Annotated in this window: 204 protein-coding genes, 3 tRNA genes, 1 pseudogene and 3 riboswitches (2 of these 211 only partly in view); of the genes and pseudogenes, 74 read left to right on the top strand and 134 right to left on the bottom strand. The window is 67.8% G+C overall.

Annotated elements, in window-relative coordinates; all coding sequences use genetic code 11:
- From ACM6JT_RS26485 to ACM6JT_RS26470, 4 genes are all read left to right on the top strand, one after another.
- On the top strand, nucleotides 1-265 hold the 3' portion of the coding sequence (locus ACM6JT_RS26485; RefSeq protein ID WP_034184235.1) for a c-type cytochrome. 71 nt of this gene lie to the left of the window's left edge; only the last 265 of its 336 coding nucleotides appear in the window; its start codon lies beyond the left edge, outside the window; its stop codon occupies nucleotides 263-265.
- A gap of 27 nt (nucleotides 266-292) precedes the next feature.
- The gene (locus ACM6JT_RS26480; protein WP_407970558.1) at nucleotides 293-1231 is read left to right on the top strand and encodes a TIGR00730 family Rossman fold protein; all 939 of its coding nucleotides are present in this window, start codon (nucleotides 293-295) and stop codon (nucleotides 1229-1231) included.
- A 144-nt stretch (nucleotides 1232-1375) separates the two neighbouring features.
- Nucleotides 1376-1627, top strand: coding sequence for a hypothetical protein (locus ACM6JT_RS26475; RefSeq protein ID WP_347066805.1), 252 nt, complete (start codon nucleotides 1376-1378; stop codon nucleotides 1625-1627).
- A gap of 186 nt (nucleotides 1628-1813) precedes the next feature.
- On the top strand, nucleotides 1814-3562 hold the full coding sequence (locus tag ACM6JT_RS26470; protein WP_414857609.1) for a SulP family inorganic anion transporter: 1749 nt from the start codon (nucleotides 1814-1816) through the stop codon (nucleotides 3560-3562).
- An 86-nt stretch (nucleotides 3563-3648) separates the two neighbouring features.
- Here ACM6JT_RS26470 and ACM6JT_RS26465 read toward each other — a convergent pair whose 3' ends face one another.
- Both ACM6JT_RS26465 and ACM6JT_RS26460 read right to left on the bottom strand, forming a co-directional pair.
- Nucleotides 3649-3888, bottom strand: coding sequence for a hypothetical protein (locus ACM6JT_RS26465; protein ID WP_034184233.1), 240 nt, complete (start codon nucleotides 3886-3888; stop codon nucleotides 3649-3651).
- Nucleotides 3889-3943: 55 nt separating this feature from the next.
- Complete coding sequence (locus tag ACM6JT_RS26460) at nucleotides 3944-4594, bottom strand: BON domain-containing protein (RefSeq protein ID WP_034184294.1); 651 nt, start codon at nucleotides 4592-4594, stop codon at nucleotides 3944-3946.
- A 230-nt stretch (nucleotides 4595-4824) separates the two neighbouring features.
- Here ACM6JT_RS26460 and ACM6JT_RS26455 point away from each other — a divergent pair, with 230 nt between their 5' ends.
- Entirely contained in the window at nucleotides 4825-5490 is a 666-nt protein-coding gene (locus tag ACM6JT_RS26455) for a nitroreductase family protein (protein ID WP_414857608.1), read from the top strand.
- A 101-nt stretch (nucleotides 5491-5591) separates the two neighbouring features.
- Here the strand turns inward: ACM6JT_RS26455 and ACM6JT_RS26450 are convergent, their stop codons facing one another.
- From ACM6JT_RS26450 to ACM6JT_RS26440, 3 genes are all read right to left on the bottom strand, one after another.
- Nucleotides 5592-6026, bottom strand: a complete 435-nt coding sequence (locus ACM6JT_RS26450; protein WP_034184231.1) for an Hsp20/alpha crystallin family protein — start codon at nucleotides 6024-6026, stop codon at nucleotides 5592-5594.
- Nucleotides 6027-6213: 187 nt separating this feature from the next.
- Nucleotides 6214-6489 (bottom strand): DUF1488 domain-containing protein, encoded by a 276-nt coding sequence (locus ACM6JT_RS26445; RefSeq protein ID WP_034184230.1) that lies wholly within the window; start codon nucleotides 6487-6489, stop codon nucleotides 6214-6216.
- A 49-nt stretch (nucleotides 6490-6538) separates the two neighbouring features.
- On the bottom strand, nucleotides 6539-7012 hold the full coding sequence (locus ACM6JT_RS26440) for a universal stress protein (protein ID WP_105390131.1): 474 nt from the start codon (nucleotides 7010-7012) through the stop codon (nucleotides 6539-6541).
- A gap of 734 nt (nucleotides 7013-7746) precedes the next feature.
- On the opposite strand from ACM6JT_RS26440, the gene ACM6JT_RS26435 reads away from it, so the two are divergent.
- From ACM6JT_RS26435 to ACM6JT_RS26405, 7 genes are all read left to right on the top strand, one after another.
- Nucleotides 7747-8622: a lipid A biosynthesis lauroyl acyltransferase gene (locus ACM6JT_RS26435; protein WP_414857659.1), complete on the top strand. Its 876-nt coding sequence runs from the start codon at nucleotides 7747-7749 to the stop codon at nucleotides 8620-8622.
- 459 nt (nucleotides 8623-9081) lie between these two features.
- Nucleotides 9082-10224 (top strand): acyl-CoA dehydrogenase family protein, encoded by a 1143-nt coding sequence (locus tag ACM6JT_RS26430; RefSeq protein ID WP_414857607.1) that lies wholly within the window; start codon nucleotides 9082-9084, stop codon nucleotides 10222-10224.
- A 49-nt stretch (nucleotides 10225-10273) separates the two neighbouring features.
- The gene (locus ACM6JT_RS26425; protein ID WP_034184225.1) at nucleotides 10274-11176 is read left to right on the top strand and encodes an HpcH/HpaI aldolase/citrate lyase family protein; all 903 of its coding nucleotides are present in this window, start codon (nucleotides 10274-10276) and stop codon (nucleotides 11174-11176) included.
- Between the two features lie 8 nt (nucleotides 11177-11184).
- A complete protein-coding gene (locus ACM6JT_RS26420) occupies nucleotides 11185-11838 on the top strand; it encodes a pyridoxal 5'-phosphate synthase (RefSeq protein WP_034184224.1) in 654 nt (217 codons plus the stop codon).
- Between the two features lie 35 nt (nucleotides 11839-11873).
- On the top strand, nucleotides 11874-13067 hold the full coding sequence (gene metC / locus ACM6JT_RS26415; protein ID WP_414857658.1) for a cystathionine beta-lyase: 1194 nt from the start codon (nucleotides 11874-11876) through the stop codon (nucleotides 13065-13067).
- Entirely contained in the window at nucleotides 13061-13705 is a 645-nt protein-coding gene (locus tag ACM6JT_RS26410; RefSeq protein ID WP_105390136.1) for a glutathione S-transferase family protein, read from the top strand. Before metC ends, ACM6JT_RS26410 begins: the two co-directional genes overlap by 7 nt.
- 21 nt (nucleotides 13706-13726) lie before the next feature.
- Complete coding sequence (locus ACM6JT_RS26405; RefSeq protein WP_105390137.1) at nucleotides 13727-14509, top strand: glutamine amidotransferase; 783 nt, start codon at nucleotides 13727-13729, stop codon at nucleotides 14507-14509.
- Here ACM6JT_RS26405 and ACM6JT_RS26400 read toward each other — a convergent pair.
- The 5 genes from ACM6JT_RS26400 to ACM6JT_RS26380 all read right to left on the bottom strand — a co-directional run bounded on the left by ACM6JT_RS26400 (nucleotide 14432) and on the right by ACM6JT_RS26380 (nucleotide 20152).
- Nucleotides 14432-15166, bottom strand: a complete 735-nt coding sequence (locus tag ACM6JT_RS26400; protein ID WP_081938595.1) for an autoinducer binding domain-containing protein — start codon at nucleotides 15164-15166, stop codon at nucleotides 14432-14434. The two genes, ACM6JT_RS26405 and ACM6JT_RS26400, sit on opposite strands and share 78 nt — an antisense overlap.
- Nucleotides 15167-15252: 86 nt before the next feature.
- Nucleotides 15253-15681, bottom strand: coding sequence for a hypothetical protein (locus ACM6JT_RS26395; protein ID WP_034184290.1), 429 nt, complete (start codon nucleotides 15679-15681; stop codon nucleotides 15253-15255).
- Nucleotides 15682-15740: 59 nt separating this feature from the next.
- Entirely contained in the window at nucleotides 15741-17279 is a 1539-nt protein-coding gene (locus ACM6JT_RS26390) for a DHA2 family efflux MFS transporter permease subunit (RefSeq protein ID WP_034184222.1), read from the bottom strand.
- Complete coding sequence (locus ACM6JT_RS26385; RefSeq protein WP_414857606.1) at nucleotides 17276-18643, bottom strand: efflux RND transporter periplasmic adaptor subunit; 1368 nt, start codon at nucleotides 18641-18643, stop codon at nucleotides 17276-17278. The genes ACM6JT_RS26390 and ACM6JT_RS26385 overlap by 4 nt, the downstream gene beginning before the upstream one ends.
- Before the next feature lie 9 nt (nucleotides 18644-18652).
- Nucleotides 18653-20152 carry an efflux transporter outer membrane subunit gene (locus tag ACM6JT_RS26380; protein WP_407970554.1) on the bottom strand — a complete coding sequence of 500 codons (1500 nt, stop codon included), beginning with the start codon at nucleotides 20150-20152 and terminating at the stop codon, nucleotides 18653-18655.
- Between the two features lie 103 nt (nucleotides 20153-20255).
- Here ACM6JT_RS26380 and ACM6JT_RS26375 point away from each other — a divergent pair, with 103 nt between their 5' ends.
- Entirely contained in the window at nucleotides 20256-21092 is an 837-nt protein-coding gene (locus ACM6JT_RS26375) for an AraC family transcriptional regulator (protein WP_034184220.1), read from the top strand.
- Nucleotides 21093-21213: 121 nt separating this feature from the next.
- The gene (locus tag ACM6JT_RS26370; RefSeq protein WP_414857605.1) at nucleotides 21214-22581 is read left to right on the top strand and encodes a glutamate--cysteine ligase; all 1368 of its coding nucleotides are present in this window, start codon (nucleotides 21214-21216) and stop codon (nucleotides 22579-22581) included.
- 19 nt (nucleotides 22582-22600) lie between these two features.
- Here the strand turns inward: ACM6JT_RS26370 and ACM6JT_RS26365 are convergent, their stop codons facing one another.
- A complete protein-coding gene (locus ACM6JT_RS26365; protein WP_063835079.1) occupies nucleotides 22601-23713 on the bottom strand; it encodes a 3-deoxy-7-phosphoheptulonate synthase in 1113 nt (370 codons plus the stop codon).
- Between the two features lie 383 nt (nucleotides 23714-24096).
- Between ACM6JT_RS26365 and ACM6JT_RS26360 the strand changes: the two genes are divergently transcribed.
- The 4 genes from ACM6JT_RS26360 to ACM6JT_RS26345 all read left to right on the top strand — a co-directional run bounded on the left by ACM6JT_RS26360 (nucleotide 24097) and on the right by ACM6JT_RS26345 (nucleotide 26984).
- On the top strand, nucleotides 24097-24507 hold the full coding sequence (locus tag ACM6JT_RS26360) for an acyl-CoA thioesterase (protein ID WP_034184218.1): 411 nt from the start codon (nucleotides 24097-24099) through the stop codon (nucleotides 24505-24507).
- A gap of 28 nt (nucleotides 24508-24535) precedes the next feature.
- Nucleotides 24536-25183 (top strand): hypothetical protein, encoded by a 648-nt coding sequence (locus ACM6JT_RS26355; protein ID WP_414857604.1) that lies wholly within the window; start codon nucleotides 24536-24538, stop codon nucleotides 25181-25183.
- Nucleotides 25180-25743 carry a shikimate kinase gene (locus ACM6JT_RS26350; protein ID WP_243564553.1) on the top strand — a complete coding sequence of 188 codons (564 nt, stop codon included), beginning with the start codon at nucleotides 25180-25182 and terminating at the stop codon, nucleotides 25741-25743. The genes ACM6JT_RS26355 and ACM6JT_RS26350 overlap by 4 nt, the downstream gene beginning before the upstream one ends.
- A gap of 533 nt (nucleotides 25744-26276) precedes the next feature.
- Nucleotides 26277-26984, top strand: a complete 708-nt coding sequence (locus ACM6JT_RS26345; protein WP_414857603.1) for an SDR family NAD(P)-dependent oxidoreductase — start codon at nucleotides 26277-26279, stop codon at nucleotides 26982-26984.
- Between the two features lie 31 nt (nucleotides 26985-27015).
- Here ACM6JT_RS26345 and ACM6JT_RS26340 read toward each other — a convergent pair whose 3' ends face one another.
- On the bottom strand, nucleotides 27016-27981 hold the full coding sequence (locus ACM6JT_RS26340; protein ID WP_414857602.1) for a LysR substrate-binding domain-containing protein: 966 nt from the start codon (nucleotides 27979-27981) through the stop codon (nucleotides 27016-27018).
- Between the two features lie 215 nt (nucleotides 27982-28196).
- On the opposite strand from ACM6JT_RS26340, the gene ACM6JT_RS26335 reads away from it, so the two are divergent.
- From ACM6JT_RS26335 to ACM6JT_RS26310, 6 genes are all read left to right on the top strand, one after another.
- Complete coding sequence (locus tag ACM6JT_RS26335) at nucleotides 28197-28661, top strand: RidA family protein (RefSeq protein ID WP_407970549.1); 465 nt, start codon at nucleotides 28197-28199, stop codon at nucleotides 28659-28661.
- A 276-nt stretch (nucleotides 28662-28937) separates the two neighbouring features.
- Entirely contained in the window at nucleotides 28938-29357 is a 420-nt protein-coding gene (locus ACM6JT_RS26330) for an organic hydroperoxide resistance protein (protein ID WP_034184286.1), read from the top strand.
- A 66-nt stretch (nucleotides 29358-29423) separates the two neighbouring features.
- Nucleotides 29424-29750: a DUF4148 domain-containing protein gene (locus ACM6JT_RS26325; protein ID WP_414857601.1), complete on the top strand. Its 327-nt coding sequence runs from the start codon at nucleotides 29424-29426 to the stop codon at nucleotides 29748-29750.
- A 58-nt stretch (nucleotides 29751-29808) separates the two neighbouring features.
- The gene (locus ACM6JT_RS26320; RefSeq protein ID WP_034184285.1) at nucleotides 29809-30135 is read left to right on the top strand and encodes a DUF4148 domain-containing protein; all 327 of its coding nucleotides are present in this window, start codon (nucleotides 29809-29811) and stop codon (nucleotides 30133-30135) included.
- 74 nt (nucleotides 30136-30209) lie between these two features.
- Entirely contained in the window at nucleotides 30210-30539 is a 330-nt protein-coding gene (locus tag ACM6JT_RS26315) for a DUF4148 domain-containing protein (protein WP_034184212.1), read from the top strand.
- Between the two features lie 247 nt (nucleotides 30540-30786).
- Nucleotides 30787-31503, top strand: a complete 717-nt coding sequence (locus ACM6JT_RS26310) for a GNAT family N-acetyltransferase (RefSeq protein WP_414857657.1) — start codon at nucleotides 30787-30789, stop codon at nucleotides 31501-31503.
- A 48-nt stretch (nucleotides 31504-31551) separates the two neighbouring features.
- Here ACM6JT_RS26310 and ACM6JT_RS26305 read toward each other — a convergent pair whose 3' ends face one another.
- The 5 genes from ACM6JT_RS26305 to ACM6JT_RS26285 form a co-directional block, all read right to left on the bottom strand.
- Nucleotides 31552-32007, bottom strand: coding sequence for a MarR family winged helix-turn-helix transcriptional regulator (locus tag ACM6JT_RS26305; RefSeq protein WP_034184210.1), 456 nt, complete (start codon nucleotides 32005-32007; stop codon nucleotides 31552-31554).
- A gap of 128 nt (nucleotides 32008-32135) precedes the next feature.
- On the bottom strand, nucleotides 32136-32264 hold the full coding sequence (locus tag ACM6JT_RS26300; protein ID WP_256260697.1) for a hypothetical protein: 129 nt from the start codon (nucleotides 32262-32264) through the stop codon (nucleotides 32136-32138).
- Nucleotides 32261-32632, bottom strand: coding sequence for a GFA family protein (locus ACM6JT_RS26295; RefSeq protein WP_414857600.1), 372 nt, complete (start codon nucleotides 32630-32632; stop codon nucleotides 32261-32263). The genes ACM6JT_RS26300 and ACM6JT_RS26295 overlap by 4 nt, the downstream gene beginning before the upstream one ends.
- 185 nt (nucleotides 32633-32817) lie before the next feature.
- The gene (locus ACM6JT_RS26290; RefSeq protein WP_414857656.1) at nucleotides 32818-33918 is read right to left on the bottom strand and encodes an NAD(P)H-dependent flavin oxidoreductase; all 1101 of its coding nucleotides are present in this window, start codon (nucleotides 33916-33918) and stop codon (nucleotides 32818-32820) included.
- Nucleotides 33919-33996: 78 nt separating this feature from the next.
- Complete coding sequence (locus ACM6JT_RS26285) at nucleotides 33997-34878, bottom strand: LysR substrate-binding domain-containing protein (RefSeq protein ID WP_131948847.1); 882 nt, start codon at nucleotides 34876-34878, stop codon at nucleotides 33997-33999.
- Between ACM6JT_RS26285 and ACM6JT_RS26280 the strand changes: the two genes are divergently transcribed.
- Together ACM6JT_RS26280 and ACM6JT_RS26275 are read left to right on the top strand one after the other, a co-directional pair.
- A complete protein-coding gene (locus tag ACM6JT_RS26280; RefSeq protein WP_414857599.1) occupies nucleotides 34864-36045 on the top strand; it encodes an alpha/beta fold hydrolase in 1182 nt (393 codons plus the stop codon). The two genes, ACM6JT_RS26285 and ACM6JT_RS26280, sit on opposite strands and share 15 nt — an antisense overlap.
- A 417-nt stretch (nucleotides 36046-36462) precedes the next feature.
- Nucleotides 36463-37926, top strand: coding sequence for an MFS transporter (locus ACM6JT_RS26275; protein WP_034184206.1), 1464 nt, complete (start codon nucleotides 36463-36465; stop codon nucleotides 37924-37926).
- 72 nt (nucleotides 37927-37998) lie between these two features.
- On the opposite strand, the gene ACM6JT_RS26270 is transcribed toward ACM6JT_RS26275, so the two are convergent.
- The 5 genes from ACM6JT_RS26270 to ACM6JT_RS26250 form a co-directional block, all read right to left on the bottom strand.
- A complete protein-coding gene (locus tag ACM6JT_RS26270) occupies nucleotides 37999-38892 on the bottom strand; it encodes a LysR family transcriptional regulator (RefSeq protein ID WP_096470941.1) in 894 nt (297 codons plus the stop codon).
- A 95-nt stretch (nucleotides 38893-38987) separates the two neighbouring features.
- Complete coding sequence (locus ACM6JT_RS26265) at nucleotides 38988-39815, bottom strand: alpha/beta hydrolase (protein WP_034184204.1); 828 nt, start codon at nucleotides 39813-39815, stop codon at nucleotides 38988-38990.
- A 253-nt stretch (nucleotides 39816-40068) separates the two neighbouring features.
- Nucleotides 40069-40452 carry a VOC family protein gene (locus ACM6JT_RS26260; RefSeq protein WP_111017055.1) on the bottom strand — a complete coding sequence of 128 codons (384 nt, stop codon included), beginning with the start codon at nucleotides 40450-40452 and terminating at the stop codon, nucleotides 40069-40071.
- A 23-nt stretch (nucleotides 40453-40475) separates the two neighbouring features.
- Nucleotides 40476-41438, bottom strand: coding sequence for a hydroxymethylglutaryl-CoA lyase (locus tag ACM6JT_RS26255; protein ID WP_243564543.1), 963 nt, complete (start codon nucleotides 41436-41438; stop codon nucleotides 40476-40478).
- Nucleotides 41439-41467: 29 nt separating this feature from the next.
- A complete protein-coding gene (locus tag ACM6JT_RS26250; RefSeq protein WP_243564542.1) occupies nucleotides 41468-42658 on the bottom strand; it encodes a CaiB/BaiF CoA transferase family protein in 1191 nt (396 codons plus the stop codon).
- A 277-nt stretch (nucleotides 42659-42935) separates the two neighbouring features.
- Between ACM6JT_RS26250 and ACM6JT_RS26245 the strand changes: the two genes are divergently transcribed.
- A complete protein-coding gene (locus ACM6JT_RS26245; protein WP_414857598.1) occupies nucleotides 42936-43901 on the top strand; it encodes a D-2-hydroxyacid dehydrogenase in 966 nt (321 codons plus the stop codon).
- A gap of 278 nt (nucleotides 43902-44179) precedes the next feature.
- Here ACM6JT_RS26245 and ACM6JT_RS26240 read toward each other — a convergent pair whose 3' ends face one another.
- The 18 genes from ACM6JT_RS26240 to ACM6JT_RS26155 all read right to left on the bottom strand — a co-directional run bounded on the left by ACM6JT_RS26240 (nucleotide 44180) and on the right by ACM6JT_RS26155 (nucleotide 64573).
- Nucleotides 44180-44392, bottom strand: coding sequence for a hypothetical protein (locus ACM6JT_RS26240; protein WP_006497261.1), 213 nt, complete (start codon nucleotides 44390-44392; stop codon nucleotides 44180-44182).
- Nucleotides 44393-44557: 165 nt separating this feature from the next.
- Nucleotides 44558-47140 (bottom strand): EAL domain-containing protein, encoded by a 2583-nt coding sequence (locus ACM6JT_RS26235; protein ID WP_217589609.1) that lies wholly within the window; start codon nucleotides 47138-47140, stop codon nucleotides 44558-44560.
- Between the two features lie 58 nt (nucleotides 47141-47198).
- Nucleotides 47199-50903, bottom strand: coding sequence for a response regulator (locus tag ACM6JT_RS26230; protein WP_414857597.1), 3705 nt, complete (start codon nucleotides 50901-50903; stop codon nucleotides 47199-47201).
- Nucleotides 50904-50948: 45 nt separating this feature from the next.
- The gene (locus ACM6JT_RS26225) at nucleotides 50949-52082 is read right to left on the bottom strand and encodes an ABC transporter substrate-binding protein (RefSeq protein ID WP_063835078.1); all 1134 of its coding nucleotides are present in this window, start codon (nucleotides 52080-52082) and stop codon (nucleotides 50949-50951) included.
- 394 nt (nucleotides 52083-52476) lie between these two features.
- Nucleotides 52477-52785, bottom strand: coding sequence for a hypothetical protein (locus ACM6JT_RS26220; RefSeq protein WP_414857595.1), 309 nt, complete (start codon nucleotides 52783-52785; stop codon nucleotides 52477-52479).
- A complete protein-coding gene (locus tag ACM6JT_RS26215) occupies nucleotides 52748-53185 on the bottom strand; it encodes a hypothetical protein (protein WP_105390157.1) in 438 nt (145 codons plus the stop codon). The genes ACM6JT_RS26220 and ACM6JT_RS26215 overlap by 38 nt, the downstream gene beginning before the upstream one ends.
- Nucleotides 53186-53336: 151 nt before the next feature.
- Nucleotides 53337-54260, bottom strand: a complete 924-nt coding sequence (locus tag ACM6JT_RS26210) for an ABC transporter permease (protein ID WP_034184196.1) — start codon at nucleotides 54258-54260, stop codon at nucleotides 53337-53339.
- The gene (locus tag ACM6JT_RS26205; RefSeq protein WP_034184195.1) at nucleotides 54260-55129 is read right to left on the bottom strand and encodes an ABC transporter permease; all 870 of its coding nucleotides are present in this window, start codon (nucleotides 55127-55129) and stop codon (nucleotides 54260-54262) included. The genes ACM6JT_RS26210 and ACM6JT_RS26205 overlap by 1 nt, the downstream gene beginning before the upstream one ends.
- A 37-nt stretch (nucleotides 55130-55166) precedes the next feature.
- Nucleotides 55167-56246 carry an ABC transporter ATP-binding protein gene (locus ACM6JT_RS26200; RefSeq protein WP_414857594.1) on the bottom strand — a complete coding sequence of 360 codons (1080 nt, stop codon included), beginning with the start codon at nucleotides 56244-56246 and terminating at the stop codon, nucleotides 55167-55169.
- A 49-nt stretch (nucleotides 56247-56295) separates the two neighbouring features.
- Nucleotides 56296-57471 carry an ABC transporter substrate-binding protein gene (locus ACM6JT_RS26195; RefSeq protein ID WP_175749420.1) on the bottom strand — a complete coding sequence of 392 codons (1176 nt, stop codon included), beginning with the start codon at nucleotides 57469-57471 and terminating at the stop codon, nucleotides 56296-56298.
- A 380-nt stretch (nucleotides 57472-57851) separates the two neighbouring features.
- A complete protein-coding gene (locus ACM6JT_RS26190; protein WP_243564538.1) occupies nucleotides 57852-58238 on the bottom strand; it encodes a type II toxin-antitoxin system death-on-curing family toxin in 387 nt (128 codons plus the stop codon).
- A gap of 1 nt (nucleotide 58239) precedes the next feature.
- Nucleotides 58240-58413: a hypothetical protein gene (locus tag ACM6JT_RS26185; protein ID WP_407970536.1), complete on the bottom strand. Its 174-nt coding sequence runs from the start codon at nucleotides 58411-58413 to the stop codon at nucleotides 58240-58242.
- Between the two features lie 127 nt (nucleotides 58414-58540).
- Complete coding sequence (locus ACM6JT_RS26180) at nucleotides 58541-59125, bottom strand: RBBP9/YdeN family alpha/beta hydrolase (protein WP_414857593.1); 585 nt, start codon at nucleotides 59123-59125, stop codon at nucleotides 58541-58543.
- Nucleotides 59126-59142: 17 nt separating this feature from the next.
- On the bottom strand, nucleotides 59143-60468 hold the full coding sequence (locus ACM6JT_RS26175) for an MFS transporter (protein WP_414857592.1): 1326 nt from the start codon (nucleotides 60466-60468) through the stop codon (nucleotides 59143-59145).
- 156 nt (nucleotides 60469-60624) lie between these two features.
- A complete protein-coding gene (locus ACM6JT_RS26170) occupies nucleotides 60625-61680 on the bottom strand; it encodes a 3-keto-5-aminohexanoate cleavage protein (RefSeq protein WP_414857591.1) in 1056 nt (351 codons plus the stop codon).
- Between the two features lie 117 nt (nucleotides 61681-61797).
- On the bottom strand, nucleotides 61798-62646 hold the full coding sequence (locus ACM6JT_RS26165) for a TauD/TfdA dioxygenase family protein (protein ID WP_414857590.1): 849 nt from the start codon (nucleotides 62644-62646) through the stop codon (nucleotides 61798-61800).
- Between the two features lie 10 nt (nucleotides 62647-62656).
- Nucleotides 62657-63637, bottom strand: coding sequence for a quinone oxidoreductase family protein (locus ACM6JT_RS26160; protein WP_414857589.1), 981 nt, complete (start codon nucleotides 63635-63637; stop codon nucleotides 62657-62659).
- 18 nt (nucleotides 63638-63655) lie between these two features.
- A complete protein-coding gene (locus ACM6JT_RS26155; protein WP_414857588.1) occupies nucleotides 63656-64573 on the bottom strand; it encodes a universal stress protein in 918 nt (305 codons plus the stop codon).
- A gap of 250 nt (nucleotides 64574-64823) precedes the next feature.
- Between ACM6JT_RS26155 and ACM6JT_RS26150 the strand changes: the two genes are divergently transcribed.
- The 3 genes from ACM6JT_RS26150 to ACM6JT_RS26140 all read left to right on the top strand — a co-directional run bounded on the left by ACM6JT_RS26150 (nucleotide 64824) and on the right by ACM6JT_RS26140 (nucleotide 69906).
- Nucleotides 64824-67517, top strand: a complete 2694-nt coding sequence (locus ACM6JT_RS26150; protein WP_414857587.1) for a LuxR C-terminal-related transcriptional regulator — start codon at nucleotides 64824-64826, stop codon at nucleotides 67515-67517.
- A gap of 353 nt (nucleotides 67518-67870) precedes the next feature.
- Complete coding sequence (locus tag ACM6JT_RS26145; RefSeq protein ID WP_414857586.1) at nucleotides 67871-68995, top strand: porin; 1125 nt, start codon at nucleotides 67871-67873, stop codon at nucleotides 68993-68995.
- A gap of 206 nt (nucleotides 68996-69201) precedes the next feature.
- Complete coding sequence (locus ACM6JT_RS26140; RefSeq protein ID WP_131947055.1) at nucleotides 69202-69906, top strand: glutathione S-transferase N-terminal domain-containing protein; 705 nt, start codon at nucleotides 69202-69204, stop codon at nucleotides 69904-69906.
- A gap of 187 nt (nucleotides 69907-70093) precedes the next feature.
- Here ACM6JT_RS26140 and ACM6JT_RS26135 read toward each other — a convergent pair whose 3' ends face one another.
- Entirely contained in the window at nucleotides 70094-71011 is a 918-nt protein-coding gene (locus ACM6JT_RS26135) for a LysR family transcriptional regulator (protein WP_034184183.1), read from the bottom strand.
- 79 nt (nucleotides 71012-71090) lie between these two features.
- Between ACM6JT_RS26135 and ACM6JT_RS26130 the strand changes: the two genes are divergently transcribed.
- Together ACM6JT_RS26130 and ACM6JT_RS26125 are read left to right on the top strand one after the other, a co-directional pair.
- On the top strand, nucleotides 71091-71867 hold the full coding sequence (locus ACM6JT_RS26130; RefSeq protein WP_105390168.1) for an SDR family oxidoreductase: 777 nt from the start codon (nucleotides 71091-71093) through the stop codon (nucleotides 71865-71867).
- Entirely contained in the window at nucleotides 71860-72261 is a 402-nt protein-coding gene (locus tag ACM6JT_RS26125; protein WP_034184182.1) for a GlcG/HbpS family heme-binding protein, read from the top strand. The genes ACM6JT_RS26130 and ACM6JT_RS26125 overlap by 8 nt, the downstream gene beginning before the upstream one ends.
- 212 nt (nucleotides 72262-72473) lie before the next feature.
- Here ACM6JT_RS26125 and ACM6JT_RS26120 read toward each other — a convergent pair whose 3' ends face one another.
- On the bottom strand, nucleotides 72474-72989 hold the full coding sequence (locus ACM6JT_RS26120; RefSeq protein ID WP_414857585.1) for a MarR family winged helix-turn-helix transcriptional regulator: 516 nt from the start codon (nucleotides 72987-72989) through the stop codon (nucleotides 72474-72476).
- A 130-nt stretch (nucleotides 72990-73119) separates the two neighbouring features.
- Here ACM6JT_RS26120 and ACM6JT_RS26115 point away from each other — a divergent pair, with 130 nt between their 5' ends.
- Nucleotides 73120-74298 (top strand): MFS transporter, encoded by a 1179-nt coding sequence (locus ACM6JT_RS26115; protein WP_414857584.1) that lies wholly within the window; start codon nucleotides 73120-73122, stop codon nucleotides 74296-74298.
- A 285-nt stretch (nucleotides 74299-74583) separates the two neighbouring features.
- Here the strand turns inward: ACM6JT_RS26115 and cobM are convergent, their stop codons facing one another.
- The 4 genes from cobM to cbiE are packed head-to-tail and all read right to left on the bottom strand — an operon-like array spanning nucleotide 74584 to nucleotide 78425.
- Entirely contained in the window at nucleotides 74584-75312 is a 729-nt protein-coding gene (cobM, locus tag ACM6JT_RS26110; RefSeq protein ID WP_131947052.1) for a precorrin-4 C(11)-methyltransferase, read from the bottom strand.
- Between the two features lie 43 nt (nucleotides 75313-75355).
- Entirely contained in the window at nucleotides 75356-76087 is a 732-nt protein-coding gene (locus tag ACM6JT_RS26105) for a cobalt-precorrin-6A reductase (protein WP_414857583.1), read from the bottom strand.
- Complete coding sequence (locus ACM6JT_RS26100) at nucleotides 76084-77172, bottom strand: cobalt-precorrin-5B (C(1))-methyltransferase (RefSeq protein WP_414857582.1); 1089 nt, start codon at nucleotides 77170-77172, stop codon at nucleotides 76084-76086. The genes ACM6JT_RS26105 and ACM6JT_RS26100 overlap by 4 nt, the downstream gene beginning before the upstream one ends.
- On the bottom strand, nucleotides 77172-78425 hold the full coding sequence (cbiE, locus tag ACM6JT_RS26095) for a precorrin-6y C5,15-methyltransferase (decarboxylating) subunit CbiE (protein ID WP_414857655.1): 1254 nt from the start codon (nucleotides 78423-78425) through the stop codon (nucleotides 77172-77174). The genes ACM6JT_RS26100 and cbiE overlap by 1 nt, the downstream gene beginning before the upstream one ends.
- Nucleotides 78426-78627: 202 nt before the next feature.
- A riboswitch (cobalamin riboswitch) is annotated at nucleotides 78628-78820 on the top strand.
- 107 nt (nucleotides 78821-78927) lie between these two features.
- Here cbiE and cobG point away from each other — a divergent pair.
- From cobG to ACM6JT_RS26070, 5 genes are all read left to right on the top strand, one after another.
- Nucleotides 78928-80307, top strand: a complete 1380-nt coding sequence (gene cobG / locus ACM6JT_RS26090) for a precorrin-3B synthase (RefSeq protein WP_414857654.1) — start codon at nucleotides 78928-78930, stop codon at nucleotides 80305-80307.
- Complete coding sequence (locus ACM6JT_RS26085; protein WP_105390176.1) at nucleotides 80300-80926, top strand: precorrin-8X methylmutase; 627 nt, start codon at nucleotides 80300-80302, stop codon at nucleotides 80924-80926. The genes cobG and ACM6JT_RS26085 overlap by 8 nt, the downstream gene beginning before the upstream one ends.
- Nucleotides 80923-81657: a precorrin-2 C(20)-methyltransferase gene (locus ACM6JT_RS26080; protein WP_034184173.1), complete on the top strand. Its 735-nt coding sequence runs from the start codon at nucleotides 80923-80925 to the stop codon at nucleotides 81655-81657. The genes ACM6JT_RS26085 and ACM6JT_RS26080 overlap by 4 nt, the downstream gene beginning before the upstream one ends.
- Nucleotides 81654-83363, top strand: a complete 1710-nt coding sequence (cobJ, locus tag ACM6JT_RS26075; RefSeq protein WP_414857581.1) for a precorrin-3B C(17)-methyltransferase — start codon at nucleotides 81654-81656, stop codon at nucleotides 83361-83363. Before ACM6JT_RS26080 ends, cobJ begins: the two co-directional genes overlap by 4 nt.
- A 458-nt stretch (nucleotides 83364-83821) precedes the next feature.
- Nucleotides 83822-85177 carry a chitinase gene (locus tag ACM6JT_RS26070; RefSeq protein ID WP_217589648.1) on the top strand — a complete coding sequence of 452 codons (1356 nt, stop codon included), beginning with the start codon at nucleotides 83822-83824 and terminating at the stop codon, nucleotides 85175-85177.
- Nucleotides 85178-85419: 242 nt separating this feature from the next.
- Here ACM6JT_RS26070 and ACM6JT_RS26065 read toward each other — a convergent pair whose 3' ends face one another.
- From ACM6JT_RS26065 to ACM6JT_RS26050, 4 genes are all read right to left on the bottom strand, one after another.
- Complete coding sequence (locus tag ACM6JT_RS26065) at nucleotides 85420-86163, bottom strand: IclR family transcriptional regulator (protein WP_407970523.1); 744 nt, start codon at nucleotides 86161-86163, stop codon at nucleotides 85420-85422.
- A gap of 53 nt (nucleotides 86164-86216) precedes the next feature.
- Nucleotides 86217-87383 carry an acyl-CoA dehydrogenase family protein gene (locus ACM6JT_RS26060; protein WP_175749401.1) on the bottom strand — a complete coding sequence of 389 codons (1167 nt, stop codon included), beginning with the start codon at nucleotides 87381-87383 and terminating at the stop codon, nucleotides 86217-86219.
- Between the two features lie 112 nt (nucleotides 87384-87495).
- Entirely contained in the window at nucleotides 87496-88797 is a 1302-nt protein-coding gene (locus ACM6JT_RS26055) for a CitMHS family transporter (RefSeq protein WP_105390182.1), read from the bottom strand.
- A gap of 125 nt (nucleotides 88798-88922) precedes the next feature.
- Nucleotides 88923-90092: a CaiB/BaiF CoA transferase family protein gene (locus tag ACM6JT_RS26050; RefSeq protein ID WP_414857580.1), complete on the bottom strand. Its 1170-nt coding sequence runs from the start codon at nucleotides 90090-90092 to the stop codon at nucleotides 88923-88925.
- A gap of 274 nt (nucleotides 90093-90366) precedes the next feature.
- Between ACM6JT_RS26050 and ACM6JT_RS26045 the strand changes: the two genes are divergently transcribed.
- Entirely contained in the window at nucleotides 90367-90624 is a 258-nt protein-coding gene (locus tag ACM6JT_RS26045) for a hypothetical protein (RefSeq protein WP_175749398.1), read from the top strand.
- A 150-nt stretch (nucleotides 90625-90774) separates the two neighbouring features.
- Complete coding sequence (locus ACM6JT_RS26040; RefSeq protein ID WP_131947043.1) at nucleotides 90775-91197, top strand: NUDIX hydrolase; 423 nt, start codon at nucleotides 90775-90777, stop codon at nucleotides 91195-91197.
- Nucleotides 91198-91286: 89 nt separating this feature from the next.
- Here ACM6JT_RS26040 and ACM6JT_RS26035 read toward each other — a convergent pair whose 3' ends face one another.
- The 7 genes from ACM6JT_RS26035 to ACM6JT_RS26005 all read right to left on the bottom strand — a co-directional run bounded on the left by ACM6JT_RS26035 (nucleotide 91287) and on the right by ACM6JT_RS26005 (nucleotide 100378).
- Entirely contained in the window at nucleotides 91287-91859 is a 573-nt protein-coding gene (locus tag ACM6JT_RS26035) for a DUF1993 domain-containing protein (RefSeq protein WP_414857579.1), read from the bottom strand.
- Between the two features lie 172 nt (nucleotides 91860-92031).
- The gene (locus ACM6JT_RS26030) at nucleotides 92032-92484 is read right to left on the bottom strand and encodes a YaiI/YqxD family protein (protein WP_034184162.1); all 453 of its coding nucleotides are present in this window, start codon (nucleotides 92482-92484) and stop codon (nucleotides 92032-92034) included.
- Between the two features lie 146 nt (nucleotides 92485-92630).
- Complete coding sequence (locus ACM6JT_RS26025; protein ID WP_243564517.1) at nucleotides 92631-93239, bottom strand: vWA domain-containing protein; 609 nt, start codon at nucleotides 93237-93239, stop codon at nucleotides 92631-92633.
- 68 nt (nucleotides 93240-93307) lie between these two features.
- A complete protein-coding gene (locus tag ACM6JT_RS26020) occupies nucleotides 93308-94393 on the bottom strand; it encodes an ATP-binding protein (RefSeq protein ID WP_414857578.1) in 1086 nt (361 codons plus the stop codon).
- On the bottom strand, nucleotides 94390-98199 hold the full coding sequence (gene cobN, locus ACM6JT_RS26015; RefSeq protein ID WP_414857577.1) for a cobaltochelatase subunit CobN: 3810 nt from the start codon (nucleotides 98197-98199) through the stop codon (nucleotides 94390-94392). Before cobN ends, ACM6JT_RS26020 begins: the two co-directional genes overlap by 4 nt.
- Before the next feature lie 6 nt (nucleotides 98200-98205).
- Nucleotides 98206-99294: a cobalamin biosynthesis protein CobW gene (gene cobW, locus ACM6JT_RS26010; RefSeq protein ID WP_217589659.1), complete on the bottom strand. Its 1089-nt coding sequence runs from the start codon at nucleotides 99292-99294 to the stop codon at nucleotides 98206-98208.
- 25 nt (nucleotides 99295-99319) lie between these two features.
- Complete coding sequence (locus tag ACM6JT_RS26005; RefSeq protein ID WP_034184158.1) at nucleotides 99320-100378, bottom strand: HoxN/HupN/NixA family nickel/cobalt transporter; 1059 nt, start codon at nucleotides 100376-100378, stop codon at nucleotides 99320-99322.
- Nucleotides 100379-100564: 186 nt separating this feature from the next.
- Nucleotides 100565-100829, bottom strand: a riboswitch (cobalamin riboswitch).
- A gap of 125 nt (nucleotides 100830-100954) precedes the next feature.
- Nucleotides 100955-101192: riboswitch (cobalamin riboswitch) on the top strand.
- A gap of 109 nt (nucleotides 101193-101301) precedes the next feature.
- On the opposite strand from ACM6JT_RS26005, the gene cobA reads away from it, so the two are divergent.
- From cobA to ACM6JT_RS25985, 4 genes are read left to right on the top strand one after another with little or no spacing between them, the layout of a single operon-like run.
- The gene (cobA, locus tag ACM6JT_RS26000) at nucleotides 101302-102111 is read left to right on the top strand and encodes a uroporphyrinogen-III C-methyltransferase (protein ID WP_207921087.1); all 810 of its coding nucleotides are present in this window, start codon (nucleotides 101302-101304) and stop codon (nucleotides 102109-102111) included.
- Nucleotides 102108-102485 (top strand): cobalamin biosynthesis protein, encoded by a 378-nt coding sequence (locus ACM6JT_RS25995; protein ID WP_034184157.1) that lies wholly within the window; start codon nucleotides 102108-102110, stop codon nucleotides 102483-102485. Before cobA ends, ACM6JT_RS25995 begins: the two co-directional genes overlap by 4 nt.
- Nucleotides 102486-102519: 34 nt before the next feature.
- The gene (gene cobO / locus ACM6JT_RS25990) at nucleotides 102520-103122 is read left to right on the top strand and encodes a cob(I)yrinic acid a,c-diamide adenosyltransferase (RefSeq protein WP_034184156.1); all 603 of its coding nucleotides are present in this window, start codon (nucleotides 102520-102522) and stop codon (nucleotides 103120-103122) included.
- A 2-nt stretch (nucleotides 103123-103124) separates the two neighbouring features.
- Nucleotides 103125-104429, top strand: a complete 1305-nt coding sequence (locus ACM6JT_RS25985; protein ID WP_414857576.1) for a cobyrinate a,c-diamide synthase — start codon at nucleotides 103125-103127, stop codon at nucleotides 104427-104429.
- Nucleotides 104430-104515: 86 nt separating this feature from the next.
- Here ACM6JT_RS25985 and ACM6JT_RS25980 read toward each other — a convergent pair whose 3' ends face one another.
- The 3 genes from ACM6JT_RS25980 to ACM6JT_RS25970 all read right to left on the bottom strand — a co-directional run bounded on the left by ACM6JT_RS25980 (nucleotide 104516) and on the right by ACM6JT_RS25970 (nucleotide 106771).
- Complete coding sequence (locus ACM6JT_RS25980; protein ID WP_414857575.1) at nucleotides 104516-104761, bottom strand: type II toxin-antitoxin system ParD family antitoxin; 246 nt, start codon at nucleotides 104759-104761, stop codon at nucleotides 104516-104518.
- A 137-nt stretch (nucleotides 104762-104898) separates the two neighbouring features.
- Nucleotides 104899-105438 carry an outer membrane protein assembly factor BamE domain-containing protein gene (gene bamE, locus ACM6JT_RS25975; RefSeq protein ID WP_131947031.1) on the bottom strand — a complete coding sequence of 180 codons (540 nt, stop codon included), beginning with the start codon at nucleotides 105436-105438 and terminating at the stop codon, nucleotides 104899-104901.
- Nucleotides 105439-105607: 169 nt separating this feature from the next.
- The gene (locus ACM6JT_RS25970) at nucleotides 105608-106771 is read right to left on the bottom strand and encodes a M20 aminoacylase family protein (protein ID WP_414857574.1); all 1164 of its coding nucleotides are present in this window, start codon (nucleotides 106769-106771) and stop codon (nucleotides 105608-105610) included.
- A gap of 343 nt (nucleotides 106772-107114) precedes the next feature.
- On the opposite strand from ACM6JT_RS25970, the gene ACM6JT_RS25965 reads away from it, so the two are divergent.
- Both ACM6JT_RS25965 and ACM6JT_RS25960 read left to right on the top strand, forming a co-directional pair.
- Nucleotides 107115-108188: a type IV toxin-antitoxin system AbiEi family antitoxin gene (locus ACM6JT_RS25965; protein ID WP_414857572.1), complete on the top strand. Its 1074-nt coding sequence runs from the start codon at nucleotides 107115-107117 to the stop codon at nucleotides 108186-108188.
- Entirely contained in the window at nucleotides 108157-109062 is a 906-nt protein-coding gene (locus ACM6JT_RS25960) for a nucleotidyl transferase AbiEii/AbiGii toxin family protein (RefSeq protein ID WP_414857571.1), read from the top strand. Before ACM6JT_RS25965 ends, ACM6JT_RS25960 begins: the two co-directional genes overlap by 32 nt.
- A 48-nt stretch (nucleotides 109063-109110) precedes the next feature.
- Here ACM6JT_RS25960 and ACM6JT_RS25955 read toward each other — a convergent pair whose 3' ends face one another.
- The 9 genes from ACM6JT_RS25955 to ACM6JT_RS25915 all read right to left on the bottom strand — a co-directional run bounded on the left by ACM6JT_RS25955 (nucleotide 109111) and on the right by ACM6JT_RS25915 (nucleotide 131345).
- On the bottom strand, nucleotides 109111-109527 hold the full coding sequence (locus ACM6JT_RS25955; RefSeq protein WP_027787436.1) for a PIN domain-containing protein: 417 nt from the start codon (nucleotides 109525-109527) through the stop codon (nucleotides 109111-109113).
- Complete coding sequence (vapB, locus tag ACM6JT_RS25950) at nucleotides 109524-109787, bottom strand: type II toxin-antitoxin system VapB family antitoxin (protein ID WP_051983829.1); 264 nt, start codon at nucleotides 109785-109787, stop codon at nucleotides 109524-109526. The genes ACM6JT_RS25955 and vapB overlap by 4 nt, the downstream gene beginning before the upstream one ends.
- 250 nt (nucleotides 109788-110037) lie before the next feature.
- A complete protein-coding gene (locus ACM6JT_RS25945) occupies nucleotides 110038-111054 on the bottom strand; it encodes a GNAT family N-acetyltransferase (RefSeq protein ID WP_175749384.1) in 1017 nt (338 codons plus the stop codon).
- On the bottom strand, nucleotides 111054-111893 hold the full coding sequence (locus tag ACM6JT_RS25940) for a formyltransferase family protein (RefSeq protein WP_414857570.1): 840 nt from the start codon (nucleotides 111891-111893) through the stop codon (nucleotides 111054-111056). The genes ACM6JT_RS25945 and ACM6JT_RS25940 overlap by 1 nt, the downstream gene beginning before the upstream one ends.
- Nucleotides 111894-111979: 86 nt before the next feature.
- On the bottom strand, nucleotides 111980-114232 hold the full coding sequence (locus ACM6JT_RS25935; protein WP_414857569.1) for a TonB-dependent siderophore receptor: 2253 nt from the start codon (nucleotides 114230-114232) through the stop codon (nucleotides 111980-111982).
- Between the two features lie 22 nt (nucleotides 114233-114254).
- The gene (locus ACM6JT_RS25930; RefSeq protein ID WP_414857568.1) at nucleotides 114255-115631 is read right to left on the bottom strand and encodes a lysine N(6)-hydroxylase/L-ornithine N(5)-oxygenase family protein; all 1377 of its coding nucleotides are present in this window, start codon (nucleotides 115629-115631) and stop codon (nucleotides 114255-114257) included.
- A 32-nt stretch (nucleotides 115632-115663) separates the two neighbouring features.
- Nucleotides 115664-116698, bottom strand: a complete 1035-nt coding sequence (locus ACM6JT_RS25925; RefSeq protein WP_034184146.1) for a GNAT family N-acetyltransferase — start codon at nucleotides 116696-116698, stop codon at nucleotides 115664-115666.
- Nucleotides 116688-121670, bottom strand: coding sequence for an amino acid adenylation domain-containing protein (locus ACM6JT_RS25920; protein WP_414857566.1), 4983 nt, complete (start codon nucleotides 121668-121670; stop codon nucleotides 116688-116690). Before ACM6JT_RS25920 ends, ACM6JT_RS25925 begins: the two co-directional genes overlap by 11 nt.
- Before the next feature lie 9 nt (nucleotides 121671-121679).
- Nucleotides 121680-131345: an amino acid adenylation domain-containing protein gene (locus ACM6JT_RS25915; protein ID WP_414857565.1), complete on the bottom strand. Its 9666-nt coding sequence runs from the start codon at nucleotides 131343-131345 to the stop codon at nucleotides 121680-121682.
- Nucleotides 131346-131614: 269 nt separating this feature from the next.
- On the opposite strand from ACM6JT_RS25915, the gene ACM6JT_RS25910 reads away from it, so the two are divergent.
- A complete protein-coding gene (locus ACM6JT_RS25910; RefSeq protein WP_414857564.1) occupies nucleotides 131615-133360 on the top strand; it encodes a cyclic peptide export ABC transporter in 1746 nt (581 codons plus the stop codon).
- A gap of 179 nt (nucleotides 133361-133539) precedes the next feature.
- On the opposite strand, the gene ACM6JT_RS25905 is transcribed toward ACM6JT_RS25910, so the two are convergent.
- From ACM6JT_RS25905 to ACM6JT_RS25840, 14 genes are all read right to left on the bottom strand, one after another.
- Nucleotides 133540-134562 carry an ABC transporter substrate-binding protein gene (locus tag ACM6JT_RS25905; RefSeq protein ID WP_105390202.1) on the bottom strand — a complete coding sequence of 341 codons (1023 nt, stop codon included), beginning with the start codon at nucleotides 134560-134562 and terminating at the stop codon, nucleotides 133540-133542.
- Nucleotides 134559-135359 (bottom strand): siderophore-iron reductase FhuF, encoded by an 801-nt coding sequence (fhuF, locus tag ACM6JT_RS25900; protein WP_414857563.1) that lies wholly within the window; start codon nucleotides 135357-135359, stop codon nucleotides 134559-134561. The genes ACM6JT_RS25905 and fhuF overlap by 4 nt, the downstream gene beginning before the upstream one ends.
- Nucleotides 135356-137446, bottom strand: coding sequence for a Fe(3+)-hydroxamate ABC transporter permease FhuB (gene fhuB, locus ACM6JT_RS25895; protein ID WP_414857561.1), 2091 nt, complete (start codon nucleotides 137444-137446; stop codon nucleotides 135356-135358). The genes fhuF and fhuB overlap by 4 nt, the downstream gene beginning before the upstream one ends.
- The gene (locus tag ACM6JT_RS25890) at nucleotides 137443-138291 is read right to left on the bottom strand and encodes an ABC transporter ATP-binding protein (protein ID WP_414857560.1); all 849 of its coding nucleotides are present in this window, start codon (nucleotides 138289-138291) and stop codon (nucleotides 137443-137445) included. Before ACM6JT_RS25890 ends, fhuB begins: the two co-directional genes overlap by 4 nt.
- Nucleotides 138281-139300: a TauD/TfdA family dioxygenase gene (locus tag ACM6JT_RS25885; protein WP_034184138.1), complete on the bottom strand. Its 1020-nt coding sequence runs from the start codon at nucleotides 139298-139300 to the stop codon at nucleotides 138281-138283. The genes ACM6JT_RS25890 and ACM6JT_RS25885 overlap by 11 nt, the downstream gene beginning before the upstream one ends.
- Before the next feature lie 44 nt (nucleotides 139301-139344).
- Nucleotides 139345-139587 (bottom strand): MbtH family protein, encoded by a 243-nt coding sequence (locus ACM6JT_RS25880; protein ID WP_034184137.1) that lies wholly within the window; start codon nucleotides 139585-139587, stop codon nucleotides 139345-139347.
- A gap of 88 nt (nucleotides 139588-139675) precedes the next feature.
- On the bottom strand, nucleotides 139676-140344 hold the full coding sequence (locus tag ACM6JT_RS25875; protein ID WP_034184136.1) for an RNA polymerase factor sigma-70: 669 nt from the start codon (nucleotides 140342-140344) through the stop codon (nucleotides 139676-139678).
- Nucleotides 140345-140598: 254 nt separating this feature from the next.
- Entirely contained in the window at nucleotides 140599-141621 is a 1023-nt protein-coding gene (locus tag ACM6JT_RS25870; RefSeq protein WP_105390207.1) for a fimbrial protein, read from the bottom strand.
- Nucleotides 141618-142364 carry a molecular chaperone gene (locus tag ACM6JT_RS25865; protein WP_414857559.1) on the bottom strand — a complete coding sequence of 249 codons (747 nt, stop codon included), beginning with the start codon at nucleotides 142362-142364 and terminating at the stop codon, nucleotides 141618-141620. The genes ACM6JT_RS25870 and ACM6JT_RS25865 overlap by 4 nt, the downstream gene beginning before the upstream one ends.
- A 16-nt stretch (nucleotides 142365-142380) precedes the next feature.
- Nucleotides 142381-144834, bottom strand: a complete 2454-nt coding sequence (locus ACM6JT_RS25860) for a fimbria/pilus outer membrane usher protein (protein ID WP_217589848.1) — start codon at nucleotides 144832-144834, stop codon at nucleotides 142381-142383.
- Nucleotides 144835-144956: 122 nt separating this feature from the next.
- Entirely contained in the window at nucleotides 144957-145469 is a 513-nt protein-coding gene (locus tag ACM6JT_RS25855; RefSeq protein WP_034184132.1) for a fimbrial protein, read from the bottom strand.
- 859 nt (nucleotides 145470-146328) lie between these two features.
- Nucleotides 146329-147798, bottom strand: a complete 1470-nt coding sequence (locus tag ACM6JT_RS25850) for an efflux transporter outer membrane subunit (RefSeq protein ID WP_414857653.1) — start codon at nucleotides 147796-147798, stop codon at nucleotides 146329-146331.
- Entirely contained in the window at nucleotides 147798-150935 is a 3138-nt protein-coding gene (locus ACM6JT_RS25845; RefSeq protein WP_414857558.1) for a multidrug efflux RND transporter permease subunit, read from the bottom strand. Before ACM6JT_RS25845 ends, ACM6JT_RS25850 begins: the two co-directional genes overlap by 1 nt.
- 15 nt (nucleotides 150936-150950) lie before the next feature.
- The gene (locus tag ACM6JT_RS25840) at nucleotides 150951-152156 is read right to left on the bottom strand and encodes a MexX/AxyX family multidrug efflux RND transporter periplasmic adaptor subunit (RefSeq protein ID WP_243565569.1); all 1206 of its coding nucleotides are present in this window, start codon (nucleotides 152154-152156) and stop codon (nucleotides 150951-150953) included.
- Between the two features lie 149 nt (nucleotides 152157-152305).
- On the opposite strand from ACM6JT_RS25840, the gene ACM6JT_RS25835 reads away from it, so the two are divergent.
- Nucleotides 152306-152953, top strand: coding sequence for a TetR family transcriptional regulator (locus ACM6JT_RS25835; RefSeq protein WP_407971489.1), 648 nt, complete (start codon nucleotides 152306-152308; stop codon nucleotides 152951-152953).
- Nucleotides 152954-153291: 338 nt separating this feature from the next.
- A complete protein-coding gene (locus ACM6JT_RS25830; RefSeq protein WP_034184128.1) occupies nucleotides 153292-154557 on the top strand; it encodes a M23 family metallopeptidase in 1266 nt (421 codons plus the stop codon).
- Nucleotides 154558-154722: 165 nt separating this feature from the next.
- On the opposite strand, the gene ACM6JT_RS25825 is transcribed toward ACM6JT_RS25830, so the two are convergent.
- The 18 genes from ACM6JT_RS25825 to ACM6JT_RS25740 form a co-directional block, all read right to left on the bottom strand.
- Nucleotides 154723-155448 carry an amino acid ABC transporter permease gene (locus tag ACM6JT_RS25825; RefSeq protein ID WP_217589700.1) on the bottom strand — a complete coding sequence of 242 codons (726 nt, stop codon included), beginning with the start codon at nucleotides 155446-155448 and terminating at the stop codon, nucleotides 154723-154725.
- Between the two features lie 2 nt (nucleotides 155449-155450).
- A complete protein-coding gene (locus tag ACM6JT_RS25820) occupies nucleotides 155451-156173 on the bottom strand; it encodes an amino acid ABC transporter permease (RefSeq protein WP_131947353.1) in 723 nt (240 codons plus the stop codon).
- Nucleotides 156174-156267: 94 nt separating this feature from the next.
- Nucleotides 156268-157083 carry an ABC transporter substrate-binding protein gene (locus ACM6JT_RS25815; protein WP_041489925.1) on the bottom strand — a complete coding sequence of 272 codons (816 nt, stop codon included), beginning with the start codon at nucleotides 157081-157083 and terminating at the stop codon, nucleotides 156268-156270.
- Between the two features lie 538 nt (nucleotides 157084-157621).
- Nucleotides 157622-158926, bottom strand: a complete 1305-nt coding sequence (locus tag ACM6JT_RS25810; RefSeq protein WP_034184126.1) for an MFS family transporter — start codon at nucleotides 158924-158926, stop codon at nucleotides 157622-157624.
- A 235-nt stretch (nucleotides 158927-159161) separates the two neighbouring features.
- A complete protein-coding gene (locus tag ACM6JT_RS25805; protein WP_034184125.1) occupies nucleotides 159162-160841 on the bottom strand; it encodes a SpoVR family protein in 1680 nt (559 codons plus the stop codon).
- On the bottom strand, nucleotides 160838-162106 hold the full coding sequence (locus tag ACM6JT_RS25800; protein ID WP_034184124.1) for a YeaH/YhbH family protein: 1269 nt from the start codon (nucleotides 162104-162106) through the stop codon (nucleotides 160838-160840). Before ACM6JT_RS25800 ends, ACM6JT_RS25805 begins: the two co-directional genes overlap by 4 nt.
- Nucleotides 162107-162231: 125 nt before the next feature.
- Nucleotides 162232-164154, bottom strand: a complete 1923-nt coding sequence (locus ACM6JT_RS25795) for a PrkA family serine protein kinase (RefSeq protein ID WP_034184123.1) — start codon at nucleotides 164152-164154, stop codon at nucleotides 162232-162234.
- 552 nt (nucleotides 164155-164706) lie between these two features.
- Nucleotides 164707-166494, bottom strand: coding sequence for a methyl-accepting chemotaxis protein (locus tag ACM6JT_RS25790; RefSeq protein ID WP_414857557.1), 1788 nt, complete (start codon nucleotides 166492-166494; stop codon nucleotides 164707-164709).
- Between the two features lie 294 nt (nucleotides 166495-166788).
- Nucleotides 166789-167718 carry a ribokinase gene (gene rbsK / locus ACM6JT_RS25785; protein ID WP_407971486.1) on the bottom strand — a complete coding sequence of 310 codons (930 nt, stop codon included), beginning with the start codon at nucleotides 167716-167718 and terminating at the stop codon, nucleotides 166789-166791.
- Nucleotides 167715-168746: a LacI family DNA-binding transcriptional regulator gene (locus tag ACM6JT_RS25780; protein ID WP_034184120.1), complete on the bottom strand. Its 1032-nt coding sequence runs from the start codon at nucleotides 168744-168746 to the stop codon at nucleotides 167715-167717. The genes rbsK and ACM6JT_RS25780 overlap by 4 nt, the downstream gene beginning before the upstream one ends.
- Nucleotides 168747-168781: 35 nt before the next feature.
- Entirely contained in the window at nucleotides 168782-169801 is a 1020-nt protein-coding gene (locus ACM6JT_RS25775) for an ABC transporter permease (protein ID WP_034184119.1), read from the bottom strand.
- Complete coding sequence (locus ACM6JT_RS25770; RefSeq protein ID WP_414857556.1) at nucleotides 169798-171411, bottom strand: sugar ABC transporter ATP-binding protein; 1614 nt, start codon at nucleotides 171409-171411, stop codon at nucleotides 169798-169800. Before ACM6JT_RS25770 ends, ACM6JT_RS25775 begins: the two co-directional genes overlap by 4 nt.
- Before the next feature lie 145 nt (nucleotides 171412-171556).
- Nucleotides 171557-172507 (bottom strand): sugar ABC transporter substrate-binding protein, encoded by a 951-nt coding sequence (locus ACM6JT_RS25765; protein WP_034184117.1) that lies wholly within the window; start codon nucleotides 172505-172507, stop codon nucleotides 171557-171559.
- A gap of 587 nt (nucleotides 172508-173094) precedes the next feature.
- Nucleotides 173095-174021 carry a CysB family HTH-type transcriptional regulator gene (locus tag ACM6JT_RS25760; protein WP_034184116.1) on the bottom strand — a complete coding sequence of 309 codons (927 nt, stop codon included), beginning with the start codon at nucleotides 174019-174021 and terminating at the stop codon, nucleotides 173095-173097.
- A gap of 75 nt (nucleotides 174022-174096) precedes the next feature.
- A complete protein-coding gene (locus tag ACM6JT_RS25755) occupies nucleotides 174097-175155 on the bottom strand; it encodes a sulfate/molybdate ABC transporter ATP-binding protein (protein ID WP_034184115.1) in 1059 nt (352 codons plus the stop codon).
- 13 nt (nucleotides 175156-175168) lie between these two features.
- Complete coding sequence (cysW, locus tag ACM6JT_RS25750; RefSeq protein ID WP_034184114.1) at nucleotides 175169-176119, bottom strand: sulfate ABC transporter permease subunit CysW; 951 nt, start codon at nucleotides 176117-176119, stop codon at nucleotides 175169-175171.
- Complete coding sequence (cysT, locus tag ACM6JT_RS25745; protein WP_034184113.1) at nucleotides 176116-177021, bottom strand: sulfate ABC transporter permease subunit CysT; 906 nt, start codon at nucleotides 177019-177021, stop codon at nucleotides 176116-176118. Before cysT ends, cysW begins: the two co-directional genes overlap by 4 nt.
- Nucleotides 177022-177143: 122 nt before the next feature.
- Nucleotides 177144-178181 carry a sulfate ABC transporter substrate-binding protein gene (locus tag ACM6JT_RS25740; RefSeq protein WP_105393108.1) on the bottom strand — a complete coding sequence of 346 codons (1038 nt, stop codon included), beginning with the start codon at nucleotides 178179-178181 and terminating at the stop codon, nucleotides 177144-177146.
- Nucleotides 178182-178445: 264 nt separating this feature from the next.
- On the opposite strand from ACM6JT_RS25740, the gene lexA reads away from it, so the two are divergent.
- From lexA to ACM6JT_RS25725, 3 genes are read left to right on the top strand one after another with little or no spacing between them, the layout of a single operon-like run.
- Complete coding sequence (gene lexA, locus ACM6JT_RS25735) at nucleotides 178446-179093, top strand: transcriptional repressor LexA (RefSeq protein WP_009689103.1); 648 nt, start codon at nucleotides 178446-178448, stop codon at nucleotides 179091-179093.
- Between the two features lie 26 nt (nucleotides 179094-179119).
- Nucleotides 179120-179455: a hypothetical protein gene (locus ACM6JT_RS25730; protein ID WP_034184111.1), complete on the top strand. Its 336-nt coding sequence runs from the start codon at nucleotides 179120-179122 to the stop codon at nucleotides 179453-179455.
- 29 nt (nucleotides 179456-179484) lie between these two features.
- Nucleotides 179485-180198 carry a DUF2939 domain-containing protein gene (locus ACM6JT_RS25725; protein WP_243565564.1) on the top strand — a complete coding sequence of 238 codons (714 nt, stop codon included), beginning with the start codon at nucleotides 179485-179487 and terminating at the stop codon, nucleotides 180196-180198.
- An 87-nt stretch (nucleotides 180199-180285) separates the two neighbouring features.
- Here the strand turns inward: ACM6JT_RS25725 and ACM6JT_RS25720 are convergent, their stop codons facing one another.
- Nucleotides 180286-180783 (bottom strand): universal stress protein, encoded by a 498-nt coding sequence (locus ACM6JT_RS25720; RefSeq protein WP_034184109.1) that lies wholly within the window; start codon nucleotides 180781-180783, stop codon nucleotides 180286-180288.
- A 332-nt stretch (nucleotides 180784-181115) separates the two neighbouring features.
- Between ACM6JT_RS25720 and nodI the strand changes: the two genes are divergently transcribed.
- The gene (nodI, locus tag ACM6JT_RS25715) at nucleotides 181116-182030 is read left to right on the top strand and encodes a nodulation factor ABC transporter ATP-binding protein NodI (RefSeq protein ID WP_034184273.1); all 915 of its coding nucleotides are present in this window, start codon (nucleotides 181116-181118) and stop codon (nucleotides 182028-182030) included.
- A 6-nt stretch (nucleotides 182031-182036) separates the two neighbouring features.
- Nucleotides 182037-182870, top strand: coding sequence for an ABC transporter permease (locus ACM6JT_RS25710; RefSeq protein WP_105393106.1), 834 nt, complete (start codon nucleotides 182037-182039; stop codon nucleotides 182868-182870).
- A gap of 37 nt (nucleotides 182871-182907) precedes the next feature.
- Here the strand turns inward: ACM6JT_RS25710 and ACM6JT_RS25705 are convergent, their stop codons facing one another.
- From ACM6JT_RS25705 to ACM6JT_RS25690, 4 genes are all read right to left on the bottom strand, one after another.
- The gene (locus tag ACM6JT_RS25705) at nucleotides 182908-183330 is read right to left on the bottom strand and encodes a hypothetical protein (RefSeq protein WP_011351887.1); all 423 of its coding nucleotides are present in this window, start codon (nucleotides 183328-183330) and stop codon (nucleotides 182908-182910) included.
- Nucleotides 183331-183431: 101 nt separating this feature from the next.
- Nucleotides 183432-184490, bottom strand: coding sequence for a permease (locus ACM6JT_RS25700; protein ID WP_027809855.1), 1059 nt, complete (start codon nucleotides 184488-184490; stop codon nucleotides 183432-183434).
- The gene (gene mnmH, locus ACM6JT_RS25695) at nucleotides 184487-185614 is read right to left on the bottom strand and encodes a tRNA 2-selenouridine(34) synthase MnmH (RefSeq protein ID WP_414857555.1); all 1128 of its coding nucleotides are present in this window, start codon (nucleotides 185612-185614) and stop codon (nucleotides 184487-184489) included. Before mnmH ends, ACM6JT_RS25700 begins: the two co-directional genes overlap by 4 nt.
- Before the next feature lie 64 nt (nucleotides 185615-185678).
- Complete coding sequence (locus tag ACM6JT_RS25690) at nucleotides 185679-186632, bottom strand: LysR family transcriptional regulator (protein ID WP_105393104.1); 954 nt, start codon at nucleotides 186630-186632, stop codon at nucleotides 185679-185681.
- Between the two features lie 164 nt (nucleotides 186633-186796).
- On the opposite strand from ACM6JT_RS25690, the gene ACM6JT_RS25685 reads away from it, so the two are divergent.
- Both ACM6JT_RS25685 and ACM6JT_RS25680 read left to right on the top strand, forming a co-directional pair.
- A complete protein-coding gene (locus ACM6JT_RS25685) occupies nucleotides 186797-188218 on the top strand; it encodes a M20 family metallopeptidase (RefSeq protein WP_414857554.1) in 1422 nt (473 codons plus the stop codon).
- A 35-nt stretch (nucleotides 188219-188253) separates the two neighbouring features.
- Nucleotides 188254-189540 (top strand): MFS transporter, encoded by a 1287-nt coding sequence (locus ACM6JT_RS25680; RefSeq protein WP_034184103.1) that lies wholly within the window; start codon nucleotides 188254-188256, stop codon nucleotides 189538-189540.
- Nucleotides 189541-189606: 66 nt separating this feature from the next.
- Here the strand turns inward: ACM6JT_RS25680 and ACM6JT_RS25675 are convergent, their stop codons facing one another.
- Together ACM6JT_RS25675 and ACM6JT_RS25670 are read right to left on the bottom strand one after the other, a co-directional pair.
- Complete coding sequence (locus ACM6JT_RS25675; protein ID WP_034184102.1) at nucleotides 189607-190659, bottom strand: NADP(H)-dependent aldo-keto reductase; 1053 nt, start codon at nucleotides 190657-190659, stop codon at nucleotides 189607-189609.
- Nucleotides 190660-190843: 184 nt separating this feature from the next.
- Nucleotides 190844-191281: a PaaI family thioesterase gene (locus ACM6JT_RS25670; protein ID WP_047900588.1), complete on the bottom strand. Its 438-nt coding sequence runs from the start codon at nucleotides 191279-191281 to the stop codon at nucleotides 190844-190846.
- Between the two features lie 176 nt (nucleotides 191282-191457).
- Between ACM6JT_RS25670 and ACM6JT_RS25665 the strand changes: the two genes are divergently transcribed.
- Nucleotides 191458-191946 carry a winged helix-turn-helix transcriptional regulator gene (locus tag ACM6JT_RS25665; RefSeq protein ID WP_217589708.1) on the top strand — a complete coding sequence of 163 codons (489 nt, stop codon included), beginning with the start codon at nucleotides 191458-191460 and terminating at the stop codon, nucleotides 191944-191946.
- 330 nt (nucleotides 191947-192276) lie between these two features.
- On the top strand, nucleotides 192277-192900 hold the full coding sequence (locus ACM6JT_RS25660) for a phospholipase D family protein (RefSeq protein WP_105393102.1): 624 nt from the start codon (nucleotides 192277-192279) through the stop codon (nucleotides 192898-192900).
- Nucleotides 192901-193049: 149 nt separating this feature from the next.
- Here the strand turns inward: ACM6JT_RS25660 and ACM6JT_RS25655 are convergent, their stop codons facing one another.
- Nucleotides 193050-193277, bottom strand: coding sequence for a hypothetical protein (locus ACM6JT_RS25655; protein WP_034184098.1), 228 nt, complete (start codon nucleotides 193275-193277; stop codon nucleotides 193050-193052).
- A 249-nt stretch (nucleotides 193278-193526) separates the two neighbouring features.
- Between ACM6JT_RS25655 and ACM6JT_RS25650 the strand changes: the two genes are divergently transcribed.
- Nucleotides 193527-193739: a diguanylate cyclase domain-containing protein gene (locus ACM6JT_RS25650; RefSeq protein ID WP_414857552.1), complete on the top strand. Its 213-nt coding sequence runs from the start codon at nucleotides 193527-193529 to the stop codon at nucleotides 193737-193739.
- A 64-nt stretch (nucleotides 193740-193803) separates the two neighbouring features.
- Here ACM6JT_RS25650 and ACM6JT_RS25645 read toward each other — a convergent pair whose 3' ends face one another.
- The 4 genes from ACM6JT_RS25645 to ACM6JT_RS25630 form a co-directional block, all read right to left on the bottom strand.
- Nucleotides 193804-194277, bottom strand: a complete 474-nt coding sequence (locus tag ACM6JT_RS25645) for a VOC family protein (protein WP_034184096.1) — start codon at nucleotides 194275-194277, stop codon at nucleotides 193804-193806.
- A gap of 166 nt (nucleotides 194278-194443) precedes the next feature.
- A complete protein-coding gene (locus tag ACM6JT_RS25640; RefSeq protein WP_414857652.1) occupies nucleotides 194444-194983 on the bottom strand; it encodes an aspartyl-tRNA synthetase in 540 nt (179 codons plus the stop codon).
- Between the two features lie 183 nt (nucleotides 194984-195166).
- Nucleotides 195167-195406 (bottom strand): hypothetical protein, encoded by a 240-nt coding sequence (locus ACM6JT_RS25635; RefSeq protein WP_131946880.1) that lies wholly within the window; start codon nucleotides 195404-195406, stop codon nucleotides 195167-195169.
- Nucleotides 195407-195611: 205 nt separating this feature from the next.
- Nucleotides 195612-195920, bottom strand: a complete 309-nt coding sequence (locus tag ACM6JT_RS25630) for a phosphatidylserine/phosphatidylglycerophosphate/cardiolipin synthase (RefSeq protein ID WP_034184095.1) — start codon at nucleotides 195918-195920, stop codon at nucleotides 195612-195614.
- Nucleotides 195921-196117: 197 nt separating this feature from the next.
- Here ACM6JT_RS25630 and ACM6JT_RS25625 point away from each other — a divergent pair, with 197 nt between their 5' ends.
- Entirely contained in the window at nucleotides 196118-196861 is a 744-nt protein-coding gene (locus tag ACM6JT_RS25625; protein WP_034184094.1) for a DUF695 domain-containing protein, read from the top strand.
- Nucleotides 196862-197563: 702 nt separating this feature from the next.
- Here ACM6JT_RS25625 and ACM6JT_RS25620 read toward each other — a convergent pair.
- Nucleotides 197564-197959, bottom strand: a complete 396-nt coding sequence (locus ACM6JT_RS25620) for a hypothetical protein (protein ID WP_034184093.1) — start codon at nucleotides 197957-197959, stop codon at nucleotides 197564-197566.
- A gap of 313 nt (nucleotides 197960-198272) precedes the next feature.
- On the opposite strand from ACM6JT_RS25620, the gene ACM6JT_RS25615 reads away from it, so the two are divergent.
- Nucleotides 198273-198737: a plasmid fertility inhibition factor family protein gene (locus ACM6JT_RS25615; protein ID WP_034184092.1), complete on the top strand. Its 465-nt coding sequence runs from the start codon at nucleotides 198273-198275 to the stop codon at nucleotides 198735-198737.
- A 75-nt stretch (nucleotides 198738-198812) separates the two neighbouring features.
- Here the strand turns inward: ACM6JT_RS25615 and ACM6JT_RS25610 are convergent, their stop codons facing one another.
- Nucleotides 198813-199328: a GNAT family N-acetyltransferase gene (locus ACM6JT_RS25610; protein WP_414857551.1), complete on the bottom strand. Its 516-nt coding sequence runs from the start codon at nucleotides 199326-199328 to the stop codon at nucleotides 198813-198815.
- Nucleotides 199329-199957: 629 nt separating this feature from the next.
- Here ACM6JT_RS25610 and ACM6JT_RS25605 point away from each other — a divergent pair.
- Both ACM6JT_RS25605 and ACM6JT_RS25600 read left to right on the top strand, forming a co-directional pair.
- Nucleotides 199958-200959, top strand: a pseudogene (locus ACM6JT_RS25605) (acyltransferase family protein); the annotation flags it as partial.
- Nucleotides 200960-201031: 72 nt separating this feature from the next.
- Nucleotides 201032-202027, top strand: a complete 996-nt coding sequence (locus ACM6JT_RS25600; RefSeq protein WP_414857651.1) for an SGNH hydrolase domain-containing protein — start codon at nucleotides 201032-201034, stop codon at nucleotides 202025-202027.
- Between the two features lie 131 nt (nucleotides 202028-202158).
- Here ACM6JT_RS25600 and ACM6JT_RS25595 read toward each other — a convergent pair whose 3' ends face one another.
- Both ACM6JT_RS25595 and ACM6JT_RS25590 read right to left on the bottom strand, forming a co-directional pair.
- On the bottom strand, nucleotides 202159-202485 hold the full coding sequence (locus ACM6JT_RS25595) for a phage tail assembly chaperone (protein WP_152603994.1): 327 nt from the start codon (nucleotides 202483-202485) through the stop codon (nucleotides 202159-202161).
- Between the two features lie 125 nt (nucleotides 202486-202610).
- Nucleotides 202611-203480: a class I SAM-dependent methyltransferase gene (locus ACM6JT_RS25590; RefSeq protein WP_414857550.1), complete on the bottom strand. Its 870-nt coding sequence runs from the start codon at nucleotides 203478-203480 to the stop codon at nucleotides 202611-202613.
- A gap of 904 nt (nucleotides 203481-204384) precedes the next feature.
- Between ACM6JT_RS25590 and ACM6JT_RS25585 the strand changes: the two genes are divergently transcribed.
- Nucleotides 204385-204705 carry a hypothetical protein gene (locus ACM6JT_RS25585; protein ID WP_414857549.1) on the top strand — a complete coding sequence of 107 codons (321 nt, stop codon included), beginning with the start codon at nucleotides 204385-204387 and terminating at the stop codon, nucleotides 204703-204705.
- Between the two features lie 88 nt (nucleotides 204706-204793).
- Here ACM6JT_RS25585 and ACM6JT_RS25580 read toward each other — a convergent pair.
- The 8 genes from ACM6JT_RS25580 to ssuD all read right to left on the bottom strand — a co-directional run bounded on the left by ACM6JT_RS25580 (nucleotide 204794) and on the right by ssuD (nucleotide 209904).
- A tRNA-His gene (locus ACM6JT_RS25580) sits at nucleotides 204794-204869 on the bottom strand.
- A gap of 56 nt (nucleotides 204870-204925) precedes the next feature.
- Nucleotides 204926-205912 (bottom strand): tRNA dihydrouridine(20/20a) synthase DusA, encoded by a 987-nt coding sequence (dusA, locus tag ACM6JT_RS25575; protein WP_034184087.1) that lies wholly within the window; start codon nucleotides 205910-205912, stop codon nucleotides 204926-204928.
- Between the two features lie 130 nt (nucleotides 205913-206042).
- Nucleotides 206043-206291 carry a hypothetical protein gene (locus tag ACM6JT_RS25570; RefSeq protein WP_072441576.1) on the bottom strand — a complete coding sequence of 83 codons (249 nt, stop codon included), beginning with the start codon at nucleotides 206289-206291 and terminating at the stop codon, nucleotides 206043-206045.
- A 55-nt stretch (nucleotides 206292-206346) separates the two neighbouring features.
- Nucleotides 206347-206544: a hypothetical protein gene (locus ACM6JT_RS25565; protein ID WP_011351863.1), complete on the bottom strand. Its 198-nt coding sequence runs from the start codon at nucleotides 206542-206544 to the stop codon at nucleotides 206347-206349.
- A gap of 144 nt (nucleotides 206545-206688) precedes the next feature.
- Nucleotides 206689-206904, bottom strand: a complete 216-nt coding sequence (locus tag ACM6JT_RS25560) for a TOBE domain-containing protein (protein ID WP_006400187.1) — start codon at nucleotides 206902-206904, stop codon at nucleotides 206689-206691.
- A gap of 56 nt (nucleotides 206905-206960) precedes the next feature.
- A complete protein-coding gene (locus ACM6JT_RS25555; protein WP_034184084.1) occupies nucleotides 206961-207920 on the bottom strand; it encodes an ATP-binding cassette domain-containing protein in 960 nt (319 codons plus the stop codon).
- Complete coding sequence (gene ssuC, locus ACM6JT_RS25550; protein WP_034184083.1) at nucleotides 207917-208729, bottom strand: aliphatic sulfonate ABC transporter permease SsuC; 813 nt, start codon at nucleotides 208727-208729, stop codon at nucleotides 207917-207919. The genes ACM6JT_RS25555 and ssuC overlap by 4 nt, the downstream gene beginning before the upstream one ends.
- Before the next feature lie 17 nt (nucleotides 208730-208746).
- A complete protein-coding gene (gene ssuD / locus ACM6JT_RS25545) occupies nucleotides 208747-209904 on the bottom strand; it encodes an FMNH2-dependent alkanesulfonate monooxygenase (protein ID WP_072441762.1) in 1158 nt (385 codons plus the stop codon).
- Between the two features lie 341 nt (nucleotides 209905-210245).
- Between ssuD and ACM6JT_RS25540 the strand changes: the two genes are divergently transcribed.
- Entirely contained in the window at nucleotides 210246-210674 is a 429-nt protein-coding gene (locus ACM6JT_RS25540) for a hypothetical protein (protein ID WP_034184081.1), read from the top strand.
- Nucleotides 210675-210782: 108 nt separating this feature from the next.
- Here the strand turns inward: ACM6JT_RS25540 and ACM6JT_RS25535 are convergent, their stop codons facing one another.
- From ACM6JT_RS25535 to ACM6JT_RS25525, 3 genes are read right to left on the bottom strand one after another with little or no spacing between them, the layout of a single operon-like run.
- Entirely contained in the window at nucleotides 210783-211937 is a 1155-nt protein-coding gene (locus tag ACM6JT_RS25535; RefSeq protein WP_414857548.1) for an enoyl-CoA hydratase/isomerase family protein, read from the bottom strand.
- 31 nt (nucleotides 211938-211968) lie between these two features.
- Complete coding sequence (locus ACM6JT_RS25530; protein WP_034184079.1) at nucleotides 211969-212307, bottom strand: DMT family transporter; 339 nt, start codon at nucleotides 212305-212307, stop codon at nucleotides 211969-211971.
- A gap of 3 nt (nucleotides 212308-212310) precedes the next feature.
- Nucleotides 212311-212808 (bottom strand): heme-degrading domain-containing protein, encoded by a 498-nt coding sequence (locus tag ACM6JT_RS25525; RefSeq protein ID WP_034184078.1) that lies wholly within the window; start codon nucleotides 212806-212808, stop codon nucleotides 212311-212313.
- Between the two features lie 197 nt (nucleotides 212809-213005).
- Between ACM6JT_RS25525 and ACM6JT_RS25520 the strand changes: the two genes are divergently transcribed.
- The 7 genes from ACM6JT_RS25520 to ACM6JT_RS25490 all read left to right on the top strand — a co-directional run bounded on the left by ACM6JT_RS25520 (nucleotide 213006) and on the right by ACM6JT_RS25490 (nucleotide 218302).
- Nucleotides 213006-213082: transfer RNA gene (locus tag ACM6JT_RS25520), tRNA-Met, on the top strand.
- Between the two features lie 184 nt (nucleotides 213083-213266).
- Nucleotides 213267-213812, top strand: coding sequence for an NUDIX hydrolase (locus tag ACM6JT_RS25515; protein WP_021161562.1), 546 nt, complete (start codon nucleotides 213267-213269; stop codon nucleotides 213810-213812).
- Between the two features lie 10 nt (nucleotides 213813-213822).
- The gene (gene aat / locus ACM6JT_RS25510; protein WP_034184077.1) at nucleotides 213823-214587 is read left to right on the top strand and encodes a leucyl/phenylalanyl-tRNA--protein transferase; all 765 of its coding nucleotides are present in this window, start codon (nucleotides 213823-213825) and stop codon (nucleotides 214585-214587) included.
- 33 nt (nucleotides 214588-214620) lie between these two features.
- A complete protein-coding gene (locus ACM6JT_RS25505) occupies nucleotides 214621-215451 on the top strand; it encodes an arginyltransferase (protein WP_034184076.1) in 831 nt (276 codons plus the stop codon).
- Nucleotides 215452-215548: 97 nt separating this feature from the next.
- Nucleotides 215549-216586, top strand: coding sequence for a quinone-dependent dihydroorotate dehydrogenase (locus ACM6JT_RS25500; RefSeq protein WP_175749354.1), 1038 nt, complete (start codon nucleotides 215549-215551; stop codon nucleotides 216584-216586).
- A 106-nt stretch (nucleotides 216587-216692) separates the two neighbouring features.
- Complete coding sequence (locus ACM6JT_RS25495) at nucleotides 216693-217487, top strand: cystine ABC transporter substrate-binding protein (RefSeq protein ID WP_034184074.1); 795 nt, start codon at nucleotides 216693-216695, stop codon at nucleotides 217485-217487.
- A 122-nt stretch (nucleotides 217488-217609) separates the two neighbouring features.
- Nucleotides 217610-218302: an amino acid ABC transporter permease gene (locus ACM6JT_RS25490; protein ID WP_034184073.1), complete on the top strand. Its 693-nt coding sequence runs from the start codon at nucleotides 217610-217612 to the stop codon at nucleotides 218300-218302.
- A 52-nt stretch (nucleotides 218303-218354) separates the two neighbouring features.
- Here ACM6JT_RS25490 and ACM6JT_RS25485 read toward each other — a convergent pair whose 3' ends face one another.
- The 6 genes from ACM6JT_RS25485 to rnr form a co-directional block, all read right to left on the bottom strand.
- Nucleotides 218355-219341, bottom strand: coding sequence for a Gfo/Idh/MocA family protein (locus ACM6JT_RS25485; RefSeq protein WP_414857547.1), 987 nt, complete (start codon nucleotides 219339-219341; stop codon nucleotides 218355-218357).
- A 101-nt stretch (nucleotides 219342-219442) separates the two neighbouring features.
- Entirely contained in the window at nucleotides 219443-220159 is a 717-nt protein-coding gene (locus ACM6JT_RS25480) for a FadR/GntR family transcriptional regulator (RefSeq protein WP_034184071.1), read from the bottom strand.
- Between the two features lie 273 nt (nucleotides 220160-220432).
- Nucleotides 220433-221134 (bottom strand): ribose-5-phosphate isomerase RpiA, encoded by a 702-nt coding sequence (rpiA, locus tag ACM6JT_RS25475; RefSeq protein WP_034184070.1) that lies wholly within the window; start codon nucleotides 221132-221134, stop codon nucleotides 220433-220435.
- Nucleotides 221135-221225: 91 nt separating this feature from the next.
- A complete protein-coding gene (locus ACM6JT_RS25470; protein WP_131948486.1) occupies nucleotides 221226-222098 on the bottom strand; it encodes an N-acetylmuramoyl-L-alanine amidase in 873 nt (290 codons plus the stop codon).
- A 97-nt stretch (nucleotides 222099-222195) separates the two neighbouring features.
- On the bottom strand, nucleotides 222196-222939 hold the full coding sequence (rlmB, locus tag ACM6JT_RS25465; protein WP_034184068.1) for a 23S rRNA (guanosine(2251)-2'-O)-methyltransferase RlmB: 744 nt from the start codon (nucleotides 222937-222939) through the stop codon (nucleotides 222196-222198).
- Nucleotides 222940-223087: 148 nt separating this feature from the next.
- Nucleotides 223088-225571 carry a ribonuclease R gene (gene rnr, locus ACM6JT_RS25460; RefSeq protein WP_034184067.1) on the bottom strand — a complete coding sequence of 828 codons (2484 nt, stop codon included), beginning with the start codon at nucleotides 225569-225571 and terminating at the stop codon, nucleotides 223088-223090.
- A 249-nt stretch (nucleotides 225572-225820) separates the two neighbouring features.
- Here rnr and ACM6JT_RS25455 point away from each other — a divergent pair.
- Both ACM6JT_RS25455 and ACM6JT_RS25450 read left to right on the top strand, forming a co-directional pair.
- Nucleotides 225821-225907, top strand: a tRNA-Leu gene (locus tag ACM6JT_RS25455).
- A 315-nt stretch (nucleotides 225908-226222) separates the two neighbouring features.
- A protein-coding gene (locus ACM6JT_RS25450) for an aliphatic sulfonate ABC transporter substrate-binding protein (protein ID WP_243565487.1) crosses the window boundary here: on the top strand, nucleotides 226223-226872 show its 5' portion. Its footprint extends 340 nt past the window's final position; 650 of the gene's 990 nt are visible here — the first part of the coding sequence; the start codon lies at nucleotides 226223-226225; its stop codon lies off the right edge, out of view.

The raw sequence follows: 226872 nt of genomic DNA, 5'->3' as shown, positions 1-226872 counted from the left end.
GGTGCCCGAACCGACCGCGCTCGTCGATGCCCAGCACTGCATGTTTTGCCATACATCCGACATGCCGTTTCTCGCGCCATCGTTCCACCAGATCGCGGAGCGCTACCGGGGCGTGCCGCACGCGCAGGAGCAACTCGAAATCAAGCTGCGCCACGGCGGCCGCGCGCATTGGGGCGATACGCCGATGCCTTCCGCCGCCGAGCGAGGCGGGCCGCTATCGCGTGACGACGCCCGCCAACTGGTGCAATGGGTCCTGAGTCAGTAACCGGCCTTGTCAGCCCCCCTCTCCACCATGAGCGTAGTCAAACCGACCGCCGTCAGGGCCCGGCAACGTCGCGCGCGGCCCTCGCGCGCCCTTTCGCGGCCGATGCGGCGTCGGGCCGAGACCGCGAACTGCATACAGGCCGATGAAGACACGACGCTCCTGAAGCGCCCCGGCATGCGAGGCATCCGGCTGCAACTCGACTACTGGAAAGCCGAGGAGCGCCTGCAACAGGAACGCATCGGTCACACGATCGTGATCTACGGCAGCACGCGCATCGTCGCGCCCGCCGAAGCCAATGCGCGGCTGCGCGAAGCGAGCCGTGCGCTGGCGGAGCGGCCGCACGACGCTCGCCGGCGCCGCGCCGTCGCGGTCGCGAGCCGTCTGGTCAAATACAGCGCCTACTATCGCGTCGCGCGCGAATTCGGGCGCATCGTCGGCCGTGCCGACCGGCGCACCCGCACGGCAAGGCTCGCCGTGATCACCGGCGGCGGCCCGGGCATCATGGAGGCCGCCAATCGAGGCGCCTACGAAAACGGTGCACCGAGCATCGGCTTGAACATCGAACTTCCGCGCGAACAGGCGCCCAATCCCTACCTCACGCCGGCCCTGTGCTTCCGCTTTCACTATTTCGCGATCCGCAAGCTGCATCTGCTCGAGCGCGCGAAAGCCGCCGTGTTCTTCCCGGGCGGGTACGGCACTTGCGACGAGTTGTTCGAGGTGCTGACGCTGCTGCAAACCCGCAAGATCGCGCCGCTGCCGGTCATACTCGTCGGCGAGGCATACTGGCGCCGCGTCGTCGATTTCGCCTTTCTCGCGGACGACGGGATGATCGATCGCAGCGATCTCGACTTGTTCGTCTATTGCGAATCCGCGCAGGACATCTGGCACGCGATCGGCTGCTGGTATGCGCAGCGGCGATCGCGGCCGCCACGGCGCGTGACTTCACGGACGAGCCGCGCGATGTAGGAATCGGCCGATTTCATTTGCCCATTTCCTACACGCGGTTCGGGGCTGCCTGATTGAATCCCGCGGGAGCGGAAACGATACTGAATGCACGACGACCGCTTGTACCGCACATCGATTCCCGGCCGTTCGCTCAGGAGAGCCGTCATGCCACATGCGATGTCTTGTTTCGAACCGGGAAGCCGGGCAGCCGGCCGCACCGGCACCTCCAGGTCCGCTGCGCAGGGATGCACGGTACCCGATACGCAGACGCTCCTCGCACTTGCGCGCGAAGCCGGCATGATGGTCATGCTCGATGCGCAGATCGGGCGCGAACGCTACGAAAGCGTGACGGGATCGCTTGCGTCGCTGGCCCGTTTTGCCCAGGCGCTGCAGCTTTCGGCGCTCCAGGCTGCGTGATGTCGAGCGCCGTCGTGTCGCGACGCCGGTATCCGGTCAGGCGGCAGCGGTCCCGTCATCCGGCGCAATGGCGCTTCCCGCTCTTGCGTTTCGCGCGCCTGTTACGGTCCGGCGGCATCCCGTCGAATGCACGCTTGCCGGAGCAAGCCATGTCCGTCGCCCCGGCTTTTCCCTGACGAAACCGCGATGATCCGGCCTCTTTCCGGACACATCGCACGCATGCTTCCGGGAATCGCGCTGCTCGCGAACTACCGGCGGGCGTGGCTCTCGCGCGACCTGTATGCGGGCCTGGCACTCTCCGCGGTGCTGGTTCCGGTCGGCATGAGCTACGCGCAGGCGGCCGGCCTGCCCGCCGTCACCGGGCTCTATGCGTCAATCGCCGCGTTGCTCGCCTATGCGGTGCTCGGCCCGAGCCGGATCCTCGTGCTGGGCCCGGATTCCGCGCTGGCCGCGTTGATCGCAGCGGCCATCGCACCGCTCGCCGGTCATGATCCGCAGCGGGCCGTCGCGCTGTCCGGCGCGCTGGCACTGTCGGCCGGAACGATCTGCATCCTGCTCGGTACGCTCCGCCTCGGGTTCGTCACCGATCTGCTGTCGCGCCCGATCCAGTACGGTTACCTGAACGGCATCGCCATCGCCCTTGCAGTCGGCCGACTGCCGGAGCTGTTCGGCATGTCCGTCCCCGGCAACGACGTGTTCTCCGGCCTGTCGCACATCGTGCGGGCCCTCTTCGAGCACCGGTTTTCGATCGATGCGTGTGTGCTGGGCGTGGGCGTTCTGGCGGCGATTGCGGCCATGAAGCGCGTGACGCCGCGTTGGCCCGGCGTATTGATCGCCGTGCTGGCGGCGACCCTGGCCGCACGCGTATTGCCGTTGCACGGGGTCGCGACGGTCGGCGCGTTGCCCGCCGGCGCGCCCATGCCCCATCTCCCGGTCGTGTCGCTCGCCGACGTGACCGCGCTCGCGTCCGGCGCGGTCGCCGTGGCACTGGTGTCGTTCGCCGACATCAGCATGTTGTCGCGCGCCCTTTCCGCTCGCGCGGGCGATGCGCCGGACCGCAACCAGGAACTGGTCGCATTGGGGGCGGCCAATCTGCTGGCCGGCGTGATGCAGGGCTGCGCGGTCAGCAGCAGCGCGTCGCGCACGCCCGTCGCGATTGCCGCGGGCGCGCAAAGCCAGGTCACGAATCTCGTCGCGGCGGCCTGCATCGTGTTGCTGCTCATAGTCGCGCCGGCGCTGCTGACGCTCGTCCCGCGTGCGGCGCTGGCCGCCGTGGTGATTTACGCCGCGTTCGGCATCGCCGACGTCCGCGGCGTGGTACGACTTTATCGAATGCGCCGCGGCGAATGCCTGATTTCGGTGCTGTGCCTTGCGGGCGTCGTCGGCATGGGGGTCGTACCGGGTGTCCTGCTCGCGAGCGCGCTGTCGCTGCTGTCGTTCGTCTGGCGGGCCTGGCATCCGTACGATGCGGTGCTTGGCCGGCTGGCGGGCGTTCGCGGTTATCACGACATTGCGCGGCATCCGGACGCCGTGCAAACACCCGGGCTCGTGCTGTTCCGCTGGGATGCCCCGCTCTTCTATGCCAATGTCGAGATTTTCTGCGAGCATCTGCACGCTGCGCTCACGCAAGCGGCGGGCCCGGTCGATCGAATCGTCGTCGCGGCAGAACCCGTCACCGATATCGACGTCAGCGCGGCGGACCGGCTCGTGGCGCTTCGCGAGGAGCTCGGCGAGCAAGGCATCGCGCTGAATTTCGCGGAAATGAAGGGCCCGGTGAAGGATCGCCTGCGCGCTTACGGCTTGTTCGACGTATTCGGATCGGCCAGCTTCTTTCCGACCGTGACCGACGCGGTCGCGCATCATGTCCAGCGGCAAGGCGAACCCGTCGCGCGTCCGTCGTCACCGGGTCCCGCACGAGATCCAGCGGACGACTAGCCACATGAATGCATGCGATGGCGCGTGCCGCATCGCATGACCCGGGAAGTCGGCATCGATGCGACACGCCCGCGACGGCCGGCGATTCAGACCGTGAAGGTGTTCGATTTCCTCATCTCGACCCACGTCATCCCGGCTCGCAGCCCTTCGACCGCGGCCTCGCGCTCGGTGGCGTGGGTCCTGTTATGCGCGAACGTGTGTTCGCAAGCGCCATCCGGCGACGTGAGCGTCACATGGATCCTGCAACGATAGCCGCCCGTTTCGACGGCGATCGTCTCGATCGCCACCGACCAGTCCGCGTCATGTACCTCGCCCGACACTGTCATCTGACTTCCCTCCTTCATCCGTGCCGACTGCGTATCCGGCCGCCGCTGCTCGGGTTCACTCGACGACCAGGTCGTCGACGACGGCACGCACGCCTCGTGCGGACCACGCGGCACCGCGCACGGCCTTGCGTTCGGAGAACGAGCCGACCTTGCCGGAAAGCCGCACGGTGCCGTCGCGCACCTCGATCGCGATGTGCTTCGCCTCGCGCTCCGCGTGACGCATGATCGCGCGCTTGATGTCGCCGCTGATGTCGGCCGATCCGACCGCCCCCTGCACGCTGATGTGGTCGGTCACGCCGGTCACGCTGCGCATCTGCGAGATCGCGCGCATGGCCGCATGGCTCTGGTATGCCCAGTCGACCTTGCCGGACAGCGTGATCCAGCCGTGCTCGACCTGCACCTTGACCGCATCGTCGTTCAGACCGACCGTCCAGTGCAGCACCGAACGCACGGCGTTGGCGATGTCCTCGTCGGTGCGGACGTCGTCGTTCGGCAGATGCACAGTCATGTCGACGACGAGCGCCTTGACGCCGGCCACGCGGTTCGCCGCGCGCTCGATCGCCAGTTTCTCCGCGTAGCTTGGCGGGTGACCCGATATCGTCACGATCCGGTCGGCCACCTCGACACCGATGCGTGTCGCGTCGATCGCCGGGTCCGACTCCAGTTCATCCTGAACGTCCTGCTTCAACTGCTTGTCGGTTTTCATCGCGTGCACTCCTGTGAGCCGCGGCGTGCCTGTCCGCCGCATGCAGCCAGATTTGCACACGCGCGGCGCCGGATCGCTGATGCAGGTCAACGGATACCTTGCGCGGGACGTCGCAGGCTGCGCATGCGTCGCTTGACGAAGGTCAAGCCGGGGCGGCCCGGCCGCCTTATCGTGTGATCGCCGATGCGTGACGTTCCAGGCACGCGCAACGATGCTCGAAGGAGACTCAATTGTCGGAACAGCAACTGTTGACCTATTCGCCGGCGCCCCCGGCACTGCCGGCGTCGCCACAAGGAAAGTCGCCGGCCATCGTCGATCTGCCGCGCCCGAACCTCGACGACGGCATGCCGTTGACGATCGCACTCGCGACGAGAATAAGTTCCCGCGAATTCGCCGCCACGCCGCTCCCGCCCAGGATGCTCGGCACGATGCTGTGGGCCGCGAATGGCGTCAACCGGCCGGCAAGCGGCGGTCGTACGGCGCCGTCCGCGCATGCATCCAATGAAATCGACATCTACGTCGCGCTGCCGCATGGCGTCTATCGCTACGACGCGCCCGCGCATCGACTCGTGCTGAAACACGCGGTCGATGCCCGCAACCTGACGGGTTACCAGGACTTCGTCGGACGCGCGCCGCTGGATCTCGTCTACGTCGTCCGGACCTCAGCGATACTCGACATGCCGCCGCAGCAACGCGACGCATTCTCGGCGGTCGCGGCCGGGGCCATCGCGCAGAACGTTTCGCTCTACTGTGCCGCGACCGGCCTCGGGACGGTCGTGCGCGGCTGGATCAACCATCGCGCGCTCGCCGACGCGCTGTGCCTGAACGAGGACGAACTCCCGATCCTCGCGCAGACCGTCGGTTACCGGGCTGGCGGCACGGTGTCGGATGCGTGAGCGGACCTGCGGCCGCTTCACGATGAAACGGCGCGCGGATTGCCCGCGCGCCGGTTTCCCGCTTCGGGCGATGCAAGCATCGCCCGGCGCCTGCCGCCCGCTCAGCTGATCGTCAGCTTCTTCTGCCCGGCCGGCGTCTTCTTCGGCAGCGTCAGCGACAGCACGCCGTCCTGATACGCTGCCGTCGCGTTCGCGTCGTCGATCTCGCCGGGCAGCGAGAACGAGCGGCTGATCGCGCCGCTGTAGCGCTCGCGCCGAATCACGCGCTCGCCTTCCTTCTGCTCGGCATTGCGCTCGATCTTCGCGTTGATCGATACGGTCCGGCCCGTCACCTGGACGTCGATGTCGTCCTTTGCGACGCCCGGCAGTTCCGCGTTGACCTTATAGGCATCGTCGCTTTCCGTGACGTCGATCTTCACGGACGCGAGATCGGGTTCGTCCGTCAGCGTCATGCCTCGCAACGGCCTGAACAGCCCCTGAAACAGGTCGGAGACGGGGTCCATCGAAAACGGATCGTAGCGGGTCAGATTGCTCATGATGTGCACTCCTCGAACGGTTGAGTTGAGTCGGCCCGGCGCGTTCGTCCTGACGGTGCCGGACCGGAATGCGGGACGCGTCGCTGTGACATGCGCCTGTCGCGCGGGGAACGAACCGTCCTGTCAGGAATCCAGCGTAGACGGGCGAGCCGGCTGCGGTTTGATACGCGTCAACGGCGCGAGCCGGTTACGTACAGAACCGGAAAAATCCACTGTGGAGCAGGATCGGCCGGCCGCCGACCTCCTCGAGCATGCGGCGCGCCGCGCATTCGATGGCGGGGCGATTGCACGAGAACGCGGCCACGAGATCCGGCTCCCGAGGTGACGCGGCGAGGAAATGATCTTCCAGTGCCGCGGCCGTGATCGCGCATTGCACGCGCCGGCCTTCTACCAGTGCCGGAAAGGCCAGCGCGGGCTCCTGCCCGGAATACGCCGGTGGTTCGACGGGAAACGAGATTTCCATGACGGTCTCCTGACGGGATCGCGCACCGAACGGTGCTTGCGCAGTTGCGCTATGCGGCCGCAACGGCTGCACGCGTCGCGTCGTCGCCGCGCACGAGCAGTACCGGGCAACTCGACGTGCGCAGGAAGCGTTCCGCGACACTGCCGAGCATCGCGCGGCGGATGCCGCGCCGACCATGCGTGCCGAGTACGGCCAGATCGATGGCATGTTCGGCTGCATAGCGCTGCAGGCGTTCCGCAACATCCTGACCGAGCTCCGTTTCGACGATTTCCGTATCGCCGTTCACCCCCGCGCGCGCAATCGTCCGCTCGGCATCTCGCAGCACTGCTACACCGTCGTGTCTGACCTCCTCGATCAATGCATTCGGGTCGAGTCGCCCGGCGTAGCTGAGCAAAATGGATTTGTCGACGACGAAAACGGCGAACAGGCGGGCCTGGTGCAGGCGGGCCATCTTCAGGCCTTCGTCGAGGGCTTGTCTGGACGAAACGCTACCGTCTACGGCGACCATGATATTCGTGTACATACGGACCTCGCGGGATGGACTGGCGTACATGCGACGTTTGGACTTGCCTCCATCATCGGCGCGCGACGGGATCGGACGTTGACCGAAATCAACGGTGCGAAAATCGACAAAATGGATTGAGGATCACGAAACGATACAGGGCTGCCGAACGAGATCCGGCACCCTGCGGGGACCGGCCTTGATGAAGGCAGATTGGCGAGGCCGTGAGTTTCAGGAGGAGCAGACCCGCTTTCGCGAACGCCCTTCGGCATCGGGTTCCCGTGTTGCGGATCGTGCGTATGAATGCGGCCCGACTCGGCATGACGGGCGACTTCTTCGGCGGGGCGCGCGCACGTGTTATCGTGAGCGGATTGCCACATCGTCGCGATGCCGGTCGAACCGGCCGCCGCGATCGTTCCCTGCGCCTTCGCGCGCCACCTGGCTGCCGGTGGCGCGTTTCATCGATTCACGTATGTGCCGCGCGGCCCGAACCCGGCGCGCTATCTGGAAGCCATGCGCATCCGCGCCGTCCGAGCCGGCATCGCGTGGATGAATTTTCCGCCCGCCATCATGTATCGCTTCGAACATCGGATCGAAGCGGTCGGCCATCATCGGCCTGGCGCGCGGCCGCCGTCACTGGTGGTCGCGGAAGCACCTGCCTTGCGTGGTCTCGACACAACCCGATTTCCCCGTACCCCATCACTCGACTCGAGCGGCGCCGGGCAGTCATCAGACGGAAGTCCATCATCATCATCATGAACGCTCTCGGGTATTGGCTGCTGTTCGGCCTCCTACGGTTCCTGGCCATTCTTCCGTACTCGCTGGTCGCGAGAACCGGCAGCGGCATCGGCGCTGCGCTCTACCGGATACCGAGCCGACGCAAGCACGTGGTGCATGTCAACCTGCAACTCTGCTTTCCGCTGAAGACCGCCGAGGAACGCGATGTGCTCGCGCGTGCCCATTTCGAACACGTCGTCCGGAGCTACCTGGAGCGCGGGTTCCAGTGGTTCGGCAGCGCGCGGTCGCTCGGTCGGCTGGTCGAGCTGGACAGCCGCATCGATCTCCACGATACGGATGCACCGCCGACGATCTTCATGGGTTTTCACTTCGTCGGCATCGAGGTGGGCTGCATGCTCTATTCGTCGTCGCTGCCCGTGGCGGCGCTCTACACGCGCATGTCGAACCGTCGCGTGTGCGATCTCGCCAAACGTCAGCGCGGGCGCTTCGGCGCCGAGATGATCGAACGCAGTGCGAGCGCGAAACACCTCGTCAGACTGCTGCGCGCGGGCACCCCGGTGATGCTCGCCGCGGACATGGATCACGGCACGACGGGTTCGGTGTTTGCGCCGCTGTTCGGCGTGCAGGCCTGCACGTTGACGTCGGTATCGCGGCTGGCGAAGCTGAGCGGCGCGCGGGTCGTACCGTTCGTGACCGAAGTGCTGCCGGCATTCCGCGGCTACAAGCTGACCATCTTCGAGCCGCTCGACAGCTATCCGACCGCTAGCGAGTCGTTCGACGCGCGCACGATGAATTCCTTTCTCGAGGAGCAGATCCTTCGCTTTCCCGAGCAGTACTACTGGGTGCACCGACGGTTCAAGCATCGTCCGGCAGGCGAGCCAGGGGTCTATTGACTGCGGCATGGCATGAGCGGCAAAACCCGGCGCTCACGCACAGATGCGAATTTGAATGATATTTGTCGCGCCATGACGGGCCGACTTCTCTCTGCCCTACGACCGGGGCGGTAAATCCGGCGGCAGCGGCTGCCATGCCCCGCTGTTCTTGCCGACCAGCGCCGAGGCCTGCCGATCGATGCAGCGCTGTTGATCGCTTGCGGCATGACCACCGCGGCAATCCGAAACGCGATGACCGCCATGACGCCGGTTTGCGAAATACGCGCTCGGGAAACCACGGGGCCGGATCCGCGACACCGCGGTCGATCTTCGACGGCGTGCAGAGCACGCACCCGCGCGATGCAAGCGCCCGGCAACTACCACTACTGCCAGTACCCCCGCTGTCCGTGCCCCCGTAATCTTGTCGACATCGCTGGCGCGCCGTCGAAGGCCGCGCCGCTTCGACCGGAGACACGACAGATGCCATTTGACTGGACGCAGGAACAGCATGCGACGCTCGCGCGTTTTCGCGGGATCGGCGCGGAGATCGCCGCTGCCGCGGAGCACGACGACAGCGCGCCTGTCGGCTTCGACGCAGCCGGCTGGGCGCGGCTCGGGCAGGAAGGATTGTGGGACATGATCGTGCCGGAGACGTACGGCGGCGACGGTCACGGCTGGTGGCACTTTTCCGCGGCGCTCGAGGGGCTCGCGTCGGCGATCCGCCGCCCGGCGCTGCTGCTGTCGGTGATTGCGCAGGCCGGCATGGTGCGCGCACTCGAACGATACGGCACGGCGCCGCAGCAGGACCGCTATTTCGGCGCGATCCTGCGCGGCGAGCTGAGCGCGACCGCGATTGCCGAACCCGGCACCGGCACCGACGTGCGCAGCATTGCGACGAAGCTGGTCGAGCACGGCGACGGCTATCGGCTGACCGGCAGCAAATTCAATATCGCGCATGCGCCGCTCGCGCGCTTCATCCTCGTCGTCACGCGCATCGATACGCCCGGCCGGCGCAATACCGCGCTCGTGATCGTCGATCGCGACCAGCCGGGCATGACCGTCGCCGCGCCCGACCGCAAGCTCGGCCTCGACGATCTGCCCACCGGCGCGCTGCATTTCGACGACTGCCCGATCGCGCGCAGCCAGTTGCTGGGCGAGCCCGGTGCCGGGCTCGGCAACCTGATCGACATCATTTCGCTCGGCCGCCTCTACTACGGCCTCGTCGCCGCGCAAGTGACGGCGCCGTATCTGCGCGACGCGATCGGCTATTGCCGCAACCGGCGCAGCTTCGACAGCACGATCGACGCGCACCAGTACGTGCAGGGCCGTCTCGTGGACCTGCAGATCGGCATCGAGCGCGGCACGTGGCTCGCGCGCGGCGCGCTCGCGCAGCTGCTGACGGATCACCCGCACGCGTTGATGACCTGCTCGATCGCGAAGCTGGTCGGCGCGCAGGATCTCGTCGACGGCGCGCTCGGCCTCGTGCGGCTGTACGGCAGCCTCGGCTACCAGGCCGGGCCGCTGGCCGCGTTCGCGTCGGATGCGCTCGGCTTCATGAGCGTCGGCGGGACCGAGGAAATGCATCGCAAGAACATCTTCAACCAGATGATGCGCGCCGGCTGAACGCCCGCGCCATCGATACGCGCAACACGCGCCCTACAGGAAACCACGCATGACACCGACGAACCGACGCCCTTCCCGCCTGCGCCGCTCCTGGCTGTTTCTCGCCGGCGCCGATCACGACGCACTCGTTGACGGCGCCGCGAGCGGCGCTGACGTCCTGATCCAGGAACTCGAAACCTTTACGCCGCCCGACCGGCGTCCGGCCGCGCGCGAGCTCAGCGAGCGCGTGCTCGCGGGCTGGCGCGACGCCGGCATACTGGCGTCCGTGCGCGTGAACCCGCTCGACGCGGGCGGGATCGACGACCTGCGCGCCGCGATGCGCGGCCGCCCGGACATCGTGATGATGTCGTATGTCGCGACGCCCGAGCAGGTCGTCGCGCTCGACGAAGCCGTAACGCGTTTCGAGCGCGAATACGATATCGCGCCCGGTTCGACGGAACTGGTGCCGAACGTCGAGACGACGCTCGGCCTGGTGAACACGATGGCGATCGCGCGTTCGAGCCCGCGCGTGACGGCCGTGCTCGTCGCGACCGAGGACATGGTGGCCGACATGGGTGCCGAGCGCACACGCGCGGGCCGCGAGCTCGACTATGTGCGCTCGCGTTTTCGCGTCGAATGCGCGGCGGTCGGCGTCACGGCGATCGACTGCCCGTACAGCTATGCCGACAACGAAGGCGCGGAGCTCGACATGCGCGTGTCGCGCGGCCTGGGTTATCAGGCGAAAGCGATCGTCAACGCGCAGTTCGTGCCGGTCGTCAATCGCGTGCTCACGCCGACGGCCGACGAAGTCGCCCTCGCCCGCCGCGTGATCGACGCGTTCGACACGGCGCGACGCGAATCCGGCGGCCGCCGCGTGGCCGCGGCCGTCGTCGACGGTTTCCTCGCGGAAGTCCCCGACTATCTCGCCGCGCATCGGCTGATCGCCCGCGCGACCCGATTCGGCATCGCATGAGTCACGCCATGAATACGATCGCAACGCGCCTGAAGGCGCTGAAAACACTCGCGCACGCGGCGCCGCACGTGCCTGCCCAGGACTGGCCCGACACGCCGCACGCGCAGTTCGCGCGCTGGCTCGACGAGGCGGTTAACGCAGGCGCTGTCGAACCGCAGGTAATGACGCTGTCGACGGTCCGCCCGGACGGCCGGCCCGATGCGCGCTCCGTCGTGCTGCTGAACGTCGACGCGCGCGGCTGGCATTTCGCGGCGAGCACGCGCAGCCCCAAGGGGCGCCAGCTCGAAAATCGGCCGTACGCCGCGCTGACGTTCTATTGGCCGGCGATCGCGAGCCAGATCCGGCTGAGCGGCCCGGTCGAACGGCTGCCGGCCGCCGAAGGCCGCGCCGATTTCGCGGGCCGCCCCGAGCGGTCGCGCGCGAGCATCCTGGCCGGACGGCAAAGCGAACGGCTCGACGATCCCGCCGACCTGACGCGCGCGATCGACGCGCAGCTCGCGCGGCTGGCCGCCGACCCGGCTCTCGCGTCGGACGACTGGCACCTGTACGCACTGGCGCCGGACGAAGCCGAATTCTGGCGTGCGGACAGCGCGCGGCGCTTCGCGCGGCAGGCCTACCGTCGCGCCGGTCAGCGCTGGGAACGGTGCGCGCTATGGCCGTGAAGTCCGCCGCACACGCGCCGCAGCCGCGCGACGGCATGCATGACCGACTGCACGAAGACACGCGGCTCGCGCACGCGGGCCGCGACAGCGCTGCGTGGCATGGTTTCGTCAATCCACCCGTCTACCATGCGTCGACCGTGCTCAGCCCGACGGTGTCGGATCTGCTGAACCGCACGCAGCCGTATATCTACGGCCGCCGCGGCACGCCGACGACGGACGCGCTCGAGCGCGCGGTGACGAGCCTCGAGGGCGGCGCCGGCGCGGTGCTGTGTCCGTCGGGGTTGTCCGCGTGCACGCTTGCGCTGCTGTCCTGCCTGAAACCCGGCGATCACCTGCTGATGACCGCATCGGTCTACGGCCCGGTGCGTCATGCGTGCGAAGGCGTGCTCGCGCGGCTCGGCGTCGAGACGACCTGGTACGACGCCGGCACGCCCGTCGCAGCCGCATTCCGCGCGAACACGCGGGCACTGTACGTCGAAGTTCCGGGGTCCTATACGTTCGACATGCACGATATCCCCGCGCTGGTACGGCTCGCGCATGCGCACGGCGCGCTGGTGATCGCGGACAACAGCTGGGCCACGCCGCTCTTCTTCCGGCCGCATGCATTCGGCATCGACCTGTCGATCCAGGCCGGCACCAAGTACCTGGTCGGGCATTCGGATGCGATGCTCGGCACGGTATCGGCCAACGAGCGCGCGTGGCCCGCGCTGAAGCAGCTGCACGGCGATCTCGGACTGTGTGCGGGCCCCGACGACGTCTACCTCGCGCTGCGCGGGTTGCGCACGCTCGGCGTGCGGCTGCGGCAGCACCAGCGCAACGCGCTCGCGGTCGCGAGCTGGCTCGCGACGCGCGCCGAGGTGCAGCGCGTGCTGTATCCGGCACTGCCCGGCGACGACGGCCACACGCTGTGGCGCCGCGATTTTCGTGGCGCATCGGGGCTGTTCTCGGTCGTGCTGCGGCCTGCGCCTCGGCACGCGATCGAAGCGTTTCTCGACCACCTGACGCTGTTCGGGCTCGGTTATTCGTGGGGCGGCTACGAGAGCCTCGCGCTGCCGTTCGAATTGGATGCGCACGGTCTCGCGGAGCGCTGGCCGCCCGGCAGCCGCGGCGTGCGCCTGCACATCGGGCTCGAGGATGCCGACGACCTGATCGCCGATCTCTCCGCCGGTCTCGACCGCTACGCGGCGTGCGCGGATGCCGGCGCCTGCGGGGATGCCGCGCGATGCTGACCGTCTGGGGCCGCCGCACGTCGTTCAACGTGCAGAAGGTGTTATGGCTCATCGGCGAGCTGGGACTGCCGTACCGGCACATCCCGGCCGGCGGCGAGTACGGCTCGCTGCAGACGCCCGCGTTCGCGGCGCTGAACCCGACCTGCCGGATCCCGGTGATCGACTGGGACGGCGACGTCGTCTGGGAGTCGCACACGATCCTGCGCTATCTCGCCGCGCGCGTGCCGAACAATCCGTTCTGGTGCCGCGACACGTTCGCCCGTTCGCGCGCGGAGCGCTGGATGGACTGGTCGCAGACCTCGCTCGAGCCCGACGTGATGACCGGATTGTTCTGGGCGCTGGTGCGAACACCGCCGGAGCGGCGCGATGACGCGATCGTGCGCGACAAGGCCGCGCGCAGCGCCACGCACTACCGGCTGCTCGACCGGCTGTTGTCGACGCAACCTTTTCTGGGCGGCGCGACGCCGGGCCTGGCCGACATTCCGGCCGGCGCGACGCTGTTCCGCTATTTCTCGCTCGACGTCGAGCGGCCGCCGTTGCCGCACGTCGAGGCCTGGTACGCCCGCCTGTGCCGACGGCCCGCCTACCGCGAACAGGTGATGGTGTCGTTCGACGCGCTGCGCGGCCAGCCGGGCTGACTTCCTACTCAATCACACGACATGACGCACTCCGCACTTCGTCCGATCCTGATCGTCCTGCATCGCGAACAGTCGAGCCCCGGCCGGATCGGGCGGCTGCTCGCGGCCCGCGGCCATCCGCTCGACATTCGGCGCCCGCCGCTCGGCGATCCGTTGCCGGCGACACTGGCCGATCATGCGGGCGCCGTGGTGTTCGGCGGCCCGATGAGCGCCAACGACGGCGATCGCTGGATTCGCGACGAGATCGACTGGATCGGCGTGCCGCTGCGCGAGGCCGCGCCCTTTCTCGGCGTCTGCCTTGGCGCACAGATGATGATCCGCCATCTGGGCGGCCGCGTGAGCGCACATCGGGACGGGCGCGCGGAAATCGGCTATTGGCCAATCGCCGCGACGCCCGCCGGCCGACGGTTCGGTTCATGGCCGTCGCATGTCTACCAGTGGCATCGCGAGGGCTTCGAGCGCGTCGCCGGGCTCGAGATCCTCGCGACCGGCGAGCATTTCGAGAACCAGGCCGTTCGTTACGGGCCGCACGCTTACGGCGTCCAGTTTCATCCGGAAGTGAGCTATCCGATGATGCGGCGCTGGAGCACGGCCGCCGCGCACAAGCTGTCGGCGCCCGGCGCGCAGGATCTCGCTACGCAAGCGCACGAAGGCCGGCGGCACGACCGCGCGACGGCGGCGTGGCTCAGCGCGTTTCTCGATCGCTGGCTCGCGGGCATGCCCGCATCAGGTGGGCACCGTCACGTCGGAGATGTTGATCAGCCCCCACTCGACCGCGCGCAGCACGGCTTCGTGCCGACGTGACACGTTGAACTTGCGGCGGATGTTCATGAAGTGGAAATTGATGCACGACTCGGTCACGTTCAGGATGTGGCCGATTTCCCACGACGTCTTGCCCGCCGCGTGCCAGCGCAGGCATTCGACTTCCCGCCGGCTGAGCCGCGGCACACTGTCGGGCGGTGCATGGCAACGCGTGCCGGCGATCGCTTCGCACGCGATGTCGCGCAGCAGCGTCAGCGCCGCGAGATGGCGGTCGCAGCGCTCGCGCGTACGGCCGAGGTCGTCCGCGCTCGCGCACGACAGCATGCCGACCTCCCCTTTCGCGCCGCGCACCGGCAGCACGACGCCGCTGCGCATGCCGTACGCGGACGCCGCTTCGTAGCACGGCCGCTGCTCGGGCAGCGCGAACAGCGCGTCGTCCCAGACGAGCGGCAGCGCCGAGCGGAAGCAATGCCGCAGCATCGGGTCGACGCGGTCGAACTGGCGCTGCCGATACAGCGCCGTCCATCCGGGCACGCCGCTGCTCCACTTGCGCGCGAGATCGAACGACGCGCCGGTAAACGGCAACACGATCAGCACGACCTTGTCGAACCCCATCCCGGCGGCCGCGTCGGTCATCCGCTGCCATGACGCATCCGTGTCGCCGGGTACCAACCATTTCAGACAATCCAGTCCATTCATACAAGCCACCCCGTTTATCTAGTTGGAATCTGCATTCAGGCGGACTTGCGCAACCGGTTCGAGGCGTTGCGCGCGAACGGACCGCGCTAGACCGCCTCAGTCAGGCGTCGCCGGCCCGCCTGCTTCGCGTCTTCGAGCGAAGCCGTCACGTCGAGCGGAATCCCGAACGCCTTTTCGATGCCGGCCGCGTTCGCGATGGCCGCGTCGCGTTCCTTCGGGTCCGGTTCGATCGTGACGAGCGCGCGGCAGACCTCGGCGAGCGCGGCGCGGTTCTGCTTGAGCCACATGCCGCGCTCCTTGCGGTCGTCGTGCGGTTCGTCCGGGCGGGCCGGCGGAAAGATCATGACAAACGGCTCGCCGTGCCGCATCAGCGTGTGCATGTCGTCGAGCCAGCGCTGTGCGTAGCCGGCCGCGATCGCATCGTTGCGCACGACGACGAGCGGAAATTCCGTGACGTCGAACACGGCAAGCGTCGCCAGGTCGGACGGCGTTTCTCCAGCGTGGTGGGTATGCATCGGGTCAACCTCCATCGAATTGAACAGCATGGGTCGGAACGGGCCGCGCAGCACCCGCTTCATCGTTTCGCGGCGGCGCCGGGGCCGAACGGCGGGCGCGCGAGCCACACCACCGCGATCACGGCGAGATACACGCAGCCGAGCGCGAACGAAATGTCGTTGAACGAAATCTGGTAGGCCTGTGCATCGACCAGGTTGCCCAGCAGCGTCGCCGCGCGCTGCGGATCGCCGCCGCCGAGCCGCGCGACTTCGGCCCGCACGGCCGGATCGAACGCGCTCACGTGTTCGCTGAGCTGCGCGTGATGCAGGATCGCGCGCCGGTCCCACAGGAACGACGTGATCGACACGGCGAAGCTCGCGCCGAGCGTGCGCAGGAACGTCGACAGGCCGGAGCCGGCGGCGATCTCGTCCGGCTTCAGGTCGGACAGCAGGATGCTGTTGATCGGCATGATGAACAGCGCGAGGCCGAGGCCCTGCAGCAGCTGGATCAGCGCGATGTGCGTGAAGTCGATGTCCGGCACGAAGCCCGCGCGCAGGAACGACGACGTGCCGAGGATCGCGAACGCGCAGCACACGAGCACGCGCATGTTGAAGCGCGGTGCGTACTTGCCCATGAACGGCGTCATCAGCACGGGGATCACGCCCATCGGCGCGACCGCGAGCCCCGCCCAGAACGCGGTGTAGCCGAGCGTGCGCTGCAGCCATTGCGGCACGATCACGTTGACCGCGAAGAATGCCGAATACGCGAGCACGAGCGTCAGCGTGCCGGCCGCGAAGTTGCGATGCGCGAACAGCCGCAGGTTCACGATCGGATTCGGTTCGTTGAGCTCCCAGATCAGGAACAGCGCGATGCCGAACGCGGCGACCACCGACATCACGACGATGAACGTCGAGTTGAACCAGTCGGCTTCGTTGCCCTTGTCGAGCACGATCTGCAGCGCGCCGACGCCGACCACGAGCGCGGCGAGGCCAACATAGTCGACGCGCGCGGCGACGGTCGTCTCGACGCGCGCGCGCATCTGCGCGAATACGCACATCGCGGCGAACACGCCGATCGGCAAATTGATCAGGAACGCCCAGCGCCACGAGTAATGCTCGGTGACCCAGCCGCCGAACACGGGGCCCGCGATCGGCGCGACGACGGTGACCATCGCGATCATCGACAGCGCGAAGCCGCGCCGCTGCGGCGGGTAGATCGACAGCATCAGCGCCTGCGTGGTCGGGATCATCGGCCCGGCCACCAGGCCCTGCAGCGCGCGGAACGCGACGAGCTGCGGCAGGTTTTGCGCGAGGCCGCACAGCAGCGACGCGAACGTGAACGCGAGCGTCGCCCACACGAACAGCCTGACCTGCCCGATGCGCTTGACGAGAAACCCGGTCAGCGGCAGCGCGATCGCATTGCTGACCGAGAACGTCGTGACGACCCACGCGCTTTGCGTCGTGCTCACGCCGAAGTTGCCGGCGATCGTCGGCAGCGACACGTTCGCGACGGTGCCGTCGAGCACCTGCATGAAGACCGCGAGCGCGAGGCCGAAGGTCGTCAGCGCAACGCTCGACGGACGAAAGCCGGCATCGGCGGCCGCCATCGGGCCGCTCATCGCACACGCTCCGCGCGCACCGCCGCGGGCAGGTTCGCATGCACGACGTCGGCGATCAGGCTGTCGGCGCGCGCGAGCTCGTCGCGGTACACGTCGGTGCGGAACACGGGCGCGCGTTGCTCGCGATGCGACAGCATCGCACCGCTGCGGTCGTGCTGGTCGACGCGTGCGTGCATCGACAGGCCGATCCGCAGCGGATGCGCGTCCAGCTGGGCCGGATCCGTCAGTTCGATGCGCACCGGCAGCCGCTGCACGATCTTGATCCAGTTGCCGGTCGCGTTCTGCGCGGGCAGCAGCGAGAACGCGCTGCCGGTGCCGACGCCGAGGCTCTGCACGCGGCCGCTGTAGCGCACCGCGTCGCCGTACAGGTCGGCGCTCAGTTCGACCGGTTGCCCGATACGCATGTGCTCGAGCTGCTTCTCGGTGAAGTTCGCGTCGACCCACAGCTCGCGCAGCGGCACGACCGCGAGCAGCGGCACGCCGGGCGACACGCGCTGCCCGACCTGCACCGTGCGCTTCGCGACATAGCCGGTGACGGGCGCGACGATGTCGGTGCGCGCGCGTGCGAGGTATGCGGCGCGCAGCCGTGCGGCCGCGGCCTGCACGTCGGGATGCGACGCGACCGCGGTGTCGTCGACGAGCGCCTTGCTCGTCTGATGCTGCTCGCTCAACGTCGCGAGCGCGCTTTGCGCGGCAGCGTACGCGCTTTGCGCGGACGTCAGCGTATCGCGTGCGTGAGCGAGTTCCTCGCGCGAGATCGCACCTGAGCGGCCGAGATCCTCGCGGCGGCTGTAGTCGGCCTTCGCCTTGTCGAGCGCGGTGCGTCGCGCGTCGAGTTCGGCGCGCGCGCCGTCGATGCTGTTCGCGAGCCCGCGCTCGTTGCTGTACAGGCCGCGCACCTTGCGTACCGTTGCCGCGAGATCGGCCTGCGCGGCCGCGAGCGCGATCTGCGCGTCGCTCGCGTCGAGACGGACGAGCGGCGTGCCGGCGCGCACCAGATTGCCGTCGTCCGCGTCGATCGACACGACGGTGCCCGTCACCTGCGGCGTCAGCTCGACGACGTTGCCTTGCGCGTATGCGTTGTCGGTGGCTTCGTACCAGCGGCCGACGAGCACGTACCAGATGCCCCAGCCGACGATGCCGAGCGCGAACACGGCGACGAGCGCGCGCACGAGGTGCTTGCGTCGCGCGGGCGGCGGCGGTGTCGCGGGCGCGGCGCCGCCCGGTGCCGGTTGCGTGCGCGCGTCCGGGCCGCCCGGCGCGCGCGGCGCACCGGTGTGGTCGGCCGCCGGGTTCTGGCGGGCGCTGGCGGGGTCGGCGGCTGCGGGCCGCGCGGGAGTCTGCAGGGTGTTGTCGCTGCTCATGGTTCGATGTCAAGGACGGTGGGAAGGAGTGGCGGCGAGCGCGGCGTCGTCCGGCTCGGCGCGGAAGCCGCCGCCGAGCGCGGCGACGAGCTGCAGCGACTGGTCCGCGCGCTGCGCGCGCAGCGCGGCGACCTCGCGGCTCGCGATCAGCAGTTGCTGGCGCACGACGAGCGCGTCGAGGTAGCTGCCGACGCCGGCCCGGTAACGCGCGTCCGCGAGCCGCCACGCATCGGTGGCGGAGTCGAACGCAAGCTGCTGTGCATTGGCCTGCACGGCGAGCGAGCGCAGGCGGTGCAGATCGTCGGCCACCTCGCCGATCGCACCGATCAGCGTCTTGTTGTAGCCGGCGACCGCGAGGTCGTATTGCGCGTCGCGCCTGCGCAGCACGCCGCGCCGCTCGCCGCCGTCGAAGATCGGCAGGCTCACGGCCGGACTGACGTTGTAGGTGCGCGACGCGGCCTGGAACAGCGATGCGCCGCCGCGTGTCGCGAGCCCGATCAGCGCGGTGAGACTCACGTTCGGCAGGAATTCCGCGCGGGCGGCCGCGACGTTGCGGCTCGCCGCCTCGACCCGCCAGCGCGCGGCGACGAGATCGGCGCGCCGGCCGAGCAGCGCGGCCGGCAGATCGGCCGGCACCGCCAGCGCGGCGGCCGGCAGCGGCGCGGGACGCACGAGTTCGAGCCCGCGATCGGGGCCCGCGCCGAGCAGGATCGCGAGTGCGATGCGCGCGCTGTCGATCGTCTGCGCCGCGCGCGCCTGCTCGCGCGTCGCGGCCGCGACCTCGCTTTCCGCCTGGCGCTGTTGCGCGACGTTGTCGATGCCTTTCGATACGCGCTGGCGCGTCAGCGTGAGCGCCTCGTCGGCGCGCTCGTATTCGGCACGCGCGACGTCCTGCTGATCGAACGCGTACGCGAGGTTCACGTATGCGCGAGCGACGTTGACGGACAGCAACACGCGCGCGGCCTGCGCGTCGATCCGCGCGGCACGCGCTTCGCCGAGCGCGGCTTCCCATGCGGCGCGGCGGCCGCCCCACAGATCGAGATCCCAACTGAAGCCGAGATTCATCTCGCGCGTGTGGCTGAAGAAGCCGCCGCCTTCGCCCGCCGAGAACTGCGTGCCGGACATCCGTTCGCCCTTCGCGCTCGCGCGGCCGACGACGTGCGGCACGCGCGCGGCCTGCGCCTCGATCACCAGCGCCTGCGCTTCGCGTGCGCGCGCATCGGCGGTCGCGAGATCGGGATTGCCGGCGAGCGCTTCGTCGATCAGCGCATTCAGTTGCGCATCGTTCAGCGTGCGCCACCAGTCGGCGGCCGGCCAGTCGGCGGCCGGCGCATGCGCGAGGCTGCGCGACGCGGCAAGCGTATCGGCGCCGCGCAGCGTGCCGGCGGGCGCGAGCCCGTCGCGGCTCGCGCACGCGCCGAGCACGGCGAGCGCCGCGGCGACGGCCATCCGCGACACGACGCGCAGCGCGCCGGCATCGCGTGTCCAGGGAGCAAGTGCTGCATGCATCGCATTCCTCTGCTTCGTATCGGTTTGAACACGACATGCATTGTTGGACGCACCCTGACAAAGCTGATAATGTTGTTTAGACAAAAAATAATGAATTCCGGCCATGCCCATCCGAGATGCTTCTCCGCCGCGCGCCATACAGCGCGCCGACATCGATCCGAGCGAACGTGCGGACGGCCCGTCGCTGATCGCCGTCTGGGGCGAGGACGACGGCAGCAACGCGTATCAGCTCGGCACCCGCGAGGTCGATTGGCACAGTCATCTGCGCGGCCAGGTGTTCTGCGTGGAAAGCGGCTTCGCGCACGTGCGCACGCCGCACGGTTCGTGGCTGCTGCCGCCGCATCGCGCGGGCTGGATTCCGCCGGGCGAGCAGCACAAGGTCAGCATCAGCGGTGCGTTGAGCGGCTGGAGCGTCGTGATCGCACCGGCCGCGAGCCGGCGGATGCCGGGCCAGCCCTGCGTGATCGCGATTACCGACCTGATGCGCGCGCTCGTGCGGCGCGCGGTGTCGTGGGCCGACCAGGACCGGCTCGACATCGAGCAGGCGCGCATCAGCGTCGTGCTGCTCGACGAGATGCGCCGCGCGCCGCACGAACCGCTGCACTTGCCGATGCCGCACGACCGGCGGCTTCTGCGGATCGCCAACGCGATCCTCGGGCAGCCGCACGACAGCCGCACGCTCGAAGCGTGGGCGGAATGGGCCGGCTTGTCCGCACGCACATTGAGCCGGCTGTTCGTCGCAGAAACCGGCACGAGCTTCGCGCAATGGCGGCAGCAGGCGCGTCTCACGCATGCGCTCGAACGTCTCGCGAGCGGCGACAGCGTCGCCAACATCGCGGACGCGCTCGGCTACGCGACGCCGAGCAATTTCATCGCAATGTTTCGCCGCGCGTTCGGCGATTCGCCCGCGCATTACTTCGCGAAGCGCAAACAGCCGTAGCACGACACGGCTGCGCACCGCCCCCCTATCACCCCTGCCAGTACTGCGCCTGCATCGACGCCGCTATAGTCGCCGTGCGACCGGCCGGTCGGTCGCCCAATACGCCATGTGGAGGGTGTCGATGTCGAATGCCGTCGGATCGGACAACACGCCGATCGTCTCAGAGCAGCAACTCGCCGATCATCTGGCCGCCGGCTGCAAGCCGGCCGCGCAATTCCGGATCGGCACCGAGCACGAGAAGTTCGTCGTCGCTCGCGCGACGCACGCGGCCGCGCCCTACGACGGGCCGTCCGGCATCGCCGCGGTGCTCGAGCGGCTGCGCGGCGACGGGACGCCGATCGTCGATGCCGGGCGGATCGTCGGCGTGATCCAGCGCGACGGCGCGGCGATCTCGCTCGAACCGGCCGGCCAGCTCGAACTGTCGGGCGCGCCGCTCGACACGCTGCACGACACGCATGCCGAATTGCATGCGCACCTCGCCGCGGCTCGCGCGGCATGCGAGCCGCTCGGCCTGCGCTGTGCGCCGCTCGGCTTTCACCCTCACCTGTCGCGCGCGGCGCTGCCGTGGATGCCGAAGCAGCGCTACGGGATCATGCGACGCTATATGCCGCGCGTCGGCACGCGCGGGCTCGACATGATGCAGCGCACCTGCACCGTGCAAGTCAATCTCGATTTCGCATCGGAAAGCGACATGGCGCGCAAGATGCGCGTGTCGCTCGCGTTGCAGCCGGTCGCGACCGCGCTGTTCGCGAATTCGCCGTTCTGCGAAGGCCGCCCGTCCGGCCTGCTGTCGACGCGCGCACATACGTGGCTCGATACCGACGAGGATCGCTGCGGCGCACCGGCATTGTTCCTGTCGCGCAGCTTCGGCTTCGAGCGCTACGTGAGCTGGCTGCTCGACAACGTGCCGATGTATTTCGTGCGGCGCGGCGACCGCTACGCGGATGCGACCGGGCGGACGTTCCGCGATTTCATGCGGCGGCGCATTCCGCATCTCGAAGGCGACACGCCGACGCTCGGCGATTTCGCGGACCACCTGACGACGGTATTCACCGAGGTGCGGCTGAAGCGCTATCTCGAGATGCGCGGCGCCGATGCCGGCTCGCCCGACATGATGATCGCGCTGTCCGCATTCTGGACCGGCCTGCTGTACGATCCGGCCGCGCTGTCGGACGCCGAGACGCTGGCCGCCGCGATCGATCGCGGCGCGCTGCTGGCATTGCGTCGCGACGTGCCGCGTCTCGGGCTCGATACACCGGTCGACGGCCGCCCGCTGCGTGCGTTCGCGGCCGATGCGCTCGCAATCGCGCATCGTGGCCTGCGCGCGCGGGCGCGCCTGGATGCGGCCGGCCGCGACGAATCCGTGTATCTTGCGCCGCTCGACGAGATCGTTGCCGGCGCGCCGACCCAGGCCGAACACTGGCTCGCCCGCTACCGCGACGCGTGGGCCGGCGACGCGACGCGGATCTACGACGAAGCCGAAATCTGATGACGTCGCGCCGGGCCGCTCATGCGCAGCACGCAAGTAGCGGCTCGTGCGCGAACTCGATGCCGGGCATCGGCGCATGGCCCCGCCGCCGTGCCCGGACCGCGTGCGCAAGCGTTTCGAAGAGCCCGGCGGTGTCGGCGAACGACAGGCACGCGTCGGTGATGCTCTGCCCGTAGCGCAGCGGAACGCCGGGCACCAGGTCCTGCCGCCCTTCGATCAGGTTCGACTCGATCAGCACGCCGACGATGCGCGTATCGCCGGCCGCGACCTGCGCGGCAACGTCCGCGCCGACGCCCAACTGGTTCCGGAACTGGCGGCGGCTGTTGCCGTGACTGACGTCGATCATCACGCGCGGCGCGAATTGCGCGGCCGCCATGCGCTCGCATGCGGCATTCACGGCGGCCGCGTCGAAATTCGGTTCGCGTCCGCCGCGCAGCACGACATGCGTATGCGGATTGCCGGACGACGCCGTCGCGCACAGCCGGCCGCAGGCATCGACCGACAGGAAACGGTGCGCGCGCGCGGCCGCGCACATCGCATCGACGGCCACCTGGACGTTGCCGTCGGTCCCGTTCTTGAAGCCGATCGGGATCGGCAGCGACGACGCGAGCTCGCGATGCACCTGCGACTCCACCGTGCGCGCGCCGATCGCGCCCCATGCGACCAGATCGGCCAGGTAGCGCGGCGACAGCGGATCGAGGAATTCGGTCGCCGCCGGCATCTCCGCGCCGTTGATGTCGCACAGCAGCGCGCGGGCGGCATGCAGCCCGGCGTCGATCCGCTCGCTGCCGTCCAGCAGCGGATCGTTGATGAGCCCTTTCCAGCCGACCGTCGTGCGCGGCTTCTCGAAGTACACGCGCATCACGATTTCCAGCTCGTCCGCAAACCGCGCGCGTTGCAGCGCGAGCCGCGCCGCATAGTCGCGCGCGGCGGCCGGGTCGTGCACCGAGCACGGGCCGGCGATGACCACGAGACGGTCGTCCGCACCGTTCAGCACGTCGGCGATCGCGCGGCGGGTCGTATGGACGGTGCGCGCCGCGCGCAACGCCGGCTGCAGCGTGCCTGCCAGATCCGCGGGGGTCGGCAAGCGCAGCACGGCGTCACGGTCGGTCGTCCAGGCGTTTGCATGCATGGGGACTGCCCTCCTGTCGATAATTCGGGGGATTTTTTACTACAACGCGACTTTATTGAATGGTTCTTTCGTGGCGCAACTAACATAGTTATCAGTTTCTAATTCATAACCTTATGAATGAAGGAAATAAGGGCGTTATTCGATATTTTCCGACATGAGTCGCGGCTGTTTTCGCAATGCGGGTCGGGTCGGACATTCGGTTTTACATGGAAATAAGGGAGCGCTTTGGCGGAATCGGAGAGCCGGATTTCACGGCCTTTGGCGGCAGATTGCTATTCGTTCTGATAGTGGCGGCCAGATAGGCATTCGATTAATTTTCTGGTGCCTGACAGGCCAGTCAGGTTCGAATATATAAATCAACCAAGTTATCCCGGAGAGTCACCATGTCGAAGCGTCATTACGAAACACCGATTCACGTCAAGTATCGCGATACGGATTCGATGGGGCATGTGAGCAGTCCCGTCTATTACGACTACCTGCAGCATTCGTACCTCTGCTACATGTTCGACCTCCTCGGCTTGCCGCGGAGCGAGAAGCTGCCGCACATCATGGTGAAGACGCAGTGCGAGTACCTCGCACCGGCGCAGTTCGGCGACAACCTGACGATCCGGTCGAGCATCGTGCGCTTCGGCAGCAAGAGCTTCGATCTCGAGCACCTGATGGAGCGCGACGACCAGACGATCGTCGCGCGCGGCATGTCGACGCACGTGATGTTCGATTACGCGAACAACACGACGCTGGCCGTGCCCGACGAATTCAAGACGCGCGTGCTCGAATTCCAGGGTTCGCTGTGATGCGCGTGCGCCATGTCGGGAGCGACACGTGAGCTGCGCGGTGGCGCGCGCGCGGCGCCGGATCGGCGCGATCGTCGAGCGGCGCGACGATCGCGCGATCGTCATCGTCCGGCATGCCGCGCATGCATTGCTCGAACTGGCCGCGCTCGACCGGCACCGTGCGCTCGCAAGCCGCCACGAGGACGAGCTGGAAGTGTTGCTGCAGCCGTGCGGTGGCGCGCACGACGGCGTGCGGCCGCTGCTCGGCCGGTTGCGGGACGCCGGCGTGACCGTCGCGCTCGACGCGGCGACGCTCGCGCACGATGCGTCGCTGCTCGAGTTCGCGAGCTGGATCACGCGGTGCGCGGCACCCGGCGACATGGCGGAGCCGCGCGCCGACGCAGCCGTGCCGAGCGGCACGCTGTTCTGCGGCCTCGTCGTGCGCTGGCTCGACCTGCGCAACGGAGCGCGGCGGCCCAAGCGCGACGGGACGCCCGAGCGTACGCCGCGGAGCATCGCGGCGGATGCGGCCGAGCACATCGCGACCGGCGATCCGGACGGGCAGGTGCTCGGCGCGCTGCTCGACGCCGACGACGTGTCGACCGGCGCGGCGCTCGACACGCTGTCGAACGCGGTGCGCGCGCGGCGGATCTGCCTGGCGACGCGGGCCGGCTGGCCGCTCGCCCGGCGGCTATGAGCGCCGTCGTCGCGGCGGCCGAGGTGCGCGCGCTGCCCGCGCGCGCCTTTCTGGTCGGCATGATGGGCGCGGGCAAATCGACGCTCGGCCGCGCGCTCGCCGCATCGCTCGGCTGGACGTTCGCCGACAGCGACGACGAGATCGAGCGGCGTACCGGCCGTTCGGTCGCCGTGCTGTTCGACATGGTCGGCGAAGGCGGCTTCCGGCTGCTCGAAACGCATATCGTCGACGAGCTGACACAGCGCCCGAACGTCATCGTGGCGACCGGCGGGGGCGCGGTGCTGGATCCGCGCACCCGCGCGCGATTGAGCGAGCGCGGCTGCGTGATCTATCTGCATGCGGAGCCGGACACGCTGTGGCGCCGTACGCGCGACGACGCGCGGCGGCCGCTGCTGCGGGTGGCCGAGCTGCGGCAAACGCTCGCTGCGCTGTACCGCATGCGCGACCCGCTGTATCGCGAATGCGCGCATGCGTTCGTCGATACGACCGCGCAGGGTGTCGCGCGTGCGACGGCCGAAGTGTTGACGGTGTTGCAGGCGCGGATGCGCGCACCGGGTTGAATGCGTGCATTCGTTTCAAGACCGTCGCCGGCGGGGGCAGCCGCGCCTTGACGACCGCTTCCCCGCCGTCGAATCGATGGAGCGTCGCATCGGGACGGTCTGGACGGTGACGTCAGGCACGTTTCTGAAACAGTGAGTTTTTATTCGCAATGGTGCTGTTGTGATAAGAAAAGTTATCCGGATGCGTGCATCGACTTATCCAACTGCGTGTGCCGCGACAGACAAATCGGCTCGTCAAGCCGCGGGAAAGTCGGTCCCCAGGTGAGATCGCGCCACGCTTCAAAACTCGTGTGCAACGCATCGACGCGCTTGCGCGCGACGTCGGGCGCCGCTTTGCGTCGCCTGCATCTGCATGTCGATCGGCCGCTCTGACCCGAGAAAACCGGCCCTCCCCGCATTTGTTCCCGCGACGCAAGACTGTTGCTCCACGGTGGGTGTTCGAAATCGCGATCGGCGCGCCTACAGTTCGCCCATCGGATTCATCGATCCGGTCGGCACTGCAGCCGAACACCATTCACCTGTCGAGGCATGTCATGAGCACATCCAGAGTCATCATCGTCACCGGCGCATCGCAAGGCATCGGCGCGGAAACGGTCAACGCGTTCCGCGCACGCGGCCATCGCGTCGTCGCGACTTCCCGTTCGATCGGGCCGTCGAACGATCCCGATCTCGTCACCGTCGCGGGAGACATCGGCGATCCGGCCGTCGCGCGCCGGGTGGTCGATGCCGCGATCGAACGCTTCGGCCGCGTCGACACGCTCGTCAACAACGCCGGCGTGTTCATCGCGAAGCCGTTCACGCAGTACACCGCGGACGACTACGCGCAGGTCACGGGCGTCAACCTGAACGGTTTCTTCCACGTCACGCAGCGCGCGATCGCTGCGATGCAGCAGCACGGCATCGGGCACGTGGTCAGCATCACGACGAGCCTGGTCGATCACGCGAACAGCAACGTGCCGTCGGTGCTCGCGTCGTTGACGAAAGGCGGATTGAATGCGGCGACGAAATCGCTCGCGATCGAGTACGCAAAGGCCGGCATCCGCGTCAATGCGGTGTCGCCGGGCATCATCAAGTCGCCGATGCATGCGCCCGAAACGCATGCGACGCTCGCGTCGCTGCACCCGGTCGGCCGCATGGGCGAGATGAGCGACATCGTCGACGCGATCCTGTATCTCGACTCGGCGCCATTCGTCACCGGCGAGATCCTGCACGTCGACGGCGGCCAGAGCGCCGGGCACTGAGCATCGGCATCGAAAGAACGAGCCGGCGTGCCTAGCGCGATGCGGCGGCTCGTTTGGTGCGTGTACCGCGCGCCTGCCCGGCGGGCGCGCGCCCCAGATGCTCGACGAGAAAGTCGACGAACACACGCACGCGCGACGACAGAAAGCGCGCATGCGGGTACAGCAGCATGAACGGCCGCGACCGGCCGCCAAGGCCGGGCAGCACCTCCACGAGCGTACCGGCGCGCAGATCCTGTTCGACGATGAAGCGGTAGGTCTGGAACAGGCCCGCACCGCTGCGCGCGAGCGTCACGCCGGCGAGGACGTCGCCCGACGTACTGTAGCTGCCGGTCGTCGCGATATCGATCTCGTCCGATCCGTCGTCGAACAGCCAGGGAATCGGCCGCCCGCTGCTCGGCAGCTCGAACTGGATGCATTCGTGCGCATGCAGATCGTCGATGGCGGTCGGCGTGCCCGCGCGCTTCAGATAGCCGGGCGTCGCGACGATCACGAGTTCGGCATCCTCCAGCTTGCGCGCGACCAGGTTCGAATCGGCCGGCGCGCGGCCGCGGATCGCGAGATCGAAGCCCTCTTCGGCGAAGTCGATGTTGCGGTTGCTCAGGTGGGTTTCGACCCGTACGTCCGGATAGCGCTCGCGAAACGCGGGCAGCAGCGGCAGCACGCGGTAGTGCCCGTACGGCGTCGGCATGCTGATCCGGAGCACGCCGGCCGGCGTTGCTTGCTGGCCGGTCGCTTCGCGTTCCGCGTCGACGAGCTGCGACAGCGCATCGCGGCATTGCTCGAAATAGCGCCGGCCGGAATCGGTCAGGCGGATCTGTCGTGTCGTGCGCACGAACAGCCGCACGCCGAGACGCTCCTCGAGCCGCGCCACCGACCGGCTGACCGCGGCCGGCGTGACGCTCGCCGCGGTTGCCGCCAGCGTGAAGCTGCCGAGTTCGGCGGCGAGACAGAACAGCTCGATGCTGCCCAGCAGCAAGTCGTCGAATTTGCGTTGCATGGTGCGGTTCCTGCCGTCTCCGGTGTGGGGCGCGCGATGAAGCAACGAGTGTGCATGAAGATCGCGCGGGAAACCAGCGAGCGCGCGTGGCGCGATTCGTTACATCGTGTCCCGAATCAATTGCGCCGCTGACATTTACCGGCTTCGGCCGCATGACTAGAGTGACCGACAGGCAACACCGATCGCCCGATCCATTTTCCCGCAAGGAGCAAGACATGACCGTCGAACAGAAGCTGGCCGAACTCGGCCTCGCGTTACCCGAACCGCCGAACCCGCTCGGCAGCTATACGGCAGCAAGCGAAGCCGGCAACCTGCTGTTCGTATCGGGACAGCTGCCGCTCGTCGACGGCATGATCGCCTATACCGGCCGCGTCGGCGAGCAGTTGAGCGTCGACGAAGGCCGCGATGCCGCGCGGCTTGCGGCGCTGAACGTGCTCGCGCAGATCCGCAGGCATTTGCGCGGGTTCGACCGCCTGCGCAAGATCGTGCGCGTCGAGGGGCATGTGAGCTCGGCCGACGGTTTTTACGGGCAGCCGGCCGTGATCGACGGCGCGTCCGACCTGTTCGCCGCCGCGCTGGGCGGCAAGGCGGGACACGCGCGCTCGGCGTTCTCCCAGCGCCAGTTGCCGGCCGACGCGGCCGTCATCCTCGTCGTGATCGCCGAGATCGAGCCGGCGTGACGTATCGGCCGTCTCGCGGGGCCGCAATCCATTTCCAAGGGCGTTTCCGCCCGCCCTGCCCGACGTTCGTCGCCCGCCCCGTTAGCTTGCATATCGGGGCTCGATCGGCCGAAAGCCTTGTCCCGCAAAGCCCGACACGTTCCGGATACATTGAAATACAAAATATCGCGTGCGATTTAATCGAATGCGCTTGACATGGGTGGTCGCCTCGACGAAACTCCATCGCATGCGATCGAATCGCACCTGAGAAAAACCTGCCAACTGACGGAGCAAATGATGAGCAAGATCGAAAAAGTGCTGTACACGGGCAAGACGCATACGACTTCGGGCGGCCGCGACGGCTCGGCACGCAGTTCCGACGGCCGCCTCGACATCCAGTTGTCGTCGCCGGGCAGCGCCGGCACCGGCACCAACCCGGAACAACTGTTCGCGGCCGGCTGGTCGGCCTGCTTCATCGGTGCGATGCAGCTTGCGGCGCGCGCCTCGAAGGTGACGCTGCCGGCCGATCTCGCCGTCGACGCCGAAGTGGATCTCGGCACGGCCGGCAACGCGTACTTCCTGCAGGCCCGGCTGAACGTGAGCGTGCCGGGGCTCGACCGCGAGGTCGCGCAGCGCATCGTCGATGCCGCGCATCAGACCTGCCCGTATTCGAAGGCGACGCGCGGCAACATCGACGTCGAAATCCGTATTGCGTGAATGCGGCATCGGGCGGCCGAGCGCCGCCCTGCCGAACTCCCGACTCTTTTCCCATAGAGGCAAATGATGAATACCCGATTGATCTCCGCCGTTCTCGTCGCCGTTCCGGCCGCTGTTGCCGCACCGGCGTTTGCAAACGAAACCGCCGTGACGCGTGCGCAGGTGCGTGCCGAACTCGCGCAGCTTCAAACGGCCGGTTATCCGCTGAATCGCGCCACCGACGCAACCTATCCGAACGATCTGCAGGCTGCGCTGGCGCAGATCCATGCGGCCGATGCCGTCGCGGCCAACGAGCGGGCATCCGGCTACGGCAGCAACGGCGATGCCGCGGCGCAATCGGGCCGCCGGCATGCGGTCAGCGTGGCCGAACGCTCGGTGTATTTCGGTCATTGAGCGTCGTGCGCCAGTACGTGACCCCTGAATTCTTTTTATTCCTGTTCCGAGGTGAATGATGAAAACCCAACTGATCGCTGCCGTTCTCGTGGCCGTTTCGGCCGCCGTTGCCGCCCCGGCGTTTGCCGATGAAGCCGTCGTGTCCCGCGCGCAGGTGCGTGCCGAACTCGTGCAGCTCGAACAAGCCGGCTATCGGCCGGGACGCGCGAACGATCCGCACTATCCGGACGACCTGCAGGCCGCACTGACACGCGTTCACGCAAACGACGCCGTGACGGCCGATGCATCGGCATCCGGTTACGGCCGCGAAGCCGTCGCCGCCACGCAGTCGGGCAGCCGGCCCGCGACGCGCATCGCCGAGCGCTCGATCTACTTCGGTCATTGAACGAAACCGCGAACGGCGCCGGTTGCCGGCGTGCGGCGCGCAACCGCTGAATTCCTTTTTTCTTGTCGAGGTGAATGATGAAAACCCAACTGATTGCCGCCCTCCTCGTTGCCGTGTCGGCCGCCGTCGTCGCGCCGGCGAATGCCAGCGAAAGTACCGTGACGCGTGCGCAGGTGCGTGCGGAACTGGCCGCTTTGCAGCAGGCCGGCTACCTGCCGAACCGCCCCAACGATCCGAACTACCCGGACAATCTCCAGGCGGCGCTGAGCCGGATTCGCGATAACGGCGTAGCCGCAGCCGATACGATGGCGTCCGGTTACGGCAACGACGCGGATGGCGCGACGCAATCCGGCAGCCGCAGCGCGGTTCGCACGGCCGAGCGCTCGATCTATTTCGGTCATTGAGCATTGCACGACGGAATCGGCCGTCCACGTCCGCCACATAAAGCGCATGCGATGTAATCGCGTGCGCTTTTCTATTTGGGGCGCCCTGATTTGCATCGACGTCTTCCGGTTATGGATTCGTCGAGAACGAAGAAGGCCAGCGCACGCGCGTCAGGCCAATGACGCGACCCACGTCGTTGCGGGGCTACCTGCCCGGCCGATCCGGTCTATTCTGTGCGGCACGAAATCTTCAATCGAGGAGCAGCCGATGCCGGAAGCCACGACCGGAAACGCGACAGACGATGCACACCCGCTCGACCATGTCGTCTGGAACGCGCTCACGGGAAAACAGCGCCGCTTTGCGCTCGGCAGCGACCGCGCGCTGCGGTTTCCCGCGGCCATTGCGCCGTTCGCCGCGATCGCCGACGCGAGCCCGGCATCGTTCGACGCGTTGCGCGAACTGATCGCCGCGCACGGGCCGGCGGCGCTGGTCACGCCGGACGAGATCCCGCCGCCGACGGGATTGTCGGTGCTCCGGCGCGCGACGTTGCTTCAAATGATCTGGCAACGGACACCCGATCCGGCGCATGCATCGGAGCATGTCGCGCTCGCCGAAGCCGATGTGCCGGACATGCTCGCGCTGACCACGGCCGCGCAGCCCGGCCCGTTCGGCCCGCGCACGATCGAGCTTGGCGACTATATCGGCATACGCAGCGAAGGCCGGCTGGCGGCGATGGCCGGCGAGCGGATGCAGGTCGACGGGTATACCGAGATCAGCGCCGTCTGCGTGGATGCCGCGTTTCGGCGGCAAGGGCTTGCGGCACGGTTGATCCGATCGTTGATTGCGGCGATCGGTGCGCGCGCGGAAACACCGTTCCTGCACGTCCTCACGTCAAACGAGGTCGCGATCGAACGCTATCTCGCGCTTGGTTTTGTCGTCCGTCGCGAAATGAACCTGCTGGTGCTGGGCGACGAACACGCATGACGAAGCGGCCGACGCGATACGCGCGTCGACCGCTCGTTGCCAGTGTGTTTAGTCTTCGGTCGACCGGATCAGGTTGCCGCGCAGCGTGACGATCGCCTTCTGCACCTTCGCGAATTCGTCCGGCTTCAATCCGGTGGCTTCGACCAGGTTCATGTCGAGCCCCTTCTCGCGCACGCGCCGGCCGCTCTTCGTCAGGCTGACGAGCACCTGGCGTTCGTCCGACGGATCGCGGTGCCGCTCCAGGTAACCCATCGCCTCGAGCTTCTTCAGGATCGGCGTCAACGTATTGGATTCGAGGAACAGCTTCTCGCCGAGCTGGCCGACCGTCTGGTTGTCCTGCTCCCACAGCGCAATGATCGTGATGTATTGCGTATAGGTGAGGCCGAGCTCGTCGAGGATCGGCTTATACGCCTTGCCGAACGCGAGGTTCGCCGAGTAGATCGCAAAACACAGGAACTCGGACAGCTTCGGCGCGGCGGGCGATGGTGCTTCGGTCGGTTTCATGAACTTCCTCCAGCGACGCGAACGGCCGCAGATAGACGCATTATATATCGCGTGCGATCTTATCGGAAGCATGATAAATCGGTGTCGATGAAGCGACGGGATGGTGCAACGCGGCCGGATCGCCGCCGTCAGTCCTGCCTGCGGCGCTTGCCGGATTGCAACCGGCTTTCCGACAGCAGCGAGCATTGCACCGGATGCGCGATTTCGGTCGCGAGCCCGCCTGCGGCAAACAGCAAGATCATCAGCCAGCGTTTCATGCGTCCTCCACGACCGACAGGCTCGCGCCGTTTGCGACGGTTGCGTCGAGCGCATACGGATCGACGCCGTCGAGGCAGCCGAGATTGACGCGCCAGCATGCGGGGTCCATGCGTGTCTGATGGAACGGATAGATGCCGCAACGGCTGCAGAAATAGTGGCGGGCCGTGTGCGTGTTGAAGCTGTAGCACGTCAGTGCGCCCTCGCCTTCGACGATCTTCAGGTGGTCAGCGGGAAACATCGGGCTCATCAGCGCGCCGCGGCGACGGCACAGGCTGCAGTTGCAGCGAACCGCCGGCGCAATGGCCGCTTTCACTTCGAATTTGACGGCCCCGCAATGGCAGGACCCTTTGAACCAGGTTGCAGACATGATGTGCTCTCTAAAAAGTCATGCCTGCTTTATAGCGGACGCCCGAACCTGCTTTGTATCGCTCTGTATCCGCGGTCCATGCAGATACAGAGCATTGCAAATCGATGGCAGCCTGAACACGTTCGGCGCGGCGATCTGAAGCACGGATCGCCGGCACGTGCGGGCGGCTTGCCGGCCGAGCGCGATCAGTCCAGCGCGTGCTGCAGGCGCTCGATCGCGGCCCGCGTTTCGCGTTCGAGCGTCGCGAACAGCTCGGCGGCAGGCAGCGAGCGGACGAGCGGCGCCGCCTGCCCGGCCCACTGCACGCCGTAGCCGAATTCGCCCTGCGCCTTCGCGGCCGCATGCAGCGCCTTGCCCGCGTCGTACGCGATCGGATACGCGGGCGTAGCCGGCGCGTGCGGGTCGTCGCCGAGCGCGGTCAGCCGGTTCGCGATACCGCGCGCGAGCCGGCCCGAGATCGCGGACGTAAACGTCGTGCGGCGCGCCGCGTCGCCGAGGATCGCGCGGCGATAACCGTCGTCGATCGACGTCTCCGGGCAGGCGACGAACGCGGTGCCGAGCTGCGCGGCCTGCGCGCCGAGCGCCAGCGCGGCGGCGATGCCTTCGCCGTCCATGATGCCGCCGGCGGCGATCACGGGCAGCGCGCATTCGCGCACGATCAGGCGCGTCAGCGCGAACGTGCCGAGGCGGTCGTCGTGGGCGCTCGAGTCGAACACGCCGCGATGCCCGCCGGCTTCGACGCCCTGCGCGACGATCGCGTCGATACCGGCGGCGGCGATCTGCCGCGCTTCGTCGAGATTCGTCGCGGTCGCGAACAGCGTGATGTCCGCGCGCTTCAGCGCGGCGATCGCGTCCGTGGACGGCAGCCCGAAATGGAAGCTGACGACGGCCGGCTTTTCTTCGGCGAGCATCGCCTGCATTGCGTCGTCCGCGACGAAGCTCGTATAGATCTCCGATAGCGATGCGGGCGGCGTTGCACCGTATGCGCGGAACACCGGCGCGAGCCAGTCGAGCCACGCGCGTTCGACGGCTGCGTCGGCGCGGGCCGGACGATGGCAGAACACGTTGATGTTGAACGGCCGGTCGGTGAGCGCGCGCGTGTCGCGGATCATCTTGCGCGCGCCGTCGGCGTTCGTCGCGCCGACGCCGAGCGAGCCGAGCCCGCCCGCGTTCGACACGGCGGCGGCCAGCGCCGGCGTGCTGACGCCGGCCATCGGCGCCTGGACGATCGGTGTGCGAATGCCGAGCGTGCGCAACAGCGTCCGGTTATCGGTCGGGTGATTCATGTCGGTCAGGGGTGCGCTCAAGAAGCGGATTTTTACGTACGTTAAGGGATCGTTCTGCCATTCGCCGATGGTCCAATCCTATTTACCTTGTGCTTCCACGAACAGTTGCCATACTTTTCTGACCAGACGAGAAGTCTGGTCGCGTCTCGTCACCATGGACAGCGGCCATTTCGGCATCGCTGCATCGCAAATATGCGCAAACCGCACACCAGTGAACTGAAGTCGCTTTGTCGAAGCCGGCAGAATTGTCGCGCCGAGTTTCGCCGAGACGAGCGACAACATGGTTAAAGCACGGTTGGCTTCGGCAGCGATTCTGACTTCGAGTCCCGCCGTGGCAAATACTTCCAGAATCTGAGCGTGAAGTACGGGGCCCTGTCGAGCGGGAAAGAGAATCAACCCCTGTTCGGCAATTTCCGTTAACGTGATATCGCCGGTCGCGCCGTCGTCGAACAGAACGGCCATGCTGATTTCAGCGGGGAAATCGTGAACTACCAGGGCGTTCCTGGTGCTGAATGGCGGATGGGCGAATCCGATATCAATAGCCCCGCCTGCCAAAGCCTCGAGCTGATCATTAGTCGAGAGTTCCTTCAGATCAGGGTGGATCGCTGGATATTGTGCCTTCAAGGCCAGCAATCGCTGCGGTAAGTGCTGATAGAGCGCGGCCGAATCGAAGCCGATCCGGATCACCCCAGCTTCTCCGAGCGATGCCGATCGCGCAAAGGCGGCTGCGCATTCTGCATGATGGACCGACGCTTGGGCTTCCTCACGAAAAGCCATACCGGCCGCGGTCAGGCTCAAACGCCGATGAGCCCGGACGAAGAGCGGAACTCCGAGCTCCTTTTCGAGGCGCGCGATCGATTGGCTGAGCGGTGGTTGTGCCATTCCGAGGCTCTGGGCGGCACGCCCCATGTGCAACTCTGCCGCGACAGCAAGAAAGTGGCGCAGATGACGAAGTTCCATATCACCACGATATCAAAAAACCTCACCAGCAGCATGGATGCGTTACTAATCTGGCCAGACAATGGAGCTGACTCCCTTTACCTGGAAACATCCGTGCGCCACTGTCAAATTGCCCTCGCTACGCTGCTCAGTCTGTCTGCCCTGTCGTCACACCAGACGTATGCGGAGATCATTCGTCGGGACTACACGATTCCGGGCGAAGATGGCCTGCACATTTTCGTACGAGAAATTCGTGATACTCGGGCATGTTCGGATCGCGGCCCGATGCTCCTGGTCAACGGCGGCCGGCCGGGTGTATTAGCGAGTTGGGACGTCAATGCGCCCAGCTCGTCAACGGCGGAGGAACTCGCAAAAGCGGGACATCACCTGTATCTGATGGATGTACGCGGGTTCGGGAGATCAGATTTTCCTGCGGAATTGAAAGGCGGACAGTTCGCCGCCCCGCCTGCAGTCCGGTCCAACGAAGCGGTGCGCGATATTGCCGCTGTGGTAAAGGACATCAAACGCCGAAATCCGGGCGAGACGCGCCTGGCAGCGATGGGCTGGGCGACCGGGTCTCAATGGCTTGGACACTATGCATCCCTTTATCCCGACAGCATCACGTACCTGGTTTATTACAACGGTGCATACGGCGGTCCGCCGGGTGGATGGAGCCTGCAGGCGGAATTTGGCGATCCACAGCATCCGGCGGAGCTGAATCGCAAGCACTACGGCGCATACCAGTTGTCGACCGCCGATGCACTCGCCGGCCGCTGGCGCAACGATGGGATCGATCCAGCTTTTCTCACGCGCTATGTTGCACTGGCCATGGAAGGGGATCCAACTGCAGATACGCGTACACCCGCGAGCTTTAGGTATCCCACCGGACCATTTGCCGATACCTTGTTGATGGTTAACGGCCGACAGATTTTCGACGCTTCATTTATTCGCTCTCATGTCTTGATTCTGCGATCAGGAAATGATTTTTGGTCGCGATCTGCCGATGCCCAAACATTATTGGCACATCTGATCAATGCGGCGTCAGCTCAATTTATCGAGCTCGCCGGAGCCTCCCATTATGCCAATCTCCAGCCGGGACCGGACAGGGAAAAATTTCTCCGAACTGTACTCGCCTTTACAGAGCCCATGGCGAAGATGCGTCAGGATGGCGCTATCGGATGTTCTTGACGAAGTGGCGTCATACGCGTTTTTGCGGCGTCTCCGCCTTGAACCGCCGCAGCGGCCGGAATCGTCCGTTAGCAACCGCGCAATGCGTCTCATGGTTTTCCCGGCCCGCCCGGTTGCAGCGGAGCGAACCTGATCCGGTGCGCAACCGCGCGCCGCGCAGGCCGCACCGGCCTTTCCCTCGAATGCCGCCCGCCGCGCGTTCGTACCCTTTCTGAGCGGGAAAGGACGCTTGAAACATCCGCAATTATCGCGTGCCGCCGATTCGCCCACCATGTGTCGGACGATCGGTGCAGCCCGCGCAGCCGGCCCTTTCATGGGCGTTGCGGTGCGTGCCGCCCTATCGTGCGGCCGGACGCATCATGCCGGCCGCGAACGGCCGGGCCGCGCGCCACGGCATATCGATAATCAGGAGACACGATGAACAGCCAATCCCTCGATCTGGGCGGCAACGCGGGCGGCCCCGCGTCCGCACGGCCGCCGGCCGCTTCCGCCGGCGTCGGCGCCGATGCGGCGGCCCTCCCCGCGCGCCGCGTCACGCTCGGCGATTTCATGGACGACCTGCCGGTCGGTGCATTGCACCGGTTCGTCGTGTGGGTGATCGGCATCGGACTGTTCTTCGACATGTACGAGATCTTCCTCGTCAGCACGATCGGCTCGGCGTTGCAGAACGAATACGGGTTGAGCCGGCAGAGCACCGATTTCAAGCTGCTGCTGGCATCGGCATTCATCGGGATGTTCGTCGGCGCGATGTGCCTCGGCAGCCTCGCCGACCGCATCGGCCGGCGCAAGGCGTTCCTGCTGACGCTCGTGTGGTACAGCGCGTTCTCGCTGGTCGGCGCGTTCTCGGTGAATGCCGACATGCTCGTCGCGTGCCGCTTCCTGACCGGCATCGGCGTCGGCGCGATCTATCCGGTCGCCGACAGCTTCCTGTCCGAAATCCTGCCGAAGGAAAAGCGCGGGCGGCTCGCCGCGTGGGCCTATACGACTTCCTATGTCGCGGTGCCGCTCGTCGGCTTCCTCGCGCTGTGGCTGAACCCGCTGCATGTGGCCGGCGTCGCCGGCTGGCGCATCATCCTCGCGATCGGCAGCCTCGGCGCCGTGTACGTGCTGCTCGTCCAGCACCGTCTGCCGGAGAGCCCGCGCTGGCTGCTCGCGCAAGGCCGCACCGCCGACGCGCACGCGGCGCTGCGGCGCTTTGCGGAAGGCACCGGCGTGCGCGTGCCCGAGCACTTCGCGGAATCGGCCGAGCCGCAACGGCCGCTCGGGCTCGGCGAGCGCATCGCGCTGCTGCGTCGCGAGCCCTACGGCGCGCGCTACCTGATGCTCGCGATCTTTCACCTGTTCCAGGGTTTCGGCTACTACGGCTTCGGCACGCTGGCCGGCACGGTCGTGAAAAGCCGCGGCTTCGACGTGACGGACAGCACGCTGTTCATCGCGCTGTCGTTCGTCGGTTATCCGATCGGCTCGCTGCTGTCGATCCCGCTGCTCAACTGGATCGAACGCCGCACGCTCGTGATCGCGTCGATCCTGTCGATCGCCGTATTCGGGCTGTGCTTCGCGTACTCGGGCAATACCGCGCTGATCGTCGGCTTCGGATTGCTGACGACCTGCGCGTCGAACGTGTTCAGCAACGCGTATCACGTGTATCAGGCCGAGATTTTCCCGGCACGCGTGCGCTCGACGGCAATCGGCAGCACATACTCGCTGTCGCGCATCGTCAGCGGCGCGCTGCCGTTCGTGTTGCTGCCGGTGCTCGGCAGCTACGGCGCGGGCGCGATGTTCGGCGTGATCTCGGTCGCGCTCGGCATCGTCGCCATCACGCTGCGCGTGCTCGGGCCGCTGACCACGCGGCGCAGCCAGGACGAAATCAATCCGGTGTAATCGAGTGGTGTGATGCGGCGACCGCCACGGGGCGCACGCACGCGTGCCCCGTGCGTCGCCGTTTCGACGCAGTCAGCGCGCCGACATGAAATCGAACAGCTTCGCGATGTCGGTGGTCAGCACGGTGCCGGCCTTCACGCCGACCCACAGCGTGCGCGTCGCCCACGCGTCGTCGAGCTTCACGACACCGAGCCGCGCGGCGCGCTCGCCGGTCACCGCATCGCGCGGCAGCACGCCGATGCCGAGCCCGGCCTCGATCATCCGGCTCACGCCGTCGAAATTCGATACCTGGATCCGCACTTTCAGCGAGCGCTCGGCCGCGAACGCGGCATCGGTCATGCGCGCGAGCAGCGAACTGCCGTCGCTCAGGCCGACGTAATCCTCGTCGAGCGTATCCGCGAAGCGGATGCTGTCGCGTGCGGCGAAGCGATGCGCGCGCGGCACGAGCAGCACGAGCTCGTCGCGCCGGTACAGCCGCCGTTCGATGCCGGGCGCCGGCACGTTGTCGGCGAACACGCCGAGATCGGCCTTGCCGGACCCGAGCGCATCGACGATCTCGTGGCTCAGCCGCTCCTCGAGACTCACCTTGATGCCCGGGTTGTCGGTGAGGAACGCGGCGAGATCGGCGGGCAGGAACTGGACGATCGCGGATGTATTGGTCCACACGTGGATATGGCCGCGCACGCCGGCGACGTAGTCGCTCATCTCGTGCGCCATCCGGTTGACCTGCTCGATCACCTTCGCCGCATGGTCGAGCAGTGCGCGGCCCGCGGGTGTCAGCTCGACGCCGCGCGCATGCCGGACGAACAGTGCGCTGCCGGTCACGCTTTCGAGTTCGGCGATGCGCTTGCTGACCGCGGACAGCGTGAGCTGGCCGTGTTCGGCCGCCTTCGTCAGGCTGCCGTGTTCGGCGACGAGCGCGAACACGCGCAGCGACTGCAGATCGAAATGAAGCGGGTTCACCATGTCGTGGATCCTGGGAAGGCCGTACGGCACGCGCCATCGTCGCGGCGGCCTGACGCCGATCATACGCCCGGCCGTGCGCGCGCGATATCGCTCGGCTAGCGCGGCGCGATCGCCTGCAACGCGGCGAGCATTGCACCGTCCGGCTTCGCGAGATCGTCGAGCACCGCGAAGTGCTGCATGCCGGGCAACCAGGTGCGCGCGATCCGTTCGCCGGCCGCTTCGCAGGCCGACGCGTATTCATGCGCTTGCCGGATGAGTTCGGGCAGTTCGGCGTCGCCGACCGCGACGACCGTCGGCGCGCCGGGCCCGATGTGACGCAGCGGGCTGTACGCGTCGACCTCTTGTGCGGTGAGCTGCAGCTTGTCGTTCAGGCAGCACAGCGAGATCGGTTCGAGATCGACGAGCGGGCTGATCGCGAGCGCTGAAACGACGGCCGGATGCGCGCGATGCACGGCAGTCAGGTGGCCGCCCGCCGAATGGCCGCTCAGGTGGATCGGCCGCCGCGCGGTGCCGAGGCCGTCGGGATCGTTCGCAAGATGATCGAGCAGCGCGCCGATCTCGCCGACGATGTCGGTCATCGTCGCGACCGGCGCGAGCGTGTATTCGGCGAGCACGACATCGAAGCCGCGCGCGAGCGGGCCGCTCGCCGCGTACGCGAAATCCTCTTTCGTGCAGTGTTGCCAGTAGCCGCCATGAATGAACACGAACAGCGGTGCGTCGGGCTGCCCGCACGGCAGCCAGTCGAAGCGCTGCGCCGGTTGCGCGCCGTAACGCAGGTCGCGGCGGCCGGGTGTCGCGTCGTACAGCGCCGCGCTACGCGCCTGGCACGACGCGAGCAATGCCGGGAAATCGGGAACAGCCTTCGTGTTCAGGTAGGCGGCGTCGAGCGCCGCGCGGTCCATGCCGCGATAGAGGATCGTCATTCGGGGAGTGTCCGGGGCAGGTTGCGGAGGTGCGGGGCAGGTTCGTCATGCCCGCTGCGAAGGCGTCGGCCGGACCGACGCGTTCTTACCATTATCCGCAGCGCGGCCGGGTGCGGCTATCCGGAATCGGCGGGTGCGGCGCGGGCCTGTCCGCTTTCGGCGAAAGACTGCGACGCCGCGCGCATCGTGCCGGTGCTTTCGCGACCGGACTGATCGATGCGCCGAAGCGGCGCGACAGGCCGGCCGCCGCCGGTCAGATCAACTCGGAGATCTCGATCAGGTTCAGGTCGGGGTCGCGCACGTAGACCGAACGAATCTTCTGCGTCGCACCCGTGCGTTCGACCGGCCCTTCGACGATCGGCCATTCGACGCGCTTCAGGTGCGCGATCACGTCGTCGAGCGGCACCGCCGCGATGAAGCACAGGTCGAGCGCGCCGGGCACCGGCACATGCGCTTTCGGTTCGAACTCCGCGCCGCGCACGTGCAGGTTGATCTTCTGGTTGCCGAAGCGGAACGCGAGCCGGCCGGCACCGAAGGTTTCGAGCTGCATCTGCAGCACCTCGGTGTAGAAATGCTTCGTCCGGTCGGGATCGACGCAGGTCAGCACGAGATGGTCGAGGTGATCGATCAGCGCCATGGGATTCGCTCCTGTTTTCCTGTTCATGAGAATGCGCGCTGCGCAGGCATGTCGCCGGCGTCGGCGTGCGGTGGCGGATGAAGATCCGAGCGGCGCCCGGCCTTCAGGATCTGGCTCGGCACGTCATGCCCGATCAACGCGGGCAGCCGTGCCGACGCAGCGAGGACGGCCGCGAGGTCGATGCCCGTATCGTAGCCGTCCAGTTCGAGCATGTGCACGAGTTCCTCGGTGCACGCGTTGCCGGTCGCGCCCGGCGCGTACGGGCAGCCGCCGAGCCCGCCGAGCGACGCGTCGAAGCGGTCGATGCCCGCGTCGAGCGCCGCGAGCGTATTCGCGAGCGCCATCCCGCGCGTGTTGTGGAAATGCAGCGTGAGCTGCAGCGCGCCGAAGCGCTCGCGTGCGCGCCCGGACAAATCGCGCACCTGCGACGGAAACGCCATGCCCGTCGTGTCGCACAGCGTGAAGCCGTGCGTGCCGAGATCCGCGAAGCGCTGCATCCATGCGAGCACGACTTCGGCCGGCACGTCGCCTTCCATCGGGCAGCCCATCGCGGTCGACAGCGACACGTTGATCGCGACACCCGAGCCGCGCACCGCGTCGATCACGTCGCGCAGCTGCGCGAACGACTGCTCGCGCGTCATCCGCAGGTTCGCGCGGTTGTGGCTCTCGCTGATCGACATCACGAGGTTCACTTCGTCGACGCCGCACGACAGCGCGCGCTCGGCGCCGCGCACGTTCGGCACGAGCACCGTATAGACGACGCCCGGCGCGCGCGCGATGCCGTGCATCACGGCCTCCGCGTCGCGCAATGCGGGGATCGCCTTCGGCGACGTGAACGACGTGACTTCGATCTTCGCGTAGCCGCATGCGCTCAATGCATCGACGAGCGCGATCTTGTCGTCGGTATCGACGAATGCCGCTTCGTTCTGGAAACCGTCGCGCGTCGCGACTTCGTGGATGTAGAGCCGTTTGTGTCGAGTGCTCATGATGTCGCCTCTTGTCTCCCGTTGACGGTTCAGATCACGCCGCGCGTGCGCCAGTCGCCGCGCGTCGCGGCATCGATGCCGATCGATTCGAGTACCGCATCGGTATCCGCGCCGAGCGCGGGCGCCGCGCGTTCGATGCGCCCGGGCGTCGCGCCGAGTTTCGGCACGATGCCCGGCACCTGCACGGGCGTGCCGTCGGGCAGCGCGGCGTCGACGATCATGTCGCGCGCGCGGTAATGCGGATCGGCCGCGATGTCCGCGACGTCGTAGATGCGCCCGGACGGGATGCGCGCGTCGTTCAGCGCGGCCAGCACGTCGTCGAGGTCGTGGCGTGCGCTCCACGCGCCGATCGCCGCGTCGATGCGTTCGACCTGCACGACGCGGCCGTCGTTGTGCGCGAGCGCGGGATCGTTGCCGAGATCGGGCCGCCCGATCAGCTCCATCAGCCGACGGAAGATGCTGTCGCCGTTGCCGGCGATCAGCGCGTACCGGCCGTCGCGGCAGCGGTATGCGTTGGTCGGCGCGATGCCGGGCAGGCTGCTGCCGGCCGCCTCGCGCACCGCGCCGAACGCCGAGTATTCGGGCAGCAGGCTTTCCATCATGTTGAACACCGATTCGTACAGCGCGACGTCGACGACCTGCCCGTTGCCGCCCTGCTGTTCGCGATGCCGCAGCGCGAGCAGCACGCCGATCACGCCATGCAGCGCCGACAGCGAATCGCCGAGCGAGATGCCGACGCGCACCGGCGTGCGGCCGGGCTCGCCGGTCAGGTGCCGCAGGCCGCCCATCGCTTCGGCGATCACGCCGAAGCCGGGGCGGTCGCGGTACGGGCCCGTTTGCCCGAAGCCCGACACGCGCAGCATCACGAGCCCCGGATTGATCGCGGACAGCGCGTCCCAGCCGAGCCCCCAGCCTTCGAGCGTGCCGGGCCGGAAGTTCTCGATCAGCACGTCAGTCTCGGCGACGAGCCTGCGCACGACGTCCTGCCCTTCGGGCGTGCGCAGATCGAGCGTGAGCGAGGTCTTGTTGCGCGACTGCGCGGCCCACCAGACCGACGTGCCGTCGTGCAGCAGCCGCCATTTGCGCAGCGGGTCGCCGAGGCCGGGCGGCTCGATCTTGATCACGTCCGCGCCGAATTCGGCGAGCATCCGGCCCGCGAACGGCCCGGCGATCAGTTGGCCGAGTTCCAGCACGCGGATGCCGTCCAGGGGGCGTGTCATGACTGTCTCCGATGAAATCGTGTTGTCGATGACGGCGATCATGACGGCGTTCGCGCACCGCGAAAATCGATCGATGCTCAACCAGCCTTTCCGAAACGGAAAGGCGCTCGCCGGGGCGATGGCCGGGTCCGACCTCATGCGCGGTGCGCCGGCCTTTCCGTGCAGGAAAGCACGCTCGCACAACGGTCAAACGACGCCGCGCGCGCCGCCGGCAGAATCGATCCCGTTCCGCGCCCGCCGGGCGCCTGTCACCCCGTCACCGTCAGCGAGACCCGCCATGTTTTCCGTTTCCTCACCCGCGAAGATCGTGTTTCTCGACCGCGCGACGCTGTCGCCGCAAACCGTGCTGAAGCCGTTCCCGTTTCCGCACGTGTTGCATGCGTTCGACCAGACGAGCGCGCACGAAATCGCGCCGCGCATTGCCGACGCGGACATCGTCGTGACCAACAAGGTGCGGCTCGACGCGGCGACACTCGCCGGTGCGCGGCGCGTGCGAATGATCGCGATCGCCGCGACCGGTACCGACATCGTCGATCTCGACGCGTGCGCGTCACGCGGGATCGTCGTGAGCAACATACGCGGGTATGCGGTCCGTACGGTGCCCGAGCATACGTTCGCGCTGATCTTCGCGCTGCGCCGCAGCCTCGTGGCTTACCGCGACGCGGTGCGCGCCGGGCGTTGGCTCGACAGCGGGCAGTTCTGCTTCTTCGATCATCCGATCCGCGACCTGGCCGGCTCGACGCTCGGGATCGTCGGCGACGGCGTGCTCGGGCGCGCGGTGGCCGGTATCGCGCGTGCGCTCGACATGCGCGTGCTGTTCGCGGCGCACGGCGATGCTGCCGGCGACGGCTACGCGCCGCTCGACACGCTGCTGAGCGACAGCGACGTGATCACGCTGCACTGCCCGCTCACGCCCGCGACGCGGCACCTGATCGATGCGGCCGCGTTCGCGCGGATGGCGCGCCGGCCGCTGCTGATCAATACCGCACGCGGCGGCCTCGTGGACGAAAGCGCGCTCGTCGATGCATTGCAGTCGGGGCAGATCGCGGGCGCAGGGTTCGATGTGGTCACGCAGGAGCCGCTGCCGGCCGTGCATCCGTTCCACGCGATCCTGTCGCATCCGGCGTTCATCCTGACGCCGCACGTGGCGTGGGCGAGCGACGAGGCGATGCAGGCGCTCGCCGATCAGCTCGTCGACAACGTCGCCGCGTTTGCGGGCGGCGAGCCGCGGCATGTCGTGTGATTCGTGCCGCAGCGGCACATCGATTCACGCGCGCAAACAGAACGGCCCCGCTCGATTGCTCGAAGCGGGGCCGACTGAATGAGGGGCTGCTTACGCCAGCGACTCGGCACGTGACGGGTTCGTGCATCCGCCCTGTCTTGCGGCCGGTTTCTGAAATTCCTGACGGGGGCTACTTCAAGGAATCCAGACCGCCAACGCTGTAGGGCCAGTCTGAAACTGAACGGGACGAGTCATGAAAAACGTCCCGTCCGGCTGCCGCGCATCGCCCGACGCAAATTTCAGTAAGCGGACATCTCGACGCAAGGATCGACCTTGGACGGCGAGCAGATGACCGAATACTTGGCGCTCTCGCGCATCAGCGCTTCGCCTTCGTGCAGCGCGATCTTGATCTCGGGGTGACGCTCGTACGCGAGGAATGCCGAGCACACGACCGCGGACATTACGACGAGGGAAAACACAAACTTTTCAAGGGTTTGGAAACGTTCTGGCATGGTTCGACCTTTCTCTCAGCCAGCGATTATACCTTGAGATAAGGGTTTTCCCTATATCGCCGCACGCATGCCGCGGATCACCGTGATCGTCCCCCTTTTCGTCGCCGTTTCGCCCGCCCGTTCGCGCCCGGGCACGGGCGGGACGCGCGAGCGTCGCAGCGTCGCTCACGCGCGATCGCGAGGGTCGGCCGCTTCGACGGGCCTGACGGAAGACGGGCGCATGCCGATGCGGGCGGCGTCGACGCCGATCCGGTTGTGCAACGTGCTGCGCTCGAATCGCTTGAACGATTCGGCGATGTGCTGACGCAGCAGCGCGACGTCCCACGGTTTGATCAGCAGCTTCTGGACCGATCCGTCGCCGGGCGTGGCGGCGATCGACTGCCCTTCGCCATAGCCTGACAGCAGGATCCGCACGATGTCCGGATAAAGCGCCTTGACGCGCTGCAACAGGTCGATCCCGGACAGGCTCGGCATGCGGAAGTCCGACACGATCACGCCGACGCGATGTTGCGCGAGCAGGTCGAGCGCTTCGGCGGGATCGGTCGTGCCGAGCACCTCGTAGCCGTCGCGGCCCAGCGCCTGCCTGAGCGTCTGCAGGACGGCCGGGTCGTGGTCGACCAGCAGCAGCGTCCGGTGCAGCAGCTCGCGCTGCCGGCAATGCTCGGGAAGCTCCGAGCCGGCGCAGAGCATGTCGGCGATTTCCGCACCGGTGACCGGATGGCTGAAGTAATAGCCCTGCATCGCATGGCAGCGGTGCCGGTTCAGGAACGAAAGCTGCGCTTCCGTCTCCACGCCCTCGGCTACCGTCTCCATGTGCAGCGACTCCGCCATCGCGATGATCGAGCGCGTCAGCGACGCGCCTTCCGCGCTCGTGGTGACGTCGCTCAGGAACGACTTGTCGATCTTCACGACATCGATGGGCAGGTCCTTCAGGTAGGACAGGCTGGAATAGCCGGTGCCGAAGTCGTCCAGCGACAGCACGACGCCGAGCGCCTTCAGTTCGCGCAGCGTGTGCGCGATCGCATTGCGGTCCTGCATCAGCACGCTTTCGGTCAGTTCGAGTTCGAGCCAGGCCGGTTCCAGGCCGGTATCCCGCAGCGCCCTGTGCACCACGTCGGCCATGTTCTGCTGCCGGAACTGGCGCGCCGACAGGTTGACGGCGATCCGTAGCGGCGGATGCCCGTCCTGACACCACGCAACGGCCTGCGCGCAGGCCGTGCGCAACACCCATTCGCCGATCGGCAGAATCAGCCCGGTTTCCTCGGCGATCGGGATGAAGCGGTCGGGCGGAATCACGCCGATGCCGGGGCGGCGCCAGCGAATCAGCGCCTCGACGCCGCTGATCTGGCCAGTCTTCAGATCGACCTTCGGCTGGTAGTACAGCTCCAGTTCGCCGTTCGCGACGGCCTCGTGCAGCGCATTTTCGAGTTCGGCCTGTTCTTCCACGCGGGCGCCCAGCTCATGCGTGTAGAAGCTGTAGCCGTTTCGCCCGCGCTCCTTCGCGCAATACAGCGCGGCGTCGGCCGTCTTCAGCAGCGTCTCCGCGTCGGCGCCGTCGGTCGGGCAGACGCTGACGCCGATGCTCGTCGTCACGTGCAGGTCGTGTCCGTCGAGCATGAACGGCGCGCCGAAGGTGTTCAGGACCTTGCGTGCGACCGCGTCCGCATCCGTTGCGCTCGACAGGTTGACCAGCATCACGACGAACTCGTCGCCGCCGAGCCGCGCGACCGTGTCGCCGTCCCGCACGGACGCCTTGAGCCGGGCCGAGACGGCCCGCAGCAGGCCGTCGCCGACCGAATGGCCGAAGGTGTCGTTGATGTGCTTGAAGCGGTCCAGGTCGAGCACCATCACCGCGATCAGGTGTCCGGTGCGCCGCGCATGCGACATCGCCTGCTCCATGCGGTCGCTCAGCAGGTTGCGATTGGGCAGGCCGGTCAGCGCATCGTGGTTGGCGAGGTATTCGATGCGCCCCTGCTGCATCTTGCGCTCGGTGATGTCCTGCACGATGCCGCGCAGGATGATCGCGTGGTTCAGGTCGCGCCCCGCCTCCGCCTGGTGCAGCACGTGGCGCTCGCTGCCGTCCGGGTGAATCAGCCGGTGCTCGAGCGAGAACGGGGCGCCCTCGGTGCGCAGGCTCGTGAACGACTGGATCAAAAGCGGCTGCTCGTCGACCGGAACGGCTTGCAGCAGCCGATCGAAGGTCGGCGGCGTGCGTTCGGGGTCGAGCCCGAGGATCCGGAACAGCTCCGGCGACCAGCTGCCGTCGGTCCGGCCGGCCTGATACTCCCAGTTGCCCAGATGCGCGAGCGCCTGTGCATGCGTCAGGCTGATCTCGGTGGTCGCGAGCTTTTCGAGCGTCGCGGCGGCGCGCAGCAGGTAGCGGATCCGGTAGCCGAGCAGTTTCCAGCGCATCGGCTTGGAGACGAAATCGGTCGCGCCGGCGTCGAAGGCACTGGCGATCGATGCATCGTCGTCGTTGCCCGTGAGCATCACGATCGGCACGCGGCGGCCTTCCGGCAGCGCGCGCAGCCGGCGGCAGCACGCGAAGCCGTCGCCGCCGGGCATCTCGACGTCGAGCAGCACCACGGCGGGACGATGACGCAGGAACGCGTCGATGCCCTCCTGCGGCCCGGTCGCTTCCTCGACGCGAAAACCCTCCGGTTCGAGGGTCTCCACGACCAGCAGGCGCGTCATCGCATCGTCATCGACGATCAGAATCACCGGCGCATCGGCATTTTCCTCGTTCACGTCCGTTCTCCTGTTTTTCGGCCGGCCGCGATCGCCACCGCGATCGTCCGGCGGCCGCTCAATCCTCCACCATGCGTTCCGCCGTCAATGCGGCCTGCGCGTGCCCGAATTCGGCGTCCGTGCCGGCGACGAGGCCGGCTGCCGCGGCGACGTCGGCGGCGCGCGCCAGCTGCTCGATCGCCTTGCAGCGGGCCGACAGCACGTGCGCGCCGACGTTCGCACTGCTCGATTTCAGCGTATGGGCGGCCAGCCTCAGCGCATCGGCATCGCCCGTTTCGACGGCCGCGCGCATGTCGCGGATCAGCCGCGGCGCATCCAGCGTGAACTGATCGATGATGCGGGTCAGGATATCGGGGCGGCCCGGCCGCTGGAGCGCGCGCAATGCGTCGAGCGCCTTGCGGTCGATCACGTTCGCGTCGCCGTCCGGATCGGCGATGGCTGCCGCGCCCGCTTCGGTGCCCGCTTCTGTACCCGCTTCGACGCCCGCCCGGGTTCCCGCATCGCTGCTCGCGATCGCCGGCCCGGACGCCGCGCCGCGGGCATGGCGCGCGAGCATCTGCAGCAGCGCATCGCGACGGAACGGTTTTCCCAGGTAGTCGTCCATGCCGGCGGCCAGGCAGCGCTCGCGGTCGCCGCTGAGCGCATTGGCCGTCAACGCAATGACCGGCAGACGCGGTGCGCCGGCTTCCGCTTCGTGCCGGCGCAGCAGCCGCGTCGCTTCGAAGCCGTCCAGCACCGGCATCTGGCAATCCATCAGGACCACGTCGAACGCGTCGTCGGCCAGCATCTTCAGCGCCCGCCGGCCGTCTTCGGCCACGGCCACCCGATAGCCGGTGTCCTCCAGCATCGCCAGCGCGATCTGCTGGTTGACCACGTTGTCCTCGACCAGCAGCACGCGCGCCGATCCGGCGTCGGGCGGCGGCGCCGCGTCCGGCCCGGCTTCGTCGGACACCGGCGCGGCCAACGGCAGCGGCGGCGGCCTCATACGCATCGCCGACGCGATGGCCGTGTAAAGCTCCGCGCCATGGAGCGGCTTCGTCAGCCGGGCGTCGATGTCGAGTTCGCGCGCGACCTGGATGCTGTCCATCATCTCGAACGCGGTCAGCGTGACGATCCTGAGCGCACGCAGCGACGCGTCGTGGCGGATGTGCTGCACGAGCGAGATGCCGTCCATGCCCGGCATCCGCACGTCGACGATGGCCAGATCGAACGGCGCCCCGTCGGCGACGGCCGCCCGCAACTGCGACAGCGCATCGTCGCCGCCGATGGCCGTCGCGACGCACAGCTGCCATTCGATCGCATGTTCGACGAGCACGCTGCGATCGGTCTCGCTGTCGTCCACGATCAGCACCTTCAATCCCGCCAGCGACGACCTTGCGCCCGCCGCGACGTCGACCACGCCCGACACCGGCTCGAGCCGCGCGGTCACGGTGAACACCGAGCCCTTGCCGGGCGTCGATTCGAGCGTGAGCGTGCCGCCCATCATCTCGGCCAGCTGGCGGGAAATCACGAGCCCCAGCCCGGTTCCGCCGTATTTGCGCGCGGTCGAGCTGTCGGCCTGCTGGAACGGCCGGAACAACTGTTCGGCCACGTCAGGCGCGATGCCGATGCCGCTGTCGGCGATCGCGAACACGACGCGGCCGTCGTCCGTATACGACACGGCCAGCTCGACCTGCCCGTGCTCGGTGAACTTGATCGCATTGCCGATCAGGTTCGTCAGGATCTGGCGCAGCCGGACCGGGTCGCCGCGCATCCATTGCGGCACGGTATCCGCCTTGCGGAACACCAGCGCAAGCTCCTTGCGCCGCGCATTGGGTTCCAGCAGCGCGACGACGTCGTCGAGCAATTGATGCAGGTTGAAATCGATGCGCTCCAGCGTCAGCTTGCCGGCCTCGATCTTCGAAAAATCGAGTATGTCGTCGATGATGATCAGCAGCGTCTGACCGGATCGATACACGGTGTCGACGAACTTGCGCTGCTTCGACGTCAGGCGCGTGCGTTGCAGCAGTTCGGTCATGCCCAGCACGCCGTTCATCGGCGTGCGGATCTCGTGACTCATCCTCGCGAGAAATTCCGATTTCGCCGAATTCGCGGTTTCGGCCGCGGCGATTGCCGCCTGCAGGTCGATGTCGCGACGTTCGATTTCGTCGAGCATCGTATTGAAGCCGGCGATCAGCGTCGCGACTTCGTCGCGGCCCTTGTGGGACATGCGCAGCGACAGGTCGCTGCCGCTGCGGATGCGGGCCATGGTGCGCGTCAGATTCCCCAGCGGGCGGGAGATCGACGTGCCCAGGCGATGACTGATCACGAGGCTGCCGATCGCGAGCAAATACGACACGGCGACGATCATCGCGATGGCGCTCGTCACCGCGCGGTTGACCTGCGACACGATGCTGCGCTGCTGCAGATCGACGCGCACGGCCTCCTGTTCCGTATAGGCCGCGAGGCGATTCGCGGTCGTCTCCACGTCCGCGATGATGCGCTGCATGCTCGCGTCGTTGGACAACATGTTCGACCGCACCGCGACGATGCGGCGTGCGGATCCGGCCAGTTCCGCGGCCAGCGGAACCACATCCTGCGCGCGGCTCGACTCGCGCTGCCCGCTCGCGACGAGCGCATCGCGCAGCGCGCCCGCGGCGGCGGCGAGCTTGCCGATATTCTCCCGTGCGTCGGCGTCGGCACGCTTCAGATGTTCCGTGCTTTTGCTTTGCGCGACCATGCGAAGGTCGGCCGCCAGTTCCTTGATGCCGCCGTTGACGACGGTCGACAGGTACCTGATCCGGGTCGCTTGCCGCTGGAACGCGATCGTTTCGTCGAGACGCTGTCGCGCCTTGACGATCCGCAGCGCAAACGGGTCGGCGATTTCCGCCAGCTTCGTGTCCAGTGCATCGAGGGACTGCAGGATCTTGTCCTCCCTCGCGTGGTAGCGCGTCGCGACGGAAGGCTCCACGAACATCCTGCCGCGCAGCGCGACAAGACTGTCGTTGCCGTCGAGGATGTCGGCCGCGACGCGCCCGAGCGCATTCGCGACGTCCTGCGTCGTGGCGGCCTCGAGGTTCGGCGCCGCGATCGCCAGCGCATTGCGCGCCCCGCCGATGGCCGCCTGCATGCGCTCCCGCAGCGGAGCGAGCCGGTATCGGCTCGGCGCGGCGTCGACATGATCGGCAACGCTGACGATGTCCTTGACGTTCATGCGAACCTGGTCGAGCGCATGAATCGTCCGGTTGTAGGCGGTGTTGGCCGCCAGCGCGTCGCTCACCGCCGCGCTGGCCTGGCTGTCCAGCCGTTCGGTTTCGGCACGGATCGTACTCAGAAATGCGTCGCCCCGTGCCTGGACGCGCTCGATCAGACGGGTTTCGTCACCCAGCCGCGCATCATCGCGCAGACGCTGGCCGACGCCTTCGCTCATCGAGCGCAGCATCGTGCGCAGGTCGGCGGACGGCGCGTCGACGCCGTGCCCGTCGATCGCGCGCACGGCGGCCGTGATGGCGGCAATCCGCTGCAATTGCGTTTCGATCTCCGCCGTCGAGCGCTCCTGCTCGGACGCGTCCAGCGCCTGTTCGAGCCGGCCGAAATCCACCGCAAGCTCCGCATACGCGCGCTGGAGTTCGTTGCTGCGCACCTGCAGCGGCAGCGATTCCGTCGTCAGCGTGCTCACGCCGGACGCAATGCCGTGCACCGCGATCAGGCTGGTCGCGGAAATCGCCAGCGCACCCAGCAGCATCAGGCTGGTGCCGGTGACAAGCTTGGCCTTGATGTCCATGCAGCCTCCGGGATCGGGACGGCCCGCGCGCGGCCATCCGGCGGGTTATCTGGCCGGTGCGTCCACGGGCGTGATGCGGCCGTGCGCGATTTTCGACAGGAACACCGCATTCAGCGCCTGGTGATTGTCCGCGCCCAGATCGGCGACCAGGCCGCCCAGGTCGAGATGCCGGATCGATTCGAGCGCCTGCTTCAGCGCCGCCCGGGTCGGCGACGGGCCGGCGCGCTCGAGGCCGATCAGCATGATCTTCGCGTCGATGCAGCCCTCGATGTGCACCACGCCCGCGTGTTCTCCCGGAAAGCGCCGCTCGATCAGCCGTGCGCAGTCGCGGATCACGTCCCGGTCGTTCTGGGGAAGCGGCACGACCTGCGAGATCAGCGTGCCGTCCCCTTCGTCGCCGACCAGGCGCAGCAGGTCGTCGGTGCCGACGAACGATACCGATGCGAGCCGGGCCTTCAGGCCTTCGCGACGTGCCGCGCGAATGAACGCGGCAATCGGCGTATAGGGGCCGGCCATGACGACGACGTCCGGCTGGCCGTCCAGCAGCGACGCGAGGCCCGTGTCGACCGCCGTGGTCCCGCGGCGGAACGTGCCGGTCGCGACGACGTCCAGGCCGTGGCGCTGCAGCGCCAGCCGCGTGCCCGCCAGCACCGCGAGCCCGAAGCCGTCGTCCTGATAGAACACCGCGAACCGTTTCGCGCCGTCGTGCGTGATGAAATGGTCGACCAGCGCGCGGGTCTCGTCTTCATAGCTGGCGCGGATGTTGAATACCTCCGGCACGACCGGCTTGCGCAGCGCCATCGCGCCGGTGAACGGGCCGACGAGCGGAATGCCGGCTTCCCGGATGATCGGCAGCACCGCCGTGGTGGTCGGCGTGCCGACATAGCCGAACAGCGCGAACACGTTGCCCCGTTCGATCATCTCCAGCGTGCTGTCGACGGTCCTGTCGGGTTCATAGCGATCGTCGCCGACCACGAGGTCGATCTTCCTGCCATGCACGCCGCCGCGTGCGTTCACGTCGTCGAACACCGCCTGCGCGCCCGTCAGCAGCCCGCGCCCGAGGCCTGCCGAATTGCCCGATTGCGCGTTGACCATGCCGAGACGGATCGCGCCGTCGGTCACGCCGGGCTCCGCCGCGAAGCAGGCGCCGGCGTCGATCATCGCGGCAACGCAAGCCATCAGCGTCAGGGTCCGGCGCAACGTCGCGCGTCGCACGTGGGGACGGGCCGCGCAGTTGTGCTCAAGACCGACGGCAGGCGCGATCCATCCCGGGCCGCACCGGCTCGGGGATCGAACGATCGGCGCAAACGGCCGGCAATCGGCACAAGCAAGCGCGCGCAATACATGCGGAAACCGGGTAGCCGAACACATTCGTGCGACAGACACGCTATTGCCCATGCTGGGTTCCCCCTCCGCCCCCGGTTTCTTGATCTGGTCATGCCCGCCGCATGCCGGATTACCGACGCGGCACGAGGCGATTAGTCATATATATAGGTTGCATCAAATGCGACTGCAAGCCGGAGGGCGATTAAACGCGGATTATCGACGGCATTGCGCTTCACGCGCGGGAACGTTATCGCACGGAGGCTGCATTATGTTTTGCTTTCAGAATTTCGATTCGATTTTTAATCCGCCATTCTTTTTCTTGAATTCGCTTATTCGAATCGCGATGAATGTGCGCGGCGGTGGCGCGATCCGGTCCCGATTCGAAAACGGAACCGGCCTCCCCGACCAGCAATACGTCGGAGAAGCTCGCCTGCACGGCGCGGATGTCCTGATCGTTGGATGGTAAAACCGGAATCCGCGGCGCGCCGGAACAGACGGCGAACGACGCCGCGGCGGCGTCACTTCGGTGCCGACGCGCCGCTGGCCGCGTCGCCATGCCAGGCCTTGCCGATCTGGTCGATCAGCGATTTCGCGGTGCCGGTCGCGAGCGCCGCGTCGACGCCCGACGTCTGCCACGAGCCGTCGGCGGCCTTCACGAAGGTCAGGTTCGCGCGCGACGGCGAGTAATCGGCATTGCGCCACGTGACGACGACGTCGCACGAATACGTGCGATCGCCGAGCTTCTTGCAGTCGCCGTCCGGCTTCGCCGACACGACATCGGCCGACACCGGCAGCGGCTGGCCGAACAGCGCGTTCAGGCCGCCGTGGTTTTCCGCTTCGAGCGCGCGGCGCACCGCGGCGTCGACGTCGTTCGATCCGGGGCCGTCGTGGAACAGGTTGCAGGCGGCCAGCAGCGTCGAGGCACAGCCGAGTATCAGCAGCGTTTGAAACTTCATGGAGATCCGTTGTCGAGCAAATGTCGGGTGGCGCGCGGGAACACGTTCGCCGGGCCGGTATGCCGCGTAGTCTGCAACGTCCGCGTGTCGTTCGCGGTATCCATTTGTAACCAATTGCACGGACGCGATCGCCCCGCTGCTGCGCCCGCGCCTACTGCCGCTCCTGCTTCACGCGGCTGACGAGTTGCGTCGGGCTCACGAACTGCAGCGCGATCACGACCCACACGAGCGTGATGGCCATGTAGATCATCGCCATCGCGTCGATCGACTGCGGCGCACGCACGCCGGTCGAGAACACCGCGTAATACAGCGCGACGACGAGCGTCTGCGTGCTCGGGCCCGCGGTGAAGAACGTCAGCTCGAACATCCCGATCGTGCGCACCAGCACGAGCAGCGCCGCCGCGAGCATGCCCGGCACGAGCAGCGGCAGCAGCACGTAGCGGAAATAGCGCCACGTATTCGCACCGAAGATGCGCGCGGCGGCTTCGAGATTCGGGTCGATCTGTTCGATGAAAGGCGTCATCACGAGGATCACGAACGGCAGCGCCGGCACGAGGTTCGCGAGGATCACGCCCGGCAGCGTGCCCGCGAGCCCGACCTTGTACATCACGGTCGCCATCGGGATCCCGTACGTGACGGGCGGCACCATCAGCGGCAGCAGGAACACCAGCAGCGCGAAGCGCTTGCCGCGAAACTGCACGCGCGCGAGCGCATAGGCGGCCGGCACGCCGAGCGCGATCGACAACAGCACGACCGCGCCGACGACCTCGACCGTCACCCACAGCACGCTCGCGAGCTGGAAGTCCTGCCACGCCTTCGCATACCAGCGCAGCGTGAAGCCCTGCGGCAGCGGCGTGCCGAACCAGCGGGTCGCGACCGAGTTCACCGCGACGGTCGCGATCAGCAGCATCACGTTCAGCAGGAAGAACGCCATCAGCCCCCAGACGAGCGCCTTCCACGCACGGCCGGCGAGGTTGCTTCTCATCTTTTGCGGTTGCCTCGCATTGACGGGCCGTGCGTCGGGCGAACCCTGCTTCGGCGGCCAGGCCGGCGCGGCACGATTGTCGGTCGCCATCAGCCCTTGCCCCCCGTCACCGGCCCCGTATAGAAGAAACGGCGCGCGCCGAGCATCGATGCGACCACCAGCAACTGCACGAAGCCCATCACGATCGCGATCGCCGACGCGAGCGAATAGTCGTAGCTCTCGAACGCGGCCTCGGCCGCCGCGATCGAGATCACGCGCGTCGGCCCGGCCGGCGCGCCGAGCAGCACGGCCGACGGGAACACCGAGAACGCCTGCACGAACGACAGGCACGCGGCCATCGTGAGCCCCGGCACGAGCAGCGGCAGGTAGATCTGCCGGAACTGCTGCCACGGGTTCGCGCCGAGCGTCGCCGCCGCGCGCGCGAGCGTCGGATCGATGCCGCTGATGTACGACAGCATCAGCAGGAATGCGAACGGAAAGCCCGACACGATCAGCGACAGCAGCACGCCCCAGTAGTTGTGCGTGAGGCGCACTTCGTCCGTGTACAGGTGCAGCCCCTGCAGCGCCTGCGGGAACCAGCCGTTCGGTCCGAAGTACGTGAGCATCCCGTCGGCGACGAGCACCGTGCCGAGCGTGACGGGAATCACGAGCAGCGTCGTGACGAACTTCTGGTACGGCGAATGACGACGCAGCGCGAACGCGACGGGCACCGACACGCCGACGTTGAGCAGCGTGGCCGGCACCGCGAGCTTCAGCGTGACGAGCACGGTCGGCCACATCGCGGTATCGGTGAAGAACTGCACGTAGTTCGCGAGCGCGCCGCCGCCGTTCGTCGGCTGGAACGACAGCACGAGGCCGTACGCGAACGGATAGATGAACAGCGCGACGATGAACCCGAGCGCGGGCGTGACGAGCCAGGCCTTCGCGTCGCGCCGCGTGCCGACCGCGAGCGTGCTCATGCGGCCTCCCGGCGGGACGGCGCTGCGGTCGGGCCGCTCATGTCGCGTCTCCCGCATAGACGAGCGTGCGCGACGGCGCGACGCGCAGCCGCAGCCGCTCGCCTTCCGAGAATTCGCCGGCGACGCGCGCCCAGATCGTACGGAACGGCGCGATCGCGCGGATCAGCGAATCGCGGCCGCCGTACTCGACCGTTTCGACCGTCGCATCGAACGCGTTGTCGCCGGCGTCGTCCGCGCGCTCGATATCGTCGGGGCGCAGCGCGACCACGACGTCCTTCGCGTCGAAGCCGGCCATCGGCACGCCCGTCAGGCGCACGCCGCCGGCCGTGACGTTCACGCAGTCGCCGGCCATCCCTTCCAGCGTGAACGGCAGCACGTTGCGATAGCCCATGAAGCGCGCGACATGCAGGTTGTGCGGGCGCGTGTAGACGTCCTTCGGCGACGCGACCTGTTGCACGACGCCCTCCTTCATCACGACGATGCGATCGGCCATCGACAGCGCCTCGTCCTGGTCGTGCGTCACGTAGATCGTCGCGCGTTCGAGCTGCGTGTGGATACGGCGGATCTCCGCGCGCATCTCGATGCGCAGCTTCGTGTCGAGGTTCGACAGCGGCTCGTCCATCAGCACGAGCGGCGGCTCGATGACGATCGCGCGCGCGATCGCGACGCGCTGCTGCTGCCCGCCCGACAACTGCCCGGGCAGCTTGCCCTCATGGCCGACGAGCTGCACGAGTTCGAGCGCCTGCTGCGCGCGCCGCCGCGTTTCCTGCTTCGCCATGCCGCGCATCTTGAGGCCGAAGCCGACGTTGTCGAGCACCGACATGTGCGGAAACAGCGCGTAGTTCTGGAACACCATGCCGAAGCCTCGGCGTTCGGGCGGCAGCACGTCGATGCGCGTGTCGTCGAGCCAGATGCCGCCGCTCGTGAGCGGCTGCAGCCCCGCGATGCAGTTCAGCGCGGTCGACTTGCCGCAGCCCGACGGGCCGAGCAGCGCGATGAACTCGCCGCGCCGGATCTCGAGGTCGAGCCCGTTCAGCGCGGCGACCTGCGCGCCCTCCGCATTGGTGAAGCTGCGGCACACGCCGTCGAGCCGCAAGCGTTCGAAACTGTGCTTCATTACGCGAACTCCATGCACGCGGGCGCCGCGGCGCCCGCCGGTTCAAGCGTCACTTCGACTTCTGCGAACCGATCTCGCGATCCCACTTCTGGAACGCGGCGACCATCGCCTGCGCGCTGAGCGGCTGCACGTGCGGACGATCGGCGAGCAGCTTCGCGTATTCGGGGCGGCCGAACTTGCGGATCACCTCCTGGCTGTGCGCGGGCGCCATCTCGAGCGTCACGCCCTTCACCGCCGGGCCCGGATAGAAATAGCCGTCGTCGTAGGTCATCGCCTGTTGCGCCGGTTCGAGCAGGAAGTTCATCAGCTTGAACAGCACGTCGAGCTTTTCCTTCGGCACGCCCTTCGGGATCACCATGTAGTGCGCGTCGTTGACCCACGTCATGTTGTCGAACGCCTGGACCCGGAACTCGGCCGGCACGATGCCGAGCGCGCGCGGGTTGAGGTCCCAGCCGGTGACGGTCACGGTCATGTCGCGGGTGCCCTCGCCGAGCTCCTTCATCACGGCCGACGTGCCGCCCGGGTAGTACGGGACGCAGTCGTTCAGCGCCTTCAGGAACGCCCAGGTCTTGTCCCAGCCGTTGATCGGGTCCTGCGGGTTCTTGTCGCCGAGCACGTACGGCAGCCCCATCAGGAACGTGCGGCCGGGGCCCGAATTCGCCGGGCGCGCGTAGATCAGCTTGTTCGGGTGCGCCTTGCACCATGCGAGCAGCTGGTCGGGCGTCTTCGGCGGGTCGCTCACCTTCGCCGGGTTGTATTCGAGCAGCGGGCCGGCCGGCATGTAGGTGACGGCGAGGCCGAAGCCCTGCGCGAGATCCTGCATCTTGCGCGGGCCGGGCGCGTATCGGTCGAGCACGCCGGGGAACGCGGCCGCGTTGTCGGGCAGGAGTTTCTGCCACAGGTTCTGCTCGATGCCGGCGGCCAGCGCGTCGGTGCCCGTCAGCACGAGGTCGATGTCGGAGCGCCCGGCCGCCTGCATCGCCTTGATCTTGCCCGGCAACTGCGGCGCCGGCGCATTCGTGAACGTGACGTTCGATACGAGGTTCGGGTTCTTTTCCCTGAACGCTTCGATGGCCTTCTGCGTGAGCTGCAGGTTGCCCGCGACGTCGACGATGTTCAGCGACACGGGCGCGGCAACGGCCGTCGCGGCCCCTGCCGCCGTCAGCGTGAAGCCCAGCGCGACGGCAATCCGGCGGGCACGGCGCGCGATCGTGGTTGTGTTCATGTCTCCTCGCTTCGGTCGGTGGATGGGACCTTTCTTTCGGGAAATCATGACGGCGTTATACGATGTCGGTCAACAAAAAACCATGACGCGCGGGGCGGGACTTTCCCTGACAAAAACCCTTCTGCGATGACGTGATTCGACAGGCCGAACGGATATAGGGTGCGCTGCGGCGGGTTGTGTGAAGTGTGTTAAGACATCGTATGTCGGCGCGAGAGCTGAATCGGGCTGGTGTGCCGGGAACGCCCGGCCGGCGTGTTTCGCGGGAAGGATGAAAGGTCGACTGGATACCCGGAAGACGTATCGAGCCCGTTCGTCCGTCAGGTTATCGGCGCGCGGTCACCAGGACGATGCCGCAGAGCATGGCTGCGCGAGGCGTGGTTTCAACGAGACAGGGACAATTCCCAGACCGCACTGAAATACTCGGCCAGTTCCTCGCTCGTTACGCTGCCGTCGGCGACATCGACCATGAGGTCTTCGAGATCGGCAAGGCGAGGAATCGAGACACCTTGCCGCTCCATATACGTCAACGCGCAAGTGAGGCCGGTCCGCTTGTTTGCATCGTTGAACACATGGCCGCGCGCGATTGCGACTGCATAGGTCGAGGCAATACCGAACACGTCATCAAGGCCCGCGTAATGAACATGATTTTCAACGCGATGCAAGGCGGCCTCGACGCCGCCTCGGCCGGCATGAGCGAAACCGCTGAGGCCGCCGAGATCCCGGATGATCTCGTCATGAATGGTGATGACGTAATCGAGATCCAGCAAATCAGCGATCCTTCAGCGCGATCAGCACGTCCCGGTGTTCGGTAATGACTTTTCGCGCTGCACGCAGCACGTCGCCTTTCTCGGTTTCGGTCGAGACCTTGACCTCCGCCGTCGGGCGAATGATCGTGCGAGGTTTCAGCTCGACTCCGTACAGCGTTTTCCTTTTGGGAGCCATGACAGATTTCCGATAAAAAGTAATAGTAATCAGCCACTTATCTGCGGCCACACAATTAATAATCATAACATCCAACGAGCCGCCTCAGGATGTCTGCACCGGCAAACGATGCCGACGTGTCAATCCGTCACTTCAGAGCGCTTTCGCCAAGCGCCACGACTTCTCCGATCAGCCGTTCCGCGTCACGCCACTCCCCATACCCCGACGCCGGGTTCAGGTGCCCGACCTCGCCAAGATCGACGAGCTTGCTGCCCCACCCGGCCGCCAGCGCCTCGACGCGTTCGAAGCGCGCGAGCGGATCGTTGCGGCTCGCGGCGACGAGGCTCGGGAACGGTAGCCGCGCGGTCGGCACGGGCGTCCAGCCGTGCGCATCGATCGCATCGGGCGCCGGATAGCCGGCCGGCATCGGCGTATCGAGATCGGCCGGCGCCGCGAGCAGCGCGCCGTGGATCTCACGCGTGGCCTGCCGTGCCCAGTGCACGGTGATCATCACGCCCGCGCTGTGCGCGACGAGAATCACCGGGCCGTCGATCTCGGCCAGCGCTGCGTCGAGCGCCGCGACGCGCGCGGCGCGGCTCAGCTTGTCGGCTTCCAGCGGCGCGACCGAGCGTGCGTTCGGCAGGCGCCGTTCGAGGTGCGTCTGCCAGTGGTCTTCGACGTGATCGCGCAAGCCGGGCACGATCAGGATGGTGGGCGTGGTCGCCAGGGTCATGCAGCCTCCGGGAGGGTTCAGGAAAGGTGTGTCGCGCGCCGTTCGCGTTCGACGCGCACGATATCGGCCGCGTAGCTCGCGCGTCCGATCGCGAACAGCACGGCGGCCGCGAGCGGCACGACGGGAATCCATTGCAGTGCGCCGACGAGCCCGGCGCGATCGGCCACCCAACCCGTCAGCAGCGGGCCCGGCGCCATGCCGAGCAGGTTGTTGGCGAGCGTGAGCGTCGCGAATGCCGATGCGTGGATCGCGGCCGGCGTCAGGTTCGCGACCATCGCGCCCGATGCGCCGGACGCGCCCGCGCCGACCAGCATGCCCGCGCAGATCAGCGCGAGTTGCAGCGGCCCGGGCGGCAGCCGGAACGCGACCGCGAGGCAGGCGCCCGTCAGCACGCAATACGCGATCGCGGTCAGCCATTTGCGCGAACCGTCGGTGCAGCCGACGCGGTCGGTGACGATGCCGCAGCCGACCATCCCGACGCCCGCGAGCAACACGAAGCCGGCCGCGAGCACGGCGGCACGGTCGGGCGCCATCGCGTAGTAGCGGTTCAGGTAGCTCGGCAGCCACGCGAACAGCGCGCCCGGCACGAACAGGTGCAGCCCGCTGCCGAGATACGCGCAGATCACCGAGCGCGACGCGAACAGCCCGGACATCAGCGCACGCACGCTGCCGCGCAGGTCGCGCGGCCCGGCATCGCGCCGGCACGGCTCGACGCGGCACGCGGCGAGCCGCCGTTCGGTCACGACGCAGCGATACGCGACGAGCAGCACGATGCCGAGCGCGGCCATCACGCCGAACGACCAGCGCCAGCCGAGATGCGCGCCGACCAGCCCGCCGAGCGCCATCCCGAACACGGAGCCGAACGCGCCGCCGGCCATGAACGCACCGGTCAGCGTCGCGCGCAGGCGGGCCGGAAAGATGCTGAGGATCAGCGCGACGCCGACGCTGCCGTACGCTGCTTCACCGAGCCCGACGAGGCCGCGCGCCACCAGCATTTCGGCGTAGTTGGTCGACAGCGCGCAGCCGAGCGTCGCGACGCTCCACAGCGCGGCCATCAGCACGATGCTGCGCACGCGCCCGAAGCGGTCGGCGAGCACCGACAGCGGAAACGTCAGCAGGCCGACCAGCAGCGCGACGACGCCGCTCAACGAACCGAGCTGCGTGTCCGACAGGTTCCACGCGTGCTTGAGCAGCGGAAACACCGCGTTGAGCACCTGCCGCGACATGTAGTCCGACAGCAGCAGGCCGACGGTCAGCCCGAACACGAGCCACGCGTACGCAGGCGCGCGCCGCTCGGTGGCCGCCAGATCCTTCAGCGACGGCTCGACATGATGAATCAACATGCGTGTCTCCTCCGGCACCGGTGCGGCAACGCGCCGGCGCGGCTTGCGCGGCCCCGCTCCGTTCGTCGGAGCTTGCCTCGCGCGCTGCGCGAGGGTGGGTGCCGCACCACATCGATCGGCGGGCGGCGCTCGCGGGCCGCCCGGGTGCGCGGCGCGTCAGGCCGCGCGCAGCGGCACGCTCACCTGGCCCGACCGGCGGTTCGGCGCCATCCCGAGCTGCGCGAGCGTTTCGTCGATACCGTCGTACTGCACGCCGATCCGGTAGATCGCCTTCGCCTCCTTGCCGGTCGCGATGTCGCGGCCGAGTTCGCGTGCGATGCGCGCACACTGCTCGACCTGCTGCACCGACGTCATCCGGTTGCCCTTCTGGTCGATGATCGTGTCCTCGATCCCGCAACGCGGATGCAGGCCCAGCGCCATCGCGACCGTGTTGATCGGCAGCACGTTCTTCATCAGCGATTCGAGCGTGATGCACGCACCGTCCGGGCAGCGCCGCACGAATTCCATGAAGTTGTACGGATTCGGGCCGTCGAAGCCGCCGCCGATGCCGACCCACGTGACGTTCAGCGGGCCGCGATAGACGCCGCGGCGGATGATCCGTTCGAGCGTTTCGAGCGCGTGCATGCCGGTGAGCTGGAAATGCGGCTGGATGCCGGCCGCCTGCAGCCGGCGCAGGTGTTCGTCGACCCAGCCGGGGCCGGCCGGCACGGTCATCTCGCGGTACGCGTCCCACAACGCGGCTTCGTTCAGCGACGTGCCGGCGATGTCGTTGCGGTTCATCAGCTCGGTGATGTTCATCTGCACGGTGTTGATCGCGACCGTCACCTGGTCTGGCTTCGGGCTCAGCTCGGCGAGCATGTGGCGCGTGTCGTCGGACAGCCATTTCGCTTCCGCGCCGTCGCCTTCCGGCGCGAACGAGATCGAGCCGCCCACCTGCAGGATCATGTCGGGCACCGCGTCGCGCAGCCGGCCGAGCAGCTCGTTGAACTTCGACAGCCGCTTGCTGCCCTTGCCGTCGAGTTCGCGCACGTGCAGGTGCAGCACCGTCGCACCCGCGTTGTAGCAGTCGACGGCCTTCTGCACGTGCTCGTCCATCGTCACCGGAATGTCTTCCGGAAAATCGGCGGGCATCCATTCGGGGCCGTACGGCGCGACCGTGATGACTACCTTGTCCTGGTTTTCCGGGTGCAGCGAATCGTCGAGAAATTGCATGTCGTCCTCCAGTGGAAATCGTTGTATTCGGGCGTACGGGCGTGCGTATCCCGCCGCGCCGGGCGGCGGGCCCGGCGCGTTGTGTGGGGTTGCGAATCGATTACGGTGCGGGCGCGCTCAGAAAGGCACGTCGCCGACGATGCCCGCGCGCTCCATCTTGCGCACGCACGGCGGGTAGTCCATCACCGCGTAATGCTGGGTGCTGCGGTTGTCCCAGATCGCGACGCTGTTTTTCTTCCAGCGCCAGCGCACCTGGTATTCGGGGATGTAGGCCTGGCTGATCAGGTATTGCAGCAACTGGCCGGCGCCGGGGTTCGCGTCCTGCCCGAAGCGCACGCGCTCGGGCGTGTGGAAGTTCGTGAAATGCGTCGCGAACGCATTCACGTACAGCACCTTCTCGCCGGTTTCCGGATGCGTGCGCACGACCGGATGCTCGGCGTCCGGATATTGCGCCTTCAGCGCGAGGCGCTTGTCGATCGGCATCGCCGCGCCGAAGCTCGCCTCGATGCTGTGCCGCGCGCGCAAGTCGCCGATCTGCTGCTTCACGTGTTCCGGCAGGCGCTCGTACGCGAGCACCATGTTCGCCCACATCGTGTCGCCGCCGACCGGCGGACCTTCGATGCAGCGCAGCACGCAGCCGAACGGCGGCGCCACGCGCCAGCTCGCATCGCTGTGCCACGCATTCTCGTAGCGGTCGTTCGGCTGGTCGGGCGACTTGTAGATCCGCACGAGCCCCGGATGCTCGGGATCGCTGCCGGCGACCGGGTGATCCTCGAGTTCGCCGAAGCGCCGCGCGAACGCGACGTGCTCGGCGCGCGTGATGTCCTGGTCGCGCAGGAACAGCACGCGATGCCGGAGCAAATGCGCGCGGATCTCGGCGAACAGGCCGTCGTCATGCACGGCGTCGACGAGGCTCACATCCAGCAGTTCCGCGCCGATCGCGCAGGTCAGGGGTTCGACTCGCATGCGCGTCTCCTCAGACGATGAACACCGACGAACCGGTCGTCTTGCGAGATTCGAGATCGCGGTGGGCTTGCGCGGCGTCCTGCAACGCATAACGCTGGTTGATCTCGATGCGGATGCGGCCGGCCGCGACATGCGCGAACAGTTCGCCGGCCAGGTCGTTCTTCTCGGCCGGGTCGGCGATATAGTCGGCCAGCGCCGGGCGCGTCAGGTACAGCGAGCCCTTCATCGCGAGGCGTTGCGGATCGAACGGCGGGATCGGGCCCGACGCGGTGCCGACGCATACCATCAGTCCGCGCCGCTTCAGCGAATCGAGCGAGCCTTCGAAGGTGTCCCGGCCGACGCTGTCGAACACGACGTCGACGCCCGCGCCGTCCGTCAGTTCGCGCACGCGTTGCGCGACATCCTCGCGGCTGTAGTCGATCGTATGGTCGCAGCCGTGCGCGCGGGCGATGTCGGCCTTGTGTTCGCTGGACACGGTGCCGATCACCGTGAGCCCGAGCAGCTTCGCCCATTGCGACACGATCAGCCCGACGCCGCCGGCGGCCGCGTGCAGCAGCAGCGTGTCGCCCGGCGCGAACGCATGGATGCGGCGCAGCAGGTAGGCGGAGGTCAGCCCGCGCATCGTCATCGCCGCGGCGGTGTCGCACGCGATGCCGTCCGGCAGCCGGATCAGCGGCGCGGCCGGGATCAACCGTTCGGTGCTGTACGCGCCGAGCGTGTTGATGAAGCCCGTGTAGGTCACGCGATCGCCGGCGGCCACGTTCGTCACGCCGGGGCCGACGGCCTCGACCACGCCGGCCGCCTCGACGCCGATGCCGGACGGCAGCGGCACCGGATACAGGCCGCTGCGGAAATAGGTATCGGCGAAGTTCAGGCCGACCGCCTCGTGCCGCAGGCGCACCTGGCCGGGGCCCGGGTCGCCGACGTCGACTGCTTCCCAGCGCAGCACGTCGGGGCCGCCGGTTTCGTGGAATCGCACTGCATGTGCCATCTTGTTCTCCGTATGGTGTCAGTCGGATGCGCGTCGCGCATCGTCGGGTTCGTTCGCGCCCGGCGGCGTCGCGGCTGCGCCGCCCGCCTGCGGCTCGTCCAGCTCGGCCCAGTCGGCGTCGCCCAGGTAGCGCCGCGCGGCCGGGAAAATCACGCCTTCCATCCGCCCCATCTGCTCGAACGCGCCGTGTGCATAGCGCGCGAGCGCCGTGTCGAATTCGGTGGACGGCAACCCGTCCCCGGCGATTCGTGCCAGCGCGTCGAGCGCTTGCGCGTCGCGCTGCCGCTGGCGGTCGAGTTCGTCCAGTTCGGCCGCGACGCACTCGGCACGGGCACGCAATGCCGTGAAGAGGCGAGCTTCGGCAGCCGTGCCGAAACGTGCGTTCTGCAGCGCGGCGAGCGACGCCAGCACACCCTGCGCGTCGACTGCTTGCCGACGCGGCCCGTTCGCGGCTTCGCCGCACGCCATCAGCGCTTGCAGCAGCACGCCGACCGCGCGATGCGCATCGAGGCAGCGCGCCATCACGCGCGCCTCGGCCGGCGAACGCTGCGACGTGCATACGAGTACCGGCACGCCACTCGTCGCCAGCAGGTGCTGGCGCCGCGCGCAGGTTGCCGCATCGGCATCGTGCGGCAGCGCCGCGACGCCGATCAGGTCGCAGCCGAGCTCGACGGCAAGCGAGCCGGGCGATGCGTCGCCGGCCCCCGGATGGCCGGCCCCCGCGATCGCATGGGACAAGCCCTGCGCCCGTGCGGCGGCTTCCACTTTCGCACCGTGTTCCGGCAGCCGCGCTCCGGATAAACGCGAGTCCGGCGCGGTGCCGGGCAGCACGAACGTGACCCGCGCGCCGACCGCACGGGCCAGTTCGAGCGCATGGCCGATCGCGTCGATGCCGCCGGGCGCGCCGTCGACCGTCACGAGCAGATGGCGGTACATCGCGCCGCTCCGCTTATCCGGCGGTCGGCGCGCTGCGCCGCGCGCCGGTCGATACGATCTTCATGGGTGCCCTCCTCGTGGCGTTCGTCATTCGTCATGCATTGGAACCCATGCTATCGGCGCGGCGCCGGTGCGGCCCCACTCGTCGCGGGGGGGATTGACGCGCGAACGCGGTTCGAACGATCCTTGCCCCCACGCCCACCCCGGACGCTGGCCCGCACGGCACCGCCGGACTCCGACTGCTGCCCCGATGGCCCACCCACCCGATCGCGCCGACGCGCCCCCCACCGAACTGGTCCTGAAGACGACCGCGCCGCGCGTGCCGGCGCAGTTGCTCGCGCGTGCGCGGCTGAGCCTCGCCGCGCCGGCATTCGACGGCCGTCCGGTCACGCTCGTGCAGGCGCCGGCCGGCTACGGCAAGACGTCGCTGCTCGCGCAATGGCGCCGCGAAACCCTCGCGCTCGGCCGCGCGGTCGTGTGGCTGTCGGCCGACGAGCGCGACGACGCGCCGCGGCTGCTGCAGGGGCTCGTGCAGGCGGTGCGCACCGGCTGCGCGCGGCCCGGCTTCGGACGCCTGATCCCGGGCGGCGCGGCGCGCGCGCTGGACGGCCTGACCGCGTGGCTGGCCGAAGTCGCGCAACTGTCGATCGACGCGCTGCTGATCGTCGACGACGCGGAGCGGCTGCCGGCCGCCGGCCTCGACGCGCTGACCTACGTGCTGCACAACGCGCCGCAAAACCTGCATGTGGTCGTCGCTGCGCGGCGCGGGCTCGATCACGCGGCCGGCGACCTGCTCGCCGGAGGCCAATGCACGCTCGCGGGCGCCGACTGGCTGCGCTTCACGCTCGACGAGACGATCGAGCTGGTCGGCGCGCGCTTTGCGCAGCGCGTCGACGCCGATGCGTGCGCGCGGCTGTTCGAACGCGTCGACGGCTGGCCGCTCGGGCTGCAGCTCGCGATGGCCGCGATGGCGCGCTCGGCCGATCCGCGCCAGGCCGTCGACGCGCTCGCCGCGCGCGTGGACGGCACGCGCGACCGGCTCGTCGAGCTGCTGCTCGCGAACCTGTCGGCCGACGACACCGCGTTCCTGACGCGCACGAGCGTCGCCGATCGGCTGCATCCGTCGCTGTGCGCCGCGCTGCTCGACGACGCGGGCGCGCCCGACCGGCTCGCGCGGCTCGCGCGCGACACGCCGCTGTTCATTGCATCGGACGATTCGGACTGGTGCCGGCTGCATCCGCTCGTGCGCGACACGCTGCGCGACCGCCTGGCCGCGGGCCCGGAAGCAGAGCGCAGCGTGCTGCATGCGCGCGCGGCCGCGTGGCTCGACGCGCACGGGATGACCGAGGAAGCCGCGCGCCACGCGTATGCGGCCGGCCAGGTCGAGACCGCATATGCGCTCGCGCAACGTTGCCTCGAGGATGCGATCAAGCAGGGCCGCATCAACGACGTGCTCGACTGGCTCGCGCTGCTGCCCGACGCGGAGCTCGACAAGCGCCCGACGCTGCGGATCGCGGTCGCCTGGGCACTGGCGCTCGGCGAGCGCCATGTCGAGGCGCAGCGGCAGATCGCGGGCATCCTGGCCGACTCCGGCACGCCGGCCGCGATGCGCTACGAATGCGCGCTGATCCTCAGCGCGGCCGCGTACTACGCCGATGAAATCGATCGCTTCGTCGAACTGTTCGAACCGTGGGCCGACTTCACGCCGCCGACGGCGACGTGGCTCGCGCAGATGCACGCGAACCGGCTGGCGGCACGCGCGATCATCGTCGGCGAACCGGCGCAGGCGCGCCGCTTCCAGCAGGCCGCGCCGCGCGGCGAGACGGCGGCCGGGTTCGGCTACGTCGCGCGCTGGGGCGAGCTGATCACGGGTCTGAGCTACCTGCGAGAAGGCCAGATCCGGCTCGCCGACGACGCGCTGTCGCCGGCGCTGGCACGCGCGGAAGCCGATCTCGGCCGCCGCCATCCGCTGACCTGCATGCTCGCGGCGATGTGCGCGGCGATCGCGTACGAGGCCGACCGCGTCGACCAGGCCGCCGCGCTGCTCGCGAACCGGCTCGACGTGCTCGAACACGCGGGCACGCCCGACACCGTGCTGCTCGGCTATCGCACCGCCGCGCGCATCGCGCTGCTGCGCGGCGTCGAGCACCGCGCGATCGACCTGCTCGAGGCGCTCGACGCGATGGGCGTCGCGCGCCGGCTGCCGCGCCTGTCGGTCGCGAGTCTCGCCGAGCAGGTGCGGATTCACGCGGCGCGCTATCGCGAGGCGACCTGCCATGCGCTCGTCGAGCGCATCGACGCGATTGCCGCGGCCGAGTTTCCGTCGCACGGGGCGCTGTGGCGGCGCCCCGTCGTGCTGCTGCAGGCGACCGCGCATGCGGGCGCGGCGCTCGCCGCGCGCCGCTGGGACGACGCGTGCGCGGCGCTCGACGAAGCGGCCGTGCTGGCCCGCGAAATGAGCATGGGGCGCGAGCGCATCGAGATCATGGCGCTCAGCGCGTTCGCGCTCGAGCAGTCGGGTGGCGGCGGCCGCGCGCTGCTCGACGAGGCGATGAACCTCGCGGACATGTTCGGGCTCACGCGCACGCTCGCCGACGCGCATCCGGCCGTCGCCGACTGGGCGCGCCGCGTCGGCGACGAGGCGACCGCCGGCGACGGCCCCGCGCGGCACGCGCTGCCGCAGCCGCGCATCGTGCCGCCCGCACCGCGCGGCGCGGCCAGCCCGCGCGCGGTGCCGAGCGTCGTGCTGACGCCGAAGGAGCGCGCGATTCTCGAACTGCTCGCGCGCAACCTGTCGAACAAGGAAATCGCGGTCGCGCTCGCCGTCGGCGAGGAAACCGTGAAGTGGCACCTGAAGAACCTGTTCGGCAAGCTCGACGCCAGCTCGCGCAAGCATGCGGTGCGCCGCGCACTGGTGCTCGGGCTGCTCGAAAACGCGCCATGACGCGGGCCTGAAACGACCTGCTCCGCCCGCATTGCGGCGTCGTTCGTCGCTGCAATAGCTGCGGCCATTGCGCTTCCTCTCTCCTTGCTCGCGCCCAAAGGAAGTCCCCTTCGGGGACGCGCTGAAACGCACGTTCGCAAGCCCGTTATTGGCGTGAACGGGCCCTAACCCCGTTCGATTCTCCGCAACCCTGCCCCCCGTGCATGGGGGGGAGCGGCCGCCCGCCGTTGCGTAGTCTTTCCGCACGGCTCGCGCCGGCGTCGCATGTGTCGCCTTCCCGCCTGCCCCGATGCTTCCCCGCTTCACCCGGCCGGGCTCGATCCTGTCCGGTCCAATACGACCCTGGAGACTTCATGAAGACGAAACTGGCCGCGCTCGCGGCGCTTGCCGGCTGTTCGGCGCTCGCTCACGCGCAATCCTCCGTCACGCTGTACGGCGTGGTCGACACGGGCCTGCTGTACCAGAGCACGTCGGCCGCGTCGTTCAGCCCGACCGCGCCGAATACCGGCAAGGTGTTCCGGATGAAGGACGGCGGCATCTATTCGAGCTTCTGGGGCATCAAGGGCAGCGAGGACATCGGCGGCGGCTACAAGATCAACTTCAAGCTGCAGGGTTCGTTCGACAGCGGCACCGGCAAGCTGCAACTGAGCGACACGCCGGGGGCTGTCGCGATCTTCAACCAGGTCGCGTCGCTCGGCGTGTCGGGCCCGTTCGGCACGTTCACGGCCGGCCGCCAGATCGTGCCGATGATCTACGCGATGGCCGACACCGACGTGCGCAACGCGCAGTTCTTCGGCAGCGTGCTGACCGCGTGGCTCGGCCTGAACACCGCGGCCGGCTGGCCGGGGACCAGCACCAACGGCGCGATCGGCGCGCTGTACGACAGCAATACGCTCGTCTACCAGTCGCCGACGTTCGCGGGCGCGTCGATCGCGCTCGAATACGCGCCGGGCGGCGTCGCCGGGCAGTTCCAGGGCGGCACGCGCGAATCCGTCGTGCTCAAGTACTCGAACTACGGGCTGAACGCGTCCGCGCTCTACTACAACGGCCACGACACGAACCCGTCGCCGGGCGTCGCGCCGACCGGCGTCGACAACAACCGCTTCATGTACTTCGGCGCGAAATACACGATCCGCGATTTCTCGGTGTCGGCGTCGTACGGCAACGGCAGGAATCCTGCGCATGCCGACAAGGTGAACCTCGACATGCTGTCGGCGGGCGTCGGCTATCGCTTCACGCCGGCGCTGCAGGTGACTTCCGCCGTGTACTACCTGAAGGACCGCAACCGTTCCGAGAACCGCTCGACGGCGGTCGTGCTCGCGGCCGACTACAGCCTGTCGAAGCGGTCGATGGTGTATGCGCAGGTCGGCCGCGTGAACAACCGCGGCACGATGGGCCAGATGCTCGTGTACGGGCAGCCGGTCGCGCCGGGTGTCGGCACGACGGCCGCGATGATCGGGCTGCGGCACAACTTCTGACGACGTGACGACCTGACGACCTGGCGCGGAATGGGCCAGGCGGCGCCCGGGTGCGAATCCCGGCCACCGCCTGCATCGATTCCGGGGATCGGCTACAGTGGGCGTTTTTCGGCGCGCTCCGGCGCCGTCGCCGCGCCGCGGATCGTGCGCGAGCGCGGCGGCAAGGCGGAGCGCGGATCACCCACCTCGTCGACGAGCGAACTTCCATGCCCGACCTGTCCGCCTTCCCGATCACGCAAAAGTGGCCGGCCCAGCATCCCGACCGTCTCCAGCTGTACTCGCTGCCGACGCCGAACGGCGTCAAGGTGTCGATCATGCTCGAGGAAACCGGCCTGCCGTACGAGCCGCACCTCGTGCGCTTCGACACGAACGACCAGTTGTCGCCCGCGTTCCTGTCGCTGAACCCGAACAACAAGATCCCGGCGATCATCGATCCGAACGGCCCCGACGGCAAGCCGCTGCCGCTGTTCGAATCGGGCGCGATCCTGATCTATCTCGCGGACAAGACCGGCCAGCTGATTCCGAAGGATCTCGCCGGCCGCTACGAGACGATCCAGTGGGTGATGTTCCAGATGGGCGGCATCGGCCCGATGTTCGGCCAGGTCGGCTTCTTCCACAAGTTCGCCGGCCGCGACTACGAGGACAAGCGCCCGCGCGACCGCTACGTCGACGAGTCGAAGCGCCTGCTCGCCGTGCTCGACGCGCATCTCGCGAACCGCAAGTGGATGATGGGCGACACGTACACGATCGCCGACATCGCGATCTTCCCGTGGGTGCGCAACCTCGTCGGCTTCTACGAAGCGGGCGATCTGGTCGGCTTCAGCGAATTCCGGCACGTCGCGCGGGCGCTCGACGCGTTCGTCGCGCGTCCGGCCGTCGCGCGCGGGCTCAATATCCCGGCACGAGGCTGAGCTGCCACGCGGGTCGCACGCCGCGCGGCCCGCGGTCTGCGGACTTGCACCGCCCGCCGCATTGTGCGGCGGGCTTTGTGGGGGCATTGCGAATTTCCAGGGAACGCTGGGAAGACCGTCGGTGTTCGGCCATAAGCGGACGCTCCGGTACCATCCGTTCATATCCCCCATCTAATCGATAACAGTCTCAGGCCAAAAGTCTTTCGATTTTTATCATGTCAATCAACGCGCGCAAGCCAAGTGAGACATGGCGATGGCCTGGGTAACAAAGGCACAGCCCGGGAAGTGGTGGGCACCAGTCATCGAGGACACGTTCAAGGCGACCGTCGGCCAACGCATCAACGGCTAGATGGTCCGGTACGAAGGCAATGCCAATGCCGTCGATCGCTGCCTCCACCATCAGTGGCTGGTCCGTCAGCGTTAATCGGCCATTGACGTTGATGGTCTCGCTGGTGCCGTGTCGCTCAAATTCCCACTGGTAGATATTGCCGCTGTCGAAACGAAAGCGGATACAGTCGTGATGGTAAAGATCCTGCGGTGTGGTGGGCCTTCCCCGTAACGCGAGATAACTGGGTGACGCGACGGCTGCGAAACGCACGCTTCCCATGAGCGGCACGGCCACCATATCCTGCGGCACAGCCTCAGCCAGCCGAATGCCGGCATCGAAGCCTTCTCCGACGATATCGCTTAGCCGTCCGTCGGTGACAATGTCCAGATGAACCTCGGGGTACGACTTTAAGAATCGCGCCATGATGGGCCGCAGGATCAGGCGGATTGCGCCTTCGCTGGCGTTGATCCGCACAGTTCCTCTGGGTGTTTCGCGTAGGTCATTCAACTCCCGCATCGCCTCGTCAATGGCGGAAATCGCCGGGCGCAGCTTGGCGGCCAGACGTTCACCGGCTTCTGTCAGCGAAACACTGCGCGTCGTCCGATTGATCAGACGCACCCCCACACGCTGTTCAAGCGCCTTGACGGAATGGCTGACTGCTGACGGCGTGATGTTGAGTTCAGTCGCTGCACCACGAAAACTGCGTCGTGTTGCAACCGCTAGAAACACGGCAAAAGCGAAGAGATCACCGCCCTTCGATTGATGAGAATTGTTCATCTAACTGTAAAGAATTGATGACATTGCTTTGATGCTACGGCCTCCCTACACTGAACGCAATGTCCTGAAGGAGTCGTCGATGTCACAGAAAATCCTCATTACCGGCGCCAGTTCCGGCTTCGGTCGCGGCGCCGCCATCGAACTTGCGCGCCTCGGCCACAAAGTAGTGGCAGCCGCCGAAACCTGGCCGCAGGTTCGTAGCCTGCGCGCAGATGCCGCCGAGGCAGGTGTTGCCCTTGAAGTCATCAAGCTGAATCTGCTCGATCCCATCGATATCGCACATGCAGGCTCATTCGACCCTGACGTGCTGGTACTCAATGCCGGCGTCATGGAAGGGGGGGCTATCGTGGACATCCCCATGCAGCGCGTGCGCGAATCTTTCGAGATCAATGTGTTCGGGCACTTGCAGCTGGTCCAAGCCATCGTGCCGAAGATGGTGGCTCGTCGATCGGGAAAAGTTGTATGGACGTCGTCGATGGGCGGCATCCTGGTCGTCCCGTTCGTCGGCATCTACTGCGCGACGAAGCACGCAATTGAAGGCATTGCCGGGTCAATGAAGGCGGAGCTTGCGCCCTATGGCGTCAAGGTCGCGACCGTCAACCCAGGCGTGTTCGGCACCGGGTTCAACGACACCGGCGCTGAGAGTTACGTGCAGTGGTACAACGCGGACACTGCCGTGGTGCCGATGCCCGATTTCAGCGAGAGCCTGGTAAACCAGGCAGACCCGCAAGAGATGATCGATGCCATGGTAGAGATCATTCCCGCCGATCAGCATCTGTATCGCACCATGCGTCCGTTTGCGACAGTCGATGCGGCAAAGCAATGGCAAGAGACGGAGTGGACGCAAAATGCCTGATCTGACGCTAGACGTCGCACATGGAATCGTGGCCCGAGGCCAAGCAGCTGCAAAGCAGGCTGGCCTGAACGCAGTCTTCGCGATCCTGGACGCTGGCGCGCAGATGGTGACCTTCTCAAGAATGGATGGCGCATGGCTGGCATCGAACGAGCTGGCAATCGCCAAGGCACGCACCTCCGTCATGTTCCAGGCACCAAGCGAGGCACTCAATGCCCCATTGCAGGTTGGTCAACCGCTACCGCATTTCGATCATATCCATACGGGTGGGCTGTTGCTGATGGGCGGAGGGCTCCCGCTCTTTAACGACGGCGGCGCGTTGATCGGGGCAGTCGGCGTATCTGGAGGGACCCCGGAACAGGACGCGGCACTCGCCCGGGCCGCGGCCGCGAAGTAACCGCAGTCTTGGTCCCGATGTGGAGCTGAGGTGTAAAGAGGAGCGTATTGCTTCTCTTTTCTATTGCGCTTTCTCCAATCGCTGGCACGTTCGGCCGTTGAGATCGCGCCAACTCGAATGACTGATCCGGGTCGGCAAGCGACGTCGACGAAAATTCACGAAGAACTTTGTTTTTGCCCGCGGCGTGCATTTGCGTGACGCATTCGGCACCGCTAGTTGCCGTCTGCCCCTATCGGCGCCCCGTCTCCCAGCCCCGCCAGCAGCTTCTCCAGCAATTGCGACAACTGCGCCTGTTCCGCGTCCGACAGCGCGGCCAGCAGCGCACGCTGGTTGTCGATATGCGCGACGACCGCTTCGTCGATCAGCGCGCGGCCGGTTTCCGTCAGCGCGACGAGCGTGCCGCGCCCGTCGGCCGGGTTCGGCCGGCGCTCGACCCAGCCGGCCTTCTGCAGCCGGTCGATGCGCGCGGTCATCCCGCCCGACGACATCATCAGCGCGTCGTACAGCGCCGTCGGCGTCAGCGCGAACGGCGCGCCGCAGCGCCGCAGCGTCGCGAGCACGTCGAATTCGCCCGGCTGCATCCCGTAGCGCGCAAACAGCGGATTGAGACGGTCGCGCGCGATCACCAGCGCGGCTTCCTGCAACCGCCCCATCACGACCATCGACGACGCGTCGAGATCCGGACGCTCGACGCGCCATTGCGCGAGCGCATGCGCGGCTCGATCCATTAACCCTCCTCGGCTCACCAGTTATCTTGACGTCGAGATAAATCGGCGTTTATCTTGATGTCGAGATACTTTACATGAAAAACGCACGGCGCCCGGACGGACGTCGTGCACCGATACCGAGGGCCTGTCGATGAATCGCTTCACTTCCCCCGGATGGCGGCTCGCCGCCATCGTGCTTGTCGGGCTGAACCTGCGGCCGGCGCTCGCCGCGGTCGGCCCGCTGCTCGACATGATCCAGCGCGCGACCGGCATCGGCGACGGCGCGGCCAGCCTGCTGACGACGATCCCGATCCTGCTGATGGGGCTCGGCGCGCTGAGTGCGCGGCGCCTGCAGCGCGTGACGGGCATCGCGGGCGGCGTATGGCTCGGCGTCGCGCTGATCGGGCTGGCCTGCGTGTCGCGCATCGGCGCGCAGCACGCGTGGCTGCTGCTCGCGAGCGCCTGCTGCGCGGGCGTCGGGATCGCGATGGTGCAGGCGCTGCTGCCCGGTTTCGTGAAGGCGCATTTCGCGACACGCGTCGGCGGCGCGATGGGCGTCTATTCGACGTCGATCATGGGCGGTGCGGTGCTCGCGAGCGTCGTCGCGCCGTTTGCCGCGGCGCGCTGGGGCTGGCTCGCCGCGCTCGCGGGCTGGGCGCTGCCGGCCGCGGTGGCCGCGCTCGCGTGGCCGCTGGCCGGTCGCGGCGGCGATGCGCTCGCCGCCGGGCCGGCTGCGGCATCGGCTGCGCAGCCGTCGCGCTCGCCGCGCGCCTGGCGGCGAGCGCTGTTCTTCGGGATCGCGACGGGCGCGTACACGCTGGTGCTCGCGTGGCTGCCTCCGTACTACATGCGGCTCGGCTGGTCGCCGACGGCGGCCGGCAGCCTGCTCGGCGGCGTGACGCTCGCGGAAGTCGTCGCGGGGCTGACGATCTCGGCGACGATCGACCGCCTGCCCGATCGCCGTCCCGCGCTGCATGCGGCGATCGCGTCGCTGTTCGTCGGGTTGCTGGCGATGCTGGCCGCGCCCGAAGCGCTCGCCTTGCCGGCCGCGCTGCTGCTCGGCGCGGGGATCGGCGCGCTGTTTCCGCTGTCGCTGATCGTCACGGTCGACCATGCGGCGACGCCGGCGGACGCCGCATCGCTGACGGGGTTCGTGCAGGGTGTCGGCTACCTGATCGCCGGGTTGTTCCCGTTCGCGGCCGGCGTCGTGCGCCAGCATCTCGCGGACCTGACGCCCGCGTGGGTGGCGATGGCGTGCCTGTGCGTCGTACTGTTCGCGCTGGCGGCGGGTTTTGCGCCGCGGCTCGCGCGGCGTGTTGCGAGTGCCTAGGCGGTCGGCCGCGCGTCAGCCGCTCGTTTCCCGCTCCGACGGCAACTGTCGATAGGCACGCATCGCCGCAAATCGCACGCGTCTTCGTCGCACAGCCGGCACACCCGGATCGCGGGCTGCACGTCGTCGGCCAGTGCGCCGATCAATTGCTCGCAGATCGGCATGAGGCATGGGTTGCGAACACGGTTCGGCCATCACCATGCCCGTGATGTCCGCGATCGCCGATCCGCGTGCGACGCGCACCTGCGCGAACGTCGTGCCGAACGCCGGCCGGCGCACGCGTGATCAGCCCGCGCTCGCGTACAACGTCGAATCCGCGAACCCTTCGGCGTCGAGCACGCGCCCGATCAGGATCAGCGCGGTGCGCTCGATCTGCGTGCCCTGCACCTTGCCGACGATGTCGGCGAGCGTGCCGGTCACGCGTTCCTCGTCGGGCCAGCTCGCGCGATAGACCACCGCGACCGGGCAATCGGCGCCGTAATGCGGCAGCACTTCGTCGACGATGCGCGCGAGATGGCGCACGCCGAGATGGATCGCGAGCGTCGCGCGATGCGCGGCGAGCGCGCCGAGCGCCTCGCCTTCCGGCATCGTCGTCTTGCCCGCGAAGCGCGTGAGGATCACCGTCTGCGCAACGCCGGGCAGCGTCAGCTCGACGCCGAGCGTCGCCGCGCACGCGGCCGTGGCCGTCACGCCCGGCACGATTTCGTACGGAATCCCGAGCGTCTTCAGCCGGCGGATCTGCTCGCCGATCGCGCCGTACAGCGACGGATCGCCCGAATGCACGCGCGCGACGTCCTGCCCCTTCGCATGCGCGGCGGCGAGCAGCGCGACGATCGCGTCGAGGTCGAGCTCGGCCGTATTGACGACCTGCTCCGCGCGATGGCCGTCGAGCACGGCCGGCGGCACCAGCGAGCCTGCATACAGGATCACCGGGCAGGTGCGCACGAGGCGCTGGCCCTTCACCGTGATCAGCTCCGGGTCGCCGGGGCCCGCGCCGATGAAATACACCGTCATCGAAAAATCTCCGTCAATTCGTTGGATGATCGGCCGCGCGGCGTCACGCGCGCGCGGCCGGATCGAGTGCGTCGAGCAGCGCGGCGGCCGAGTCGAACGTGCGGTCGGCGTCGGGCAGCGACGGCCGGCGCAGCATCACGACCGGCAGCCTGCGTTCGCGCGCCACGTCGAGCTTGGCCTCGGTGGCCGCACCGCCGCTGTTCTTGCTGACGACGACGTCGATCCCCATCAGCGCGAACAGCGCGCGCTCGCCGTCGAGCGTGAACGGCCCGCGCGCGGCGACGATCTGCGCGTGCGCGTTGCCGGGATGCGCGTCGAGGCAACGCACGAGCCAGAACTGGTGCGGCGGGATCGCGTCGAGATGCGCGAGAGGCTCGCGGCCGAGCGTGAACAGCGGCCGCTTGAACGGCGCGAGCGCGGCCTCGATGCCGGCCCAGTCGTCGACCATCCGCCAGTCGTCGCCGGGTTGCGGCGTCCATGGCGCGCGGCGCAGCGCCCACAGCGGCACGCCCGCGTCGCGCGTCGCGACAGCCGCGTTCGCGCTGATTCGTGCGGCATACGGATGCGTCGCGTCGATCACGAGGCCGATGCCGGCGCTGCGCAGATACGCGGCCAAGCCGGCAGCGCCGCCGAAACCGCCGACGCGCACGTCGCAGCGCAGGTCGTCGGGTACCTTGCCGAGACCGGCCAGGCTATACACGTGATGCGGGCCGAGCGCGCGAGCGATTTTCAGCGCATCGCCGGTGCCGCCGAGCAGCAGGATGCGCGCGCTCATCGCGCTTGCCCGACGAAGCGGCCCTGCCGGTCGATCGCGAACATCTCGACTGCGACCGATGGCGGCACGATGTCGCGCGCGACGCGCAGCGCCTGCGCGCAGACGAGATCGCCGAGCGGCACGCCCGCGGCCAGCGCGAGCTTCAACGCTTCCTGGCTCGTGTTCGCGGCACGCATCGCGGCCTGCAGCGCATCGCTCGCGCCGGCCTCGGCCGCCCACTGCGCGAGCAACGGCAGGTCGATGCTCGAATGGCGGCTGTGCAGGTCGAGGTGGCCGGCCGCGAGCTTGCTGAGCTTGCCGAAGCCGCCGCACATCGACAGTCGCGCTATCGGTGCGCGGCGCAAGTGCTTGAGCACCGCGCCCGCGAAATCGCCCATCTCGACCAGCGCCATGTCGGGCAGGTGGTAGTGCGCGCGCATCGCGTCCTCGCTCGTATTGCCCGTGCACGCGGCGATATGCTGGATGCCGTTTGCGCGCGCGACGTCGATGCCCTGGTGGATCGACGCGATATAGGCCGAGCACGAGAACGGCCGCACGATGCCGGTCGTGCCGAGGATCGACAGCCCGCCGACGATACCGAGGCGCGGGTTCATCGTCTTCAGCGCGAGCGCTTCGCCGCCTTCCACGCCGATCGTCACGTCGAAGCCGCCCGCGTAGCCATATTCGGCTGCCAGCGCGTCGAGGTGCGTCGTCATCATCTGGCGCGGCACCGGGTTGATCGCCGGTTCGCCGACCGGCAGCGTCAGCCCCGCACGCGTGACCGTGCCGACGCCCGGCCCCGCGTGAAACCGTACGCCGGGCGCCGTCGCGAGTGCGACGCGCGCGAAGATCAGCGCGCCGTGCGTGACGTCCGGATCGTCGCCGGCATCCTTGATCGTGCCGGCTTCGGCGCCGTCGGCCGTGATCCGGCAGAACTCGAGCCGCATCATCACGCGCTGCCCCTTCGGCAGCACGATCGCGACCGCATCGTCCGCCTGGCCCGCGAGCAGCAGGCGCGCGGCTGCGAGCGACGTCGCGGTCGCGCAGCTGCCGGTCGTATAACCGAAGCGCAGCGGTGCGTGCTGTTCGGGGGTTTCGTCGCGCATCACGCGTCCACCGGGTTCGACGAGTTCGTCGGTCCGGCCGTGGTGGCCGCGTCGGGCTTGCGCACGTCGTACAGCGTGACCGGCAACGGCTGCCGCCATGTGTCGAAGCGGCCGAGCGGCTCCGCATGCGCGAGCGACACGCGCGTGAGCGTGCCGCCGTGCGCATCGCGCCATGCGGCGAGCGCCATCTCGCCCTGCAGCGTGACCGCGTTCGCGAGCAGCCGGCCGCCGGGCTTCAGCGACGACCAGCACGCGTCGAGCACGCCGGGCGCCGTCGCACCGCCACCGATGAAGATCGCATCCGGCGCGGCGAGCCCGGCGAGCGCGTCGGGCGCGCGCCCCGCGACGAGTTGCAGGCCCGGCACGCCGAGCGCGTCGCGGTTGTGTTCGATGAAGCGCTGCCGCTCCGCATGCGCTTCGATCGCGATCGCCTGGCACGACGGATGCGCGCGCATCCATTCGATGCCGATCGAGCCGCTGCCGGCGCCGACGTCCCACAGCAGTTCGCCGGGCGCGGGCGCGAGGCGCGCGAGCGTCATCGCGCGCAGGTCGCGCTTGGTGAGCTGGCCGTCGTGGCGGTACGCATCGTCGGGCAGGCCGGGCGTGAGCGCGCGGCGCGGCGCGTCGGGGCCGGCCTGGCAGTCGAGCGCGACGAGATTGAGCGCGGCCGTTTCGTCGACGTTCCAGTCCTGCGCGAGGCCGTCGACACGCCGCTCGAGCGGGCCGCCCAGATGTTCGAACACGCTGATGCGCGTCGGCCCGAAGCCGCGTGCGGTGAGTTCGGCCGCGACGGCGGCCGGCGTGCGGCCGTCGGCGCTCAGCACGAACAAGCGCCGGCCCGGCAGCAGGTGGCGCGCGAGCGTCGCGAGCGGACGCCCGACGAGCGATACCGCGCCGATATCCTGCAGCGCCCAGCCGAGGCGCGCGGCCGCGAGCGACAGCGACGACGGCGCGGGCAGCACGCGCCATTCGTCGGGGGAAAGCCGGCGCGCGAGCGTGGCGCCGACGCCGAACAGCATCGGGTCGCCGCTCGCGAGCACACAGACGGGCGACGGGCGGCGCGCGAGCACGCCCGCGACGTCGAACGGCGACGGCCACGTTTCGCGCGCGGCCGGCAGCCGCGCGGGCAGCATGTCGAGATGCCGCTGCGCGCCGACGACGAGCGTCGCGTCGAGCAGCGCGCGCCGCGCGCTGCGGCCGAGCCCCGCGTAACCGTCGTCGCCGATGCCCACTACCGTCAGCCACGCCGTCATGCACCCTTCCCCATCGTTCGATTCCATCGTGTCGCCGCTCGGCCGTAAAAGGGCCGGCGCAGCCGTCCGCATTGCGAAAGACGGCATGGTACCGTGTTCCATCCCGCGTTTCACCTGCCGGCCCACCGGTGCCGGATCGCCACCCGCTTCGCCTGGCGTGAACGGCTTTCCGGTCGCGAACCGCGGTCGAAATCAGGTATCCTACGGCCGTTCGTTCGCCGGTGCCCTTCGGGGCCGAAGAGGGAACACAGGGCGCGCCGCGCGCCGCTGTGGCTGCCCCCGCAACTGTAGACAGCGAGCCGATCTCCCCCCTCACGCCACTGGTTCGACCGGGAAGGCCGGGAGCCGGCGCCGACCTGTCAGCCAGGAGACCTGCCGGCCAGAAAGTGCGTGCGTGCCAGTCGGCGTCGGGCGGGGTGTACCGATGCGTTGGCCCGCGGCGCGACACTGCCCCGATACCCCGTTGAGTTCCGCCCCCGATTCGATTCCTGCGTCGCCCGTCGTGCGCCCGTCGGCCTGCCCGGGGCTCGTGCGCGTCGTTGCGGCCGCCGATGGCGGGCTGTGCCGGATCAAGCTGCCGGGCGGCCGGCTCGATGCGCGCCAGGTGCGTGCGATCGCCGCCGCCGCGCGCGCATACGGCTCCGGCGCGATCGACGCGACCAATCGTGCGAATCTGCAGCTACGCGGCATTCGCGACGGCGCGGCCGACGCGCTGACGCGCGCATTGCTCGACGCGGGGCTCGGCCCGCGCGCCGATGCCACCGCAAAATCGACCGCAGACGCAACCGCCGATGCGGCCGCGCTCGCCGCGAGCGACGACGTCCGCAACGTGATGCTCAGCCCGCTCGCCGGGCATGACCCCGCCGCGCTCGTCGACAGCCGCGCGCTCGCCGTTCCGCTGCTCGACATGCTGACGAGCGAGCCGCGCCGCGGCGAGCTGTCGCCGAAATTCTCGATCCAGCTCGACGGCGGCGAATCGGTCGCGGCGCTCGATCATCCGCACGACATCTGGCTCGCCGCATGGCGCCGCAACGACGGCGCGGTGCGCATTGCGGCCGGGCTGGCCGGCTGCCCGCCGGTCGCGCACGACGATCCGCCTGCGTCGGTCGATGTGTCGCCCGACCAGAGCGTCGCGCTCGTGCGTGCCCTGCTGCTCGCGTTCCTCGATCTCGCGCCGGCCGACGTCACGCGGATGCGTGCACTGCTCGCGACGTGCGGCGAACGCGCGTTGCTCGACCGCGCACGGCACTACCTGCCCTTCCCGCTCGCGGCCGATCCCGCGCTCGCCGGCTGGCGACGCACGCGTTCCGATCCCGCACTGCGTTTCGGCGCGCGTCCGTCGCTCGACGCAGCGCGCTGCAGCGTCGGCGCGCAATTCGTGCTCGGGCGGCTCGACGCGACGCAGCTGGAACGGCTCGCCGCATGGGCCGAAGCCGAAGGCGACGGCACGCTGTCGATGACGCCGTGGCAAGGCGTGTTCATCCACGGCGTGCCGCACGCACGCGCACCGGCCACGCTCGATGCGCTCGCGTCGCTCGGCCTCGTCTGCGCGTCGACCGACCCGCTCGCGACGCTCGTCGCGTGCACCGGCAGCGCGGGCTGCGCGAAAGCGCACGCCGACACGAAACGCGATGCGCTCGCGCTCGCCGCACGCATCGGCCGTCCAGTCGACGTGCACCTGACCGGCTGCGAGCGCCACTGCGCGCTGCCGCATCCCGCTGCGCACACGCTGGTCGCGGTCGCGCCCGCGCACTACGACCTTTACCGGCGCGACGCCGCCGCGGGCCTCGGCGCCCCGCTCGCGCGCCATCTGACGATTGACCAGGCCGCGGCCCGACTGACGGGCGCACGGCATAGCCAGGACACCACCACCGATGCTTGACTACATTCGCGACGGGCAGGAAATCTACCGCCAGTCGTTCGCGACGATCCGCGCCGAGGCCGACCTGTCGCACGTTCCGCCCGACCTCGAGAAACTCGCGGTGCGCGTGATTCACGCGTGCGGGATGGTCGACGTCGTCTACGACCTGCGCTTCTCGGCCGGCGCCGGCACCGCGGGCCGCACGGCGCTCGCGGCCGGCGCGCCGATCCTGTGCGACGCGAAAATGGTTGCCGAAGGCATCACGCGCGCACGGCTGCCGGCCGGCAATCCCGTGATCTGCACGCTCGGCGAGCCGGAGGTGCCCGATCTCGCGCGCCATCTCGGCAACACGCGCTCGGCCGCCGCACTCGAACTGTGGCGCCCGCATCTGGCGGGCAGCGTCGTCGTGATCGGCAATGCACCGACCGCGCTATTCCACCTGCTCGACATGATCGACGCCGGCGCGCCGCGCCCCGCGCTGATCCTCGGGTTCCCGGTCGGCTTCATCGGCGCGGCCGAATCGAAGGCGATGCTCGACGCCGACAGCCGCGGCGTGCCGTACGTCGCGCTGCTCGGCAGGCGCGGCGGCAGCGCGATGGCGGCCGCCGCGGTCAACGCGCTCGCGACGGAGGTCGAATGACGACCGCGCGCGGACGCCTGTTCGGGGTCGGCGTCGGCCCCGGCGACCCCGAACTGATGACGATCAAGGCGCTGCGCGTGCTGCAGGCCGCGCCCGTGGTCGCGTATTTCGTCGCGAAGGGCAAGAAAGGCAATGCGTACGGCATCGTCGAAGCGCACCTGCTCGACACGCAGACGCAGCTGCCGCTCGTCTATCCGGTGACGACCGAGGCATTGCCGCCGCCGCTCTGCTACGAGACGGTGATCGCCGACTTCTACGATACGGCCGCCGAAATCGTCGCGGCGCACCTCGACGCGGGCCGCGACGTCGCGGTGATCTGCGAAGGCGATCCGTTCTTCTACGGCTCGTACATGTACCTGCACGACCGCCTCGCACCGCGCTACGACACCGAGGTCATCCCTGGCGTATGCGCGATGCTCGGCGGCACGGCCGTGCTCGGCCAGCCGCTCGTCTATCGCAACCAGAGCCTGTCGGTGCTGTCGGGCGTGCTGCCCGAACACGAACTGCGCGCGCGGCTCGCGCAGGCCGATGCGGCCGTCGTGATGAAGCTCGGCCGCAATTTCGACAAGGTGCGGCGCGTGCTCGACGAACTCGGGCTCGCGAAGCGCGCGCTGTATGTCGAACGCGCGACGATGGCGAGCCAGCGCATCGTGCCGCTCGACGAAGTCGATCCGATGGCGTCGCCGTATTTCTCGCTGCTCGTCGTGCCGGGGGAAAAATGGCAAGGATGACGACTCCGCCCGCGATCGTGATACTCGGCGCGGGCGCGCTCGACACTGCGCGACGCATCCAGGCACGCTACCCGGGCGCCCGCGTGCATGGGCTCGCATCGCGCGTCGATGCCGACGCGCCATTCGACGAACTCGGCGCGCACCTGCGCGAACTCTATGCACGCGGCCTGCCGATCGTCGCGCTGTGCGCGGCCGGCATCGTGATTCGCTGCCTCGCGCCCGCGCTGGCCGACAAGGGTGTCGAGCCGCCGGTGCTCGCGGTCGCGGAGGATGGCTCGGCCGTCGTGCCGCTGCTCGGCGGGCTGACGGGCGTCAACGTGATCGCGCGCGAACTGGCCGAATGGCTCGGCGTCGCGCCGGCGATCACGACGAGCGGCGAACTGCGCTTCGGCGCATGCGTGCTCAATCCGCCTGAAGGCTATGCGCTCGCCGATCTCGCGCAGGGCAAGCGCTTCGTGTCCGACCTGCTCGCGGGCGCGTCGACGCGCATCGACGGCGCGGCGCCGTGGCTCGACGATGTCGCGCTGCCGCGCGACGACACGGCCGCGCATGCGATCCGCGTGACGCCCGATGCATGGCGCGGCACGCAAGACGAACTCGTGATCCATCCGCGCAGCGTGGTGGTCGGCGTCGATGCGCAAACCATGCACGCGGACGAAGCGCTCGCCGCGCGCATCGAAGCCGCGCTCGACGCACAAGGCCTCGCGCGGCTGGCGCTCGCGGCCATCGTCGCACCGGCGTCGGCGATCGGCGAAGCAGTGCTGGAGGACGCAGCGCAAACGCTCGGCGTGCCGCTGCGCTTCGTCGATGTCGACAACGAAGCGCAAACCGACGCGGCCACGCTGCTCGGCCGCGCATTGCGCGTCGTGCACACGTCGCGCGCAACGTCGAACGGCCTCGCGTGCGCGGTCGCGTCGCATCCGGTCGATCCCGCCACGCTCGGCCGTGCGCGCGGCCGCCTGACCGTGCTCGGCCTCGGCCCGGGCGGCGCCGCATGGCTCACGCCGGCCGCGCGCGCCGCGCTCGCGCAAGCGACCGATATCCTCGGCTACACGACCTACGTGAACATGGCCGGCCCGTTCCGTGCGGACCAGCGCGTGCACGGCACCGACAATCGCGAGGAAATGCAGCGCGCGCGCCATGCGTTCGAACTCGCGGCAGAAGGCCGGCGCGTCGCGGTCGTGTCGTCGGGCGACCCCGGCGTGTTCGCGATGGCCGCGGCCGTGCTCGAAGCGCTCGACGAATCTCGTGACCCGCAATGGGCCGCGGTCGACCTGCGCGTGGAACCCGGCGTATCGGCGTCGCTCGCGACCGCCGCACAGGCCGGCGCGCCGCTCGGCCACGACTTCTGCGCGATCTCGCTGTCGGACAACCTGAAACCGTGGGACGTGATCGAGACGCGCCTGCGGCACGCAGCGCAAGCCGATCTCGTGATGGCGTTCTACAACCCGATCTCGCGTGCGCGGCCGTGGCAGCTCGACCGCGCGCTCGATGTCGTGCGCGCGCATCGTGCGGCCGATACGGTGGTCGTGCTCGGGCGCGACATCGGCCGGCCGGGCGCGACGCTCGCGACGACGACGCTCGGCGCGCTGCGCAGCGACCAGGTCGACATGCGCACGATGGTGATCGTCGGCTCGTCGACCACACGGCGTTTCGCGATCGACGGCGGACGCGAGTGGGTGTATACGCCGCGCTGGTATCGCTGAACGCGGTCAGCGTGTGAACCGGGCGCCGCGCATGGCGGCATGCGCGGGCGTCGTCAATGTACCGCTCGCCGGTGCGCGTTCGGCCGAGCAGATCGTGTCGCGGAGCGAGCTGTCTGCGTCGGCGTGCGTCGAACGCTTCGTCGCGCAGGCCCGCTCACTGGTGCAGCCTGTATCGGCGTAACGCAACGTGAGCGATATAAGCGACGTTAGCGACGCGCATCAGGCTTCATGCAATCAGCACGAACGATCGGGAAAATCGCCCGCCCGATGCATTGCGGAACGGTGTCGAATCGGCAAGATCGTTACGTATCGGAAATCAAATAACAAAAAGAACTCCTGACCATTCACTATTCGGCGCGAATCCTCCAAGATGGGCACGCCGCCGGCCGGGCATGCCCGGTCGTCCGTCCGGCGGCGATACGCGGGCCAGCGTATCCCTCTTCCACTTGGAGAACAGAATGAACAACAACGTGTTGCAGCGTTTCATCCCGCGTGCGATTGCCGCGGGTTGTCTGCTCGCCGCCGCGAGCGTGTCCCACGGCGCCGGCGTCTACGCGCCGTTCGTCGACGTGACGCTCTATCCGACGCCGCTCGTCGACCAGATCGGCGTCCGTCAAGGCATCCAGCAATTCACGCTCGCGTTCGTGGTCGCGGGCAGCGGCTGCGCGCCGTCGTGGGGCGGCGTGCAGCCGATCGGCAACGGCGCGAGCGGCGGCCTGCTCACCGCGCTGTCGACGTCGATCGCGAGCTACCGCGCGAAAGGCGGCGAAGTCGCCGTGTCGTTCGGCGGCGCGAACGGCACGCCGCTGATGCAGGCCTGCTCGACGGTTCCCGCGCTGAAAACCGCCTACCAGACGGTGATCGACACATACGGCCTCACGCATATCGACTTCGATATCGAAGGCGCATCGCAGCAGGACACGGCTGCGGTCGCGCGCAACTTCCAGGCCGTCGCGCAACTGCAAGCCGACTATGCGGCGAAGGGCAAGCCGCTGCACGTCACGCTGACGCTGCCGACGATGCCGACCGGGCTCACGCAGGACGGCGTGAACGTCGTCAACGCGGCGATCGCGAACAAGACGACGTTCGATGCCGTGAACCTGATGACGATGGACTACGGCCCCGCGAACATCGACATGGGCGCGGCCGCGATCAGCGCCGCGCAGGCGCTGTATTCGCAGCTCGACACCGCGTTCAAGTCCGCCGGCCAGCCGAAGACCGGCGCGCAACTGTGGCAGATGGTGGGTGTCACGCCGATGATCGGCGTGAACGACGTGCAGGGCGAGACCTTCACGCTCGCGAACGCGCAAAGCGTGCTGAACGCGGCGGTCAACAACGGCTACGGGTTCTTCGGCAACTGGTCGGTCGGCCGCGACCAGCCGTGCCCGAACAACGGCGCGTATGCGTCGCCGACCTGCTCGGGCGTCGCGCAGCAGCCGTACGCGTTCGCGGCGATTTTCCGCAAGCTCGACGGCAAGTGGGGCGCGGGCGTCACGCAGGACCCGAACTACGGCGGCGGCTCGGACGGCGGCACGCCGCAGCCGGGCGCGCCCTGGGCGGCCGGCCAGGTCTATACGGCCGGCGCGACGGTCACCTACCAGGGCACGACCTATCAGGCGCAATGGTGGACGCAGGGTGACGTGCCCGGCCAGGCGGCCGTGTGGAAGCCGGTCGGCGGCGGCTCGCCGGTATGGTCGGCCACGACCGCCTACCAGGGCGGCACGTGCGTGACGTACCAGGGCGCGAAGTACTGCGCGAAATGGTGGACCCAGGGCGACAACCCGAGTGCCGGCGGCGTATGGGTGAAGTCGTGATGGCGCAACGCGCCGGCGCATGATGCGCGGCGAGCCGTTTCCGGCGCGCGGGATCGAATGCCGGAACGGCTCGTCATGCTTCACCTACGGCCGAAGGCTCGTGAAAGGCCGAGCACTAACACTCGGCACTGTCCAAGAAATCCAGGCAGTTCATGAAAAGCACCCCAAAGCTTGGATCGGTGCCCAACTGTTGGGGTGCGGTTCAGATGCTGGCCCGCTACTGGCCCTCGCGTGCCGCTACCCTACCCGCGCGCGTGTTCGGCCAGCAGCCGCGCCTTCGCGTCGACGAGCAGCGCCGCATGCGTGTCGCGATGCCGGCGGATCCGCTCGGTCGGCCCGACGACCGACAGCCCGTACCAGTCGCCGTCGAGCGTCAGCGCGACCGCGATCGCCGACAGCTCGGGCGCGCTTTCGCCGAAGTTCTCGGCCCAGCCGAGTTCGCGAAACCGCGCGGTTTGTGCGACGAGCGCCGGCAGATCCGCGATCGTCGCGTCGGTGAAGCGCTCGAACGGCAACTGCGCGCCGAGCGCCTGCTGCGCATCGCCGGCGAGTTCCGCGAAGATCGCCTTGCCGATCGAGTTCGCGTGCAGCGGGCGCAGCTCGCCCGGCTGGCGCGTATAGCGGATCGCCTGCTCCGATTCGACGACGTCGAGGTACGTGACCGACAGGCCCTGGATCTTGCCGAGCACGGCGGTCTCGCGGCTCGCGTCGCGCAGCGCGACGAGATGCGGATGCACGATGTCGACGACGGGATCGGTCGCATCGATCGCGGCGGCGATCGTCTGCAGGCGCCGTGTCGGGTAGTAGCCGCCGCGCTTGCGCACTTCGTACAGGTAGCCGCGGCTCACGAGCGTGCGCGCCATCGCGAGGCAGCTCGACGCCGGCACATTGAGCAGGCGCGCGAGTTCGGTCAGCGGCAGCGGCCGCCGTTCGGCGGCGAACAGCTCGAACAGGTCGAGCGTGCGGGCAACGAGTTTGACGTCCATGACGAGCGCTTGATTCGGAACGGGAAACCGCGCGCCGGGCGGGCCGCCGCGCGTCAGTAAGACTTCGGCAGCCCGAGCACCTTCTCCGCGATGTAGCACAGGATCAGTTGCGGACTCACGGGCGCGAGCCTCGGAATCATACACTCGCGCAGGTAGCGCTCGACATGGTATTCCTTCGCGTACCCCATCCCGCCGTGCGTCGCGATCGCCGTCTGGCATGCCTGGAACGCGGCTTCCGCGCCGAGGTATTTCGCCGCGTTCGCCTCCGCGCCGCACGACTGCCCCGCGTCGTAGCGCGTCGCGGCCTTCATCACCATCAGCCACGCGGCCTCGAGCTGCATCCACGCCAGCGCAAGCGGATGCTGGATCGACTGGTTCTGCCCGATCGGCCGGCCGAACACGACGCGCTCGCATGCATACTGCGTCGCGCGGCGCAGCGCCGCCTGCCCGAGCCCGATCGCCTCCGCGGCGATCAGGATCCGCTCGGGATTCAGCCCGTGCAGCAGATAGCGGAAGCCGTCGCCTTCGTTGCCGATCAGGTCGTCGCGCGACACGCGCAGGTTGTCGATGAACAGCATGTTCGAATCGACGGCCTTGCGGCCCATCTTCTCGATCTCGCGCACCTCGACGCGCGAGCGATCGAGGTCGGTGTAGAACAGGCTCAGCCCGTCGGTCGGCTTCGCGACCTGGTCGAGCGGCGTCGTGCGCGCGATGATCAGCATCTTGTTCGCGACCTGCGCGGTCGAGATCCAGATCTTGCGCCCGCTCAGCACGTAGTGATCGCCGTCGCGACGCGCCTGCGTGGCCAGGTGCGTGGTGTCGAGGCCCGCGTCGGGTTCCGTCACCGCGAAGCACGCCTTGTCGCGCCCGGCGATCAGCGGCGGCAGGAAGCGCGCCTTCTGCGCGTCGTTGCCGAATACCTGCACCGGATTCAGCCCGAAGATGTTCATGTGGACGGCCGATGCGCCGGACAGGCCGGCGCCCGACGCACTGATCGTGCGCATCATCAGCGCGGCCTCGGTCATCCCGAGCCCGGCGCCGCCGTAAGCCGGGTCCATCGCGATGCCGAGCCAGCCGGCCTCGGCGAGCGCCGCGTGGAAATCGGCCGGAAACCCGCCCGCGCGGTCGCGTTCGAGCCAGTAGTCGTCGCCGAAGCGCGCGCAGATTTTCTCGATCGCGCTGTCGATCGCGCGCTGGTCGTCGGTCAGGTCGAACTGCATGGATTGCTCTCCCGGAAAACGTGAACGGCCGCGCCGTACGCAAGAAAACGCCGAGCCGCCTCGAAGGAAGTTCCCTCGGGGGCCTGGCGCGAAGCGACAGGTCTGCGGGCGCTCATAGTGGAAACACGCCCGTCGCGACCGCGGCGAAGACCATCAGCACGGTGGCGGCGAACAGGAACGGAATCGTGAATTTCTGGTGCTCGGCGAGCTCGACGCCGGTCAGCCCGACGATCAGGAACGTCGCGGGCGTGAGCGGGCTCACCGGAAAGCCCGTCGTCATCTGGCCGAGCAGCGCGGCCTGCGCCATCTGGATCGGCGGCACGCCGAGCAGCTTGCCGCTTTCCGCGAGCACCGGCAGCACGCCGAAATAAAACGAATCGGGATCGAACAGCAGGCTGAGCGGCATCGACAGCAGCCCGAGCACGAACGGCATGTGGCGCGCATGCTCGACCGGCACGTGCGCGACGACGACTTCCGCCATCGCCTTCAGCATTCCGGTGCCGGACATGATGCCGGTGAACGCGCCGGCCGCGAGCAGCACGCTCGCCATCATCAGCGCGGCCTTCGCATGCGCGTCGATCCGCTCGCGCTGGGCCTGTACGTCCGGGTAGTTGATCACGAGCGCGGCGACCGTGCCGAGCATGAACATCACCATCGGGTCGACGATGCCCGACACCAGCGTGACGAGCACGACGAGCGTCAGCGCGAGGTTGATCCGGAAGCGGCCGGGCCGGCGCAGCGCGCGCTCGGCGTCGGTCAGCTCGCGCGGCGCGATCGCGAGCGACGCCGCACCGGCGCGATCGAGCCCGAGCCGTTTCGCCTCGCGCACGCCGAGCACGTACGCGGTGCCGAACACGAACGCGAGCCCGACGATCTGCACCGGGATCATCGGCATGAAGATCGCCGAGCCGGGAATGTGCAGCGCCGCCGACGCGCGCAGCATCGGCCCGACCCACGGCAGGAAATTGACGCCGGCCGCCATCGACGCGACGCACGCGAGGATGCGGCGATCCATCCCGAGCCGCGTATAGAGCGGCATCATCGCGGGCAGCGTGACGAGAAACGTGACGGCGCCCGAGCCGTCGAGATGGATCAGCAGCGCGAGCAGCGCCGAGCCCATCACGATGCGCGGCGGATGGCAGCCGATCACGCGCAGCACGCCCGCGATGATCGGGTCGAGCATCCCCGCGTCGGTGAGGATTCCGAAAAATAAAATCGCAAAAACGAACATCCCGGCGATCGGGCCGATGTTCTGTACGCCGTGCACGATGAACTTGCCGGTCGTCAGCCCGAAACCGGCCGCGAGCGACGCGGCCACCGGCACGACGATCAGCGCGACGAGCGGCGACAGCCGCTTCGTGATGATCAGGCCGAACAGCGCGACGATGGTGATCGCGCCGATCCATGCAAGCATGATGCGTCTCCTCTTCAGCCGGTGCGTCCGTGCGCGGGCCGGCGTGGTGTCCGAACGAGGTGTACGGCCCGCGCGGCCGTGCGCCGCCGTCGGGCGCGCGGCACGGGCGGCGGCCGCGATGCCGGTCAGTCCCGGCGGTTGTCGTGATCGTTTTCGGCGTCGACGTCGGCAAAAACCTGCGCCGCATGCTCATTCAGCGCTGGCGGCGGCCGCCGGTACGTGGCCGGCGTGCGGCCGAGCTTGATCGGCGACGCGATGCCGCGATGCCGGCCCAGCTCGACCTTCATCTGCCGATGCGCGACATGCGGATGGTCGAGCGCCGCATCGAGCCCGAGCACGGGTGCGCATGGCACGCCGCGGCGCATCAGTTGCTCGGCGAGCGCCGCGCCGTCGTGTCCGGCCAATGCCGTTTCGAGCAGCGCGCGCAGCGCGGCGCGGTTCGCGCTGCGCGCGCGGTTGTCCGCGAAACGCGGATCGTCGGGCCAGTCGCGCGTGCCGAGCACGTCGCACAGCGCCGCAAACTGCCCGTTGTTGCCGACCGCGAGAAAGATGTCGACGGTGGCCGTCGGGAAGCTGTCGTACGGCGTGATGTTCGGATGCGCGTTGCCCGTGCGCACGGGCGCGTTGCCCGAATGGAAGAAGTTCGGCGTATGCGGATGCAGGATCGACAGCGCGCAGTCGAACAGCGTCGATTCGACGAACTGGCCGCGGCCGCTCGCGTCACGCTCGCGCAGCGCCATCAGCACGCCGAGCGCCGCGTTCAGTCCGGTCACGAGATCGACGACCGGCACGCCGACGCGCAACGGCGCGCCGCCGGCTTCTCCGTTCACGCTCATCAGCCCCGCGAGCGCCTGCACGGCTGCGTCGTAGCCAGGCAGCCCGCCGAGCGGGCCGTCCGCGCCGAAGCCCGATACGCGGCAATAAACGAGCCGCGGAAACCGCGCATGCAGCGTATCGAAACCGAGCCCCCAGCGCTCCATCGTGCCGATCTTGAAGTTCTCGACGACTGCATCGGCATGTTCGAGCAGGCCGAGCAGGCGCTCGCGGTCGTCCGGTTGCGTCAGGTCGAGCGCGACGCCGAGCTTGTTGCGGTTCACGCCGAGGAAATACGACGCGGTGTCGCCGTCGAACGGCGGGCCCCACGTGCGCGTCTCGTCGCCGGACGGCGGTTCGACCTTGATGACCTCCGCGCCGTGGTCGGCGAGGATCTGCGTCGCGTAAGGGCCGCCCAGCACCCGCGACAGATCGACGATGCGCAATCCCGCCAGCGCGCCGTGCTGCTCCCGTTCCGCCATGCGTCTCGCTCCTGGTTCCGGTTGATCGGACTGCCGGTTCCGGCGGCCGGCGCCTGCGGCGCGACTTTCCGGATTCGGCGAATAATTCTTGTATGTGAATTTATATTCACACCCGGGAATTATGTTGTCAAGCCCGGATGCACTCGGCGGAAGCGCGGACAACGCCGCCGGGCGCAACCGGAGACGACACCGAAGCCGCGCCGGTTGCGGCACCACCCCGCCCTTCGTTAAGCTGGCGGGCAACCTTCATCTCAAAAAGCAACGCGGAATATTCATGAAACGGATCCTGCTGGCGGCCTTCATGCTGGCGTCGACGCTGGGCGTCGGACACGCGCAAACCCGGACATTCAATTTCGGCGAAGGACAGACACAGATGCCGGCCGCGGCACCGCAGGCCGCCGCGCCGACCGCACGGCCCGCGCCCGCGCGCCGGCACGTGACGGTGCCGCCCCATCACCGGCGCGCCGTTCACCAGCGCCGCCGTTCGCGCCACGTGAAGCCGACGCGCAGCGGGATCTACACGCACGCATGACACGGCTCACGCGGCGCGACGCCATGCACGGAACTGTCACGAACGGCCGGTAAGATCGCTGCGGCTGCCTGCATGCCGTCGCGGCCCGCGGCCGGACAACGAACCGACGACGCGCATTTTCTCCACGATTCAGCACCTGTTTTGCCGAACATGAGTACCGGGCCGGACATTCTCGCCGTCATCAAGGAAAGAGCCACGATCGTGTGCCGCCAGCGCAGCAGCGTGCTGCTGGTCGCCCGCACCGCGTCGCGCTGGTCGCTGCCGGGCGGCACGATCCGGCGCGGCGAGACGCCGCTCGAGGCTGCGCAGCGGGAGCTCGCCGAGGAAACGCGGCTGGAGGGGCTTGCGCTCGACTACGCGGTGCAGTTCGGCGGGCTGACGAAGCTGCATCACGTGTTCGTGGCCGACGTGCCCGCGCACCTGACGCCGCGCGCGAACAACGAGATCGCCCGCTGCAAGTGGTTCACCGTCGACAGGCTCGACACGCTCCATGCGAGCGTGCCGACGCGCAAGATCATCGAGCTGCTGCGCCTCGACTGCTTCTCGGCGATCGCGAACGGCCCGCTGCGCTGATATCGATGCCGCCTGCGCCGGTCACGCGCGCAGGAACGGGCCGGCCTTGCGTTCGAGCAGCGCGACGAGCCTGCTTGCCCGCTCACCACTCACCCTTGCGGAATCGTGCCGGGTCGCACGTACGCGAGCATGTGCGGCACGTAGTCGGCCTTGCCGAGTTCGACGCCGTGATGGCGCAGGATCGCGTACGCGGCGATCGCATGGAAGTAGAACTGCGGCAGCGCCCAGTCGCGCGCGTATTGTTCGCCCGTCATGTCGAACGCGACGCCGTTGGGCAGCTCGAGCGCGATCGGCAGCGCGGCGCCGCCATCGAGCGCATCCGGCGCGAGTTCGCCGAGAAACGCGAGCGTGCCCGCGATGATCGCCTGCGCGTCGCTCAACGAGCCGAGCTGCGCATCCGCATTCCATCCGGCTTCGCGCAATGCCAGCAGCGCGGCCGGCAGCGGCTCGCCGCGCAGCCGGTAGACCGGCTCCATCGCCTGGAAGCATGAGAAGCGCACCTGTGCGGCGAGCGGATACATGTCGGCTGCCAGCTTCAGCGTCATCGCCGCGTCGGGCTCGTCGCCCGCGGCCTGCCCGTGTGCGACAGCCTTGTCGAGCCACGCGGACTGCGCGCGCAGCATCTGGGTAAACGTCGGAACGAGAAGTTGGGTCGGCGACACGTGCGAGCTCCTGTGTAGTGGTTCGCGCCACGATAGCAGCGTCGGCGCAAACCTGCATTCCGGCCTGGGCGGCGCACACGATCCGATGCGAATTCGACGCATTGCCGCATGGCGCGTACGAGCGTTTCCGTATGCGCAACGATCGATCGCGCGTGGCCGCCGAAACGCGGCCTTACGGCTTGCCGTATCGCGCCAGGAACCGGTCGAGCTGCGATGCGAACGTCTTGCCGTCACGCGCGCTGAACGGCGCGGGCCCGCCCGTGTCGATGCCCGTGCTGCGCAACTGCTCCATCATCGCGCGCGTCGACAGGCGTTCCTCGATGTTCTCGCGGCTGAACCAGTTGCCGCGCGGGTCGAGCGCATGCGCGCCCTTGTCGAGCACGGCGGCGGCCAGCGGGATGTCGGCGGTGATCACGAGGTCGCCGGCCTCGGCCAGCTCGACGATGCGCGCGTCAGCCACGTCGAAGCCGGCCGGTACCTGCACCGCCTTGATGAACGGCGACGGCGGCGTGCGCAGAAACTGGTTCGCGACCAGCGTCACGCGGATTTCGGCACGACGCGCGGCGCGAAACAGCATGTCCTTGATGACGGCGGGACACGCGTCGGCATCGACCAGTACTTGCATGGCGGGTTTTCCAATGGGGAGAAGCAGAAGCGGCGATCATATCGCACCGCCGGCCGTGGCCCTGCGGCCGTCACTCGGCCCGCTAGATCAGCCAGGTCAGCTAGATCCGTGAGAACCGCAAGGTCCGTGAGAGCCGCAAGGCCCGCTCAGCCCGCGAGGTCCGTACAAAGCGCATCGACCGTCACCCACTGCGCGCCCCACGCAGCAGCGAGCCGCACGCCCTGCCCGATCCGCACGGCCGCGTCGTCGAAGTCGACGAACACGACATGATCGGCCGCCGCGGGTTTCGCCGGCGCTTCGCGCGTGCGGCCGTCGGACAGCACCCACAGCCAGCGCTGCTTGCCGGGCTCGCGCCGCGCATCGCGCGCGAGCAACTGCGCGGCGGCCGCGATGCCGTCCGCGAGCGGCGTGCCGCCGCCGCCGTCGACCGGTTCGAGCCAGCGCGCGTTCCACCAGCGCGGCACGGCCGGGCCGAAGCGCCGCGCGGCGCCGTTGCCGCCGAAGCAAATCAGCGCGGTTTCGACACGGTCGCGCGCCGCGCGATCGAAATACGCGACGATCAGCCCCTTCGCCAGCGCGAGCCGGTCGTGCGACAGCATCGACGCCGAACAGTCGAGCACGAAGCAATGCAGCGCGTGCGGCGTGCCGGCCCGTTTCCGGAAGCGCAGATGGCCGAGGTGCAGCGCATCGCCGCGTTTCGCGGCGAGCGTCGCCGGCCACGCAACGGCCGTGCCGGCGCGCGCCGTGCCCGGCACGCGCGCGGCTGCGCCTGATTGCCATCGAGGACCGCGAACGGCGTTCGCGGCGGCGCCGACTCGATGGCTCAGCGTTTTTTTAGCGGCAGCGGCACGACGCTTTTCACGTCGCGCAGCCCGGCGGGTTCGGGCGGCAGGTAGCCCCAGTCGCCCTGCGATGCGGCGGCGGCGTTCTTCGTCGCTCCCGGTTGGTCCTCCGGCCGCTGGCGCGCATCCGGCGGTGAACGATCGTTGCGTTCGTCGCGTTCGCCGCCCGGCTGCGACGCGCCGGACGACGGCGGTGTACCCGCATGTCGCCGGTGCCGCAGCACCGCTTCGGCCACGCGCTCCACATGCGACACCGTCACCGCGTCGGCCCGTTCCAGCGCGGCGAGTGCGCGCGCGGTGCGCAGCATCACGAGATCGGCGCGCAGCCCGTCGACGGCCGCGTCGATGCACAGCGCGCTGACGCGCGCATGCACCGCATCGTCGAAATCGAGCCTCGCCAGCCGCGCTCGCGCCGCATGAATCCGGTCGCCGAGTTCGCGCTGCGCGGCTGCATGACGAGCGCGGAACGCATCCGGATCGAGATCGAATGCAAGCCGCGCCTTCACGATCCGCTCGCGCTGCGCGGCATCGAAGCAGTTCTCGAGCTCGACCATCAGCCCGAAGCGGTCGAGCAACTGCGGACGCAGTTCGCCTTCCTCGGGATTCATCGTACCGACCAGCACGAAACGAGCATCGTGTGCATGCGATACGCCATCGCGCTCGACGATGTTCACGCCGCTCGCGGCGACGTCGAGCAGCGTATCGACGAGCCCGTCGGCGAGCAGGTTCACTTCGTCGACATACAGCACGCCGAGATGCGCGCGCGCCAGCAGGCCCGGCCGGAAGCGCACGCCGTTTTCGGCCAGCGCATGCGCGAGATCGAGCGTGCCCGTCACCTGTTCGTCGCTCGCCGACAGCGGCAGCGTGACGAACTGCCCTTCGGGCAGCAGCTCCGCGAGGCCGCGCGCAGCGGTCGATTTCGCGGTGCCGCGCGGCCCGCTCACCAGCACGCCGCCGAGCGACGGATCGATCGCGGCGAGCAGCAGCGCCTGCTGCAACGCGTCCTGCGCGACGAGCGCCGCAAACGGAAAGACCGCGCGCGCGCGGTGCAGCGTCGGATCGGTCATCGCCGTCCTCCTTCCTGGAGTTGTTCGCTTTCGAGCCAGACCGCTTCGATCCGCTCGCGATAATCGTCCGGCTGCTGCCACAGGCCGCGCTGCATCGCCTCGACGAAGCGTTCGCAGATGCCGTGCAGCGCCTTCGGGTTGTGCCGTTCGAGGAACGCGCGCGTGTCGTCGTCGAACAGGTATGCGTCGGCGACGAGTGCGTACTGGTGGTCGGACAGCACGCGCGCGGTCGCGTCATAGCCGTACAGGTAGTCGACGGTCGCGGCCATTTCCGCCGCGCCCTTGTAGCCGTGGCGCTTCACACCGTCGAGCCATTTCGGGTTGACGACGCGCGAACGGATCACGCGCGCGATCTCCTCGCGCAGCGTGCGCATCTTCGGCGCGGCCGGGTTCGCGTGGTCGCCGTGGTAGATGCTCGGCTGCTGCCCGGACAGGTGCCGCACGGCCGCCGTCATCCCGCCCTGGAACTGGTAGTAGTCGTTCGAATCGAGGATGTCGTGCTCGCGGCTGTCCTGGTTCTGCACGACGACGTCGATCGTCGCCAGCCGCTCGCCGAACACGTCGGGTGCGGCGTCGCCCGCGCTGTTCTGCGCGTACGCATGCCCGCCCCGCTGGCGATACGCATCGGCGAGATCGGCGTCGGTCTGCCAGCGGCGCTGGTCGATCAGGTCCTGCAGGCCCGCGCCGTAGCTGCCCGGCCGCGCGCCGAACACGCGCCAGCCGGCGCGTCGCCGCGCTTCGTCGGGCGTCACGCCCTGCGCGATCCATTTCGCGCGTTCGCGCTCGATGCGCGCGCGGATCGGGTTCAGTTCCTCGGGCTCGTCGAGTTCGGCGACGGCCTGCACGGCCGCGTCGAACAGGTGCATCAGGTTCGGGAACGCGTCGCGGAAGAAGCCCGAGACGCGCAGCGTCACGTCGATGCGCGGCCGGTCGAAGATTTCGATCGGCAGGATCTCGAAATCGGTCACGCGATGGCTGCCGTGCGCCCATTTCGGCCGCACGCCGAGCAGCGCGAACGCCTGCGCGATGTCGTCGCCGCCCGTACGCATCGTCGCCGTGCCCCATACGGACAGGCCGATCGCGCGCGGATAATCGCCGTGATCCTGCAGATGGCGCTCGATCAGTTGCTGCGCGGATTTCAGGCCGAGCGACCACGCGGCCTGCGTCGGCACCGCGCGCGTGTCGACCGAGTAGAAGTTGCGGCCGGTCGGCAGCACGTCGGGGCGGCCGCGCGACGGCGAGCCGCTCGGCCCCGGCGGCACGAAGCGGCCGTCGAGCCCGCGCAGCAACTGGCGCATTTCCTCGCCGCCGCATGCGTCGAGCGCAGGCATCAGCGTCGAGCGGACGCGTTCGATCACCGCGAGCGTATGCGGCCATTCGCCGGGCGGCGTCGCATCGGTACGAGTGTCGCCCGACACGGCCGCGCACAGCCCGTCCAGCCATTGCTGCGCGAGCCGTTCGAGCCGCTCCCGCGTATCGCCCGCATGGCGCCACGGCGACGCGTCGAGCGCCTGCAGGATCGCCGGTCGCGGGCCGGCCCACGGTGCGGCCCAGTCGGCCGACAGCGGATCGAAATCGTCGCCGAGCATCAGGTCGCGCGCGAGCGCGCCGATCAGCCCCGCGCGCTCTTCCTTGCCGTCGCCGACCGGAAAGCGTGCGAGCGCGAGCAGCGTGTCGCGCCGCTGGCGATCGGCCGGCGACGCGCCGAACACATGCAGCCCGTCGCGAATCTGCGCTTCCTTCAATTCGCACAGCCACGCGTCGACGCGCGTCAGCAGCGCATCCTCGTCGCCCGCGTCGCGCGGCGGCGATACGCTCAGTTCGTCGTGCAGCCGGTGTTCGGCGATCGTCGCGAGGATCGTCTTCCTCAGCAGCTTCGCGCGCCGCGCATCGACCATCAGCGCTTCGTAGTATTCGTCGACCTGCCGCTCGAGATCCTGCAGCGGGCCGTAGTTTTCCGCGCGCGTGAGCGGCGGCATCAGGTGATCGACGATCACCGCCTGCGCGCGGCGCTTCGCCTGGCTGCCCTCGCCCGGATCGTTGACGATGAACGGATACAGGTGCGGCAGCGGCCCGAGCGTCAGGTCGGGCCAGCATGCGTCGGACAGCGCGACGCTCTTGCCCGGCAGCCATTCGAGGTTGCCGTGCTTGCCGAGATGGATGACCGCGTCGATGCGATACGCATCGCGCAGCCAGAAATAAAACGCGAGATACGCGTGCGGCGGCACGAGATCCGCGTCGTGGTAGCTCGCGTAGTCGTTGTCGCCGCGCGAGCGCGATGGCTGGATGCCGACGAACACGTTGCCCGCGCGCCAGCCCGCGATCGTGAAACGCCCGTGGCGCAGCGTCGGGTCGGCTTCGGGCGGGCCCCAGCGCTCATTCAGCGCATCGCGCACGGCTACCGGCAGCCGCGCGAAATGCGCGACGTAGTCGGCCAGCGCGAAACTCTGGAACGCCGGACGCAGCGCATGCACGGCCGCGTCGTTGGTCACGCCTTCGGTGAGCCGCGCGATCAGCGCGTCGCCGTCGGGCGGCAGGTCGGCCACCGCGTAGCCCGCATCGCGCAGCGCCGCGAGCACGCGCAGCGCGGACGCGGGCGTGTCGAGCCCGACGCCGTTGCCGATCCGCCCTTCGCTTTGCGGATAGTTCGCGAGGATCAGCGCGACGCGCTTGCTCGCGTTGTCGAGCGTGCGCAGCCGGCACCAGCCGCGCGCAAGCGCCGCGACGAATGCGATCCGCTCCGCGTCCGGCTGGTAGCGCACGACGTCGACCTCGGTGTGCGGGCAGCGATACGCGAGCCCCTTGAAGCTCACCGCGCGCGTGACGATGCGCCCGTCGACCTCGGGCAGCGCGATATGCATCGCGATATCGCGCGCATGCAGGCCCTGGTTGTCGGCCACCCACGCGTCACGATTGCCGCCGGACAGGATCACCTGCAGCACCGGCGCGTCGCCGGCGAGCACGTCCGGTTCGGCGGCATCGATCGCGCCGGCCGCGAACGCGGTCGTGTTCAGCACGAGCGCGACGCCGTGCGTGTCGCAGAGCTGCGTGATGACCTCGCGGCTCACCGCGTCCTTCAGCGACGTCACCGCGATCGGCAGCGGATTCAGCCCTTCCTGAACGAGCGCGTCGGCCAGCGCATCGAACACGGCCGTGTTCGCGGCCTGCCAGTGCGCGCGATAGAACAGGATCGCGACGACCGGCGCACCCGGCGTCCAGCGCGGCCGCCAGTCGTCGACGCTCGCGCGGTCGCGCGCCGGGTGATACAGCGCGGCCGCCGGCAACGGGCGCGGCGGCTCGGGTTCGTCGCCGAAGCCGAGCGTATGGAACGCGATGCTGCGCAGCAGCGCTTCGGCGTTGTGCACGCCGCCTTCGCGCAGGTAGCGCCACCACAGCCGGCACAGGTCGGGCGCGACCGTGCTTTTCGCGACGAGGTTCGGGTCTTCCTGCAGGTCGCCCGAGAACATCGCGAGCTGCTGGGCACGCTTCGACGCGAGCGATACGGCCTGCTCGATCCCGTACGGCCAGTACGCTTCGCCGCCGAGATGATCGATCACGACCGTCTTCGCGTGACGCAGCACGTCGTCGACATAGAAGTCGACGGACGCCGGCTGCCGCAGGAACGTCACGTTCGCGAGCCGCACGCTCGGAAAGCCGGCCGGCAATTGCGGCACGACGCTCGCGAGCAGCGACAGCGTCGTGTCGGCCGAACTCAGGATCACGATGTCGGCCGGTTGCTGGTCGATCCGGACGACGCCCTGCGTATCGTCGACGAAGCCGCCCGGCGTGGTGCGCAGCAGATGCATCGTGCGTTACGCCTGTTGCGGCTCGGCCGCGCACGCGGCGTCGAACGCGCGTTGCAGCGCGGCCGCGTCGAGATCCTCGCCGATCAGCACGAAACGGCTCGCGCGCGTTTCGCCGTCCTGCCAGCGGCGGTCGAAATAGCTGTCGAAGCGGCGGCCGACGCCCTGGATCACGAGCCGCATCGGCGCGCCGGGCAGCGCGGCGAAGCCCTTCGCGCGGTAGATCGTGTGCGCTTCGACGACGCGCTGCAGCGCGGCGATCGTCGCTTCGCGCGAGCCAGCGTCGCCCGACACGACCACCGAATCGAAATCGTCGTGATGGTGATCGTGATCGCCGTCGTCGGCCGAGCCGTGATGGTCGTGGCGCAGGTGGATCGTTTCCTCCGACGCCGATTCGAGCCCGAGCAGCATTGCGAGGTCGAGCTCGCCGCGCGTCGCGCGCACGATCTTCACCTGCGGCGGGATCTCTTCGCGGATCGCGGTTTCGATCTGCGCGAACTGCGCGTCGCCGACGAGATCGGCCTTGTTCACGATCACGAGATCGGCGGACGACAGCTGGTCGGCGAACAGCTCGTGCAGCGGCGATTCGTGGTCGAGGTTCGGGTCCGCACGGCGCTGCGCGTCGACGGCCTGCGGGTTTTCCGCGAACTGGCCGCTCGCGGCGGCCGGCCCGTCGACGACGGTCACGACCGCGTCGACCGTGAAGCTGTTGCGGATCGTCGGCCAGTTGAACGCCTGCACGAGCGGCTTCGGCAGCGCGAGCCCCGACGTCTCGATCAGCACATGGTCGATGTCCGCGCGGCGCTCGACGAGCGCTTCCATCACCGGATAGAACTCTTCCTGCACGGTGCAGCACAGGCAGCCGTTCGCGAGCTCGTAGAGCTGGCCCGACGCTTCGTCCTGCGCGCCTTCGGTCTCCTCGCAGCCGATGCCGCAGCCCTTGAGGATTTCGCCGTCGATGCCGAGCTCGCCGAATTCGTTGACGATCACCGCGATGCGGCGGCCTTCGGCGTGCTGCAGGATGTGGCGCATCAGCGTGGTCTTGCCGCTGCCGAGAAAGCCCGTGACGATCGTGACGGGCAGCTTGCGTAGGGTCATGGAATATCCAGGGTCGTAGGGGGAGTCAGGCCGAGATCGTCACGTCGATCTCGTCGTAGCGCTTTAACCGGTAGATCAGGGCCGACACGAGCCAGCATGCGAGGAACAGGCCGATCACGACGTAGCCGAGCATGCCGAAGTGCGACGCCACCATCGACGCGAAGCCCCATACCGGGCCCTGCAGCGACAGCTTGTCCGCGAGCAGCGCGAGCACCTCGATGCCGCCGATCAGCGCGGCGACCAGCACCGACACGAAGGTGATCGTCATGTTGTAGTAGATCTTGCGGATCGGCCGCACGTACGCCCAGCGATACGCGCCCATCATCAGGATGCCGTCGGTCGTGTCGACCAGCGTCATGCCGGCGGTGAACAGCATCGGCAGCGCCATCACCGACCAGAACGACAGGCCGCCCTGCACCTGCGCCGCCGAGATGCCGAACAGCGCGATCTCGGTCGCCGTATCGAAGCCGAAGCCGAACAGGAACCCGACCGGATACAGGTGCCAGCTGCGCGACACGAGCCGGAACAGCGGACGGAACAGGCGCGCGAGCACGCCGCGCTGGTTCAGCAGCAGGTCGAGATCGGCGTCGACGATCGGCTCGCCGCGCCGCGCGGCGCGAAACGTCCGGTAGACGGAAATCAGGATCAGCAGGTTCGCGATCGCGAGCACCAGCAGGAAGAACGCCGACACGCTCGTGCTGATCACGCCGCCCCACGCTTTCATGCTCTCGAAGCGCGCGAGCGACGCGGCCGTGAGCGCGACCACGACCGACATCACGATCACGACCGTCGAGTGGCCGAGCGAGAAGAACAGGCCCGCGCCGAGCGGGCTGCGGCCCTCCTGCATCAGCTTGCGCGTGACGTTGTCGATGGCCGCGATGTGGTCGGCGTCGACCGCATGGCGCAGCCCGAACACGTACGCGAGCAGCGCGGTGCCGAGCAGCACGGGCTGGCCGTGGAAGGCGGCGAACGCCCAGATCCACGCGCCTGCGTTGAACGCGATCAGCAGCGCATAGATCGCGACGATCTTGCCGCGCAGCCCGGACGGACTGTCGTTGAACAGGCGAAACAGCGAATCGAGCATGGTGCTCCTTTGCGAACGGTCGACATGAAGAATGCCAACACGGCCGTCGCTGCTCGCCCCGTGCGGTCCGGCCCTTCATCGCGCCGGATCATGCGCACTCGCGCAGGCGGTCGGACGACGGGAATCGGGAAACGCTCGGGTGTCGGGCACGCTGCGGCCGTGGACGATGCGCCGCCTCCCCGCGGCGCTGAACCCCAACGTTTAGGCCGGTATCCGGGCTGACGAACACGCCGCTTCGCCTTCCCGGATGCGCAGGGCATCCAGTGGCGGTCGTCCGCATGCGCGCGGCATGCGGCGAAGCGGCGCTGCATCGCGGCGGGCACGATGCGTTCGCTTACCGTTGCGGGGGCAGCACAGGTTGGCTCGACTGCGACGCAGGCAGGCTCCCTGTTTCCCGTTTAACTGCACGCGCCGGAGGGCGCGCGCGAGCACCAAAACGCGTGCGAGTGTAGGCGCCGGGGGCGGGAGCGTCAAGGCTGCGCAGCCCGCCGAACGGCGGCTTGCATGGCCGCCGCGCCATGCCGGGGGCCGCTTCCGGCATCGGCGAAGCGGGTTAGCGCGGGCGGCGCGCTGTGCTATCGTAGCGCCGCGTTCGGTGCTCGCACGCGCATTCCGCGCATGCAGTTAAACGGGAAACAGGAGGCGGACCACCGCCCGGCCTGTGCTGTCCCCGCAACGGTACGCCGCCCGCGCGACGCGCTTCCCCGCGCACGCGCCCATGCCGCCCACGATGCCACTGCCCTTCAGCCGGGCGGGAAGGCCGCGGCCTGGCAAGCGGCCAGCCCGGATACCGGCCGACGCAAGGGGCGAGCCCGACGCTCGCCGAACGCCCGATCCGCGGGGGACGGATGGGGTGCGCATTCCACCCGCGTTCGCGCGGGCTTCGCCCGATCCGTCATGCCTTGCCTGTCCGCCGGCCGCCGATGTGCCGCCCGCCTGCCCCTTTCCACTGTTTCGACACGGTGCGCGCCGTGCCGCGCGCGATGAGCCGCGCCTGGCTCATCGGCGCCGGCCCCGGCGACGCCGACCTGCTGACGCTCAAGGCCGTGCGCGCGATCGGCGCGGCGGACGTGCTGCTCGTCGACGATCTCGTGAACCCCGACGTGCTGCGCCATGCGCGCGCCGACGCGCACATCGAGCATGTCGGCAAGCGCGGCGGCCATGCGTCGACGCCGCAGGAAGCGATCGTCGCCGCGATGCTCGCGCACCTGCGCGCCGGCCGCAGCGTCGCGCGGCTCAAGGGCGGCGATCCGTTCGTGTTCGGCCGCGGCGGCGAGGAACTGGCCGCGCTCGGTGCGGCGGGTTTTCCGGTCGAGGTCGTGAACGGCATCACCGCGGGCATCGCCGCGCCGGCCGCGCTCGGCATTCCGGTCACGCAGCGCGGCGACGCGCAGGGCGTGATCTTCGTCACGGGCCACAGTGCAGGCGCCGACGAGCCCGACTGGCGCGCGCTGGCGGCCACGCGCATGACGATCGTGATCTACATGGGCATCCGCCGGCTCGACGCGATCGCGGCGGCGCTGCGCGACGGCGGCCTGCCGGGCGATACGCCGTGCGCGGCGATCGAGAACGCGACGCGCCCCGGACAGCGGCACGTGCTCGCGACGCTCGACACCGTCGTCGAACGCGTCGGCGCGACCGGCATCGGTTCGCCGGCGATCGTCGTGATCGGCCGCGTCGCGGCGCTTGCCGACGATCCGTCGGTGCGTGCGGCGCTCGGCGGCGGCGCATGATGCGCGTCGCGCTCGGTGTCGGGTTCCGCGCGGGCGTGACGGCCGCGCAACTCGATGCCGCGATCCGCGCGGCGCTGGCGCGCTACCCGGCCGCCGAACCGGCGCTCGTCGCGACGCTCGCCGACAAGGCGCGTGCCCGTGCGCTGCGCACGCTGTGCGCGCGACGCGGCTGGCCGCTCGTCGCGTTCGACGCGGCGCAACTCGCGAGCCGTCCCGAACTGGCCGCGAGCGGTCCGTCGGACGCCGCGCTCGCACGCTTCGGCGTCGCCGGCGTGGCCGAGCCGTGCGCGCAGCTCGCGGCGCCGCACGGCCGGCTGCTCGGCCCCAAATCCATCCGGGACGGCGTGACGGTCGCACTCGCCGGCCCGCTCTGAACCCTTTGTTTCGCTTTCGACAGGACGATTCCCGATGAAGACCGATTCCGAATCCCATCAGCGGATGGCCGAGCGCCGCCGTGCCGGCCACGAGAAGAAGCAGGCCGCCGCCACTCATGAAAAAGGCCTGCTGATCGTCCACACCGGCAACGGCAAGGGCAAGAGTACGGCCGCGTTCGGCATGGCCGTGCGCGTGCTCGGCCACGGCATGCGGCTCGGCGTCGTGCAGTTCATCAAGGGCGCGCTGCACACGTCCGAGCGCGACTTCCTCGGCGCGGTCGCCGAATGCGACTTCGTGACGATGGGCGACGGCTACACCTGGAACACGCAGAACCGCGACGCCGACATCGCGACCGCCCGCAAGGGCTGGGACGAGGCGCGCCGGATGATCGAAAGCGGCGACTACCGGATGGTGATCCTCGACGAGCTGAACACCGTGCTGAAGTACGAATACCTGCCGCTCGACGAAGTGCTCGCGACGCTCGTCGCGCGTCCGGAGTCGGTGCATGTGGTCGTTACCGGGCGGCACGCGCCCGATGCGCTGATCGACGCGGCCGATCTCGTCACCGAAATGCGGCTCGTCAAGCATCCGTACAAGGAGCAAGGCGTGAAGGCGCAGCGCGGCGTGGAGTTCTGAGCGTGCCGGCCTGCCCCGCGCTGTTCGTCAGCGCGCCCGCGTCCGGCCAGGGCAAGACGTCGGTGACGGCCGGCCTCGCGCGGCTGCACCGCCGGCTCGGCCGCCGCGTGCGCGTGTTCAAGACCGGGCCCGATTTTCTCGATCCGATGCTGCTCGAACGCGCGAGCGGCGCGAGCGTGCATGCGCTCGACCTCGGGATGGTCGGCGAGGCCGGCTGCCGTGCGCTGCTGGCCGAGGCCGCGCGCGATGCGGACCTGATCCTGATCGAAGGCGTGATGGGGCTGTTCGACGGCACGCCGAGCAGTGCCGACCTCGCGGCCGCGTTCGGCGTGCCGGTCGTCGCGGTGATTTCCGCGAAGTCGATGGCGCAGACCTTCGCGGCAATCGCATTCGGGCTCGCGCGGTTCCGGCCGGGGCTGCCGTTTCACGGCGTGCTGGCGAACCGCGTCGGCTCGGCCCGGCATGCGCAATTGCTGCAACAGGCGCTGCCCGACGACCTGCGCTGGCTCGGGCACGTGCCGGCCGATGCGGGCATCGCGCTGCCGGAGCGGCATCTCGGCCTGCACCAGCCGGCCGACATCGACGATCTCGACGCGCGGCTCGAACGCGCGGCCGACGTGCTCGCGCAGACGGCGCTCGCCGAATTGCCGCCTGCCATCGCGTTCGCGGAACCGGACGTGGCAGCGCCGCTGCCGCGCGCGCTCGCCGGCAAGCGGATCGCGGTCGCGCGCGATGCGGCGTTCTCGTTCATCTATCCGGCGAATCTCGCGCTGCTCGATGCGCTCGGTGCGCAGCTGCGGTTCTTCTCGCCGCTCGCCGACGAACCGGTGCCGGACGATTGCGACGCGCTGTTCCTGCCGGGCGGCTATCCGGAACTGCATGCGGCGACGCTCGCGGCGAATGCCGAAACCGCGCGGACGATTCGTGCGCATGCGGCTACGGGCAAGCCGATCGTCGCGGAATGCGGCGGGATGGTGTATCTGTGTGAATCGCTGACCGACGTGGACGGCGCAACGACGCCGATGCTGGGCCTGCTGCCGGGTGAGGCGACGATGCAGCGCCGGTTCGCGGCGCTCGGCATGCAGCAGCTCGATACGCGCACCGGGCCGATGCGCGGGCATACGTTTCATTATTCCCGGCTCGCGACGCCGCTGGAACCGGTCGCGAACGCGGTGCGCCCCGACGGCGCGCCGGGCAGCGGCGAAGCCGTCTATCGCCGCGGCGCGATCGTCGCGACGTACATGCATATGTACTGGCCGTCGAATCCGGATGCGGTCGTGGCGTTGTTCAGCGGAGAAGCGTTCTAGATTGCTCGACGCCGCGCCCGGATCGAGACGGCACAGCTGATTCGAGATCCAGCTCGGCCAGCGGAGTCAGCCGAAGCTGTCTGCCTTTAACCGCCATGCGTTGTCCGCATGCGGACCAGGAAGGCCTCGCTGGCAAAGGCATGGGGCTCCCCCGATGCCTCGCCGGCCTTCAGCGCTTCCTGCAACGCACGCATCTGCGTTTCGTGTGACTCGAGGAGCCGCAAACCGGCTCGGACGACGTCGCTTGCGGAACTGTATCGCCCCGATTGCACTTGAGCGTCGACGAATTCGGCAAAGTGGTCGCCCAGGGAAACGGATATGTTTCGCGACATGAGTCACCTCCTCTTGAATGCGAGCACCATATACCAACGTTCACCAACGTTCGGTACATTTAGCATTTGGCATTCAGCTGCAGTGGCAGCCTTGCCGATGTCCGGCCTGCGTCACATGCGTTGCGTCCTTCGTCAGGTCAGGGTTTTTCGCGGCCCGGTGCTTCCGAACGCGAAGTCCGGATCACGGACCCCTCGGGCGAGAAATGCGCGTTGAACATCGCGTCGCCCGATACGCCGCCCTCGGCCCAGTGCCAGCTCCACACCTCTTCATGGCTCAACGCGTATTGCGCGACCTCGGTCGGCTTGCCGAGCAGTTGCCGCACGTCGTCCTTCGACATCCCGGGCACGACCTTCGCGATGTTCGCCGCCGTCAGCGCCTGCGTGATCGACACGAGCCGGCCGTCGGGCCCGAAATCGAGCATGTAGGTGCTCGTGCCGTACGGGCCGCGCGGATACTCGAACCGCTGCGAGCCGTCGTCACCCTGCCTGACCATCTCGGGCTTGCCAGCCTGACGGAGCACGTCCTCGGTCGTCGAGACGCCCGGCTGCAGCTTGCCGAACGCCATCGGATCGGGCTTGATCGCGTTCACCGCGTCGGCCACCTTCTGGTCGTCGCACCCGGCCGCCAGAACGCCGACCGCACAGGCCGTCAGCACGGTCAGAAGCTGTTTTCGCATTTCGTCCACACCTGTATTCATCGAGCCGATTCGGCGTCGCGCGCAGCGTAGCACGCGGCCTGTCCCGCCGATGTCAAGGAGCGTCAAATCGAAGTGCAGCCTGCGCGCGTCCGGTTTCGTGGACACGGACGCGCTTACGCACACCGTGCGGCGACCGCCGCGTCGCCCGTCAAACCAGGAACGCCTCGGCCAGCTTGACCCAGTACGACGCGCCCGTCGGCAACGCCGCATCGTTGAAGTCGTAACCGGGGTTGTGCACCATGCAGCCGCCCTCACCGTCACCGTTGCCGATGATCAGGTAGCAGCCAGGCCGCTTCTCGAGCAGGAACGCGAAATCCTCGCTGCCGGTAAGCGGCACCATCCCGTCGATCAGGTTTGCATCGCCCACCCACTCGCGCGCGACGTTGCGCGCAAACGCGGTCATTTCCGCATCGTTGACGAGCACCGGGTAGCGGCGCTGGTAGTCGATCGTCGCGGTCGCGCCGAACACGGCCGCCTGCGCATGCACGACCTCCTTGATGCGCGTCTCGAGCAGGTCGCGCACCTCCGGTTTCAGCGCGCGCACGGACAGGCGCATCTGCGCGCGATCGGGAATCACGTTCGGCGCGTCGCCCGCGTGGATCGCGCCGACCGTGACGATCGCCATGTCGAGCGGCGACACGTTGCGCGACACGATCGTCTGCAACGCCAGCACGATCTGCGCGCACACGACGACGGGATCGATCGCCTTGTGCGGCACCGCGCCGTGGCCGCCGCGGCCCTGCACGTCGATGACCACGGTATCCGACGACGCCATGAACGGCCCCGGCAGGAAACCGAACTTGCCCGTCGGGAAGCCCGGCATGTTGTGCATCGCGAAGATCGCGTCGCACGGGAACTGCTCGAACAGCCCTTCGTCTAGCATCTTCTTCGCGCCGCCGAGCCCTTCCTCGGCCGGCTGGAAAATCAGGTTCAGCGTGCCCGAGAAGCGGCGCTCGCGTTCGAGATGCTTCGCGGCCGCGAGCAGCATCGCCGTGTGGCCGTCGTGGCCGCATGCGTGCATCTTGCCGGCGATCGTGCTCTGGTACGGCAGGCCCGTCGCCTCGTGGATCGGCAGCGCATCCATGTCGGCGCGCAGGCCGAGGCGCTGCATGCCGTTGCCCAGCTTCAACTGCGCGACGACGCCCGTGCCGCCGAGCCCGCGATGCACCGTGTAGCCCCACGACTGCAGTTGCTCCGCGACGAGGTCGCTCGTCGCGAATTCCTCGAAGCCCAGTTCGGGGTGAGCATGGATGCGGTGCCGGATCTCGATCATTTCGTCGGCGAGGCCTGCGGGAATCACGCTGTGCGTCACGGTGTCGTCTCCTGTGTGCCGTGGGGAATGTGCAGGCAAGGATAGACGGTTCACCGGCAACCGTGCAGACGGAAAGTCGTCACGGCAGCAACCGATGGTTGCCATACCAGGGCACGGTGCGCGATAAGTGCGAGCTGGCCATGCGGACGACTGCCGCACACGATCCGGACACGTGAAACTGTGCATTCCGCATCGATTTTCCGTGCATGAGGATCCGGCGATGGCTACTCAGACATCTGAAATACAACCTACACATCAAAGACTTGCGGATATTTGTTCACTTTTTGACGTTTGTACATTTTTTGTGTACGCTGACAAAGAAGTGAACAAGCGATCGCCTCTGATGCCCGAGAACGCTCTCCTCCCGCTGTCGGAACAGCATGTGCTCGACGAAGCCTGCGCCGCGTTCGAACGCGCGACCCGGCGCTTCAGCGCGCGGCCCGTGCGCGTGCCGGCCGCATACAACGCGCATGCCGACGCGATGATCCGCTTCGACGTTGCCGGGCAGGCATTCGAGATGCCGGTCGCCGTGAGCCTGCGCGTCGAATCGCTGCCGGGCGCGCTCGCGGAATTGCGCCGCCGCGGCGGTGCTACCGCGATGCCCGGCGAACGGCCGCTGATGCTGGTCGCGCCGTATCTTTCGGCCGAACTGGCCGCCGGCCTGACCGACCAGGGCATCCCGTTTCTCGACACCGCCGGCAACGCATGCCTGATTCAACCGGAGGCGACCGTGATGATCGCGGGCCGGCCGAAGCCCGCACGCACCCCGCACCGGCAGGCGTCGCGCGCGACGACGCCGAAGGGACTGGCCGTGATGTTCGCACTCGCGACGCAGCCGGGCCTCGTCGCGCAGCCGTATCGGGCGATTGCCGCCGCGTCGGGCGTCGCGCTCGGCACGGTCAATCTCGCGATGGACGATCTGATCGCGCGCGGCCTCGTCGGGCAGCGCCGCAACGGCGAGCGCCTGATTCCCGACTGGCCGCGCTTCGTGCAGGAATGGGTCGCGCTGTACCCGAGCCGCTTGCGCGCGAAACTGTCGAGCCGACGGTTTGCCGGCCTCGCCCCCGACTGGTGGCGCGGCTTCGATTTCGCGTCGTTCGATGCGCAGCTCGGCGGCGAGCCGGCGGCCGACTTGCTGACGCACGACCTGAAACCGGCCGCGATCACCGTCTATACGCACGGCGCGGTGTCGAACCGTCTGCTGCTCCAGGCCCGCCTGCGTCCGGACGAGCGCGGCGACGTCGAAATCCTCGAAGCGTTCTGGCCGCGCACGCCTGCGCTCGACTGGCGCGAGCAGGATGTGCCGCTCGTGCCGCCGCTCCTGATCTACGCGGATCTCGTCTCGTCCGGGGACAGCCGCAATCTTGCCGCCGCCGAACGGATCCATGACCGATACCTCGCCCATCCGCCCGCTTGAAGTCGATGCGCGCCGGCCGCTCGAGCCGGCGGCGGTCGCGCTGCTGCAAGCGGTCGGCAGCGCCTGCGCGCGTCTCGACGCGGCGTTCGTCGTCGCCGGCGCAACCGCGCGCGACATCCTGATGTGGCATGTACATGGCATCCGGCCGGTGCGTGCGACGCGGGACGTCGACGTCGCGGTGTGCGCGGTGAGCTGGCCGTTCCACGAGCGGCTCGTCGATACGCTCGTCGCGACCGGGCAATTCACGCGCGCGCCGAAGCAGCAGCAGAAACTGCTGTTCGAAAGCGGAACGCACGGTTTTCGCACCGAACTCGATCTCGTGCCGTTCGGGCCGCTCGAAACGCCGCCGGGAGAGATCGCGTGGCCGCCGGGCGGCGAATTCGTGCTGACCGTGCTCGGGTTCCAGGAAGCGGTCGACACGGCGCAGCCGGTGTCGATCGACGCACGCACCGTGGTGCCGGTGGCCAGCCTGCCGGCGCTCGCGCTGCTGAAGTTGCTCGCATGGAAGGACCGGCGCGCGCGCCAGAACAGCGACGCGTACGACCTGCTGTTCCTGCTTCGCAATTATCACGACGTCGGCAATCGCGAGCGCATCTGGGAGGCCGCGCCGGACCTGCTCGAGGCGCATGCGTTCCAGCCGGGCCTCGCCGCCGCCGCGCTGCTCGCGCGGGATGCGAAGCGGATTGCTTCGCCGCACACGCGCGACGCCATTCGCGCGCTGTTGTCCGACGCAGCGACTTACGCGGCGCTCGGCCAGGATCTGCTGGCACGCGCGTTCGCGCAGTTGTCGGGCGAATTCATCGATGATGCCGACCGGTATCTCGACGCGTTCCGCAACGCGTTCCTCGTCGATCCTCCCGCACCGCACGCGTGACGCGCCGCTGCGAAACAGCAACGTCATCGCGCTTTCGCCGCACTGCGCTCAGGCCGCCCAGTCTTCGAGCGACAACCCGGCGACACGGCCGAACTCCCGCCCGTTGTTCGTGACGAGCACCGCGCCGGCCGCGATCGCGTGCCCGGCGATCGACGCATCGTTCGCGCCGATCGGCGTGCCGCGCGCGGCGAGATCCGCGCGAATCGCGGCCGTTGCGTCGACGGCCGCCGTATCCCACGACAGCACGCCATCCAGCCGCGAAACAAACGCCGTCACGAGTTCCGCATGCTTCGGCGACGCTTTCCTGCCGACCGCGCCGAACCGCATTTCGGCATAGGTGATTGCCGACACGACGATCCGATGCTGAGCGTTGACGCACGACTGCAACCGCGACAGCACCACGGGCGGCCGCTCGCGCATGATGAACGAACAGATGTTCGTATCGAGCATGTAGAGCGTGGTCACCGGCCGGACTCCGTCGGCGCGCCGGCGTCACCGGACAGGTCGAAGCGGCCGGATTCGATGACAGCCGGGCGGTCGGCGAGGAACTCGGCGTCGGCCAGCGGTTCGTTCGCGAATGACAGCCACGTGGGACGCACGGGGCGCAGCAGCAGCGTGTCGCCCTCGCGGCGGATCTCGAGTTCCGTCACCCCCTCGAACTCCATGTCCTTCGGGATGCGAATTGCCTGATTACGGGCGTTCTTGAAAATGGAAACGGTGCGCATGAGCCACTCCATGGGAGTACGATGCGCCCATTTTAGACATATGTCGGCATATGTCAATTTGAGGGAGCGCGAATCGGACGTCGCGCCCCACGCTGTCGCGGGTGTTTTTGTCATGCTGTCGGCCTGTCGTCGGTAAGAAGAGCGATCCATTCTTCACGACGCAGGCCGCGCGGTCCATATCCCGGACGGCCGATGCTGGCGCGATGCACGGCCGCGCGCAGCGTCGCGCCGACGCTGCGCGCCCGCCCCGTCACGGCAACCGGAAAGTGTCGAAGAATGTATCGCGCTCGATCACGGTGAGCGCCGCGCGCTTGTGCGGGAAGTCGAATTCCTTCAGCGTATAGAACCCGAGCCGGTGCATGTACGCGATGTGCCGCACGTGATCGACGCGCGGCTCGCCGACGAGCCGCTGCGTGCGCGGTTCGTCGACGAACATGTAGTGCAGCACCCCGCTCCACCACGCATGCAGCTTGCCCGCGCTCTGGAAGCGCGAGTCGCCGATCAGCAGGTGCAGCCCGCGATCGTAGTCGTGCGCGTCGTAGAACGGCGCGAGGCGGTCCTCCTTCGCCCAGTAGAACTCGAAATAGCCGAACGGCGTATCGTCGAAATAGCCGATCATCGGGTGCATGTGCGGATCGGCGAGCCGCTCGGCGAGATACGCCGCATGCTCGTCGCGCGTGCCGCGCTGGTCCCAGAACTGCGCGACGCGATCGAGGTTCATCCAGCCGCTGAACAGGTCCGCGTGCGCGTCGATGTCGACGGTGCGCAGGCTGAACGTCATCCCGACCTGCGGCATGGTGCGCGCATAGATCTCGCCGGCCGGCGACGGCGGCCGCACCGGGTGCCGGTGGCCGTTCGTGATCGCGTAGCGCAGCGGCATCCCGCTCGACGCGGGCGCCCTCAGCCACGGCCGCGGGTTCTGCCAGAACGTCGTGCGCGACACGTTCAGGCGCAGCGTGTCGCCGGCGACCTGCGCGCCGTCGATCACGCCCTCGCGCACCGCGCGCGCCACGTACGACGCGACGGCCGCCGCACTGGCGCCGCCGAGCGGCACCGAGATCGTTGCCGCGTCGTACCGCGTGTCGGTGTTGAACAACGGGACGAACGCCGCAAGCAGCCAGTCCGGCGAGTCGTCGGGATGCCAGGCGTCGAGCGTGTGCTCGGCGACCTGCGTCGCCTGGCCATGCGCGGCACCGTCGAGCGCGGCCGCCACCTCGCCTTCGACGGCATCCGCGGCGCCGGCCGGTTTCGTCAGCGTGTCTTCCATCACAGTGCTCCCGCGTCGTGGCGGTCGGCGAGCACGTGAAGCCCCCGCTCGAGCGCCGGAAACAGGCTGCGCTGGAAGTTGTTCCAGCGCAGTTCGAGAATCGTATCGTCCGGCGCGATCGGCGTGTCGAGCACGTCGCAGATCACCTCGCCGGAATCGATGCCGTTGTCGACGTAGTGGAACGACGCACCCGTCATCGTCACGGGCTCGACCGACGACGTCGCGCCGCTCGCCCAGTCGACCCGTTCGCCGCGTGCGCCGTGCAGCGCGTCGAGCGTCGCCCACGCGCCGCGCCGCTGGTACGGCGAACCGTCGGCCGTGATGCCCGGGTGGATGTTCGCGATGCGCCGGTGAAAGCGCGCACCGGGCCGCACGAGTTCGTCGAGGATCACGAGCAGCCCGTCCAGCACGACGACGTCGGCGTCGAGTTCGAGCAGGCGCTCGAGCAGGCGGCGCTCGAACGCCTGTTTGCCTGCCACGCGCTCGCGCGCGTCGCGCGGCAGCCGCCGGTACGTCGACGCAATCGTGCAGAACAGTTCGTCGACCGGCCGGCCCTGCACCGTCAACCCGTCCGGCAGGATCCACGGCCGGCCCGGCGTACGCGCGAAGCCGTAGTCGGCCACCTTCGCGCGATCGGCCGGCGAACCGTCGTCGTCGTCGACGATCACGCCCCGGAGCGTGTAGCGCTCGCCGAGCGACGAGTCGTTCAGGCGCTCGACGAGGAATTCGAGCGGCGCCTTCATGTAGCGCGTGCCGCCCTGATAAGCGACCGGCTGGCCGGCGCGATCGGCCGCGCCGTTGCGCAGCGACTGGATATAGACGAGATTTTTCTTCGGCATGGATGCGTCGTGGAAAAGCGGACGAAGGCGCCGCGGCCGTCCCGCGCCGGCCACGAAGGCCGGCCGGCGGGCCGCGGCGCGCAACGTCACCAGTTGTATTTCGCGGTCGCGATCACCGTGCGGTCGGTGCCGAAAACGCAGACGTTGGCCGACTGGCAACCGCTGATGTAGTGGCGGTTGGCCAGGTTGGTCCCGTTCACGGCGAAGCGCCAGTTACGCGTGTCGTAATGCACGCCCGCGTCGAACAGCGTGACGCTCGACACCGTCAGCGAGTTGTCGGCCGCACCGGCCGACGCGCTCTGGTAGCGAACGCCGCCGCCGAGGCCGAAGCCCGCGAGCGGCCCCGTGTGCCACGTCCAGTCGGCCCACATCGACGCCATCTGGCGCGGCCGCGGAATGTCGACCGGCCAGTTGTTCAGCGATACGTCGTTCGCCTTCACGTTCTTCACGTCCTGGTACACGTACGACGCGATCAGCGACAGGTTCCGCGTGACCTTGCCGGTCGCGCTCAGCTCGATCCCGCGCGAACGCACCTCGCCGGTCTGCACCGACTTCGTGCCGGTCGTGTCCTGACTCGGTAGCGCCGGCGTGATCCCGTTGGTCTGGTTGATCTGGTAGATCGCCGCGTTCAGCATCAGGTTCTTGCCGGGCGGCTGCCAGCGCAGGCCGGCCTCGATCTGCTTGCCGCGCGTCGGCTGCGGCAGCCCGCCGCCGAGCAGGTTCACGCCGATCAGCGGGTTGAACGACGTCGCGTAGCTGACGTACGGCGACAGCCCGTAGTCGCCCTGGTACGTGAGGCCGACGCGGCCGGTGAACGCCGTCACGTCCGCCTTCGTCTGCGTACCGCCCGCGCGGTCGTCCATCCGCATGTTGACCCAGTCCTCGCGGCCGCCGAGCGTCAGCGTCCAGCGGTTCCACTTGATCTGGTCCTGCGCGTACAGGCCGAACGTGTTCATCGTCGTGTACGTGTTGGTGCGGAACGTCGACGCCGGATCGAACACCGCCGTCGTGACGGGTGTGTACACCGGGTTGTAGATGTTCAGCGGCGGCGCCGCGGCCAGCCATTCGCTGTCGGTCGCGGTCTGGCGGTTGTACTGGAAGCCGAGCAGCAGCGTGTGCTGGAGCGGGCCCGTCGCGAAGCGGCCTTCCACGTTGTTGTCGATGTCGAAGCGGCTGTAGTTCATCTGGAACACGCCGGCCCAGCGCGACACGTCGGTCGTGCTGCCGTCGACGAAGCCGTTGCCGAACACCGAGCCGTTGTCGAGCGACAGGTGCATCAGGCGCACGTTCTGCCGGAACTTCCACGCCGAAGTCAGGTTCTGCTCGAACTGGTAACCGACCGACCACTGCTTCTTGCGGTAGTAGTTGAAGTTCGGGTCGCCTTCGTACACATCCTTGTTGATCTGGCCGTTCGGGTTCGGCAGCACCGTGCCCTGCGCCGGCAGGAAGTTCGACGAGATGTCGCCCCAGTCCTGCAGGTACGTCGCGGACAGCGTCAGCGACGTATCCGCGTTCGGGCGCCAGCGGAACGACGGCGCGAGCGCGACGCGCTGGTCGTTGTTCGGGCCGGTCAGCGCATTGCCGTCGCGCGCGACGCCGACGAACCGGTACGCGTACTTGCCGTCGGCGTCGAGCTTGTCGCCGACGTCGATCATGAACTGCTTGCGCGCATAGTTGCCGATCTGCACCCCGGCTTCGCGCACGCGCTCGCCGTCGGCGAGCTTGGTCTGCACGTCGATGATCGCGCCGGGATCGCCCGCGCCGTACAGCACCGAGGTCGGCCCGCGCAGCACGGTGATGCTGTCGATCATGTACGGATCGACGCGCCAGCTCGCGAGGTTGATCGTGTTCGGCACCTGCAGCCCGTTCACGTAGGCGGTCGGCGTGAAGCCGCGCAGCGCCGCGTACCAGTCGGAACGGTTGTCCGAACCGTACGACGAGAAGCCCGGCACGTAGCGCAGCGCCGCGTTCACGTCGGTCGCACCGGTCATCTCGATCTGCTGCGCGGTGACGACGTTGATCGTCTGCGGAATCTCGTTGATCGGCGTGTCGGTCTTCGTGCCGGTCCTGCTGCGCTTCGCGACGAGCCCGACCGTGCCGTCGCCTTCCGAGGCCGCGTTGACGGTGATCGCCGGCAGCGTGCCGTTCGGCGCGCCGTTCGTCGTGCCGTTCTGCGCACTGCTGGCCGACGCCGCGGCGCCTGCGTTCACGGCCGGCGCCGTCTGGGCGTAAGCCTGCCCCGCCGCAGCCGCACCGAACGCCACGCTCGCCGCGGCTGCGATCGCACGCAAACGCGTGCCTGTTGCCCACTCCATCTTTCTCTGCTCCACTTTTTTCATGCGGTCTCCGACCGCGCCTTTGTCAAAGAGCGAAAGCCATCCGGCCCGCGCTCACCCCGTTTTCCTGTCGTTTTTCGTGCGGCTCCCGGGCCGCGCCATCGTCATGGGCGGGCGCGAGCCCGTCTTCGAGCGACGCGCAGATCTCGTCCGCGCGGCGTGCCAGTACCGACAGCAGCGTGTCGGACAAGCCGTGGCTGTCTTCGCAGCAGCCTTGCAGGTAGATGCGCGGCGCGAAGTGCTCGGGCGTCGCGAGCAGGTAGTCGCGCGTCACGTCGCCGCGCGTGAGCGCATCGCCCAGGTGCGGCGCCAGCCCTTCGAGCAGCGCGGAATGCGTGTCGCGGCGATAGCCGGTCGCGAGCACGAGCGCGTCGAAGCGCTCGACGCGCGTGGCGCCGCTCATCCGGTCGCGCAGCGTCAGCTCGATGCGGCCGTCGCCGGTGCGCACCGCGGCCTCGATCGCGCTGTTCGCGAGCAGCGCATGACGCGGCGTGCCGTCGATGCGCTGCAGGTACAGCATTTCGTAGATCTGCTCGATCAGCGGCCGGTCGACTACTGCGTAGTTGGTGTCGCGATAGCGTTCGAGCAACGCGCGGCGCGCGTCGTGCGGCTGCGCATAGACGACATCGGTGAACTCGGGACTGAAGATCTCGTTGACGAACGGGCTGTCGTCGGCCGGCTTCAGCGCACCTGCGCGCATCACGAGGTTCGCGTCGACATGCGGGAAGCGGCGCGCGAGGTCGATGAACACCTCGGCCGCGCTCTGCCCCGCGCCGATCACCGCGACGCGACGGCGTTCGCCGTCCGGCGACGCGACGAGCCGGTCGATGTCGGTCAGATAGGATGACGAATGGATCACGCGGTCGCGGCCGAGCGCGGCGAACGCATCCGGAATCGCCGGCGTGCCGCCGACGCCGACCGACAGCGCGCGCGTGACGCGCTGGCGCTCGTGGCCCGCGGCATCGCGCGACAGCACGCGCAGCGCGTCGATCCGCGCACCGTCGCCGCGCACCGGCTCGATCGCCAGCACGGTCTCGCTGTAATGGACGCGATCGTCGAACGCATCGGCGACCCAGCTCAGGTAGTCGTGGAATTCGACGCGGGTCGGATAGAAGTTCTTCAGGTTGACGAATTCGTTCAGGCGGCCGCGTTCGAACAGGTAGTTGATGAACGTGTAGCGGCTTTTCGGATCGCGCATCGTGACGAGATCCTTCAGAAACGAGATCTGCATCCGGCAGTCGTCGAGCAGCATCCCGCGATGCCAGCCGAATTCCGGCTGGCGCTCGACGAAGCAATGGGCGAACGTGCGTGCGCCGGCGCGCTCCGCGAGGCGAATGGCCAGCGCCAGATTCGACGGCCCGAAGCCGACGCCGATCAGGTCGAATACGGTTTCTCTCTGCATGTCTCAGCTCCCTTGTCGGTGATTCCGGCCCGTCAGACGTGACGGCCGGAGAAGAACGTCTCGCGCAGCGTGCGCATCCACAGCGGCTGCGCGTCGGCCAGCGCGAGACGGCGCTGCCGCGCGAAGCCATGCCGCGCGAGATGGTCGGCAACCCGCGCGTGGCCGGCCGGAACGGCACAGCCGACCGCTTCGGTACGCGGGTCGTCGAGAAACAGGTAATGAACGACGGACGGCAGCCAGCCCGCCACGCAATGCGGGCCGCGCCAGCGCGATTCGCCGACCAGCATCCGCAGCCCGCGGTCGTAGTCGCGCGCCGCGACGTGCGGCGCGAGCGCGTCTTCCTTCAGCCAGACCGCCTCGAAGTACGCGAACGGCTCGCCGTCGAAGCAGCCGACGAGCGGCGTCACGTGCGGATCGGCGTCGGGTGCGGCCCCTTGCGGGCCGTCCGCGCCGGGCTGCGCGCCCGGCCAGCCGTCGCGCACGCGCGGCTCGTCGAACCAGCGCGCGAGCCGCACGGTGTCCTCCGCCGGCTGCCAGCCGCGCAGCGTGAAGCGCACGCCGAGCGCCGGCAGGTCGCGCGCGTAGACGTCGCCGCGCGGCGCCGGCGGCCGGCGCGGATGACGCCGGCCGTCGGTAAGCATCGGCAGCGTCGCGCACGGCAGGTGCGTGCCGACGAGCCACAGATCGGCCTGCTGCGCCCAGCCGTCGCGCATGCAGCGGCCGCCGTCGGCGAGCACGCCGCTCGCGCGCAGCGCATCGAGCGCGACCGCCGGCCACGCGGCCGGGTCGAGCCGGATCGCCGCGTGATGCGCACCGTCCGAAAACGCCGCGGACAACGCGGCCAGCAGCGCGCGCCGCTGGTCGGCAGGCGCCGCACGATGGTTGTATGCGACGAGGCGCAGCGTGCCGTCGTCGGCGAGTTGTGCGCGCAGCAACTGCGCGCCGATGCCGTGGCCCTGCGCGACGCGGATCTCCGTGCCGTCGCGCGCGGCGAACAGGCCGTCCGCGAATGCGAGGCGGCACGTATCGGGCATCGTGAATCCGTCGGGACGCACTTCAGCCAGCATGGCGCTCCTCCTGTCCTGTTTCCGCGCGTGCATCGAGCCGTGTGCCGAGTGCCGCGAGCGTCGGCGACGCGAACACGTCGGCGACCGTCAGCGCGTGACCGGCACGACCTGCCGCGTCGATGAAGCGCACGACGTCGAACGACGTCGCGCCGGCTTCGAACAGGTCCGCGCCGGGCTCGGGCGCGGCCGTCGAGAATGTGTCCGACCACAGTGCCGCGAGCACGGCGGCTGCGTGCGACGGTGCGTTGGGCGGTGCTTCTACGCTCGTCTGTGCAATGAAGTTCGCGTGCGCGACGGCACGCGTATCGGGTGCACCAAGCGCCGCTTCCGATGCGCCGGCAAAGCGCGCGACTTCGTCGTGATAGACATCGACCAGCGCATCGACGAAACCGCGGTCGAGCAGTTCGTCCGCATACGAGAACGCGGCGCTCACGCGGCCGTCCGGATGCTCGACGACGTCCAGCTCCAGCGTGAACACGACGCGATGGCGCACGTCGTCGAATTCGGCAAGCGACAGGCCGGCCCAGTCGCGTGCGGCCGCACCCGTCGGGCGCAGGTAGTTGAACATCACCTGGAACAGCGGATTGGCCTGCGCGGCACGCGGCGCGCGCAGCGCCGCGACGACGTCGGCGAACGGCACGTCGGCATGCGCATACGCGGCCAGCGCCGTATCGCGCACCTGGGCGAGCACGTCCGCACGGCGCGCAGCCGGGTCGATCCGCGTACGCACGACGACCGAATTGATGAACAGGCCGAGCGCAGCGCGTGCCGCATCGCCGGTCAGTTCGCGGGTCGACGCGAGCACGCCGACCGGCTGGTCGGCCGCGCCCGTCGCGCGGAACAACGCGGTGTTGAGCGCCGCGTGCAGCAGCATCGGCAGCGTCGCGTGCGCGGCCGATGCGGCGTCGCGTGCGGCGCGAATCAGCGACGCGTCGAATTCGAACGCGATGCGTGCCGCGCGCCATTGCGGCACGGCCGGCGCGTCCGCGCGCTGCGGCAGCACGCGCGACGGCAGATCGACCAGCGCGTCACGCCAGTACGCGACGCGGGCCGGATGGCACGGTGCGGGCAGCACGAGCGGTACAGCCGGTTGGACAGCTTCGTTGACCGGCGCGTCGTCGCCGCGCATGCGGGTGACGTAGCATGCACGAACGGCATCGAGCCACAGCTCGATCGATTCGCCGTCCGACACGATGTGATGGATCGTCACCGACAACACGTGGTCGTCCGCGCCGAGCCGCAGCACGCGTGCGCGCCACAGCGGCGCATCGGCTATGAGGTCGAACGGCGCGAGCGCATCGTCGTCGGTCAACGCCGACGCGCGGGCAAGCGCATCGGGTTGCGCCGACAGGTCGACGACCGGCAATTCGACCGGCGCCGCCACGTCGATCCACTGGCCCGGCAGCGCGCCGTCGCGAGCGACGAGCCGCGCGCGCAGCGCCGGATGCACGGCCGCCGCATCCGAGAACGCGGCGCGCAGCGCATCGATGTCGAGCGGGCCGCGCATGCGCAGCGCGACCGGGATGTTGTACGCGGCGCTGTCCGGCTGCGCGCGCCACAGGAACCACAGGCCGAGCTGCGCAGGCGACAGCGGCCACACGCCGTTCGCATCGGGTTTGGCCACCGCGACGCCCGGCGCCGCAGCGCCGGCATGCGCGGCGCGCGGCGCGTCGGCCACCTGCAGCGCGTACTGCGCGAGCACGGGCGCCTCGAACAGCGCGCGCACCGGCACGTCGCGGCCGAGCCGTTCGGCCGTGCGCGTCGCGACGCGCACGGCGGCGAGCGAATGGCCGCCGAGATCGAAGAAGTGATCGCCACGGCCGACGCGCTCGAGATTCAGCACGTCGCACCAGATCGCCGCGAGCGCGGCTTCATCGCCGTCGCGCGGCGCCTCGTACGCACGTTCGACGCGCACCGGTGCCGGCAGCCGCGCGCGGTCGACCTTGCTGTTCGCGTTGCGCGGCAGCGCATCGAGCACGATCAGTTGCGCGGGCACCATGTAGTCGGGCAGCGTGCGGCGCAGGTGCGCATCGAGCGTCGCGGCTTCGACGGGCTGCGCGGCCGCCCGTGCATCGGCGGTCAGTTCCACATATGCGACGAGCTGCGCAAGCGCGCCCTGCCCGTGCACGACTGCGCACGCTTCGCGCACCGCATCGTGCGCGGCCAGTTGCGCCTCGATTTCGCCAAGCTCGATGCGCAATCCGCGCAGCTTCACCTGGTGATCGACGCGGCCGATGAAGTCGAACACGCCGTCCGCGCGGCGCCGCACGAGGTCGCCGGTGCGGTACAGGCGCGCGCCCGGCGCACCGTACGGATCGGGCACGAAGCGCTCGGCCGTCAGCGCCGGGCGGTCGAGATAGCCGCGTGCGACGCCGATCCCCTCGCCGCCCAGATACAGTTCGCCGATCACGCCGACCGGCAGCGGATGCAGCCGCCCGTCGAGCACGTGCGCGGTGCGTGCGCCGACCAGCGTGCCGATCGGCAGATACGCGGCGTCGCCGAGCGTCGCGAGATCGTCGCCGGGCCGGAACATCCACAGCGTCGGCGTGATGACCGTCTCGGTCGGGCCGTAGCCGTTGACCACACGCACGTTCGGCAGCGCACGGCGCAGCATCGCGAACGCCTCGCGCGACGTCGCCTCGCCGCCGACGGTCAGCGAACGCAGCGTCGACGGTGCGCCGTGCGCGAGCGCCCATTCGGCGAGCTGCGCGGCGCAGCCGGGCGGCACGTAGGTCATCGTCACGCCGTCGCGGACCATCATCGCGCAGGTCTGTGCGGGCGGCCACAGCACGTCGGCCGTCACCGACACGGCGGCGCCCGACATGTATTGCGAAAACCAGCCTTCGTGCGCGCCGTCGAAGTTGACCGACTGGAACAGCAGGAACACGTCGTTCTCGCCCGCGCCGTAGCGCTCGGCAATCGCCGCGCAATGCAGCGCGAACGACGCGTGGTCGACGATCACACCCTTCGGCTTGCCGGTCGAGCCCGACGTGTAGATCGCGTAGGCGGCATGGCCCGGCAGCACGCCGGGCAGCGCGACGCCGGCGGCTTCGTCGAGCGCATCGATTTCGTCGGCGCGCCACACGCGCAGTTCCGGCAGCTCGGGCAACGATGCGACGCTTGAGCCATCGGTCAGCACGTGCGCGATGCTCGCGTCGCCGACGATCTGCGCGAGCCGTTCGCGCGGATGGGCCGGATCGAGCGGCACGAACGCGGCGCCGGACTTCAGCACCGCGATCAGCGCGACGAGCAGGTCGACCGAGCGCTGCAGCGCGACGCCGACGCGCATCTCGGGCCGCACGCCTGCCGCCACCAGATGACGCGCGAGGCGCGCCGCGCGTGCATCGACTTCGCCGCGCGTCAGTGCACGATCGATATCGGCGACGCCGCGCGCGTCGGGCCGCGCGTGCGCATGCGCGGCGATACGCGCATGCACGGGCACGAACGGTTCGGCTTCGGTCGCGCCCGCCGGCGCGTTCCACGCAAAGAGCTGTGCGCGCTCGTCGGCGGGCAGCCAGTCGAGATCGCCGATCGGCAGGTCGGGCCGCGCGAGCGCATCGGCAAGCAGCGTGACGAAGCGCGCGGCCAGCCGCGCGATCGCGTCGGCGTCGAACAGGTCGAGCGCGTAGATGAACGCGGCGTCGAACGTACCGTCGGGCGTTGCCTCGACGGAGAGCGTGAGATCGAATTTCGCGGACGGCGTGCCGGACGGCAGCAACGCGGCGGCTGCCGCGCCGAGCGCCGGCAGCGCGCGGCGCTCGCCGTACGCTGCCATCACCTGGAACAGCGGATGGTGGCTCGCGCTGCGCGGCACGCCGAGCGCATCGACCACCTGCTCGAACGGCACGTCCTGGTGCATCTGTGCGTCGACGAGCGCGCGCTGCGTGCGCGCGACCAGCGACGAGAAATCGCCGTGCGCGGGCACGTCCACGTCGATCGCCAGCGTGTTGACGAAGAAGCCGATCAGGCCGGCGACTTCCGCACGTTCGCGGTTCGCGGCCGGCACGCCGACGCAGATCCGCGCATCGCCGGTCGCGCGCGCGAGCAGCGCATCGAGCGCGGCGAGCAGCACCGCGAACGGCGTCGCACCCGACGCGGCCGCGAACGCACGCAGTTGCGCGCCGATGCGCGCATCGAGCGAAAACACATGGCGAGCGCCGCGCGCACTGCGGCGCGCCGGTCGTGCGGCTGCACCCGGCAGCGTCAGCACGCCGCGCTGCGGATCGAGCCGTTCGCGCCAGAACGCAAGCTGGCGATCGCGTTCCCCGGCGTCGAGCCAGCGGCGCTGCCACAGCGCGTAGTCGGCGTACTGGATCGGCAGCGGCGCGAGCGGCACCGGCTGGTCGGATGCATACGCGCGATAGAACGCCGCGAGCTCTTCCAGCATCACGCCCGACGACCAGCCGTCCGACACGATGTGGTGCACCGTCAGCGCGAGCCAGTGATGCGTCGCGTCGAAGCGGACCAGATGCGCACGCACGAGCGGCGGCGTGCCGAGATCGAACGGTTCGGCTTCGTCGGCCGTCGCGACGGCCTCCGCGCGCGCGGCGCGCTGCGCGTCCGGCAGCGCTTCGAGATCGGTTTCGCGCCACGGGCAGCGCAGCGGCGCGTGGATCGTTTGCGCAACACCGTCCTGCGCCTCGTCGAAGGTCGTACGCAACGCTTCATGGCGGGCGATCAGTGCATCGCAGGCAAGACGCAGCGCATGCGCGTCGAGCGGGCCCGTCAGCGCCAGGCGCTCGGTGATGTGATACGCATCGGGCGCATCGATCAGCCGTGCATGCAGCCACAGCCGCGTCTGTGCGAACGACGCCGGCACGCGGTCGCTGCGCGGCGTGCGCGGCGGAATCGGCAGCACGCGGAAGTCGATGCCGGCCGCGCCGAGCTTGTCGATGAACACCGCGCGCTGCGCGTCGGGCAGTTGCGCGAAACGCGTCGCGAGCGCGAGCCAGTCGGGTTGAACCTTCGTCATCCGTCGTCCTTATTGGGTTTCCAGTTCGCCGAGCAGCGCATCGATCGCGCTCGCCGCATCGGTCGCGCCGCGGGCCGCGCAGGCCGCGTCGATCGCTTCCGCGCAGCGCGCGAGCGTGCGTGTGTCGAACAGCGTGCGCAGCGGCAGCGCAAGCCCCCAGTGCAGGTTCGCCTGCGCGTGGGCCTGCGTCGCGAGCAGCGAGTGGCCGCCGAGCAGGAAGAAATCGCCGTCGCGGCCGATCGCATCGACATGCAGCACGCGTTGCCAGATATCCGCGAGCGCACGTTCGGTATCGGTCGCGAGTTCGACGGCTTCGGCCGCTTCGCGCACCGGCGCGGGCAACGCATGACGGTCGCACTTGCCGTTCGGCGTGACGGGTAGCGCGTCGAGTTCGATCAGTTGCGACGGCACCATGTAGGCCGGCAGTTGCGCGCGCAACGCGTCGAGCAGCGCCGCACGGTCGAGCGGGCCCGCGTCGCCGCGTGCGACATAGCCGATCAATTGCTCGTCGCGCACGATCGCGACCGCATCGTTCACGCCGGGTACCGCGCGCAGCAGCGCCTCGATCTCGCCCGGCTCGATCCGCTGGCCGCGCAGCTTCACCTGCGTATCGACGCGGCCGAGGTAGTCGAGCGCACCGTCGGCGCGCCGGCGTGCGAGGTCGCCCGTGCGGTACATGCGTGCGCCCGGCACGAACGGATCGGGCACGAAACGCTCGGCGGTCAGCGCCGGGCGGCCGAGATAACCGCGCGCCAGGCCCGCGCCCGCGAGATACAGTTCGCCGGTCGCGCCGGCCGGCACCGGCTGCCATGCGGCATCGAGCACGTGCAGTTGCAGGTTCGCGATCGGATGGCCGATCGGCACCGCGGCCGCGTTCGCGTCGTCGGGGCTGCAGGTCCAGTGCGACACGTCGATCGCGGCTTCGGTCGGCCCGTACAGGTTCACGAGCGTCGCGTTCGGCAGCAGCCGTGCGATCTTCGCGACGAGTTCGGGCGCAAGCGCCTCGCCGCTCGCGACGATCAGGCGCACGCTGTCGCATTGCGCGGCGGCCGAGAAATCGTCGAGATACGCGGCGAACGCGGCGAGCATCGACGGCACGAAATGCAGCACCGTCACGCCATGCGCATGAATCGCGGCCGCGAGACGCGCCGGATCGCGATGGTCGCCGGGCGCGGCGATCGCGAGCTTCGCGCCGATCGCCAGCGGCCACACGAATTCCCAGACCGACACGTCGAAACCGAACGGCGTCTTGTGCAGCACGACGTCGTCGCGCGTCAGACGGTATGCGTGCTGCATCCACGCGATCCGGTTCGCGAGTGCGCCGTGCGTGTTGCCGGCGCCCTTCGGCTTGCCGGTCGAGCCCGATGTGTAGATCAGGTACGCGAGTCGGGCGTCGTCGATGGCGATGCCCGCAGGCGCTTCTTCATCTTCGTCCGCTTCATCGGCGAGCAGGTCCGCAACCGTCAGCAACTGCGTCGTGGCACCGTCGCCAAGCGCGGCTTCGACCTGCTCGCGCAGGTGCGCCTGCGTAATCGCGACGGCCGGCCGCGCGTCGCGCAGCAGGTACGCGATGCGCTCGGCCGGATAGTCGGGATCGACCGGCAAGTAGGCGGCGCCGGCCTTCAGCACGCCGACGAGCGCCATCACCATGTCGAACGAACGCTCGACGCACAGCGCGACCGGCGTGTCGGGCTGCACACCACGCCGGCGCAGCGCGGCCGCGATGCGCGACGTGCTGATATCGAGTTCCCGATAGGTCGCACGATGCACGCCGCCATGAACGTCCGCGTATTCAAGCGCGATCGCGTCGGGCGTCGCTTGTGCCGCATCGGCGAATTGCAGGTGCAGCGGCTGCCGTTGCGAAGCCGGCCACGCATGCGCGGTGTCCCGCGCAAGCGCCAGCGCGTCGCGGGTTGCGTCGTCGGCGATCGACAGCGTGCCGAGCAGCGCGTCCGGTGTGCGGGCCAGCGCATCGAGCGCGCACGCGAACGCACGGTGCCAGGTCTCGACCTGCCGCGCATCGACGCGCGCGGTGTCGTAGCCGTAGTCGATCGTCAGTTCGACACCGCTCTCGATCACGAGCGTCAGCGCAAAATCGGTCGCTTCGATGCTGCGTACGCCGCTCAGCGCAAGCGCGCGCGGATCGGCGTCGCGCGCCGTGTCGTCCACCGGGTAGTTCTCGAACACGACCAGCGTGTCGAACAGTGCGCCACCCGCGCCACCCGCCCAGCGCTGGATGTCGGCGAGCGGCGTGTGTGCATGCTCGGCGGCCGCCGCATTCTCGCGCTGCAGCGTCTGCAGCCAGTCGGCCGCGCGTTGCTGCGGCGCGGGTGCGGTGATCACCGGCAGCGTGTTGATGAAAAGACCCAGCACCGTGTCGACGTCCGTGAGCGCATCGGGGCGGCCCGCGACGGTCGCGCCGAACGCGACGGCCGGCTGGTGCGTCATCCGCTGCAGCGCGAGCGCCCACGCGCCCTGCACCAGCGTGTTGAGCGTCAGCTTCAGTGTGCGCGCCGTCTGCGCGACGCGCGTCATCGCATCCGCATCGATCGTCGCGCGCCACGTGGCCATGTCGGCGTCCGCGCGGTCGGCCGCGCGTTCCGCGATCAGCGTCGGCGCGTCGAGCCGCGCGAGGCGCTCGGTCCAGAAGCGCTCGTCGGCATCGCGGTCGCGCGTGCCGAGCCACGCGATGAAGTCGCGATAGCGCAGCGCCGGACGGCTCGCGAACGGCGACACCGCATCCGGGTCGCGATAGTCGCGCAGCACGTCGGAGAGCAGGCGCGCGGTGCTCCAGCCGTCGAGCAGCACGTGATGACGCGTCCACACGACGCGCCATGCGTCGTCCGTCACGCGGATCAGCGCAAGCCGCATCAGCGGCGGCTCGCGCCAGTCGAAACCGCGTGCGCGGTCGGCGGCGAGCCACGCATCGAAATCGGCGTCGAGCGTGTCGCCGCGCGTGCGCCAGTCGAGCTGCTCGACCGGCATCTGCGCGTGGCGATGCACGCACTGCAGCGGCGCGGCTTCGTCGGGCATCATGCTCGTACGCAGGATGTCGTGGCGAGCGACGGACGCGTCGAATGCGGCTGCGAGGCGGTCGGCGTCGAGCGCCGTCGCGTTCGCGACGAGCTGGTTCACGTAGCTCGCGTGGCCGGGCGCGAACAGCGCATGGAACAGGATGCCCTGCTGCATCGGCGACAGCGGATACACGTCGTCGATCGTGCGCCAGTCGAGCGGCGTGCGTTCGATCGCCGCCTGCGTGAGGCCGGCGGCCTGCGCGAGCGGGAAATCGCCCGGCGTCGCGCCGCCGCCGCGATGCGCGACGCGCGATGCACATGCGTCGACGAGCTCGCGCAGCGCGGCTGCGAAGCGTTCGGCGAACGCGTCGATCGTCGCGCGCTCGAACTGCGGCGCGCCATACACCCAGTGCACTTTCAGCGTGCGTGCGCCGTCGCGGTCCGTATCGAGGTACGCGTGGATCGCAAGCGTATTGCCCAGCGGCCCCCGCAGATCGCGCTCGACGCCGGTGCCGCCGAAACGCGGCACGAGCGTCGCGTCGCGCGGCGCGTCGAACTGGCCGAGATAGTTGAACGTGACGCGCGGGCGCGGCACGGCGGCCAGCGCCGCACGCGTCGCCGCATCGCCGTAGTGCGCGAGCACGCCGAAGCCGAGCCCCTTGTGCGGCACCGCGCGCAGCGTGTCCTTGACCGCGCACAGCGTGTCGCTCGCAGTCACTTCGACCGGCAGCGTCACCGGGTAGTGGCTCGTCAGCCAGCCGATCGTGCGGCTCGCGTCCGCATCGTCGAACAGCGCCTCGCGGCCGTGCCCTTCCAGTTCGACGCGGCACGATGCGCCACCGCCGCGTGCGCCGGACAGCGCCAGCGCGAGCGCCGCGCCCAGCAGTTCGATCGTCTGCGTGCGATAGGCCGCATGCGCATCGGTCAGCGCCGCGCGGGTCAATGCCGCGTCGATCGTCTGCACGACGACGGCTGCATCGGCATTCGTCGCCGCTGCGTCCGGATGATCGGGCACGAGGTCGCCGCCCTGCGCCATCCCGGCCCAGTACGCGGCTTCGGCTACAAACGGCGATGCCGGTTCCGTCGCGGCGCGCGCGAGTCGTGCGGCCCATGCATCCGCGCGCAGGCCCGGCTGCGACAGCCGGACCGGCGTGCGGTCGCATGCGGCGCGGTAGGCCGTGTCGAGGTCGTCGAGCAGGATGCGCCACGACACGCCGTCGACGATCGCGTGGTGAATCGCGAGATAAAGCTGCGTCGAGCCGTCCGGCAGCCGTGCCGCGCACGCGCACGCGAGCGGCCCGCGGCCGAGGTCGAGACGGCGCTGCAATGCGTCGAAGCGCGCGAGCGCGTCGGCTTCGTCGCGTGCGGCGACTTCGACGAACGGCAGCGCATCGTATGGCTTAGCGGCATCGCTCGCGTGCCACGTGCCGTCCGCACCAAGCGCGAAGCGCTGGCGGAACGCGTCGTGATGCGTCAGCAACGCATCGAATGCGCGCGCGAACGCGTCCGCGTCGAACGGCCCGCGCACGTCGAACGCGACCGACTGGTTCCAGTGGCCGCGCTGCGGGACGTCGAGCGCGAAGAAGCGTTGCTGCGCGGGCGTCAGGATTGGCGCGGCAGCCGGCGTCGCCACTGCGGTTGCGATTGCAGGCTGCGCGGTAGGAGTCACGTCCTCGGTCTTCGCGATGCGCGCGAGTTCGGCCACCGTCGGGTTGTCGAACAGTTGCTTCGGCGTGAAGCGCACGCCGCGCTTGCGCGCACGAGCGATCACCTGCAGCACGAGGATCGAATCGCCGCCGAGTTCGAAGAAGTTGTCGTCGCGGCCCACCTGCGGCGCCTTCAGCACGGCCTGCCAGACTTCGGCGAGCACCGTTTCGACCGCGCCCTGCGGCGCATCGCCGGACGCGATCGCGACCGGCGCGGCCGCCAGTTCGCGCAGCGCCGCGCGATCGATCTTGCCGTTCGCGGTCACCGGCAGGCGCGCGAGCACGACGAGCTGCGCGGGCACCATGTAGTCGGGCAGCTTCGCGGCAAGCGCCGCGCGCATCGCGGCCTCGTCGAATGCCGCGCCGTCGCGCATCACGACGAAGGTCGCGAGCCGCAGGCGGCCGTCGTACTCGATCGCAAGCGTTTCGGCTTGCGCGACCGGGCCGGCCGCGCGCACGGCTGCACTCACCTCGCCCGGTTCGACGCGGTAGCCACGGATCTTCACCTGGTCGTCGATGCGGCCGAGGAACGCGAGACGGCCGTCCGCGCGCAATCGCACGCGGTCGCCGGTGCGATACAGCCGCGCGCCGGGCGTGAACGGATCGGGTACGAAGCGTTCGGCGGTCTGCGCCGGACGCCCGAGGTAGCCGCGCGCGACGCCCGGCCCGCCCAGATACAGCTCGCCCGTCGCGCCGGCCGGCACGCATGCGCCGAACGCATCGAGCACCAGCGCGCGCGCATTCGGCAGCGGCAGGCCGAGCGGCACGCCGCTCGCGGGATCGCGCGCATCGGCGGCAATCGACGCCGTGTCGCACGCAATTGCGCCGACCGTCGCTTCGGTCGGCCCGTAATGGTTGATCACGCGGCAGGCCGGCGCGAGCGCGGCCAGGCGCGCAACGAGCGCCCACGTGAGCGTTTCGCCGCCCGTCACGAGCGCGTGGCGCGGCAGCACGTCGGCCGGCACGCGCGCGTCGAGCAGCGCCTGCAGGTGGCTCGGCACGATCTTCAGCACGCCGACGTCGCGGCGGCGCATGTCGTCCGCGAACAGGTCGGGATCGAACGCACACGCGGCCGGCAGCAGGTGCAGCGTGCGGCCCGCGCACAGCGCGCCGAACAGCGTCGTGTGGCCGAGGTCGGCCGCGACGGTCGACACCATCGCGAACGATGCGTCCGGCGCGAACGCGAGTTCGTCGAGCATCCCCTGCACGTAGTCGGCCAGTGCGCCGTGCGACACGACGACGCCCTTCGGCGTGCCGGTCGAGCCCGACGTATAGATCAGGTACGCGCCCTGTTCCGGATGCGGTGCGACGCGCACGCCGGCTGCATGCGCGAGCGTCGCGTCCTGTGCGAGCGTATCGACGTCGAGCGGTTGAGCGTCGATGCCGGCCGGCCACGCGGCCGTATCCGCGACGAGCGCCCAGCGCGCGCCGCAGTCGGCTGCCGCCGCGGCGAGTCGTGCGGCCGGCTGTGCGGGATCGAGCAGCACGACGAGCGCACCGGCCTTCAGCGCGCCGAGCAGGCCGACGACGAAGCGCGCCGAACGTTCGATGCAGACGATGACGGACGCTTCGGCGGCGACACCGCGCTGCGTCAGCGCACGCGCGATTCGGTTCGACGCATCGTCGAGTTCGGCGAACGTCAGCGACGCCGACGCATCGGCGAGCGCGACGCGATGCGGATACGCGGCAGCCTGTCGCGCGAACGCGGCGACGATATCGGCATGTTCGACGCTCAGCGCGCGGCCGTCGCGCGGCTGGCGCAATGCGGCCGATGCGTCGCACGGCAGCGCGGCCGTCGCGCGTTGCGGATCGTGCGCGGCCGCGCCGACGAGCGCCGCATAGCTGTCGAGCCACGCGCGTGCGGTGTCGGCGTCGATGCAGTCGGTCGCATAGGCTGCGACCAGTTCGATCCCGTTCGCGTCGTCGGTGAAATCCAGCGCGAAGTCGAAACGCGCGGCCAGATCGGGCCCCGGCGTAGCAACAGCGATCGCACCCGGCAGCACGCTGTCGTGCCGCGCGTCGAACTGCTGCGCGAATTTCACGCGCAGCCATTCGTCGCCGCGCTTGACCGGCGGCTTCACCGCATCGACGACACGCTCGAACGGCACGTCCTGGTGCGCGACCGCGTCGAGCGCCGCCGTGCGCGCCGCGTCGACGAGCGCGCGGAACGGCAGCGTCGGCGCCACGCGCACGCGCAGCGCGACCGTATTCAGGAACAGCCCCAGCAACGCGCGCGTTTCAGCGCGCTGGCGATGCGCGACCGGCACCGCGACGACGACGTCCGTTTCGCCGGTCAGACGCGACAACCATGCGTCGAGCGCGGCCAGCAGCACCGTGAAGACGGTGGCCTGCGCGTCGCGCGCGAGTTGCCGCACGTCGGCCGCAACCGCGTCGGGCAGGCGCACCGACACGCGTGCACCCTGCAGCGTACGCGCAGCGCCCGGCTGACGGTCGACCGGCAGCGCGATCGGGCCCGGCACGTCGCGCAATGCGCCGCGCCAGTAATCGAGCTGGCGTTCGCCCTCGCCGCCGGCCAGCATGTCGCGCTGCCAGTCCGCGTAGTCGGCGTACTGGATCGGCAGATCAGGCAGCGACGGTTCTCGGCCTTCCGCATACGCGCTGTATGCAGCCGACAGTTCGTCGAACGCGCAGCGCGAGCTCCAGCCGTCGGTGATCGCGTGATGCGCGGTCAGCAGCAGGCGGTGACGGTCGTCGGCGAGTGCGACGAGCGTCGCGCGCAGCAGCGGGCCGCGTGCGAGATCGAACGGTTCGGCCGCATCGCGCTCGGCGAGCCGCGCGGCTTGTGCGTCGCGCGCGGCCGGCGGCTGGTCGCGCAGGTCGATGTCGGCGATCGACACCGGCAGATGCGCATGAATCCGCTGCATCACGATGCCGTCGTCGTTGTCGACGAGCGTCGTGCGCCACGCCTCATGACGCCCGATCACGTGATCGAGCGCGCGCTGCAGCGCGTCGCGATCGAGCGTGCCGTCGAGCGTCCAGTGCGCGGCGATGTGATACGCGGCGCTCGCATCGCGCGTTTGCGCGAGCACCCAGAAGCGTTGCTGCGCGAGCGACGCCGCACGGTCGACGTGCGGCGCGCCCGATGCGACCGTATCGGCCGGCGCGCGACGCGCGGAAATGGCGGCCAGCGGCTCGCCTGTCTCGCGTTCCGCGCGATCGACCGTTTCGGCCAGTTCGGCGAGCGCCGGATCGGCGAACAGCGTATCGAGCCGCAGGTTCACGCGCGATGCGGCGCGAATCGCGGCCTGCAACTGCATCGCGGCGAGCGAATCGGCACCCAGCGCGAAGAAACGGTCGTCGCGCGACGGCGCGGCGTCGAGGCCGAGCAGCGTCTGCCAGAGGCCGGCGAGCTGCTGCTCGGTCGGCGTGCGCGGCGCGGCGCCGGCACCTTGCGTCGTGTCGCGCGCGGCGGCAATCCGCTCGCGCAGCGCGGCACGATCGATCTTGCCGTTCAACGTATACGGCAGCGCATCGCAACGCACGAACCGGTGCGGTTGCCATGCCGCCGGCAATTGCGCGGCCACGTGCGCCTTCAGTGCCGCATCGTCGGCCGCCGCGCGCAGCGCGACGCATGCGATCAGCCGCGTCGGTCCGTTGCCGGCTTCGGCGACCACCGCCGCGTCGGCCACGGCCGGATGCGAGCGCAGGCACGCGGCGATTTCCGCGGGCTCCACGCGCACGCCGCGCACCTGGACCTGGTCGTCGAGGCGGCCGAGATAGTCGAATGCGCCGTCGTCACGCAGGCGTGCGAGATCGCCCGTGCGGTAGACGCGCGCACCCGGCTCGCCGTCCGGATCGGGAATGAAGCGTTCTGCCGTCAGCGCCGGGCGGCCGTGATAGCCGCGCGCGATGCAGACGCCGCCGAGCAGCAGCTCGCCCACGCCAGCGGCCTCATTGCCGTCAATGCGCGCGACGCGCGGGCCGATCACGCGGCCGATCGGCAGCGACGCATACGCGTCGTCGGCGGCCAGCACGGGCGCCTCGCCCGGTTCGACCGGCCACAGCATCGGCGAGATCACGGCCTCGGTCGGCCCGTAGCCGTTGATCAGGCGTACCGACGGGAACGTGCGGCGCACGAACTCGAATGCCTGCTGCGGCAGCGCTTCGCCGCCGAACGCGAGCACGCGCAATGCCGGCGGCACGCCGTCGCGCGCGGCGACAGCCGCGAATTCGCGCAGGTACGCGGGCGGGAACGCGGCGACGTTGACCGATTCGCGCACCATCAGCGCATGCGCGGCGTCGGGCGCGAACGGCTGCGGCGGCGCCACGACGATACTGGCGCCGATCGCGAGCGGCGCGAGCCAGCACTCATGAGCGGCGTCGAAATTGACCGACGCGAAATGCAGCAGGCGGTCGCCTGCGACGATCGGCAGCGCGGCCGCGAGCGCGTCGCAATGCGCGGCGAGCGGCCCGTGTTCGACGACGACCGCCTTCGGCGTGCCGGTCGAGCCCGACGTATAGATCATGTAGGCGGCCGCACGCGGGTGCACGGGCACGTCTTCGTCATCGGCAGCGAAGTCCTGCTCGCCCGCCGCTTCCGCTGCCGCATCGAACGCGTATTCGAACGGCATGCCCAGCGCCGTGCGGCCGGCTTCGTCGACGATGCCGTGCCGCAGTTGCGCATCCTGGATGATCCAGTCGAGGCGCGCGGCCGGATGACGCGGATCGAGCGGCACGAACACGCCGCCCGCCTTCAGCACGGCCAGCAGCGCGACGAACAGCTCGCACGAGCGCTCGACGCAGACGCCGACCCGCACTTCCGCGCCGACGCCGGCCGCGCGCAGTTGCCGGGCCAGCCGCGACGCACGCGCGTCGAGCGCACCGCGCGACAGGCGCAAGTCGTTCTGGAAAGGTACCGCGATTGCAGGCGCGTCGGGCGCAACGCGCGCCAGTTCGCGGATTCGGTGATGCAGCGCAGTCGGGAAACTCGTCATGTGCGTGAAGTCCTTCGGTCCGGCCGCTTCGGCCAAGTCTCGGGGCCGCTTGGGGCGGCTTCACTGGTGTGACGAACGGCGCGGCCGATTTTTTACCGTTTTGCGCTCAAAGTGCGTGCAGCCGATTTTTTTCATGCGCTGCTAAATATTTGCGCGGCTCGTTCGTCTATCAGGAAGGAAAGCCGGAACGGGCGCACCCCGCCCGCCGCTTTCGCATCGACTTTTCCGCTTCCGCGTATTCGCTCGCCTTCCCTTTACCGACGTTGCCGATGACTGCTGCCCACGAGCCTTCTTCCCCGCCGTCCCTCGACGCCTCGCCCGCCCGCCCCGCGGCGCGCCTGATCCTCGCGCTGCTGCGCGAAAGCCGCGCGTCGCTCGCGCTGGCGCTTACCGCGTGCGTGCTGAACGGCGTCGCGAGCGTGCTGCTCGTCGCGACGCTGAACCGCGCGCTATCGCAACCCGGTGCGGCCGATGCGTCGCTCGCGTGGCGCTTCGCGCTGTGCGCAGTGATCGCGCTCGTCACGCGGATCGTGTCGGGCACGCTGTTCGCGCGCCTGTCGCAGGACACGATGGCGCGGCTGCGCGTGCATCTCGCGCGGCGCGTCGGCGCGGCCGAACTCCGCGACATCGAGCGGATCGGCGCGGCGCCCGTGCAGTCGGTACTGACCGACGACGCGACCAACGTGTCGATGCTGTTCTTCGCGCTGCCGAACCTGGTCATGCACGGCTCGATCGTGTTCGGCTGCCTCGGCTATCTCGCGTGGCTGTCGTGGCCCGTGTGCGTGCTGGCGCTCGCCGCGATCATCGCCGGCTCGCTCGGTTATCACACCGGCGACCGCCGTGCGATCGCGTCGCTCGAAGCGGCCGGCCAGGCGCAGGACCGCCTGTTCGGCTATCTCGGCTCGCTGTTTTCCGGCGCAAAGGAACTGAAGCTGCACGATGCGCGCGCGCGCCAGTTCGTCGACGGCCAGCTCGGCGCCGCGATCGGCGAAGTGCGCGACCACCGCCGCCGCGCGTTCAGCGCGTATGCGGTCGGCGTCGGCTGGATCATCTTCCTGTTCTACGTATTCCTTGGCGTGGCGTCGTTCTGGCCGCAGCTCGGCGTGCATGCCGATCCGGGCACGGCGGCCGGCTACGTCGTCGTGTTTCTGTTCATGCTCGTGCCGCTCGACGGCCTCCTGAACAATCTGCCGACCGTCAACGCGGCACGCGTGTCGCTCACGCGGATCGAAGGCGTGATGGCCGAGTTCGGCGCGCTGCGCACGGTGCCGCCCGCGGCCGACGCGCCCGACGTGCCGCCGGCCGGCGCCGTCACGTTGCGCGGCGTCACGCACGCGTATTTCCACGAACGCGACGAGCGGATGTTCAGCATCGGGCCGATCGACCTGACGATCAAGCCGGGCGAGCTCGTGTTCATCGTCGGCGGCAACGGCAGCGGCAAGACGACGCTCGCGAAGGTGCTGACGGGGCTCTATGAGCCCGAGGAAGGCACGATCGAGGTCGACGGCCGCACGATCGGCTGGCGCGAGCGGGCAGCGTATCGGCAGCGCTTCAGCGCGGTGTTCAACGATTTCCACCTGTTCGATGCGCTGCTCGGCATCGTCGATCCCGACGATCCGGCCCGCGCGCAGGCCGATGCGCGCGCGAACGCGCTCGTCGCGAAGCTGGCGCTCGATCACAAGGTGAAGGTGGTCGACGGCGCGTTCTCGACCCGCGCGCTGTCGACCGGGCAGCGCAAGCGGCTCGCGCTCGTCGTCGCGTATCTGGAAGACCGGCCGTTCTACCTGTTCGACGAATGGGCGGCCGACCAGGATCCGTCGTTCAAGGCCGTGTTCTACGAACAGCTGCTGCCGGAACTGCGCGCGCGCGGCAAGGCCGTGATCGTGATCACGCACGACGACCGCTATTTCGATCTCGCCGACCGGCTGCTGAAGCTCGACAACGGGCGCATCGTCAGCGACACGATGCCCGCGCGTTCGCGTGCTCAGGATGGTGTCGATGCGCTGAGCGCGTAAGCCATTCGTGGATAGATCGCCGACGCGCCGCAATGGCAGCGCGTCGGCGATGTTCGGTTAAGAAGGGAATGTATTGTTGACGCATGGCGGAAAGGGAATGCCGAGACCATCCACCCTGATGCCGATGACAACGCCACGTCCGTCAAAGCGGCGTTATCCGCCGACAAACCGCCGCGCACTCAACGCACGGCCGGCAGCTTCAGCATCGTATCGGTCATCACGTCGGCCAGCTTCAGCGCCGACATCGGCCCGCCGAATCCCCAGATGTTGCGCTCAATGAGCGCGATCCGGCGGTCGCGCAGCGCGGGCACGAAGCGCCACACCGGCGAATCGAGTTTCGCCGACAGCGGCACGTCCATCCCCGACGCGGTCACGAACAGCACGGCCAGGTCGCGCTGCGTGAGCAGGTCGGCCGACGTCACGTACAGCGTGCCTTCCCGCGTCGGTTTCTTCGGCCACGGATCGAGCCCGAGCGCACGCGCGAGGCCGGCCGACGTGCTGTTGCCCGTATAGGCCCAGTAACGGTCGGGCAAGCCGAGATCCTGCAGCAGCGCGATGCGCTCGCCCTTTCTTCCCGCTGCCGCGAGCCGCGCCGCATTGCGCGCGATTCCCGCGTCGAGCTGCGCATCGACCGCCTGCGCGCGCGCGTCGCGCCCCGTCACCGCGCCGATCGTCCGGAAGATCTGCCGCATCCAGTCGAGCTGCGTAACGGGTACGCCGCCGTCGGAAACATTCGGGCTGAACTGGAACAGGATCGTCGGCGCGATCCGGTCGAGCGCGTCGAAGATCGGCGCATGCCGGAAGCCGACGCCGATGATCAGGTCGGGCTTGACCGCCGCGATCGCCTCGAGCCCCGGCTCCTGCCGCGAGCCGATGTCGGTCACGTGCGCGAGCCGGTCGCTCTGGTAGCCGAGCCAGCCCGGATAGAACGCGGTATCGGCCATCCCGACCGGCACGAGGTCGAGCGCGACCACGCTTTCCGCGAACATGAAGTCGAGCGCGACCACGCGCTGCGGCCGCACGGGCATCTTCGCGCTCGCCTGCGACACGACGGGGTTGCCGGCCAGCGACACGGCGCCCGGCGTACCGGGCCCGCCACCGGCAACGGCAACCGCACCGGCCGACGCGGAAAACACGCCGCAGCACGCGGCACCGAGCACGGCGAGCGCACCCAACGCGTGCCGGCGGCCGGCATCCGTCACCGGATCGCGTCCTGCCCGGCCAGCGCCGCGTCGTCCATCGTCAATAGCAGGGGGCAGCTTCCACACAGTTGCGTTTCTCCAGGAATTTCGTAGCGCAGGCAGCACACGCGGCGCACGCGGAACGGCGTCGGCAGCAGCGGCGAGCGCGGCACGGCGTCGCGCACCGGCATGCGCAGCGGATTCGGTTCGCACGCGAAGCACGTCGAGCCGAACAGCCAGCCCGCGTCGCGCACGGGATCGGCCGCGCAACGCAGCGAACGGCAGGTGTCGAGCAGATAGTCGAGCAGGTTGCCCGCGTTGCTCCACAGCACGCGCGGCGTGACGCGGCCCATCGCCGCGAGCAGATCGATCACCGCGCCGAGATGCGCGACGAGCCCCGCATAGCGCGGCGCGGGATCGTCGCACGGCGCGCCGAGCGCGTCCGCCGCGAAATACAGCGCGGCGGGCATCCCGTCGTCGAGCGCGACGAACGTGCGTTCGGGCGCCATGTCGAGCGGCCGGCCGAGCGTCAGCGCGGCGACGACACCGGCCGGCGCCGCACGGCCGAAATAGTATTTGCTCCATTGCGAGATCAGCGCGCGCGCATGCTGTGCCGGATCGCCGCCGTAATGGCGGACCATCGCGTCGAGCACGGCCTCGCGATGCTCGGGCAACGCGCTGACGGGCACGACGATGCGGCCCGGCGCGTGCGTGTCGTCGGGCATGCCGAGCCAGACGACGTCGAGATGTTCGGCGAACGGTTCGGGCGCGAACGCCGAGAAGCGCGTGGCGCGCACGCCGTCGAGCGACGGCGTCATCGCCCCGCGCGCCGGGCGCGGCGCCCCTCGAGGATCAGCAGCCCGAGCAGGTACGGCGCGCCGATCAGCGCGGTCAGCACGCCGGCCGGCACTTCGCGCGGCGCGACGACCGTGCGCGCCGCGAGATCCGCGGCGCCGAGGATCAGCGCGCCGCATGCGGCCGCGAGCCACAGCCGCGTGCGATGCCGGCGTGCGCCGAGCATCGTCGCGACGTGCGGCGCCATCAGCCCGATGAAGCCGACCGGCCCGACCGCCGCGACGGCCGCGCATGCGGCGAGCGTCGCGATCGTCAGCGCGAGCGGCCGCAGCGCGGCCACCGGCAGGCCGAGCGCGGCCGCCTGGTCGTCGCCGAGTGCGAGCATGTCGAGCGGTCGCGCGAGCCACGCGAACACGGGTACCGCGAGCACGCACCACGGCAGCAGCATCGACACCTCGCCCCAGCTGCGGCCATAGGTGCCGCCGACGAGCCACACGACGAAGCGCGCGGGCTGCACGCTTTGCTGCGTGATCAGCCATTGCGCGAGCGTCGTCCACAGCGCGCCGATCACGATACCGGTCAGCGCCACCGCGAGCGGCGCATAACGATGCCGGTGATTCAGCGCGAGCGTGATCGCGAGCGACAGTCCGCCGCCGATCAGCGCGGCCGCCGCGAGCGTCACATGGCCCATCAGCGGCCACGTCGACAATGCGAACAGCGTGACGAGCCCCGCGCCCTGCGTGACGCCGAGCACTTCGGGGCCCGCGAGCGGATTGCGCACGACGCTCTGCATCGCGACGCCGCTCACGGCCAGCAGCGCGCCCGCGAGCAGCGCACACAGCAGGCGCGGCATGCGCAGGTCGATCAGCATCCGCGCGAGCGCATCCTGGCCGTGCAGCACGGCGGACCAGCGCGCGGGCGACAGCCACTCGGGGCCGGCCGACACGCCGATCAACACCACCAGCGCACCGACCACGACGAACAGCGCGGTGCGCAGCGGCCAGCCGAGCCGTTCGAGCCAGCCGACGAGCCGCGTCGAGCCGCCGCCCGCCGTGCGTTCGGCATCCGCGTGCAGCACGCCTGACCATGCGGCGCCGCGCCGGATCATCGCGAGCATCAGCGGCGTGCCGACCAGCGCGATCGCGACGCCGGTCGACAGTGTCGCGTCGAGTCCCGACACGAGCACAGCGCTGTCGGTGACGAGCACGAGCGCGCCGCCGGCGAGCGCCGACAGCGGCACCAGCACGCCGAGCCGCGCCGTGCGCGCACCGCGCACCTGGCGCAGCAGGTTCGGCGCGACGAGGCCGACATACGACAGCGGGCCCGCGATACTGACGGCCACGCTCGTGAACGCGACCGCGACGAGCGTCGCGGCGAGCCGCGTCGCATCGACGCGCACGCCGGCCGCGGCCGCGGCATCGTCGCCGAGCGTGAGCGGGTTCAGCGGCCGGATCACGAACGGCAGCGCGATCAGCGGCACGACGAGCCAGCGCGCGGCGAGCGCGAGGCCCGTCGCGCCCGGCTGGTACAGGCTGCCGTTGGTCCACAGCGCGGCGCCCGCGATGTTCTGCTCGAACAACGCGAGCACGAGCGTCGACAGCGCCGCGAACAGCAGCATGCACACGCTGCCCGCGAGCACGAGCCGCAACGGCGTCGCGCGCCATCCGCCGGCCGCGACAATCGCGACTGCAGCGGCGGCCAGCCCGCACACGAACAGCAGCGGCACCGATGCGACGCCCGCCAGTGCCGGCACGAGCATCGCCGCGAGCAGGCCTAGTTGCGCGCCGCCCGTCACGCCGAGCAGGTCGGGCGACGCGAGCGGATTGCGCGTGAGCGACTGGAACAACGCGCCCGCGACGCCGAGGCAGCCGCCTGCGACGAGCGCGGCCGCGACACGCGGCAGGTTGAGGTCGAACAGGAACACGTGCGCGAGCGCGGCGGCGTCGCTGCCGGGCGCCGCCGCCCACCACACGCGCAAATCGGGTGCGACGCGCAGCGCCGCGAGTATCGCGATCAGCGCGACGAGGCCGATCGCAATCGTGCCGGCCCGGCCGGTGGCCGCGCCCTTCCCCGTCGCCGCGAGGCGCTTGCGCATCGCGAACGTCGTCATACGGCGAGATCCCGGTCGAAGACGCCTGCCGCCTGCGGTGTGTCGGATGTGGACGGCCCGTAGGCCGGCACGCACATCGGCGCGCCCGTCTGCGGATGCGCGAGCTTCAGCATCTCGACGCCGAACGCCGCGCGCAGCCGCGCCGGATCGAGCATCGCGTCGGGCGAGCCCTGCGCGACGAGGCGGCCCGCGCGCATCAGCACGATCTCGTCGCTGTACGCGGCCGCCTGGTTCAGGTCGTGCAGCACCCACACGATCGTCAACCCGCGCGCGCGGTTCAGAGCGCGCAGCGCATCGAGGATGTCGAGCTGGTGATGGATGTCGAGATAGGTGGTCGGCTCGTCGAGCAGCACGATCGGCGCCTGCTGCGCGAGCGCCATCGCGATCCACCCACGCTGGCGTTCGCCGCCCGACAGCGCGCCGACGTCGCGCCCAGCATCGTCCGCAAGGCCGCTGGTCTCGAGCGCCTCGTCGATCGCCGCATGGTCGGCGCGCGACAGGCCGCGCAGGAAGCCGCCGTACGCATAGCGCCCGTACGCGACGAGCTCGCGCACCGTGAGGCCCGACGGAATCTGGTTGAACTGCGCGAGCATCGTCAGTTCGCGCGCGAGCGCGCGACGGCGAAACGACGCGAGCGGCTCGCCGTTCACTTCGACATGGCCGGCACGCGCGGGCTGCAGGCCCGCGAGCGTGCGCAGCAGCGTGCTCTTGCCGCAGCCGTTCGGCCCGCACAGCGCGGTCACGCGGCCGGCCGCAATCGACAGGTCCAGCCCGTCGATCACGACATGGTCGCGATAACCTACCGTCAATCCGCGCGCGGCAAGCGCGGCGGTACTACGCGTCATCGGTCCTCCGTTCGGTCGCGCGCGGGACCGTGTAACTCTGCGCCATCGCGACGACGACCTTGCGCGGCCCCTCGAACGGGTCGCGCGCATGCGCGGTCAGCATGTTGTCGAGCATCAGCACGTCGCCCGTGCGCCACGGGAATACGATGCGCTGCTGGTCGAGCACGCCGCGGATCTCGGCAAGTGCATCGGCTTCGAGCGGCTCGCCGTCGCCGTAGTACACGTTGCGCGGCACATTCTCGAGCCCGACCGCATCGACGAGCGCTTCCTGCATGTCGTCGTCGAGCGCGGACAGATGAAACAGGTTCGCCTGGTTGAACCACACGCGGTCGCCGGTGCGCGGATGGCGCGCGACGGCCTGGCAGCGTTCACGCGTGCGCAGCAGCAGCTCGCCGTCGTCGTCGGTGCGCCATGCGCATTCGATGCCGCGCGCCGCGCACATCCGCTCGACCTCGGCCGGCTCGTCGGTGCCGAACGACTGCTGCCACGGCAGGTCGAGCCCCTGCCCGAAATTGCGCACGTACAGCAGCTCGCGCCGCTCGAAGCGCGCGATCAGCGCCGGATCGAGCGCGCGGTACACGGCGCGGCTGTCCGCGATCGGCGTCGCACCGCCCTTCGGCGCCGCGAGCGCGCAGTGGAACCAGATCCGCAGCGGCCATTCGCGCGTATACGACTGCTCGTTGTGCAGCGGAATCGCGCGGTGCGGCGGGTATTCGGTCGACGTGTAGACCGCGCCTTCGACCTGGCTGCGCGGCGTCGACGCGTATTCATAGCCGATCAGCGGATCGCCGAACGATGCCGCGAACTGCTGGAACGCGTCGATCGACGGCACGTGAAAGCCCGTGAACAGCACGCCGCCCGCCCGTTCGAGCGTGTCGGTCGCGATCTCGCGCGCCAGCGGCGCGACGTCGTCGATCGACATCCCGTCGCTGCCGCGCGGCGACACGACGGTGGGCAGCCCCGGCTCGATACGCAGGTCGTCGAGCGTCGGCAACGAAAGCAGGGTCATGCAACGTCCTCTTCAGGTGGCGCGCCGGGTCGCGGCGCTGAGGGTCACGAGGCGCGCGCCGCGCGCTCGCCGTCCATTGCGCGGCGCAGGCTCGCGGGGCGCATGTCGGTCCAGACTGTCTCGATGTGCGCGAGACAGTCGGCCTTCGGGCCGCTCACGCCGACCTCGCGCCAGCCGGCCGGCACGGGCCGGAACGTCGGCCAGATCGAATACTGTTCTTCGTCGTTGATGACGACCGTGTAGACGAGATCGTCGGTGTCGGCGGAAGGCGTCGTGGCTTGCGTCATGATCGGAAAAAAGCAGGAGGCGGTTGAAGGATGCGAAGCGGCGGATTGCGCCGCTCCTGTCTGATAGACGATTGGCCGGCGCGTTTTTTTACCGCCGCCGCGCACGGCCGCCCAGGAACACCGGGCACGCGACGCCGCGATGGCACGCGTCGAGGCATTCCGCGCAGTGGCGCTCCGCGTCGCGCACCATGAAATGCACGAGCGTCTGCGATACGTTCAGCGCGCGCGCCGCGGTCTGCAGCGTCTCCTCGCGCAGCCGCACCATCTCGAAGGCCGCGCGGCTGCGCGCGGGCAGGTCGTCGAGCGCGGCCCACACGCGCCGCAGCGTATCGCGCGTCATCAGCGCGGCTTCCGGCGACGGCTCCGGCGACGGCACGTCGAAGCCGTCGTCCTCTTCCGTGTGATAGACGTTTTCGAGGCTCTGCCGGCGGCACGCGTCGATCGACGCATTGCGCACCATCCGCGTCACGTAAGCGACCGGCTGGCGCACCGCGTCCTGGTTCGGGAATTCGACGAGCTTCACGAATACGTCGTGCACGACGTCCTCGGCACGGCTCGCACAGCCGACGAAGCCGCGCGCGACATTGACGAGCATCGCGCGATGCGAGATCAGCACGTCGAGCAATGCGCCCTGCGCGCGGGGCTCCGCGGCACGGCGCGCGCGTGGCGCGGCGCGCAACGGCAGGTCCGGATAACTGCCGAGGAACGGGTTTGCCGTTGCCGCCGCGGGTCGGTCGAGCACTTCCGCCATCGCCATCGATCTGCTCCGTCAAATTCTGAGATAGCGCAATTTAACGTAAACGCAAATCATTCTCAATCCGATTACGAGATACCCCTTCCGGCTGTCAGGATTTGTCTGAACAATTGACGGGATCGTTGTTCGAGCGAACGCGATCGTGCGATGCCGGCCGCGACATCGCATAAGCTTTCGACGTGAAAGGCGCCGGGCAATGCCGGCGCCGGGTTGACGGCTTGCGGCCGACTGTCGGGCGCCGGCCGCGCACGCATGCGTCAATAGATGAACAACCGGATCGTCGCCGTCGCATCGAATCGCCCGATCTTCGGCGGCCCGAACGACTTCAGCACCGCGTCCATCAGCACGCTCTGATTCATCACATTGGATGGAAACTGCGTCAGCGTGAACTGTTCGTTGAACGGAATCGCCTTGCCCTGGCTGTCTTCGATGCCGATGCCGAAATTGCTGTCCTTCGCGGGTACCAGCAAACCGTTCCGAACCGGATAGCTCGTTTCGAAGTACCCGTCGACGCGCACCGCGACGTTGCATTTCTTGGTCAGCGACAACGAGAATCGCTTGCGCGGCACCGCCGGCAGGAAGCCGTTGCCGACCGCCTGCACCTGTCCGAAATTGACGATGCCCGGTTCGGGCGTCACGAGTACGTCGACGAAGCACGGCGTCGGCTTGAGGTTGCGCAGGCCGCTCAGGCGGTACTGGAAACTCGTGCCGAATGCATTCAGCCCGAACTCGCCGTCGAACTGGAACACCGTATAGATATCGCTCGGCGGCTGGACCCAGTTGCCCTTCTTGCGCACGACGACCTGATAGTCGATGCTGATGCGCGTCTGCTGGCAGCGCCCGCGGTCGAAGTCGTACCTGCTGCACGGCGGCACCGAATACCCGGTAAACACCCCGCCGCCGCGATTGCTGGTCTTGTCGAAATAGTCGACGCCCTTGTAGCGGATGCCGATCTCGAGCCCCCATGCCGCAGGGTTCGTGCGATTCGGATTCGCGTAGAAGTAAATGTTGTCGACGACCTTCAGGCTGCCGTCGTCACCCAGGTCCTTGTAGCAGTACCCCGACGTCGTGCGCACCGGCGACACCCAGATCACGTAGCCGTCCGGCGCGTCGGTCGGATACGACGCAACACCGCCGATCGGCTCGGTCAACGAAGTCGCGCCGCTGTTGGTCAGGCAGCGCAGTGCCCACGCGGGCTGCACGGCCGCGACCAGCAGCACGAGCACGACCCAGCGCAACCATGCCGCCGGCGATTCCCGATGACGCATTTCCCCGCTCATTTCTTCACGCTCTTGCAAGCCCCCGCGTCGCACGCATACTCGACCGCCACCTGGCCGCCGTAATCGTCGATATGCGTGACGAACAGCGTCGACGGCGTCGCAGCCTTGAACGGCACGTCGGCCGTGCTCATCGGGCTCACCATCACCGGCTCGATCGGCACCGGCGTCTTCTGCGCGCCCGAGCTCACGTCGACCACCGTCACGTGGTACGGCGTCGGGTTGTCGAACACCAGCTTGTGCGCGGCCGCGTCGACACGCAGCGTCATCGGCAGCGTCCAGTCCTCGTCGCGCGCGGGCTGCACGGCCTTCGGCCGGTAGAACAGCTTCATCTGCGTATGCAGCGCGATCTGCAGCGTGTTCGGCGTATCGGTCTTCGGCGGCACTTCGCGGATGTTCAGGTAGAACACCGATTCGCGATCGGCCGGCAACTCGGTGCCCGGCAGCTTCGCGATCCGCAGCACGTTGCGCTCGTTCGCCTCGACGCGCTGCAGCGGCGGCACGACCATCAGCGGCGACGTGATCTTGTTGCCCTTCGCGTCCTCGAGCCACGACTGCACGAGATACGGATACGTCGTGCTCTTGTTGGTGATCGTGACGATCGCGGCCTGCTCGCCTTCGTTGAAGATCACGCGCGTGCGGTCCGGCACGATCGCTGCATGCGCGGCGCCCGCGAGCAGCGCGCCGGCGGTCGCGAGTGCGCACGACACGCGGCGCGGGAAGCAAAGGGAAAGAGAGTTTTTCATCGCAGGATCCGTGGATTCATCGTTCGACCCGCGCGGCCGCTGCGTGCGACTCGCCGGGCGTCTGGCACGTCACCGGGATCGGCGTGCCTTCGAGTTGGAGCTGGTTCGGCAGCGCGTCGACCGTGCAGAGCGTGCGTTCGCCCGCGCGCACCGCGAGCGACGACTTCGGCTGAACCTGCGTCAGGAACGCCGCACCGCCCTCGCCGACGATGCCGAGCTCCTTGCCGTTCGCCGCGTCCTGCACCGATGCACCGAACGGCAGCGGCTTGCCGGCCGGGTCGGTCAGCGTCAGGTACAGGTTGCTGCCGCGCGCGGCGGCGAACTTCACGAAGCCGATCGCGCCGTCGGTCAGCACCATGCGCTGGATCGGGTTCGTCACCTGCACTTCGAGCGGCAGCTTCTCGACGTTGACGGTCGCGTCGTACACGTTGTACGGCGAGATGCCGTCGAGCACCGCATAGCCGCGCGAATCGGTATGCGTGAGCGTGCCGGACAGCGGCACGTCGGGCACGCCGTCGGTCGACACCAGCAGCCGCGTGTCGCCCGCGTTGCCGTTCGCGTGCGCGGACACGCCGTACTGCGTCGCGACGAACGAACCGTCGACCTCGAGCGACGCGGCCGCATACGCATTGGCGAGCGTCGACGCCTGTGCCGTGAGCTGGTACGCCGACGAGCGCTGGCGGAAGCTCGCATTCGCCGATGCGCGGCCGTCGGTCGCGCCCGCGTTGACCTGGTAGGTGCGGCCATCAGGATCGTCGTAGATGTAGCCCGCGTTCACGCTCGTGCTGCCGCTGCCTGTCGTCAGGTTCGACGTGACGGTGTGGCGGCCGCCGATCGGCAGCGTCGCGGTGATCGAGAACTGGTTGCCGCTCGCGCCCGCGCTCTGCGTGCGAAATGCCGACACGCTGACGTTCAGGTTGCGCAGCGCGCCGACCGAGAACGCACGCGTCAGCGTGAGGCCGACGCGCTGCTCGGACGAGCGCGCCCAGTAGGTCGTCTGGTCGTACGAGAAATAGGTCGACGTGTCGCCGAAGCGCTTCGACATCGTGGCCGAGTAGCGCTGCTTGCTGTTCGCGAGGCCGTACGCGGTCGGGTCGCCCGTGAACTGCGCGAAGTTCGTGTAGTCGCGCTCCGAAAACCGGTAGCCGAAGAAGCGCACGTCGGCATCGAGCCCGTCGAAGTGCTTCGAATAGTTGACGCGGTACGAGTTGCCGTTGCGCGTCGCGCCGTTCCACCACAGGCGCGCCCGCGCATGCGTGACATCAGCCGACACCGCGCCGAACGTGCCGAAATCGCGGCCGACGCCGAGCGCGATCGACGTATAGCCCGATGCGGCGATGAAGCCGCCGTACACCGTGACGTCGAGCGGCAGGCCGTATGCGATTTCACCGAAGCCGAAGAACGGCGTGATGCCGGCGCCGCCGAACAGGCGCGGCTTGCCGACGGCAGCCTTGTAGCGCAACTGCCCGGTACGCGCGAGAAACGGCACGGCGGCCGTCGTCACCTGGAAGCGCTGCACGCTGCCGTCTTCTTCCTCGACGGCCACGTCGAGCGTGCCCTGCACGCTCGTGTTGATGTTCTGCAGTGCGAATGCACCCGGCGACACGCGCGTCACGTACAGCACGCGGCCTGCCTGCGACACGGTCACGGTCGCATTGGTGCGTGCGACGCCCGCGATCAGCGGCGCATAACCGCGCAGCGAAGGCGGCAGCATGCGGTCGTCGCTGCGGATCGACGCGCCCGTCAGCGCGAACGTGTCGAAAATGTCGGAGCTCAGGTAGTCGTCGCCGAACGTCACCGTCGACTGGATCGACGGCAGCGCGCGAAATGCGTAAAGCCGGCTGAAGCGGAACGTGCGGTCCGCGTACGCCGTGTTGCCCACGTTCGACTGCGCCTGGTAGTCGCCGCGAAAGCGCCATGCATCCCAGTTCGCGCCGATCGTCCCGTAGGCCTGGATCGAATTCGTCTGCCCGCCGCCCGCACCGAAGTTGCGGTTCGTGTTCGCGATCACGCGATAGTCGAGCATCGCGCCGGGAATCCCTTCGGACCAGCGCTCCGGCGGCAGGTAGGTCGAATCGGTGAATTCGAGCGCGGCCTGCGGAATCGTGATCTTGAGCCGCCCGTCGCTCTTCAGGTAACGCACGGTCGCCCCCTCGATCGCACCGAGGTCGACGCAGCGTCCGCCCTGGAAGCGCGGCAGGTCCTTCGCGAGCGACGGCTTCAGCCCGAACTGCGCGACGAGCTCCGGCCGCAGGCACGGCTTGCCCGCGCCGGACGCATCGACGGCAATGAATTCGATGGACTGCAGCCCGTAGAACAGGTCGTTGACCTGCACATCGAGCATGTACTCGCCCGGCAGCGTGAAGTCGGCCTGCGAGAACTGCGACAGGTCGACATTGCTCGTTCCGTCGATATCGAGAAACGACGCATTGAATTCCGTCGCATGGCTCTGGCTGCCGACGACCAGCACGGAGACGCAAAGGAAGGAATGTCTGATTCGCACGCGGTGCTACCGGAAATCCGAGGAGAAGGAAACAGGAAGGAAAGAAGAAGGAGGAAGGGATGCACGCACCCCTCCTCCGATACGGACGCTTACTGGTAGCGGACCGTGAAGTTCGCGACGCCGTCGGCGGTACCCGGCGTCACGCCGGCTGCCGTCGCTTCGTACATCGCTGCGAAGCGTGCGATGTTCGTGCCGTTTTGCAGCACGGTCGGAGCCTTCTGCTCGGCGCCGTTGTCGAGGTATTCGCCCGACGCGGCCTGCAGGCGGATGCCGACGTTGGTTGCCGAACCGATCGTGGCGAGCAGCTTCGGCTGGCCAGCGCTCGACGTGCCCGTGAACGTGAAGTACGCGTTCTGCGCGATGCTCGTGTCGCAGTCGGTCAGCTTGATGTCGAAATTGGTCGGCGTGGACTTGTCGCCAGCCTGCTTGAACACGTTGGTCGGCACCTTGCCGAGGTTCACGGTCTGGTTGACCGAGCCCGAATCGATGCCGCACGCGCCCGCGACGATCTCGCCCGTGAAGTTGATCGTGCCGGTGCCCGCTGCGAAGGCCGAGGTCGACAGGGCCGCGAGTGCGACAGCGGTCAGGAGGGATTTTTTCATGACGTTTTCCGTGAGAATTGCAAAGGGAATGGACGACGTGGCGGATACAAAAGGCAGCGTGTGGTGGCTCCCGTCCGTCACGAGGCGGCATTATCGAGATAGTCGTGAAAGTTTTTTGTAAATCATTGTTAAATATCCCTGACAATGTTCCATTTGCATCTTACAAATCACATTCATTCTCGACAATTTTTAATCTCACCGATTTCACCTGAAGTTCTCTTTTGCTCCACGGAACCGATTGAAGATTAACGATATTTTTCTCCTGCATTCCTCATAATCGTCCTCACCCATACTGGTATTGGTTCATATCGGCCCCGATCCGAAAAAGACAAAACGTTGTCCAATGCCGCCATCGTTGTCGGACGGCAACATCAATATCAAATCATTTTCAACTGACAGGAAATTAACGTCGGCTTTCAGCAACTTCGATTTATTGCGCAAACGATTGCGAAATGAATACAAACGTTTTACTGCGACACTTTGCCGCCGGAATTAATTCCAATACACGAATTAATTCGACCGTCAATTACCGATCGAGAATCAGATATTTGCGCGGCCGTCGGCACGCGATGCGCGTGTCTGAATGGACGAGATGAAAAAGGAAGATGCGCGGCACATGTTTGCGCCGGGAGGCGACACGATCGATCGCCGGATGCGGGCCGTTCCGGAAGATGCCCTTCCGCACTGCCGCGGTATGAAAACGGTCTGGACGACTTGCCCGACAGCGGAAGCTAACGCCGATAGCGATCGGCGATGCAGCGGGCAACGATGTCGATCGAAACGGGAAACGGCGGCCGCACGTCGAATCGTGCGGCCGCCGTCTCGTTGCCCGGCGCGCTGCGGCGTCAGGCGACGCGCATCATGCGGAAGCCGCGACCTCCGCCGACGCAGACGCCGGCGCCCAGCCGCCGCCAAGCGCGCGATACAGCGCGATCGCGTTCGCGAGCCTGAGCTGCTTGAGCCGGATCAGCTCCTGCCCCGATTCGTACGTGCTGCGCTGCGCGTCGAGCAGTTCGAGATACGTCGCGACGCCGCCCGCATAACGGCGCTCCGCGAGCTTCAGCCGCGCACCGTCCGCCGTGTAGACGTCCTGCTGCGCGGCAAGCTGGCGATCGATCCAGTCGCGCGCGGCGAACGCGTCGGCCACTTCGCGGAACGCGGTCTGCACGGTCTTCTCGTATTCGGCGACCGCGATGTGCTTGCGCGCGTTCGCGACGTCGAGGTTCGCGCGATTGCGTCCGCCCGCGAAGATCGGCAGCGTGATGCGCGGCGCGAACGTCCACACGCTCGTGCCGGCCGCGAACAGGCTCGAGAACGCGTCGCTGACCGAGCCGTAGTCGGTCGTCAGCGCGATGCGCGGGAAGAACGCCGCGCGTGCGGCGCCGATCTGCGCGTTCGCGGCCTTGAGCCGCGCCTCGGCCTGCCGGATGTCCGGCCGCCGTTCGAGCAGCGCGCTCGGTGCGCCGGGCGCCACGGGCGCGATCGACAACGTGTCGAGCGCGGTCGCGTCGCCGGGCACGTTGCGCGCGAAATCGCCCGCGAGCAATTGCAGCGCCCGCACGGCCTGCGCATGCTCGCGCTGCAGCGCGGCCTGCGACGCACGCGCGGACGCCACCAGCATCTCGGCCGAGCGCAGCTCGATCGCGTCGCTCGTGCCGGCCGCGTAGCGGCGCTGCGTGAGCGCGGCCATGTGCACGCGCGCGTCGAGCGTGCGCTGCGCCAGCGCGAGCTGCTCGTACAGCGAGCGCTCCGATACATACGCCCCCGCCACTTCGGCGATCACGCCGATGCGGACCGTGCGCTGCGCGTCCGCCGTCGCGAAATATTCGGCGAGCGCCGCGTCGGACAGGCTGCGCACGCGGCCGAACAGGTCGAGTTCGTACGCGCTGACGCCGACGCCCGCGCGATACAGCCCGCTGATCGCGCTTTCGCGCACGACCGGGTCGTACTGGCGCGTGCGTTCATAGCCGAGATTCGCATCGACCGACGGCATCAGGTCCGCGCGCTGCACGCCGTACAGCGCGCGCGCCTCCTCGAGCCGGCCGGCCGCGATCCGCAGGTCGCGGTTGTTCGCGAGCGCCGCGTCGATCCACGCCTGCAGCGCCTGATCGGTGAAATACGCATGCCAGTCGTCGAGCAGCGCGGCATCGGCAGGTGTCGCATCAGGTGCCGCAGCCGGCCCCAGGCTTCCATCGGCCGGCGCATAGGCCGCCGGCACCGGCGCCGCCGGCCGCTCGTAGCGCGGCGCGAGCGAGCAGCCGGCGAGCGCGAGCGCGGCGGCCAGCGCGAGCGGCGCCCGCAGCGCAGCGCGTGCATTCAGCGCAAACATCATTGCGATCCCTCCATCGTCGCCGGCTGCGTGCCGCCGCGCCGGCGCGGGCCGACGTCGAACAGGCGGCCGACGATCACGAAAAACAGCGGCACGAGGAACACCGCGAGCACGGTCGCCGTGATCACGCCGCCGAGCACACCGGTGCCGATCGCCATCTGCGCGCCGGATGCCGCGCCCGACGCGAACGCGAGCGGCAGCACGCCGACGCCGAACGCGAGCGACGTCATCACGATCGGCCGCAGCCGCAGCCGCGCGGCCTCGAGCGCGGCGTCGACGAGCGACATGCGCTGCGCGACCAGATCCTTCGCGACTTCGACGATCAGGATCGCGTTCTTTGCGGACAGCCCGATCGTCGCGATCAGCCCCACCTTGAAATAAATGTCGTTCGGCATCGTCCGCAGCGTGACGCCGAGCACCGCGCCGATCACGCCGAGCGGGACGACCAGCATCACCGCGAACGGGATCGACCAGCTCTCGTAGAGCGCCGCGAGCGCGAGGAATACGACCAGCACCGACAGCGCGAACAGCATCGGCGCCTGCGCGCCCGACAGCCGCTCCTCGAACGACTGCCCCGACCACGCGTAGCCGATGCCGGCCGGCAGCTTCGCGGCGATCCGCTCGATCGCGGTCATCGCCTCGCCGCTGCTGTGGCCTGCCGCGGCCGAGCCGTTGATCGTGAACGACGGATAGCCGTTGTAGCGCGTGAGCTGCGGCGGCCCCATCGTCCAGTGCAGCGTCGTGAACGCCGCGAGCGGCACCATCTCGCCGCGCGCGTTGCGCACGCGCAGCTTCTTCACGTCGTCCGGATCGAGCCGGTGCAGCCCGTCGGCCTGCACGACCACGCGCCGCACCTGCGTGCCGTGCATGAAGTCGCCGATATAGTCCGAGCCGAACATCACCGCGAGCGTCGTGTTGATCTCGTCCATCGACACGCCGAGCGCCGACGCCTTCGCGCGATCGATGTCGAGCTTCAGTTGCGGCGCGTCCTGCGTGCCCGCGAACATCAGGTCGGTGAGCGCGCGGTCCTTGCCGCCCGCCGCGAGCAGCTGCTCGCGCGCGGCGCTGAACGTCGCGTAGTCGAGCCCGCCGCGGTTCTGCAGCCGGAAGTCGAAGCCGCTCGACGAGCCGAGATCGGGCAGGGCCGGCGAATTCATCGCGAACACCGTCGTGTTCGGCGTGCCCGCGAAGCGCTCGTTGATGCGCGCGACGATCGCCTGCACATGATCGCGCGCGGCCTTGCGCTCCTTCCAGTTCTTCAGCGTGACGAAGATCATCCCGCCGTTCGGCCCTTCGCCGTACAGGTTGAAACCGCCGAGCGCGAACGTATACGCGGCCGGCTCGTCGGTGCGGATATACGACTCGACCTCGCGCACGCTCTGCATCGTTTCCGCGAGCGGCGTGCCCTGCGGCCGGATCACCATCACCATGAAGTTGCCCTGGTCCTCGTCGGGCAGGAACGCGGTCGGCAGCTGCGTGAGCATCAGTGCCGCGGCCGCGGTCAGCGCGCCGTACACGACAAGCCAGCGCAACGGCTTCTTCAGCATCGCGCCGACGCGTGTCGCATAGCGCTGCGTCGCACGCGCGACGAAGCGGTTGAACCAGCCGAAGAAACCGCGCTTCTCGTGATGGTCGCCGGACACGGGCTTGAGCAGCGTCGCGCACAGCGCGGGCGTCAGCGACAGCGCGAGGAATGCCGAGAAACCGATCGACACCGCGAGCGACAGCGCGAACTGCCGGTAGATGTTGCCCACCGCGCCGCCGAAGAACGCCATCGGCACGAACACCGACGTCAGCACCACGGTGATCCCGACGATCGCGCCGCTGATCTGCTTCATCGCCTTGACGGTCGCGTCGTACGGGCCGAGCCCTTCCTCGACCATCAGCCGCTCGACGTTCTCGACCACCACGATCGCATCGTCGACCAGGATGCCGATCGCGAGCACCATCCCGAACATCGTCAGCACGTTGATCGAGAAGCCGGCCGCATACATCACGCCGAACGTGCCCGCGAGCGCGACCGGCACGACGAGCGTCGGGATCAGCGTCGCGCGCAGGTTCTGCATGAACAGGAACATCACGAGGAACACCAGCACGCCGGCCTCGATCAGCGTCGTGACGACCTTGTTCATCGACACGCGCACGAACGACGACGTCTCGTACGGAATCTGGTACTTCACGCCCGGCGGGAAAAACGCGGACAGCTCGTCCATCGTCGCGCGCACGCGCTTCTCGGTCGACACCGCATTCGAGCCCGGCGCGAGCTTGATGCCCATCCCGGTCGCGACCTTCCCGTTCACGTAGGACGGATAGTTGTAGTCGTTGCCGCCGAACTCGACGCGTGCGACGTCGCGCAGGGTCAGCGCGGAGCCGTCGGCCTGCGTGCGCAGCGCGATCGCGCCGAAATCGGCCGGCGTCTTCAGCGGCGCGTCGGCGAACACGGTCGCCGCGATCGGCGCGCTGGCCGGCACCGCGCTGCGGCCGATGTCGCCGATCGTCACGCGCGCGTTGTGCGCGCGCACCGCCGACGCGATGTCCGACGCGGTGAGGCCGTGCCCGGCCATCTTCACCGGGTCGGGCCAGATCCGCATCGCATATTCGGCGCCCCAGAACTGCACCTTGCCGACGCCGTCGACGCGGCGCAGCGCCTGCACGACGTTCGCCGACGCATATTCGCCGAGCTGCACGTCGGTCATCCGGCCGTCGTCGGAAGTGAGCGACACGACGAGCTGGATGTTGTCGGCGGCCTTCTCGACCTGGATGCCGTCGCGGCGCACGGGCTCGGGCAGGCGCGCCTCGACCGTCTTTAGCCGGTTCTGCACTTCGACGGCCGCGAGATCGGCATTCACGCCCTGCTTGAACGTCAGGTACAGCGACGCCATCCCGGCGCTGCTCGTCGCGGACGTATACATCAGCCCCGGCGCGCCGTTCATTTCGCGCTCGATCAGCGCGGTCACCGATTCCTCGACGACCTGCGCGGACGCACCCGGGTAGGTCGCATAGATGCTGACGACGGGCGGCGCGATGTCCGGGTATTGCGCAACGGGCAGCGCGCGGATCGCGAACATGCCGCCCAGCATGATGAAGATTGCGATCACCCACGCGAAGACGGGGCGATCGATGAAGAAACGTGCCATGGTGGTTTGAACCGGTCAGGTTTGACGGGCGGCCGCGTGCGAAGCGGCCGCTGCCGGCGCCGCCTTCGACGGCGGCGCCTTCTCGACGGGCTTGACGGCCGTCTCGGGCGCGAACTGCGCGGCGTTGTCGACGATCACGCGTTCGCCGCCCGTCAGGCCGCGCGTGATGCGCCAGTCATGGCCGCTCATCTGGTCGGCCGCGACCTCGACGTCCTTGACCTTGCCGTTCGCGCCGACGACGCGCACCGACGTGCGATCGGTCGTGCGCAGCAGCGCGTCGCGCGGCACGAGGATCGCCCGCTGGTCGACCGCCGTGTCGAGCGCGATCCGCACATACGCGCCCGGCAACAGCTCGCGCTCGGGATTCGGGAACAGCGCGCGCATCGCGACGGTGTCGGTGGTCGGGTCGACCGCGAGATCGCTGAACAGCAGCTTGCCCTTCAGCGGATACGCGCTGCCGTCGGCGCGCAACAGCGTCACCTCGATGTCGTGCTGCGCAATGCCGGTCGCGCGGCCGCTCTTCACCGCGCGGCGCAGCGCGTCGACGTCGGCGGCCGGCTGCGAGAAGTTCACGTAGATCGGATCGAGCTGCTCGACGGTCGTGAGCGGCGTCGCCTGGTCCTGGCCGACGAGTGCGCCTTCGGTCACGAGCGCGCGCCGTGCGCGGCCCGCGATCGGCGCGGTGACGGTCGCATAGTCGAGCTGCAACTGCGCACGCGCGAGCTCGGCCTTCGCGGATACAACCCCGGCTTTCGCCTGCGTGTCGTCGGCAACGGCCTCGGTATGGTCGCGCTCGCTGACGGCGCGGTCGCGCACCAGGTCGTCGTAACGGCGGCGCTTGTCGCTCGCCGCGAGCGCGGCGGCCTGCGCCTTCGCGAGCGCACCCTGCGCGGCGTCGCGCGCGGCCTTCAGTGGCGCGGGATCGATGCGGAACAGCACCGCGCCCTGCTTCACTTCCTGGCCTTCCTCGTAGGTTCGCGCGGTGACGATGCCCGCGACCCGCGCGCGTACTTCCGCCTGCCGGTACGCGTCGAGCCGGCCCGGCAATTCGACGGTCATCGGCACGGCCGTCGGGCGCACCGTGACGACGGTCGCCTGCTTCGCGGTCTCTTTCTCCGCGTCCTGCTCGCCCTTGCCGCATCCGGCCACGACGAGCGCGGCCGCCAGCGTGAACGGCGCCAGCCGGCGGCAGCGCGACAGGAAGCAATTGTTGTTATTCATGGTGACCTCGGATCGTTCGCCGCCGATAAAATGCGGCGGCTCAGGGTGGTCGATTATAATCAGTCACGACTGATTAAATAAACGCTGTTTCAACCTGACCGCCACACTGTCTCAATAAAACGACAGCGAATTGTAAGGAAACTCACGACATGGCCCGCAAGACCCGGGAAGAATCGCTCGCCATCAAGCACCGGATCCTCGACGCCGCCGAGCTCGTGCTGCTCGAGAAAGGCGTCGCGCAAACCGCGATGGCGGACCTCGCCGAGGCCGCCGGGATGTCGCGGGGCGCCGTCTACGGCCACTACCGCAACAAGATGGAAGTGTGTCTCGCGATGTGCGACCGCGCGTTCGCGCGCACGTCGGAAGGTTTCGACGCGGGCGACGGCCTGCCGCCGCTCGCCACGCTGCGGCGTGCCGCGTCCCACTATCTGCAGGAATGCGGCGAGCCGGGCCCGATGCAGCGCGTGCTCGTGATCCTCTATACGAAGTGCGAGCAGAGCGAGGAAAACGGCGCGCTGCAGCGGCGCCGCATGCTGCTCGAGCTGCAGATGCTGCGAATCACGAAGGCGCTGCTGCGCCGCGCGATCGCGGCCGGCGAACTCGCCGCCGATCTCGACGTGCACCTGGCCGCCGTCTATCTCGTGTCGCTGCTCGAAGGCGTGTTCGCGTCGATGATCTGGACCAACCGGCTGCGCGGCAATCTGTGGAACGACGCCGAAGCGATGCTCGACGCCGGCTTCGACGCCGTCCGCATGTCCGCCGCGTTGCGCGGCCGCGCGCAAAAATTGCCGAGCTGACGAAAATTATCGTAACAAATTCTGATTTAACCCGATTTACCGCACTGCGAAACGAATGAGCTGACCCCCTTTAAAATTTTTAACGTTTCGCGGAACATCGGTAGACTGACGCTGTCATCATTCTTTAGCGTCTTCGTGATAACCGGGTTCGACCCGGTAAACACGCCGCCGTTCGAAGCGGGCCCGCCCCGCGCGTTGGGTCGAACGGAAACGACACAGGCCCCTGGCGGGGCCTGTTTTGTTGCACGCCCGCCGCCCGCCCCGTCGCCATTCGACGGTTGAGCCGCCGGCGGCCCCTGCCCACACCCCTTTGAACCGCTTTCCTGGATGTGGACACCTTGGTCAAGCCTGCCGCAACTCCTGATGCTTTCGCGCCCGGCCGCGCGCAGCGCGTCGTGCGCGCGCTCGTGCCGGCCGCCGTGCTCGGCGCTCTCGCCGCCCTCGGCCTTGCCGCCGCGCTGCCGGCCGTATCGCAACTGCCGGGCGCCGTCGACTCGGGCACGGCCGTGCTGCCGCAGCGCGTGCTGTCCGACACGCCGTTTCCCACCGCGCAGCATTTCGTGACGAGCGAGCTCGCCCGCACGCTCGGCGAGCGCAACGAACACGGCGAACGCAACGACCGCAGCCTGCAGCCTGGCCTGTTCGCGCCGCTCAGCGCACACCGCAACGACATGCTCGGCTATGCGAGCCTGTTCCAGCTTGCGCCGCCCGAAAACCAGCACGGGATGCGCGCGGGCGACATCGAGCTCACGCTGTCCGATACGCTGAACCGGCTCGACGTGCCGCCCGAGGTGCGCATCCAGCTCGGCGATCTCGTCACCGGCAAGGTCGCGATGCGCGCGAGTGCGCAGCGCGGCGACTATTACCGCGTCGCGTTCGACACGACCGACGGCACGCCGCGCCTCACCGCGCTCGAACTGCGCGTCGCCGGCCGCACGTTCGGCGCGATCTGGTTCCGCGCGCCGGGTGCCGAGCACGGCGCGTACTACACGCTCGACGGTTCGCCGCTCGAAGCCGCCGCGTTCACGATGCCGGTCAAGTGGACGCGCATCAGCTCGTTCTTCGGCGAGCGCGTCCATCCGCTGTCGCAGGCGATGGCGTTCCACACGGGCGTCGATCTCGCCGCACCGAGCGGCACGCCCGTCGACGCGGCGGCCGACGGCGTGGTGTCGTTCGTCGGCACCGATCCGGGCGGCTACGGCCGCTACGTGATCGTCGATCACGCGGACGGCTACTCGACCTACTACGCGCACCTGTCCGCGTTCGCGCACGGGCTCAAGACCGGCGAAACCGTGAAGCAGGGCCAGCGGCTCGGCTCGGTCGGGATGACGGGCGCCGCAACGGGCCCGCACCTGCATTTCGAAGTGCGCGTCGCGAACGATCCGGTCGACCCGCTCGTCACGCTCGCCAGCGCGCAGACGGCGCTGTCCGACATGCAGCTCACCGCGTTCCGCCAGGAAGCCGCGCAATGGCGCTTCCGCCTCGCGTCGATCAATACGGCGCCGTTCGCGTTCGCGCAGAACGACGGGCCGCTGTGGGGCGATTTCGCAACCGACAAATCGACGCTGCGCGCGGTCTTCAACACGCACTACTCGGCGTCGTGACGCACGTGCCGCCCGCCGTCGCTACGGAAGCGGCGGTGCAGGCGGCCGGCCATCCACCGTTGCTGTCCGTACTGCACGCCGGGCACGACCTGCCCGGTGTGCCGTCAACTGCGGATATTCACCAGCGCGTCCTCACTGGCCGTTCGCCACGGCCGTGGCACACCGTCACCGCGCGGGCTCCGTGCGCTCGGCCGTCGCCTGCTCGACGTGTTGCGCACGCGTGCCGCGCGACAACAGCCAGCGCGCCGCGCCGTCGAGCGACGTGCACAGCACCAGATAGATCGCCGCGACGAACAGGAAGATCGGCGCCGGATACACCATCAGCCGGTTGTTCACCTGCGTCGCGACGAACGACAGCTCCGGCACGCCGACGATATACGCGAGCGACGTGTCCTTCACGAGCGCGACCCACTGGTTGACGAACGACGGCGTCATGATCCGGATCGCCTGCGGCAGCAGCACGTGGCGCACCGTCTGCCAGCGCGTGAGCCCGAGCGACAGCCCGGCCTGCCATTGGCCGTCGCCCGCGGCGACGATGCCCGCATGCACCGCATGCGCGAGATACGCGCCGCCGACGAGCGCGAGCGCGCACACGACCGTCGCGAGCCCCGGCACATCCATGTGCAGCAGCACGGGCATCAGGAAGTACGTCCAGAAGATCAGCATCAGCACGGGAATCGCGCGGAAGAACCCGATGAACGTGAGCAGCAGCACGCGTACGGGGCCGCGCGCGAGCGCCATCGCGACGCCGAGCGCGATGCCGAGCACGGCCGAGGCAGCGGCCGACGCGATCGCAAGCACCAGCGACAGCGCGGCGCCGCCGAGCGGACCTTCCGGGAACGCGCCGACGAGCAGGTACGGCAGGTTGGAGAGCAGCAGCGAAAAATCCATCGTCAACGCCCCGCGCCAAGCCGGTCGCGCCATTGCGTGGCCGCATACGCACCGGCCTCGATCGCGGCCACCGCCGCGACGTACAGCAAGGTCGCGACGCCGAACGCGGCGAAGGTCTTGAACGTTTCCGTTTCGACCTGCCGCGACGCATACGACAGCTCGGCCACGCCGATCGCCATCGCGAGCGACGAGTTCTTCACGAGATTCATGTATTGGCCGAACAGCGGCGGCAGCGCGATGCGCACGGCCTGCGGCAATACCACGTAGCGCAGCGACTGCATCGGCGTGAGGCCGAGCGCCGCCGCCGCGTCATGCTGCGCGCGGCGCACGCCGCGCAGGCCGGCTTCGCATTCCTCGGCGACGAATGCGGCCGTATACGCGCTCAGCCCGACCCAGCCCGCGACGAATTCGAACGACGGCCATGCGAGCGTGAGCGGGCCCGCGCTCACTTGATGACGCGCGTTCAGCCACGCGATCCACGTGTCGGGCAGCAACGACGCGACGCCGAAATACCAGAACAGCAACTGCACGAGCAGCGGCGTGTTGCGGAACGCGACGACGTATGCGGCGGCCGCCGTGCGCAGCACCGTGCCGCGCGCATGCCGCATGACCGCGAGCAGCAGCCCGCCGGCGGTCGCGGCGACGGCCGACGCGGCCGCGAGGCCGAGTGTCAGCAGGAAACCCTGCCAGAGCCAGGACAGATATTTGGGAGCCAACCCGAGCATGCTGAGGGACGTGCGCGAAGCACGCGATCGGAACAAAACGGAAAGCGCCGCGCTGCCGACGTTCCGGCAAATCGCGGCGCGCGTGCGGCGTGGCTCAGGTCTTGTCGCCGATGCGGAAGATGCGCGTGAGCGGCGTCTTCGTCGTCGGCCCGAACCATGCATCGTAGATCTGCACGGCGCGGCCGTTCGCCTCGAGCCCCTTCAGCGTGTCGTTGACGAAGCCGAGCAGGCGCGTCTCGCCCTTCGGCACGCCGACGCCCATGTAGTCGTTCGAGATCGTGAACGCGGGAATCTCGTAGTTCTGCTTGTCGGGTACGTTCGCGAGCAGGCCGATCAGCTTCGGGCCGTCCTGCGTGATCGCCTGCACGTTGCCGGCGCGCAGCGCGGCGAACGCGAACGGCGTGTCGTCGTACGCGACGATCGTCGCCTTCGGGAATTTCTCGCGCAGCGTGATCTCGTTCGTCGTGCCCTTGTCCGCGCCGACGCGCAGGCCGTTCAACTGGTCGGCCGATTTCAGCACGCCCTTCTTCGCGAGAAACTGCTGGCCCGACGAGAAATACGGAATGCTGAAGTCGACCTGCTTCGCGCGCTCGTCGGTGATCGTGAAGTTCGCGAGCACGAGATCGACCTTGCCGGACGTCAGGAACGGAATGCGGTTCGCCGGGTTGGTCGGCTGGAGCTGCAGCTTCACGCCGAGCTTGTCGGCAAGCGCCTTCGCATAGTCGACGTCGAGACCGACGATGTGGTTGTTCTTTGCATCGACATAACCGAACGGCGGGTTGCTGTCGAACGTCGCGACGCGCAGCACGCCGGCCTTCTTGATGTCGTCGAGACGGTCCGCATGCGCGACCGTGCCTGCGGTGACGAGCGCAGCCCCGACGAGCCACGTAGCGAGAGTGTGGATTTTCATGAGCACGACCTGATTTGTTATGAAGGCCGCCGCGGATCGCGCGGCGGCCGGTTCGAGGAACATCACGACGAAGTGTGGTGTCGCGAAGCCGCTAACGTATCAGCGCATGCGGCGAATCCGAACCAACAAATGGTGCTTTGCTCAGCGGGTTTCGTGATGAGGCAAGCGAGCCGTGCGGCGGCACGCCGCGCACAAAAAAAGACGCCCGCTGCGGACAGCGGGCGCGAATCCCAGTCAAGGAGGTGTCACACGAACTACGGGTTCAGATTAAGGAAATTGCTCGTAACGGACAACGAATCGATTTCGATATCGATATGACGCGCCCCACCGACGCGATGCCGAGGATGTCTACCTGCGCGATCGTCCGGCTCCCCGTATACGGCCCGTCGCGCTCGCCGAGCGTCGAGCAGATGTTCGCATGGCTGGTCGAGCGTGTTCGATCACGCGCCGCCGCACGCGTAATCGCACGCCGCAAAAAAACGTCCCGCCAGCTGGCGGGACGTTCGTCACGATGCGACTGCGCGCGATGCGCAATCGATCACGGTTCGTTGCGCAGATACCCTTCCTTGCTCGGATCGCGCATCCGCCACGACACGATCAGCGAGATCGCGCACAGCACCGTCACGTACCAGTAAAAGGTTTCCTCGCTGCCGATCGACTTGAACCACAGCGCGACATACTCGGCCGAGCCGCCGAAGATCGCGTTCGCGACCGCGTACGACAGGCCGACGCCCATCGCACGCACTTCCGGCGGGAACATCTCGGCCTTGATGAGGCCGCTGATCGACGTGTAGAAGCTGACGATCGCCAGCGCGACCGTGATCAGCACGAACGCAGCCACCGGGCTCGTCACGTCCTTCAGCGCATGCATCAGCGGCACCGTGCCGATCACCGCGAACGAGCCGAACAGGATCATCGACGTGCGGCGGCCGATCTTGTCGGACAGCGCGCCGAACACCGGCTGAATCAGCATGTAGACGAGCAGCGCGACGGTCATCACGTTGCTGGCCGTCTTCGCGTGCATGCCGGCCGTGTTCACGAGGTACTTCTGCATGTACGTCGTGAACGTGTAGAAGATCAGCGAGCCGCCGGCCGTGAAGCCGACCACCGTCAGGAACGCGCCCTTGTGCCGCCACACGCCGCGGATCGTGCCGGCGTCCTTCTTGTCGCGCGACGCGCTGGTCGACGTCTCGTCGAGCGATTTCCGCAGGTACAGCGAGATCAGCGCGGCCGCCGCGCCGACGACGAACGGGATGCGCCAGCCCCACGCCTTCAGTTCGTCGGTCGACAGCGTCTGCTGCAGGATCACGAGCACGAGCAGCGCGCACAGCTGGCCGCCGATCAGCGTCACGTACTGGAACGACGCGAAGAAGCCGCGCCGGCCCTTCAGCGCGACCTCGCTCATGTAGGTCGCGCTCGTGCCGTATTCGCCGCCCACCGACAGGCCCTGGAACAGACGCGCGACCAGCAGCAGCGCCGGCGCGAGCGCGCCGATCTGCGCATAGGTCGGCAGCACCGCGATCACGAGCGAACCGCCGCACATCATCAGCACCGAGATCATCATCGCCGCGCGGCGGCCGTGACGATCGGCGATGCGGCCAAACAGCCAGCCGCCGATCGGGCGCATCAGGAAGCCGGCCGCGAACACGCCCGCCGTATTCAGCAGCTGCGTCGTGGTGTTGCCGCTCGGGAAGAACGCCGGCGCGAAATACAGCGCGCAGAACGAGTAGATGTAGAAGTCGAACCACTCGACGAGGTTGCCCGATGAGGCGCCGACGATGGCGAACACGCGCCGCCGGGTGTCATGCGCGGACAGCGCAGCTTGGTCGGTCTGGACGTCCATGGATTGGTCTGTTCCTTTTAATGCTTTCTGGGCGAGACGGCTTGGGGGCCGCCGCGTGCGGTCGCACGTGGCACCGGTTCCGGCGGCACGGCGCTACGGGATTTTAGCGAAATGTAAAGTAACAGGCTTTCCGGGTTCGTCCGGATGTAGAAAATTTTTCTCCCGCCGCGCGTTCGTCATATGAAAACGCCAGCCCGCGGGCTGGCGTCCGATGCAAACTATTCGAAAGCGGCGCTCAGACACGCACCTCCGGCGGCACGTAGCGGCACTCGTAGCGCTTGCGCACGGTGCCGGCCTCGTCGACGCTTTCCAGGTACACGTCGAACTGCCACAGCCGCGCCATGTGCTTGAGCACTTCGTCGCTGTCGTTCGACAGGTGGCGGTTGTCGGTCATGAAGTGACGCAGCGTGAGGCTGCGGTCGCCGCGCGTGTTCACTGCCCACACCTGGATGTTCGGCTCGCGGTGATGGATGTCGTACTGCCGCGACAACGCCTGCCGCACGTACTGGTAGCCGGAATCGTCGTGGATCGCCGATACCTCGAGCGAATCGCGCATGTCGTCGTCGAGCACCGAGAAGAGCCGCATCTCGCGGATCAGGTTCGGCGACAGGTACTGTGCGATGAAGCTTTCGTCCTTGAAGTTGCGCATCGCGTAGTGCATCGCCGGCAGCCACGGCGTGCCCGCGATCTCCGGAAACCACTTGTAGTCCTCTTCCGTCGGCGCTTCGCAGATCCGCCGGATGTCGCTCATCATCGAGAAACCGAGCGCATACGGGTTGATCCCGCTGTAGTACGGCTTCGTGACGGGCGGCTGGTAGACCACGTTGCTGTGCGAATGCAGGAACTCCATCATGAAGCTGTCTTCCAGCTTGCCCTGGTTGTACAGCGTGTTCAGCAGCGTGTAGTGCCAGAACGTCGCCCAGCCTTCGTTCATCACCTGCGTCTGCCGCTGCGGGTAGAAATACTGGCCGATCTTGCGCACGATGCGGATCACTTCCCGCTCCCACGGCTCGAGCAGCGGCGCGTTCTTCTCCGCGAAATACAGCAGGTTCTCCTGCGGCTCGGGCGGATAGCGGTCTTCCTGCTCCTCCATCAGCTCGGGTTTCTTGCCCGGCAGCGTGCGCCACAGTTCGTTCACCTGCGACTGCAGGTACGCCTCGCGCTCGCGCCGCAGCGCGGCTTCCTTCGACAGCGACGGCTTCTGCGGCCGCTTGTAGCGGTCGACGCCGTAGTTCATCAGCGCATGGCACGAATCGAGCAGCTCCTCGACGCGATCGAGCCCGTAGCGCTCCTCGCATTCCGCGACGTAGTTCTTCGCATACACGAGATAGTCGATGATCGCGTGCGCGTCGGTCCACAGCCGGAACAGGTAGTTGCCCTTGAAAAACGAGTTGTGCCCGTACGCCGCGTGCGCGATCACGAGCGCCTGCATCGTCATCGTGTTCTCTTCCATCAGATACGCGATGCACGGGTTCGAATTGATGACGATTTCGTACGCGAGGCCCATCTGGCCGCGGCGGTAGCTCTTCTCGGTCGACAGGAAGTGCTTGCCGAACGACCAGTGGCGGTAGTTGACTGGCATCCCGACCGACGCATACGCGTCCATCATCTGTTCGGCGCTGATCAGTTCGAGCTGGATCGGGTAGATGTCGAGCTCGTATTGTTCGGCGACCTGCGAGATGTGCGTGTCGTATTCCTCGAGCAGTTCGAACGTCCAGTCGGACGGGCACGGCAGCGGCTTGCGTTCGGCAACGTTCATACGCGCTTCCTTTTGCCCGGAACCGGGCAAGTCGGCGGCCGGCGGCGAAGGTTCGGCCTGCGCGCGTTGCTGCGATGCGGCAGGGCCGGCCGTGTCGTCGCCGGAGGGGCGCGGCTCGTAGCCGCGCGACTCGTTGTGCAGATGGCGGGTCGTCATGACGTTTCCACCTGCTTTTCGAACAATTCGCGAAATACCGGGTAAATGTCGGCAGCCGATTCCACTTTTTTCATCGCGAGATGCGGTTGCGACAGTGCCAGTTGCGCGTATTCCAGCCACAAATTCTGCTCTTCCGGCGCGACCTGGATATACGCGAAGTAACGCGTCTTCGTGAGGATATCCTCTTCCAGGATTTTGCGACACTTCGGCGAATCGTCGGTCCAGTTGTCGCCGTCGGACGCCTGCGCGCCGTAGATGTTCCATTCGGTCGGCGAGTAGCGCTCGTTCTGCACCTTGCGCATCAGTTCGAGCGCGCTCGACACGACCGTGCCGCCGCTCTCGGTCGAATGGAAGAAGGTGTCCTCGTCGACCTCCTCGGCGCGCGTATGGTGACGGATGAACACGACCTCGATGCGCTCGTAGTTGCGCTTGAGGAACAGGTAAAGCAGGATGAAGAAGCGCTTCGCGAGATCCTTGCGCTGCTCGTCCATCGAGCCCGACACGTCCATCAGGCAGAACATCACGGCCTGGCTCGACGGCTGCGGCTGCTTCACGCGGTTGATGTAGCGCAGGTCGAACGGATCGATGAACGGAATCCGCCAGATGCGCCCCTTCAGGTGATGGATCTCGGCCTCGAGCGTCGCGATTTCCGCGCGGCGGTCTTCCGGATCGCTCTTCATCGCTTCGAGCTGGGCCTCGAGTTCGCGCAGCTCGTTGACGAGCGGCGAGCCGAGCGCGATGCGCCGGCCGAGCGCGCTGCGCAGCGAGCGCACGACGTCGATGTTGTTCGGCGTGCCTTCCGCCGACCAGCCCGCGCGCACGTTCTTCCAGCTCGGCACCGTCAGCAGGTGCGTCTTCACGAGGCGCGGCAGTTCGAGATCGTCGAAGAAGTACTGCATGAACTCGTCGCGCGACAACTCGAACACGAAGTCGTCCTGCCCTTCGCCCTCGTTGCTGGCCTGACTGCCGCCGCCGCCCGAGCCGCCCTGCGGGCGCGGGATCTTGTCGCCGCGCACGTAGTCCTCGTTGCCGGGATGCACGTATTCACGACGCCCGCCCGGCCCGTGCCGGAAATTCGGCTCCGCGATGTCCTTGCGCGGGATCGTGATGCTCTGCGTGCTCTGGATATCCTTGATGCTACGGTCGCGCACCGCGTCGGACACGGCACGACGAATGTAGTTCTTGACGCGACGCAGGAAGCGTTCGCGGTTGGCGATGCTCTTGTTCTTGCCGGCCAGCCTGCGGTCGATGATTTGATGAAGCACTGCCGGTCTCCCGCTCGAAAGTCGATATGCCGGAACGCTCGCCGCACATGCCGTCTCCCGTCATGCGGGCGGCGTCCCTGAAAGCGCCCGTGCGGACTCGCCGCACGGGCTCGGTACCGCGCGCGTCATGACGACTTGCGCACGCGCAGGTACCAGTCGCAAAGCAGCCTCACCTGCTTCGGCGTATAGCCCTTCGCGACCATCCGGTTTACAAAGTCCTCATGCTTGCGCTGCTCTTCCGCCGAACCCTTTGCGTTGAACGAAATCACCGGCAACAGTTCCTCGGTGTTCGAGAACATCTTCTTCTCGATCACGACGCGCAACTTCTCGTAGCTCGTCCACACGGGGTTCTTGCCGGCATTTGCCGCCCGCGCACGCAACACGAAGTTCACGATCTCGTTGCGGTAATCCTTCGGATTGCTGATGCCGGCCGGCTTCTCGATCTTCTCCAGCTCCGCGTTCAGCGCGGCGCGATCGAAGCTCTCGCCGGTATCGTGATCGCGGAATTCCTGATCCTGGATCCAGAAGTCGGCATACGTGACGTAGCGGTCGAAGATGTTCTGGCCGTACTCCGAATACGACTCGAGGTAGGCCGTCTGGATCTCCTTGCCGATGAAATCCGCGTAGCGCGACGCGAGCACGTCCTTCACGAAGGACAGGTATTTCTGCTCGGTTTCCGGCGGGAACTGCTCGCGTTCGATCTGCTGTTCGAGCACGTACATCAGGTGCACGGGATTGGCCGCGACCTCGCTCGAATCGAAGTTGAACACGCGCGACAGGATCTTGAACGCGAAGCGTGTCGACACGCCCGTCATCCCTTCGTCCACGCCCGCGTAGTCGCGATATTCCTGGTACGACTTCGCCTTCGGATCGGTGTCCTTCAGGTTTTCGCCGTCGTACACCTGCATCTTCGAGAACAGGCTCGAATTCTCCGGCTCGTGCAGGCGCGACAGCACCGAGAACTGCGACATCATCTTCAGCGTGCCCGGCGCGCATACGGCCTCGGCGAGCGACGAGTTGCGGATCAGCTTCTCGTAGATCTTGGTCTCTTCCGACACGCGCAAGCAGTACGGCACCTTCACGACGAAGATCCGGTCGAGCAGTGCCTCGTTGTTGCGGTTGTTGCGGAACGCCTTCCACTCCGACTCGTTCGAGTGCGCGAGGATGATCCCGTCGAACGGAATCGCGCCGAAGCCCTCGGTGCCCTTGAAGTTGCCTTCCTGCGTGGCGGTCAGCAGCGGGTGCAGCACCTTGATCGGCGCCTTGAACATTTCGACGAATTCGAGCAGGCCCTGGTTCGCGAGGCACAGGCCGCCCGAGTAGCTGTATGCGTCGGCGTCGTCCTGCGCATACTGCTCGAGCTTGCGGATGTCGACCTTGCCGACCAGCGACGAGATGTCCTGGTTGTTCTCGTCACCCGGCTCCGTCTTCGCAATGCCGATCTGCCGCAGGATCGACGGATAGCGGCGCACGACGCGGAACTGGCGGATGTCGCCGTTGTATTCGTGCAGGCGCTTGACGGCCCACGGGCTCAGGATGCTCTTCAGGTAGCGGCGCGGAATGCCGTACTGTTCCTCGAGGATCGGGCCGTCTTCGTCGTAGTCGAACAGCCCGAGCGGCGATTCGTTGACGGGCGAGCCCTTCAGCGCATAGAACGGCACGCGCTCCATCAGTTGCTTCAGACGCTCGGCGATCGACGACTTGCCGCCGCCCACCGGACCGAGCAGGTAAAGGATCTGCTTCTTCTCTTCGAGCCCTTGCGCGGCGTGGCGGAAATACGCGACCACCTGCTCGATCACTTCCTCCATTCCGTAGAACTCACGGAATGCGGGATAGACCTTGATGACCTTGTTCGCGAAGATCCGCGACAGGCGCGGCTCGTTGCGGGTATCGATGTGTTCAGGTTCCCCGATTGCTGCCAGCATGCGTTCACCAGCCGTCGCGTACGCGGATGGATCGTTCTTGCAGAGCGCGAGATACTCCTCCAGCGAGAGCTCTTCCTCTCGCATTTTTTCGAAGCGGTTCGCGAAGCTGCTGTAAATATCCATGCTACCTCCCTCGCCTGAGTCTGAAGACGTGCCTGCCTTCGTACGACTGCGCAGAAGCAAGCGCGTTCGAATTCATCCTAAACCCTTTCTAATTTTTTTTCACGAACTCTTCGTATGAAGTTCGTCATTCTCGACAACACCGCTTGGACAACGTATTTCGTCGTTTTACAATCGACCTCCCGAGCCGCAGAAACTGCATCCGTCGCGTCTCGTCGAACAACGAATCGTCTTGTGCGTTGGACACTTCCGACGTCGTCACGCCCCCCTTCATCCCTATACGTTCGAGCCGTCGTTTACGACGACACGCCGCGCGCACCGTTACAATTTTTTTGCCGTGCCCCTTACGGAGATACCCGTACGACGGATGCGGGAACACGACGCGCACCGTTGCGCGTATTGCGCGCATCCGGCGGCGCGGGCCGCGCGATGCATGCGACGATGCGTGACCGTTCACGCGCGCTGTCATATTTTGTCCGCCGCCGAAACGACGACGCCCGCATGTCGCGGGCGTCGTTCGTCACCAAATGGGGATAGATGCGCGGCACGCGCGAATCAGAAGGTCTCCCAGTCGTCGGCGCCGGCGCCAGCAGCGACCGGCGCCGCTGCGGGCGCTGCGGATGCAGCCACGGGCTTGCGCGCCGGCGGCGTCGCAGCCATGCGCTTCGGCGGTGCATCGCGATCGTCGCGCGCAGCAGCCTGTTGTGCCGGCGCCGGTGCCGGTACGGCAACCACCGCCGCGGGTGCACGCGACGCGTGACGCGCTGCGACCGGCGCGACGGCGCCCGTGCGTGCCGCTTCGTCGTCGAGCTGGAACACCGCCGCCGTTTCGCGCAGGCGCGCGGCCTGTTCATCGAGCGACTGCGCGGCGGCCGCGGCTTCCTCGACGAGCGCCGCATTCTGCTGCGTGACCTCGTCCATCTGCGCGACGGCGCGCGCCACCTGGTCGATCCCGCCGCTCTGCTCCTCGGACGCCGCGGCGATTTCACCCATGATGTCCGTCACGCGCTGCACCGCACCGATCACGTCGCTCATCGTGCGCCCCGCTTCGTCGACCAGCGTGGAACCCGACCGGATGCGCTCCACCGACGCATCGATCAGCGCCTTGATCTCCTTGGCCGCGGTCGACGAACGCTGGGCGAGGCTGCGCACCTCGCCCGCGACGACCGCGAAGCCGCGCCCTTCCTCGCCCGCGCGTGCGGCTTCGACGGCCGCATTCAGCGCAAGAATGTTGGTCTGGAACGCGATTCCCTCGATGATCGCGATGATGTCCGCGATCTTGGCCGAGCTGTCGTTGATCTCGCCCATCGTGCCGACCACCTGGCCGACCACCGTATTGCCCTTGTTTGCAATCTCCGACGCATTCGCGGCCAGCGCGCTTGCCTGGCGTGCATTGTCCGCGTTCTGTTTCACGGTGCCGGTCAGCTGTTCCATGCTCGATGCGGTTTCCTGCAGCGCAGCGGCCTGTTCCTCGGTGCGCGACGACAGGTCGATGTTGCCGGCCGCGATCTGGCGGGCCGCGGTCGCGATCGACTCGCTGCCGCCGCGCACGGTGCGCACCGTGTCGACGAGCCCGCGCTGCATCTTCGCGAGGCCTTCGAGAAGCTGCCCCATCTCGTCGCGCCGGTGCACGACGATCGGCCGGCGCAGGTCTCCTGCAGAAATCGCGTCGAAATGCGCGAGCGCGTCCGCGATCGGACGGCCGATCGCGCGGCTCAGCGTCAGCCACGACAGCAGCGCGGCGCCGATGCCGGCCGCGAGCGCGACGATCGACAGCACCCGCATCGTGTCGTATACCGATTGCGCATGATCGAAGCCCGCCTTCGCGGCGGTGAACTGGAAGTTGCGCAGCGCCTCGCCCGCCACCGAGAGCTCGGTGTAGTTCGCCTGGAGCTGCTTCGCGCCGTCGCCGATGCGATCGCGCTGGTCGGACCCGACGATGCTCGCGAACGCGTCGCAACTGCGTTGCAGCGCCTGCCGCTTCGCGGCGACATCCTGCGCCAGGCGATCCTCCTCCGCGTCGCGCGGCAGCGCGAGGTATTTCTGCCACCACGCGTCGGACTGCGCGCGCATCGCGCGGCTGCGCTCGATGGCCGCCGCCGAGTCGGGCGTACCGGACAGCAGCGCCGCGCGGTCGAGCGCGAGGCGCTCGCGTGCGGCGAACATTTCCGCGACCGCCACGTCGACCGCACTCGGCATCTGGTTCGTGAAAATCTCGCGCGTCGAGTCGTTCGCACGCGTCATCCCGTACAGCCCGAGCACGCCGGTTACGCCCAGCAGCACCGCCAGAAACGCCATCGTCACACCGATGCGCGCACGAATCGTCAGGTTCCTGAAGACCATCATCCTTCCTGTGTTGCGTCGTCATGAACGGGCCAGGCCCGTTGGCTCGAAGCATTGCTTCACTCACTCGGTGCATTTACGACCGCATGGCGCACAACTTGATGGTTTTGACGGTATTTTTTCGAATTATTTGTCTGTTTATTGCGGGCGACCGAATAATCAGCGCGAGATCCGGGCGACGACAAACTGGATCGGAGAAGGCTTTGCGCGATGCCGGCCGGGGCAGCAGGCAGGAGGTACGGCCGGCCGTCTCGTGCGACGGGCCGGCCGTGATGTGGAATCCGTGATCCAGCCCTATTCGGCCAGTTCCGCGAGCGTCGGAATCGACGGCTGCGCGCCCGCTCGCGTGACCGACAGCGCCGCCGCGCGTTGCGCGAAGCGGATGGCCATGTCGACGTCCGCGCCGGCTGCGATCCGCGCGGAAAAGCCGCCGATGAAGGTATCGCCGGCCGCCGTCGTGTCGACGGCCTGCACGGCCGGCGCCGGATAGTGCCGCGCGACGCCGTCGGCCGTCAGCGCGAGCACGCCGCGCGCACCGAGCGTGACCAGCACGTTGCGCGCGCCGCCGGCCTGCAGCGCACGCGCGGCGGCTTCGGCACCGGCCGGATCGCGTACCGGCAGCGCGGTCAGCGCGGCGGCCTCGACCTCGTTCGGGATCAGGTAATCGACGAGCGGCAGCCAGCCGTCCGGCAGCGGCGCGACGGCCGGGGCCGGATTGAGCACCACCGTGCGGCCGAGCCGCCGCCCGGCCGACAGCGCCGCGAACACCGCGTCGGGCGGCGTCTCGAGCTGGCAAATCAGTACGTCGGCCGACGCCAGCGCGGCTTCGTGCCGTGCGATCGTATCGGTCGTGACCTCGCCGTTGCCGCCCGCGACGATCACGATCGCGTTCTGGCTCGCATCGTCGACGACGATCAGCGCGACGCCGGTCGACGCCGACGCGCTCGTCGCGAGCCCCGTGCAGTCGATGCCCTCGGCTTCGAGGCCGGCGCGCAGTGCCGCGCCGTGCGCATCCGCGCCGACGCAGCCGATCATCGCGACCTGCGCGCCGAGCCGGGCGGCGGCAACGGCCTGGTTGCCGCCCTTGCCGCCCGCCGCCTGCGCGAACGCGTGCCCGGCGAGCGTTTCGCCCGGCAGCGGCAGCCGCGGCGCACGCACGACGAGATCCATGTTCAGGCTGCCGACCACCGTCACGCGGCCGGCACCCGCGGCGTGCGTCGTCATGCGCGACCGCCCGATGCGGCCGGTTCGCGGTAGATCGCCGTCGATTCGCGCAGCACGAGGCGCGGCGACACGACGCGACGGCGGCTCGGCACGGCCGTCGAGCCGCCGCCGATCCGCTCGATCAGCGTCTGTGCGGCCATTTCGCCGAGCGCGCGCACCGACTGGCCGACCGTCGACAACGCCGGATACGTGTAGCGGGAAAATTCGATGTCGTCGAAACCGATGATCGAGCAGTCGTCGGGCACGCGCAGCCCGCGCTCGGCCGCCGCGCGCAGCGCGCCGACGCCCATCAGGTCGTTGCCCGCGAAGATCGCGCTCGGCCGCACCGATTCGAACAGCCGCGACGCCGCGTGATAACCGCCGAGGCACGAGAAATCGCTTTCCGCGATCGCGCCCGGCACGATGTCGACCCCGCGCTCGGCCATCGCGCGGATGAAGCCGTGCACGCGCATCGCGCTGACGGCCGTGTCGGTCGGCCCGGTGATGCAGCCGATCTTCGCGTGCCCGAGTTCGAGCAGGTGGCGCGTCGCCAGGTACGCGCCGCGTTCGTGGTCGATCTGCACGAGATCGGCCGCGAGCCCCTCGATGTTGCGGTCGACGACGACGAGCGGCGCATGCGTGTCCGCGAGCGTCTGCGCCAGCACCGCATCCTCGCCCGCCGATGCGACGATCAGCCCGTCGATGCGCTTTTCCTGCAGCACGCGCAGGTAGTTGCGCTGCTTCACGGGATCGTCGTCCGAGTTGCAGAAGAACACGCAATAGCCGTTGGCCGCGCACTGATCCTCGATGCCGCGCGCAAGCTCCGCGAAGTACGGATTCGTGCTGTTCGGCACGACGAGGCCGATGGTCGCCGTCGCCCGCGCCTTCAGCGAGCGCGCCACGGCCGATGGCACGTAGTTCAGCTCGCGGATTGCGCCCTCGACCTTCGCACGCACATCCGCGGACACCGGCCGCGAATTGTTCACCACGTGCGAGACGGTCGTAAACGACACGCCCGCCATGGCCGCCACATCCTTGATCGTCGCCATTTCCCGTTTCTCTCTGGTCTGTTCTGTCTGTCTTTCTATCGCGCGCGTGCACGCCGGCTGCGATAGGTATCGAGCACGACCGCCACCACGATCACCGCGCCAGTGATGATCCGTTTCGTCGGCTCGTTCGCGCCGATCTGCGCCAGCCCCGCGGCCAGCACGGAGATGATCAACACGCCGAAAAACGTGCTGATCACCGAGCCGCGCCCGCCCATCAGGCTCGTGCCGCCGATCACGACAGCCGCGATCACCTGCAGTTCGAGGCCCACGCCCGCGTTCGGATCGGCCGCCTCGAGCCGCGAAATCTGGAACAGCGATGCGAGCCCCGCGAGCGCGCCCATCAATGCGAATACGAGGATTTTATACGGCCTCGGGTTAACCCCGGCAAGTCGGACGGCTTCCTCGTTCGTGCCGATCCCGACGAGATAGCGTCCGAACACGGTGCGCGTGAGCACGAACTGGGCTGCGATCATCACCGCGACCGCGATCAGGAATGCCGGCGAGATGCCGAGCGCGATCGGGTTCGACAGGAAATCGAACGCGTCGCCGATATAGGCCGTGCGCGAATTCGTCAGCTGATAGGCGAGGCCCCGCGCGGCCTCCAGCACGCCGAGCGACACGATGAACGACGGGATCCGCCAGCCGACCGTGACCGCGCCCGTCAGCGCGCCCGTGACGGTTGCGACCGCGATCCCGATCAGCGCGGCCGGCAGCGGCCCCCACTGCCATTTCAGCGCGGCGACGCTGACCATCGACGCGGCGAGCGCAAGCACCGAGCCGACCGACAGGTCGATCCCGGCGATGATCAGCACGAAGGTCATCCCGACCGACATCACGACGAGATCGGGAATCTGGTTCGCGATCGTGCTGAACGTGTCGTAGGTCAGGAAATGCGAACTCAGCGCCGAAAACAGCGCGATCATCGCGGCCAGCGCGCCGGCGAGCCCGAGATAGTTCGACAGGCCGAGCCGCGTGCCGGACAGCGTGCGCGCGCGGCGCCCCGTCACGTCCTGCTGCGCGCCTGCGTCGGTCGGGGATACGGGAGGCTGGGTCATTGCTGTCGTCCTGTCGTCGAAGTGCCGGGAGCGGCGCCCTGCGCCGGCCCCGCGTCCGGATGCTGCGCGCCGCCCGGCGGCGTCTCGCGGCCGAAGCCGGCGAACGCCGCGGCCAGCAGCGCATCCTGGGTCCAGTTGCCGCGCTCGAACACGGCGGTCATGCGCCCGGCCGACATCACGCCGATCCGGTCGCAGATCAGCATCAGCTCGCGCAGGTCGCTCGACACGACGACGAGCGCGCGGCCTTCGCGCGCGAGCGCGCCCATCAAAGTGTAGATCTCGAATTTGGCACCGACGTCGATCCCGCGCGTCGGCTCGTCGAACAGCAGCACGCCCATGTCGCGCGCGAGCCAGCGGCCGATCACGACCTTCTGCTGGTTGCCGCCCGACAGTTCGCCGACCGCCTGCGCCGCACCGTGCGTGCGGATCCGCAGCGCGTCGATCTGCCGCTCGGCGAGCGCCGTTTCGCGCGCGGTGTCGACGATGCCGCCGCGCGCGAGCCGGTCGAGCTGGCCGAGCGACACGTTCGCGGTGACCGACTGCGACAGCAGCAGCCCTTCACCCTTGCGATCCTCGGTAATCAGTGCGATGCCATGCTTCACCGCATCGACCGGCGAACCGATCCGCGCCGGCTTCAGCGGCTGGCCGACCGCGATCATCCCGGCATCGGGCGTATCGGCGCCGTAGATCAGCCGCAACAATTCGGTGCGCCCCGCGCCGATCAGCCCCGAAATGCCGAAGATCTCGCCCGCGCGCACCTCGAGCGACACGTCCCGCACGGCCGACCCGCGCGTGAGGCCCGACACGACAAGCCGCGGCGCGCCGATATGGCGTTCGCCGAGATCGATGTGCTCGCCGACCTCGCGCCCGACCATCAGCGTGACGAGCCGGTCGGACGTCGTCGCCGCCATGTCGCCCGCATGCACGAGCCGGCCGTCGCGCAGCACCGCGACACGCTCGGCGACGCGCGCGAGTTCCTCGAGCCGATGCGAGATGTAGACGATCGCGACGCCGCGCGCCTTCAGCCGGTCGATCTGCTCGAACAGCAGCGCGACTTCACGTGCGGTCAGCATCGCGGTGGGCTCGTCGAGGATCAGCACGCGGCAGTCGCCGATCAGGTTGCGCGCGATTTCGACCATCTGTTGATGGCCGATGCCGAGCGCGCCGACGGGCGTATCGGGATCGACCATGTCGAGCCCGACCTGCGCCATCGCGGCGCGCGCGTCGTCGCGCAGCCGCGCGCGGTCGATGATCCCGAAGCGCCGCGGCAGGCGGTTCAGGAACAGGTTTTCGGCAACCGTCAGCGTCGGCAGCAGGTTCAGCTCCTGCATCACCATGCGCACGCCGAGCGCCTCGGCCTGCGTGCGGCTCGCCGGCGCATACGCCTGGCCGCCGAGCTGCATCGTGCCGGCGGTCGGTTCGACGAGCCCGCCGATGATCTTCGACAGCGTGCTCTTGCCGGCGCCGTTCTCGCCCGTCAACGCGAGCGCCTGGCCCGCCGCGAGCGTCAGCGTGACGTCGGCGAGCACGGGTTCGGCATAGGTCTTGCCGATGCCGGAGACGGACAGCACCGGGGCGGCTGAACGGGAGGGTTGGAAGGTCGGTTCCATCGCGATCCTGGTTGCGGCCGCGCGCACGCGGCGCGCGGGTGTGACGCTCACTAGTGCATGGGCATGCAGTGGCCGTGATCGCGCTCACACCGGATAACGGCCGCCGCGCCCGATTCTTGAGGGCGGCGGCCGCACCGGCGCGGCGTCACTTCGTCACGAGATCCACCGGCGTCTCGACCACGCCGGACATGTCGGCCTGCTTACGATGCTCGGCGATCGCCTTGAGTGCCGTGTCGATGCCGAACACGGCCTGCTTCGCCGCGTACTGATCGGCGGTCGCGAGCACGCGGCCGTCCTTCAGCATCGGCTTGATCGCGTTGATGTTGTCGTAGCCGACCACGGCCACCTTGCCCTGCTTGCCGGCCGCGCGCACGGCCGACACGGCGCCGATCGCCATGTTGTCGTTGCCGCACAGCAGCGCCTTCAGGTTCGGGTATTCGTTGAGCATCGCGGCGGCCACCGCATTGCCCTTGTCGATCTCCCATTCGCCGGACTGCACCGACACGACCTTCATCCCGCCCGCCTTCATCGCGTCCTCGAAGCCGGCCGTGCGCTGCTGCGCATTGGTCGTCGTCGACACGCCTTCGACGATGCCGACCTGGTCGCCCGCCTTCAGCTTCTTCGCGAGGTAGTCGCCGATCTTGCGCGCGCCCTTGCGGTTGTCGGGGCCGACGAACGGCACGTTCAGGTTCTTCGACTTCAGTACGTCGGGATCGAGCCGGTTGTCGATGTTCACGACGATGACACCCGCGTCGACGGCCTTCTTCACGACCGGCACGAGCGCCTTCGAATCGGCCGGCGCGAGCACGATCGCGTCGACCTTCGACACGATCATCTGCTCGACGATGCGGATCTGGTTCGCGGTGTCGGTCTCGTCCTTGATGCCATTGGTGATCAGGTCGAACTGATTCGCGTTGTGTTTCTGGTATTCCTTCGCGCCGGTTTCCATGGTCAGGAAGAACTCGTTGGCGAGCGACTTCATCACGAGCGCGACCTTCGGCTTGGCCGCAGATTGCGCGTGGACGGCCGGGGCGGCGGCGACCGCGACGGCGGCGAGCGCGGCGGTCAGGAAGCGACGGCGAAAGCGGACATTCATACACATCTCCTGGCGACTGGCCCGAAGGGCCGGACTGTTGTTTTAATGTAAGCAAACGTTTGCGCCACACTACCCGGACAATGGCCATCGATGCTGCTGTCGGTACCACGGAATGGAAGCGAGGCAGACGGCCGACTGCCTGGCGCGTGCTGTTGTTTACGCGCCGCCGCCGGCTGGAAGCCGGCGGAGTGAAGGCTATGCTGTACCGATTCGCTTCGGCGCGCAACCTGTCTGATCAATATTTAAGGGTTTTTTCGGAGTGCGCGATCGTGCGTCGCGACGCGCAAAAACCACACTTGCGCAGGCCGCCGCGCGTCACGCAGGGTCCTGCGGCACCGGCTCATCTTCATCGGCCGATCGCGGCTCGCCGAAGCGGTTCGCATGCGGCGTGCCGGCGATGAAGCCGTTCATCGCGAACTACGCGATCGCGCCGACGATCGGCACGAAGAGCAGCATCCACACCACGACTTGTCGATGTCGTGCAGCCGCTTCACGGTGACGGCACGTTCGCCGCTGCGCATCGCCTCCGGCGAGCGCATGCCGCGCCGCCCGGGGCAACCGCCCGGACGGCGCGCGAAGCGCTGCCGTCAGACGGCTTCGCGCAACATCCCCGCGATTTCCGCTTCGTTCAGGTGCGGCGCGAACATCTCGATCAGCCGGTACGCATACGCGCGCAGGAACGCGCCCTTGCGCAGCCCGACCCGCGTCGTGCTCGCCTCGAACAGGTGCTGCGTATCGAGCGCGACGAGGCCCGTGTCGCGCTGCGGATCGTAAGCCATCGCCGCGACGACGCCGATCCCCATCCCGAGCTCGACATAGGTCTTGATCACGTCCGCGTCGATCGCGGTCAGCACGACGTCGGGCACGGCGCCTGCCTGCGCAAACGCCTGGTCGATGTGCGAGCGGCCCGTGAAATCCTGGTCGTACGTGATGATCGGGTACTCGGCGATTTCGTCGAGCGTCAGGTTCTCGCGGCCGACGAGCGGATGGCCCTTCGGCACGACGACCGTGTGGTGCCACGAATAGCACGGGAACGTGACGATGTCCGGATAGCGGTCGAGCGCCTCGGTCGAGATGCCGAGATCGGCCTCGCCGTTCAGGATCATCTGCGCGATCTGCTGCGGGCTGCCCTGACGCAGCGCGAGATGCACCTTCGGGAACACGTCGGTGAACTGCCGGATCACCTTCGGCAGCGCGTAGCGCGCCTGCGTGTGCGTGGTCGCGACGACGAGGTGGCCGCTGTCCTGGTCCGCGAACTGGCGTGCGACGCGGCGCAGGTTCTCGGCGTCGAGCAGCATCCGCTCGATCAACTGGTGCACGGCCTTGCCCGGCTCCGTGAGGCCCGTCAGCCGCTTGCCGCGCCGAATGAAGATGTCGACGCCCAGCTCATCCTCGAGATCCTTGATCTGTTTCGACACGCCCGACTGCGACGTGTACAGCACGTTCGCGACTTCCGTCAGGTTCATGTTCTGGCGCACCGCTTCGCGCACGAACCGCAATTGCTGAAAATTCATGGGTATGCCTCTTAGGCTGTCGTTGTTTGATTGTCGAATCGGAGCGAATTCCGCCCCCTGCCCTGCATTCTCGCCTCAACGCGCGGGAAACACGCGCACCGCGCGCGGCACGGCCGTCGCACCGTCGCCGACCTGCAGCGAGAGCGCACGCCATGCATCGCGATCGAGTTCCGCCTCGAGTGCGCCGCCCGCGCGCGCCTCGAGCTCGACACGCACCGAGCCGCCCAGCGGGATCACGCGGCGCACGTCCACGGCGATGCCGTCCCGGTGCCCTTCTCCTGCCGGCCAAAGCTGCAGGTCGTGCGGCCGCACGTATGCGTTCGCGGGGCCCGCGAAGTCGGCGTCCACCTCGATCGGTGCAGCGGCGCCCTCGGCGACGAAGCCGCGCCCGGCGACCGTGCCCGGCAGCCGGTTCGCCGCGCCGAGGAACTCGTACACGAACGCGCTCCGCGGATGGTCGTAGACGTCCTGCGGGCTGCCGACCTGCTCGACGTGGCCGCGGTTCAGCACGACGATTCGATCGGCCACCTCCAGCGCCTCCTCCTGGTCGTGCGTGACGAAGATCGTCGAGATGTGCAGGTCGTCGTGCAGACGGCGCAGCCAGCCGCGCAGCTCCTTGCGGACCTTCGCGTCGAGCGCGCCGAACGGTTCGTCGAGCAGCAGCACCTTCGGCTCGACCGCGAGCGCACGGGCCAGCGCGATGCGCTGGCGCTGGCCGCCCGACAGCTCGGACGGATAGCGCTGCGCGAGCCAGTCGAGCTGCACGAGCTTCAGCAGCTCGTGCACCTTGTCGCGAATCGCGGCTTCCGACGGCCGCTCGCGGCGCGGCTTCACGCGCAACCCGAACGCGACGTTCTCGAACACCGTCATGTGGCGGAACAGCGCGTAATGCTGGAACACGAAACCGACCTGACGGTCGCGCGCGCCGACCGACGCGACGTCGAGCCCCTGCAGTACGACCTGGCCGGCGTCCGCGTGCTCGAGGCCCGCGATCACGCGCAGCAGCGTGGTCTTGCCGCAGCCGGACGGCCCGAGCAGCGCGACCAGCTCGCCGGGCGGGAAGTCGAGCGATACGTTGTCGAGCGCCGTGAAATCGCCGAAGCGCTTCTGAAGGTTACTGACGGTGATACCCATTCTGGTTGCCTCTTTACGATTTCGACGAAACGGCGGCGACAGGGCCGGCATGTGCGGGAACGGCGTCGCGCGCGCCGGCCAGTTCGGCGGCGAGATGACGCTCGGCGAGCAGCTTCAGCGCGAGCGTGACGAGCGCGAGCAGCGCCAGCACCGACGCCACCGCGAACGCCGCCGCGAAGTTGTATTCGTTGTACAGAATCTCGACGTGCAGCGGCATCGTGTCGGTCACGCCGCGGATGTGGCCCGACACGACCGACACCGCGCCGAATTCGCCCATCGCGCGCGCGTTGCACAGGATCACGCCGTACAGCAGGCCCCACCGCACGTTCGGCAGCGTCACGCGGCGAAAGATCTGCCAGCCCGACGCGCCGAGCACGCGCGCGGCTTCTTCCTCGTCGGTGCCCTGCGCCTGCATCAGCGGAATCAGCTCGCGCGCGACGAACGGGAACGTGACGAAGATCGTCGCGAGCACGATGCCCGGCACCGCGAAGATGATCTGCACGTCGTGATCCTGCAGCCACGGCCCGAGCCAGCCCTGCGCGCCGAACAGCAGCACGTACACGAGGCCCGAGATCACCGGCGACACGGAGAACGGCAGGTCGATCAGCGTCGTCAGCAGCGCCTTGCCGCGGAATTCGAACTTCGCGATCGCCCACGATGCGCACACGCCGAACACGAGGTTCAGCGGCACCGCGATCGCGGCGACGATCAGCGTCAGCTTGATCGCCGCCCATGCGTCGGGATCGGCCAGCGATTCGAGATAGAAGCCGACGCCCTTTCTCAGCGCCTCGACGAACACCGCGGCGAGCGGCACGACGAGGAAGAACGCGAGGAATACCAGCGCGATGCCCGTGAGCAGCCAGCGCACGACGCGCGACTCGCTGACGGGGTCGAGCCGTTTCGCGGCGCGCCCTTGCGCGGCCGACGGCGAGGTTTTCAGCACGACGGTGGCCTCCTGGCTCATTGCTGGCCTCCTGCTGCGGTTGCGGTGACGGTTGCGGTGACAATCGCGGGCGCGGGGCCGCTTGCGCCCTTGCTCGTGCGGCGCTGCAGATACCATTGCAGCGTGTTGATCAGCAGCAGCATCAGGAACGACACGACCAGCATCACGACCGCGAGCGCGGTCGCGCCCGCGTAGTCGTATTGCTCGAGCTTCGTGATGATGAGCAGCGACGTGATCTCGGATTTCATCGGCACGTTGCCGGCGATGAAGATCACCGACCCGTATTCGCCGAGCGCGCGCGCGAACGACAGCGCGAAACCGGTCAGGAGCGCCGGCAGCACGGCCGGCAGCACGACGCGGCGGAACGTCAGCCAGCGCGACGCGCCGAGGCACGCGGCGGCCTCTTCCTGCTCGCGCTCGAAATCCTCGAGCACCGGCTGCACGGTGCGCACGACGAACGGCAGCCCGATGAAGGTCAGCGCGACCAGCACGCCGGCCGGCGTGAACGCGATCTTGATGCCGAGCGGCGCGAGATACTGGCCGACCCAGCCGTTGGTCGCGTAAACGGCCGCAAGCGAGATGCCGGCGACCGACGTCGGCAGCGCGAACGGCAGGTCGACGATCGCATCGACGAGGCGCTTGAACGGGAACGTGTAGCGCACGAGCACCCACGCGACGAGGAAGCCGAACACGGCGTTGATCAGCGCGCCGCCGAGCGCGGCCGAGAACGTCAGCCGGTACGACGCGAGCACGCGCGGCGACGTGACGGCGGTGACGAACTGGTCCCACGACAGCGTCGCGGTCTTCAGGAACGTGGCGGCGAGCGGAATCAGCACCACGAGGCTCAAATAGGCCACCGTGATGCCTAGCGTCACGCCGAAACCGGGCAGCGCGCTCGGCTTGCGAAAGGTGTACGTCGTCATCGGATGCTCTTGCTGGGTCGATGCTGCTCATGGGCCCGACGCAAACGCCGGCGCGATGAATTGCGCCGGCGGCCCGTCGGGGATGCGGCGCGCTGTCGTGGCGCGCCGCTGTCGTTATGGCGTTACTGCGGCTTGTAGATCGAGTCGAACACGCCGCCATCCGCGAAATGCGTCTTCTGCGCATTCGTCCAGCCGCCGAACGTGTCGTCGACCGTGTACAGCTTCAGCTTCGGGAACTGCTTCGTCAGTTCCGCCGGCACGTTCTTCGAACGCGGCCGGTAGTAGTTGCGCGCCGCGATCTCCTGGCCCTGCGGGCTGTACAGGAAGTTCAGGTACGCGTCGGCCAGCTTGCGCGTGCCCTTCTTGTCGACCACCTTGTCGACCACCGCGACGGGCGGCTCGGCCAGGATGCTCACCGACGGCACGACGATCTCGAACTTGTCGGTACCGAATTCCTTGACCGACAGGAATGCCTCGTTTTCCCATGCGATCAGCACGTCGCCGATTCCGCGCTGCACGAAGCTCGTGGTCGCGCCGCGCGCGCCCGAATCGAGCACGCCCGCGTTCTTGTAGAGCTTCGTGACGAACTCCTTCGCCGTCTGCTCGTTGCCGCCCGGCTTGTGCACCGCATACGCCCACGCGGCCAGGTAGTTCCAGCGCGCACCGCCCGACGTCTTCGGGTTCGGCGTGACGATCGAGATGCCCGGCTTGGTCAGGTCGTCCCAGTCCTTGATCCCCTTCGGATTGCCCTTGCGCACGAGGAACACGATCGTCGACGTGTACGGCGACGCGTTGTCGGGCAGGCGTTTCTGCCAGTCCTTGTTGACGAGCCCCTTGTTCGCGAGCGCGTCGATGTCGTACGCGAGCGCCAGCGTGACGACGTCGGCCTGCAGGCCGTCGAGCACCGAGCGCGCCTGCGCGCCCGAGCCGCCGTGCGACTGCTTGAAGTTGACCGTCTCGCCCGTCTTCGCCTTCCACTCCTTGCCGAACGCCTGGTTGAAGTCCTGATACAGCTCGCGCGTCGGGTCGTACGACACGTTCAGGAAGGTCGTATCGGCCTGGGCATGCGTCGCGACGCCCAGCGCCGCCGCCGCGCCCAGCGCGAGTGTTGCGATCAGGCGGCCCGCTCCGCCCACCAGCCCCGTATTGCGCTTCGCCATCCTTGGTTCTCCAGTGTTGTCGGTATTGCGATGTCGGGCCAGTCTAGCGAACGGCTTACATGATTAAAAATAATCGTTCCTCATTTTTTAATACTCAAAAGTGCTAACGCATACGGGATGGACGGTTGCGGCAGATGAACCGGCGTCCGGACGTCGCGAAATCGCGCCGGAACCGGCGCGATCGCGTCGAACTTCAAGTAACGCTTGAAATTCGCGAAGTACTGTATAAAAATACAGCTCACTGTCTATCCATACAGTTGAGCCATGACCAAACTCACCGCCCGTCAGCAGCAAGTGTTCGACTTGATCCGTCGCGCGATCGAGCGCTCCGGATTCCCGCCCACCCGTGCCGAAATCGCGGCCGAACTGGGCTTCAGCTCGCCGAATGCGGCCGAGGAGCACCTGCGCGCACTGGCGCGCAAGGGCGTGATCGAGCTGGCCGCCGGCGCATCGCGCGGCATCCGCCTGCTCGGCATCGACGACGCGCCGCACCAGTTCACGCTGCCGCATGCCGGCCTGATGCAACTGTCGCTGCCGCTCGTCGGCCGCGTCGCGGCCGGTAGCCCGATCCTCGCGCAGGAGCACATCTCGCAGCATTACGCGTGCGATCCCGCACTGTTCTCCAGCAAGCCCGACTACCTGCTGAAGGTGCGCGGCCTGTCGATGCGCGACGCCGGCATTCTCGACGGCGACCTCCTCGCCGTTCAGAAGCGCACGGAAGCGAAGGACGGCCAGATCATCGTCGCGCGTCTCGGCGACGACGTCACGGTCAAGCGCCTGATGCGCCGGCCGGGCGGCCTCGAGCTGATCGCGGAGAACCCGGATTACGAAAACATCTTCGTCAAGGCCGGCAGCGCGGAATTCGCGCTGGAAGGCATCGCCGTCGGGTTGATCCGATCAGGCGAACTCTGACATTCCGTCTCGCTGAGGAGAACATCATGGAACGCCTTGCCCGTCTGCTGCCTTTCCGTCAATTCGGTCGCCTGCGTCATCTGCGCGGCCGCACGCCTTGCGCACCGCTGTCCGCAGCAGCGCCTGTGAAAGAAGAAGTCGCAGTCGAACGGCAGGCGTCCCTGCTGCCGTCGGCGCTCCCCGCTTTCGCGCGGGTATCGCTGAACGCCGGCCTGAATCATGCAGAGCCCGCGCGCCGCGCGCCGGTGCGCGTCTATCACGGCCGGTCGCGGCTGATCATGGTCGGTACGATCGATGCCGTGTGCCGGATGATCGATCGCTGCATCGCGGAGGAACGATCGGCCGCGCAAGGCGGTCTCTGATTGCGGAACATTCCCGCACCGGAGGCAACGTGACTGGATCTTCGGGCCGCACATGGCGGCTCAAGCCCCTGCTGATCGTCGTGCTGGCCGTCGCCGTCATTGCGGCGATCGGTTATGCATACGCATCGCCATACGTCGCGCTCGGTCGCCTGAAATCGGCGATCGATTCGCGCGATGCGCAGGCCATCAGTGAATATGTCGATTTTCCGTCGCTGCGCATCAGCCTGAAGCAGCAGGTCACGGAAGAGTTGATGCGCCGGATCGACGCGGTGAAGAAGGAGAATCCGTTCGCGGTGATCGGTGCGCTGATCGGGTCCGCACTGATCGGCCCGCTGGTCGATGCGTACGCGACCCCGGAAGGCGTGGCCGCGCTGATGAGCGGATTGCCGCCACGCGGCAATCCGGGCGAGCGTCCGCCCGAATGGTCGAATCTGCCGCAAGGCAATGCATCGGCCGACACGTCGGCCGCACCGCCGGCCAATCCGGCTCCGGCGAGCGCAGCCGTTCCGGCCAGCAACGCAGCCGCGGCAGCATCATCGCCGGCACCAGTTGCTGCCGCACCGGCCAGCGCGAACGATGTAACACACACGCCGCATCAGCAGCAAACCAGCGCCGGCTACCGGAATGTCGATGAATTCGTCGTGACCTACCAGCGCAGCGCCGATGGCACGCGCTATGCGGCGGTATTCCACCGCTTCGGGCTGTTTTCGTGGAAGTTGTCCGCGATCGACCTGCATGCGTAACCGGTCGCGCGCGACGCCCGCGCCGCGGATGCGGTGCGGCGCCTGACCGGCGCGAATCGCCGATCAGGCCGTCATTGCGTCATCGGATCATTTGCCGCTCGCCGTGGCCGCTTCACGCTCGCGCGCGATTTCGGCCTTCTGCTCCTCCGCCGACGAGCACGCAACCAGAATGCTGCAGTTCACGCGATCGAGCAGTTGCGTATTGCCCGACCCCATCCACCATCTCGATAGCCCGCTGCGGCACCGGTGGCCGACGACGACGAGGTCGACCTTCAGCTCCGACGCGAGATTCGCGATTTCGTCGATCGGATAGCCGAACGCGAAATGGCCTTCGGCCTGCACGCCGCGCTCGCGCAGCCAGTTCACGCCTTCCTGCAGGATTTCGCGCGCGGTTTCCTCGAAGCGGCCGCACGCGACGTCGGTCAGCAGACCCGCGCTTTGCGCAATGCTCGAACGCATGTCGACGACCGACAGCAAGTGCGTTTCAGCCTTCAGGTCCATTGCGAGATTGGCGCCGCAACGCAGTGCCTTGCGCCCTTCGAGCGAGCCGTCGTAACACAGCAAAATCTTGTTGTAGCTAGCCATGAAACCTCCCTATCGCGACAACGAGCCTACGCATTCATCATGGTGCGCCGCAATTCAGGACGCAAGGGATGGAAAACGCTGATTCGCCCCGCTCGGCGCGTGCGCGATGATGCAGTGCACGATCGGTGCGCACATGCATCGCGCCGTGCAGGCCTGCCCTGAAGAGACGCAGCCGATGCACTAGAATGGCTCGTTCGCATTCCAGCAGGCCATAACGTGCCGGCGTCGCGCGCTTCGGTCATGCCCCCTGTGACCCGCATTCGTCCGATCCGTTCGCCAACCGGCCACGCATCGGGCGGCGGAACGCACCCGCTTACAACGACAACATGCCCATGTCCGTCGCACCGATCGATCTCCGCAACGTCGAAAAGCGCTATGGCGACAAACTCGTCGTCAACGGCCTGTCCTTCAACGTACAGGCCGGCGAATGCTACGGCCTGCTCGGGCCGAACGGCGCCGGCAAGACCACCACGCTGAAGATGCTGCTCGGCCTCGCGTATCCCGATGCGGGCACCATTTCGCTGTGCGGCGAACCGGTTCCATCGCGAGCACGGCATGCGCGCCGGCGCGTCGGCGTCGTCCCGCAGTTCGACAATCTCGACCCCGACTTCACCGTGCGCGAGAACCTGCTCGTGTTCAGCCGCTATTTCGGGATGTCGGCTCACGCTGCGCGCGCGCTCGTGCAGCCGCTGCTCGAATTCGCGAAGCTCGAGAACAAGGCCGACGCGAAGGTCGGCGAGCTGTCGGGCGGCATGAAGCGCCGCCTCACGCTCGCCCGCGCGCTCGTCAACGATCCCGACGTGCTGGTGCTCGACGAGCCGACGACGGGCCTCGATCCGCAGGCGCGGCACCTGATGTGGGAGCGGCTGCGTTCGCTGCTCGCGCGCGGCAAGACGATTCTGATCACCACGCATTTCATGGAAGAAGCCGAACGTCTGTGCGACCGCCTGTGCGTGATCGAGGAAGGCCGGAAGATCGCCGAAGGCGCGCCGCACGCGCTGATCGAATCGGAGATCGGCTGCGACGTGATCGAAATCTACGGGCCCGACCCGGCCGCGCTGCGCGACGAGTTGTCGGCGTTCGCGAAGCGTACCGAGATCAGCGGCGAAACGCTGTTCTGCTACGTGAGCGACCCGGAGCCGCTTCGTGCACGGATCAAGGGTCGTACGGGGTTGCGCTATCTGCATCGCCCGGCCAATCTGGAGGATGTGTTCCTGCGGCTCACGGGCCGCGAAATGCAGGACTGATCGACCATGGACGTCCGCAACTATTCCACCACCGCACCTTCGGCGCCGCCGCGCGAGTCACGCTTCGCGATCGCGATGCCGGCGAACGCAACCAACTGGGTCGCCGTATGGCGGCGCAACTATCTCGTCTGGCGCAAGCTCGCGCTCGCGTCGATGTTCGGCAATCTTGCCGATCCGATGATCTATCTGTTCGGGCTCGGTTTCGGGCTCGGCCTGATGCTCGGCCATGTCGACGGTGTGTCGTATATCGCGTTCCTCGCGGCCGGCACGGCCGGGTCGAGCGTGATGATGTCCGCGAGCTTCGAATCGATGTATTCGGGCTTCTCGCGAATGCACGTGCAGCGCACCTGGGAAGCGATCATGCATACGCCGCTCGCGCTCGGCGACATCGTGCTGGGCGAGATCGTCTGGGGAGCCAGCAAGGCCATGCTGTCGGGGGCCGCGATCATGCTCGTCGCGGGTGCGCTCGGCTATGCGCAGTTTCCGTCGATGCTCGCGGCGCTGCCCGTGATCGCGCTCGCGGGCCTCGCGTTTGCCAGCGTCGCGATGATCGTCACGGCGCTCGCGCCGTCCTACGATTTCTTCATGTTCTATCAGACGCTCGTGCTGACGCCGATGCTGCTGCTGTCGGGCGTGTTCTTCCCGATCACACAGCTGCCGCCGGTCGCGCAGCACGCCGCGCATGCGCTGCCGCTCGCGAACGCGGTCGAGCTGATCCGGCCCGCGATGCTCGGCCGGCCCGCGACGGACGTCGCGTTGCACGTTGCGGTGCTCGCCGGCTATGCGGTCGGCGGATTCCTGCTGTCCGCGTGGCTGTTCCGGCGGCGGATGATGCGCTGACGGCCGGCGCGCGCGGCGCCGGCTTCATGCGACGACGTTACTCGTCGTCGTCACTCCACGGAATCTCGACGTCGGTCAGGAACGCGACGGTCGCGAGCGGGCCGCCTTCCTGGCGGCCGAGCTTGCCGTCCGCGCGATGCCATTCGACGCGGAACTGCGTGCCCGGATCGTCGGCGACCAGGTAGACCGAGCGCAGTTCTTCCTTGTCGGCTTCGTCCACCGGGCCGTCGAACGACACCAGCATCTTCTGCGGCCACAGGCCGTTGACGGGATCGTAAATGCGGTCGCCCTGCGGAATGTCGATACTGGCATCGACGCCGATCGTTGCTGAGGCCTCGATGATCATCGTGCCGAGTGCGTTCAGCACGGCAGTTGCCCGCGCGGAATTGGCCTGGCGGATCGCGAGATCGCCGCGCGTCAGCGCCTTTTCGAGTCGAGGATGAATCTTCGGTTGGGTCATGCGTTTTCCTGTTTGCTTCTTGTAAAGGGCGCCGCACGCGTGAAGCCGCGGCGCCGGATGAATACGACGATCGCGCCCGCCCGGCGCGCCGCTCTCGCGCGTCAGAACCCGAACGCGATCGCGAGCAAGCCGCTCACGATCCCGAACACGACGACGAGGGTCGCGACGATCGCCAGCATGTAGGGCTTGAACGAACGCGCGAGCATCGCGAGCGACGGCACGCTGATCGGCGGCAGCGTCATCAGCAGCGCGGCGGCCGGGCCGACGCCCATGCCGAGCGACAGCATCGCCTGGATGATCGGCACCTCGCCCGCCGTCGGGATCACGAACAGCATGCCCGCGACCGCGAACGCGACGATCCAGCCGAGATGATTGCCGATGTCCGGGCCGATATGCGGAAACAGCCATGCGCGCGCGGCGCCGAGCAGCAGCACGAGCACGATGTATTCGGGCACGAGTCGCACGGCCATGCGGGCAAGCAGCTTCATCCAGCGGACGAACGGATTGCCGGCCGCCGCCTGTTCGGCCGCCAGCGCGGCGAGCTGCGCATCGTCGATGCTGCGGTCTTCAGGGCGAGCAATGCGGTTCAGCAGATAGCCGATCCCGAACACCATTGCAATGCCGAGCACGAGGCGCAGCGCGCTCCAGTGCCAGCCGAGCACGAAGCCCATGAAGACCAGCGCCGCCGGGTTCAGCACCGTGTTGCCGAGCCAGAACGCGACCGCGCCGCCCGGCGACGCATGGCGCGCACGCAGCCCCGCGACAACCGGCGCCGCACAGCACGTGCACATCATCCCGGGCAGCGACAGCAGGCCGCCCGCGGCGACGCTGCCGAAGCCCGTGCGGCCGAGCACGCGCGCGACCCAGTGCGCGGGCAGCAGCGCCTGCACGGCCGAACCGAGCAGCAGGCCCAGTACCATCGCCTGCCAGATTGCCTTGCCGTACGCCCACGCGTAGTCGAGCGCGGCCTTCAGCGACGGCTCGGGTGCGGCCGCCGACGTGCCCATCAGGATCGACTGGCCGATCGAATGGTGCTCGGCGGCAACGAACGCCTTGTTGTAGTACGGGAACCATTTCACATAGAACAGTCCCGCGACCGCGATCAGCAGGAAAGTCATCCAGCCGAGGGCCGGATTGGGTTGGGTGCGTGTGGTCGTCATCGTGTAGTCGTCGATTGGTTTTTATCGGTTTCGGATTTCGCGCCTGCCGCAAGCGCGGCCGACGCGGGCAGCCCGGCCTGCGCGAGTTGGGCCAGCAGCGCGCTTGCCTGATCGCGCGCGTCGGCCGCGTTGGGCCGGAAAGTGAAGGTCAGCGCCCGGTTCGGCTTGCCGTATGCCGTGCGGTAGGTGCGCGCATAAGCGGGATCGTAATGCTTGTCGATCAGCAAGGTGAACAGTTCGGCCCGCGCGTTCGCATCGATCAGCGCGTTCCAGTGCGCGACCTCTTCGCGGCTGTGCAGGCCGATCAGCCGATGGAGCTGCGCCTTGAACGCGGCCGGTTCGTCGAACAGGTGGCCGTAATCGTCGAGCAGGAACGCGATGCGCTCGTCGTGCGCCGCTTCGACCTGCACCCACGGCCCCGCGTGAAACGCGTCGATCAGCGCGATCGGCAACTGCACGAGCCCGATCTTGCGGCTTTCCGATTCGACGAACACCGGCCATTCGGGGTCGAAACGTCCGAGCGTTTCGACGAGCCCCGAATCGAACCCCTTCTGCGCCGGCTGCGGCGTGCCCGGCAGTGCGCCGAGCAGCGAGCCGCGATGGCACGCGAGCGCCTCGAGATCGAGCGTCTGCGCCCCCGCGTCGCGCAGCGCGTTCAAAAGGCGCGTCTTGCCGCAGCCCGTGTGGCCGACGAGCGCGATATAGCGAAAGCGCGTCGGCAGCGTGTCGAGCGTCGCGCATACCGAGCGGCGATACGCCTTGTAGCCGCCGTCGAGCTGGCGCGCCTGCCAGCCGATCAGGTTGAACCAGGCCGTCATCGAGCCCGAGCGCTTGCCGCCGCGCCAGCAGTAGATCAGCGGCCGCCAGTTGCGCGGACGGTCGGCGAACGTCGCGTCGAGATGGCGCGCGATGTTGCGCGCGACCATCGCCGCGCCGACGCGGGTCGCCTCGTACGGCGACACCTGACGGTACATCGTGCCGACGAGCACGCGCTCTTCGTTGCTGAGCACGGGCGCGTTCAGCGCGCCGGGAATATGGTCCTCGGCGAACTCGAGCGGTGTGCGCACGTCGATGATCTCGTCGAACTCGCCGGCGCGATCGAGGGTGACAATCAGGTTCTTCAATTTGGCGTCGAACAGGGGCGATGCGGCTCGGTGAGCCGCATGGGCGCGGAAGGCGGATTGACGATTATCTCACGGGCCGGCGTCTCGGGCCGCGCGCGGCGGCCGGCGGCGACGATGCGACCTGCATCGCGTCGATCAGATGGTCGCGGAACGCCCGGACCGACGCGGGCAGATCGCGCCCCGCCATCGTCTGCACCTGGATGCTGCGCTCGCGAAGCTGCGGGTTCGTCACGGGCACGACGACGAACCCGTCCGCATCGAAGCGGTCGCGCACCGACAGCAGCCCCGTGAACATCACCGCACCCGTGCGCCGCGCATAGCCGTACATCGCCGCGGTGTTGTTGCTCGTCAGTTCGGGCTCGAGCAGCAGCCCGTCGAGCGCGCACGCGATGTCGATCAACTGGCGCACCGTCGTGCCGGCCTCGGGCAGCACGTGCGGATGCCGCGCGACATCGGCGAGCGACACCGCGGCGCGCGCCGCGAGCGGATGGTCATGCCGCACCAGCGCGAAGATCGGCGCGCGCTCGGTGTGCTCGACGCGCACGCCTTTCTCCGGCGCGAGGCTGAAGGTCAGCGCGACGTCCACGTCGCCGTCGCGCACACGCCGCGTCGCGTCCGCCGGCGACACGACCCACACGGAGAAATCGACGCCCGGGTGGCGCGCCTTGAAGCTCGCGAGCGCGCCGGGCAGGAAATCGATCGCGAACCCCTCCGAACACGCGATCTTCAGCAGGCTGCCGTGCAGCGCGTCGAGCCCGCCAATGTCCTTCATCACATGCTCGGCCTCCAGCAGGCTGCGCTGCGCGAAGGCCAGCAGCCGCTCGCCGGCCTCCGACAACGCCATCCCGCGCGGCCGGCGCTCGAACAGCGGCGCGCCGAGCTCGCTTTCGAGCTTCGCGATCTGGCGGCTGATCGCCGACACGGCCACGTGCAGCCGCGCGGATGCGTCGCTGATCGAGCCGGTGCGCGCCACCTCGACGAAATACCGCAGCGCCAGGCCATGCAGGAAAGCCGCCATCGTTCTGTCTCCGCGCCGTTCCCGGCCGCGCTGCTTTGCCTTTTCGGCAAAGAAAGGTTCGAAATTCGATCATTGTGACAAAAAAAACGGCTTCCTAGAATCGATCGCACTTCACGCTGCACGCGCGATCCGCGCACGCCGCCAGCCCGACAGAGGAGCCCGACTTGAGCCGTACCGCCGCCATCCAGCACGCGCTGAACCAGTTCGAATCCGGTGCGTTCTTCACGACCCTGAGCCGCCGCGTCGGCCTGCGCACCGAAAGCCAGGAAAGCGGCACCGGTGCCGCGCTGCGCGCGTACCTGACCGACGAGATCGCGCCCGAGGCCGCCCGCCTCGGATTCACGTCGCGGATCGTCGACAATCCCGTCGACGGCGGCGGCCCGTTCCTGCTCGCGTCACGCCACGAGGACGACGCGCTGCCGACCGTGCTGATCTACGGTCACGGCGACGTCGTGCGCGGCTATGACGCGCAGTGGCGCGCGCCGCTGTCGCCGTGGACGCTGACGGCCGACGGCGACCGCTGGTATGGCCGCGGCAGCGCCGACAACAAGGGCCAGCACACGATCAACCTGGCCGCGCTGGCGAGCGTGCTCGACGCGCGCGGCGGCCGGCTCGGCTTCAATGCGAAGCTGCTGATCGAGATGGGCGAGGAAACGGGGTCGCCGGGCCTCGACGCGCTGTGCCGCCAGGAGCGCGACGCGCTCGCGGCCGACGTGTTGATCGCGTCCGACGGCCCGCGTATCGCCGCCGCGCGCCCGACCGTGTTCCTCGGCTCGCGCGGCTCGGTCAACTTCAGGCTGAGCCTGCGCGCGCGCGACGGCGCGCACCACTCCGGCAACTGGGGCGGGCTGCTGCGCAATCCGGCGATCGTGCTCGCGCATGCGCTCGCGAGCCTCGTCGACGCGCGCGGCGCGATTCGCGTCGCGGGGCTGCGCCCACCGCCGATCCCGGCCGTCGTGCGCGACACGCTCGCCGACCTTTCCGTCGGCGGCGGCCCCGGCGATCCGGCGCTCGACGCCAACTGGGGCGAGCCCGGCCTGTCCGCGGCCGAGCGCGTGTTCGGCTGGAACACGTTCGAGATCCTCGCGTTCAAGGCCGGCAACCCCGAGCACCCCGTCAATGCGATCCCGCCCGCCGCGTATGCGCACTGCCAGCTGCGCTTCGTCGTCGGCACCGACTGGCAAGCGCTGCATGCGCACCTGCGCGCGCACCTCGATGCGCACGGTTTCGGCGACATCGAGATCGACATCGAGCGCGGCGCACCGGCGACGCGCGTGCCGCCGGACGATCCGTGGGTCCGCTGGGCCGTCGCGTCGCTGGCGCGGACCACCGGCAAGAAGCCCGCGATCCTGCCGAATCTCGGCGGCACGCTGCCGAACGAAGTGTTCGCCGACACGCTCGGGCTGCCGACGCTGTGGGTGCCGCACTCGTACCCGGCGTGCTCGCAGCATGCGCCCGACGAGCACCTGCTCGCGAGCGTCGTCAGCGAGGGGCTGCAGATGATGGCCGGCCTCTTCTGGGATCTCGGCGACGACGCGCCGCCCGTTCGCCGCGCGGCGCCCGCCGCGGCCGGCGCCACCCTGTAACGCGCTTCGCCCCTTTCTCGGGACCTGCACACACGATGAATACGACCACCCTGACCTCGCAGGAAGCCGCCCGCCCCAGCGCCGCGAAGATCCGGCGCATCATCTTCGCGGCGTCGATCGGCAACGCACTCGAATGGTTCGACCTGATCGTCTACGGCTTCTTCGCGGTGACGATCGCCAAGCTGTTCTTCCCCGCGACGAGCGAAGCGACCTCGCTGATGCTGACGCTCGGCACGTTCGGGCTGTCCTACCTGATCCGGCCGATCGGCGGCTTCGTGCTCGGCGCGTACGCGGACCGCGCGGGCCGCAAGGCGTCGCTGCTGCTGTCGATCGCGATGATGATGGCCGGTACGCTGCTGATCGCGCTGATGCCGACCTACGCATCGATCGGCATTCTCGCGCCGCTCGGGATCATGCTGTCGCGGCTGATGCAGGGCTTTTCCGCGGGCGGCGAATTCGCGAGTTCGACCGCGTTCCTCGTCGAGCACTCACCGCAGCGGCGCGGTTTCATGTCGAGCTGGCAGTTCGCGAGCCAGGGCCTCGCGACGCTGCTCGCATCGGGCTTCGGCGCACTGCTGACGTCCACGCTGACAACCGCGCAACTCGAAAGCTGGGGCTGGCGCGTGCCGTTCCTGTTCGGTCTCGCGATCGGCCCGGTCGGGCTGTACATCCGCCGCTACGTCGACGAAGGCGTCGAGTTCAAGACGCAGGCACGCTCCGAAGCGCCGGTGCGCGAACTGTTCGCGGACCAGAAGTTGCGGCTGCTGTTGTCGATCGGCGCGCTGGTGATCTCGACCGCGATCAACTACATGGTGCTGTACATGCCGACCTATGCGATCAAGCAGCTCGGGCTGCCCGCATCGACGGGCTTCGCGGCGACGCTCGCGACCGGCTTCGTGCTGACGCTCGTCACGCCGGTCGTCGGCCATCTGTCCGATCGCACCGGGCGGATCCGCATGATGGCGGTCGCGGCCGTCCTGATGCTGGTCACCGTGTGGCCGACGTTCGCATGGCTCACGCGTCACGCGTCGTTCGCGACGATGCTCGCCGCACTGGTCTGGATCGGTGCGATGAAAGCGATGTACTGCGGCGCGCTGCCGGCGCTGATGGCCGAGCTGTTTCCGTCGCAGACGCGCGCGACGGGCCTCGCGGTCAGCTACAACACGGGCGTCACGCTGTTCGGCGGCTTCGCGCCGTTCGTCATCACCTGGCTGATCAGCACGACCGGCAACCGGCTGTCGCCGGCGTTCTACCTGATGGGCTGCGCACTGCTGAGCCTTGCCGCGCTGTTCGTCGCGCGCACGCGGCTCAAGATGCGGTAACGCAACCGACGACGGCGCGCCGATGCGGCCCGTCGCGGCATCGCTGCCGCGCGGGCCGCACGCCGTTTACGGCGCCGGGTTCGGCTGCTGTTCGTGCAGTGCGTCGATCTCGGCGAGGATCTCGTCGGACAGCTTCACGTCGATACTGCCGATGTTCTCCTTCAACTGCTCGAGCGACGTCGCACCGACCAGGTTGCTGCGCACGAACGGCCGGCTGTTGACGAACGCGAGCGCGAGCTGCGCGGGCGACAGCCCGTGACGCTTCGCGAGCGCGACGTAGCGCGACGTCGCCTCGACGGCCTGCGGCTTGCTGTAGCGCTGGAAACGCTCGAACAGCGTGATGCGCGCACCGGCCGGGCGTGCACCGTTCTCGTACTTGCCGGACAGCCAGCCGAATGCGAGCGGCGAATACGCGAGCAGGCCGACGCCGTCGCGATGCGTGAATTCCGACAACCCGTTCTCGAACGTGCGGTTCAGCAGGCTGTACGGATTCTGGATGCTCGCGATGCGCGGCAGCCCGAGCTTCTCGGCCGCGCGCAGGAACTGCGCGACGCCCCACGGCGTTTCATTCGACACGCCGATGGCGCGCACCTTGCCGGCTTTCACGAATTCCGCGAGCACGCCGAGGGTTTCCTCGATCGGCACCGTGTACGCGTCGTCGACCCACGGATACGCGGGACGGCCGAACGTCGTCGTGCTGCGATCGGGCCAGTGCAGCTGGTAGAGGTCGACGTAGTCGGTCTGCAGCCGCTTGAGGCTGCCGTCGAGCGCCTCGGTCAGGTTCTTGCGGTCGAACTGGTTGCCTTCGCCACGAATATGGCGCGGGTTGTGCGGCTGCCGTGCCGGACCCGCGATCTTCGTGGCAAGCACGATCCGGTCGCGCTGCGCGCGATGCTGCGCGAGCCAGGTGCCGATGTACTGCTCGGTGCGCCCTTGCGTGTCGGGCTTCGGCGGCACCGGATACATCTCCGCGGCATCGATCAGCGTCACGCCCTGCCCGATCGCGTAGTCGATCTGCTCGTGCGCGTCGCGTTCCGAATTCTGTTCGCCCCACGTCATCGTGCCGAGACCGACCAGGCTGACCTCGATGCCCGAATCGCCGAGTGTGCGGTATTCCATGCTGTTCCTGTCGCGTCGGTGGAAAGCAGGAACGCTATCACATTGAAGCGATCGCTTCAGACGTGCGCCGCGTGCGCTTACAGGCGGCCTTCGGCTCTGCCATGAATGAGCGGGCAACGGCCTTGCAACCTGCGTCGCACGTCCGTAGCACCCTCCCGCAGCCGGCCACGCCTGCCGCCGTTCGTTACTGAGGCCGCTGAATGAAGCAGGTCGCCGACGCATGCGCGACGATCTTGTCGTCCGGCGTCTTCAGCGTGCCCTCCGCGACGCCCAGCGAACGCGACAGGTGAATCACGCGCCCTTCCGCGATCAGGTCGACGTCGCGCGGCACGGGCCGCAGCATCTTCACATGCAGATCGACCGTGCCGTAGCCGACACCCGCGTCGAGCATCGAATGCACCGCGCAACCCGTGACCGAATCGAGCACCGTCGCGGCGAACCCGCCGTGCACGCCGCCGAGCGGATTCAGGTGCCGACCATCCGCTCGCGCCGAAAATTTCACATAGCCGAGTTCGACGTCCAGCGGACGCATCGGGATCGTCTCCGAGATCGACGCAAGCGGCACATCGCCCACCGCCGCGGCACGCAGCAGATCGAGACCAGACAGGGAAAGCGGATTCATCGGGTTGTCTCCGGGTTGAAAGCACGTCGCCGCGCGAGTAAGTTCTAAATTGGAACTCATTATCGACAACGATGCCGCCCGTTGTCAACGCAGCCGCGCCCGTTGCAACCGAAGGCGGGTTCTATAATCGAACCCGCTATTTCGCTGAACCGCCGCAAGACGCAAGAGACTCGACGATGAAATGGGATGACATCGGCACGCTGAACTGCTCGGTCGCGCGCACGCTCGCCGTACTCGGCGACCGCTGGACCATGCTGATCCTCCGCAACGCATTCCTCGGCTGCCGCCGCTTCGACGCGTTCCAGGCACAGCTTGGCCTCACGCGCCATGTACTGGCCGAACGCCTCGCGCGGCTCGTCGACGAAGGCGTGCTGGTCAAGCGCGCATATCAGGAGCGCCCGCCGCGCTTCGAATACCGGCTGACGGAAAAAGGCCTCGACCTGTACCCGGCCCTGCTCGCGCTGATGGCGTGGGGTGACCGCTGGAAGGACGACGGCCAGGGGCCGCCGGTGCAATTGCGTCACCGTGCCTGCGGCCAGTTGATGCATGCGGTTACCGTGTGCTCGGCCTGCGGCGAACCGCTCGACGCACGCGACGTGCAGCCGGAGCCCGGGCCCGGATGGATCGCGCCCGACGAAACCGGGACGCCGGCGGTCGAGGATTGACGCGCGGCATGCGCACGACTGCCTGACGCGCACGAACCGCGCTTTGCATGCGAGCTTCCGTCACGGGCCGCACCGAGCCCGTTCACCTGCACGCGAGCCTTGCCTGCACGCCGATGTCCCGCAACGGCACGCGCAATCGCACGCCGTCGTCAGCGACATCCATCGATCGACCTGATCGCACACGCAGATGCCTCGCAACGCAACTTTGCGTCATCGCCTCCACCGCCAGCGATCGTCGCGCGGACAATCCATCCGCATCCGCGCGTGACCGCGCCGCCGCGTCTGCGTTACACTCACGGCCCGCTGTCTCGAAATTGTTCGCTGTCCAAGATGTTGTCGCGCAATCGCCTCGCCGCTGCCTGCCTCGCCGCCTCCCTGCTCGCTACACCGTTCGCCGCCTTCGGCAAGACGCAAAGTGAATCGCTGCTTCAGCAGGCGATCGACCTTGTGTCGCGATGGCTGCCGGCGCCTACCCACGAAGCACCCGCGACACAGGTTGTCGAATCGGCGTTCTCGCCCGACGGCGGCGCCGAGGCACTCGTGCTGAAAGCGATCGGCGCCGCGCGCAGCTCGATTCGCGTCGCCGCGTATTCGTTCACGTCGCCGCCCGTCACGCGCGCGCTGCTCGCTGCCAAGCGACGCGGCGTCAATGTCGCCGTGGTCGTCGACGACAAGGGCAATCGCGCGAAGAGCAGCAAGCAGGCACTGAACCTGCTCATCAACGCAGGCATCCCGACGCGCACGATCGACGCCTATGCAATCCATCACGACAAGTACCTCGTGATCGACGCCGAGCACGTCGAGACCGGTTCGTTCAACTACTCTGCGTCGGCGGCCAGCCGCAATTCCGAGAACGTCGTCGTGGTGTGGAACAATCCGCAACTCGCGTCACGCTACCTCACGCACTGGCAAAGCCGCTTCGACCAGGGCACGCCGTACCGCTCCAGCTACTGACCACGCCGCGCTTTCGCACGGCCCTCGACACGTCGCATTCGATCCGCCGTGTTACCGATGATCGTCGAGCGTGGCGCGGGTATCAATTCGGCCAAATGGCCAGCACGCCGCGTCGCGCATCGAACGATACGCGCGACGGTCCTCCCCGCTCAATGGATTTCAGGCAAGCGCGCGGTCGCGGCACCAACCTGCGTGGTCGGCACACAGCGGTTCGCGTGCCCGTCCACGCCGCTTGCCGCCGACGTCGACAAACCGTGGGCGCCGCCGGGCAGCGCGTTGCGCACGCAATCCGTGCTGAATGTCAGCGTGTTCTGAACCATCGGGTAAAGGAGATACAGCGCAAACGCGAGATACCCCGCGTACAGGATTCGAACCATGGTGCGATGGGATGCGATGAACGATTGGACTCGTCCTGTTTACGGCACCGCGGCGAGCACCTTGAGGCATCGCGCAAACGATTCCGCATCGGGACACGACGCTGGCCCATGGCGCACGCTTCTCGCCGCATCTTCATCGATCCGTGCGGAGCCGAAAACGCCCGTCGCAGGACCTGCGGCCTGGCGACGCGCCGAATCATGCGCATACGATCCGATGACCGGCCTTGCTGCCGGGACAAGAGACAACCCATGCAACCGGCCGACGTCGCCGAGCCGGTCGAACGCGTGGCGGAAGCGCTTGCGTTGCGCAACATGGCCGACGCGCGCGGCTACGCGATCCGGTTCAGCGTCGGGAACGTCGCCTGCGATTCCGCGCACCATCGCACGGTGGCCGACCTGCACGCATCGGCCGACCACCGGATGTACGAGCACAAGCAGCGCGGCACGACGGCCGGCGCCTGACCGCGGGCGAACCGGGGCGGCGCCTGCCGCCGCCCCGTCGTTCAACCGCGGTTGCCTGGCTGCGTCAGCTTCCGCACGGCGGTGCGCTGGCCATCGCCTCCGCGATCTGCTCGGGCGTCAGGTCGCGCTGATGCGTCGCGAGCGACCAGCGATGCCCGAACGGATCCTCGACCTGTCCATAGCGATCGCCCCAGAACATGTCGGCGGCCGGAATCGTCACCGTCGCGCCGGCCGCGACAGCCTTCGCGATCGCCGCATCGGTATCCGGCACGTACAGGTGCAGGCAGACGGCAGTGCCTTTCAGCGCCTTCGGCCCGAGCGCGCCGTGCTCGGGCATTTCATCCACCAGCATCAGTGTCGAATCGCCAATCGCGAGGCACGCGTGCGCGAGCCTGCCGTCAGGCATCGGCAGGCGAAACTGCTCGCTCGCATCGAATGCGCGCTTGTAGAAGTCGATGGCTGCTACCGCGCCGGCGCAGATCAGGTGCGGCGTCAGCGTGCGCATCCCTTCCGGGATCGGTTTGACGGACGTGGCCATAGGTGTCGCTCCTTCAGTCGGTTGTCGTATCGGGAAACGGGACGGACGCGCGATGCGCACGCCTCCGATACCACGACGGACGAACCCGGCGGAAATCGACACGGCGCCCGACATTTTTTTGTTTTCTTGAGTGCCGGGTCGCTCAGGTCACGCTCATCGGGCGCAATCAGCCCGTTCGGTCGGCCCGGTCGTCCTGCCCGCCGAACTGCCGGCGGCATGCTTCCAGCAACCCGGCCACCGCGTCGAGCGGAAGATCGGCAAACCGGGCGATCGGCAGCATCACGCCGCCCGGCATCTTGGTGCGCGACGAATGCGCGGAGAACTGGTAGCCGATATAACGATTTCCGGCGACGCGGATGATCCGGAACTCGGTGACGTCGCGCCATTGCGTGACGGGTTTTTCGCGTGCGGAGCCGATCAGCCTGAAACCCGTTTCGTCGACATGCAGCGCCATCTTGCGTCGCGACGAGACGAAGAAGGCGACACCCGCCAGCGCCAGAAGCACGGCCAGCGCCGCGACCGGCCAGAGCGTCGGGGCGGCCGCATAACCGCACAGGCTCGCCGCGGCCAGCACCGCGCACGCGATTGCCCTTCTTTTCAGGCTCCGGCTGTCGACCGCCAGCGTTACCGGCAATGGGCCGATGACCGTTCCCGCGACGGGATCGACGTGCAGGTCGGAATCGTTCGTTTCGCGTTCGTCGTTCATCGTTCGCTTACTCGCTTCGACGGCAATCGGCCCATCGAGATCGGGCGCCATATCAAGGCTCTGCGAACGAGCCGGAAAACAGGGATTGGCGACGGGAAATCGTTGCGGTCGAGAACGTCGTGCGTTTCCGCGCACCAACAATCTTTCGTTCGCAGGGAACGGGCACCGTTCAGTCAGCACCGGTCAATTGCACACCTTGACGGTGCCGTTGGTCGTGCATTGACCGACGGCCCAGTGACTCTGCCCTGCCAGCTGAGGCGCCTGGCCGATGCCGCGGATCGGCACTGCCGGCGACGACGCCGGAACGGCCGCCGACGCGGTCTCGGGCGACGGCTGCACAGGCGTCGGCCTGGACGCGGTCTGGCAGGCAGCGAGCGCCAGACAAAGCGCGGATGCCAACGGGGCGATGACAGGTCTGGACATGGTCTCGTGCGCGTTTGCGCCATTCGCTTTGGGTACCGGCCCGTCGCACATCCCACGGCCCGTCAAACCGTTCGGCGCGATCGGCAATGCAGTACGACGGTTATTCGATACTACTCCTCGCGTTCGACGTTGTGTGGGCGGCCTTTCGGCCGGGTGCCGCAATCAATGCGGCGGCGCCCGCTACCGCCGGCACGCGTCGTTCCGGTCAGATCTGCGGAAGATCCCGCAACGTGCGCGACTCGCTCGTCGCATCGATGTCGAGTTCGATGCCTTCAGACGCATCGCGATACAGCACGCGTTTCAGCCTGGGCCCGATCGCGGTGGCATCCGATGCCGAGAAGATCGCGCGGACATCGTTGCCGGACGCGAGTGCGCGCGCCACTTCCGCCACCGGCGCCTCGCTCGGTGCCGCCGCCCACGACCGGTCGGCCGGATTCACGGCCGCCCAGCGCACGTGCGTCACGCGCGCGCTGAGCGGATCGATTCGAACACCATTCACCGCAAACATCGACATCGGAATCTCCTTCGAATTTTTTGCGGTCCGCTTTTGCGGCCCGTCACGCAAATGCGCAGGATCACGGGCAGCCCCGGATCTCGCATACGTTACCCGCGAGGCTGCCATCACGCGCGCCTCTCCGGCGAACGCGATTTTCGATGATACATTGGGACGCTTTGAAACCGTCAACAGACAATCGTGTACGGGAGAAATACATGACCGACGCCTGGGGAACCTTCCCTGCCAGAATGGGCGACCATCAGGCTTTCATCAGCTTCAACCACAGCTTTGCGGAAATCGCGGAAGGCGATCCGCGCACGTCGCTGCTCAGCGTGCGCGTCCCCTTCGCGCACCCGACGCCCGAAGGCCTGCCGACCGGCGACGAGTTCGCCGACCTCACGAAGATCGAGGATCTGCTGGACGCCACGATCACCGCGAAAGGCGGCGTGCAGGTCGGCCGCATCACCGTCGACGGCAACCGGGATTTCCTTTTCTACGTGCCGTTCGACGAAGCGGCGGCGGCGGAGCTCGTCGACTCGCTGGCCGAACAGACAACCTACGCGCTGCAGTACGCACACCAGGACGATCCGGACAAGGAAGCATACTGGCAGACCCTTTACCCGACCGACGACGACTGGCAAATCATGCGCGACATGCGCGTGCTGGATGCGCTGCGGCAGAAAGGCGACGCCAGCGACGTGAACCGGCGCGTGATGCACTGGGCGTACTTCCCGGACCCGAGCGACGCGCACCAGTTCGCGGACTGGGCCGAAGCGAAAGGTTATCCGGTCGAATCGGTCGCGCCGACGGAAGACGGCAAGTCGGCCGTGCGGTTTTCGCACGAAGGCACGATGGCGCTGGCCGACATCACGCGCCACACGATCGCGATCAATCGCGAGGTGCGTTCGCTCGGAGGGGAGTACGACGGATGGGAAACCAGCGTCGAACAGGCTGATTGAGCGGGTCGACATGCCCGCTGCGTACGACGTGACGCTACGTGTCATGTGCAAAAAACATCCCGGCAGCGTTGCTGCGCGCTGCCGGGATCAAGGCATCGCTGGCCGAAACCGGCGATGGGCCTGAGGGTTCGCTCAGGCACGAGGAAAGCGATTCGTGCGGATCAGGCGAACGGATGTCGGGGGGCGCCTGGTTCGATTGCGCAGCCTGCCGAACGCCTGTCCGGTTCCGCCGACGCAGCTCTCCGGCGTCGGGCGGGCAAAAAGCCCCCGCTCCTGCGCGAGCGAGCGGGGAAACAGTTGACCGGGCCGGGGAAGAACGGTCAACCGGCCAAATTGTGATCGCGGGCCGCGCGACGGTCTGTGCGGCAACTCACCCTTTGTCGACAAGGTGGCGGCGTCAGGCAGGTCCGCATGCCGCGTGGCGTCGCGGTCCGAGCGCAAGACCTGCGACCGGCAGCGGCAACGATCGCGCCGGCCGTCGGCAGCGTTCTTCTATTCATGTTTGGAGTTCTATTTTGTTTTAGTTCAAGTGGACGTTTTTCAGAAGCGGCCCAGTTTCCGGTAAGTCGCGAGTGATGTCAAAGCAGGATTATTCTATTTTTTCGAGAGCCGTGATTTCGGCTTCATTTTCTCGCACCGTTTTTCGTGAAACCATGTTTCACGAACGCAATACCCTGCATCAGAAAAAACCCGGTTTCGTCATTATGGCGAGCTGCTGGAAAACCAGTCGGCGACCATATCGATCCAGTCGACATCGCTGACGATTTCAATGACCGTTTCGCCGACGATTTCGGCAGTCGATGAGCTTGTTGACGCCGCCCCGGCGGCAACCGCGTTTGCCTTCGCAATTTCGGCCGACGCGCCGGACCTCGGGTCGGCAAGCCGCTCCAGCCAGTCGACGATATTTGCACGCGCATCCTCTTCATCGGCGAAGTCATTCCGCTCGAGAAAGCGATCGAACACGATCCACGCAAGTGTCTTGCTTCGCGAATCGGATTCCAGTTTTCGGTCGACAACGCCCGTCCGACCGGACTCCCTGATTTCGAGCGTCGCCGTGAAACAGTAATCGAGATATTCGATTTCAAGTTTCGACGACATGGTTTTCTCCGGTCAATCTGTCCTCTCTGTTCTTTTGACGATCCGCGCCTGTCCGGCTTCGCGACGCCGTATGAAGCATGCGTGAATTGCGCGCGGCGCGTCCTTTCCGCTGGAAGTATCGCGATATTCCCACGACCTGTCGATATCGACCGCCGACGCATGACCGCATCCGCTTTGCCAATCGCGCCTTCTGCACATCCGGTTCCGCTGCGAATCGCTCCGTTTTCCTATTCCGGGTATCGACCTGCACCGCTGTCGTAATCGCGCTGCTAAACTCCGGCCACGAAGACCGCTTGCGCCACCAGAGGAAATAATGACGCTCGCCCGCGCACAACTGAATGGCGTAGATGTCTGGATCATCCAGCTTCCCGGGCACGCCCCCTATGCCTATACGCACCTCAAGCGGGTATTCCCGTCCGACGACTCGCGACATCAGGTCGTGACGATCGACCTGACGAAACTGCTGACATGCGCCGACCGCGACACCACCGACTATGTGCTGCCGTCTGTCCAGTACTGGGCTCCCGGAAAAGCCGCGGGTATTCGCGAATTCCTCGATCCGGACCAGGACAAGATTCCGGACATGCCGTTCATCACGTTTCGCGAGACAAGAACGCGAACGCTGCTCGGCATCCCCGGCCTGTCGAAAGTCGGCGTCGCGTCATTCCGCAACGGCCAGCATCGCGCACGCTATCTTGCCTATGCAGGTGCGACGACCCTGCCCGTCGAGGTGCACGAGACGGAGGCCGATTTGCTCGTGCGATATTGCGGCGAGTAACAGACGAGCAAGTTCGGCTTTCGCCCGGGAATGGCTGCATATCGTGCGGCCGTTCGTTCGGATCGCGGCAAGCCGCTAGGCCTGTATCGCGTAGATCCGATCGGTGACCTCCGTCTGGCCGATCCGGCTCGTTTCGATACCCGCCAGTTGCCAGCCGTTGTGCTCATAAAAGCCGATCGCGCGCACGTTGCCCTCCAGCACCGACAGATGGACCTTGTCCACGCCGATCGTCCGGGCCCACGCGCGAACGGCTTCGATCATGCGTTTGCCCGTACCGCTGCCGTGATGCGAAGGATGGACGTGCAGGCAGTCGAGCAGCACGCCGCGCGCCGGATCGACCGGGCGTTCGGCACTGACGAAGCCGACGGGCTCGCCATCAGATTCGGCGATCAACACGAGGCCCCACTCATTTTCATTGCGATCGAGATATTTCCGCCATCGGACCGCGTGTTCCGCCGGCACCTCGTCGGACAGATAGGCCGCCGGAAGGATATGGCTGTATGCGGTTTGCCAACTCAGGGTGTGCAGGCGGGCGATGAGGGGCGCGTCGTGCGCTGTCGCGACGCGAAGCGTGGTCCGGGTTTCCGGCATCGGTTGGCAACTCCTTCTGCTTGTTCTCTTGATCGGAATGTCTCGTCGCAAAATATACCGTTCCTTGAAACATGCATGCCGCGACGGTTCGCCGCCGGGACATTTGCGTGCAGGCAAAAAAAATCCCGACACCTTCACTGGTCGCCGGGATCGAACGGCCCTGCAAGGCATGAGGGCACGAGGAAGACGACACATTACACGCATGCAAGACTGTTGCGCTTTGTCGGTTCGTGCCAAATCCCTGCGCTATTCCGCCAAATTTCCGGTTCCCGTCGCCGTAAACGAAAAAAGCCTGCTCACGCGACGCGCGAGCAGGCAAGCAAACGGATCAGCATTCGAGGCACGAGGGCTGTCCTCGAAAGATAACGGCACGGCGCGTGCAAACCTTAGCCCCACGAACGGATCGCGTTCGAAACGGGCTGCTGCACGTAACGTCGCTACCTGAGAGGTGCCCAGATCAATTCTCCGGATCCGAGACGCGGCCCCCGGCGACACTATGTCGCCCGCTTGTGCGTGTGCATGGTGGTTCATAAGCCCCGCAAGGCGAAAAAACGCACTTAGGCGGTCGATGGTTGTTATTCAGTTACCATTACGGCCGATTACCAATTCCCGCCTGTTGCTCTGCCCCTATGGAAAAAAAGCCATTCCATGCCGCGTATATCGATGGATTGCGCGCCATTGCCGTCCTGTCCGTGATCGTCTACCACCTGAATCCGAAGTGGCTTCCGGGCGGCTTCGCGGGCGTCGACGTGTTCTTCGTGATCTCCGGATTCGTCGTGGCGATGTCGGTGAGCGAACTCGGCAACCTGAGCCTCGGCAAATTCCTGTCGTACTTCTACGCGCGGCGCCTGGTGCGTATCACGCCGGCGCTCGTCGTCATGCTGCTTGTGACGTTCATCGCTTCCGCGCTGTTCATCCCCGAAGCGTGGCTTTCGTCATCGAATCAGCGGACCGGCATGTTCGCGTTCCTGGGCCTGTCGAATTTCATTCTCTCAGCCAACACAGGGAACTACTTTTCGCCGGTAGCGGAATTCAACCCATTCACACACACCTAGTCACTCGCTGTCGAAGAACAGTTCTATCTGGTATTCCCGTGGTTGTTTGTTCTGTGGCTGCGCGGCCGCCGCGCGCTCTCCGTTGCGATCTTCGTGACTGCATTAGTAGCGTCGTTCGTATGCGCGATCTGGCTCGGCCGCACGGACGAAACGCGCGCCTTCTACATGATGTGGTCCCGCTTCTGGGAACTCGGCATCGGCGTGCTGCTGTTTCAGGTCATGCACGCACGCGGGCACTCGTTCGATAACGAGAGCCGGTATCGGCCTCGCTTCGCGGTGGCCAGCGACATCGGTCTGGTTGCCCTCGGACTCGGCTTGATTCTCGCGCGCCCCGAGGCCGCGCCGTTTCCGGCATGCGTGTTGCCGGTCGCCGGCACGGCGCTCGTTCTCGGCGCGCTGCACGGACGACGCGGCGGCGTGGCGTTTCTGCTGCTCACGCGTCGCCCGTTGGTCTTCATCGGGAAAATCTCGTACTCGCTTTACCTCTGGCACTGGCCGGTTTTCGTTCTGTTTCGCTGGACGGTCGGACTCGATTCGCCTGTATGGCAGATCGTCGCCATCCTTCTGACCGTTGTTCTGTCGATCGCATCCTTCCACTTCGTTGAGCAGCCGCCCCGCAAGGCAGCGCGCGGCGCCAGGAAGTCGGCCATGATCGGCGCAGGCCTGGTGCTGGTGGCGTCGGGCTATCTGGTTTCGACGGCCGTCGCATCGAACCAGACCAACATCTCGCTGAGCACCGTCACGCGAAACATGGATCTCTGGTATCCGGAGGGGCCGAGCCAGGTGATCGCCGACAACGGATGCAGCGTCGCCTCATCAGCGCGCGCCTTCGACGGTGGCCTCGTCTTCGTCAACGAGCGCTCGGCATGCAACGCTCCGGTGACGTTCGCGCACAACGTGTTCGTGCTCGGCGATTCGCACGCGATGGCGTACTCGGGGATGCTGAAACAGCTTGCCGCGCGCACCGGCGCGACGATCTATGCTTACAACGTCGGCGGCTGCCCGTTCATCAGCCTGCAAGCGTGGATGCCTGGTCGTGACGATACCTGCAAGGCATTCGGCGACACCGCCGTTGCCGACATGCTGCCGAAGATCAAACCCGGCGACGTCGTGCTGCTCGCGTCCCTGCGCCTGCCGCGCATGGTCGATCAATGGGCCGTATTCGGCGTCGATGCCGCAAAGAACACCGTGTTCAGCGCGGCGGCGCAGCAAGGTCGCGATGACGGCGTGCAGCGCGCCGTCCCGGTGTTGCAGCAACTCGCTGCGCGTGGCGCACGCGTTGTGTTCGAGGCGCCGACACCAATGCTCGAGAGCATCCCGTATCGCTGTGCTGACTGGTTCAACCGCAACAATCCGATCTGCGAGAAAGGCATGTCCGTCCCGCACCCCCTTCTCGACGAGCTGCGCGCGCCGATCCTCGCGTCCTACGCGCAAATGCAGCGCTCGGTTCCGGGCGTCGAAGTCTGGGACCCACTTCCGACGCTCTGTCCCGGATCGGAATGCCATGCGTATCACGATGGCAAGCCGATTCTGTTCGACGGAGATCACCTCACCTACTACTCGAACATGCTCCTGCTGCCCAGCTTCACCGCACTGATCGAGAAGCAGGGGGCACCCGACGTCACTGCAACTGCTCGACGTTGAACGAGGCTGTATAGGCGGGGCTGCCGGTGACACTGCTGAATGTCGTGCTAAACGAAATGCGCGTCCCGCCAGCCGCGTAAATGACCGAGGAGAATTGAGCCCATTCGCCGTTCGTCGCAACCGGCGATCGGTCACACAACATCGGCCGGGAATCTCTTCCGAGCCGGGAGGTCACGGCGTGCCTGACGATAGGTTTTCCATGCGGCCCATTGCGCGTCGGAGAGCGTGCCGGTATCTGCCTGTCGGACGGCAATCCAGTCACATGCAGCAAGCGTGTTGTCACGCTTCGCCCGTACAACGGCCACCGTTTGAGGGGCGCCGGCCGGAAATTGTGCAAAGAGCGTCTCGCCCAGACTGTTGATGGCGTCGATTTTCGTCGGTTCACCACCCGCGTCCAGCCACGTCATATACTCGTCGTCCGTGATGTCGACAAACTTAGCGTTCCAGCTCGACCACACCTGCAATTCATCGTCTCAGACAATCCAGTACCAATTGGTGATGTCGAAAAATACAACCTCTCACAGAACCAAAATAAAATAAAAAGCCGCCAGATTGGCGGCTTATTGAAAATCATGAATTCCGTTTATTTCTTAGAATAAACACCAAAAACAAAATCCGGAGGAAGGTAGCCGGCCTCCTCAAACCATTGCTCCATATCCTGCAGGATGCGGATTAACCGACGATCTTCTTCGCGCTCCTCGTCGAAATTTCCGGCAATATCGCCAAAAACGTGATTGAGAATCGTGCCACCGAGCGACTTCAACTCGAGCTCGTTGAACTGCGCACGCAGTGCCGGCAGAAGATACTCAGATCTGATTGCCTCGGACGGATCCGCGCGAACAACCTCGCGAATGCTCGGCCGCCTGAGCTTACTTTTAACTTGCTGCCTCTTGCCGACTACGCGATAACGCTTTGGGAGCGCCTGCAAAAGACCCTGAGCGATGGCAAGCTGCTGATCGGTCCATTGGTGTTGTGTCGCACCGACAAAATCGACGACCAATAACAAACCATCGTCCTTCAGCGATTCTTTTGCGGCAGCTAAGCACTCGTCTACTCGCTCTACATGATGGAGCGAGTGAAAGAAAATCCCGACGTCGTACCGACCGACTGGCAAATTCGGATTATTGAGATCTGACTCGAAGTACTTGAGATAATGAGCACCGATTTCAGCCGCTTTGATATTTGACGCCTCAACCAATCTCGGGTTGAGTTCAAACCCTTCAATCAGTGCACACGGGAAACCCATGTCAATAAGAGTGCGCTCAAGATGGCCGCCCCCTGAACCATAACTCCCAATCGCAAGATTGGATCGGCCAGCGAGATACTTTTGCAGAAAATAATGCAGATAGTGGAGGTTCTCGTGTCCGACGACTCGCCTGTTGTAATAAGCATGCATTCCTTGAAGGGAGCTTGCATGGTTCTCGACGAATCGCTTATGTTGGACTTCGTCCATAAGCCGATCCCACGCATTATCTGCTCGCGTGCGCTTTATCAGCCGACTTCCGACGCCCTTAGCAGCGCGCCCCAGCTTTTCAGTAAAGCGTCCGAATAACCGCCCTTCGTTCGATGATGCAACCGGCATCTTGCCCCCCCATGTATCGTGTCAGAATTTTTCCATGCTATTTCGCAAATCGTCTGACCGAATACTAACGCAAGCCGCGAGCCGGTTGCTTTGCGATGCAACATTCACCCACGGGTACTTGCCTCCAGTCGAGGTCGATCCTGCGGTCGATCCCGGGAAGTAGTTTGTGCCTCCCCCATTCGTGCCGATGACGGAGTTCGTGTTCGAGATGTACCGAGTCCCAGCGACCGCGCTGCCGCTGAATGTCACGCCAGACGTCGTGATCTGATTCAAGCCGTTCGCGGCCGCAAATGCCACGGTGATGCCACCACCGGATCCGACAGTACCGTATCGACATCAGGCCGGCATTGGCGACGTTGTAATGGCTGCCAGCTCCGCCGCTATTCGCAATCGAGTAGCTGGCGTTGATGTTGAGCCCCCTGCGTTCGCCAAGAAATGCGAACCCACAGAGAAGCCAACAGGCAGGCCAGCGCCGATGTTCAAAATTGAGCCGCTACTGGACGATTGCGCACAAGACGCGCCATTGTTGTTCACGAGCGCAAATGGCCCAGAGATCACGAACTGCGCGCCACCCGTTGCATAGAAACACCCCGGCGTTACGCCAGACGGGTTTGTAACGGTGACCGCTCCCGTAGCCACAACTTGGACCGAGTTCGAAGCGATCGCACCGACGAATGCGCCGGTCACAACGCCAGGTGCATACGACCCCGCCGCGACGTTGATCGTTGCGGTATAGCCACGAGGCGCGAAGCAGCGCGGCAAAAAGCGCGGCGAAGTGATCGAGCAGATCGAGATCACGCCTCTGCTCGATCGATTGAAGGCCGTGCGCGGTGACAAGGATTACCTGTACGTCTTCACGACGAAGTTCGGCACGCACTACACGCGCGACGGATTCAAGGGTTTTTGGGGGAAGCTGATGAACGAAGCGTTCGAGGAGAAAGTCATCGCGAATCGCTTCACGTTCCATGACCTGCACGCGTACTACGCGACCCAGCATAAGAACGAGTGCGGCGCACTGCCGGACCTTCATGCAAACCCGGCGACGACTGCGCGTGCGTACGATCGAAACAAGATCGTAAAACGCAAGGCGCTATGAATTCCATTTTGTGGAATCCCAAAACAAAAACGGCACTGGATAAAATCTCAGTGCCGTTTCTAACTACTTGATACCGCTAGGAATTCTGTGGGGTGGCTGATGGGACTCGAACCCACGACGACAGGAATCACAATCCTGGACTCTACCAACTGAGCTACAGCCACCACTGATACTGCCTTCTGCTCTTCGCTGTTTTTGTTTCAGCAGCGAAGAAGCAAGATTATACGAAGTCTTTTGAATCTTGCAAAGCCTTTTTTTCAAAAAATTCTTCGGCTTCGTTCAGATGCGCGCGCGCCTCGTCGAACACGGCCAGATCGCCGCGCGCGAGCTTCTTGTTGTCGGACAGCACGCGACGCCAGCCGCGTGCGCCGGGCACACCGCGATACAGCCCGAGCGCATGCCGCACGATCGCGCCGAGATAGGTCCCACGCTTCAGTTCGGCCGCGCAGTACTCGATCAGTTGCGCTTCAGATTCTTCGCGCGTCGGCACCGCGCCCGTCGATCCGTAGAAGCGCGCATCGACCTCCGCGAGCACGTACGGGTTGTGATACGCCTCGCGGCCGAGCATCACGCCGTCGACATGCTCGAGATGCTGAGCAACCTCGTCCAACGTCTTGATGCCACCGTTGATGACGATCTCCAGCGACGGAAAATCGCGCTTCAACTGATACGCATAGTCGTACTTCAGCGGCGGGATCTCGCGATTCTCCTTCGGCGACAGCCCCTTCAGGATCGCGTTGCGCGCATGCACGACGAACGTTTCGCAGCCGGCCTCGGCCACCGTGCCGACGAAGTCGCGCACGAACGCGTAGTCCTCGACCGCGTCGACACCGATCCGGTGCTTGACCGTAACCGGCACCGACACCGCATCGCGCATCGCCTTCACACAGTCGGCGACGAGCTGCGGCTCGTTCATCAGGCACGCGCCGAACGCGCCGCGCTGCACGCGCTCGGACGGACATCCGCAATTCAGGTTGATTTCGTCGTAGCCCCACTGCTCGCCGAGCTTCGCGGCGCGCGCGAGATCGTCGCGTTCGCTGCCGCCAAGCTGCAGCGCGACCGGCGATTCGTTCGGCGTGAACGCAAGATGCCGCTGGGCATCGCCGAACAGCAGCGCGCCCGTCGTGATCATCTCCGTATACAGCCACGTATCGCGCGTCAGCGTACGGTGGAACGACCGGCAATGGCGATCGGTCCAGTCGAGCATCGGCGCGACGGATACGCGGCGGGGAGGAAGCGAGGACGGTACGGACATGAAATTCGGGCAACAAGCCAGGCGGCGCGGAAACAACCAATTATTTTACCGCAACATGGGCCGTACCTGCCCGGCGCCTGCGCTAGTCACCCTCGCCCAGCTCCGCATCGACTGCCCTTCGCGCCTCGTCGAGCACGCGCTCGATCACGCGCCGTTCGGTCAGCAGCAACCCGTCGACCTTGACGAGCCGCCAGTCGATCCGCACGGCGTCGCCCTGCAGCACGCGGTAGTGTGCATGCTCGCCGTCCCAGACCTGCTCGGTCTTCACCTCGATCTCGAAGCCGCGGTACGGCTCGCTGAAATCGCCGAGGTCGCTGCCTCTCGGTTCCATCGCACGCTCCGTGGCGATACAGTGCCAAGCCGCCCGTGCAGCCGGCGCCGTGCGCTCAGTCGTATTCGTCGGACAAAAAGGATTTGCCGTCGGCCGTCAGGTCGACGCGGTCGGCCGCCGCCTGATAGATCAGCCCCTCGTTCAGCAACGCATAGACGACGTCGCCGAACGCGGCAGGAACCGGCCGGCTTTCGCCGAACTGGTCGATCCACTTCAGCGCCTCGATGGCTTCGGGGGAAAGGATGGGGGTCATGCGTTGCCCTCCGGCATCGGTGTCGTTCCATCCTAACACTTCGTCCGGACGCCGAATACCGAGGCAAACGCGCTGCGGGAACGCCGGACGACGCCAACGGGCAGGCTTGCCCGCCGGCGCCGCACCAGCGCAGGAAGCACGCGCTCAGAGACGCGCGATCGATACTTCGGTCGACTTCACGAGCGCGACGACTTCCGCGCCGACTTTCAGTTCGAGCTCGTCGACCGAGCGGGTCGTGATCACCGACGTGACGATGCCGAACGGCGTCTCGACATCGACCTCGGACACCACCGGCCCGCGAATGATCTCCTTCACCTTGCCTTTGAACTGGTTACGCACGTTGATTGCAGTGATGCTCATCGGGTTGATCGCTCCGAAGAAAAAGTCTCAGAACGGGCGGCCGGAGCCGCCCGGATTTAAACGGCCCAGCGGATCTGCCCGACCGGTCGAACGTTGTCTGCTTCATGCACCGCGCCCGGTTCGGCCGTGCCAGGCCCGCCGGCAAGCACGCGCTTCAGCACGCGGTCTTCCAGCGCCGCAAACGCCGCCGATGCGCGAGCACGCGGCCGGTCGAGCGGGACGGGCTGGTCGAGCGCCACGCGCCCCTGCTCGATGAGCAGGATGCGGTCGCCGAGCGCGACAGCCTCCTGCACGTCGTGCGTGACGAGCAGCGCGGTGAACCGATGCTCGCGCCACAAGCGCTCGATCAGCGCATGCATCTCGATGCGGGTCAACGCGTCGAGCGCGCCGAGCGGCTCGTCGAGCAGCAGCAGTTGCGGCCGGTGCACGAGCGCCCGCGCCAGTGACACACGCTGCCGCTGACCGCCCGACAGTTGCGCGGGCCAGTCGTTCGCCCGCTCCAGCAGGCCGACTTCATCGAGCACCGCGCGCGCGTCGTCGCGCGCGCCGCGCCCGAGGCCGAGCATCACGTTCTGCAGCACGGTTTTCCACGGCAGCAGGCGCGCATCCTGGAACATGATCCGCGTATCGAGCGCACCGCCGCCGTCGCCGCGCGTCACGAGCGCGCCGCTGCTCGGCTGCTCGAGTCCCGCGACGAGACGCAACAGCGTCGACTTGCCGCAACCGCTGCGACCGACGATCGCGACGAAGCTGCCGCGCGCAATGCCGAGTTCGACGTTGTCGAGCACGGTGCGCGCGCCGAAGCGCTTGCTGACGCCCGACAGCGTCACCGCGTCGTCGGGCGCCGGGCTTCCCGCGCGCCGCCGCGCGAGCGGAACGACGGATGCGCTGCCGTCACGATCGAGGATTGCCGCGTCGCGCGCATCGCCGTCCGCGACGCGTGCCTGCGCGAGCTCGGCCTCGAGGTCTGCGCCGGCGAGCGGGCCGTAGGCGGCCGCCGAAGTCGTCGCATTCATGCCTTTGCTCCTGATTGGTAAGCGGGGTGCCAGCGCAGCGTCACGCGCTCGAGCCATTTAGCCAGCACATCGGCCAGCTTGCCGAGCACCGCGTACAGCAGGATGCCGACCACCACCACATCGGTTTGCAGGAATTCACGCGCGTTCATCGTCATGTAGCCGATGCCCGACTGCGCGGAGATGGTTTCCGCGACGATCAGCATCACCCACATCAGCCCGAGCGCGAAACGCACGCCGACGAGGATCGACGGCAACGCACCGGGCAGGATCACGTCGCGGTACAGCGCGAAGCCGCGCACGCCGTAACTCTTCGCCATTTCGATCAGGTTCGCGTCGACCGAGCGGATCCCGTGATACGTGTTGATGTAGACCGGGAAGAACACGCCGAGCGCGACGAGGAACAGCTTCGCCTTCTCGTCGATGCCGAACCACAGGATCACGAGCGGAATCATCGCGAGCGCCGGGATGTTGCGGATCATCTGGATCGTCGAATCGAGCGCGACCTCGGCGGCCTTCGACAGGCCGGTTGCAAGCCCCAGCGCGAGACCGACGCCGCCGCCGATCGCAAAACCGAACAGCGCGCGCCACGTGCTCACTTTCACGTTCGCCCACATTTCGCCCGACGTCACGAGCGACCACGCCGCCCGCACGACCGCCACCGGCTCGGGCAGCACGCGGGTCGACAGCCAGCCGGTGCGCGCGCCGACTTCCCACACAACCAGCAGCGCGAGGGGCACGAGCCACGGCGCGACGCCGCGCCATGCGCGGGCGGCCACGGCGGCACCCGTCGTCGACGTTTTCGTTGTCATCGCAGGCCTCTCCTCGCTCAGCTCTGGCTTGCCTTCGGCAGATAGTTGTTGCCGACGATCTCGCCGAACGGCCCCGACAGCGGGCCGGCCGGCCGCTGCGCGCCCTTGCCCTTGATCAGCGGGAACACGAGTTCGGCAAAGCGATACGACTCCTCGAGGTGCGGGTAGCCGGACAGGATGAACGTCTCGATGCCGAGGTCCGCGTATTCGCGCATGCGCTCGGCAACCTGCTCGGGATTGCCGACGAGCGCGGTGCCCGCGCCGCCGCGCACGAGACCGACGCCGGCCCACAGGTTCGGATACACCTCGAGCGCCTCGCGGCCGCCGCGCTTGCCGCCGTGCAGCGCGGCCATCCGGCGCTGACCTTCCGAGTCCATGTTCGCGAACGCCTTCTGCGCACGCGCGATCGTGTCGTCGTCAAGGCGGCTGATCAGGCGCTCGGCATCGCGCCATGCTTCGTCCTCGGTCTCGCGCACGATCACGTGCAGGCGAATGCCGAACTTGATCTTGCGGCCGCGCGCCTCCGCGCGGGCACGGATGTCGGCGATCTTCTTCGCGACCGCCTCGGGCGGCTCGCCCCAGGTCAGATAGGTATCGATATGATCGGCGGCAATCGCGTGCGCGGCCGGCGACGAGCCGCCGAACCACAGCGGCGGATGCGGACGCTGCACGGGCGGATAAAGCGCCTTGCCGCCCTTCGACTGCAGGTGCTTGCCGATGTAGTCGAAGCCGCCGTTGTCGTGCGACGCGGCAAGCAGCCCGCGCCAGATGTTCAGGAAGTCGTCGGTGATCTCGTAACGCGTATCGTGATCGGCGAACAGGCCGTCGCCTTCGAGTTCGGCCGCATCGCCGCCCGTCACGACGTTGATCAGCAGGCGGCCGCCCGACAGGCGGTCGAACGTCGCGGCCATGCGCGCCGACAGCCCCGGCGACGCGATGCCGGGACGAATTGCAACCAGGAACTTCAGGCGCTGCGTCGCCGGAATGAGGCTCGACGCAACGACCCACGCATCCTCGCAGGAACGACCGGTCGGCAGCAGCACGCCTTCGTACCCAAGCGTGTCCGCCGCGACGGCGACCTGCTTGAAATAATCGTAATCTGCGGCGCGCGCGCCTTCGGCCGTGCCGAGGTAGCGGCTGTCGCCATGCGTGGGGATAAACCAGAACACATTCATCTGCTGCTCCTGCTTGACTGTTCTTGCCGAAATTTGAAAAAAACGTCGCCCTGCTCGCGTCGCGGACGAGCGACGCATGCATGGTGTGCGTTCGAATCGGGATGGTTCGCGGGTCAGGCCGTGCAGCGGGCAAATACGCGATTGCACGGCTGTTTCTGGGAAATCAGTCTAGGGATCGGTGCAGGGCTTTGGAACGATTTTTTTGAGCTTAGGTTTTCCGCTTTCGTGATTAGCACGACGCTGGAGCGAATATCGCGGCGACCGGGCCCTATAATGGCGTACCTATCCGAATAACTCCGCGCGAACGGCCCCGGCCGGGCGCGCCTGCGGTGCACTCATCGATGCAGAAAGTCATCCTGCCGTTCCTGTCCGGCTTCCTTGCCGCCCTGTTCTTCCGCGAGGCCACGCTCGCCCTCCTTCACACCGCGGACCTGATCGCCGCGGCCGGCTTCTCCACGCAGCCGTTCGCGCCGCTCGGCATTCCTGAATTTGTCGCGAACGCGCTGATCAGCGCGTGCTGCGCGATCCCGATGGCATGGCTGTTGCGCGTGTCGCCGGAACGCGAGGCGTCGTGGATCGGCTCACTGATGTTCGGCGGCATCGTGCTGACTGCAGCCCGCGTGTTCGCGATCGATCCGCTGCGCGGCATCTGGCCGTCGGGCAACATGATGCCCGTGCTTGCGGCCGGCTTCGCGGCGAACGCGGTGTGGGGCTTCGGCGCGCTCGTGTTCATGCGCGCGTTCATGTCGGACGACGCGGGCAACGAGTAACGCGAGCCCGGTCTCCGTGCCCTTCGACCGCAAAGCGATCGACGGTCAATAAACGAAAAGGCCGCCTGCACATGCAGGCGGCCTTTTCGTTCCTGTCTCGCGCGCGGGTCAGTCCTTCAGGTTCCGCAGCGGATGCGTGTCGGGCGTCCACGGGCTGTCGAACATTGCGAGCACCTCAGCCCGATCGATGTCGGCGGCCGACTTGAAGCGCCAGGCCGGCTGGTGATCCTTGTCGACGATCAGTGCGCGCACGCCTTCGATCACGTCGCCGCGCGCGAACGTCGAGCGCGTGAGATCGAGATCGCGCCGCAGGCAATCGGCCATCGTCGCGCCGCGTGCGCGCTCGACGACTTCGAGCGACACGGCCATCGACAGCGGCGACAGCTGGCCGCGCATCGCATGGGTCGCCTTCTCGACCCACCCGTCGACGGCCGCGCAATCCGGCTCGGCATCGAGCGACGCGAGGATCGCATTGACGTCGGGCTGCGCGAAATGGCGGTCGATCCCGGCGCGTGCATCGGCCAGCGCCGACGTGTCCAACGTCGGCACGACCTTGTGCGCGGCAGCCGCGTCCGCCACGCAGGCGACGGCCTGCGCACCGCTGTCGATGCGCACGCTGCGTAGCGTATCGAGCAGCGCCGGCAGCGCGGCATCGGGCAGATAGACGTCGGCGAGCTGCGCGTACAGCGCACCGGCCGCGTCGAGCGTCGCGCCCGTCACGGCGAGATAACGACCGATCGCGCCGGGCGTGCGCGCGAGAAACCAGCTCATCCCGACGTCCGGGAACAGGCCGATGCGCGTTTCGGGCATCGCCATCTTCGTCGAATCGGTCACGACGCGCAGGCCGCCCGTATGCCGCGCCGCCTGCGAAATACCCATGCCGCCGCCCATCACGACGCCATGCATCAGCGCGATATAGGGCTTCGGATAGGTGAAAATCGTATGGTTCAGCGTGTATTCGTCGATGAAGAACGCGTCGATCGCATCGCGGTCGCCGCGCTGCCATGCGTCGTGGAAAAAGCGCACGTCGCCGCCCGCGCAGAACGCGCGCGGATGCGGACTGTGCACGACGACGGCAACCACCTCCGGATCGTCGCGCCACGCGTCGAGCGCCTGCTGCATCAGCCGGATCATGCCGCCCGACAGCGCGTTCAATGCCTTCGGCCGGTTCAGTTCGAGAAAACCGATGCGGTTCGCGACATAGGCGCGCACGTCAGGCTGGGCGGATTCGGCGGAAACGGCAGCGGAAGTGGAATCGGTCATGAGGGTCATCCGGCAAATGGCAGTCGCACGTTCAGTGCGCCTGCATCTTCGAGAACAGGTTCAGCACCACGACGCCCGAGATGATCAGCCCGAGACCGATCACCGCCGGCACGTCCGGCACCTGACGATAGAGCAGCATCGCGACGAGCGTGATCAACACGATGCCGGCGCCCGACCAGACTGCATAGATGATGCCGACGGGCATCGTGCGCAGCGTCAGCGACAGGCAGTAGAACGCGATGCCGTAACCGGCGACGACGAGCGCCGACGGCCAGAAGCGCGTGAAGCCGTCCGCCGCGCGCAGCGCGGACGTGCCGACCACTTCCGCGACGATCGCGATCGCGAGCCATGCGTATCCGGGAAGCTGCATCGCTCAGCTCCTTGCGAGGGCCAGCACGGCGTAGTCCTGGCCGAGCTCGGCACACAGCGCCTCGACGACGAATTCGTGGTCCGCGCGCTGCGGCAGCCCCGACGCGGTGATCGAGCCGATCACGCCGGCGCCCGCGACGGTCAGCGGAAACGAACCGCCGTGCGGCGAATATTCGGCGATCGGCAGCCCGTGCTTGTCCGCCAGCGTGGCGCCGGCCTGCTGCATGCGCAGGCCGATCGCATACGAGCTGCGCCGGAAATGCGCGACGACGTTGCGCTTGCGGCGCACCCAGTCGGCGTTGTCGGGGGTCGCACCGGCAAGCGCCGCGTAGAACAGCGGCTGGCCGAACGTCACGATGTCGATCGCGATGGCATGGCCGCGCGACGTCGCGAGCGCATGCATCCGGTTGCCGAGCGCCCACGCGCGGGCCGGGTCGAAATGGGGAAACACGAGCGCCTGTTCCTGCGCGCCGATCGATTGAAGATCGTGAGCGATGTCCATGAATCCGTCGATGCAATAAGGTGAGTCGCAGCGGTGCCGATGCGATCGCGCACGGCGCCGCTGCCGAAGAGACGAAACAAACCGCTCGATTCTAGCGCACGCGCCCACCGTGCCGTCCCCACGAGACGCGACACGCGATTGTCAGAAAGTGCTTGCACGCGTCAGGGGAACTCCTTATAATTCATTTCTTCGACGGACGCGGGGTGGAGCAGTCTGGCAGCTCGTCGGGCTCATAACCCGAAGGTCGTAGGTTCAAATCCTACCCCCGCAACCAACCCGTCCAGATTCATGCAAAAAGCCCGGTCTCGTACCGGGCTTTTTGTTTTTCCGCACCCGATCCCCGCCCCCTCTTCGCGCGCGCCCGCCGCTTCGCGGCAGCACGCCGCCGGCATGCGCAGGCGTTCAAGAATGCCGCGCCCCGGTGATACACTCGCATCACCTCGTCCCTTCCACTCGACATGAAATTCTGCTCCGTCTGCGGCCACGAAGTCATCGCGCGTATTCCTCCCGGCGACAACCGCGAGCGCTTCGTCTGCGATCACTGCGGCACGATCCATTACCAGAATCCGCGCAACGTCGTCGGCACGGTCCCGGTCTGGGGCGATCAGATCCTGCTGTGCCGCCGCGCGATCGAACCGCGCTACGGATTCTGGACGCTGCCCGCGGGCTTCATGGAAATGGGCGAAACGACGGCCGAAGCCGCCGCGCGCGAAACGCTCGAGGAAGCCGGCGCGCGCGTCGAGGTACAGAACCTGTTCACGCTGCTCAACGTGCCGCACGTGCACCAGGTCCATCTGTTCTACCTCGCGCGGCTCACCGATCCGGGTTTCGAAGCCGGCGAGGAAAGCCTCGAAGTGAAGCTGTTCGACGAAGCCGACATCCCGTGGGACGAAATCGCGTTCCCGACCGTCAGCCAGACCCTGCGATTCTTCTTCGCCGATCGCGCCGCCGGCGACTACGGCGTGCACACCGGCGATATCTTCCGCTCGCTGCGCAACGGCTGAGCCCGCCCCCATGGTCCCCTGGCTCGGCCCGGACGATCCGTTTCCGCCCATCGAACGCGCGCTCGGCCCCGCGACCGGCGCGCCCGGGCTGCTCGCCGCGAGCGCCGACCTGCTGCCGTCGCGCCTCATCGACGCGTACCTGCGCGGCATCTTCCCGTGGTACTCGGACGGCCAGCCGGTGCTGTGGTGGAGCCCCGACCCGCGCATGATCCTCGTGCCGGCCGAATTCAAGGTGTCGCCGTCGCTGCGCAAGACGCTGAAGCGCGTGCTGCGCGAGCCCGCATGGGAAGTGCGCGTCGATCACGACTTTCCGGGCGTGATGCGCGCCTGCGCGCAGGCGCCGCGCCGCGGGCAGCGCGGCACGTGGATCACGGCGGAGATCATCGACGCCTATACGTCGCTCTACCGCTCCGGCAACGCGCACAGCATCGAGACATGGCACGACGGGCGCCGCGTCGGCGGCCTGTACGGCGTGTCGTTCGGGCGGATGTTTTTCGGCGAATCGATGTATGCGGATGCCACCGACGCATCGAAAATCGCGCTGGCCGCGCTCGTCGCCCACCTTCGCGACCAGGGGCTGGAGATGATAGACTGCCAGCAGAATACGTCGCATCTAGCGTCGCTCGGCGGCCGCGAGATCGCACGCAAGGCCTTTGTTGCTCACGTGCGCCGCGCGGTAGCCGAACCGCCGATTCCGTGGCAGTTCGACAAGCGCGTGCTCGCCGCGCTGACGGGCCCCGCCGAAACGGCGGCGCCCTCCGGGATCGAGCGCTAGCGCGGCACTCCTTCCCTGCATCGAGAGCTGCCCATGACTCACCCGACTGAGCTGCCGCTTTCACCGCTTTCGGCGCTGCAATTCTATGCAACGGCGCCCTATCCGTGCAGCTATCTGGACGGCCGTATCGCGCGCTCGCAAGTCGCGACGCCGAGCCACCTGATCAACTCGGACATCTACACCGAACTCGTGAAGGCCGGCTTCCGGCGCTCGGGCGTCTTCACGTATCGCCCGTACTGCGACGGCTGCCGCGCCTGCGTACCGGTGCGCGTGCCCATCGACGCGTTCGTGCCGTCGCGCACGCAGCGCAGGATGTGGAAACGGCACCGCGCGCTCATCGCGACGGTTTCGCCGCTGCACTACGACGAAGAACACTACGCGCTCTACATGCGCTACCAGTCCGCGCGCCACGCGGGCGGCGGAATGGATCGCGACAGCCGCGACCAGTACGAGCAGTTCCTGCTGCAGAGCCGGATCAACTCGCGCCTCGTCGAATTCCGCGACCTCGACGCGCCGGGCGGCGAGCCCGGCAAGCTGCGCATGGTCAGCATGATCGACATCCTCGGCGACGGGCTGTCGTCCGTCTACACGTTCTTCGAGCCCGACGACCGGCACACGAGCTACGGCACCTACAACATCCTGTGGCAGATCGAGCAGGCGAAGAGCCTCGGGCTGCCGTACGTGTACCTCGGCTACTGGATCCGCGAGAGCCCGAAGATGGCGTACAAGGCGAACTTCCACCCGCTCGAAGGGCTGATCGACGGCCGCTGGAAGATACTCGATCCGGAACGGGTCGACCTGCCGCCCGTCGATGCGGCACTGGCCCGCGCGCCGTTGCCCGGCGGGCATTCCGGCTCGGGCTGACGCGCGCCGCGGGGCTGCGAAGCGAAGCATGCCCCTGCCGCGCAACTCCCGGTAAAATAGCGGGTTGTCATTCATTCCGGCTGCCCGCCCAATTCCCGTGTTCAGTTCCCTTTATCCGCTGGCCCGCGCATCCCTGTTCAAGATGGATGCGGAAGACGCTCACCACCTCACGCTGCGCGCGCTCGGCGCGGCCGGCCGCACCGGCCTCGCCTGCGCGCTGTCCTCCCGCGTGCCCGACGCGCCGCGCACCGTGATGGGGCTCACGTTCCGCAACCCGGTCGGCCTCGCGGCCGGCCTCGACAAGGACGGCGCGGCCATCGACGGCCTCGCGGCGCTCGGCTTCGGCTTCATCGAGGTCGGCACGGTCACGCCGCGCGCGCAGCCCGGCAACCCGCGCCCGCGGATGTTCCGCCTGCCGCAGGCCGAAGCGCTGATCAACCGGATGGGCTTCAACAACCACGGCGTCGACCAGTTCGTGAAGAACGTCCAGGCCGCCCGCTATCGCGGCATCCTCGGCCTGAACATCGGCAAGAACGCCGATACGCCGATCGAACGCGCGGCCGAGGACTACCTGTACTGCCTCGAACGCGTGTACCCGTTCGCGAGCTACGTGACGATCAACATCTCGTCGCCTAACACGAAGAACCTGCGCCAGCTGCAGGGCGCGGGCGAGCTCGACGCGCTGCTCGCGGCGCTCAAGGACAAGCAGCAGCGCCTCGCCGACCTGCACGGCAAGCTCGTGCCGCTCGCGCTGAAGATCGCGCCCGATCTCGACGACGAACAGGTCAAGGAAATCGGCGACACGCTGCTGCGCCACAAGATCGAAGCGGTGATCGCCACCAACACGACGCTGTCGCGTGCGGCCGTCCAGGGCCTGCCGCATGCGGACGAAGCCGGCGGCCTGTCGGGCCGCCCGGTGTTCGATGCGTCGAACGAAGTGATCCGCAAGCTGCACGCCGAAGTCGGCAGCGCAGTGCCGATCATCGGCGTCGGCGGCATTTTCTCGGGCGAGGACGCCCGGGCGAAGCTCGCGGCAGGCGCATCGCTGGTCCAGCTTTATACGGGCTTCATCTACCGCGGCCCCGCGCTCGTCGCCGAATGCGTGAAGGCGATCGCCCGCGAGCGCACCGCGTAAGTTATATAGGCATAAACAAACGATATTTATCGATCGATTGCATTTTTGCTATCATCGGTCGCACTATCAGAACAGGAGCCCCCGCCGGGGCAAGGAAGCTCACACGATGAAATTTTCGCTGCTGAAGAAGCTGCTGGTTGCCGGCCTGATCGGCACGTCGTTCGCCGCCGCCACCGCGCATGCGGCCGACCTCCTCGACCAGGTGAAACAACGCGGCACGCTGCGGATCGGCCTCGAGGGCACGTTCCCGCCGTTCAACTCGAAGAACCCGCAAGGTGAGCTCGTCGGCTTCGACGTCGACGTCGCGAAGGCCGTCGCCGCGAAGCTCGGCGTGAAGGCCGAGTTCGTGACGACCGAATGGAGCGGCATCATCGCGGGCCTGCAGGCCGGCAAGTTCGACGTGATCGCCAACCAGGTCGGCATCACCGACAAGCGCAAGGAGACGCTCGACTTCTCGCCGGCGTACACGTACTCGTCCGCGCAACTGATCCAGCGCAAGGACGACTCGCGTGACTTCAAGTCGCTGGAAGACCTGAAGGGCAAGAAGCTCGGCGTCGCGCTCGGCACGAACTACATGGACATGGCGAAGTCGGTGCCCGGCATCGACGTGAAGACGTACCCGGGCGCGCCCGAGTACCTGCGCGATCTCGCGGCCGGCCGCCTCGATGCAGCGCTCAACGACCGCCTGATGCTCGCGTACCTGACGAAGAATTCGCAGCTTCCGCTGCGCCCGGGCGCAAACGTCGGTTCGGCGAACCCGTCGGGCATCCCGTTCAAGAAGGGCAACCCGAAGTTCCAGAAGGCGATCGACGACGCGATGGCCCAGCTCGCGGCCGACGGCACGTTCACGAAGATCTCGGACAAGTGGTTCGGCATCGACGTGACGAAGCCGATCAAGTAAGCACGCCTGCATTTCCCGCCTGACGGCGGGCCGGACAGGGCGGCATCCGCAACGATGCCGCCCTTTGCTTTATTCGTCCGGTTTATGATTGCGCTTTCGCGCACGCATCCGATTCGTATTCCATGTCGACAACGTCCCTGCTCGTCCAATCGCTGCCGGTGCTCGCCCAGGGCGCCGTACTGACCGTCAAGTTCGCCGTGCTGTCGATGGTGTTCGGCCTGCTCGGCGCCGTCGTGCTCGCGATGATGGGCATCCGGCAAAGCGAGCCGCTCGACGGCTTCGAACGCATCTGGGTCAACGCGCTCGCGTGGCTCGCGCGCGCGTACGTGAGCCTGATGCGCGGCACGCCGCTGCTGGTGCAGATCTTCGTCATCTACTACGGGCTGCCGAGCCTCGGCATCTCGCTCGAACCGACGCCGGCCGGCGTCATCGCGCTGTCCGCGAACGTCGCGGCTTACATGTCCGAAAGCATGCGCGGCGCGATCAACGGCATCCACCGCGGCCAGTGGCTCGCGTCGTACAGCCTCGGGCTGTCGTGGGGGCAGACGCTGCGCTACGTGATCGGCCCGCAGGCGCTGCGCATTGCGGTGCCGAGCCTGTCGAACAGCCTGATCAGCCTGATCAAGGACACGTCGCTCGTGTCCGTGATCACCGTGACCGAACTGCTGCGCAGCGCGCAGGAAGTGATCGCGGCGACCTACCAGCCGCTACCGCTCTATCTCGCCGCCGCGGCCGTGTACTGGATCCTGTGCCAGATCCTCGAATGGGCGCAGCGCTGGTACGAAAAGCGCCTGTCGCTGCCGTCGCGGCACTGAGCGCACGCCATCCGCCGGGCCGCGCACGCAGGCCCGGCACCTTCGTTCCCGCCTACTCGCCCGAATAGCGCACGCCGAGCGCGGCACGCGCGGCATCGGTCATCGCGATCATCTGTCGCGAATGGTCGTGCGTCATGATCGGGCTTTCGGTTTCGCCCGCGCGCAGCAGGTCGCAGAAATGCGCGGTCTCGTAGTTCAGCCCGCCGCCTTCGGCCGGTGCGTCGAGTTCGACGGTGCGCCCGTCCGCATAACGGATCGTCGCGCGCGCGGGGTTCCACCATTTCTCGTGAATCGTCACGTGCCCGCCGGCCGCGGCGATCAGCGCATCGCCGCGCCCCATCATGTCGAGCCCGCAAAAGAGCTGCGCGATCCCGCCGTTCGCATGCAGGCTGTTCAGGCTCGCGAACATGTCGACGCCCGTCGCGCCGACGCGGCCGAGCGTCTGCACGTCGAGCACCGCGCCGAGCCAGTCGACCGCGAGAAACGCCTCGTAGATCCCGATGTCGAGCAGCGCGCCGCCCGCGCGATCGAGGCGATAGACGGAATGGTCGCCGGGTACCGACGACGATGCGCACCCTGCGCGCACGAGCCGGATCTCGCCGATCGGATCGTCATGCAGGTGCGCACGCAGCTGGCGGTACAGCGGAAAGAACGGCGGCTTCATCGCTTCCATGAAGAGCCGTCCGGCGTCGCGTGCCGCACGCAGCACGGTGTCGAGTTGCGCCGCATTCAGCGTCGCGGGCTTTTCGCACAGCACGGCCTTGCCGGCGGCAAGTGCGGCCAGCGTGTACTGTGCGTGACTGTCATGGAGCGTCGCGATGTAGACCGCGTCGATGTCGCTCGCGAGGAGTGCTTCGAGGCTCGCGGCAGGCGTGCCGCCGCATGTCTCGCAAAAGGCTGCCGCTGCGTCGGCGCGGCGGGCCCAGGCACCGGCGAGCGTGGCGCCTGGAACGTGCGCGAGGCTTTGCGCGAAGCGGCGTGCGATGCTGCCTGCGCCGACGATGCCGAAGCGCACCGGGCGGTGGTCGTTGTCGTTCATCCTGATCTTCCGTGTCGGTCGTATGACGGTGGCCGGCACGCTGCCGACCGGCCGTCATGATAAACGGCTCGCCGGCACACGGATGAGCGACGCGAGCAGGTTCAGGCGCGCATGGGCACGTCGACGGAGAAATCGCGCGAGATCTCGTCGGCGCTGAAATCGATCAGCGCGAGCGAGGCCGCTTCGGCTTCGCGCGGATCGCGCCGTTCGATCGCATCGACGACACGCGCATGCGCCTTCACCGCGATCTCGTGCGCGCCTTCCTTCTGCACGACGCGCGGATTCACGAGACGCACCGCCCCGCGCACGATCGCCGCCATCTGCTGAAAGAACTGGTTGCCGCTCGCCTGCACGATCCGCGTGTGCAGCAACTCGTCCGCCGTGTCGTAGCCGGGATCGCCGGGCTGCAACACCTTGAACGCATCGAACGCTTCACGGATCCCCGCGATGTCGGCTGCGGTCGCACGCACCGCCGCCTGCGCGGTCGCGCGCGGTTCGATCAGCATTCGAAATTCGATGACGTCGCGCATGAACTGCGGATCGGGTTTTGCCCGAAATCGCCAGCTCACGACGTCTTCATCGATCATTCGCCAGTCGCGCATCGGCCGCACGCGCGTGCCGACTTTCGGCCGCACGTCCAGCATGTCGCGCGCTAGCAACATCGACAACGCTTCCCGCATCACCGTGCGACTCACGTCGAATTCTTTCGACAGCACGTCCTGTGGCGGCAAGATGCCGCCGTACTTGTCTTCGACGATACCCGAGACAAGCCCATCCATCACTTTGGCGACCAGTGACCGGTCTTTGCCCTGCTCCATGACACCTCCCCGTGCGTCGATTTGCGAACACCTGCTCCGCAGTTCCGCCGGCCCTGGTTACTACTGTTCTTATGATCTATAAGTTGATGAGTTCGAGGATATTTCGCTATCTGGTAAACACCTGACAGGGTTATCCCTCTTTTTGACGGGGTGATTTATAAGGCTACAAAAAAGGCCCGGGAAGCGCGCTGCGCCTGCCGGGCCATGATTTCCACAAGATTTAAACATGCAATCCATTACGGGTCCCTGACACCGTTACGGACTGCTTCTCATTCAACTCGATTCGGCCGAATAAACGATCGTTTCAACGCCGTTTTCCGTGCCGAGCAAGCACAGATTCGCGCCGCGCTCGGCAAACAACCCGACGGTCACGACGCCCGGCCATCCGTTCACCTGCGCTTCGAAGCCGCGCGGATCGGCGATCTGCAGCCCCTTCACGTCGATGATCTCGTTGCCGTTGTCGGTGATGTACGGTGCGCCGTCCTTCGTCACGCGCAGCACGGGCACGCCGCCGAGCGCGGTCACGCGCCGGCCGATCGCCGTGCGCGCCATCGGCACGACCTCGATCGGCAGCGGGAACGCGCCGAGCACCGGCACGCGCTTGCTGGCGTCGGCGATGCAGACGAACGTGTCGGCCACCGACGCGACGATCTTCTCGCGCGTGAGCGCGCCGCCGCCGCCCTTGATCATCGCGCCGCTCGCGTCGATCTCGTCGGCGCCGTCGACGTACACCTGCAGCGAGTCGACCTCGTTCAGGTCGAACACCTTGATGCCGTGCGATTTCAGGCGTTCGGTCGTGGCGACGGAACTCGACACGGCGCCGCGATAGCGCGACTTGACGACGGCGAGTGCGTCGATGAAGCAGTTGGCGGTCGAGCCGGTGCCGACGCCGATCACGGCGCCTTCCGGCACGTTCTGGATCACGTAATCGGCGGCGGCCTGGCCGACGAGGCGTTTGAGTTCGTCTTGAGTCATGGCGTGGTAATGCTGTGGGATTGCGGAAAACCGCCAGTTTACCGGACTCGGATGACGGCCCGCGTTTTTCGGCGCGCGATGCGCCGTGCGTTCAGGGTGCGACCGCCGCGGGCGCGCTGTCCGCCGGCGGCGTGCCGGCGAAGTATTTGTCGAGCAACGCCTGGGCGATCGCGTCGCTTTCGGCGTCCGGATTGCCCGCATAGTCGGACGGACGGAAATGCATCTGGAACGCCGCGAATACGCGCCGCGTGCGCGCGTCGAGCACGCCGTCGGTCGGCACGTCGTAGCCGTAGCGCGCGAGCTTGAGCTGCAGTTCGCGCACGTCGACCAACGCGTGCGGATCGCGGCCGCCGAGCCGGGCAGCCACGGTCGCATCGTCCGGCCATGCGCCGACGCCGACCAGTGCGAGCGCATGCCACGGGAACAGCGGACCCGGATCGATCTTGCGTTGCGGCGCGATGTCGCTGTGCCCGACCACGCGCGTCGGCGGAATCGCGTAGCGTACGACGATGTCCTTCGACAGGCGGATCAACGCATCGATCTGTTCGGGCGAATACGGCTGCCAGGTGCGATTCTGCGGATCGAGCGGCCCGCGGTTCACGTTTTCGATGCCGATCGACGCCGCGTTCAATTCGGTCGCGCCCTGCCACTCGCTGACGCCCGCGTGCCATGCGCGCATCGATTCCGGAACGAGCTGGTAGACGACGGGCATCTCGTGTTCGATGCGCGGCTGCGGCGGCACGACGTAATGCACGCTGACCGAATCGCCCGTCAGCGTGCGCAGTGACTTCGCTTCATCGCTTTCGGTGTAATGCATCACGAGAAAGCGGATCCGCGAATCGGCGCCGCGCGCATCCAGGCTCGTGTCGGCGTAGTAGGTGCCGCGTTCGACGAGCGACGGCGACGTGCAGGCAGCCAGCAGGCATAGCACGGCGCATGATGCGCCGAGGCGAAACAGGGTCATCGGTCGCGAGTTCCGGAGAACCGCGCGCCGCATCGCATCGCGGCACGCGTCGTTCGGGTCATGCCAGGCACGCGCATATTGCGCGAGACAGGATGTGTCAGCCCTTCACGCGCCGCTGGCGCACGGCTTCGTACAGGCACACGCCGCTTGCGACCGACACGTTCAGGCTTTCCACGCTGCCGGCCATCGGGATGCTCATCACCTCGTCGCAGGTGTCGCGCGTGAGCCGGCGCATGCCTTCGCCTTCCGCGCCCATCACGAGCGCGACGGGGCCGTCGAGCTTCGTATCGTAGAGCGTCGCCGACGCCTCGTCCGACGTGCCGATGATCCACACGCCGGCCTCCTTCAGCTCGCGCAGCGCGCGTGCGAGGTTCGTCACCGTGATGTACGGCACCGTATCGGCCGCGCCGCTCGCCACCTTGGCCGCGGTTGCGTTCAGGCCGACCGCACGGTCGCGCGGCGCGATCACCGCGTGCGCGCCGGCCGAATCGGCAACGCGCAGGCACGCGCCGAGGTTGTGCGGATCGGTGACGCCGTCGAGCACGAGCAGCAGCGCGGGGCCCTGGATGCCGTCGAGCAGCTCGGACAGGTTCTGCGCGAGCGGCACGTCCTCGACACGCGCGACGACGCCCTGGTGACGCTCGGTATGGGCGAGGCCCCACAGGCGCGTTTCGTCGGCCGCGATCAGCCGCACGCCCGCTTCCTTCGCGGTGTGCAGGAAGTCCTGCATGCGGCGGTCGCGGCGCGTCTGGTCGTACAGCACCTCCGCAACCGTCGATGCATCGTGCCGCAAACGTGCGGTCACCGCATGAAAACCGTAAAGAACCTTCAGACGTGACATGACTGGAACAACCTTCGATCAAACGTGCGGCCGCGCGACGCGCGCAGCCGCGATCCATGGAAAAGGAAAGCGCCGCGTTGCCGGCCGATGACCGGTGACGCGGCGTCTCTCGATACTGCAGGGCGTGCGCATGCGCCGCCCCGAACGCTCAATACTTCTTGCGGGCGCGCGGCTTCTTCGCAGTCGGCTTCGCCGCCGCACCGCCAGTGCCACCACCGCTGCCCTTCTTCTTCGCGGCGGCACGTGCGGCCTGCGCCTCCTTCACCGCGACGCTCGGCGCGCTCGCGGCCTTCTTGCGACGCGGCGCGAACTCCTCCGCCGGCGGCAGCGCGCGTACGCGCGGGCCGTTGCGATCGACACCGGCACCCGCGGCAGCCGGCGCGGGCGACGGGCGCGGCGCCTTCACCGGCGTATCGCGCACGAGGCGGAAATCGATCTTGCGCGCGTCGAGATCAACACGGCTCACCTGCACGCGCACGCGGTCCGACAGACGATAGCGGATGCCCGTGCGTTCGCCGCGCAGCTCGTTCTTGATCTCGTCGTACTGGAAGTAGTCCGAGCCGAGTTCCGTGACGTGCACGAGCCCTTCGATGAACAGCGTGTCGAGCTGCACGAAGATGCCGAACGACGTGACGCCGTTCACCATCCCGCCGTACTCCTCGCCGAGCTTGTCGCGCATGAAGTAGCACTTGAGCCATGCCTCGACGTCGCGCGACGCTTCGTCCGCACGCCGCTCGTTCGCCGAGCAATGCAGGCCGAGCTCTTCCCAGATCGCCGTGTTCGAGCGCGAGCGGTTGCGCGCTTCGTCGTCGGCCTGCTGCATCGCGCGGGCGCGCGGCGACAGCGCGGTGTTCAGCTCGAAGCCCTCCGGCGCCTTCGGCACGTACTTCTTGCCGGACAGGATCGAATAGATCGCGCGGTGCGTGAGCAGGTCGGGATAACGACGGATCGGACTCGTGAAGTGCGCATACGCCTCGTACGCAAGACCGAAGTGGCCGATGTTGTCCGGGCTGTAGACGGCCTGCTGCATCGAACGCAGCAGCATCGGCTGCAGCATCTGCGCATCGGGCCGGTCGCGGATCTGCGCCATCAGCGCCGCGTAGTCGCTTGCATGCGGCTTGTCGCCGCCGCCGAGCGACAGGCCCATGCCGCGCAGGAACGCGCGCAGGTTCTCGAGCTTCTCGGGTGTCGGCCCCGCGTGCACGCGGTACAGGCCCGGATGCTTGTTGCGCTTCAGGAAGTCGGCCGCGCAGACGTTCGCGGCCAGCATGCATTCCTCGATCAGCTTGTGCGCATCGTTGCGCTGGCGCGGCACGATCTGCTCGATCTTGCCCTGCGAATTGCAGACGATGTAGGTCTCGGTCGTATCGAAGTCGATCGCGCCGCGCTTCTGCCGTGCGGCGAACAGCGACTTGTAGACGCCGTACAGGTTCTGCAGGTGCGGCAGCAGCTCCGCGCGGCGCGCGGCCTCCGGCCCCTTCGTGTTCGACAGCACGGCCGCCACTTCGGTATACGTAAGGCGCGCAGCCGAATGGATCACGGCCGGATAGAACTGGTACGCCTTGATCTCGCCGCGCGCAGTGATCACCATGTCGCACGCGAGCACGCAGCGGTCGACCTGCGGGTTCAGCGAGCACAGGCCGTTCGACAGCTTCTCCGGCAGCATCGGGATCACGCGGCGCGGGAAATAGACCGACGTGCTGCGCTCGAGCGCGTCGGCGTCGAGCCCATTGCCCGGCTGTACGTAGTACGACACGTCGGCGATCGCGACGATCAGCCGGAAGCCGTCGCCGCGACCGACCTTGACCGGCTCGCAGTAGACGGCGTCGTCGAAGTCGCGTGCGTCCTCGCCGTCGATCGTCACGAGCGGCACGTCGCGCAGGTCGACGCGGAAACGCAGGTCGGCCGGCCGTACCTTGTCGGGCAGCGCGGCGGCTTCGTCGAGCGCCGGCTGGCTGAATTCATGCGGCACGCCGTACTTGCGCACCGCGATTTCGATTTCCATGCCCGGATCGTCGATGTCGCCGAGCACTTCGACGACACGGCCGAGCGGCTGCGAATGACGGCTCGGGAAATCGGTCAGCTCGACGACGACGACCTGCCCGACCTTCGCCTTCTTCACGTTCTGCGTGATCAGGATGTCGTGGCCGATGCGCTTGTCTTCCGGCGCGACGATCAGCGCACCATTCTCGTTGAGCAGGCGGCCGATCACGCGCTTGTTCGCGCGCTCGGTGACTTCGACGACATGCCCTTCCGGCCGGCCGCGGCGATCGTAGCCGACGATTCGCGCGAGCACGCGATCGTTGTGCATCACCTTCTGCATTTCGCCGTTCGGCAAGAACAGGTCGTCCTGGCCGTCGTCGCGGATCACGAACCCGTAGCCGTCGCGATGCCCCTGCACGCGCCCGGCGACGAAGTTCGACGGATGGGTCAACTGGTAGTGGCCGCGCTTGTCGAGGCGGATCTGGCCGTCGCGCTCCATCGCGGCGACACGCCGGAAGAACCCTTCGCGCTCCTGACGCTTGATCGACAGTGCTTCGGCGATGTCGTTGGCAGCCAGCGGCGCATCGCTCGTACGCAGCACGCCGAGAATTTCTTCACGGCTCGGAATGGGGTACGGATATTTGCTCAAGGGTTTGTCGATGATTGTTCTCGTTGCGTTGACTGATGGTGCACGGCATCAACATAGAGGTGTCCGTCAGACAGTTCTATATTGACGGCGGCGGGTCATTCTATCACCCGCCTGTGTCGCCAAATGACGGGAATGCCGCGGGCGGGCGCGACGGCGGCCGGTTTGCGATGCATCGCAAAAAAGTGTTGACACGAATAATTGGGGCGCTATAATTTCGCTTCTTTGCAGCAAGCAGCTACTGCAAAACGTGCCCAGGTGGCGGAATTGGTAGACGCACTAGGTTCAGGTCCTAGCGGTGGCAACACCGTGGAGGTTCGAGTCCTCTCCTGGGCACCATCTGTTTTTAAAAAGGTCGGCTTCCAGCCGGCCTTTTTTCATTTCCGGACCGGGAAAAAGAGTAACTTGCCCGCCGATGAATCTGCGCAGCAACCGGCACGGCTCGTCGAACTCGGCCCTCATGAATTTCCGCAGGCGCGCGCATTGAGCATCTTCGGCTGCTATCTCCGGAATCCGCGCAGGCGACCGCCTGCCCCACCTCCTTATGCCCGCCAGTCGGATCGATAGCAGAATTTATCGGTTATCGCCCGCCCTCCCCGTTGGTACGTTAGCCGGCCCGCTTCATTGCAACGAACCCAACGAGGAGCACGATTCATGACGTCGATGAACCGCCGCGCGTTCGCGCGCGCGATGCTGGCCGCAGGCCTCACTGCGGCGGGCGTCCGAACGCACGCCGAGACCACGCCTGCCGCATTGCGCATCGGCTTCCAGAAGTCGTCGACACTCATCACACTGCTCAAGACACGCGGCACCCTCGAGCAGGCGCTGGCGCCGCTCGGCCTGCGCGTGTCGTGGCATGAATTCGCGAGCGGGCTGCCGCTGACCGAAGCGCTCAACGTCGGCGCCGTCGATTTCAGCGCCGACGTCGCCGACACGGTCCCGGTCTTCGCGCAGGCCGCGCATGCGCGTTTCGTGTACGTCGCGCAGGAAGCGCCGTCGCCGAAGGCACAGGCGATCGTCGTCAAGCAGGACAGCGCACTTCGAACGCTCGCCGATCTCAAGGGCAAGCGCATCGCGGTCACGAAGGCGGCCGGCAGCCACTACCTGCTGCTCGCCGCACTCGCACGCGCAAAGCTCACGCCCGCCGACGCCGCGATCCACTACCTGACGCCCGCGGACGGCCGCGCGGCGTTCGAGCGCGGCAGCGTGGACGCATGGATCACGTGGGATCCGTATGTCGCGTCGGTCGACCGGAATCCCGACGTGCGGATTCTGGCCGACGGCAACGGACTCGCGTCGTACCA

Origin of the sequence: Burkholderia sp. IT-111MI5, from assembly GCF_949752865.1 — a bacterium.
Lineage (GTDB): Bacteria > Pseudomonadota > Gammaproteobacteria > Burkholderiales > Burkholderiaceae > Burkholderia > Burkholderia pyrrocinia_C.
Note: the sequence above shows the minus strand (reverse complement) of the source record. Positions and strands in the feature narration are given on the sequence as shown.

Bases quoted from the DNA above. Each gene is read 5' to 3' on its own strand.
- ACM6JT_RS25675 (WP_034184102.1), bottom strand. From the start codon at position 190,659: ATGGAATACCGCACACTCGGCGATTCGGGCATCGAGGTCAGCCTGGTC.
- ACM6JT_RS26245 (WP_414857598.1), top strand. From the start codon at position 42,936: ATGTTTTCCGTTTCCTCACCCGCGAAGATCGTGTTTCTCGACCGCGCG.
- ACM6JT_RS25980 (WP_414857575.1), bottom strand. From the start codon at position 104,761: ATGTCGCGAAACATATCCGTTTCCCTGGGCGACCACTTTGCCGAATTC.
- ACM6JT_RS26145 (WP_414857586.1), top strand. From the start codon at position 67,871: ATGAAGACGAAACTGGCCGCGCTCGCGGCGCTTGCCGGCTGTTCGGCG.
- ACM6JT_RS26295 (WP_414857600.1), bottom strand. From the start codon at position 32,632: ATGTCTGCAACCTGGTTCAAAGGGTCCTGCCATTGCGGGGCCGTCAAA.
- ACM6JT_RS26115 (WP_414857584.1), top strand. From the start codon at position 73,120: ATGAATCGCTTCACTTCCCCCGGATGGCGGCTCGCCGCCATCGTGCTT.
- ACM6JT_RS25965 (WP_414857572.1), top strand. From the start codon at position 107,115: ATGCCCGAGAACGCTCTCCTCCCGCTGTCGGAACAGCATGTGCTCGAC.
- ACM6JT_RS25485 (WP_414857547.1), bottom strand. From the start codon at position 219,341: ATGAACGACAACGACCACCGCCCGGTGCGCTTCGGCATCGTCGGCGCA.
- ACM6JT_RS25560 (WP_006400187.1), bottom strand. From the start codon at position 206,904: ATGAGCATCACTGCAATCAACGTGCGTAACCAGTTCAAAGGCAAGGTG.
- ACM6JT_RS26385 (WP_414857606.1), bottom strand. From the start codon at position 18,643: ATGAGCAGCGACAACACCCTGCAGACTCCCGCGCGGCCCGCAGCCGCC.
- ACM6JT_RS25530 (WP_034184079.1), bottom strand. From the start codon at position 212,307: ATGCAGCTTCCCGGATACGCATGGCTCGCGATCGCGATCGTCGCGGAA.
- ACM6JT_RS25925 (WP_034184146.1), bottom strand. From the start codon at position 116,698: ATGCTGGCTGAAGTGCGTCCCGACGGATTCACGATGCCCGATACGTGC.
- ACM6JT_RS26160 (WP_414857589.1), bottom strand. From the start codon at position 63,637: ATGGCACATGCAGTGCGATTCCACGAAACCGGCGGCCCCGACGTGCTG.
- ACM6JT_RS25645 (WP_034184096.1), bottom strand. From the start codon at position 194,277: ATGGCCACGTCCGTCAAACCGATCCCGGAAGGGATGCGCACGCTGACG.
- ACM6JT_RS26315 (WP_034184212.1), top strand. From the start codon at position 30,210: ATGATGAAAACCCAACTGATTGCCGCCCTCCTCGTTGCCGTGTCGGCC.
- ACM6JT_RS25920 (WP_414857566.1), bottom strand. From the start codon at position 121,670: ATGACGAAGGTTCAACCCGACTGGCTCGCGCTCGCGACGCGTTTCGCG.
- dusA (WP_034184087.1), bottom strand. From the start codon at position 205,912: ATGCTCGACTGGACCGATCGCCATTGCCGGTCGTTCCACCGTACGCTG.
- ACM6JT_RS26210 (WP_034184196.1), bottom strand. From the start codon at position 54,260: ATGGCGACCGACAATCGTGCCGCGCCGGCCTGGCCGCCGAAGCAGGGT.
- metC (WP_414857658.1), top strand. From the start codon at position 11,874: ATGCATGACCGACTGCACGAAGACACGCGGCTCGCGCACGCGGGCCGC.
- ACM6JT_RS25650 (WP_414857552.1), top strand. From the start codon at position 193,527: ATGCAACCGGCCGACGTCGCCGAGCCGGTCGAACGCGTGGCGGAAGCG.
- ACM6JT_RS26260 (WP_111017055.1), bottom strand. From the start codon at position 40,452: ATGGCGCTGATCGATCACCTCGACCATCTCGTGCTGACCTGCGTCGAT.
- ACM6JT_RS25600 (WP_414857651.1), top strand. From the start codon at position 201,032: ATGATCGGCGCAGGCCTGGTGCTGGTGGCGTCGGGCTATCTGGTTTCG.
- ACM6JT_RS25810 (WP_034184126.1), bottom strand. From the start codon at position 158,926: ATGGACGTCCAGACCGACCAAGCTGCGCTGTCCGCGCATGACACCCGG.
- ACM6JT_RS25730 (WP_034184111.1), top strand. From the start codon at position 179,120: ATGGAACGCCTTGCCCGTCTGCTGCCTTTCCGTCAATTCGGTCGCCTG.
- rpiA (WP_034184070.1), bottom strand. From the start codon at position 221,134: ATGACTCAAGACGAACTCAAACGCCTCGTCGGCCAGGCCGCCGCCGAT.
- ACM6JT_RS26435 (WP_414857659.1), top strand. From the start codon at position 7,747: ATGAACGCTCTCGGGTATTGGCTGCTGTTCGGCCTCCTACGGTTCCTG.
- cobM (WP_131947052.1), bottom strand. From the start codon at position 75,312: ATGACGGTGTATTTCATCGGCGCGGGCCCCGGCGACCCGGAGCTGATC.
- ACM6JT_RS25910 (WP_414857564.1), top strand. From the start codon at position 131,615: ATGACTGCTGCCCACGAGCCTTCTTCCCCGCCGTCCCTCGACGCCTCG.
- ACM6JT_RS26185 (WP_407970536.1), bottom strand. From the start codon at position 58,413: ATGGCTCCCAAAAGGAAAACGCTGTACGGAGTCGAGCTGAAACCTCGC.
- aat (WP_034184077.1), top strand. From the start codon at position 213,823: ATGGTCCCCTGGCTCGGCCCGGACGATCCGTTTCCGCCCATCGAACGC.
- ACM6JT_RS26390 (WP_034184222.1), bottom strand. From the start codon at position 17,279: ATGAGCGGCCCGATGGCGGCCGCCGATGCCGGCTTTCGTCCGTCGAGC.
- ACM6JT_RS25555 (WP_034184084.1), bottom strand. From the start codon at position 207,920: ATGAATGCGACGACTTCGGCGGCCGCCTACGGCCCGCTCGCCGGCGCA.
- ACM6JT_RS25705 (WP_011351887.1), bottom strand. From the start codon at position 183,330: ATGACCCAACCGAAGATTCATCCTCGACTCGAAAAGGCGCTGACGCGC.
- ACM6JT_RS25850 (WP_414857653.1), bottom strand. From the start codon at position 147,798: ATGTTTGCGCTGAATGCACGCGCTGCGCTGCGGGCGCCGCTCGCGCTG.
- ACM6JT_RS25680 (WP_034184103.1), top strand. From the start codon at position 188,254: ATGAATACGACCACCCTGACCTCGCAGGAAGCCGCCCGCCCCAGCGCC.
- ACM6JT_RS25710 (WP_105393106.1), top strand. From the start codon at position 182,037: ATGGACGTCCGCAACTATTCCACCACCGCACCTTCGGCGCCGCCGCGC.
- ACM6JT_RS25570 (WP_072441576.1), bottom strand. From the start codon at position 206,291: ATGGAACCGAGAGGCAGCGACCTCGGCGATTTCAGCGAGCCGTACCGC.
- ACM6JT_RS25670 (WP_047900588.1), bottom strand. From the start codon at position 191,281: ATGAATCCGCTTTCCCTGTCTGGTCTCGATCTGCTGCGTGCCGCGGCG.
- ACM6JT_RS26475 (WP_347066805.1), top strand. From the start codon at position 1,376: ATGCCACATGCGATGTCTTGTTTCGAACCGGGAAGCCGGGCAGCCGGC.
- ACM6JT_RS26070 (WP_217589648.1), top strand. From the start codon at position 83,822: ATGAACAACAACGTGTTGCAGCGTTTCATCCCGCGTGCGATTGCCGCG.
- ACM6JT_RS25660 (WP_105393102.1), top strand. From the start codon at position 192,277: ATGTTGTCGCGCAATCGCCTCGCCGCTGCCTGCCTCGCCGCCTCCCTG.
- ACM6JT_RS26480 (WP_407970558.1), top strand. From the start codon at position 293: ATGAGCGTAGTCAAACCGACCGCCGTCAGGGCCCGGCAACGTCGCGCG.
- ACM6JT_RS25765 (WP_034184117.1), bottom strand. From the start codon at position 172,507: ATGAATGTCCGCTTTCGCCGTCGCTTCCTGACCGCCGCGCTCGCCGCC.
- ACM6JT_RS26350 (WP_243564553.1), top strand. From the start codon at position 25,180: ATGAGCGCCGTCGTCGCGGCGGCCGAGGTGCGCGCGCTGCCCGCGCGC.
- ACM6JT_RS26380 (WP_407970554.1), bottom strand. From the start codon at position 20,152: ATGCATGCAGCACTTGCTCCCTGGACACGCGATGCCGGCGCGCTGCGC.
- ACM6JT_RS25525 (WP_034184078.1), bottom strand. From the start codon at position 212,808: ATGGACATCGCTCACGATCTTCAATCGATCGGCGCGCAGGAACAGGCG.
- ACM6JT_RS25960 (WP_414857571.1), top strand. From the start codon at position 108,157: ATGACCGATACCTCGCCCATCCGCCCGCTTGAAGTCGATGCGCGCCGG.
- ACM6JT_RS25865 (WP_414857559.1), bottom strand. From the start codon at position 142,364: ATGAAAAACTCTCTTTCCCTTTGCTTCCCGCGCCGCGTGTCGTGCGCA.
- ACM6JT_RS26340 (WP_414857602.1), bottom strand. From the start codon at position 27,981: ATGCAACGCAAATTCGACGACTTGCTGCTGGGCAGCATCGAGCTGTTC.
- ACM6JT_RS26280 (WP_414857599.1), top strand. From the start codon at position 34,864: ATGACGAAGTTCCATATCACCACGATATCAAAAAACCTCACCAGCAGC.
- ACM6JT_RS25700 (WP_027809855.1), bottom strand. From the start codon at position 184,490: ATGACGACCACACGCACCCAACCCAATCCGGCCCTCGGCTGGATGACT.
- ACM6JT_RS26450 (WP_034184231.1), bottom strand. From the start codon at position 6,026: ATGAGCAATCTGACCCGCTACGATCCGTTTTCGATGGACCCCGTCTCC.
- ACM6JT_RS26085 (WP_105390176.1), top strand. From the start codon at position 80,300: ATGCTTGACTACATTCGCGACGGGCAGGAAATCTACCGCCAGTCGTTC.
- ACM6JT_RS26445 (WP_034184230.1), bottom strand. From the start codon at position 6,489: ATGGAAATCTCGTTTCCCGTCGAACCACCGGCGTATTCCGGGCAGGAG.
- ACM6JT_RS26165 (WP_414857590.1), bottom strand. From the start codon at position 62,646: ATGCGAGTCGAACCCCTGACCTGCGCGATCGGCGCGGAACTGCTGGAT.
- ACM6JT_RS26420 (WP_034184224.1), top strand. From the start codon at position 11,185: ATGAATACGATCGCAACGCGCCTGAAGGCGCTGAAAACACTCGCGCAC.
- ACM6JT_RS25480 (WP_034184071.1), bottom strand. From the start codon at position 220,159: ATGGAGCAGGGCAAAGACCGGTCACTGGTCGCCAAAGTGATGGATGGG.
- ACM6JT_RS25930 (WP_414857568.1), bottom strand. From the start codon at position 115,631: ATGCAGAGAGAAACCGTATTCGACCTGATCGGCGTCGGCTTCGGGCCG.
- ACM6JT_RS25835 (WP_407971489.1), top strand. From the start codon at position 152,306: ATGGCCCGCAAGACCCGGGAAGAATCGCTCGCCATCAAGCACCGGATC.
- ACM6JT_RS25640 (WP_414857652.1), bottom strand. From the start codon at position 194,983: ATGAACGACGAACGCGAAACGAACGATTCCGACCTGCACGTCGATCCC.
- ACM6JT_RS26325 (WP_414857601.1), top strand. From the start codon at position 29,424: ATGAATACCCGATTGATCTCCGCCGTTCTCGTCGCCGTTCCGGCCGCT.
- ACM6JT_RS26275 (WP_034184206.1), top strand. From the start codon at position 36,463: ATGAACAGCCAATCCCTCGATCTGGGCGGCAACGCGGGCGGCCCCGCG.
- ACM6JT_RS26310 (WP_414857657.1), top strand. From the start codon at position 30,787: ATGCCGGAAGCCACGACCGGAAACGCGACAGACGATGCACACCCGCTC.
- ACM6JT_RS25825 (WP_217589700.1), bottom strand. From the start codon at position 155,448: ATGGATTTTTCGCTGCTGCTCTCCAACCTGCCGTACCTGCTCGTCGGC.
- ACM6JT_RS25610 (WP_414857551.1), bottom strand. From the start codon at position 199,328: ATGCCGGAAACCCGGACCACGCTTCGCGTCGCGACAGCGCACGACGCG.
- ACM6JT_RS25590 (WP_414857550.1), bottom strand. From the start codon at position 203,480: ATGGACGAAGTCCAACATAAGCGATTCGTCGAGAACCATGCAAGCTCC.
- ACM6JT_RS26225 (WP_063835078.1), bottom strand. From the start codon at position 52,082: ATGGCTTGCGTTGCCGCGATGATCGACGCCGGCGCCTGCTTCGCGGCG.
- ACM6JT_RS26135 (WP_034184183.1), bottom strand. From the start codon at position 71,011: ATGAACAATTCTCATCAATCGAAGGGCGGTGATCTCTTCGCTTTTGCC.
- ACM6JT_RS25490 (WP_034184073.1), top strand. From the start codon at position 217,610: ATGTCGACAACGTCCCTGCTCGTCCAATCGCTGCCGGTGCTCGCCCAG.
- ACM6JT_RS26365 (WP_063835079.1), bottom strand. From the start codon at position 23,713: ATGCATGCAAACGCCTGGACGACCGACCGTGACGCCGTGCTGCGCTTG.
- ACM6JT_RS26060 (WP_175749401.1), bottom strand. From the start codon at position 87,383: ATGCAGTTCGACCTGACCGACGACCAGCGCGCGATCGACAGCGCGATC.
- ACM6JT_RS25720 (WP_034184109.1), bottom strand. From the start codon at position 180,783: ATGGCTAGCTACAACAAGATTTTGCTGTGTTACGACGGCTCGCTCGAA.
- ACM6JT_RS26360 (WP_034184218.1), top strand. From the start codon at position 24,097: ATGTCGAAGCGTCATTACGAAACACCGATTCACGTCAAGTATCGCGAT.
- ACM6JT_RS26250 (WP_243564542.1), bottom strand. From the start codon at position 42,658: ATGACACGCCCCCTGGACGGCATCCGCGTGCTGGAACTCGGCCAACTG.
- ACM6JT_RS26400 (WP_081938595.1), bottom strand. From the start codon at position 15,166: ATGAATGGACTGGATTGTCTGAAATGGTTGGTACCCGGCGACACGGAT.
- ACM6JT_RS25995 (WP_034184157.1), top strand. From the start codon at position 102,108: ATGATGCGCGTCGCGCTCGGTGTCGGGTTCCGCGCGGGCGTGACGGCC.
- ACM6JT_RS26440 (WP_105390131.1), bottom strand. From the start codon at position 7,012: ATGTACACGAATATCATGGTCGCCGTAGACGGTAGCGTTTCGTCCAGA.
- ACM6JT_RS26195 (WP_175749420.1), bottom strand. From the start codon at position 57,471: ATGAACACAACCACGATCGCGCGCCGTGCCCGCCGGATTGCCGTCGCG.
- ACM6JT_RS25940 (WP_414857570.1), bottom strand. From the start codon at position 111,893: ATGCCGAAGAAAAATCTCGTCTATATCCAGTCGCTGCGCAACGGCGCG.
- rlmB (WP_034184068.1), bottom strand. From the start codon at position 222,939: ATGTCACGTCTGAAGGTTCTTTACGGTTTTCATGCGGTGACCGCACGT.
- ACM6JT_RS26170 (WP_414857591.1), bottom strand. From the start codon at position 61,680: ATGCAATTTCTCGACGATTCGCTGCACCCGGAAAACCAGGACAAGGTA.
- ACM6JT_RS25945 (WP_175749384.1), bottom strand. From the start codon at position 111,054: ATGGAAGACACGCTGACGAAACCGGCCGGCGCCGCGGATGCCGTCGAA.
- ACM6JT_RS25840 (WP_243565569.1), bottom strand. From the start codon at position 152,156: ATGAATAACAACAATTGCTTCCTGTCGCGCTGCCGCCGGCTGGCGCCG.
- ACM6JT_RS25740 (WP_105393108.1), bottom strand. From the start codon at position 178,181: ATGGCGAAGCGCAATACGGGGCTGGTGGGCGGAGCGGGCCGCCTGATC.
- ssuD (WP_072441762.1), bottom strand. From the start codon at position 209,904: ATGAATGTGTTCTGGTTTATCCCCACGCATGGCGACAGCCGCTACCTC.
- ACM6JT_RS26155 (WP_414857588.1), bottom strand. From the start codon at position 64,573: ATGTACCGCCATCTGCTCGTGACGGTCGACGGCGCGCCCGGCGGCATC.
- ACM6JT_RS25915 (WP_414857565.1), bottom strand. From the start codon at position 131,345: ATGACGAGTTTCCCGACTGCGCTGCATCACCGAATCCGCGAACTGGCG.
- ACM6JT_RS25880 (WP_034184137.1), bottom strand. From the start codon at position 139,587: ATGACGCAAGCCACGACGCCTTCCGCCGACACCGACGATCTCGTCTAC.
- ACM6JT_RS26150 (WP_414857587.1), top strand. From the start codon at position 64,824: ATGGCCCACCCACCCGATCGCGCCGACGCGCCCCCCACCGAACTGGTC.
- ACM6JT_RS26270 (WP_096470941.1), bottom strand. From the start codon at position 38,892: ATGGTGAACCCGCTTCATTTCGATCTGCAGTCGCTGCGCGTGTTCGCG.
- ACM6JT_RS26050 (WP_414857580.1), bottom strand. From the start codon at position 90,092: ATGGCGGAACGGGAGCAGCACGGCGCGCTGGCGGGATTGCGCATCGTC.
- ACM6JT_RS26240 (WP_006497261.1), bottom strand. From the start codon at position 44,392: ATGCCAGAACGTTTCCAAACCCTTGAAAAGTTTGTGTTTTCCCTCGTC.
- ssuC (WP_034184083.1), bottom strand. From the start codon at position 208,729: ATGACAACGAAAACGTCGACGACGGGTGCCGCCGTGGCCGCCCGCGCA.
- ACM6JT_RS26430 (WP_414857607.1), top strand. From the start codon at position 9,082: ATGCCATTTGACTGGACGCAGGAACAGCATGCGACGCTCGCGCGTTTT.
- ACM6JT_RS26320 (WP_034184285.1), top strand. From the start codon at position 29,809: ATGAAAACCCAACTGATCGCTGCCGTTCTCGTGGCCGTTTCGGCCGCC.
- ACM6JT_RS26080 (WP_034184173.1), top strand. From the start codon at position 80,923: ATGACGACCGCGCGCGGACGCCTGTTCGGGGTCGGCGTCGGCCCCGGC.
- nodI (WP_034184273.1), top strand. From the start codon at position 181,116: ATGTCCGTCGCACCGATCGATCTCCGCAACGTCGAAAAGCGCTATGGC.
- ACM6JT_RS25885 (WP_034184138.1), bottom strand. From the start codon at position 139,300: ATGACCCTGCTTTCGTTGCCGACGCTCGACGACCTGCGTATCGAGCCG.
- ACM6JT_RS25805 (WP_034184125.1), bottom strand. From the start codon at position 160,841: ATGACGACCCGCCATCTGCACAACGAGTCGCGCGGCTACGAGCCGCGC.
- ACM6JT_RS26020 (WP_414857578.1), bottom strand. From the start codon at position 94,393: ATGACCGATCCGACGCTGCACCGCGCGCGCGCGGTCTTTCCGTTTGCG.
- vapB (WP_051983829.1), bottom strand. From the start codon at position 109,787: ATGCGCACCGTTTCCATTTTCAAGAACGCCCGTAATCAGGCAATTCGC.
- ACM6JT_RS26370 (WP_414857605.1), top strand. From the start codon at position 21,214: ATGTCGAATGCCGTCGGATCGGACAACACGCCGATCGTCTCAGAGCAG.
- ACM6JT_RS26040 (WP_131947043.1), top strand. From the start codon at position 90,775: ATGAGTACCGGGCCGGACATTCTCGCCGTCATCAAGGAAAGAGCCACG.
- cysW (WP_034184114.1), bottom strand. From the start codon at position 176,119: ATGAGCCAGGAGGCCACCGTCGTGCTGAAAACCTCGCCGTCGGCCGCG.
- ACM6JT_RS26120 (WP_414857585.1), bottom strand. From the start codon at position 72,989: ATGGATCGAGCCGCGCATGCGCTCGCGCAATGGCGCGTCGAGCGTCCG.
- cobW (WP_217589659.1), bottom strand. From the start codon at position 99,294: ATGACCCTACGCAAGCTGCCCGTCACGATCGTCACGGGCTTTCTCGGC.
- cbiE (WP_414857655.1), bottom strand. From the start codon at position 78,425: ATGACGGCGTGGCTGACGGTAGTGGGCATCGGCGACGACGGTTACGCG.
- ACM6JT_RS25845 (WP_414857558.1), bottom strand. From the start codon at position 150,935: ATGGCACGTTTCTTCATCGATCGCCCCGTCTTCGCGTGGGTGATCGCA.
- ACM6JT_RS26425 (WP_034184225.1), top strand. From the start codon at position 10,274: ATGACACCGACGAACCGACGCCCTTCCCGCCTGCGCCGCTCCTGGCTG.
- ACM6JT_RS25620 (WP_034184093.1), bottom strand. From the start codon at position 197,959: ATGTCGTCGAAACTTGAAATCGAATATCTCGATTACTGTTTCACGGCG.
- ACM6JT_RS26265 (WP_034184204.1), bottom strand. From the start codon at position 39,815: ATGACGATCCTCTATCGCGGCATGGACCGCGCGGCGCTCGACGCCGCC.
- ACM6JT_RS26005 (WP_034184158.1), bottom strand. From the start codon at position 100,378: ATGCTCGATTCGCTGTTTCGCCTGTTCAACGACAGTCCGTCCGGGCTG.
- ACM6JT_RS25615 (WP_034184092.1), top strand. From the start codon at position 198,273: ATGACGCTCGCCCGCGCACAACTGAATGGCGTAGATGTCTGGATCATC.
- ACM6JT_RS25790 (WP_414857557.1), bottom strand. From the start codon at position 166,494: ATGGTCTTCAGGAACCTGACGATTCGTGCGCGCATCGGTGTGACGATG.
- ACM6JT_RS25690 (WP_105393104.1), bottom strand. From the start codon at position 186,632: ATGGCGGCTTTCCTGCATGGCCTGGCGCTGCGGTATTTCGTCGAGGTG.
- ACM6JT_RS25565 (WP_011351863.1), bottom strand. From the start codon at position 206,544: ATGACCCCCATCCTTTCCCCCGAAGCCATCGAGGCGCTGAAGTGGATC.
- ACM6JT_RS26125 (WP_034184182.1), top strand. From the start codon at position 71,860: ATGCCTGATCTGACGCTAGACGTCGCACATGGAATCGTGGCCCGAGGC.
- ACM6JT_RS25755 (WP_034184115.1), bottom strand. From the start codon at position 175,155: ATGGGTATCACCGTCAGTAACCTTCAGAAGCGCTTCGGCGATTTCACG.
- ACM6JT_RS26305 (WP_034184210.1), bottom strand. From the start codon at position 32,007: ATGAAACCGACCGAAGCACCATCGCCCGCCGCGCCGAAGCTGTCCGAG.
- ACM6JT_RS26180 (WP_414857593.1), bottom strand. From the start codon at position 59,125: ATGACCCTGGCGACCACGCCCACCATCCTGATCGTGCCCGGCTTGCGC.
- ACM6JT_RS25815 (WP_041489925.1), bottom strand. From the start codon at position 157,083: ATGAAAATCCACACTCTCGCTACGTGGCTCGTCGGGGCTGCGCTCGTC.
- ACM6JT_RS25505 (WP_034184076.1), top strand. From the start codon at position 214,621: ATGACTCACCCGACTGAGCTGCCGCTTTCACCGCTTTCGGCGCTGCAA.
- cobA (WP_207921087.1), top strand. From the start codon at position 101,302: ATGTGCCGCCCGCCTGCCCCTTTCCACTGTTTCGACACGGTGCGCGCC.
- ACM6JT_RS26335 (WP_407970549.1), top strand. From the start codon at position 28,197: ATGACCGTCGAACAGAAGCTGGCCGAACTCGGCCTCGCGTTACCCGAA.
- ACM6JT_RS25770 (WP_414857556.1), bottom strand. From the start codon at position 171,411: ATGGAACCGACCTTCCAACCCTCCCGTTCAGCCGCCCCGGTGCTGTCC.
- ACM6JT_RS26205 (WP_034184195.1), bottom strand. From the start codon at position 55,129: ATGAGCACGCTCGCGGTCGGCACGCGGCGCGACGCGAAGGCCTGGCTC.
- ACM6JT_RS25780 (WP_034184120.1), bottom strand. From the start codon at position 168,746: ATGGCGACGATCAAGGATGTGGCGGCCATGGCGGGCGTGTCGTTTACG.
- ACM6JT_RS25870 (WP_105390207.1), bottom strand. From the start codon at position 141,621: ATGAGCGGGGAAATGCGTCATCGGGAATCGCCGGCGGCATGGTTGCGC.
- ACM6JT_RS25775 (WP_034184119.1), bottom strand. From the start codon at position 169,801: ATGACCCAGCCTCCCGTATCCCCGACCGACGCAGGCGCGCAGCAGGAC.
- ACM6JT_RS26330 (WP_034184286.1), top strand. From the start codon at position 28,938: ATGAGCAAGATCGAAAAAGTGCTGTACACGGGCAAGACGCATACGACT.
- ACM6JT_RS25665 (WP_217589708.1), top strand. From the start codon at position 191,458: ATGAAATGGGATGACATCGGCACGCTGAACTGCTCGGTCGCGCGCACG.
- ACM6JT_RS26220 (WP_414857595.1), bottom strand. From the start codon at position 52,785: ATGGCGACGCGGCCAGCGGCGCGTCGGCACCGAAGTGACGCCGCCGCG.
- ACM6JT_RS25635 (WP_131946880.1), bottom strand. From the start codon at position 195,406: ATGTCCAGACCTGTCATCGCCCCGTTGGCATCCGCGCTTTGTCTGGCG.
- ACM6JT_RS26055 (WP_105390182.1), bottom strand. From the start codon at position 88,797: ATGCTTGCATGGATCGGCGCGATCACCATCGTCGCGCTGTTCGGCCTG.
- ACM6JT_RS26200 (WP_414857594.1), bottom strand. From the start codon at position 56,246: ATGAAGCACAGTTTCGAACGCTTGCGGCTCGACGGCGTGTGCCGCAGC.
- ACM6JT_RS26030 (WP_034184162.1), bottom strand. From the start codon at position 92,484: ATGCAAGTACTGGTCGATGCCGACGCGTGTCCCGCCGTCATCAAGGAC.
- ACM6JT_RS25760 (WP_034184116.1), bottom strand. From the start codon at position 174,021: ATGAATTTTCAGCAATTGCGGTTCGTGCGCGAAGCGGTGCGCCAGAAC.
- ACM6JT_RS26130 (WP_105390168.1), top strand. From the start codon at position 71,091: ATGTCACAGAAAATCCTCATTACCGGCGCCAGTTCCGGCTTCGGTCGC.
- ACM6JT_RS25540 (WP_034184081.1), top strand. From the start codon at position 210,246: ATGCAGAAAGTCATCCTGCCGTTCCTGTCCGGCTTCCTTGCCGCCCTG.
- ACM6JT_RS25875 (WP_034184136.1), bottom strand. From the start codon at position 140,344: ATGGCGATGGCGGAAGTGCTCGACCGACCCGCGGCGGCAACGGCAAAC.
- ACM6JT_RS26175 (WP_414857592.1), bottom strand. From the start codon at position 60,468: ATGTTGATTCATCATGTCGAGCCGTCGCTGAAGGATCTGGCGGCCACC.
- rbsK (WP_407971486.1), bottom strand. From the start codon at position 167,718: ATGACGACGCACGCCGCGGGTGCCGGCCGCGTGACGGTGGTCGGCAGC.
- ACM6JT_RS26395 (WP_034184290.1), bottom strand. From the start codon at position 15,681: ATGCATACCCACCACGCTGGAGAAACGCCGTCCGACCTGGCGACGCTT.
- ACM6JT_RS25855 (WP_034184132.1), bottom strand. From the start codon at position 145,469: ATGAAAAAATCCCTCCTGACCGCTGTCGCACTCGCGGCCCTGTCGACC.
- ACM6JT_RS26465 (WP_034184233.1), bottom strand. From the start codon at position 3,888: ATGACAGTGTCGGGCGAGGTACATGACGCGGACTGGTCGGTGGCGATC.
- ACM6JT_RS26410 (WP_105390136.1), top strand. From the start codon at position 13,061: ATGCTGACCGTCTGGGGCCGCCGCACGTCGTTCAACGTGCAGAAGGTG.
- ACM6JT_RS26255 (WP_243564543.1), bottom strand. From the start codon at position 41,438: ATGAGCACTCGACACAAACGGCTCTACATCCACGAAGTCGCGACGCGC.
- ACM6JT_RS26105 (WP_414857583.1), bottom strand. From the start codon at position 76,087: ATGAGCGCGCGCATCCTGCTGCTCGGCGGCACCGGCGATGCGCTGAAA.
- ACM6JT_RS25625 (WP_034184094.1), top strand. From the start codon at position 196,118: ATGACCGACGCCTGGGGAACCTTCCCTGCCAGAATGGGCGACCATCAG.
- ACM6JT_RS26065 (WP_407970523.1), bottom strand. From the start codon at position 86,163: ATGGACGTCAAACTCGTTGCCCGCACGCTCGACCTGTTCGAGCTGTTC.
- ACM6JT_RS26405 (WP_105390137.1), top strand. From the start codon at position 13,727: ATGACGCACTCCGCACTTCGTCCGATCCTGATCGTCCTGCATCGCGAA.
- ACM6JT_RS25535 (WP_414857548.1), bottom strand. From the start codon at position 211,937: ATGACCGATTCCACTTCCGCTGCCGTTTCCGCCGAATCCGCCCAGCCT.
- ACM6JT_RS26100 (WP_414857582.1), bottom strand. From the start codon at position 77,172: ATGCGCGACGAAACCCCCGAACAGCACGCACCGCTGCGCTTCGGTTAT.
- ACM6JT_RS26045 (WP_175749398.1), top strand. From the start codon at position 90,367: ATGAAACGGATCCTGCTGGCGGCCTTCATGCTGGCGTCGACGCTGGGC.
- fhuF (WP_414857563.1), bottom strand. From the start codon at position 135,359: ATGACGCCGTCGCTCGACGGCGTGCGCGCCACGCGCTTCTCGGCGTTC.
- ACM6JT_RS25495 (WP_034184074.1), top strand. From the start codon at position 216,693: ATGAAATTTTCGCTGCTGAAGAAGCTGCTGGTTGCCGGCCTGATCGGC.
- ACM6JT_RS25470 (WP_131948486.1), bottom strand. From the start codon at position 222,098: ATGACCCTGTTTCGCCTCGGCGCATCATGCGCCGTGCTATGCCTGCTG.
- bamE (WP_131947031.1), bottom strand. From the start codon at position 105,438: ATGCGAAAACAGCTTCTGACCGTGCTGACGGCCTGTGCGGTCGGCGTT.
- ACM6JT_RS26230 (WP_414857597.1), bottom strand. From the start codon at position 50,903: ATGGACATCAAGGCCAAGCTTGTCACCGGCACCAGCCTGATGCTGCTG.
- lexA (WP_009689103.1), top strand. From the start codon at position 178,446: ATGACCAAACTCACCGCCCGTCAGCAGCAAGTGTTCGACTTGATCCGT.
- ACM6JT_RS25655 (WP_034184098.1), bottom strand. From the start codon at position 193,277: ATGGTTCGAATCCTGTACGCGGGGTATCTCGCGTTTGCGCTGTATCTC.
- ACM6JT_RS26290 (WP_414857656.1), bottom strand. From the start codon at position 33,918: ATGAATCACCCGACCGATAACCGGACGCTGTTGCGCACGCTCGGCATT.
- ACM6JT_RS26300 (WP_256260697.1), bottom strand. From the start codon at position 32,264: ATGAAACGCTGGCTGATGATCTTGCTGTTTGCCGCAGGCGGGCTCGCG.
- ACM6JT_RS25515 (WP_021161562.1), top strand. From the start codon at position 213,267: ATGAAATTCTGCTCCGTCTGCGGCCACGAAGTCATCGCGCGTATTCCT.
- ACM6JT_RS25935 (WP_414857569.1), bottom strand. From the start codon at position 114,232: ATGAAAAAAGTGGAGCAGAGAAAGATGGAGTGGGCAACAGGCACGCGT.
- cobJ (WP_414857581.1), top strand. From the start codon at position 81,654: ATGACGACTCCGCCCGCGATCGTGATACTCGGCGCGGGCGCGCTCGAC.
- ACM6JT_RS26140 (WP_131947055.1), top strand. From the start codon at position 69,202: ATGCCCGACCTGTCCGCCTTCCCGATCACGCAAAAGTGGCCGGCCCAG.
- ACM6JT_RS26470 (WP_414857609.1), top strand. From the start codon at position 1,814: ATGATCCGGCCTCTTTCCGGACACATCGCACGCATGCTTCCGGGAATC.
- ACM6JT_RS25820 (WP_131947353.1), bottom strand. From the start codon at position 156,173: ATGCTCGGGTTGGCTCCCAAATATCTGTCCTGGCTCTGGCAGGGTTTC.
- ACM6JT_RS26345 (WP_414857603.1), top strand. From the start codon at position 26,277: ATGAGCACATCCAGAGTCATCATCGTCACCGGCGCATCGCAAGGCATC.
- ACM6JT_RS25890 (WP_414857560.1), bottom strand. From the start codon at position 138,291: ATGACGCGTAGTACCGCCGCGCTTGCCGCGCGCGGATTGACGGTAGGT.
- cysT (WP_034184113.1), bottom strand. From the start codon at position 177,021: ATGACGACGTACACCTTTCGCAAGCCGAGCGCGCTGCCCGGTTTCGGC.
- cobO (WP_034184156.1), top strand. From the start codon at position 102,520: ATGAAGACCGATTCCGAATCCCATCAGCGGATGGCCGAGCGCCGCCGT.
- ACM6JT_RS26375 (WP_034184220.1), top strand. From the start codon at position 20,256: ATGCCCATCCGAGATGCTTCTCCGCCGCGCGCCATACAGCGCGCCGAC.
- fhuB (WP_414857561.1), bottom strand. From the start codon at position 137,446: ATGACGACGTTCGCGATGCGCAAGCGCCTCGCGGCGACGGGGAAGGGC.
- ACM6JT_RS26285 (WP_131948847.1), bottom strand. From the start codon at position 34,878: ATGGAACTTCGTCATCTGCGCCACTTTCTTGCTGTCGCGGCAGAGTTG.
- ACM6JT_RS26460 (WP_034184294.1), bottom strand. From the start codon at position 4,594: ATGAAAACCGACAAGCAGTTGAAGCAGGACGTTCAGGATGAACTGGAG.
- cobN (WP_414857577.1), bottom strand. From the start codon at position 98,199: ATGCATCTGCTGCGCACCACGCCGGGCGGCTTCGTCGACGATACGCAG.
- ACM6JT_RS26215 (WP_105390157.1), bottom strand. From the start codon at position 53,185: ATGAAGTTTCAAACGCTGCTGATACTCGGCTGTGCCTCGACGCTGCTG.
- ACM6JT_RS25630 (WP_034184095.1), bottom strand. From the start codon at position 195,920: ATGTCGATGTTTGCGGTGAATGGTGTTCGAATCGATCCGCTCAGCGCG.
- ACM6JT_RS25795 (WP_034184123.1), bottom strand. From the start codon at position 164,154: ATGGATATTTACAGCAGCTTCGCGAACCGCTTCGAAAAAATGCGAGAG.